Source organism: Spirosoma endophyticum (assembly GCF_900112365.1).
GTDB classification, from domain to species: domain Bacteria; phylum Bacteroidota; class Bacteroidia; order Cytophagales; family Spirosomataceae; genus Spirosoma; species Spirosoma endophyticum.
Genome location: NZ_FOLQ01000004.1, coordinates 57672 through 288357 on the forward strand (window position 1 = coordinate 57672; position 230686 = coordinate 288357).

The window sequence follows — 230686 nt, forward strand, 5'->3', positions numbered from 1 at the left end:
TGGGCAGAACCACCAGCACACCCATAATCTCACTGGCATGGTTTCGGAACAGGTCGGCACATTTCTGTGCTTCCTGAAACGTTTCGACACCACCAAGTTTCGTGACCGACTCATCCAGCATAATGGCTTTAACGCCTGCTTTCTGAAACGCTTCGAGCAAATCGGCCCGACATTCTGCAACTAATCTATCCGGGAAGAAATCCCGGTTACCAATGATAACGCCTAGGGTTACGGGTTCACTCGTTTTTACACTCATGGGGTTAGTATCTCGCTACAATCAAGTCAGGCTGACAGGACACCTTAACGTATCCTTCAACTACAGCCTTCTTAGCAAAGGTAAAAACAATAAATAGAAAATAAAACAAATAAAAAGAAGACAACCTCATTATGAAAGGCGCGTAAGTTTAAAACTTCTTGCAGGTTATATAGGCTAAAACTAAGTTTACAAAAGTTTTTATGAATTGTTAATTATGCATTTAGACCGTTTTTGTAGTATCTATTTTATGTTTAGTTTAAAAATAGCGCCAATATTTTCTTTTGCTTTCTAAATCATACCTATTTTTGCCTTTCTATTTATTCCGCTTTCTACTAAAAATGAAAAAAGCCCTTTCGTTCGTCTATTTACTGCTACTGTTCGTATCACCCGGTTTTGCTCAGAAACAGGCCACCTGGATCTGGTATCCGGGCGATTTTGAGATCTGGTTAGGCAACAATATGCAAAACCGACGTACCGAACGGGGAACATTTCTGCCGCCTTTCTGGAAACTCGACAGCCACTACAATCTGATTGATTTTCACAAGGATTTCGACCTGACACAAGCCGAAGAAGTAGACTTATTTGTGGAAGGAAAATACAACGTCAAGATCGATGGAAAGGCGTTTTCGGGCTTTCCGAAGCGGATTACAGTGCCCGCCGGAAAGCATAAAGTAAGCCTTAAAGTGTTCTGTCAGGATCGGGTTCCGGCTATCTTTGTACAGGGTAAAAATGTAGTTTCGGACGCTACGTGGCTGGTTACGTTCGAGGATAAAGAGTGGATTGACGAAACCGGCAAAGCCTCCGATCAGTCGGGGACGACCTGGCTCAAGGCGGGTTCCTGGAATTTTAACGATTCACAAACCCCACCATCCAAATTCAAGCTGAATACCAAAGAGTTATCGGCAGTGAAAGTGGACAAAAAAGCGGGCTCACTCCTGCTGGACTTTGGCAAAGAAACCTTTGGCTTTATCAAACTGAGAGGGTTATCGGGCGAAGGCAACGTCAATATTTATTACGGCGAATCGCGGGAAGAAGCCCTGGCCACGGCTACCTGCGAAACCACCGATTTTTTGCAGATCGACAAGACGCAGAAACGCGATTCCACCATGGAGCTGACCAAGGCGTTTCGCTACGTTAATGTGCAGTATGATGGCAGCGTTTCGATGGATTCCGTGTCGATGTTGTACGAATTTCTGCCCGTTGCCGACCGGGGTGGCTTTCGGTGTTCCGACGAACAAATCAATAAGATTTACGACGTAGCGGTTTATACGCTCCACCTGAACACCCGCGAGTTTTTCATCGACGGCATCAAACGCGACCGCTGGATCTGGTCGGGCGATGCGGCTCAGAGTTACCTGATGAATTATTACCTGCTGTTCGACTCCCCCTCGGTGACGCGCACGATGCTGGCGCTACGTGGAAAAGAACCCGTAACGAGCCATATCAACACCATTATGGACTATACGCTGTACTGGTTTATAAGCATTTACGATTATTATCAATACACAGGTGACAAAGCATTTATCCAGCAATTCTATCCACGCATGCAAAGCCTGATGGACTATTGCCTGGCGCGTCGGAACAAGAACGGCTTGCTGGAAGGTCTGGCGGGCGACTGGGTGTTTATTGACTGGGCTGATGGGTTGAGCAAGAAAGGCGAAGTCAGTTTTGAGCAGTTGCTGTTTGCCCGCAGTCTGGAAACAATGGCCCTCTGCGCCAACATCGTGAACGACGCACCCAACGCGACAAAATACAATCAGCTGGCCACCGACGTAAAGGGAAAACTGTTCAGTTCGTACTGGAATGAAAGCAAGCACGCGCTGGTGCATAGCCGGGTGGATGGCGTGCCGACGGAGAACGTAACGCGCTACGCGAATATGTTCGCGATCTTCTTCAATTACCTGGATGAGGAAAAAAAACAGGCGGTTAAGCAACACGTGCTGCTCAATCCGGACGTACCGAAAATCACAACGCCCTACATGCGTTTCTACGAGCTCGAAGCCCTTTGCGCCCTAGGCGAGCAGAGCTACGTAACGAAAGAAATCAAAGATTACTGGGGCGGCATGCTGAACCTCGGCGCTACGTCCTTCTGGGAAGAATACAATCCGGCGAAAAAAGGCGCTGAACACTACGCAATGTATGGCCGTGATTTTGGCAAGAGCCTGTGCCACGCCTGGGGAGCCAGCCCGATTTATCTGCTGGGCAAATATTACCTCGGCGTTAAACCGACTACGCCCGCTTACGCTACGTATCTGATTGAACCTCAACTCGGTGGCTTGGAATGGATTGACGGCAAAGTCCCCACGCCCGACGGCGACGTCAGCGTGTATTGCAGCACTAAAGAAATCAAAATAACGGGAGCTGCCGGAACCGGAACGCTACGTTTCAAAAGCAAAACCAAACCCGTTTGCAAACAAGCCGAAGTACGTTCGGTAAATGCCGGATTATATGAGGTGACGGTAGAGAAAGGGAAGAGCTACGTAGTGAATTATAGGCCGTAGGAAAATTGATAACTCACTACATAGCTTAACTTCGCCGAGTGAGAACAGAGACTAAGCGACTGTATTCAAACCAGAACCGCTAACGTAGTCTTTGCAATATGGTGGCTAACAAACAAGTGCTTAATAATAACCATTATTCAACTCTATTAATGAATTTAATATAATGAAACACGGAATGCCAGTCCATCGCAAAGCTTTTTTGGTTATACACTATTCCAATTCAAATACTCAAACTTATATATGCTAGTTTCGAGAGAATTTAAACCTAAAAGAGATGAGTTAATATATCATTATTGTAGTGCGGAAACTTTTCACGCTATTTGTACATATAAGGCAATTAGATTTAGTGATTTATTTTCCATGAATGATTTTCTAGAAATTCATTGGGGTTATTCAATTTGGGAGAAAGCGGCTAACGAAATTATAAAAGATGTTGGAGAAAGTTTTTTGGACCAAATTGACAAAATAATTAGTACTACAGGTATTAGAACAAGCACTCTTGCAAGTTGTTTTTCCCTTAAACCGGATGTACTGAGCCAATGGCGATCCTATACTAATGATGGACATGGGTACTGTATTGGTTTTAAAGCACAAGATATTATCCAACTACCAGTAAGACCTCTGAAAGTTTTATACAATGAGAATAAACAGATAAAAGAAACAGTAGCAATTTTACGAGCAATATTTGAAACCGAAGATAACGACAATAACCAAGAAAAGTATGGAAAAAATTTCTTTCATGCTTGCGCAATGTTAGCTGTAGATTTGGCAGCGTTTAAGAATCCAGCCTTTGTTGAAGAGATGGAAATTAGATTACTCCATTTGTTAAATTTTGAACAGAGTAATAAGTTTCTCAGGTTAAAGGATATTGGAGGGACTAGTTTCGGTGAAGAAGTTGAAGGCGAACAAGTCAAATTTAGGATGGCAAATTCTTTACCAGTTCCTTATATTGATATTAACTTCACAAATAAAGGGAAGGTTAATCCAATAAAAGAGGTTTATATTGGTCCTAAGAATGATTCAAGAACGACAGCGATTTCTGTTTTTCTAGAAACTATGGACGTAGGAAATGTAAACGTAATAAAGTCAAAAGCATCTTACAGATAACATGAATAGCAAGTAACATTAATTTGGCAATAGTAGGCTTGGATCTTGTAAATTCAGAAGAGATTTTTTTATTTGGCAGTAATTAAATTTCCCCATAAGTAAAGAAATGCTCAATGATTATATAGTACTTTAGAACGGCCAAACAGCATTTTTATTAAATGATATATTCAGGTATAAAGACTATAGCTACCTCGCAAGCATGAACTAATTCATCGACTTTATTTTGCAGTTTGGCAGCTTAAACCAGCAGCAAGTAAATTGATTGGTTCGTGAATTAGTTTATGCTATTCATACTTGCTGTTTTCTGGCAAGCTATGAACACTCAGATTACAAAGTCAATAGTAGCAGAATTTTTCAGTGTCGCTGCTTTTCAAAATAATTCTGTAATAAAGATCTGCAAACACAACTAGGAATCCACTCAGTATCGAAATAATAACGACTATTCCTAGAACGAGCTCATCTGAAGATGGAATAGTAAGCAGGAAGATTGCTTTAAACAGGAATAGAAAGTCAGTTTGGTCTATCATAAAACAAATTAGTATACCCACTTTGCTTTCATACTATTAAAGATTATGGGTGTTCAGGCATCGACCTTTTAAGTCACTAGCGTTGCTGTAAGTTGATAGACAAATTACAGCAACGCTAGTAAAAAACAACTCGGGCTTAGAACCTAACAATTACTGCTTCACCAGTTTCACCGTTTGAACCTGTGTGGGGGTTTGTACTTTAAGGATGTATAGCCCGGTTGAACGGCCGAGTTGCACCTGATGCCGCTCACCAGTACTTACCTGCTCAATACGTTGCTGGCTAACGATTTCACCCTGTTGGTTAACGACGTCCAGACTTACCGATTCATTGCTGACTCCATTTATTTCCACGTCGACGGTTTCATTGCGTGTGGGGTTTCCCAACACCACTACCTGTAACTTACCAACTTCCCCTTCCTCGGCTGCCTTGCGCAGGCCGTTACTGCAACGCGACAACCAGTTCCAGGCAAAACTAGCCGTGCGACCCTGCGAATCCCAGGCTACGATGGTTACGATTGGGTTATCAACATAGGGGTAAAAAATGGCGTCAGGATTCGTGGTTGGCTGAAGGAGTCCCGCTATAGAGTAGCTCATGGGCGGGGTAAAGGTGCCCGAAAATTCAGGTATAAAACGAACAGCACGCAGTTCGGGCCGCGAAGGGGTTCCCGCTCTCATTACGTCACAGTTTAGGAGTGTTGCTCCCGAAACAGAAAATGGCATTGGATCAGCGGCCGATGTGATGATCGTGCACTTTTCACCAACCGCGATAAACTGACCGTTCAGATACCGGATGGCGTTCAGATTGCCAATGTAGTTCGGTGCACTTTTGGGAACCGGATTCAGGCCATCAGTAGTCGTCAGGATGGACGTATTGCCCGCAATAACGAACTGGCCGTTTCCGAACGTAATGCTGCCCGTATTGGCCCCGGACGAGCTGCCGCTGCCCGTCCAGGTGATGCCATCGACAGACCGACGAACATTGCCCCCTCCACTACCAACGGCCACAAAGTAGCCATTGCCATACGCGATTCCGCTCAACGTATTGGTCGTGTTGGAGACGCGGCTCGTCCAGATGCTGCCATCCGGTGAGGTACAAATAGCCCCATTACTGCCGACGGCCACAAACAGACCATTCCCGTAAGCGATATCGATAAGACCCGACGGTGGCTGTGTCGAGGCTGGCGTCCAGGTCAATCCGTTGGTCGACACAATGGGGAGCCCCGTACCAACGGCCACAAACCGGTTCTTGCCGTAGACAATAGCTTTATAGCTGCTCCCCAGTTTCCGAAACGTCCAGGCGGTTCCATCCGGCGACGTTAAAATATGACCATAGTAGCCTACGGACGCAAATAACCCCTGCCCGAACGCCACATCGCTGGGGGCTGGATAGGCAGGAAATTCAGTACGGTTGAAGGTAACTCCATCAGTCGAGACCAGAAGCTGAGCTGTCGATCCAGTATTGTAGCTGTTTCCGAATGTTACATACCGGCCGTTCCCGTAGGCTGCGCTACTCAGATTGCTCTGCCCGTCGGGGGCGCTGGTGGCCTGCCAGGTGACTCCATCAGTGGATCGCCGGATGCTGGTGCCAACCATTACAAATTGATTGTTGGCGTAGATAACACCCTGCATGGTTTCCAGTAAACCGATATCGCGTTTGGTCCAGGTGATGGCATTGGATGAAGTCAGCACGGCTCCGTAATATCCCACCGCCACAAACTGACCGTTGCCGTAGGTAATATCGTATAGATTGTAGTCGGTACCACCGGCCGGTAGCTGCGTGGTCCAGGTGATCCCATCGGTTGAAATCAGCCGTTCATTCGTTGGATAACCGCCCACGGCTACGTACTTCCCATTGCCGTAGGCGACATCTTCCATAGCCAACCCCGAACTAGTCTGGCGCCTGGTCCAGGTGATTCCGTTTGGGGATGTGAATATCATGCCTCCGTAGCCTACCGCCACGAACTGACCCCCGCCATACGTAACACCCCGCAACGTAGCAGGAACGGGACTATACACGTAGCGCGAGGTCCAGGTGTTGCCATCCGAAGAGGTTAAAATGGTACTATTCTCACCAACAGCCACATACAACGAACCGCCATACGTAACGTCATTCAACGTTTGGGTGGTTGGCGACGATTTTGGTGACCAGGAGTAGCCGTTATCACTGCTGCCATAAACGATACCGTTGGCCCCCACCGCTACAACGCCAACAATGGGTGAGCCAGCCGTTACACCGTTGAGTTGATAACTGGTTCCAATTATTGCTTTCCCCCAGGTAGTTCCGTTCGTGGAAATCGCTACGGTGTTGTTGTCCACTACGCCAATGAACTGACCATATTTATAGGTAACTGAACTTAGATTAAACGGCCTGCGTGCAGTCCAGATCGATTGAGCCGTGACGGTCAGGGAGACTATTAAAAACAGACCGATGAGAAGTTGAGAGAGTAAACAAAATGCCCAATTTGAAGAGCGATACGTAACAGTAGACATATAATTCGTTTGCGTTAAATGTTCGTCCCTTTTGTCGGAAAGGAGATTGTGGAGGGTAACACGCTTGAGCAAACGGTAAAACTGAACATCGAAAATTGCTGAGCTTTATTGAAGTTATAGATATACATCAGATTACCTCACTACTGTATAAGCTAACATCCTACAATTTCCAGCGAAAATAGAAGAGCTAAAAAGAGTTTTTTGCTATTAATTTTGGCTTTTATACTATTTAACTAGCATGGGTTCTACAATTAGGCTAACCAAAACCGCTTTATTGGCTTTCGCTCTGTCACCCCTGGCGCAGGTTACGTTTGCTCAAACCAAAGCGCTGGTCAATACGTCGCAGAGCAAGTTTGCGCGGCTGGAAAGCACGGACCTGAACGCCGTGAAATGGACGACGGGCTTCTGGGCTGATCGGTTTGCCGTGTGCCGCGATTCGATGGTGCCGCATTTGTGGGATACTTACACCGATGCGAAGGTCAGTCACTCGTTTCGAAATTTTGAGATAGCGGCTGGTTTGGAAGAAGGGAATTTCAAAGGTCCTTCCTTCCACGATGGTGATTTCTATAAAACCCTGGAGTCGGTGGCGAGTATGTATGCGCTCACCAAAGACAAAAAGCTGGACGAACAGATGGACAAAGCCATTGCGGTGATCGGCAAAGCGCAGGCACCCGATGGCTACGTATACACAAAGGCGATTATCCAGCAAAAGAAGTCCGGCGAAAAGAAGATGTTCGACGATAAGCTCAGTTTCGAGGCTTATAACTTCGGGCATCTGATGACGGCGGCCTGTGTGCATTACCGCGCAACGGGCAAAACGTCGTTGCTGAACATTGCCAAAAAAGCCACCGATTTTCTGATTGGTTTTTACAACAACGCCAGCCCCGAGCAGGCACGTAACGCCATTTGTCCGTCGCACTACATGGGCATCACGGAGATGTACCGCACCACCCGCGATCCGAAATACCTGGCCTTAGCCCAAAAATTGATTGACATTCGGGGACTTTCGGAAGGAACAGACGACAACTCGGACCGCGTGCCGTTCCGGCAAATGAAAAAGGTGATCGGTCATGCTGTTCGGGCCAATTACCTGTTCGCCGGTGCCGCCGATGTGTTTGCTGAAACCGGCGACAGTACGTTGCTATCTACGCTCGATTTGATGTGGAATGACGTAGTGAATCGCAAAATGTACGTTACGGGCGGCTGTGGGGCGCTGTACGACGGTGTTTCGCCCGAAGGCACTGCCTACAAACCCGATACAGTGCAGAAGATCCATCAGGCGTATGGCAAAGCGTATCAGTTACCGAATCATTCGGCTCACAATGAAACCTGCGCCAACATCGGTAACCTGCTCTGGAATTACCGGATGCTGCAAATTACGGGCGAGGCCAAGTATGCCGACGTGATGGAACTGGAACTGTACAACGCGATTCTGTCGGGTGTGAACCTGGGCGGCACAAAATTTTTCTATACGAATCCACTGAGCGCGTCGGACGATTACCCGTATCAAATGCGCTGGATGGGCGGCCGTCAACCCTACATCCGGCTGTCGAACTGCTGCCCGCCCAACACGGTACGTACCATGGCCGAAGTGAGCAGTTACGCGTACAGTATTTCTGACAAAGGGCTGTGGGTGAACCTGTTTGGCGGCAGTCAGCTGAACACTACGTTGAAAGACGGTTCGGCACTACGTCTGACGCAAACCACAAATTACCCCTGGGATGGCACCGTCACTCTCCAACTGGAACAAGGGCCCGCGAAACCCTTTTCGGTATTTGTTCGTATTCCCGGCTGGTGCCAGGGCGCAACCATTAAAGTGAATGGTACTACGTTGTCAAAAGCGGTTCAGTCAGGCGAATACGCCGAAATCAACCGGACCTGGAAAGCTGGCGATAAGGTGGAAATCAGTTTGCCAATGCCAGTAAAACTCATTGAGTCGAATCCGCTGGTTGAGGAAAACCGCAATCAGGTGGCCGTCAAACGCGGGCCGATTGTGTATTGTCTGGAATCAGTAGATAACCAGAAAACGAAGCTGACCAACGTAGCATTGTCGTCAAAAAATGACTTTAAACCAACGCTCACCAGGATCGATAACAGCGACATGATGGCGCTGGAAGGCGACGCAAAACTCATCAACGAAGGCAACTGGACGAACCAACTCTATCGCGAAGTGTCAGACAGAGCACCTGCTTCCACCCGCATTCGTCTGATTCCGTACTACGCCTGGGCGAATCGCGGGCATTCGGAAATGGAAGTCTGGATTCCATTTATTCGGTAAGATTAGATGGGGGTTAAGAGTATATCAATTAGCCTTCCGCTTCGGTTATTTTTTCGTTTGCTTCTTTCAGATCATCGCTTTCAGGCTGAGGAATCTCTACATTCTTTGCTATTCGCTCACCTACGTAGGTCAACGAAATTAGCATGGGAAAATGATCGGAGCCGCAGTTGGGTAAACGTCGGATGGCTTGCAACTGGAAATGGGGAGACACGAAAACATGGTCAAGGGGCCAGCGTAAAAAAAAGTAGTTGGCATGAAACGTATTGTACAACCCCCGGCCGATCCGCGGGTCGAGCAAACCGCTAATTCGCTGGAACAAACGGGTGGTGTGCGACCACGCTACGTCATTCAAATCGCCAGCGACAATAATTGGTCCCGACTTGGTTCGGGCTTCTTTTCCAACCAGCAGCAATTCGGCATCCCGTTCGGTTGATCGGTAATGTTCCGTTGGACTTGGCGGCATCGGATGAACCCCGTAAAAGTGCACCAACTGGCCGGATGGCAACTCAAGTTGTGCGTACATTGAAGGAATATCATCCTGAATCAGAAAACGCAGTTCATGGAAACGGATCGGAAAACGGGAATAGAACAGCATACCATAGGTATTTTCCAGCGGATGCAGTAGTCTAAACGGATAATCATCTTCTAGATCAGCCAATTTATTCTGCCACTCCTGATTGGCTTCCAGTACTAAAAGTACGTCCGGCTTATGCTTTTTGGCCAGCGCCAGCACTTCGGGCATGTGCGTGTTCTCCATAAACACGTTCGCGGTCAACACCCGGATCGTGTTTTCTTCCGCGTGCGTCTTCCCCTTCGGTTGAGAAAACGACAGTACCTGTTTTTTGTGGAAGGGCGTAAAGGGATAAACCAGCCAGGCCTGATAAACCAGTGTGAGCAACAAACCGGTGGGCACAATGAGTAAAATACCATCCATATGATGCCCAAGCAAAAGCCAGCCCAACAGACCCAGTGCTGCCAGTAGAGTCAGTTGCAAATGCGGAAAATCCCAGATGCGAATCCACCAGTAATCTAGTCTGACCAGGTTAAGGAACGAAGCAACTGTGATTCCTATCGAGTAGGCGAGCAGGATTACATCAAGAGTGGGCATGAGTGAGCAAAAGCGATTAACAGATTAACTTCGAAAAATATCATGTGGTTTATACCCTGACCAGACAGCCTGGTAGATTGCGAAAATCCAATGGCTGCTTAGTTACCTGTCTGATTATAATGTCCTTCTTGGCATCCACCTAAAAGTTCAATATTTTCTAAAAGTTATACCATGATAAGATAGTACAATTTTTAGGAAAAATGGTGGAAAATGACGCCATTAAAATCAACTAAGTTTGTCGACTCTATCAACTTCCCGAAAACACTGGCTTGCGGGAAATTTCGTTGGGAGAGGTTACTAGTTGCGTACTACAGCTAAATAATCTTTCTGAATTTCAATACCTTATCAATTATATCCCTAAATCAAACTCTTCAACAATACAGGCATGAAGTATATTCACACTTGGTTTATTGGTCTTCTCGGGCTGGTTCAAGTGGTTTTTCCGGATGAAGTTTTTTCGCAAATAGTTGCCAGTAATCAGCCGCGCTACGAAACGATCCAATCCGCACAAATCACTCCACAGCCATCAGTCGACAAGGTAATTAAGGGGACGGTCAAGGACGAAAATGGGCAGGCCTTACCAGGCGTAAGTGTGGTTATCAAAAATACGAGTCAGGGCACTACGACCGATCCGAATGGAGCCTATCAACTCACCGTTCCCGATGCGGGCACCACCCTGGTTTTCAGCTTTGTGGGCTATCTGCCTCAGGAAGTACCGATCGGCAATCAATCCGAAGTCAATACTACCCTCCAGGTCGATACGAAGCAACTGAATGAAGTCGTCGTGGTGGGCTACGGCACCCAGCGTAAACGCGATTTGACCGGTTCGGTGGTGTCGATCAAAGGCGATGAAGTAACCAAAGTACCGGTTACGTCGCCCATTGAAGCGCTTCAGGGAAAGATTCCCGGTGCCGACATTTCGCGGACGAGCGGCTACGCGGGCCAGGGGCCTTCTATCCGGATTCGGGGCAACCGCTCCATTGCGAATCCGAGCAGTTCCAACAACGTACTGTACATTGTGGATGGTGTACAGGGCGTGAACGCAGCCGATATCAACCCCAATGATATTCAGACGATTGACGTATTGAAAGATGCTTCCTCTACGGCTATTTACGGTTCGCGCGGGGCGAACGGCGTTATTATCATTACCACCAAGCGCGGTTCGGGCGGCAAGCCCAAACTAAGCCTTAATTCCTACGCCGGAATTTCGGAAGTGGCGGGTTATGGCGCGTTTATGACGGGACCCGAATACATTGCCTTCCGGCGCGAAGCCTACCGGGCATCGGGCACCTGGACCAGCCCCGCCGACGATTCGAAGATATTTAATGCCAATCAGTTAGATGCTATCCAGAAGCAGCAGTTCCCGGTGTGGCCCGATCTGATACTACAGCCCGGATTTCAGCAGAACCATCAGTTGGGTATTACGGGCGGTACCGATAAAACCAAGATTTACTTCTCGGGTGAATATTTCCAGGAAAAAGGGCTGATGAAACTGGATGAATACAACCGGTATTCGGCCCGACTGAACATCGACCAGACGATCAACGACTGGGTGAAAGTGGGTATACAGACTCAACTGGCTTATATCGATAACGATATCCGCCGGGACCCCTTCAACCGGGCATCGAGCATTTTGCCACTGGGTACGCCCTACGACGCAAACGGGGCCTTTATCCCGTTTCCGTTAGGTGGCAGCATCATTAACCCGCTGGCCGACGAACAACCTAACGCCTATAAACGGAACACAAAAACGAACCGGGGTACATTATCGACCTACCTCGAACTGACACCCTTCAATGGGTTTTCGATTCGCTCAACGCTGGGCGCTATTTTTTCGACCTCCGAAGCGGGCAGTTATTACGGCGTAAACACGATTGATGGCGCCGGAAGTCGGGCGCAGGCCTCGATCACCAACAACCAGAGCCGCAACCTGAGCTGGGAGAACGTATTCACGTACAAGCGGACCATTCAGGATCACGCGTTCACGATTACGGGCGTAACCAGCTACCTGACCTTTACCAATACGTCGAGTTTTGCGGGGGGTAATAACCAGCTGATACCGGCCCAGTTTTTTTATAACCTGGCGGCCGCTAACCAGAACCCATTTTGGGGAAGTGGCTATAGCCAGAATAAGCTGATTTCGTTTACCGGACGTATCAATTATAGCTGGAAAGACAAATACCTGCTGACCGTTACGGGACGTAGCGACGGATCGTCTAAATTGGGCGCTGGCCATAACTGGGCCTTTTTCCCCTCGGCAGGCTTGGGCTGGCGTATCAGCGACGAGCCGTTTATGAAAAATCAGAAGGTGATAACAGACTTGAAATTACGGGCCAGCTATGGCGTATCGGGCAACGACGTGATCAACCCCTATGCAACTCAGAATTCCCTGTCAACGGTTTCCTTTGCCTATAGCGATGCCAATGCGGCCAATGCGTACCTGATCAGCCCAACCATTGGCAATCAGGATTTGAGATGGGAATTGACCACCACCGCTGACGTTGGACTGGACGTGGGGCTGCTCAACAATCGAATTACGGCCAATATCGATTATTACAATGCCCGCACGAACGACCTTATTTTCCCGTATACACTTCCGCTGCTGACGGGCGTAACCACGGTGAACCGGAATATTGGCGTTACCCGGAACAAGGGTCTTGAGATTGGCATTACGACGCAAAATATTAACAAGAAAGGCCTCAGCTGGTCAACGAATCTAACGTTTGCCCGCAACCAGGAACGTATCGTTTCGCTGCCCAACGGCAACGTCATCGCCGATGATTACCGAAATTCGCTCATCGAAGGCCAGCCATCGCAGATTTACTACGATTACAAAAAGATCGGTATCTGGCAGTCAGGCGAAGAATCGGAAGCGGCCAAATTCAACGCTATTCCCGGCGATATCAAAATTGCTGACCTGAACGGCGATGGCAAAATCGACGGAACCGACCGAACCATTATCGGCTCCCGCGTGCCGCAATGGACGGGCGGCTTAAGCAACGACATTCGGTATAAAGGCTTCGATCTGAACGTATTGCTGGTGGCTCGCGCAGGTCAGTGGATCAGCTCAGATTATTACGCAAAATACACCCGGAACGCCAGCAGCAACGGCGCCAGCATCGACTACTGGACCCCCGAAAACCCAACCAACGAATACCCACGCCCGAACGCCACCCGTAGCTCGACCTACGTAACGACGCTGACCGAACGGCAGGCTTCGTTTGTCAAAATCAGGAACATAACCCTGGGGTACATGATCCCGAAATCAATAACGAATAAGGCCAAAATTGACAACCTGCGGGTGTATGTGTCGGGTAAAAATCTGTACACGCTAAGCAACCTGAAAGACTTTGATCCCGAAGGCGAAGGGGTCATTGACCGGCCGCTCAACCGCCTGTACGTGTTTGGCATCAACCTTGGTTTTTAAATTTACCCCCAACCCCCTGAAGGGGGCTTTGGTTGAGTATGAGGAAAGCCCCCTTCAGGAGGTTGTGGGTATTCTCGCTCTGGAATAATGTAAATGTCCGTAGGTAATTAATAGGAGCTACATCAATGAAAACATACATAAAATACATACCCCTCGTCGCTCTGGCCGTTACGTTGCTAGCCTGCAAAGAACAACTGGTGGAATATAACCCGGCGGGGTCAACGGCGCAAAGCCTGTTTACTACGCCCGAAGGCATCGAAGCGGGAGTCAACGGGATTTACACGTACAACCGCTATTTCTACGGGAAAGAAGAGGGGCAGGCACTCATGGAAATGGGGACCGACATCTGGACCAATGCGGCCAACAATGGTAATTCGGGCTCCAACGGCGTATTTCCACAACCATCCCTGATGACGTATCAGGGTTTGACGACGGATAATGTGTGGGTGAAAAACCGGATGTGGCAGCAATGCTATGCCGCTATCAATCTGGCCAACAACGTGTTGAAGTATTTACCTAACGCGGGCGTACTGGCAACTCGCCAAACACAACTGGAAGGCGAAGCCCGGTTTCTGCGGGCCTGGTATTACTGGCATCTGGTCGAAAGTTTCGGGGCCATTCCCCTTCAATTAATACCCACGGAAACCATCGAAACAACGGCAACCCGTACGCCCGTCGAAACGGTGTACGAGCAGATTTTCCAGGATCTTCAAGTTGCCGTAACGGCCATTCCACAAACCACCACGGATTACGGACGTATTACCCGGCCAGCCGCCGAAGCGTTTTTGGCGAAAGTGTATCTGACGCGGGGTAAGAACCAGGAAGCGAGCAATTACGCCAAAAAGGTGATCACCGGCTATACGTACAAGCTGTTGCCCACTTATGCCAGTTTGTGGTCGATGACGGGCCAGCAAAACACGGAGGTGTTGTGGGCGGTAAATTACTCGACCAACCTGGCGTTCAATGCGGGTAGTAACATCAATCACACGCTGTTCCTGATGGAGTATAATACCCAGCCAGGCATGAAGCGCGACGTAGCCAATGGTTTTCCAAACGTTCGCTACATGCCGACCTTGTTCCTGCTCAGTCTGTTCAACGAACAAAACGACTCTCGGTATAACGCATCATTCAAGTCGGCCTGGCTGGCTAACGAAACCGATGCGACCAAGCGTCCGGCGGGGATGAACGTGGGTGATACGGCCATTTTGACCACAAAATATCCGGTGACGGCGGCTTTCCGGCAGTCCAAAAAATACAGGATTTACGACCTGAACGATATGTATAAAGCCGATGGCACACCCAACGACCGCTTTCACTACGTATCCCTTCGGAAGTTCGATGATCCCACACGGGCCACAGATGCCACCACAGAGAGTTCGCGGGATGCCTACATCCTTCGATTGGGTGAAGTCTATTTGCTAGCTGCCGAGGCTCAGTTGAACTTAGGGAAGAAAGATTCAGCCGCTTATTACCTGAACGAAATCCGGACGCGGGCGGCTGTAACAGGTCGCACTACCAACATGCGCGTCGCGGCCGCCGACGTAACGATCGACTTCATACTGGACGAACGCGCCCGCGAATTAGCGGGTGAACAGGTACGCTGGTTTGACCTGAAACGCACGAGCAAGCTGGTCGAGCGCGTGAAGAAGTACAACCCCGATGCAGCTCCCAACATTCAACCGTTTCATGCCCTACGTCCCATTCCGCAGAGCGAAATTGACGCCGTGACAAACAAGGGAGATTTCAAACAAAATCCGGGTTATTAACAGACGTTCAGAGTTAATACAGTTCAAAACTTCCCGAAAGACCAGACCTTTCGGGAGGTTTTATTGTCGGGATATATATACAGATTGTATGGAGAATCAGTTGGCCCCAGAAACGGCCGGGGCTTATAATCAGCTGAATCAGTTATAAGGAGACTTGGTCAGCGTGCTGGAAGTAATTTTTCTCTAATTGAACAAACAGCGCTGAGTTAAAAACGATGAAAGCCATAGAAAACCAGAAGCCATAATGGGGCGTAATCCAACTGATCGCAGCGCTGGTATGAGCAATCAGAATAATGAGGGCAAATGTTTTAACAAATTGTTTGGGCAACCAATAACCGATCACTCCAATTGCAATCAGCCAGGCAAATGAAATCAGAAATATACCTGATACGTGGTTTTTCATAAGGGCCGCTCCTATCGGATTGGCTTCACGGCCTGCCTGCAGATTGCCATTCCAGTAAGCCGCTGGCTGGTTAATAATAGTGACGGTTTCATCGACCAGGCAAGCGCAATAGGCTGGGATCAGAATAATTAATCTATTTTTCAGTTTCGACAGCAACATAATTAGTTGTTTCTCAGGTAAACGATGGTCAAACAAATATACATTCGGGGTAATTATTCTTAAGCAGGTTGTTTACTTTTCAGCAACTTCTGTACTATTCTTCGCCATATCTCAACGATCATTCGTTGCTATCAGCTTTCGCTAACATTGTATAATTTCCAGAGAAAATGGTGGAGATTGAGATTGATATAAATGAGTAAGTTTGTTTCAATGCACGAGTTCCAAAGGAGCGCATTTTTGTCATTCCAGATCCTACTATGAATCGATATACCCAAACCTTTCCGCTTTTAATCTTCTTGCTTTTCCTTTCTCTGACGCTCTCCACCGCGCAGCAGACAGCGAAAAAGAATCAGGCTATTACCATCGTCATTCCCGCGTCGGCTCATGTGCGAACGACGTTCGGGGCGGAAAAGCTGAAACAGGCCTTGACGAAGGCGGGGTATCAGTCCACGGTAGCGAAAGGTCCGCAGGCGAAAAGTACTGATACGCAGATTGTTATTGGGCTATGGTCTGATAACGTAGTGAAACCAGTGATCACGACCTATGCACTTACGGTTCCTGCTGACCTAAAAAAGGAAAGTTTTTCGATTCGAAGAGACCCTCAAAAACCGCTGCTCATTGCCGGGGCCGATCCATCTGGTACGTTATACGGCTGTATGGAACTGGCCGATCAGGTGACGGCAACGGGTAAACTTCCCGAAACAATAAACCTCAGCGATAAACCCGAAATGGTGTTGCGTGGTACGTGCATTGGCGTACAAAAACCTACCTATCTGCCCGGTCGGGATGTGTATGAGTATCCCTACACACCCGAAACGTTTCCGTGGTTGTACGACAAAGCGCTCTGGATTCGGTATCTGGATATGATGGTCGAAAACCGGTACAACTCGCTTTACTTGTGGAATGGGCATCCGTTCGCGTCGCTGGTTCGGCTAAAAGAGTATCCCTACGCCGTTGAAGTGGACGACGCTACGTTCAAAAAGAACGAAGAAATGTTCCGTTTCCTGACCGAAGAAGCCGACAAACGGGGCGTCTGGGTGATTCAGATGTTCTACAATATTATCGTATCCAAACCCTTCGCGGAACACCACAAAATCAAAACGCAGGACCGCAACCGACCAATTGTTCCGCTCATTGCCGATTATACCCGCAAGTCGATTGCCGCCTTTGTGGAGAAATACCCGAACGTAGGGCTGCTCATTGCGTTGGGCGAAGCGATGGAAGGCGTTGGTCAGGATGATGTGGACTGGTTCACAAAAACAATTATTCCCGGTGTGAAAGATGGCCTTAAAGCCCTCGGCCAAACCAACGAGCCCCCCCTTGTGCTACGTGCCCACGACACCGATGCGCCCCGCGTGATGAAAGCCGCGCTGCCTTTGTACAAAAATTTATACACCGAAGCCAAGTTCAACGGCGAAGCCCTGACCACCTACACCCCGCGCGGAAAATGGGCTGAGTTGCACCGCACACTCAGCAATATCGGTACGGTACAGATCGAAAATGTCCATATTCTGGCGAATCTGGAGCCCTTCCGCTACGGTTCAGCCGATTTTATTCAGAAGTCGGTGCAGGCCATGCATAACGTGTATGGTGCCAATGGCTTGCATCTCTATCCACAGGCGTCATACTGGGACTGGCCTTACACCGCCGACAAAACGACACCGCGTCAACTCCAGCTCGACCGCGACTGGATCTGGTACAAAACCTGGGCGCGCTATGCCTGGAAAGCCGGGCGGAATCGCCCTAACGAGGTAACGTATTGGGGCAATCAACTGGCGGAGAAATATGGCTTACCGCTGGACAAAGGAAAAGACGTACTGGAAGCCTATGAGCAAACAGGCGAGATTTCTCCGAAACTGCTACGTCGCTACGGCATCACCGACGGCAACCGCCAAACCCTGACACTGGGCATGTTGATGACGCAACTCATCAATCCATTTCGCTACGGTCTGCTTACGTTGCTGTACGAGTCAGAAGCCCCTGAAGGCGAGATGATTATCGACTACGCAGAGAAAGATTGGAAGCATGAAAAACACATTGGCGAGACACCCGTTCAGGTTGCCGATGAAGTTGTCGAACATGGTAAAAAGGCGGTAGAAGCCATCGACAAAGCTACTGGGGCCGTCACGAAAGACAAGGAAGAATTTACGCGATTGAAAAATGACGTGTATTGCCAGAATGCAATGGCGAATTTCTACGCGCAAAAAGCCCGGGCTGCGTTAGCCATTTTGCGGTACAAATATTCCAACGACGTGCGGGATCTGGACAAGGCCGTGCCTTTTCTGGAAAGCAGTGTAAAACACTACGCCGATCTGGTGAACCTGACCAAAGATACGTACCTGTATGCCAACAGTATGCAGACGAAACAGCGCAAAATTCCCATGCGGGGCGTCGATGCTACGTATATAACCTGGGCCGAAATGTTGCCGGTTTATCAGAAAGAACTGAACCATTTCAAGCACTCGATTGACTCGCTGAAAACTGCCACGAATACGGTGGCGAAACAGCCAATTGCCTTAAAGCCAGCCACAGTTACGATACAAAGTCCACAGCTTGAAACGTATGCTATCGAAAAAGGGCAACGCGTGTTTGCAGATACAGCCGCTACAATCAGTGAATTTGCGCCCGAGTTGAAGCGACTGAAAGGGCTGAAATTTTCGAAAGCGAAGCAGCAATTGGAACGTACCAGCCTCACATTCACGACGACCCAACCCGTGAAATTGCTGGTGGGCTTTTTTACCGAAAAGAACCCCAACTACCTACCCACTCCTGAACTGGAAACTGATGCCAGCGCGAATGACTACGGCCAGTCGGAAATCAAAATCTCGAATGCCATTCTGGTGAGCGGACAACCGCCGGTGAACATACACGCCTACTCGTTCAAGTCCGGTCAGCACACACTGAATCTGGGCAAAGGCGCTTGCTTATTGCTGGGCTTTATGGATGGAAATCAGGAAATTCCCATTTTCGATGCGGGCCTCGCGGGAAACAAGAAGAATATTGACTGGCTGTTTGAGTAAATCATAAACAGAATTATTGTCCACAGAGCGGTCCGCCGGTGCGGCACGGAGAGCACAAAGCAAAAAATAATTTAAAACTCTGTGTTCTCCGTGCCGCACTGGCGGACCGCTCTGTGGACAATACATTTACTTAATTCGCAATGATCAGTTCGATTTCGTTGTCGTGAAAAACCTGTTTATGTTTTTCTTCGATACCCGCGTCGGTAATGATGTAATTGATGAGCGACAACGCGCCTAAACTGGCAAAGGCGCTCTTGCCAATTTTGGTTGAATCGGCGACTAGATACGTAGTATCGGCAGCATCGATCATGGCTTTTTTTACTACTAAGTCGCTGATACTCGGATAGGTAAGCCCTGACTTTAGTGATAGGCCCGCGGTAGCCAGAAATAATTTCTGCACGTTAATTCCTTTGAAAAAATCGGCGGCTTTCTGTCCCGTCAGCGACAGGGTTGGTGGCTTAAACTCCCCACCGGTCATAATGACTTCAATACCCGGCTCGGCTCCCAGAATCAGGGCTATGTTTAAAGCATTGGTAATGACGGTAAGGTTCTTGTAGCCGCGAAGTTTCTTGGCAATTTCGGTCGTTGTCGAACCCGAATCCAGAATGATGCTGTCACCGCTTTCAATGAACTCCAGGCACTTAGTGGCAATCAGTTCTTTTTTGTCGATGTTTTCCTGATTACCTAACGAAAATGTACGTACCTGATCTTCAACGTTTTTCAGGTAAGCGCCACCGTGTTCTTTGGTCACCAGTCCGTCTTTCTCTAATTTTTCGAGGTCCTGACGAATCGTGACTTCCGTTACTTTAAAGATTTTGGCCAGGTCGATTACCTTAGCCGAACCATCTTCCTTCAATAATTCGAGTATCTTATCCCGACGTTGGTTCGCCAACATAGTTCTTTCTTTATGAAACAGCCAAAAGTAAGTAAAAGAACAATCTGCTACGTTATACTTTAAACGTAAGAAATCAATAGCAAACGCAAATATATTTATTACTCCGATGCCCATAGTAAGACTACCGAGACAGATGAGTCAACACGGGTGACTTAGGCGACACACATCTGTCAAGAAGATACAACGAAGTAAGTTACAAAACCCTTGATACGACAGTACTCCGTCGGAGTAAACGGCTACTTAGCCAGCTTAGACTCAACGCACCCAAAAAGACAATGACGAACTTGACAATAGCCGGTACGTTGACCGAAAGAAGAGCGAATTGTAACCAGGTGACAAATCCGTAATGCACGACGTAAATCCCGTAAGCATTGGCCGACAAACTGTTCCATCCTGTAAGCGGGCGGGTAATTGACTGTTTGAAAAAACTGATGCATGCCCCCATACTAGCCAGGCAACTGGCAACAAACACTACATCATACAGGAAGTAGCCTTCTGTAGAGGTCATATACCCTTGCTTAACCCAGGTAGCTCCAGCACGGGAAATTATCACGAACAGTAAAAAACAGCCCAGACATACAACGAGCCAGACCAGCCGGTCTTTACCGAAAAGCCTGTTCTGACTGAAAAGATAATTCTGCCAATCGGTCGCACCCAGGCAACTGCCCAGCAGGAAGAATACTAAATAAAACAAAAGCCGGTTTAGTTGAAAATCGAATGGCCCCCAGTTGCCTACCCATGTATATTGGCCTACCCATAAACTCAGAGGAATCAGACTAATGGCAACAACTCCATAGATAACTGCGGATAAATAAACCGGCCGTTTGCTCAGCCTGGCCAACCAATATCCAACGCCTATGTAAAAGGACTTTCTCCACTTGAAAATGAGGACCGCAACACCATCAAACGCTACTAACAGCCAGATAAACCAGGGCGGACCAACGGGCCATTGTTGTACTAAACTATAATCCTTTATGAACGTAGTAAAATCCGTTGACTGCGTAACCTGGTAAAAAGTAGGCGCATAAGCGATCGGAATAAGGATCACCTCAGCGATTAGAAAAGGAATTCCCAGCCGGATGAAACGATCTATCAGATAAGCCCTTATACCTTTTTTAGCTAGGCCCCGATAGACAAACAAGCCACTGATCAAAAACATCAATGGCATGAAAAACAGGTCATTGAAGCTAATGAACGTATCCAGGCCCGACCAACGATTGTCATCTACGATGGGGGCAGTTGAATAGATATAATGAGTCGGGTCAAAATAAGCAAATGTGGGATACGCCAATGCCGCATGATGCGCGACGACCAGAAGTGTAACAAACGAACGTAAATAGTCAAGCCAAATCGCTCGAGCGTCACCAGTTTTCATATAAAGCTTCAGGAATAAGAATCCATCAGCTAAAGGAGGACAGAAAATCAGAAAAGATGCATCCTCTTGTGTCAATACGTCTAAATTTTTATAGTCTTTAATCCCGTTTACAGCTTCACCTGCGCCAGTCGAATGGGGCAAACAGCAGCTCATCGTGAATCTATTTGTACCTGCATCAAGGGAATTTGGTATAAAAGAAAAATAAAAAAAAGATGAGATAATCGGCAGGAAAGCATATGAAAGCCTTCTGCTGGCTATCAATGGTCGATAACTGGAATTATTAGAGCTAATAATGATTTAAATGATGATTCAGCTTATAGCATCAGGTCTATTTCCCCCAACTTTATCCCGCTACAGAATAAGTAGGCACGCCTGAATTTTTCTTTTTTTTGTTTTTTTAACCCTGGTATTTACGGAAGCCACCTTACAATAGCCCGCCTATCAACTTGAGCCGTAGAACTAACCTTCCCTGCTCCATGATAATAGCTTTGGGCTGATCAATAGTCATATTATAATATTGTTAATGTAGATCACTATTCAGCAAAGAACGTTAAAGAGATAAAATCTTACTTCTTTAAATAATTATACTTTTACTCAAAATACAGTATACATCGCATTCTATAATCGAGTGGGCCTGAAAGTATCTATTCTATGTTTACTTACATAACGTTGTCAAAAATTCCTTTTCGGCAACGTTCCCGGTAACGATTGCGTAAAAAGAGCCAATCAAATACTTGTTTTCTACAATTTTTCTCCCAAGTTTTAATATACTCTTACGTTAGAAATCGGTTAGTCTCAACCAGAATAAATTCAATTTACCCTCTTGTATTGTCAAACTGGCGTCGATGAATTTTACCCCTCGCAAATGATCAAAAACGCATCGATTAAGTCGCAAATAGCCAGCAAATCAGCCAGGGACAATTTTAGAAATTAGTAATAAAACAGTCAGTTTTCGGTACCTCACTCCTACTAATTCAATTGATTTTTACAACTAAACCAATACATATGAAGCCTATTTTAACGTATAGACGATCATGGAAAATCAACCTGATCTTTGTTTTATTTTGTTTTTCTTTCGCTCAGCTCTATGCGCAGACGAATACTATTACGGGCAAGATCACAGACGAAACCGGGAAACCTCTGCCGGGCGCTTCCATTTTGGTGAAATCTGCCAAAACGGGAACGATCTCGAATCAGGACGGTGTATATTCCATCTCTGCTGAGAAAAACGCAGTTCTGGTCATTAGCTCGATTAGTTTTGACACCCAGGAAGTTCCGGTCAACAATCGGTCGGTTATTGACGTATCGATGCAGGCATCCAACAAAACGCTTAATGAGGTCGTAGTGGTTGGATATGGTACGCAGAGCAAACGCGCCATCACGGGAGCCGTTGCATCTGTCGGATTTAATGAATTCAAAGACCGGTCGTTCAGCAACGTTACGCAGTCGCTGGCGGGTAAAATTGCCGGGGTAAATATTTCGCAGTCACAGGGAGCACCGGGCGTTTCGCCCATCATCCGCATACGGGGTGTCAGTTCGATTACGGCCGGAACGAATCCGCTGTTTGTCGTCGATGGCGTTCCACTAGAAAACTTCAACTTAAACCTGATCAACCCGCAGGATATTGAGTCGGTCGACGTATTGAAGGATGCATCATCGGCGGCTATTTATGGTTCGCGGGGTGCCAGTGGGGTTATTCTGGTTACCACGAAACTGGGGAAGCCCGGAAAAACCACCATCAGCGCGGGTTATGAATATGGCACGCAGACGGTGGCTCGCAAAGTGCCACTGATGAATGCGCAACAGTGGATTGGCTATTACATTGATGCCCACAACAACGCCTGGGTCGACCTGAATCCGGCGGTCAACAAAGCGTCTGACCCTAACAGTGCCCGTCCGTCAACGTATCGCATTCCCGAAGATTTCATTACTAATCCGCAGCAATTTGGCAATGGTACCGACTGGCAGGATGTCATGTTCCGGGTAGCACCGTCGCATAATGCGCAACTATCGGTTTCGGGCGGTACCGAGAAAACCCAGTTCTTATTCTCGCTGGCGTATCTGGACCAGCAGGCGGTTTTGGACGAAAACTATTACAAACGCCTGGCGCTACGTTCCAACATCAAGCATAAGGTATCAGATAAGTTTAGCCTTGGCCTGAACCTGGGGGCGACGACTATATTTGACCGCACAGAAGGGACGCAGGGTAAAAGTGATGTCATCAGTCTGGCTCAGCAAAGTGATCCGATCTTTCCGGTTTACAATGAAAATGGAAATCTGGGCTATCGCGATCCTAATTCGGTCTGGAATAAATACGTTGCCTACAATGATTTGAACCTGTGGCACCCGTATTCGCTAACTCGCTTCTATCACAAGCAGAATAAATCATTCAATACACTTGCCACCGCCTTTGCCGATTACTACGTTACCGATGATCTGAAGTTTCGGACGAGCATCAGCGGCAACCTGTTCAATACGCGACTGAACTCGTACCGGGTTAAAAACCAGGGGTATGGCTATTCAGGGTTGCTGCCAGCCGAAGGAAATGTGCAGTCGTCGTATATGCTGAACTGGCTGTCGGAAAATACGCTGACGTATGACAAACAATTTGGCGATCACAGCCTGAATGTGCTGGCCGGTTACTCAGTTCAAAAACAACGCGATGAATTTGCTACCGTTACGTCGGGCAGTTTCCCGAACGACCTGGTCGAAACCCTGAACGCGGGTGTCGTGACAAGTGGCTCCAGCACGGCTACCGAATGGTCGATGATTTCGTATCTGGCTCGTGCTCAGTACAACTACCAGAATAAATATTTCCTGACAAGCACGATTCGCCGGGATGGCAGCTCCCGTTTCGGAACGGACACTCGCTGGGGTTACTTTCCGTCGGTATCGGCTGGCTGGCTGATTTCGGACGAGTCGTTTATGAAAAATGCTACGTTCATAAACAACCTGAAATTGCGGGCCAGCTACGGCATGGCGGGTAATAACCAGATTCCGAACTACGGAGCCATTAGTTTGTTAGGCTCGTCCAACTACGTTTCTGGTGCTACGTTGGCATCGGGTCTGGCAATCGGCAATATTGCCAATACCAACCTGAAATGGGAACGGACAACTCAGTTGAACATTGGGCTGGACTTACGCATGTTGAGCGACCGCATCGGGTTATCAGCAGAGTATTATCACTCCGTTACGAATGACATGCTGCTGAACGTACCCGTACCCGATATTTCCGGCTTCTCTACGCAGTTAACGAACATCGGAAAAATGCAGAATCGCGGTGTTGAATTGAATCTGAATACGAAGAACACAACGGGTAAATTTCTCTGGACAACTGATTTTAATATCAGTTTCAACCGAAACAAAGTACTTCAACTAGGCCCCGGCAATGCACCCATTACGTATACGGACTACGTCGTGGCGGTAAAAACCGAAGTGGGTCAGCCCGTTTCTAATTTCTTCGGCTACGTAGTGGATGGCGTCTTCAAAAACCAGGTGGCTGTTGATGCCGCTCCGCACTACAGCACCACCAAACCCGGCGATCCAATTATTCGTGATGTGAATGGAGACGGCAAAATCACCGTTGACGACCGGACGACGCTGGGTAATAATCAGCCCGATTTCATTGCCGGTATTACCAATAATTTCTCCTACAAGGGATTCGATTTCTCGTTCATGCTGCAAGGTTCGTATGGCGGTGAGATTGTCAATCAGAACTTCCGCTACTTAGGGTTCTGGAACAATGGCCGGAACATGTATGCGAGTGTGGATAACCGCTGGCGTTCAGAAGCCGATCCCGGCGATGGCAAGCACTTCCGCGCAACCCTCGGCCTGACAGGTTTGCAGGATCAGTTTCATAGCCTATGGGTTGAAGATGCCTCGTTCACGCGCCTGAAAAATATTCGGGTATCGTATACGCTGCCGACCTCGCTGATGAGCAAAACGCCGTTCCGGGTAGCCCGCGTGTATGTGAACGCCGAGAACGTGTATCTGTGGAGTTCCTACACCAACTACGATCCCGAAAACACGACCTACGGCGCCAGCAATTACTCCAGCGGCAGCAATGGATTGAATGCTTCGGGTAATGCACCGAACGGTGCGTTCATTGGCGTTGACTACGGTTCGTATCCGCTTCCCCGCTCGGTAACTGTAGGCTTAAAGCTTGATTTTTAAAGAATTATAGAAAGCTTTTTATCGATTTCCCGAAGACACTGAACTTCGGGAACGTAGTAAAAATCAAACTTGAAACGACAATGAAACATATAAAACACATTCTAGCCATCGTCTGTCTCTGCCTGGCGGCCACAGGATGCAAAGAGTCTTTTTTGAATCTTAATCCAGTTTCCAACCCCACCGCCGATAATTTCAAAACCAGAGATGATTTTGAACTGGCGGTCAATGCGGCCTACGCGTCGCTGTATCTTGTTTATCATCCCGAAGGATCGGTTTCGTATGCGAATGAGCAAATGAGCGACAACGCCATTGTGTTCAACATTTCGGGTATCCAGTCCGACAAATGGCAGTTCAAGGATTACAGCCTCGCGACGTCCAATACGATGATTTATCAGTTCTGGCAGGAATATTATAAAGCGATTTTCAATGCTAACATTGTACTGGACAAGATTGAAGGCGCTAGCGTGGATGCGGGGTATAAAGACGGCGTTAAAGCCCAGATGATGTTTTTAAGGGGTCTCTATTATTTCGATATGGTTCAGCTTTGGGGCGATGTGCCGCTGGTTACGACACCATTAACAGGCGAAGAAAGTTATGGCGTGCTACGTTCTCCGCAAAGTGCTGTTTATGACCAGATTAAGAAAGACCTCATCTACGCGGCCGATAAACTGCCTTTAGCGTCGGCGATTACCATGCCAGGACGGGCCTCAAAAGGAGCTGCACAAGCGTTGCTGGGCAAAGTGTATTTAACGCTAGGCGATAAAACATCAGCGGCTACGGTCCTGAAAGAAGTCTACAACAGCAACCAGTATTCATTGCTGGCAGGCTATGCCGATTTATGGGGACCAACTGTAAAAAACACGAAAGAATCCGTTTTTGAGATTCAGTACCTGGGGGGTAATGCCTCAGCCCCCTTTAGCCGTTACTACCAGACGTTCTACCCAAACAACAACTTTCTGGGCTTTTACGGGGGCGGCATGAATCAGGTAACCGACGATCTGTACAACGAATTTGAAGCCAACGACCCTCGTCGTGATGTGTCAATTGCGCTGGGCTACAACAACTCGGGCACGTTCATTTCGCAGAAATACCCGATCAAATGGACCGATACCAAAGCGACGCAGGTTGGCGGTAACCCACTGGCTAACAACAATTTTATGGTATTACGCTACGCGGATGTGTTGCTGATGTTATCGGAGGCCAATGGCGATGCTACGTACCTTAATCTGGTGCGGACACGGGCTAAATTGCCCAAGTTTGGCGACGCTGCGTATCCTACGGCCAAATATGCAACCCTCGACCTGGCCATCGAACATGAACGACGGACAGAATTAGCGATTGAATTCCACCGCTGGTTCGATCTGAAGCGGACGAACCGCGCCATTCCGGTGCTGACGGCCAAAGGAAAAGCTATCACCCAGACGAAACTGCTGTGGCCTATTCCGCAAATTGTGCGGACGCAAAACGCAGCGATTACCCAGAACGCTGGGTACTAACAATTAGCATACCGGCCTTTCAACTTCCCGAAAGTTTAGAGCTTTCGGGAAGTTGCATTTAAGTTCTGTTTTGATTCACTAGGTCAAAACCCAGCGAGCCAACGAAACATATGATTGGCAAAATCATACAATCCGGCGAAAAAATCATACACAGTACAACCTTGAAAAAACGCATTCTTTGTACATGCTAAACCTGATTTTTAAACGAAGCCTTCTTTTTACTTTTCTAGCGACAATCATTGTCGCGTGTAGTACGGCTGAAAACGACAAAAAAGCACCCGATTCAAAACAGCTTATCATCTCGGAGAACAACCGATTTCTGGCCGTTGGCGATAACAAACCCTTCTTCTGGCTGGGCGACACGGGTTGGTTGTTGTTCGGCCGGCTGACGCGCGAAGAAGCCGAAACGTATCTGGAAAACCGGAAGCAGAAAGGCTTCAACGTCATTCAGGTAATGGTGCTGCACACGCTTAAAGTCACCAACGTATACGGCGATTCGGCGCTGATCAATAAGAACGTAGCAACGCCACTTATAACAAAAGGATCTTCCTTCGGCGACTCAACCGAATACGACTTCTGGGATCACGTTGATTTTGTGGTAGACAAAGCCGCCGAAAAAGGAATTTATATGGCGCTGGTTCCGGTTTGGGGCAATAACGTCAAACAGGGAGGGGTCAATCAGCAGCAAGCCAAAGTCTATGCGGAGTTTCTCGCCAATCGCTACAAAAACCGACCAAATATTATCTGGTTAAACGGTGGTGATATTAAAGGCGCTGACTCGCTGGACGTCTGGAAAACCATTGGCAGAACGATCAACCAGGTCGATTCGACGCATTTGATTACGTTTCATCCACGCGGTCGGTCATCGTCAACGGAGTGGTTCCACAATGAACCCTGGCTGGATTTCAACATGGTACAGTCGGGCCACAAGACCTATGCGCAGGACACATCGGCCAAAGAAACGTTGCATTACGGCGAAGACAACTGGCGCTACATTCAGGCCGATCTAGCCCTCAAGCCCACGAAACCCGATATCGACGGCGAGCCATCCTACGAGGGCATTCCGCATGGATTACACGACACTACGTTGCCGCGCTGGTCAGCCGATGATGTGCGTCGATATGGATACTGGTCCGTGCTGGCGGGTGCGTTTGGGTATACATACGGGCATAATTCGGTGATGCAGATGTACAAGACGGGCGATAAACACACGTCGTTCGGCCCGATTGAGGCCTGGGACAAAGCCATCGACGCACCCGGTGCCGGACAGATGATTCATCTGAAAAATCTGATACTGGCCCACTCCTTTTTCGACCGCGTCCCCGACCAGTCGCTGATTGCTAACCAAGGGAGTAAGTACGATTATTTAGTCGCCAGCCGGGGACCGGATTACGCACTGGTTTACACCTACACCGGCCGGAATATCAAGCTCAACATGGGCAAACTTCCGGGTAATACCGTAGCCGCTTCGTGGTTCAGTCCACACGATGGCAAAACGACCGCCATCGGCGACGTAGCGAACAAAGGGATTCAGGAATTTAACCCACCCGCCGAACCAAAAAACGGCAATGACTGGGTCTTAGTCATTCAGAAGAAATGAATCGACTCCTCTGCTCAATCATCACCCTGCTATTCCTCACGTCCTGCTCGAAGGATGTGTATATGTTCAGCTCGTTTCATGAACCGGCGAATGAAGGACTTCGGCTGATGTACAGCTACGACGGCTACAAGTGGACCGACTTGAACCGCACGTTCCTGAAACCCGAAATTGGCAATCAGAAAGTGATGCGCGATCCGTCTGTTGCACAGGGGAAAGACGGTACGTTTCATCTGGTCTGGACGAGTAGCTGGAAAGACGACAAAGGCTTCGGCTACGCCAGTTCAAAAGACCTGATTCATTGGTCAGCAGAGCGGTTTCTGCCAGTTATGGAGCACGAACCAACGACGGTGAATGTGTGGGCGCCCGAACTGTTTTACGACGACGAAGCCGATCAGTTTGTGATCATCTGGGCCTCCACCATTCCAAACCGATTTGAGCGCGGTATTGAGGAGGAGAAAAACAACCACCGGATGTATTACACGACCACGAAAGATTTCAATACCTTCACGCCAACTCAACTTTTTTTTGATCCGCAATTCAGCGTCATCGACGCCGTCATCGTAAAGCGCAAACACGCTGATTACGTGCTGGTTATGAAAGATAACTCGCGTCCAGAACGGAACATCAAAGTGGCATTTGGCGATAAAGCGACGGGACCATTCACCAACGTATCAACTCCATTCACAAAGCAATTCACCGAAGGACCATCCGTTGCCAAAGTCGGCGACGACTGGCTGATTTACTTCGACTCCTATCAGGATAAAAAATACGGTGCCGTGAAAACCCATGATTTCAAAACGTTCACCGATGTTTCCGATCAAACGGCTGTTCCTGAAGGCCACAAACACGGGACAATTTTTAAAGTGAAGAAGAAAGTTTTGACGGGGTTGTTGCATTGATGTTCGGCGTAGTCAGAGACTACGCCGAACATAGGTTTTGAAATTGAAGCTGATGAAATACAGTTTTTTAATAGCCTTTCTAATATCGCTGGCTTACGTAACGCACGCCCAGCAAACGGAGAAACGCTACCTGTCTGGCACGGGGAACGATAACACCGTGAACTGGCAATTCTATTGCACGGCAGGGCAGAATTCAGGTAAATGGACAACCATTCCGGTACCGTCGAACTGGGAGTTGCAGGGCTTTGGGAAATACAATTATGGGTTTGCCAAAGACAGTTCGCGTGGCAAAGAGCAGGGACTGTACAAGTATGCGTTTCAGGCACCGGCAGCATGGAAAGGTAAGCGAATTAACCTGGTGTTTGAAGGCGCTATGACTGATACGGAGGTAAAGCTGAACGGAAAGTCAGCCGGGTCAATGCATCAAGGTTCGTATTATGCCTTCAAATACGACGTATCAGATCTACTCAATTATGGGTCAGGGAATTTACTGGAAGCGACCGTATCGAAACACTCGACGAATGCGTCTGTCAACGAAGCCGAACGCAAAGGTGATTTCTGGATTTTCGGTGGCATTTTTCGACCCGTATATCTGGAAATTCTTCCTGCCGAACACATAGCCAACGTAGCGATCGACGCCAAAGCGAACGGTACGTTTACGGCTCAGATTCAACTCAATACAGCGGGTAAAACGACGGATGTTTCAGCCCAGATTTACACCACAAATGGACAAAAAGTCGGCACGTCCTTTAGCGCAAAAATTGAGCAGGGAAACCAATCCGTTACGTTGACGAAGGCACTACAGAATCCATTGCTGTGGACGTCCGAAACGCCAAATCGCTACAAAGTTGAATTCAGTCTGTTACAGGCAGGTAAACCAGTTCACGTAGTAACGAAGTACTTCGGTTTTCGAACCGTGGAGGTGAGGCAGCGGGATGGCATTTATGTCAACGGCACGAAAATAAAGCTCAAGGGCGTGAATCGCCATTCGTTCTGGCCGGAATCGGGACGAGCGCTGAGCAGGAAAATCAGTATTCTGGATGTGAATCTGATGAAGGACATGAGCATGAATGCCGTTCGGATGTCGCACTACCCGCCCGACGATCATTTTCTGGACATTTGCGATTCGCTGGGCTTGTTTGTGTTTGATGAACTGGCGGGCTGGCATGGCCATTACGATACGCCAACAGGTACCAAATTACTCCACGAACTCATTACACACGATGTCAATCATCCGTCGGTCATTGGCTGGATCAACGGCAACGAAGGTGGTCACAACTACGAGCTTGACCCGCTTTTCGCCAAAGAAGACATTCAAAAACGACACGTTATTCATGCCTGGGAGGATTTCGGTGGGTTCGATACGCAGCATTATCGCGAGTTCAACTACGGCATTGGCAATTACAACTACGGTCATTCGATAACACTGCCCACTGAATTTCTGCACGGTTTATATGACGGCGGCCACGGTGCAGGCATTGAGGATTATTGGGAAGCCATGTGGCACGACCCGCTGGCGGCCGGTGGTTTTCTCTGGGATTTTGCCGATCAGGGGGTGGTACGTACCGACCGAAACGGTGGAAAAGGTCCGCTCGACACCGATGGCAACCGGGGTGCCGATGGTATTGTGGGGCCGTACCGTGAAAAAGAAGGCAGTTACTTTACGGTTAAGGAAGTCTGGTCGCCGATCAAGCTGGAGCATCGGGAAATTACACCGACGTTTGACGGTACGTTCCCGATTGAAAACCGCTACCACTTCACCAACACGAACCAGTGTTCGTTCACCGGAAAACTAATTAAAGTGGGCGGGCCAAATGACGTGGTGAAACCCGTTGAAAAGACATTTTCTGTTACGGTTCCCAGCTTGAAACCGCTCGAAAAAGGTGCGTTGAAAGCCAGTCTGCCCGCCGATTGGAAAACCTACGATTTTCTGTACATCACAGCCGTTGACCCCCACAAACGAGAACTCTTTACCTGGAGCTTTCCGATCTCGTTACCCAATAAAATCACCTCGTCGCTCGTCAAAACCGACGGTGCGGGTACTGTAGCAAGGACCGAAACAGATTCCCTTTACAACGTAACAGCGAACGGGATAAAGTTATCGTTCAGCAAACGAAACGGCCTTTTGAAACAGGTGGGCAACACCACTGGAACGATTCCGCTGACCAACGGCCCCGTTTTGCAGGAAGGCGTCAACAATTTCAAAAATATCACCCAACGTACTGACGGCTCGGCGGTTATCATCGAATCGACGTTCGATCGAAAAAGTAGCTACAATACGGTACAGTGGACTATTTATCCATCAGGTTGGGTAAAAATGAAGGTACGCTACTTCCCGGATGGCTATTTCACCTTTATGAACGGCGTCAATTTCTCCTTCCCCGAAAGCGAAATGAAGGGCGTTAAATGGATGGGAAAAGGTCCGTATCGTGTCTGGAAAAATCGCATGAAAGGCGGTGCGCTGGGTGTCTGGCACAAAGCCTACAACAACACCGAAACGGGCGAGCAACCGCTGATTTACCCCGAATTCAAAGGCTATCACGCCAACATGTACTGGTGCAAATTTGAAGCAGCCGGTAACCCGTTCACCGTAGCAACGGAAAATGAAGATGTCTTTTTTCGACTCTTCACACCAGCCTGGAAAACAGATCAGTGGCACAACTACGAACCCATTTTTCCGTCGGGCGATATTTCATTCATGCAGGGCATCAGCAGTATTGGCACCAAAACACAACGGAACGAAACCACCGGCCCAATGGGGCAGAAATACGCGTTTTACGACTACGAAAAAGAACCCGCCCGCGCCAAAGAACTGACGTTGTACTTTGACTTTTCGGGAAAATGAAATTGCATGAAACCCTCAACCCCCTGAAGGGGGCTTTCCTCATACTCAATCAAAGCCCCCTTCAGGGGGTTGGGGGTATTGCTAATAGTTGAACAAAATGAAACGAACCCTCGCCACCTTATTTCTTTCCTTCCTCACCTCGCTCACCTTTGCGCAGGAGGCCCAGATCTGGGTGGCGCCGGATGGATCGGATGCAAATGCGGGAACGAAAGAGAAGCCTGTGGCGAGCGTACAAATGGCATTGCGTAAGGTTCGTGAACTGCGTCGGTTAGCGGACCCAGGTGTTGCCAAAGGCGCACATATCTATCTGAAAAATGGGCTATACGCGTTGAGCGAGCCCGTTTTCATTCGTCCCGAAGACTCCGGTACGTCAGCCAGTCCAACCGTTATCGAAGCGGCACATGATGAAAAGCCAGTTTTAAGCGGTGGCATAGCTGTCACGAACTGGCAGAAAGTAAGAGGCAACGTAGCGGATTTACCCAAAGAAGCCGTTGGAAAAGTCTGGATAGCTGACGCGCCCAAAGTCGGTGGTCGGCCGATTGAGTTCCGGCAGTTGTGGGTGAACGGTGAAAAAGCGACGCGTGCCAAAGACACACCCTATCCGCTGATGAACCGGATTTTGTCGTGGAATAAACAGGAACAAACCTGCTGGATTCCGGCCCCTAAATTTGGTGATTTGTCGAAAGCGGCTGGCCTCGAAATGCTCATTCATCAATGGTGGGCGATTGCCAATCTCCGCGTTAAACGTCTTGAGGTAAAAGGCGATAGTGCAAAACTCTGGTTCCATCAGCCCGAAAGCCGCATTCAGTCCGAGCATCCGTGGCCAGCGCCCTGGATTTCGAAGGAAACCGGTAACTCCGCATTTTACCTGAGCAACGCTATTCAGTTTCTGAACCAGCCCGGCGAATGGTTTCTGGATACCAGAGCCGAAAAAATCTATTACATCCCTCGTCCGAACGAAAACCTCGCCACGGCACAGGTTATCGCGCCCTCGCTCGAAACGCTGGTACGTATCACGGGAACAGTTGACCATCCGGTGTCAAACGTCCTGTTCAAAGGCATCGCGTTTCAGCATACGGGCTGGCTGCGGCCTTCGCAACAGGGGCACGTGCCGCATCAGGCGGGGCTGTACATGCTGGATGCCTACAAGCTGAAGATTCCAGGGACACCCGATAAAAAGTCATTGGAAAACCAGGCATGGGTTGGGCGTCCGGCAGCAGGGGTTGAGGTGAATTTTGCCAATCATACGGCCATCGAGAATTGTCAGTTCGAGCACATGGCGGCCACCGGGCTCGATTACCACAAAGGTGTTCAGGACAATATCATTCGGGGCAATCTGTTCAGCGACATTGGCGGTACGGGCATTCAGGCGGGTGTTTTTGCTGATGAAGCCACCGAGATTCATTTACCTTACAACCCTACCGACGAACGGGACGTGTGCAGCAACTTACTCATTAGCAACAACCTGATTACCAACGTAACAAACGAAGACTGGGGCAGTGTTGGCATTGGTGCGGGCTACGTCCGAGGGATCACGATCGAGCACAACGAGATCAGCAACGTATCGTACAGCGGCATCAGCCTGGGGTGGGGCTGGACACGTACCATCAACGCCATGCGGAACAATACCGTGGTGGCAAACAAAATTCATCACTTCGCCAAGCACCTATACGATGCGGCCGCCATTTATACGCTCTCGGCGCAACCCGGTTCGATCATCGCGGAGAATTACATTGACAGCGTTTACAAAGCACCGTATGCTCATCTTCCGACGCACTGGTTTTACCTGTACACAGACGAAGGTTCGTCGTATTTCACGATAAAGGATAACTGGACGCCCTCGGAGAAATACCTCCAAAATGCCAACGGTCCCAACAATGCATGGACGCACAATGGGCCGCAGGTGGCCGATAGCATCAAAACGAAAGCAGGTCTTCAGGCACCGTACCTGAATCTACTACGTAGCAAAACGTCCGTCGATCCGAAATGGGGAATCAATAAAGAAAATCCGGTCATTGTTGAACTAGTCGCAAATGCGGGCCAAGTTATTGATTTACAGAAACTAAAAGCTGTTTTGATTCGCACGAAGATCAATCCCGAATCGCTGTATCAGTGGGGAAATCACTACGTTATTTTCGATAAAGTGCAGGACGTATCCGTGCTCAGTGGGCGATTACAGTCCGCTTTTCCGGGCACGACGATCAAGACGTACTATGATCTATTTTACGAATTCAACCGAGACCGTTGCGGCAACAACGCCAAAGCCAGCGAGTGGGAACATACTATTTTAACCGCGAATCTGGTTGCCGATCCAAAACTCCAGAACGAGTATCTGGACTATCACGCTACGCAGTTTGAGAAATGGCCGGAGGTCGCCAAAGGGTTTTGTAACGCCAATTTTCAGCAACTGCTTTTATACAGAAACGGTCGGCAACTGATGCTGGTCATCAGTGTTCCCAAAGGCGAAAGTTTAGACAAACTCAATCCCAAAACCACAGACAACAACCCGCGCGTCGATGAGTGGAATGCCCGCATGAAGAAGTATCAGGAAGGCATTTCCGGCACAAAACCGGGCGAGGTTTGGGTGGAATTGAAAGCTATAAAGAATTAAACAAAACGCATGTTACGATTAGGCATTTTAGGATTAGGCGAAGGACGTAGCACCATGTCGGCGGCATTGTCGAGCCCAAATTATGAGTTGGTCAAGGTCTGTGATCAGAAGATCGAGCTGTGTCAGCAACGGGCCAAGGAATTTGATTTTCAGAGCTATACGACCAATTATCAGGACTTACTCGACGACCCGACGCTTGATGTTATCGCGATTTATACGCCCGATAAATTCCACGCGGAACACACCAAACAGGCGCTACTGCATGGCAAGCACGTCGTTTGCACCAAGCCGTTTATTGATGATTTATCGAAAGCGAAAGAGCTCATCGACATCAGCGAGAAAACGGGCAAAAAGGTATTCGTGGGGCAGAGTTCCCGCTTTTTCGAGCCGATGAAGAAGCAACGTAGTGATTTTGAAAAGGGCCTGATCGGTGAGTTGATTACCATCGAAGGCTACTATCACGCCGATCATCGCTGGTTTCTGGACAAAGGGTGGTCGCTCGAAAATGCGTTCAAATGGCTCTACGGTGGTCTCAGTCATCCCGTTGATTTCATTCGCTGGTATCTACCGAATATTGAGGAGGTGATGGGCTACGGCATGCTCAGCGCCAACGGACGGAAAGGCGGTTTAAAAAATGCCGATACGATGCACTTCATTTTTAAAGCTACCGACGGACGTATTGCCCGCGTGAGTGGTGCCTACACCGGCCCCGTGCAACCGGTCGTCCGCGACTCCGAAATGAGCTGTATTCTTCGCGGCACGGAAGGGTGTTCTCAGGCCGATTATATGGATTTGCGCTACGCCATTACGACCAATACCGGCGAGGAAATTGTGCAGACCTGGGAGCATAAACTGAAGCATTATTTCCGGTTTGAGGGCAAAAGTCACCACGCGGGCGAATACCAGAATTACCTCGATTATTTCGCTACGTGCCTGGAATCGGGCCAGACGGCGTACCCGGATATTCGGGAAGGAATCGGTACGGTTGCCTTGCTTCAATCGATGGACAAGTCCCTGCAAACCGGCCAGCCGGTGAAGGTGCAGGACGTATTGAGAGAGCACGGGCTGTAGGTTGTTTTCGCTTGGCTTTGCCGAGTGAAGAGTATAGCTTAGAGCTTAGGGCGTCCCGCCGTATTCATTATGTCAGCAATGGGCCAGAGGCCCTTGAAAATATACTCTTCACTCGGCAAAGCCAAACAAAAACGGTGCCCGGTCGGAAAGCTAAGTGAAAAGGGAGAATACGTAATAAAACCTATGAACAACATTACCGACCGCTTAACTGCGTTAGATTATTTTATCGTCCTGGCGTACCTGATTATTCTGGCGGTGATTGGCTACAAAGCCAGTGTGCCGAAAAAAGGTCAGCCGGACGAGACGCTATTTCTGGCGAATAAGTCGCTGGGATGGGCGAGTATTGGGTTCAATATGTGGGGCACCAACGTTGGGCCGTCCATGCTGCTGGCGTTTGCGAGTATCGGGTATAGCACGGGGATCGTGGCGATCAATTTCGACTGGTACGCATTCGTCTTTCTGTTTTTGCTGGCCATCGTTTTCGCACCTAAATACCTGGCCGCCAACGTAACGACCATGCCCGAATTTATGGGCCAGCGGTACGGCGAATCGACCCAGACGATTCTGGCGTGGTATGCGCTCATCAAAATTCTGATTTCCTGGCTGTCGCTGGGGCTGTTTGCGGGCGGGTTTCTGGTACGTCAGATTCTGGGCATTCCAATGTGGCAGTCGGTAACTGTGCTCGTGCTGTTTGCCGGACTGTTCGCGTATACGGGCGGACTGAAAGCCATTGCCAGGGTGAATGTGTTCCAGATGATTTTGCTGATTGGCGTATCGTTAACACTTACGATTCTTGGCATCAACAAAGTGGGAGGTCTGGAAGCCGTTTTCCAGAAAGCCCCCATCGGATACTGGAGTCTGATTCATCCGGCCAGCGACACAAAGTACCCCTGGCCTGCTATTTTGCTAGGCTATCCGGTGGCAGCTGTGGCCTTTTTCTGCACCGATCAGTCGATGGTGCAATCGGTGCTGGGTGCTAAAAATCTGGAGCAGGGACAGTTGGGCGTCAACTTCATTGGCTGGCTCAAAATCCTGTCGCTGCCGTTGTTTATTCTGCCGGGGATTCTTTGTTTCATTCTGTTTCCAAACCTGAAAGACCCCGCCGAAGCTTACATGACGATGGTGACCAACCTGTTTCCACCGGGCATGAACGGGCTGGTCATTGTAGTCTTGATTGCGGTGCTGGTTGGCACGATTGGTTCGTCGTTAAATTCACTGAGTACGGTCTTCACGATGGATGTGTATGCCCGAAAAATCAACCCCAACGCCAGCAATGCTCAACTGATCAAAGTGGGACGGATGACGGTTATTGTGGGTTGTCTGTTTGCCGTCGGGATGGCGCTGGCCATTGACAGCATCAAAGGACTGAATCTATTCGACGTATTTCAGTCGGTGCTGGGGTTCATTGCCCCGCCTTTATCGGTCGTTTTCCTGCTGACAGTCTTCTGGAAACGCACCACCCGAAAAGCCGTAAACACCGTGTTATCAATCGGCTCGGCCTTTAGTCTGGGAGTCGGCATCGTGTATTTGTGGGTTCTTCCGCCCGACAAATACAGCTTTTGGCCGCATTATCTGTTGCTGTCGTTCGCCATTTTTGCGATACTGTTAATTACGGCTATTTTGATTTCACTGCTCGATAAAAATCCGGCCATTTATACGCCCGTTACGTTGCGATCAGACGCCATCAAACCAACTCGTCGCGTGTGGATTGCCTGGATTTCACTGATTATCACAATGGTGGGATTGTATTTAGTTTTTGATTGAAGTAGCCTGGACGGCCACGTTCGGGTAGCAAAAAGCATTAATTTACACCCGGACGTAGCCGTCCAGGCTACAGTGTATTATGAAAAAGCCCACATTCCTAACGCTCTCCCTTTTAACTGCCAGTCTGACACTCGTTGCTCAGGCCCAGTTCCCAGTGCCGCCAGAGCCGATTTTGTGGTATAAACAACCAGCTAATCAGTGGGTTGAAGCGCTGCCAATTGGCAATGGGCGGTTAGGTGGCATGGTGTTCGGCGGTATTCTGGAAGATCATATTCAGTTCAACGAAGCAACCCTCTGGACGGGCGAACCGCGCGAGTACCAGCGCGAAGGTGCGGCTCAGTATTTACCCCAGATTCGCCAACTACTCGCCGAAGGCAAACAGGCCGAAGCGGAGCAACTGGCGCAGGATAAATTCATGGGCAGGCAAAGTAATGAGGATGGCTATGCCCAAAAGAAAGATGCCTGGTTGGCTGATGTTCGCAAGCTGAGTAACGTAGCATCAAACCCCACGGCGGCTACGTTCAATGACCAGTCCTGGAAAACGATGAACGTTCCAACCGCTGACGGCTGGGAGAAAGCCAGGCCACGAGAGGCCGGGCGGGAAGGACTGGATGGGGCCGTCTGGTTTCGCACGACGTTCGACTTGCCCGAAGCCTGGGCGGGAAAGGACGTCGTGCTGGACATGGGACGTATTCGTGATCAGGATTTCACGTATCTGAACGGTGAATTGGTCGGCTCCGACGAAGGCATCGCCAAAAACCGACGCTACAAAATCCCGGCGTCGAAGTTGAAAGCTGGCAGAAATCAACTGGCCATTCAGGTAATCAATCTGTTCGATAAAGGCGGTTTCATTGGCGTCAAAACCAACCAGCCAACGTTTGTCGTGTATCCAGAAGGCGGGCAACCTGCCGACGGTGTTCCACTCAGCCAACCGTTCAAGTACTGGATTCAGGACGACAATCCACCAATTGCTCCCCGGTATCAGGCTGACTATCAACCGTTCGGCGACTTATGGATGCGGTATAAAAATCATGGGCAAGCCATGAACTATCGCTTCGAGCTGGATCTATCGAAGGCCATTTCCCGTGTTACGTACTCGGCCTATGGCGTGCGGTTTACGCGCGAATACCTCGCCAGCGCACCCGACCAAGCTATTGCGGTTCACCTCACGGCCAGTCAGCCGGGCCAGATTAGTTTTGACGCAACGCTGACTAGTCTGCACAAGGACGCATCCGTTCGGCGAATTGACAATCAAACGATTGCATTGTCGGTTCAGGTACGTAACGGGGCTTTGAACGGCGAAAGCCTGCTGCATATTCAGCTACAGAAAGGAACGATAACCGTGTCGGATAAGAAGCTCATCGTGTCGGGAGCTGACGAAGCGACGCTCTACCTGACGGCGGGGACTAATTTCAAAAAGTACAACGATGTTTCCGGTGATCCGGCCACGATGAGCCAGCGCCCTTTGCAGATGCTACGTGCCAAACGCTTCGACGTGGTAAAAGCGGCTCATATCAAGGACTATCAAACCTATTTCAATACGTTGACGCTCGACCTGGGGGCTTCGCCCAATGAAGGACTGCCCACCGATGAACGGCTGCAACAATTCGAGAAATCGTATGACCCCTCACTGGCGGCCTTATACCTGCAATATGGTCGGTATTTATTGATTTCGAGTTCACGACCGAACCGCAACGGTCGGTTCGCCGATGCGATACCGTCACAACCGGCTAATTTGCAGGGCATCTGGAATGACCTGCTCACCCCGCCCTGGGGCAGCAAGTACACCACGAACATCAACTTACAGATGAATTACTGGCCCGCCGAAATGCTGAATCTGTCGGCCTGTCACGAACCAATGTTTACCGCGATCGAAGAGCTGGTCGAATCGGGTCGGAAGACCGCTAAAGCGCACTATAATGCCCGCGGCTGGGTGCTGCATCATAACACTGATCTCTGGCGCGGTACGGCACCCATCAACGCATCGAATCACGGCATCTGGGTGAGTGGTGGCGCGTGGGTGTCGCATCACCTGTGGGAACATTATCGTTACTCGCAGGACCGGGCGTTTCTGCAAAAACGGGCCTACCCAGCCATGAAAGAAGCCGCTCAGTTTTTCGTCGATTTTCTGGTCAAAGACCCAAAAACGGGCTGGCTCATTAGTACGCCCTCCAACTCACCCGAACACGGTGGTTTGGTGGCTGGTCCGACGATGGATCATCAGATTATCCGCGATCTGTTCAAAAACTGCGTGGCGGCCAGTGAAATCCTGGGTACCGACGCTACGTTCCGCGATACGTTGAAAACGATGTATGGCCAGATTGCGCCGAATCAGATTGGCAAGCGCGGACAGTTGCAGGAGTGGCTGCAGGATGTTGACGACCCGAAAGACACGCACCGGCACGTATCGCACCTCTGGGGCGTTCACCCCGGCACCGACATTACGTGGGACGAAACACCCGACCTGATAAAAGCCGCCCGGCAATCGTTGCTGGAGCGGGGCGACGAAGGAACCGGCTGGAGTCTGGCCTGGAAAATCAATTTCTGGGCACGTTTCCGCGATGGAAATCATGCCTATAACATGCTCAAATTGCTTTTCCGTCCGGCTTTTTCGCCCGAAGGCGTAACGGGTGGCGGCTCCTATCCCAACCTGTTCGACGCGCATCCACCATTCCAGATCGACGGTAATTTTGGGGGAGCGAGTGGCATTGCCGAGATGTTGCTGCAGAGTCAGGAAAAGCGGGGTGCCGCCCAAACGATTGACTTACTTCCTGCCCTCCCAACCGCTTTTCCGACTGGCTATATCAACGGCATTTGCGCGCAGGGCGGTTTTGTCCTGAACATCCGCTGGCAGCAGGGGCATCTGATCGGGGTCGACGTTACGTCCAACGCCGGGCTACCCTGCGTGCTTCGGTACGGTGACAAGCAAATGCGTTTTACGACTCAAAAAGGGAAGACGTATCGATTGAATGGAGAGTTGAAACTGTTGTGATAGCCAACAGTCCAACTCTCCCCATTCACATGGGTGTAACCAGCTACTAAATTTGAGAAAAAGCCGCAGGAATCAGGAACATACGGTTGATGTTCGAAACGATTTTGGCATCGGCAAATTCAGGTACGGAACTGATCTTTTTCCACTCCGGATCGCCCCCAAAGGCTTTCCAGTTCTGATCATGTTCGTCCATATTGTCGAAGGTTAGCATGTACGTCAGATTGGGACGCATGGGGCCGATAAGCGTTTCGCCGAAAAATACCGGCGTCAGGCCAACCCGCTTGAAAATGGAAATTTCACCCCCCTGATTGAACATCTCAATTTTCTTTCTCCCAGCCGTTTCGTTGTGGCTTTCATAGCGACGTAACTCAAAAATACGCGCCTTTTTTTCGGGCACTTCCAGTTTGGGCATGCCGACAAAAGCCTTCAGTAACGAACTTTCAATACGTTCATAGGGTGGTGCAGTGGCCTCGGCGTTTAAATAGTCGGCCCCGGCTTGCTGATAGGCGTCATCTTTGGCCAGTTTATCGGACGTATTGAAATAATCGTCCAATGAGTTGAAGGGAATTACGGCCACTAATTTGGTAAACCCCTGCGGGAGGTATTCGCTAAATACGCCAATGGTTTTGCTCCCTAACCGATTGAGTGCCGGTATATAGGCATTTTGCAGATAGCTCTCGACGGCTTTCCGTTGCCTGGCATTTTTTAAACTATAGATCCGCAATTCATAAAACTCCGGATTTGCATTTTGCTGAGCAGTAACCGCGGCTGCAGCCTGGTTTACTGGGTGGATTAAGCTCGTCACAGCACTAGTGAGGAGGGATGCTTTTACGAATTTACGTCTTTTCATCAGGCGTTTTTTGATAGGCATTCAGTCAACGAAATATCTTGTCCTAGTACAACGTACCAAAGCAAAAAGGCTACCCGTTCTATCTTATCTTTCATCAGCAAAATTCGAGAATGGTCCCTCGAACAGGGTTACTTACGCCCAAAACCGGATAGCCGACCTATGTTTCATTTAAACCCAGAATAAGATCATCACTTTCGGCATCGCTACTGGTGATTTTTGACAAACGGCATACGAAACGGGCACGGGCAGATCACGAAAACAATGGCGGAAATGACCCTTTTATTGCCGTTTCTACCCCCTATCGAAGTGACGTAAGGGCCGTAAATTTGTCAGGTAAGTAAGTCAAACAACAACTACACATGACACAAATCAATGCTGAAAACGCAACCCCTAAAGCCATGAAAAAGACCAACATCACGTACTGGATTCTGACCGGATTGTTTGCATTCGTTATGACGGGTTCCGCCATTCCCAACATTATGGTCAACCCCATGTCGGTGCAGGGATTTCACGAAATGGGCTACCCGACTTACATCATTCCGTTTCTGGGCTGGGCCAAATTACTGGGGTCGGTGGCAATTCTGGTTCCGGGTTTTCCTCGCCTTAAAGAATGGGCGTATGCCGGACTCATTTTTGATTTGCTGGGTGCTACGTATTCCGTCGCGAATAGCGGTAAAGATTTCGTCCAGTGGGCGCCTATATTTATCTTTGTGGCGCTGGGTTTTGGCTCGTATTTCATGTACCACAAACGATTAAAAGCAATTTCATCAGGTGACGAAGCTGCTCAGCGCGACTTTCGCCTGAAAGCAACAGTGTAAGCTATTCGATCCAAGCTACTAAAAACAAGTCCCGTAATCTGCGTTCTCACAGATTACGGGACTTGTTTTTAGTAGATTTCCCACGACAAGAACACAGACCGGGGAAAGGTGAGAAAGTGTATCATTTCAATGCCTTCAATACGTCCTCCGACACCGGAAACGCGGTTCCGTGCCGAACGCCAGCCGGAAAATGTATCTTGTCGGAGACGTCTGTCCAGTGTTCCAGATCGGTTGATTGAATGGCCCCGTATCGGTGATCGCGGTAACGGTCAAAATACACAGTCCACTCATTTCCGATTTTCAGTACGGTGGGCCCTTCGGCCCAGAAATCGCCCGTGATGGAGGTCGACGGTTTGCTATAGGGCCCTTCGGCTTTATCGCTGAACGCTACGTGTAGATTCTTCTGCGGGGTAAACGGCTGATCGGTTTCATCCTTCAAGAACATAACGTAACGCTTGCCATCTTTCATGAGCGTAGCGTCAATAACGCTGAACCCATGATCGTAGAACAGCTTCGCTTTGGTGAATGTCTTCAAATCTTTGCTGGTCACGTAGTAAATCCGATGATTTCGGTTCGAGGCTTTTGAACCCGGCTGGCTTTCGTTGTCGGTTGCGGGGTAACGACCCGGAATGCTGGTTGCCCAGAAGATAAAATACTGGCGCGTGGCCTCATCATAGAAAATCTCCGGTGCCCAGCAGTTCTTCGCATTGGGTTCGTGCTCCATCAGTGGAACGTAGCGTTGCTCCGACCAGTGAATCAGGTCTTTCGAAGACGCATAGCCAATGCCTTTTTCCTTCCAGCTCACCGTCCAGACCATATGGAACGTACCATCGGGTCCCTGCGTAATGCATGGATCGCGCATGAGTTTGTCCTGCCCAACAGCGGGTTTTAGAAACGACTGATCATTTTTGAGCGATGTCCAGGTCAACCCGTCGGTACTTGATGCGAAATGCAGTCCATCCTCACCGTTCCCTTTGAAATAGGCAAACAGGTAGCTATTTTTTGTTGGGTTAGCCACGTTAGAGAGTGGTCGAAAACCCACAAGCAGGCAAATTACAGAAAGCGATAGCAGGGCTTTTTTCATGCCTATGGAATCTCCACCATCGCCTTTATGACACCATTCGCCGGGTCGAGATAACTGGCGAACGTATCGCGCACGTCCCCGAAAGCTACCCGGTGGGTAATGTATGTCGTTGGCGAAATCAGTCCTTGTTTCATGCTCGCGATAACATGTTCAAAGTCGGCGCGGGTTGCGTTGCGGCTGCTCATCAGCGTCGCTTCACGCTTGTGAAATTCGGGATGATTTACGGAGATGTCGCCCCGTTGGAGCCCAACTAATACGTATAGAGCGCCATGCGCCATATATTGAAAACTGTTATTTATGGCTTTCAAACTTCCTGTAGCATCGATCACGACCGTCGGCATATCGCCGTTGGTGATGGTCTGGAGCTGCTCCATTACATCCGGAGAAAGCGCGTTGATGGTATAGGGAACGTTCAGTTTCTCCTGGCAAAAGGCTAGCCGACCTGCATTGATGTCCAAAGCAATCACGTTGCCGCCCGCAATACGGGCAAACTCCATTACGCCCAACCCAATGGGCCCGGCTCCAATCACCAGGACAAATTCACCCGGCTTAACATCGGCCCTTCGCACGCCATGGGCACCAATCGCTAATGGTTCGACCAAAGCCAGTTCATCAACAGATAAACCGTCGCCGTGTACCAGCGAGTAGGACGGAACAGACAGGTACTCAACCATTCCGCCGTCTATGTGTACACCACTCACTTCCAGTTTGGCACAGCAATTAGGCTTTCCCGATCGGCAGGCAATGCAGGTTCCGCAGTTAAAATAAGGGATAAACGTCACGATTTCACCCAACGAAAAGCCGGGGGCTTCGTCGGCCCCCATCAGTTCACCAGATAGTTCGTGACCCAGAATTCGGGGATAATTAAAGAACGGTTGCGTACCCTCAAAGGCGTGCAAATCGGTTCCGCAGATGCCAATGCGTTTGATTCGGATAATAGCCCGACCGGGCGCTGGTACTGGTTTTTCGCCCTGCCTGTAATCCAACTGACCAGGGGTAGTACACACTAAGGTTTCCATATAGCTTATAAAAAAAACTTGCCGAAAGACTCCAGGACATGCAGTCCGAGGATTGCAAAACTACGTATCGCAGCTACATATCATGGTTTAAAACTTTCGGCAAGTTTAAAAAATACACTAAACCTATGTTCTCTTTTTCTTGACGTAACGCAGGTGGACCGCCGTTGCGGTGGATCACCTGCGTTACATGAAACCTATTTTAAAGGGTCAAAAGCGCCCCCCCAGGTCGTATTCTGGATCAGTTTGGGGTTGTTATCGATAGCTGACTGCGGTATGCCAAAGAAGTAATACTCAGGTTTCCAAGCGATGGCATACTTTGTATCCAGTTGCTTGAACACCAGCGTGAAGTAGTTTGTGTAAGCCAAGTCCAGGCTTACGTTGTCACGATTGGTGGCGAAATCAGCCGGAACACCCGTGGTTTTCAGGTTGATCGTGACGCCTGTTCTGCGGGTACCATTCAGCGTTTTTTCGATCAGTTTCCAGCGACGTAAATCCCAGAACCGCTTGCCTTCGAAGGCGAATTCTATTTGCCGTTCGTACAGAATCGCGTCGAACATTTCGGCACGGGTCATGTTGGCTTTCAGGCCATATAAACCATCTGTTCCGGCTTCAACACCCGCCCGCTTGCGAATGGCTTTTAGCTGCGTATAGGCTTCGTCCAGTTTGTTGATGCCGGTAGCACTTTCTGCCAGATTCATCAACACTTCCGCAAAGCGAATCTCCATCCAGTCGGTACCCGAATACTGCGCATCGCCGATGCTAACCGATGGGTTGATGGCTTTTCGCGTATAAAATCCCGTATTGCTGGCCTTTTGCTCGACTGTTTTTCCCCCTGCGTAGTACGTCCACACTTTATAGCCCGTATTGCCGTTAAGCGGCCAGTTCACACCGTTATAGGCGATGGTTTTTTCAAAACGGGGATCACGGTTTTTGTAGAACAACTGATCGGTGTACGTGTATTTAGTCGATTCGCCGGGCTTCTTACCGTCCAGCATCGGGAAGGCTTTCACCATTTCCCATGTTGGCTGGTTTGAGCCACCGGCTGTTCCTGTGTACGAAGGCCGCGTTCCGTTATCGTAACCGTTATTTTTCCTCGTCTGATCGCCAGTGGCGGTGTTATAACCCGTCAGTAACACGGCTTCCGGGTTATTGACTTCCTGGAACCACATCTGATCGAACGACGAATGCAGGCCATAGCCATTGGCCGTTAGCAAGTCATAGGCCTGTTTGTTCGCATCATACGACGCCTGCCACTTGGTCAGATCGTCGGTTGGGTTGAACTGCGGACTGGCGGCATACAACAGAACCCGTCCTTTGAACGCAGCAGCGCCCCCTTTGGTGATACGTCCCCAGTCGCTCGCAGCGGCCCAGCGGCCCGGTACCGACGCAATCGTCGAATCCAGATCGTTTACAATCTGCGCAAATGTTTGGGCCGTCGTATTTCTTGGCAGGAACGCCAGGTCTTTCGCTTCGACACCCACAGCTGCCAGCGGACTCAGCACGAGCGGCACACCGCCATACAAACGCACCAGATCGAAGTACCGCCAGGCCCGGAAAAACTGCGCCTGTGACCGGAGTTTATTTTTTGTAAACTGAGGTAACGTCCCTCCATTTACATCGTTCAGAAACATATTGATGACCCGGATTTTGCCGTAATTATTGGCCGCGTCCAGCTTCGTACCAAAATCACCAACTTCGTTAATAAGCAGCGAACCCTGCAGAATCTTGCTCTCGGCAAACGACTCGTCAGAAAGGCCGCTGATGCTGGTGGGTTCCGGCCCGAGACTCCCGATTGGCGCAGGCAGGTTCTGGTCGTAGATGTAATCGAGGTTCATCTGGGTGAGCATCGAATCTTTAAAGATCAGCGCCCCCGGCGTCGAACCCAGATCTGTTTTATCGAGCACTTTCATGCAGCCTGTCAGGACAAGTGATGAGCAAAAAACGGCCAGTAATTTATAGGAGAGTTTCATGGTATCTGTCGAAGTTTTACAAGCCAAGATTTAAACCCAGCGAGAAGGAACGTAGCACGGGATAGGCGTCGTAATTACCCGAATTTGCTTTATAATCGTACGGATTGTAGAGATTAAGCGGGTTCGTAGCGACCAGGTAAATCCGAGCCGTATTTAACCCGGCCTTACCCGCCCATTTCGTGGGCAGACCATACGAAACGTTGACGTTACGGACGGCGATCTGGGTTGCGCTTCGATACCAGAACTCAGAATCTACCGTGTAGGTGTCTTTGTAATACGGGCTTGGATACTTGGCGTTCGGATTTTCGGGCGTCCAGTGATCCGCCCAGAATTGCGGCCGGTTCGCGGTTAAGGTTCCCTGTGCCCGCGCCGTTCCTTCAACCATAGCCTGTCCGCCAAACGACCCACCAATCACTGCCGCAAACGACAGGTTTTTGTAGGACGTACTGAAATTGAAACCAAATCCGTAGTGATTGCTGGCTTTTGGTTTCAGGTAATCCAGGTCAGCATCCGTGATTTTTCCGTCGGGTGCCGTGTATTGACCCGACGCATCTTTCGGCCCTCTAACGTCCTGATAGTAAAGCATCCCCGGTTTTGGGGCCGCCCCAAACAGCGTATAACCCGGATTTTTCTCTATATACTGATCAACATCCTGCTGGGTTCTGAACATGCCCAGGTAATGATACGCCAGAACGCCCATGTCGTTCGACCGACCAGTTGGGTCCAGATACGTACCAATCAGGCCCCGATTGACATCCACCAATACCTGTTTGTTGTCGCTCCAGGTGAAGAACGTATTGATTTTATACGACCAGTCATTGTTGATCTTGCTATTCCAGCCTACCGAAATTTCCGTCCCAAAACCATTCACGGTTGCGTAGTTTTCGGACGGTAACGTAGCACCCACCAGCAGCGGTACCGAAGACGACAGCGCCGTGAGCATGTTGTAGCGATGATCGTAGAAGGCATCGAACGTGAACGACAGGCGGTTTTTCAGGAATTGGGCATCGAGCCCGATGTTATACTTTGTGTTGTCGTCCCAGCGAGCCTGGCGATTGGCCATCGAATTGTTGGGCGTTACGACCAGCGGCCGGTCGGCGTTACCACCAAACACGGCCCCTTTTCCCTGCTGGATCGAATAGCTGGTCAGCCAGTTGTAGGCTTTGGTGGCATCTCCACCCAGGAAACCCAGCGATCCGCGCAGTTTCAGGAAGTCGATAAAATGAACGTTATCCCGGAAAAACCGCTCCTCCGACATCACCCAGCCCAGCGAGAAGGAGGGGAAAAGTCCCCAGCGATATTCGGGCGCGAAGTTGGTCGACGCATCGTACCGAATGGCGGTTTCGAACAGGTATTTGTTGGCGTAATTATAGTTGATACGCCCGGCATAGGACAGAAAACCCGTTTCTGATTCCGTTTCCGACGTTGTCTGGGTGCCGGTCGCATAACGCATATTGTCCAGCCCATCAATGATAACGCCCTCGGCCATGGCCGCTACCTGATCGGAATGCGTTTCGGCCTGCTCAAAGAACGCAATGGCCGATAGCTGATGCTTACCAAACTGACGATCATAATTCAGGTATCCATTGAACTGGTACGTATCGATATAGCTTGGGTTGATCCGCACCCGGTCGCCATTGTTCAACGTAACGGTTTTTAACAGGTCGCCCCCGTAAATATGCTTGTGGTCGCCGAGCATCGAGAAACTATACACGTTGTACTTAGTGCCGTACTGTTTCCCGAAACTATTATCGAACGTACGGCTATAGAGCACTCTGGCTTTCAGGCCTTTTACCCCAGGAATCTGGTATTCCATGTTGGCCGTTACGTTCAACCCCGTCGACTTGGTCTGCGTGTAGTTGTTCGAATTCTGAACCTCGAAAAAGTGAAACGCATCGATGGTGTTCGTGTTACTGGACGTAGACAGCTGAACCGGCAACCCATTCACATACGGGGGGGCGGACTGGGGCGTGTAGAGCAGACTTTTCATGTCATTCTCCGCATTTTCGCCACCCTGCTTCAGGTAATACATGCGCTTGTCGCCAATGAAACTGCTCAACGACAGCGCGGCTTTCAGCCCCTTCGTCACCTGCATATCGGCACTGGCCCGGAAGGTCCACTTATTGGTGTTGATGTTGCTGAAGTTAGCGTCCTGCGCGTTATAGGAAATACCCGCGAAATACGTAGCCTTCTCATTACCACCGCTTACGTTGAGCGCATGACGCGACACGGTCGAGGGTTTCCAGGCGGTACGCAGCCAGTCGGTATTGTTGTTTTTGAAGTACGCTAATTCATCGGGCGTATAAATGAGCGGATCAGTGGCGGGTTTTCCAGCCGCGTAGTTGAGGTCATTCATGTACGTCGCCTGCTCGAATCCGTTCATCATTTTGGGCAACGTAGCGTTCGAAATACCCGTCGAGCCACTGTAGCTAAACTTTGGCGCGCCTGCTTTACCCCGCTTCGTTTGTACAACCACCACACCCTGGTTGGAACGGGCTCCGTAGATAGCCGCTGCCGCATCTTTCAACACCGAGATCGCTTCAACTTCCGATACGTCCAGTGCGTTGAAATCATCCGCCGACCGGACTACGTTGTCGATCACATACAGCGGCTGCAACGTGCCACCATCTTTCGACAGGATAATCGGGTTACGAACCGTGATAGTAGCGTTTTCGCCGGGGCGGCTCGTACCACCCGAAACGCCGACACCGGGCAATTGACCCGTCAGAACGGCCGACAAATTATTGACCGGAAGATCCTGAACGGCCTTCATGTCAACCGTCGCCACGGCCCCCGTCAGGCTTACTTTCTTCTGCACGCCATAGCCAACCACCACCACCTCGCTCAACGCAGCGGCATCTTCTTCCAGTTGAACGGCCAGCGTCGTTTGCCCATTTGCCTGAAATTCCTTTGTTTTAAAACCGATGTAGCTGAAGATCAGCGTCTCCTTTCCGGTCGGGAGGTTCAGCCGGAACGTACCTTTTATGTCGGTAACCGTTCCCGTTTTTGTGCCTTTGATCAGCACGTTAACACCGGGTAGCGGCTCCCCTTTGGCATCCTTGACCGTTCCGGTGATATTCTCCAGCGGAGCAATTTTCAACGAAGCGAGGACTCCCCGCTTACTGGTTGTCTCGTCTGCATAACACACATCGATTGTGCAAGCGCCCACGAGAAGCGCGCAGACCAGCTTTACGGTGCTGGAGATAAGGTCGAGGGTTCGTAAAGGCGTTATCATATGCGTGTGATTAAGGCAAACCGGGGTGTAAGAACTGGATCAAATAAGTATGAGATCTATGATTTAATTGAGGGTGCTATTGCTCCTGAAATTCTGATTCTGTAGTACGTCGATCAAGGTAATAGGCGAAACAAATGCAGAACTTGGCGTTATTTTTTAGCCTCTTTAGCGATGCGTTCTTCCCACTCTTTACCGGCCTTTTTCATGTCTATTCCGGCGGCCGACAGGTAGTTATTTATCTTGCCTTTATACTTCCCAAAAACGGCGTGTTTTCCTTCCGATGTGCCGACATCCATGGCGCGTTCGCGGGCTTCGGTTAACCAGGAAAGAATCTGCGTTTTCTGGGCATCGGTTAAGTCAGGTAGCATAGCCTGGTATCCCTTATACGTAATCGGCAAAACGCCGTAGGTCATCCCATCTCTTACCTGATCGACCTGCATTGCTGTCAACTCCCTGGCCAATGCCGCTACATACTCTTTATGCAGTTTTTCCAGCTTACTATTCGTCTCGGTTTCGACCCTGTTCCTTTCGGTTTCCAGCGTCTCTTTGGATGTCGTTTCACTGAGTCTTTTTACGGCTTCTTTGCGGCCCTCATGAATGGCATTCAGATCCCGATATTGCTGCACAATCGTCTGCTGTACGCGCGAAGAAGTTGGCACGTCGGTTATGCCCAGAGTAGCTACAATCTTGGCCGCGCGCTCATTTATGACTCGTGTATAAGCGGCCTCTTTACTTTCTTTTGCTTCGTCCTGACCCAGCACCGAAACCGTAGCGAAAAGCAGAAGAAAGACACTGAACAGGGCGTTTCTCAGGGTGTAAATCATCGGTCAGGATCGTGTCAAAAGGGTTGTTTCGTAGGGTTATTTAAGCGGTTCAGAATTTCCTGTTCAGAAGCAAAGAAGTGTCAGTGAAAGCAGACAAATCCATGAATAAACACTACTTTTCTATAACATGATACAAAAATATAGTACATTTTGAGGCCTTAACTGCATTTTTTTGCCAATTTGTTATAGGAAATTATCATAGAATAAATATGAATAAATAAGGTTCTTTCGTTAAGTGTATGACAGGAGATTCCTATCGCACCGACTGAGCAGGGGCGAATTTGCCGAAATACGGCCTGCAGACTCCAGCAGTGCAGTAGCTGGATGAAATGTATGATTAAAACAGGCGTATGTTCGACACCGATGCAGAGTCAGTAGACAAGCAAATGCTCGTACTTATACACTGGCGGGCTCAGTCCTTAAACGGAGTGCTGATAGGCTCAACAGCCAGGATACTGTTGATGCAAGTCAGCCGAACATTCAGTAAAAAAACGTATTACCTGTTTGACTACCTGCTAACTATTTTTGGTGATTATTGCCTACTACTATGAAGCCATTATTTCGCAAGGTGACTGCTAAACTGGAGAGTTCCTTTACAGTCCGTCACGATACGTTACCCCACTTCAAAAACATCTGGCATTACCATCCTGAACTGGAGCTACACTATATTGTAAAAGGGGAAGGTGTCCGGTTTATTGGGGATAGAATCAGTAATTTTTCGCACGGAGAAGTGGTGCTGGTTGGCGAGAATTTACCGCATACGTGGCGCAGTAATGAAGAATATTTTCACAACAATCCCGAGCTGACTATTGAAGTCATTGTCATTCAGTTTTTGCCCGATTGTTTAGGGGATTATCTGTTAAATCTACCCGAAGCGTATTTACTGCCCAAGCTCTACGAAAAAGCCAAAAGCGGCATGGTCATAACCGGCGAAGCCAATGAGAAATTAATTAAATTAATGCGCCGGGCGGTTCATGCGACGAATCTCGATAAAATAATCATCCTGCTGCAGATGTTGAAAATCCTCTCCGAGACTGATGAATATGAAGTGATTGTGAATGGACGAGCCGTATTTTATCAGTCCAATGAAATGGACACGCTGCGCCTGAATAACGTGTGCAGTTACACCTTAACGAATTACAAGAAAGACATTACGCTGGAAGAGATTTCGGCCATCAGCAACCTAAGCGTTACGTCGTTCTGCCGGTATTTCAAGTTAATGACCAATAAGACGTACTACGACTTCCTGATCGAAATCCGAATCAGTCACGCTTGCCGGGCCCTGATTGAAGATAAGACGCCCACTGAAGTGATTTGCTTCGATTGTGGCTTCAACAACGTATCGAACTTTTATCGCCATTTCAAAAAAGTGACAGGCTTAACCCCGCTCGAATACAAACGCCAGTATCTGAACAAAGGACGGGTGCTGGTCGCGTAAGCTGGTCAGCCGGATCGAGTGTTGACGGATACGTATCAGCCCTGAAGGAACCCAACCCGATGATATTGTGTAGGCTATTAACCGACCAATTGGCCTGTTCACAACACAAACGATACGGATAGAATGAGTAAACATGTACTGGATAACCCCGCCTGGAATGCACTAGTCTCCGGTAATAATCACTTGTCGAATGGGAATGACATCGCAAAATATTTTGCGCCCGACGTTTCCCCGTTTGTCGGTATACGAGAGACTACTCAGCAAAATTTGGACGTCCTTTATCAAACGATCCCCTTTGACAATCCCGTTATCTTAATTTCTAAGGAGGAACTGACGATTAGTAATCCCTGGCGTGTTTTAACCCGGATCGATGGTTTCCAAATGGTGTATACCGGCCTGGCTGAAGCTTTACCAACAGGTCAGGAAATCATTCCATTAACGGAGGAGCACGTACCTCAAATGCTGGCGTTAACCAACTTAACGAATCCAGGGCCATTTGCCGCCAAGACCATTGACTTTGGTCACTACAGGGGAATTTTTGACGGTGATCAGCTCATTGCGATGGCAGGTCAGCGGTTACACGCGGTTGATTTTGCCGAAATCAGCGCCGTTTGCACCCACCCGGACCATTTGGGTAAAGGCTATGCCAAAATGCTTCTCTTACACCAGCTTCATCGAATCCAGGCAGCCTCCGGCACGCCCTATCTGCATGTAAAATTCGACAACATCCGGGCAATAAATGTGTATAAAGCGCTGGGCTTTGAAACCAGAACGGACATTTACTTTTACGTCTTGCAGAAGGCTTAGCTGTAGTGCCGTCTGTCCCAATCAGTGGTATAGGAAGTTCGGCACTACACGGTTCAACAAAATCAAATCGCGACCTTCAACTCCAGTTCCCCCTGCAAGCGCGTATACGAGGCAAACAACGTATCAACCTGCCGGGCAATGTCGGGTGTGAACGTACCAACGCTACGTCGGGTATAGGTCGACATGTCGAAACCGCGCAGTTGCAAAAAGTACTTCGACACGGTTGGATACACATGGTGCATGACATCCATGTTGTCGATGATGAATTGCTGCACCTTAGCCACCTCTTCCTGCTGGGCAGCGTTGTCGTAATTATCGCAAAGCCAGACGATCAGTTCGGGAAAGTAATTACCCTGAATGCACGAAAGCCCGGCCGAACCCGCCTTCAACGAATCGACAGCGTGAACCATATAAGCATCATACAACCCGAAACCCGGCCGGGACGCAAGCCGCAATTTCTCTTTAATCTGCGCCAGATCGAGCGACGTATCTTTATGGTAGATCACGCGTCCGGTTTCGACAAAAAGCTGAAGTTGCCCGGGCGAAATCAGGCGTTTGTAGGGAACCGGGCACTCATAAAATCCAACCGGAATCGTGTCTGTACGATCCAGTAACTGAAAAACGCGCTCGTTGAAAACGGCGTCCGATTCGGTTTCATCGGCCAGCAGGCCCGTAATCAGGATGACGGCTTCCGTGCCCGTGTCGTGTACTTTTTTGACAAAATCGGCCTGTTGCTCAATCGGCCCGCCGAACGTACCAGTTGCCACTACGGGCACCGCGCCATTCACTACGTTCAGTACGTGTTTGATTACCTGAATCCGCTCCTGTTCGCTCAATTCAAACATTTCGCTCGACAGGCAATTCGCAAACAGACCAGCCGCGCCAGCCTGTAAATAATAATCGGTGAGCCGGGTGAGGGCGTCAAAGTCAATAGCACCAGTATGAGTAAATGGCGTGAGCATTACAGGGATAAAGCCTTTTGCAGATGTTTTCATCAGACAATAAAGAGCGAAAGAGTAAATGAGTGAAAGAGCGGAACCGATTTGTCATTATTCATTAGGGACGATAGCCTCTTTCTGAATCGGTTCCGCATTACGGTTTTTAAGCTTTGTCAAGACCATGCCCGTCAGGAAAATGGTGAGCGTTCCCACAACGATAATCATGTTGCTGTGCAATGTATTACGCAGGAATCCGTATTCGTCAGGGAGTTTGCCGGAGAACGTCATCCAGATGATCACCAGAACGCCAATGATGGTTGCCGTCAGCGCTTCGGGGCTTTTCGTTTGTCGACTGATCAATCCCAGCAGGAACAGGCCGAGCATGCCGGCCGCAAAAATTCCGGATAACGTCCACCAGGTATCCAGTATGCTTTTTACCCCAATCATGGCAATACCAGCGCCCAAACCCGCCAGCCCAACCACAACCGTCGATAGGTGCAACAGAGTAAGCAACTTTTTGCCTGACAGGTTCGGATTGACGTAGCGTTTGTAAATATCTTCCGTAAATACCGTCGCCGATGCATTCATGCCCGAACTGATCGTGCTCATCGCAGCCGACAGAATGGCGGAAATAATCAGGCCCATCAATCCTGGCGGCACTTTGGTCACCATAAAATGCGGCATCACTTTATCGCCATAATCGGCGGGCTGGAGCGTAGCCACCAGACGCGATACGTCGGCGGCCGATGCGCCAATGGGCAGTCGATCCATCGCCACCTTTTGCTTGATCGCGTCGATAAATTCGGGGTGAAGCTGGTAATAGGCAAACAGGCAGGCACCGATGATAAAGAACAGAAGCGACGCTGGTACGTAGAGCCAGACGCAGAGCCACAATGATTTTGACGCTTCTTTGGTGGACGCCGTTGTATGATACCGCTGAATGTAATTCTGGTCCATCCCGAAATTATTCAGGTTGATAAAAAAGCCGTATAGCAACACTACCCAAAACGACGATTCAGTAAACGTCAACGAGAACGTACCCAGGCTAAATTTATCATTGGCCTTACCGATGTCCACTATTTTATCCACCCCACCCGGCATCGACTGAACGATCAGATAGACGATCAGGAGGGCTCCGAAGGTTTTAATGACCGCCTGTACAACCTCCGTCCAGATCACGGCTTCTATCCCGCCAAGAACCGTGTAGATAATGATGCAAATGCCCATCACGACCATGATCATCTGCATTGAATAGCCTGTAAGTGCCTGTAAACTAAGGGCAATTCCCAGAAAAATGGACCCCATTCGGGCGAGCTGTGTAAGCAGGAAACAGACCACCGCGTAGGTTCTGGCCCACGGGCCGAAGCGATGCTCGAAGTGCGTGTAAGCCGATATTTCGCCGGTACGCCGGTAGAAGGGAATGAAAAACCGAGCCGCCACGTAAGCCGCCAGCGGCATGGATAAACTAAAGACAAACGAGTTCCAGTTGGTACCGAACGCTTTGCCCGGAACACCCAGAAATGTATTGCTGCTCAGGAACGTAGCGTAGATGGACAAACCCGTTGCCCAACCGGGAATCAGGCCGGATGCCTTTGTAAACTGATCAGCATTTTTGTTTTTTCGGGAGAAGTAAACACCAACCAGTACCATCGCCACGAGGTAGGCGGCAATAACAGCAAGGTCAACGAGAGGCAGGTTTTTCATGAAGGGTGTATGGACATCAACTGACTGAAAATTCAAAACGCTCAGTCAGTTAAAGGTTATAATCGGAAAGTCATCGGCGACAAGGTCTTTCCTTTAAATACTGGTTTCCCATCCGAAAAGACTATGAACCCCTGGCCTTTACCGTAATGTTTTCCGGTTTTGTCGTACAAAATGGTCAGCGTTTTTCCGTGATACAGCACGTTATCGAGGCAAAACCAATCCCATTTGTTTTCAGGAATCAACGGATGAATTTCTACTACGTTATCGGCATGGGGTTTCAGGCCAACTAAATCGCTGATGACTAGATCGGCAAAGCCCGAATGATTGTAAAATTTACTCCTTGGATTATCGCCCTTCAACCATTCTCCCGTCTTTTCATCCAGATATTCACCCAGGTAGAGTTGCCCGTTCATGGTGTGCGACCGGGCATATTTCAGCAACTCATCATAAAAAACAGACTTCGTCATGGCCCCCTGATTTTTGTAATTGGTGAGCAGATTGGCCAGTCCTTTCAGCGTTTGGGTCGTGGCAAATGGCCAGACGGGACCGTCCCATTCACAACCGTGCCCGGACCCGTGCGTGCGGAAACCCGGATGCCTTCGTTCGGCAGTAGTAATTCCCCAGGGCGCGTTGAAACCGGTGTTATCGATCAGTTGATTCCACTGCGCTGCATACTCGGCTTCATCGTCGGGAAGGTTGAAGTACCAGGGAATGAACCCGATGGCTTCGCGGGCGTTGGAGAAGCCACCTTTTTCGAGTTTCACCTCAAAAAAATTGGCTGATTTATTCCATAAACTATCCAGTGTCAGCTTTTTCAGCTCGGTCACCTGCCGCTGATAGCGCGTTTGTAGCGTATCATTTTTGACAAGAGCAGCCATTGCCGCTAAGGCTTTGGCATTGCCGTACATGTAGCTATTGATGGACGGGCGTCGGTTTTTCTCCTTGCGCGACCCACTGATGGATTCCTCCATCGCGTCTTTCACATCGAACTGCCAGAAAAGTCCGCTGGGTAACTGCTTCTCCTGCTGCCATTTACGGTAATCGGCATCTAAGGCCGGGAGTATTTTTTGAATGAACGGCTTATCCAGATTGACAAGATAGCGGTTGTAAACGGCATCATCGACCCAGCTACTGAACCCATGAAACCGTTGTGCTACGTGCTTCGGATCGATGTACAGCCAGAACGAAATGTAGTCGTTCACGTACTGCGGATCACGCAACCAGCGGCCTTCGTAAATGTGGTGACCGAGGGCGCTACTGATGGCATTGTACTTTCCGGCATGGTTCACTTTAGTGATGAACTCCGTGAAAACATAGCCTTCGGGCGTTTCCTTCAGATGCTTTCGAAACGCCCACCACCGGTAGTAATAAACCGTCTGCAATACCGAATCAGGACAATCGAACAGCGGAACATTTTTGGCGAGCCAGTCAAACGACTGATCGTTGGGTACATAGTTTTTAACGGCTTCCTCCTGGTCAAGGGCATTGAAGTAGGTAACGTAGTTTTTCAGCTTATCCGTCGACAGAACCGTAGCCTTCTGAGCCAGACAAACAGTCGTTTGCAGCAACACAAAGAGTAAGAAAAATTCGAAAAACTTATGATACTTATTCATTAGTAAAGCTTTACGTAAGCTCCTTTACCCCTAAATCCCCTGAAGGACGGTCGGCCGCTGCCGGACTTAACTGGTGTTTAGACAAAGTCCGGCAGCGGCCGACCGTCCTTCAGGGGATTTAGGGGTTTTCAGACAGCTACTAGAGAAAGTTAACAACCTGTAGCTTCACAAATTTAGTCTCTAAATTTGCTACCATGCTCTACAATTTTCTCTTATAATTATACCATATTAGCCTTGCTACGTTCCATACCTTGCTCCGCCTGTAGGGGCTCATTAGCCTTCCTCCTACTGGCCAATCTATTTATTTTCAGCGCCCTAACAAACAGCTTGGCGCAATCTGACCCTGTTAGTCAGTACAACGTAGCGTGGACGAGCCAGAGCAAAAATTCATCGGAATCGATGCCGTGTGGCGGGGGTGATATTGGGCTGAATGTCTGGGTTGAGAACGGCGATCTGCTTTTCTACGTAGCAAAAAGCGGCACGTTCGATCATAACAATACGGTCCTGAAACTCGGCCGAGTTCGGCTTAAACTCTCGCCCAATCCCTTCGAGGCAGGGTCAACGTTCAAACAGGAACTGGTACTAAAGGCTGGATACGTTCAGATTCATGGGGCAAAATCGGGACTTTCGGCGCAGATCAGGGTTTGGGTCGATGTATTCAGGCCGGTCATTCACGTCGATGTTTCCAGCAATAAAGCGATAAATGCCGAGGCTGCTTTTGAAAGTTGGCGCTATGTTGATCACGTCACGAAAGGCAGGGAAAACAACGCAAATTCGTACAAATTTGCGCCACAGGGCGAAATTAAAACCCTGAAAGATTCGGTTCGGTTTGCCAGTAATGAGGTCATTTTTTATCACCGAAACGATACACAACGTTCGATTTTCGACGTAACGGTGCAGCAGCAGGGCCTGGATAGCCTCAAAAATCAATTGTTCAATCCACTAGCGAATCTGACGTTTGGCGGGAATCTGTCAGGCACCGGCATGAAGCCAGCCGGAACGTATCAGGGCAACTATCTGGATACGGATTTTCGGGGCTGGAAACTGGTCAGTACGTCGGCATCCCGCAGTCACGCGCTTGTCATGCATCTGCATACCGATCAATCGGCGAGTGTAGCAGATTGGCAACGAGGTTTGGACAACGTAAAAAAAGAAGCCGAAACCTACGCGAAAACGGCTTCGGTCCAGACGCAGAAATGGTGGAACGAATTTTGGACGAAAAGCTACGTAGCGATTCTGGCGTCACCCGATTCGCCCCAATGGCAGATTGCCCGAAACTATCAGTTGTTCCGGTACATGCTGGGGTGTAACGCCTTCGGAAACTATCCGACTAAATTTAACGGCGGACTCTTCACCTACGACCCGTCGCTGACCGACTCGACGATGCGCTTTACACCCGATTTCCGCAACTGGGGCGGGGGCATTCACACGGCTCAGAATCAGCGGCTAGTGTACTGGCCGATGCTGAAAAGTGGCGATTGGCAACTGATGAAACCCCAGTTCGATTTCTACCTCAACACGTTACGAAACGCTGAGTTACGTACCGGATTCTATTGGCAGCACAAGGGCGCGAGTTTCACGGAACAGGTCGAGAATTTTGGTTTGCCCAACTCCGCCGAATACACCTGGAAACGCCCGAAGGCCTACGACAAAGGCATGGAATATAACGCCTGGCTGGAATATGAATGGGACACGGCGCTGGAATTCTGTCTGATGATACTGGACACCGAACGCTATGCTGCCCAAAACATTTCGGAGTATATACCGCTGGTAGAAAGTTGCCTGACGTTCTTCAACGAACATTATCAATATCTGGCCAGCAAGCGGGGCAGTAAAACGCTGGACGGCGACAAAAAGCTGATTTTGTATCCAGGCTCGGCCGCCGAAACCTACAAAATGGCGTACAATTCAACGTCCACCGTTTCCGCCCTCCGTACCGTGTTGACCCGCCTGCTCGAACTATCCGATACGTACCTGAACGCTGAAAAGCGGGAAACCTGGACGCTGATGCTCAGCCGGATTCCGTCGATCAGTTTCCGTTCGTTTGACGGGCATCCCACCATTGCGCCCGCCAGGCTTTGGGAACGTATCAACAATACCGAATCGCCCCAACTGTACCCGGTTTTCCCCTGGAGTATTTACGGCATCGGGAAAGCCGGCCTCGATACGGCCGTTAATACGTATCTGTACGACAAAGATGCGCTGAAGTTCCGCAGTCACGTTGGCTGGAAACAGGATAACATTTTTGCGGCCCGGCTGGGGTTGACCGACGAAGCCGCCCGCCTGACGCTCCTTAAATTGGGCAACTCCCCCCGGCGTTTCCCCACCTTCTGGGGGCCGGGTTTCGACTGGACGCCCGACCATAACTGGGGCGGATCGGGCATGATTGGTCTACAGGAAATGCTGTTGCAAGTCGATGGCAGGAAAATCTACCTGTTCCCGGCCTGGCCCAAAGCCTGGGATGTGCATATGAAACTCCACGCGCCGTATAGCACGACCGTTGAAGCGGTGTTGAAAAACGGCAAGCTGGAATCGTTAATCGTTACGCCCGAATCAAGGCGGGGAGACGTAGTGAACAGGTTAGAGTAGAGATATTGCAGGTCAGGAAACCCTCAGGATACTCCGGCGCAAAAGGTAACGCCGGTTTGCATTTATAGGATTGGGGAAAATCTGACAGGATTTACAGGATAAGACAGGATTTTTCCATTCTCCAATCCTGTCTTATCCTGTAAATCCTGTCAAAAAAAACGCTATATCTCAGGATCTTGCTCGTAGATTGTCCAAAGCTGGGCTTTCGAGTCTGCTTTCTTCGCCAGCGTTATTCGGGAGTTGACCGAGCCTTTGCTGTCGGATGGCGTGATGTACAAATCCGTTCCTTTCAGCTTAATTCGGTACGTGGCTTTCCCGGTGGGAATAAATTCATATTCCTGATTCGTCTGCGCCGTTACCAGCGGCTGTTGCTCCAGGTTGATACCATCGCCTGGGGCACTGTCTTCCGGCTGAAGCGTCTTGCTGGTGAACAAGTTACGGAGTTGATACGTATCACCTTCTATGTGCATAAAATCCCAGGTGACGCATTTCCAATTGACGGGCGAATAGGCAACAATGGGCGTGCCATTGGCTTTTTTCGCATCCTGAACACGTAACAGCAGGCCGGTCTGCGTGTTTTTTATCGCATAATGCCCTTTTATCGTTTGCGCAAAACTGGCAGGTACAATCAGGCAGAAGAGTATCAGAGAAAAGTATATGTGGCCGGTTTTCATACGTATTAATGCGTTTTTGTATAAAACTAAGCATTGTTGTTGCTCGTAGCAAAAGGCACTTCGATAGCAACAGAAATTTTAACGGTAATTACTGCATCAAACCATTTTGCGATCTCTCATTTATGTTTTTACACACGCTTTACGGGTTTTCTATTCCAGTCCGCCCTATCTTTGCGGCATGAAATCCGCTACGTCCCTCTTTCTAGGTATCCTGCTCTTTGCGGGTAGTCTGTTTCCGCAGACGGACGTAGAGGAAGTGTACAAAATTCCGGGCTTGATCGCTCATTATCAATTGCATAAGCGAACGGCTGGCAATGGTTTTGATGTCTGGCAGTTTCTGGAAATGCACTACAATTCAGCCTCGAAACACGCCAAAACGTCCCACAAAGGCGTCAAAATTCCGCTTTATAATCACCTTTCGTCGGGTTTTGTGTTTGTGCTGACCCAACCGCATCGGCTTCCCACCGAACTGTCGGTGTTGATTCCGTGGCCACAGGTCCACTTCGCTTACGAGAACCTGTACTCGTTCCTCACCGCTACGTTGCTGTTCCAACCGCCCCAACTCGGGTAACTCTTCTGTATGTATTGGCAGGCTATCTGATCCTGTGCTCCAGGCACAGCGACGGGTCGTTTGCTATTCAGTTCACAACGAGTTATCCAACCTATGCTACATAAAATCATTCAGTTCAGCATCCGCCAAAAGCTGATGGTGGGGCTGGGCGTGGTGGCGTTAATTGCCTGGGGGACGTATGCGCTCCGGCAATTACCCATCGACGCGATCCCCGATATTACCAATAATCAGGTTCAGGTGATCACACAGGCCCCGTCGCTGGCGGCCCAGGAAACCGAACAATTCATTACGTTCCCCCTAGAAACAACATTGCGTAACGTACCGGGCGTTACCGAGATCCGGTCCATTTCCCGCTTCGGACTATCGGTCATTACAGTCGTTTTTGAGGAATCGACACCGACCTTTCTGGCCCGGCAGCTGGTGACCGAACAACTCAAAGCGGCCGAACAAACGTTGACTGCCGGGTCACCCCAACTGGCCCCAGTAACGACGGGCCTAGGCGAAATTTACCAGTACGTCATCCGTCCCAAAGAAGGGTTCGAAAGCCGCTATTCGGCAACCGATTTGCGTACCGTGCAGGATTGGCTGGTGAAACGTCAACTGGCGGGTGTACCGGGTGTAGTCGATATCAGCAGTCTGGGGGGCTATCTGAAAGAGTACGAAGTTAGTATCAACCCCGAGCGACTTCACGGCATGAACACGACGCTGACGGAAGTGGTGGATGCACTGACCGCCAACAACGCCAATACGGGCGGCAGTTATATTGAAAAAGGGCCAGAGGCTTTCTTTATTCGGGGTGAAGGCATGGTAAAAACGCCCGACGAGATCGGTCAGATTGTCGTCAAAAACGTTGGTCCAACGCCCATTCTGGTTCGCGACGTAGCGCAGGTAGGTCTGGGGCACGCAGTACGGTACGGTGCCATGACCCGCAACGGACGGGGTGAAGTTGTCGGTGGCATCGTGCTGATGCTCAAGGGGGCCAGTTCTGAGAAAACCATCGAGGGCATAAAAGAACGGATTGCCGAAGTGCAGAAAAGCCTGCCGCCCGGTCTGGTCATCGAGCCGTTTCTGGACCGCAAAGTACTCATTGACAAAGCTATTCACACTGTCGCCAAGAACCTGTTGGAGGGTGGCCTCATCGTTATGAGCGTGCTGCTGTTGTTGCTGGGCAACTGGCGGGCGGGCCTGGTGGTCGCGTCGGTGATTCCACTCTGTATGCTTTTCGCGCTGGGGATGATGCACGTTTTCGGCGTGTCGGCCAACCTGATGAGTCTGGGCGCGATTGACTTCGGTTTGCTGGTCGATGGTGCCGTAATCATTGTCGAAAGCATGATTTTCAGCATCGTCCACACGAAGGCGACCCGCTCGCAGTCGATGGACGAGATTGCGCTGGATTCAGCCAGCCGACTCATGCGATCGGCGCTGTTCGGGCAGTTGATTATCCTGATTGTCTACGTACCGATTCTGTCGCTGACGGGCATTGAAGGCAAGATGTTCCGGCCGATGGCGCTGACCGTCGGCTTCGCCATTGTAGGGGCTATGTTGCTGTGCGTGACCTACGTACCGATGATGGCGGCTACGCTCCTCCGAAAAGACATCCGGGAAGAAGGCACCCTCGCCGACCGCATCATGAAAGCCCTGTATCGGGTGTATGCGCCCCTGTTGACTGGCGCGTTACGCTGGCGCAAAACGATACTGGTCACCTCCGTTGTCTTGCTGATCGGTGCCGTGGGAATCTTTAGCACCATGGGCGGTGAGTTTATTCCCAACCTCGACGAAGGCGACATGGCCATCAGCCTGACGCTGAAACCCGGCTCGTCGTTGCGGCAAACCATCGAAACCACGCAACGAATGGAAACGATTCTGAAAAATGGCTTCCCGGAGGTCAAAGACGTCATTTCCAAGATTGGCACCGCCGAAATCCCCACCGATCCCATGCCGATCGAAGCCGCCGACGTCATGGTGTTGTTGAAAGAACCGGGCGAATGGACGTCAGCAGAGACAAAAGAAGAACTGATTCAGAAAATGGAGCGGGCGTTGAGCGTATTGCCCGGTTTAACCTACGAGTTCACCCAACCGATTCAACTGCGATTCAACGAGTTGATGACGGGGGTCAAGTCCGATATTGCCGTCAAGATTTACGGCGAAGATTTGGGTGTCCTGTTCGCCAAAGCGAATCAGGCGGCAGCTAAACTAAAAACGATTCAGGGCGTAGCAGATTTGAAAGTCGAGCAGATCAGCGGTCTCCCGCAGATGCTGGTTTCCTACAACCGAGCCCGGCTGGCCCAATATGGCGTTTCGGTAGCAGGGCTGAACCGAATTCTAAAAGCCGCCTTTGCGGGCGAAACGGCGGGCGTGGTGTTCGAAGGCGAAAAGCGTTTCGATCTGGTTGTCCGGCTCGACAGTACGTATCGGCAGGACATCGACAACATCCGGCAACTCTACGTCGATTTACCAAATGGCCAACAGGTGCCGCTAGACCAGTTGGCAACCATCCGCTACGAAAACGCGCCCATGCAGATTTCGCGGGACAACGCCCGCCGACGTATCACCATCGGCATCAACGTGCGGGGACGAGATGTCGAAAGTCTGGTGGGCGAGATGAAAAGGGTGCTGGACAAAGATGTTCCGCTCCCGGCGGGCTACAGCTATACCTACGGCGGGCAGTTCGAGAACCTCGTAAAAGCCAAAGGTAGACTGGCGGTAGCGGTTCCGTTGGCGTTAGTGATGATCGCGCTCCTGCTCTTTTTCACCTTCGGTTCGTTCGGGCAGGCGCTCCTGATTTTCAGCGCGATTCCATTGTCGGCTATTGGGGGAATACTGGCGCTGTGGCTGCGGGGCATGCCGTTCAGTATTTCGGCAGGTGTCGGTTTTATTGCGCTCTTCGGGATTGCGGTTCTCAACGGCATCGTGCTCATCAGCTATTTCAACCAGCTCGAAGACGAGGGCGTAACGGACGTACTGGAGCGCGTGAAAGAAGGCACCGCCGTTCGGTTCAGGCCGGTTATTATGACGGCGGCCGTAGCGTCAATGGGCTTTTTGCCGATGGCCTTATCGAACTCGGCCGGTGCCGAAGTGCAGAAACCACTGGCCACGGTCGTTATTGGCGGATTAGTGTCCGCTACGTTGCTGACGCTGGTGGTGCTGCCGGTTTTGTATAGTCTTGTGGCATCACGTAGTAAACGCACTGAACAACTCGCTCATGAACAACCCCGCCCCACCGTTGCGCATAGCATCATCGGGCTTTTGATTCTGAGTTTAGGGAGTCTGACGGCTCACGCTCAACCCATTACCGTAGAGCGTGCCATTGAGCAGGGCCTCCGTCAAAACGGTGGATTACAGGCTACAGCGCTGGAGGTAAAGGTTGGGCAGAGCTTGCAGAAAACGGCCTGGGACATCCCCCGCACAACCGTCGATTATCAGCGGGGACAGATTCAGTCATTTCCTACTGATCATAGTCTGACGGTCATGCAATCGATGGCGATGCCGTCCGTTTATAGCGCCCAGAAACGACTCTATCAGGCGCAACTGGGCGTGGCCGAACGACAGGTTGTCGTTAGTCGGACGGAATTGGTTCGCCAGATTCGCCTGGCTTTTTATCAGCTTCGGGTCGATTACGAACGCGTCCATCTGCTTCAGGCACAGGATAGTCTGTACCGCCGGGCGGCTCACGCGGCTGCGGTACGTTACCGAACGGGGACGACGAATCAGTTGGAAAGCGTGACGGCCGAAACCCGGCAGCGCGATATTCTGAATCGGTTGGCGAGGCTACAAACTGATATTTCGGTCGGTCGTCAGACACTGGCCATTTTACTGCAACAGGGCGAACCCGTAATCATTGATACGACAGGATCGGTAAAAGCGGGTTTGCCCGTTTTGCCACCGACACTGGAAGCCAACCCCTATTTAGCGGTGCTTCGTCAGCAGGTAGAAACGACGCGCCGACAAGCCGATCTAGAAAAACAGCGGTTCTGGCCCGATATTCGGGCGGGTTATCTCTCGCAATCCATCGAAAAACGGGGTGGCTTTGGGGTTTATCAGGTCGGGCTGTCGTTGCCGCTGTTTACGGCCCCGATACGGGCGCGCCTGGACGTAGCACGCTTGCGGGGACAGATTGCCGACCGTCAGTTAAACTACCAGCAACACCGGCTTCAGGGTGAACTCTCCATTCGAGAGCAGCAATACGCCCAATCGCTCAGCACGCTGGCTTATTACGAAAATTCAGCCCTGCCGCAGGCCAATCTTATCCTGCGAACGGCCGAGCGCAGCTACGTAAGTGGCGACATAGAATACCTCGAATTTGTGCAGAGTACGACCCAGGCCTGGCTCATTCGGGAGCAGTATTTAGAGGCCATCGCCCAATACAATCAGTCTCTTATTGAACAGGAAGCGTTAGCGGGCTTTGCGCTCGGTACGTCCTACTAATCGACATATTCATGAAAAAACAGGGAATAAATTACTGGCTGGTCCTGGTCTTCTCACTGAACCTAACTGGCTTGGTTAGCTGCTCACAATCAGGCGACAAAACCACCGAAAAGCCGAAATCACCGGCTCATGCGACCGTTCGCACAGTAACCATCAGTGATGCGCAATTTCGCGAAACGGGTATTCAACTGGGAAGCCCCGATACGTTGATGCTGGGCGAAACGATTCAGGCAACCGGCAAACTGGAAGCCCCACCCGATCATTGGGCGAGTGTTCATGCGCCGATGGGTGGATTTGTGCGCGCAACTCGTCTGGTAGAAGGCGATTTTGTCCGTAAAGGCCAAGTGCTGGCCGTGCTGGAGCATCCTGATTACGTCCGACTGCAACAGGAATATTTGCAGGCCATCGCCAAAAGTAAATTTGAAAAACTGGAACTGAACCGGCAAACGGAACTGAATCGCGAAGAGGTTGGTGCCCGCCGGAAACTGGAACAATCCACCGCTGACTTCGAAACGACACGAGCCTTACTGGCATCTCTGGAAGCGCAACTGGCGCAATTACACATACCGCTGGAAGCGCTGCGAAAAGGCATGATCAGCCGGACCATCCCCTTGCTGGCACCGATCAATGGCTATGTCGATAAAGTGAATCTGCGGTTGGGGCAATACGTTGGCACCACCGATGAACTGGTCGAAATTGTCAATAAAGAGCACCTGTATCTCGAACTACGAGTGTTTGAAAATGACATCCGTTCCATTCAGGAAGGGCAGACAGTTCGGTTTACGGTATCGCAGCAACTGGGTGAGCTACAGGCGAAAGTGTACCGCGTCGGGCAGTCCTTCGATCCGCAAACCAAGACTGTACCGGTACACGCCAATCTGCTGGTAAAAGATGTCGGTCGGCTGTTTACGGGGTCTTATGTCCGGGCTACGATTCTAGCCAATCCCCGGTCGGTGATGGCCCTTCCCGAAGACGCGCTGGTGCGAGAAGGCAATCGGTCATTTGTTTACATTTACCAGCCAGATCGTCAGTCAAATACGTATCGGTTTGAGCTGGTCCCTATCCAGACGGGCGTCACTCAAAACCATCGGACGGAAGTGGTGTTACCCAAAGGGATGAAGCCATCGTCAATTGTTCGGCAGGGCGCTTATTTCATCAGCGCCGAGCGGGCCAAACTAGCCGGGTAATTTTACAAATTGAACCGGTTCAAGCTTTACCAACAACAACGAATTTCTGATTGTCATACATGGAACAACCCATAAAACCCCACCAGGCCGAACGCGGACAAAAAACAACGCTGGTCGGGATTGCCGTCAATATTGGCCTGGTTCTGATTAAAGGCACGGCCGGATGGCTGGGTCACTCCTACGCCCTCATTGCCGACGCCATGGAGTCAGGCACCGACATCGTTACCTCGATTTTTGTCTGGTTTGGTCTGCGCACGGCGTCGAAAGCGCCCGATAAAAACCATCCCTACGGCCACGGAAAAGCCGAACCCCTGGCGGCTATTGTGGTGGCTCTGGCGCTGGTTGGCGCGGCTATCCTAATTGCGGTGCAAAGTATCCGAAATATTCAGGTACCGCACGAAATTCCGGCTCCGTTTACGCTGGCCGTTTTAGCTGGTGTCGTCATTGTTAAAGAAGTGCTGTTCCGACAAATCGCCAAGGTCGGGGATGAAACAGACAGCAGTGCCGTAAAAGCCGATGCCTGGCATCATCGCAGCGATGCTATTACGTCCCTCACGGCCTTCGTGGGTATCAGTATTGCGCTCATTGGTGGACCCGGCTACGAGAGTGCCGACGACTGGGCGGCCCTGCTGGCGTCGGTTGTCATTGTGTATAATGCCTACCACATTTTCCGTCCTTCGTTTGGTGAGATCATGGACGAAACACCCGCTGGCGACTGGCGGCATGAGTTAAGTGCCATTGCGCTGACGGTGCCACAGGTGAAAGGCATTGACAAATATCGGGTTCGGAAAACTGGCTTTGAGTACTTTGTTGATTTACACGTACTGGTGCCGGGCGGCTTAACGGTTACGGAGGGCCACGCCATCGCCCATGCCGTAAAAGCGGCCATCCTGAAAGAGAAACCGGCTATTTACGACGTACTGGTTCATATTGAACCCGCTTAACCAGGGTAGAACGCAGATTCTTATGATAACTATGATTCATAATAAATCTTAATGATCATAAAAATCAGCGTTCTATTCACTGACTAATCAACTCAATAGTAGCCGCTTGCAATCCTTCCGACGTAGCATTTAGGGTTATCTTTCCTGATTTTTCGGTTGTCTGAATGATAGTCAGACATTTACCATTGTATGCCTTGCGGTAGCTGACTTTAAAGGGTTCAAGGCTGGCCTGATAGCCATTGTCAACCCCGGCAAGTGAGCCCTCACCCTTGACGTTGAACGTGATCAAATGGTTGGCATCGGGAACGAGATTACCCTGCTCATCCAGTACGTTGACGGTGACGAATGACAAGTCTTTACCATCAGCTCTCAACGTATTCCGATCGGCGATCAGTTGAATTTTAGCGGGTTTGCCAGCGGTCGACATCGTTCGGGTGAGCACGACTTTACCGGCTTTCCGGGAGACCGCTTTTAACGTACCAGCTTCATACGGAACACGCCACATGACGTGCAGATCATCACCCGTTTTTTTGCGAACACCCAGCGATTTGTCGTTGAGGAAAAGCTCGACCTCATCGGCCTGATTGTAGTACGCCCACACATCGACGTTTGCGCCTTTTTGCCAATTCCAGTGCGGAAACAGGTGCAGAACCGGCTGGTTTGTCCACTCCGATTGATACAAATAATAGACGTCCTTAGGGAAACCAGCCAGATCCAGGATACCGAAATACGAACTTCGGGCTGGCCACGGATAGGGATGCGGTTCGCCCAGATAATCGAAGCCCGTCCAGACATACAACCCCGCCATGTGCGGCAGTTTTTTGATGACTTTCCAGGTTTGTTCGTGCGTCGAACCCCAGTAGGCCGCTTCATTATCGTAGGCTGAAGCCGTCCAGTCGGGGTTGCCATCTTTAAAATTGGCCGGGCCGCCTTTCCCCCACATACGTACCGAATCCGACGGCATGTCGTAATGCCCGCGCGTTTGCAGCGATGACCCCGTTTCGGAAGCGAGAATGGCCTGATTCGGAAAGGTTTTGGGGAAATCGGCGTAGGCTTCGTGCTTGTAATTGAAGCCTAATACGTCTAAAGCCCCGGAACGATAGATGAAGTTTTTTTCGGGTATATTTTCGGTCAACGCCGACGTAACGGGACGGGTTGTATCCAGTTTTTTAACAATATCCGCCAGCTCTTTTGTGATCGTAAGCCCCGTTGAATCAAACTGTTCACGAATTTCGTTGCCGATGCTCCACATAAAAATCGACGGATGATTCCGGTCCCGACGAACCATATCTTCGAGGTCAGTTTTGTGCCAGACATCCCAATTAAGCCCGTAATCCTGCTTCGATTTCTTCTTCTTCCACATGTCGAAGGCTTCGTCCATCACGATAAAACCCATCTGATCGCACAAGTCCAGAAATTCGGGCGCGGGCGGGTTGTGCGCCGTGCGGATGCCGTTGCAGCCCATCGCCTTTAGCAACTCAAGCTGCCGTTGCATCGCGCGTCGGTTCACGGCGGTCCCCAACGCACCCAAATCGTGATGGAGACATACGCCCAGAATCTTCATCGGTTTGCCATTCAGCGAAAAACCTGTGGCCGGATCGAACTTGAACGAGCGAACACCCAGTGGCGTCTCAAACGTATCGACCAGTTGGTTCTGACTGTAAATTCGGGTTACGACTTTATACAGATACGGGTTTTCGATCGACCAGAGCGTTGGATTTTTAAGGTCGAATTGCTGAGATGTTATTGTTAACGTATCAATCAGACGTAGCGTCGGTACTGTTGCAGAAGCAACTTCCTTTCCCGTAGCATCCAGAATCGTGCTGGTGATGTTGACCGTTTGCGGCTTACCGCCCGTGTTACGTATTCTGGTTTGCAGTGAAACTCTGGCGTTCTGATTCGTAATCGTTGGCGTCGTCATGTAGGTTCCCCATTGATCAACAGCAAGTTGAGACGTAGTGACCAGCCGCACATTCCGGTAAATTCCCGAACCCGAATACCAGCGCGAGTTCGGTTGCGCCGAATTATCGACACGTACCGACATGACGTTTTTCTCCGTACCGAACCTGAGGTATTTACTGAGATCATACCGAAACGAGCTGTAGCCATATGGTCGCGTCCCCAGCGAATGCCCGTTAATCCAGACTTCGCTATTGCGATAGACGCCATCGAATTCCACAAAAACGGCTTTACTTTTTGCCGAAACAGGTACGGTAAACGATTTCCGATACCAGCCAATTCCCGTAGGCAAAGCGCCTTCCTGCGTGGTGCTCAGGTGACGCTCGCTAAACTGCCCTTCAATGCTCCAGTCGTGGGGCAAGGTCAGCGTTCGCCAGTCCGAATCGTTGAACAGTACGTCCTTTGCTTTCGCTTCATCCCCCAAATAAAACCGCCAGTTTTTGTTAAAATCCAGTACAGTACGGGGTTCATTCTGGGCAAAAACGGGAGAGATTAACAGACTTAGCAGGAGCCAGGTGTGCTTAAAATTCGTCTTCATGGCTTCTTATTGGCAGGTGCAGGTACGAATGTCTTCTTGCTTTTCCCTAAATCGACCGACGTAGCAACGGCGATGCCCCGTTGTTCGGCTTTGTTGACGGCGCAATAGAAGTGATAGACAACGCCTTTGTGCTTCATGACAAATGACTTGTGGGCATACAAATCATCATAGGGTTCCGACGGTTCGACCAGATTTGCGCCCGTCCAATCGGTCCAGTTGACCAAATCGGTGGAGACGGCAAACCGGTTGAAGGCTCCTTTTCGATCTTCCCAGAAGGCTCCGAAATAGAACATGACGTAGAGGTTATCGATTTTCTGAATCACGGCGTCGCCCGTAATACCAGCCGGATGCATCATAACGGGCTCTTTATGAAAGCGTTGCCAGCTCAGCATATCGTCAGAAACCGCCATACCGATCCGTTCGAACCAGCGGGTTTTATTCACCCCGGTCGTGTCGCCGTTGGCGTTGTAATACATCACAAACGGGTGCCCCGTCAGTTTTTTGGGATCATGAATGACAGTGCTCTTGTACAATTTTCGATTTTCCCACCAGCGGGTATCGGCGTCTTTGGCGGTCAGTACGGGCTTCGATTGTCGCTGCCACTCGTGCACCTTCGCGGGGTCCTGCATTGTAGAGGCTATGCCAATCGACAGATCACCAGCTTCGTAGCCCCTGGCAGCACCGCCGATGTAGGATAGCCAGTATCTGTTCTGGTATTTCTGCAGTTCGTAGTTGCCGCCCCATTGATAATTCTGCAAGGCGTTATAACCCGCTTTCTGATTGGCGTCCCATTGGGTACTGTCGGAGAACGACATAATACGTCCCATCGTCTCCCAGTTCAACAAATCGTTGCTTTTTGCCAGCCAGGTTTCATAACCACGCCCGTCATAGATCAGGTACGTCATATACCATCGTTTGCCTTTCTTAAACACCGTCGGGCAATCCATCTTCCGCAAATTATCGGCGGGGGTCATTACTAGTCCATACTTGAACGGCGTTTTAACTTCGGCATAAATTCGCTGCATCTGCGCGTCGGAAACAGGTGCAAACTGAGCAAAAAGAGCTATGGATAGAAGGCAAAGAAGTACAATTCGGACGATTTGTAAGGTCATTACGCTGGTCAATTAGTTCCTATGGCGAGTCAGAGTACAAATCTATCCGTGATAAAGCCTATGTCTATCTATTATTTTTCCTGAAGATTATACCATGTTAGCGTGGATGATTTTTAGAAAGCTTGAATCTTTCGGGAAGTTCGGTTTAAGGTTATTGCATCAGCTTCTCCAAATCCTCAAACTTCCGAATGGCGTTTACAGGCAGATTTTCGCCTTTTTCACCGAAGACGTACATCGCCGGGTATTTCTCGATGGTGCATTTCGATTCGTCGATGTTGCCGGATTTGTCCTGCACTTTTTTGAGGTCCAGCGCAAAGTTCTTCGCAAGAAAATCGTACAGTGCCAGCCGCTTGTTAACACCGTAATCATGGCCTTCCTGCGGCAGATGCACATTTTTTACAGCGTCCGTTTTTCCATAGAATTCATAGATACGTTGCAGAAAAGGGAATTCTGTATCGGGTACGTGCTGGGTCCAGTCTTTGCCGTCGGTGATGGCTAATTGCGGTCGGGGAGCCGCCATCGCAGCAATCTCTACGTTGTTGGTGCCGGTGCCGCAGAGGTGTACGCCCATGCCGCTTTCGCAGGGACAACCACCACTATGATAGGACGATAGCATCACGACCGGCACACTCAACGTAATGCGATCGTCCAGAGCGGTCAGCAGCATCGTCTGGCTTCCTCCGCCCGATCCGCCACTGATGGCAACCCGCTTTGGGTCGGCGTTTTTGAGCGTTAATAGCCAATCCAGACTACGCATTCCGTTCAGAACCTGAATCGTTTGGGCGAGACTTTTCCGGTGATCCTCCGGCTTGAATTGCAAGGCCGATTCGCCCCACGCGAACAGGTCATAGCTAAAGGCAATAGCCCCCATTCGAGCCTGCATCGCGCACCGATACTGCGCGTCGGCCCGATAGCGGCCATCGCCAAAATGCCCATCGGGATTGAGAATTACGGGCATCAAAACTTTGGTATTCAGCGGTTTGTAGAGCGATCCCGTTACGTATAAACCCGGCAACGTTTCAATCGCTACGTTCTCGACGGTGTAGCCGTCGTAAGTACGTTTGTTCGTAATAATTGGCTGACTGTTGGGTTTGGCTGGCAGATGCGACAGTTTGAGAGCGTGCCACATGCAGGTTTTCAACTCCGCTTTGCGCTTTTCCCAGCTCGCTACATCGGTGTACAATGTAGCGAGATAGTCAAGTTGCTGTTTGCCTTCGTCGGGCGTTTTGAGGTGGTATTGAAACGCCTGAAGTTTGTATTTTTTATCGCCTTCTTTTGCGAACGTAATGTCTTGCGACGCCAGGATATTCGTCATCGTTTTCTCGACATCAGCCGGTCGGAATCGCCAGTCGGCATACGTAACGAATTTGTCTTTTATCAACTCTTCGGGGTAGCGAATCTTTACGGCATAGCGATGTTCAATTTCACCGATTACTTCTTTGAGGGGCTTTTTGAACTGATCATCAGATGTTTGCGCGGATGCGACCAGACTGCATCCAAGCAACAAAACGAGGACGCCTAGTTTTGATGCCGCATCAAATTTTGCCCTGATCGACGCTTCAGCCGTTTCTTTTGCTGCTTCTCTCGATGCAGTTCGCCAGCCGCTGTACAACAGATTTCTGTCGAGTTTCGGCTTGGGGAAGAACAGACTCGCTACATAGCCGACGCCAATCACGATCAGGTGGCTATACACGCCCAGCATCAGTTTGTGATGCGTAAAATTGTAATTACCCAGATCCAGCAGCAGTCGTTTGTTATCGCCGTAACCGATTTTAGTTGAAGTCAGAAACGCATAGGCCGTAAACAGAATACAGATGATGATCGCAATATTGATACCCTGTTTATTGGCTCTCGCGCTGAAAATCCCAAGCAGAAAAATTCCGACGATCCCGCCCGAAAAAATGGCATATAACGTAAAAACAATCCCTAGAACCCCTTCATTTCCAGCCTGCAAATAAATTGCTCCAATGCCAATTGCGATTATGCCCGAGAGGACGACAATCCCCTTGCTGATGGTCAAATATTCTTTGTCGGTACGGGCCGGGCGGAATTTTTTATAGAAATCTTCCAGGCCAACGGCCGCCAGCGAATTCAGGTCAGCGCTGAGGCTGCAAATGGCCGCCGAAATCATAGCCGCCAGAATAAATCCAACCACGCCCGTCGGGAATTTCGTCATGATAAAATACGGAAAGACGGCGTCAGGACGTAGTGACGACGGCAATGGCTGTTGCTTGTAATAGACAAACAAAGCGGTGCCGATGAACATGAACAACGCCCAAACCGGCACCGTTAGCGAAATGCCTAAAATGGAGGCTTTGATAGCGGCTTTATCGGTTTTGGCAGTCAGATACCGTTGGACCACGGTCTGGTCGGTACCGTATTTCTGAACGGCATAGAACGCGCCGTTGATGACCATGACGATGAACGTTAGCTTCGTAAAATCGAGTTCGTAAGGTCCAAAACCCGTTCGATTACTGGCAGACGCTACGTTGATGATTTCGGGTAAGCCGCCTTTGACGGAGAAAATAATGACCGTCACGCAGAGAATGCCACTGGCGAACAGCATGAATCCCTGAAAAACATCCAGCCAGATAACAGCCTCGATTCCGCCCAACAGATTGACGGCGATGATGATCAGTCCAACCAGAACAATGATGTAGAAGGTGTTGCCGCCGGTCATGTTGGTCAGGGCAACGGCCAATAGAAAAAAGACAGTCCCCATTGACGAAAACTGTCTGAGAACGAACGCGATAGAGCTATAATACCGGGCAAAACTACCAAAGCGTTTTTCGAAATATTCGTACGTACTAAGCCCGATCACCTTGCGATACAGTGGCACAATAAACCAGATGGTACCGAGCAACACAATGGGCACCATTAAGCCCTGTACCAGCAAAATCCAGTTTGACGAATAGCCTTCGCTCGGATACCCCAGGAACGTAACGCTGCTGATCAACGTAGCCAGCAGCGACATCCCAATTGCCCAGGCGGGTACCCGGCCTTTGGCAGCAAAATACGTCTGGGTTGTATTCTGATTTTTAGCGTAGCGCAAACCAAAATACAGGTTGATTATCAACACCGTAACGATTATCAGGTAATCTAGTACGCTCAAGGTTAGGTTTGGCATTCGGTTTGGAAATTAATGTATCCACAGGCCGGGCCGCGTTCGGCTTCAGTCCGTGTTTGAATTAGCCTGATTCACGAGCTTTAGTCCGTGAATATGGTAGAAATGCGCTCCTTCAAAACGTCCATAAATCCGGAGACCAGCGGTAGCTACCCGGTTTTACGGTAATGTGCAAATTGTCCTGGCCGACAACGGCGCTTCGAATGACACCAGCCCCCAGCTCCTGCGTTACGACCAGTCGCGTAACGCCAAGTTCGCGCAGGATAGCCGACGCCGTTGAGCCCCCTTCAATAATCAGTTCGTCCACCGACAACTGGTTGAGCACCTGCTTCACCGCTTTCGCCATGACGGTTCTCAAGTGGACCGCCAGCCTGCTGGTGTCTACGGTCGATCCGGATTTCATGGCTATGATAACCTGCTCATTTCGTTGAAAACAGTCGGCAATCCGGGCTACCCATTTGGCTAATTCAGCCGTTTCCTGATCTCCGGGATACATCAACGTATCCGGCATATAACAAACAGAATTTCCGCTCATTGCCGCTTTTTTTACCAACTCAACGCTCTGGCCAAAGGCACTTCCGCATACATAAAGCCTGCACTGGCCCAGGGTACTTACTGGTGTTATTGACCGTTTGGACACGTAGTGAGATCCCAGAATAGCCGTAAAGAAACCCGAGCCACCACCCGGCAACGTCTGCTCATCGACACGGCTAGCCCATGCCTGTAGATCACCCTGCGTGCCAACCTCGCCGATAACAATACCCGGCTGGACCAAAGCTTCCGTTGGCGATTGCACCGTTATTGGTACGTCGTTTCTGGCCAGTCGCTTCAGTACGTTCGATTCGGTGATCGGAAATTCCGGATCTTTCGAAAAATGGGTCCGGTGAATCAGTTCTCCCTGAACGTAATAATGGCCATCGATCAGAATTCTACCCAACGCCGGATTGGCCGGAACAATCAGCGCTTTGGCCAGGCCCAGGACGGCTAGCTGAGCCATGGTTTCCGAAATAACGTGCCCACGCAGCACCGAATCGACTTTTTTGAAAATCAACCGGGGCTTCATCGCCTGTAAAGCCGCACTTACGTCGGTCATGATGGCTACCGCTTCCGGCTCCGAAACCGATCGGGCATCCGTCGCAATAATCAGTAACTCAGCCTTCGACTGTGGATTGACGGACATGGCTAACTCTACATCGAGCCCATACGTCAACCCAATGCCGCCCAACTCGGCGGCCCCCGTTAAATCGTCTGCAATGACTGCGATCATGGTCTAATGAGCGAAAGAGTGAATGAGCGAATGAGCGAAAGAGCGAAAATTAGCGCAGTTTTTTCGCTCTTTCACTCATTCACTCTTTCGCTCATTATAGAATTCTTCGACAATTGAACTGCTGACTCAATCGCCAGAATCATCGCATCGGGGCTGGCGACGCCTTTTCCAGCAATTTCAAAGGCCGTTCCGTGATCGACCGACGTGCGAATGATGGGCAATCCCATCGTGATGTTGACGCCTTTCACGCTGTCCATCTGCTTCTTCTCGGCATTCCATTTAAAGCCCGTTAGCTTGAAGGGAATATGACCCTGATCGTGATACATGGCCACGACCCCGCCGTAATAACCCGTTGCCGCTTTGGAAAACAACGTATCGGCCGGAACCGGCCCTTCTATGTCGTAGCCCCGGCGTTTCGCTTCTTCAACGGCTGGCAGGATTTCCTGATCGTCTTCCGTGCCGAACAGTCCCGAATCGCCCGCGTGCGGATTCAGACCCGCTACGCCAATTTTCAGATTCGTTTCGCCCAACGAAATCAACCCATTGTATAACAGGTCGATAACTTCGAGAATGCGATCTTTTTTTACCAGATCGCAAGCCTGCCGCAATGATACGTGGGTCGATACGTGAATTACCTTCAACTGGTCTTCCACCAACAGCATACCGTATTTTTTGGTGTTAGTAAACTGGGCGTAAATTTCGGTATGTCCTGCAAAATGGTGGCCCGCTTCGTTAATGGATTTTTTGTTGATCGGGCCGGTAACCGTCGCGTCAACCTCATCAGCCAGGGCGAGGTCGATAACAGTTTTTACTGCTGCAAAAGCCGCTTCACCCGCCATCGCCGAGATTTCCCCGAATTTCAGGTTGGCGAGATCGACGTTGGCAAGATCGTAAACATCAACTGTTCCCAGTTCAAATTTCGCATCGGAAACGGACGTAATGGGGTTTATCACTACGTTCAGATTCAACCGCGTGGCGATGTCAAGAAACACACCGGCATCACCCACCAGAATGGGCTTGCAGATGCCATAAATGACTGGATTCAACAGGGCTTTAACGGCTATTTCAGGGCCAATGCTCGCCGGATCACCCATCGTGATACCGACTATCGGTTTATTTTCTTTGATCATTTAATTGTCTGATTAACAGCTTTGACGAATTTTAGAACCGCTCCGGCAGCCCGGTTTGTCAAAGGATAGAAACTATCTAAAAAATGTTTTTTTAGCCAACCTGCTAACCCCTAAATCCCCTGAAGGGGACTTGGCTCATGCTTAGACAAAGTCCCCTTCAGGGGATTTAGGGGTTAGCATACAGTTTCTTGGATCTTTGTCAAAGATTACAGTTGTATCTCTTCCTTCTCGACTAATTCAATCAGGGCGGCTTTCAATTGGATCTCCTCCTGCTCCGACTGCGGTTGTAGTGGGGGCATCATCGTGGTGCCACACAAGTCGTATTCCTGCATCAAAACCTTCAGCGCCCACAAAGATTCGCCCAGCGTTCGGCCTACCTGATAGAGATGCCCGAATGCATCCGACTGATTCTGACAGCTATACGCTTTTCCCTCGTTGCCTTCCTGTACAGCTTTCAACATATCGCGGTAAAGACCCGGAAAGAGATTTCCAGTACTCGGCACAAGTCCGTCGCTACCGGCCAGCAACGCGTGGGCCGATCGGGCGGCCCATCCCATAAAGTGGCTGAAATCCGGTCGATTTGCCCACAGCGTCAACGACTCGCTCAGCCGGTCGGTGCTACGTTCCGAGTCTTTGATACCGACGATTCTGGGGTGGTAACTCAGCTCATCGATCACCGGAATCGGAATCGACATGCGGGTCGTCGCGAAGATGTTGTAGATGATCAGCGGGCCATTCAACTGATCGGCCAACTGCTCGAAATACCGCTTCATCTGGCTCTCCGACAGCGCATAATACGACGGCAACGTAGCGGCCACCGCATCGACACCTTCATTGAAGCAGTAGTTGGCAAAATCGACCGACTCTTCCAGACAATTCGACGAAATACCCGCATACAACACCGTATCTGCCGATTTCAGCCGTGCCGCTTCTTTCACATACCTCTGTTTTACCGACATGGGTAACGATGTCGATTCACCCGTTGTCCCCAGAATGAACGGCATGGCTTCGTTGATCTGAAGGTTAGCGAGCATCTTTTCGACGGCTGTTCCATCAATTTTATACGCGTCGGTCAGGGGGGTAACCAGCGGAACAACAACGCCCTGGTATTTCTTTTTCATACTCATAGCTAATAAGCGGCTGTATAAATGGCAATTGCATCGTCGCGAGTAATCTCCCGAGGATTATTTTTTAGTAATCGTGTGATTTTCAGGGCATCGTCGGCCATCTGAGGAATCGCTTCTTTCGGAATATTGACGTCTCGCAAACGGGCCGGAATGCCGCATTCATGAATCAGTTCGTTGATTTTCCGGACTCCTTTTGCGGCTGTTTCGGCATCGTCTTTCCCTCGTTCGCACCCCAGCGCAAGGGCAACCTGCGCGTACCGGCAAACGGCCGCCGGGATGTTGAATTCCATGACGTAGGGCAGCAGTAATGCATTGGAAAGTCCGTGTGCCAGATGAAACGTACTGCCCAGCGGATACGAGAGCGCGTGAACGCCCGCCGTATTCACCGGACCCAGGCAAAAACCACCCAGCAAACTCCCCATCGCTACGTTCGTACGAGCCTCTTGGTCAGCGCCGTTACGTACTGCCTGCACGATATTGGCCGCAATCAGGCGCATTCCCTCAACCGCATACATATCGATGAAGGGCTGGGCAAATTTGTTCGTGTACGCTTCCAGGCAATGGGTTAGCGCATCAATACCGGTAGCGGCTGTAATGGATGCCGGTACGCTGATGGTCAGCAATGGATCGACGTACACAATATCGGGCACCAGAAACGGGCTGATGATGCCTTTCTTTTGATTATCAGCGTCATCCACCAGAATCGCATTGGGCGAAGCCTCGCTGCCCGTCCCCGACGTAGCGGGCACACAAACGAGTTTTTTGCTACGTCCTTTCAGGTTGCCAATGCCCAGTATATCGCTGAGCGACTGGTCATTGTCCAGTTGGGCCGCTACCAGCTTGGCCACATCCAGCACGCTTCCTCCGCCAATGCCCAGCACCAGATCGGGATTGAATGGCGAAACGATTTTCATCAGCTTTTCAAAATCAGTGAACGAGGGTTCCTGAACGATGCTGGTGTCAACCCAAACACCTATCTCGCTGGCTTCCAACGTATCAATCAGGCGTTTCAACTGGTCCAGCAACGGGCTAATTGTCACGATCAGCACCTTTTTTGGCGACAGTTGTACGAGTTCATCGGTCAGGCTCCCAAGAGAACCCTTGCCAAAAACCAGCTTGCCTGGAAAGTGTATTTTCAATTCCTGCGTCATTGTTCAATATGCTCGTTTTCCCGTTGCTACGTCCTCACCGCGCCACGGAGGCAGCAACGGGGGGACATAAATATCAATCCTTTGTAATACCCTTCGCGATTGGTGCTGTATACCCTTTCAGCGCTGGCCAGACGCCGTTTTCAATAGGTTTTAACTTCAGCTTTGCCGGGTCGATAACCGCGTGTTTGATCTTCTGCCGACGCCACGTATAAATGACATGAATCATCCCGTCGCTCGTCTGAATAACAGACGGATAAGAGTACTGGCTGATGGGCGAATCTTCCAGAATCACCGCTGCCGACCAGGTTGAGCCATCGTTCGATACCGCCAGATTCAGCGGTGTACGCGGTCCTTTGGCCAGATCGCCCGGCGGCAATACGTGGTTATACACCAGCACCTGCCGACCATCTTTCAGCGTGACGGCATCGGTTCCCGAGTTGTTATTCGGCAAGTTCGTTTTGGTCAATGGCGACCAGGTTTCGCCGTTATCCGTTGACCAGGATTCTTCGATGGCGCGGTCTCGGCTACGGGCCAGAAGCTGGAGTTTGCCGTTGCCGTAGGTCAAGATGCTGGGCTGGATAGCGTTCAACGTTTTTCCATCGTTGAGTGGACCGATTTTTCGCCAGGTTTTTCCGAAATCGGGCGTCACCTCAAAATACAGTTTCCAGCCGTCGCCCTCGGTGCTGGTTGGGCAAAACAGATTGCCGTTGGCCAGCAAAACAGGCTTATTTTTGACGGGACCCAGGTAGCCATCAGGCAGTTTTCGGGCTATCGACCAGGTACGTCCGCCATCGGATGAAGTTTTCAGTAAGCCCCACCACTTCGACGGACTCGGGCCAACTTTATAGAACAGCATCAACTCGCCGTTGGGAATCTGGTACAAAACCGGATTCCAGCAAGCATATCGCAACGTATCGTTGATGATGCCATTCGCTACGTTCTCGGGCGCCAGCCATTGGGCGGCACCCCGCTTGCCCTTTTCCTGCCGACTCACCCAAATACATACATCCGGGTTCCGCTCTTTGGTGCCGCCGAACCAGGCCGAAACCAACCCGGTTGGCGTTTCGGCGATGGTGGCCGCGTGACTTTCCGGAAACGGCGGTTTATCAACCACGAATTCATCCACCACCAGCCCCGATTGCCATTTGGCCAACTGAGCAAACGTAGTGCCAAACAGCGTCAGGCTGATGAATAGGGTTAGGTATAGGGTCTTGTTTATCATGTTGTTATGACTATGGAACACCGGTTTTAACCCGGTGCAATGCAATTAATCTCTTGCGCCGGGTTTTAACCCGGCGTGATAAGTGTATGTCAATTCGTTGCCTGCTTCTTAGCTTCTGCTTTTTTGGCTTTAATTGCAGCCGTGTAGGTATTGTACATCTCCCGCCAATTCCGGCCGTTGGTGTTCAGGTACTGTTCGGATTTGGTTTTATAGATCTCGAAAATGGCCGAGATTTCCTTCATGCTTTTATAATCGACAGCCTGTTCGCGTGCCTGCTCCAGAAATCCGAGAATGGTTTCCTCTTCTTTGGGCGTGATGTTTGGGACAATGGCTTTGTACCCATTCATCGTAAACGCCACTTTTCCAATCGTGTATTTATCCAGAATCGCGTTGACCTGATTCTTGTCCAGATCGGCCCGCAAACCGGTCATCAGCGATTGATGAACCGTTGCCGGAATGGCTGAATCCGCAATGAGTTGCCGGTCCAGTTCAGACAGTAGTTTGCCGGTTACCGGATTGATTCCGGCGGGAACGGTGCTAGCCGGATGCTCATTGTGCCAGTCGCGTGTGGCTTTCAAATGAGTAGCCACTACGTTGGTCAGGCGCTTTTCTTTTTCCGCATCGTTCAGATTCAGCGAGCTAATCCACTCGGCCGCTTTCTTTTCCTGTTCGGCATCGGCATTCAATTTTGCCTCCGCTGACATCACCGTCTGAGTCGACTCTTGCTGACTAAAAGCGGGCAATGTGGTGGCTAGAGCCGCTACGAATAAATAAGCAGTTAAGGCGTTTTTCATCGTTATTTTGAACTAGACGTTTTCGTATCTGAACCTCTCGAAACGGGACTACTCGCTGGACTAAAGCTGTCAGAAAGTTGATTCTTCAACGGCTTATCCGTCCGAAATGGGCGAGCGGGTAAGCCTTCTTTGTTGAACAGATTTGGTTGGGCGGCTTCATCCCACGCAAAGCGAACAGCCACCGGATTCGGTACGTTATCGGCCGAAACGAGTACGTGTTTCCCGTTAATGTGCGCGTCGGCGGGCGAAAAAACACCCTCTTTCCCGGCAACCATAAAGCCCGTAAGCGGCTGACCGTCTTTGCTGATTAAGCCGCTTCCCAGTTGGCTGAAAGCGAGTTGAATAGCGTGGCCTTTCACTTTCATTTTTTCGAAAATGGGCCCTTCCGCGACTACGTCATTTTTGTCGTACGCATTAGCTAGGGCGAGCAGGGCTAATCGTCGGCCAATTTCCCATTTGAAAGGTGGGTGAATATCCGACAGGTCGTCGGCCAGATCGGTCGTTACGATCATGCCCGTTTGGGGCAGGCTGAGCACTTGTTCCTGCGCTTCCCGAAATTCGGGTAACGTTTCGCGGGTCAGTACAACTTTTCCTTTCGATTCAGAATACTTGAACGGTGCAAGCTGAACGTAGTAAAACGGTAGCTTCTGGTCGTTCCAGGCGTTTCGCCAGCTCGTAATGAGCGTTTTCAGCTTGTGCGAATACGTAGTGGTTTCTTTCAGAAAACAGTTGGATTCGCCCTGATACCACAAGAAGCCTTTCACGGCAAACGGCGCCAGCGGACGAATCATGGGTTCGTAAAACTTACCCGGTTCGCCGTCTATTTTTTGGTTGCCATAATACGTGTCTTCCCGAAAAGCCGCTTCCGAAATCCACGGCTCGATGCGACTGCCGGGGATGGCCGACGCAATGACGCCAATCGGTACGTTCAGATTCCTGTGGAGTTCTTTGGCGAAAAAATAAGCCGGTGCCGAAAACGACCGTAGGGCTGAGTCCTGCGCTACGTTCCATCCGCGATGCAGCGAATCGGGTTTGCCTAGTTCTTTCCGGTTGACTAAAAAGATGCGTATCTGTGGATTGTTGGCGTAGGTTAATTCATCGACTGGATTGCGTCCATCAACGAGTTGGGTCGCGAGCGATGGCTTCACTTTACTGTTCTTCCGCATCGTGTATTCCATGTTCGACTGTCCCGAACACAGCCAGACTTCGCCCACGAGAATATTTTGCAGCCGGATCGTATTCGTCCCCGAAATGACTAATTCGGAAGGAATAGCCGATGCTTTGAGCGGTTTCAACGTAACGCTCCACTTGCCCGATGCATCGGCGGAGGTTGTTTGATTTTGTGCGGCAAATTGAACCGTCACGGTTTCGCCCGCCGATGCTTTTCCCCAGAACGACAACGGCTTACCCTGTTGCAGCACCATGTTATGCCCTAGAATGCGGGGCAAAATGATCTCGGCTTTCAGGTGGGCAGAAAGGAGAAACAAGGTGATAGCGAACAGGGTGTACTTGAACATTTTTGATTTAATCTTATCTTCTAAAAACACCCCTAAATCTCCTAAAGGAGACTTTGCTCATGCGTAGAAAAAGCCCCCTTTAGGGGATTTAGGGGTGTTTTACTCCACTCTTGACTGTAAACCGCTCGTTTTAAATGACTTGATCACAAAGACAGCTTCGGCATCCTGATCGCCCGCTTTGAGTAGATCGTAGCTCTGATCGGTGGGCGTATCAGCATCCGGGAAACGACGTACCGCACCCGTTCGGAAAACGACGCGCCGGAACGAGGCCACCGGGGCAAAAAACAGTCGGTTGCCTTTGGATTGCCCGTTGACGAACGTAGTGAACATGCGTTTGTCTCGGTCCAGCTCGATCCGTACGTCGTATTGTTTACCAGCCTCGTATTTCTGAATGTTCGAATCTCGGTAGCCCACTTTGGCTTTGAACAGGCTGTCAGCGTCGAACATCAGCCGTACAGCCGCGTTCCCTTGCGCATCCTGAAATTCAATCTGCAAGGTGCCTTTGTTGACTTGTTGTGGCACGATCGAAAACTCGACGGTCACTTTCTTTGAATCGGGAATGACGCGCTCGGCTTTGGCGAAATCGAATTTGTCTTTGTCGCGCAGTACCAGTGCTTTGGTGCCGCCAACTGTTTCCATTTGAGCCGTTGCCTGAAGTGGGCTGTAGATATTCCAGTTTTTTAGTTCTTCGCCCGCGGGAAGCAGTGCAAACACGTCGTTGGCATGGGTTTTCACCTCGTCGGTGATAGGAACCGGAATGCTGGACACCCAGATATCCTCCTTGTTCATGCTATACGTAACCCACAGATTCCCATCGGGTGGCGTACCGTTCCCTTCCTCGATTCCCCGAACGTACTGCGGCCCGTAGGATTTGTAGGCCCCGCCATAACGCAGGGATGTAATTTCTCCATTTACCAGCAGTAAATTGGTGTAATTCAGTCCGTCTTTGCCGGTCGAGACAGCCAGCGGCCAGCGAAATTCCGATGGATTATAAACCGTAGCGTACTGGCCATCGGATGTTTTTTGCCCCCAGATTTTGGCATTGCTGTTCACGAAACCCGGCGCCCGAAGTGGATTGTACTGCCACGTTTTGCCATTATCCTTGCTGATCGTCGTGAGGGCGTGTTTCCACAAACCCACGACGCGATTGTCGGGCAGATGGTAGTAGCTGAACGCTTTTACGTCTTTCTTGAGCGAAATCAACGGGTCGTTGCGGTCGGCTTCTTCAATCCATTGCTGCATCATGAGCGTATTGCCCAGCAGTTCGTCGCAAGCATCCACAAAGCCTTTGTCTTTTGAACTGGTATAGAACGGATAAGCCGATTTCAATTTATCCCAGGACGTATTGTTTCGGATGAAGTATATCGGCCCAAACTTGCCATCGGGATAGATTTCGCGCACCACCCGACCAATGCCGTTGCCGTCGTTCGGGTCATCTTTCGGACCCATAACAAGGCCATAAAAAGCTAGTGTCAGGAGTCGTTTGTTGGTCGCGACGAAAAAGCCCATACGCTGGTGCATGACTGCATACAAGTCTTTGGCCACCTCCGGGCGGCCTGCTTTTTTCCACCCATCCGGCACTTTGTAAGGCGGGAAAATGATAGTCGGGGTCGACCATTTATAGCCGTCTTTTGACGTCAGGAGCAATGTTTGCCCCGGCGGGACGTGTTCGCCAACCGGATTGCTGAGGTATTGCAGGTAGAACGTATTGTTCCAGTAGGCCAGCATGGGCGCGTGGTTGTAGGTCCAGTTGGTGCCGCCCGCCAGTTCCGGATGTTCGCGATTCGCCCGAAACACCTGAATGTTATGCACACCCACCGCCGGACTCAATTGCCCGTGATGATAATCGACATTGGACAGCGTCTGCCCAACGTAGCGCACCGTGTCCTGAGCGTGGGTTTGGGTGAAAAATAGGGCAAAGATTATTACCCCCAACCCCCTAAAGGGGGCTTTCCAGCCGGAGGTTTTAGTCCCCTTCAGGGGGTTGGGGGTAAAATTAATCGTTCTCATAACCCTTTACTTTTTTTAACCCAAATCACTTCCGCACCCTCCGCCTGTTTTTTCAGACTAACTACACCCCCGCCTTTCACGATTTCTTTCGACTTCACTACATCCCCCGTTTTGGGGTTGATGTAATTGACTGAGAACGACCCCATTGCTTTTGTCAAATCAAGCTGAATAGGCATTGTGGATTCGCTATAGAGGATATAACCCGCTTTTTCATTACCCATTGCCCACTGATTAGCCGGTGTTTGGCTAAGTTCAAGAGGCTGCATTTGGGTGGCGTCCACTAAGAATTGCGGATCGGCAACCGCTGGGATGTTCGGCATGGAACCGCCCGCCATCAAAACCGCCCAGCCCATTGAATCGAAGCTGTCGCCCGCAAACGTAACGGCCTTATCAGGAAACTTCTGGCGGTATTCCCGCACCGCCCGATACACCTGTTCGAACGATGTTTTCTTGGGCGTCAAGAGTCGGGCGTGCTGACGTGGAGCCAGATTTTGACCACCTGCGGGTGCATAGGCTGTGCTGTTGGCCTGGTAATGCCAGAACCGAATGTCGATCAGATTAATGACTAAGGCCCGTTTGGCATCAGCCAGAATCGCGTCCTGAACCTCCTTAGTGGTGCTCAACCCAATGATTGCCTTTTTGCCAGTCGCCTTTTCCCATTCTTTAATAGTATCAATCCAGAATTGTACGAACGGCAGCGGCCCTGTAAACTCAGCTCCGATGAGTTGAATGACACCTGAATTAGTAGCGAAATTGTCGAGGCATTTGTGGATGTACGCCCGATGCAGCGCCCGTCGAACCGGGTGCGATACGTCGTAAAACTGTTCGGCCATGAAAATCCGCTTGTCGCCGGCATAAGGGACTGGTTCCGGGAAGCCCGTATTGTTGATATTGTTGGCGGGTCGCCAGGGGAAATCGGCGTAGTGCGCACCGGCTTCGATAATGTTATGCTGGAAATAATTCTCGTGGATGAGCGCCAGCCCTTTCTGATCGGCGAGGTCGGCAAACTGCTTCAGTCGGTTCCAGTACCAATTATTGTACTTGGTTAGGTCGTATTTACTCAGGCCATCCCAGGCGGTTTCTTTTCCACTACGGGCAAAGGGCAGTTCGTAAAAAGGTGGCCACACGTCCCCATTCATCCGGCGGATACGTTCGTGATCGTCTCGCCGACGGTCGTACCAAAGTCCGTAGTTATGGTCAATGGCAACGATGTTGTCGGCTTTCATCGAATCCGTCATTGCCTCCAGATTGTCGGTCAGGCCACGGCCCGTCATGCCCGGAACAAATCGGGTTATGTGCGGTTTGGCGCTGGCGAGTCCGTAGGGTCGGGCACTGCCGTTCCACCAGGGCACTTCCTGCCGCCGACCCGTCAGCAATGTATTTCCCCGCACCAGTTTCCCAAGCTGAATCTGCATAGGAGCAGCCTTCGCAAGCGCCGTTTCTTTGGGCAGGCCAAGGGCATCAATGGATTTGGCGGTGGACGTAGTCGGAAGGGGTTGGCGCGTTGAAGCTGCGGTGATAAAATCGTATAATGTCGGGGCGGGGTTGACGGCGAGTTTGGTAAGCGCCTGTGCTACGTCCACTTTGGGGCTACTCGACGCTTCGGATTCGACGGGCAACAGAATGGTTCTACCCGCTACGTTGTCGCCAAGCCGATCTTTCAATTGGGCGTAGTATAAACTTCGGGGTTGGATATGCTCGTTCGACATGTCCCAGTAGCCATCTCCGGCAAACTGCGCCCATGTACCGAACGCCCAGTTTTGCGCCGTTGGTGGTCGAAAATTCTCCACGCGAGCGGCTGTACATTGCCAGAAAACACTGTTGGCGGCACTCCAGCCTGCACCTTGTCCATCCTGTCCAAAATTGGCGAAACGGAGCGCATTGCCATCGCTATTCACGACGTCGAACAACACCCCCGACGCCCAGCTATCGATGCTGCCACTGAAGCTGAACGGCAAATGCGCTTCGCACTGCACAAACGCATTAGGCCCGGCACTGCAATAACCAACCGCAAAATCGTGATAGCCGAATTCGGAATACAACCGCTGGCAAAGCACCTGTTGTCCTCTGACCAGGAACGTGTTACGTCGTTCACCTCCGATTTCGGAAACCGGCTCCAGCGACTGACAATCTTCAATTGTAATCCGCTTTGCCGTTTCCTGAACGTTGACAGCCGATCCGGCGAAATGACGAAAAACAACCTGTCGCACCCAGGCATCCTGTACGTTTTCGATCCCGATGGCCGTCCAGCGGTGGTCTTCGTCTTTTGGATTGGCTTTGTCGTAGGATGATTTGAGGGTGAGATTTTCGACGCCCGATTGCGCGATGCGACCCGCCCAGGTGTAACGGGCAAGCGTGCCTCCGCCAAAAACCGAATCCAGGGCCGTAGTCAAGGGGGCATCAAGGGTTATTTCGGAGCCATTAACGGCTGTAATTTGCCGTTCCCAGAAGATGTCGCGCTGACCGGGTTTCCAGCCCAGAGAAGAAATCCCTCCGCCAAACGTATCGGTTCCCAGTTTCTGAATCCATTCTTTGGTGGATGGCCGATGAATCTGAACCAGATCGCCGACCTTAAAATCAGCCGATTTAGCAATGTGAATTTTTTGCGCATTGACTGGCACGTAGCTAACGGCAATAGCAATTGATGATTCAGTTTTTCGGTCGTTTTGCCCGGTAATTGTAATCAGATTGTCGCGACTGAAACCCGTTCCCAGAAGGGTTGTACTGCCAGTTCCACTCCCCCGAAGCACGACACCCGACGCACTAATTTTCAAACTTCCAGCAACTTCATAGATGCCCTTTTCGAGCAGGACGGTGCCCCGAAATCCATCGCTATTTACCGGCAAAGACGCTACGTAATCAATAGCGGCCTGTATTCGGCGGGTGGCGTCCCCCTTCTGAAACGGCACTACTATTCTGATCGCTACGTTTGGGATGGCCTGTTCGCCAGCCTTATAGCCACAATACGAAAAATCAGAAATGCGGTTACCTTGCTCGTCGGGTGTATAGATCAAACGTCCCTGCGGGCTAAGCGCCACCGGTTTTGGCGGAGCCGGTTTATTCTTCTGTGCATACGTATCGCGGGTGTACCAACCAATGGTTAGCCACGACACCAGGGCGATAAGCAGAGAAGATTTTAGCACGGGTTTAGATTTAATCGCCGGGTTAAAACCCAACGCAGCGCAAGCTGATTTGTATTGCGCCGGGTTTTAACCCGGCGATTAAAAAAACCTTTACGTTCTTGGAATCACCTGTTGAACAGGCACGACACTGTTAAGGTACTCTTCAATGTTAGTATAGGCATCTTTCTTTTTGGCCAGGCTGGCATCCGAAGGGTCTTTGGGATTCAGGCCATTTTTGGTTTCCCACGCATCGGGCATGCCGTCCTTGTCGGAATCAACGTATGGCGTGCCCTTGTAATCTGGATATCCACCCACCTGAACCGGATCGGTAATGATACCATTCTTGTACGAATCAATCGGTAACCGACGGTGTTTGAACTGGGTTTCGGGCAGTTTCACCCCTTCTCTGTACGTAATTTTTCCGGTACGTACCTGCTCAATGACGCGTGTATCGACAGGGTCGCGTTTGGGAAGCATGGCCCCGGCATTGGCCAATACGTAGCTGTACGCCTGTTGCGCGGGCAAAATTGTGAGCTTAGGCATCGGAAGCGGCTCTTTCCATTTAATGTTGGCCATGTACTCACCAGCATTCGCCATTTCTTCAACCTGAACCCCGCCATCCCAATTATCTTTCGTTACCTTTTCGTTCCCGTCGACAATATTGCCATTGACATACGCCCGGCCATAGACCCGGTAAGGCAATTTGCTGCGTCCCGATTCTGGTTTTAGGATGCGGTAGGCAAGGGGCGAATCTTTGGGCGTTTGCGGGCCCGGCTTGTAATAGTTGTTGATAATATTGTACATAGCCGTATAGTCGCCCCCATCCGTTGAGCGGTGTACCCAGTTGAAAATGACATTGTTGGTAAAGTTGAAGATGCCATTCCAGCCGATCGATGGGTTTCGGCCCGCGTTATCGGCCCAAAGGTTGCGCATGAACGTACAATTTTCGCCACCCAACGTACTGCCAAAAGCGTGGTTCCAGGTATCTAAGGCTTCCGAAAAAATCGAGTTCTGAATCGTGATATTGACCGTTGGGAGCTTTTCTTCCACTGTCTTTCCCGTACTGTCGTTATACATGTGGCGATACATCGACATATTTTCGTCTAGTCCCCAACTCGCCGACACATGATCGATCATGATGTTGCCAATGGGATTTCCGCCAATCGAATCGTCGCGACGGCCAACGCCGGTTTCGCCCCGACGGAAACGCATATAGCGAATAATCACGTCGTGCGTGTTGATCCAGACCGATTCGCCCGCCACACAAACACCGTCGCCCGGTGCTGTCTGACCGGCAACCGTGATATAAGGTGCCCGAATGATAATGGGCGTTTTGATTCTGATGATTCCTGCTACGTTAAAAACGATGGTACGCGCACCACCCTGTTCGCAGGCTTCCCGCAATGTACCAGGACCTCTGTCTTCCAGACTGGTAACGACATAAACCTTGCCACCACGACCACCAAATGTATAGGCTCCACCGCCTTCAGCACCCGGAAAAGCTGGAATTGACGCCTGCGGCAGATCGACGGGACGGGCCGCCCAGGGGACATAAGGTTTGCCTTCCTTCGCTTCTTTTGCAATAATCGGCTTCGCCTTTTCCCAGGCAATATCCGACTGTCGACGGGATTCCTTGAGCAATTCATCACTTTCCTTCTGAACATTCGCCGGGATGGTTGGATACTGGGCTAAAGCCGAGTACTGACCAAGAAACAGGATAGCAGAAAGAGCTACAGGAATGACAGATTTTTTCATTTGAGTACGATTTCTGTTCGGTGATTGAATGAGTCAAGAATTTCTCTTTCAAACGGGCGCTTAAATGGCTTACGCTCAGATTGTATAGTAAGCTCAAAATAAGGCTAAAAAATAGGCTAATATCTATATCATTTTTTCGGCAATGTATAGGATATTATCATCCAGGCAGGAATCGCGCTCAATTGCATTATAAATAGATAGAATTAAGCAATTGGCAGGGTGAAGACGAAGGATTTCAGCGTTAATTTAGGCGCATTGTCAAACGCGATTTGCGGACTGTTGAACCAACGGAGAAGGGTTGATATTGAGTGATTACACAAACAAAAATGATGATGTATAGGCTATTCTTATGTTTTTGGCCTCACCTTATTTACTTGCTTTCCGGCTTTACAATCCGATTGGCGAGGTCGAGTTGTAAGGATTTGATGTTCGCCAGCACTAGTTCGGCCATTTTCCGGGCACCGAGTTCATTAAAATGGGTATTGTCTTCTTTGCCTTCAGGGTAGTTTGGATGTTCACCGGGCGCCAGTTGTAGAAACAGCAGTTTAGAATTCTCCACCCCGACTGTTTGCAGGAGTTCCTGGCTTTGTTTGTTAAGATCAATGAAAGGCGTTTTGTATTCGGTCGCTACGTTCCGCACCAGATTAGCGTAGACCGCATGAGTGTCCTGAATCTTTCCGGCTGCATCGAACTGTCGGCGGGCAACGGGCGTAATAAGAACCGGTGTAGCTTTCTTATCGCGGCTTTCGGTAATGAACCGAATCAGGTTTGCCCGAAACTCGGCTTCGGTCGTGTAACTTTTTTTCGTAGGCACTTCATCGTTATGACCGAATTGAATCAGTACGTAGTCACCCTCGTGCAGATTATCGGCCACGGGTTGCCAGCGCTTTTCTTCAATGAACGTTCGGGTACTACGTCCATTCATTGCCCGATTATCGACGGTTACGCTTTCATCGAAAAAATAGACGAATGGCATGCCCCAGCCCGTTTCTGGATACGATTTCATTTGCTTGATCGACATGGTCGAATCGCCAATGAGGTAGACGGTGATCTTAGCGGGTGGGGGCGTAAAGGCCAGCATAGCTGTCAAGCCAAGTAGTGAGAATATTCTGAGCAATCGGGGGTGGTTCATTGTTGGGTAGTTAGAATTATTTCAGCAAAAATCTGAGATCATTTAACGTCATTAATAAAATTCATTTCCCGCAGCCAGCTTTCACACAACGTTACCCATTGCTGGGTCGAACCCGGATTGTTACGTAGCGCAATGGCGTGACCGCCCTGCGGAAACGTATGCAGACTGGATGGAATCTTCTTCTCAACCAGAGCCTGATAATACAGCAGACTGTTACGTTGGTCTACCCCCGTATCGTTGAAGGCGTGGACCAGAAAGCAGGGAGGTGTTGTGGCCGTTACGCTGTTTTCCAGCGAATACCTATCCAGCAGCTCTTTCGAGGGATTTGGTCCCAGCAGATTTTTTCGACTGCCAACGTGGACATACGGACCCATCGTGATCACGGGGGAGACAAGAATGGTAAAATCAGGCCGGAATGCCCGCTGACTGATTGAGTCGCCGATGGCTGATACGTCGGTCGTGGCTGTAGACAATAAAGCCGCCAGATGCCCGCCCGCCGATGTTCCCTGGACACCTATTTTATCCATTTTGATACCCCATCGTGCAGCATTCGCACGGATAAGTCGCATCGCTCGCTGGGCATCCTGAAGGGGTCCCAGTTCGCGTTGCTTCAGATCAGGGGAATTTGGCAGGCGGTAATTGAGCACAAACGCGCTGATACCCATTGTATTGAACCACTTGGCCAGTTGCCACCCGCTGATGATATAAGCCAGTCGTTCATAACCGCCACCGGGACAGATCACGACGGCCGCCCCTTTATTCTCCTGCGCAGACGGAAAAAAGGCATACATGCCCGGTGTTCCAACCCGATAAATCCGCTCGTTGGCAATGCTGTCTTTGAGCATCAACCCTTTTGAATTGGGCATTTTACCGGCAGGCCACAACGGAATAAAATCCTGCGCCTTTGCGCAAAAGCTTACTAGCCAGAGAAAGATCGTGAGTACGTAGGTTCGTCGCATGAAGCGTTGAGTTGGCGGAGATTAACTTAAGAAGCGCTTTTCGTCAATTTCTTATCGGGTTTCCAGTAATCACTGCCCCAGTGCATTTCTGGAATGTATTCCGCTTCGTAAAAAAACTGAACATAAAATAATACTACTCTAGTACAAGTCAATTTTTCCTGGGGATTTGTTCTGCATCAGCCCACCCTAATTGTAATAAGTCAGAACATTCTTAGAAAGAGACAAACTGCAAACGTTGCCGGGAACGATTGCGTAGAAATAATCAAATAATACCTTGAGAAAATGCCTAAAGGGATGTAGCCTTGTTAAAAATAGATTAAAAAAGGACTGCTTAACTAGTGCTTCTTTCTTGAAAAAAGTAAATCCCAAGGCTAATGAAACACATCTTATCTACTTTATTATTGCTCCTGTTTGTAGTCGCGGTTCAGGCGCAGGAAACGCGGCAGATTACGGGGCGTGTGACCGATGAACAGGGCGGGGCCTTGCCGGGGGTGAGTGTTGTCCGGAAGGGATCGCAGCAGGGAACCACCGCCGACGCCGACGGAAAATATACACTCCCCGTTTCTGGCCAGGGCGTTACCTTGATTTTCTCGTACATCGGTTACATCACCCAGGACGTATCGGTAGGCAACAACACGACGTTGGACATCGTCCTGAAAACCGACACCAAATCACTGAACGAAGTCGTGGTCGTTGGATATGGCACCCAGCGAAAAGCAGAAGTCGCCACAGCGGTAGGTAGCATTGAAGGCCGAACCATCGCCGAACGCGGTACGGTTAACCCCATGCAGGCCGTTCAGGGCCAGATTGCGGGGGTCGATATCTCGGCAGGCTCTGGCCGGGCTGGTAGCAATTATTCCGTTCAGATTCGCGGGCAGAACTCCCTGGCGGGTGGTCAGCCGCTTTACGTGGTCGATGGGGTTATTGTCCCGGATATCAACTTTCTGAATCCGCAGGATATTGCCAAAATGGACGTATTGAAAGATGCGGCCTCCACGGCGATTTACGGATCGCGGGGCTCCAATGGCGTAATTCTGGTAACGACAAAAGGGGGCGCATCGGTTAAAGGACGCTCCACTATTTCGTACGATGGCTACATGGGTATTCGTGAGGTGGCGCGTATGCCTCGCTTCATGACCGGACCGGAATGGTGGGAATATCGCCAGAATACGTTCATTTCGCCGGAGTTAATCGCCGGACGTACCAATTACGACAACACGATTGGCTCACTGGGTAACCCGCTCGTTCTGCAACGGGTCGCCAACAATGACTACACCAACTGGCGTGACCTGGTGCTACGTACCGGAACGCAGGCCAACCACTGGCTGACCTTTTCGGGCGCCAGCGACAAGAATGCCATTCAGTACCTGATTGGAGCCGGATATCAGAAAGAGAAAGGCAATCTGCTCAACGAAGACCTTGAACGGTATAATTTCAAGGCCAGCCTCGACGGCAAAATCAATGATACATGGTCGGCGGGGATGAGCGTAAACCTCTCCCTGACCGAAACCGAGCGCGGCAGCGATGACGCTGTTCGGAATGCGTTCAACATGGCTCCTATCTTCAAGCCCTACGACGACAATGGCAATCTGATTTTCCGGCCCGGCCAGATTCCGGTACCGGGCAGTTCGACCATATCGAGCATAACCAGTACGGTGAATCCATTGCTCGAAATTCCCAATACCGAAAACAACACCCGCCGGATGTTCGGCGTCGGAAACATTTACCTGAAATTCGCCCCGGTAAGCTGGTTCGAACTAAAATCGACGTTCTCACCCAGTATGAATTTTGAGCGAAATGGCCGCTACTGGGGTTCGCTCACGGGGGTAGGCGAAGGCTTGCTGCCGGATGCGCAGCGCATGAATCAGCAGTCGCTGTCCTACATTTTCGACAACATCGCTACAATTCGCAAAACCATCGGCGACCACAATTTTACGGTAACGGGTCTGTATAGCATGCAGAAAGACCGCTTCGAAAGTGATGGCCTTCGGGTGAATGACCTGCCGTTTAATTCGTCATTTTACAACCTCGGTTCGTCAACCAACCGCCAGTCGGGAGTTAGTGCGTTCAGTCAGTTTTCGATCATGTCGTACATGGCCCGCCTGAATTATTCCTACAAAGGGAAGTACTACGCTACGTTGGCTACCCGCTGGGACGGCTCGTCGAAACTGGCTGATGGTCACAAATGGTCTACATTCCCATCGGCGGCAGTTGCCTGGCAGATTTCCGACGAAAACTTCCTGAAATCAGCGAGTTACATTACTGAACTGAAGCTCCGTTTCAGCGCCGGGGTGGCGGGGAACAACAACAATATCAACCCTTACGAAAGCCAGATGACGCTGAGCGATCCCGCGTTTTATGACTACGGCGGAACGGTTGCACTTGGCTACGCACCCAGCCGCCTGCCGAACCCATCGCTCACCTGGGAACGGACCCGCGAGTTTGACCTGGGACTGGATTACGCTTTCCTGAACGGCCGTATTTCCGGTACGATCGACCTCTACGACAAGCTGTCGAGAGGTGTGCTGATGAACCGTGACATCCCGATCGAAACGGGCTGGAACTCCATTAAAGACAACGTGGGATCAGTGAGCAACAAAGGGATTGAGTTTTCGCTCCGAACGGTGAACGTATCGACCAAAAACTTCACCTGGAATACGTCGTTTACGCTGTCGCGCAACAAAAACGCCATCGTCGATCTGCTGGACAAAAAGGAAGATCTGGTGGGTAACTGGTGGTTCATCGGCCAGCCGATCAATGTCAACTACACGTATGTTTTTGATGGTATCTGGCAGGAAAGCGAACGCGAGCAAGCCCTGAAATTCGGCCAGTCGCCGGGGCAGGCAAAAGTGAAAGACCTGAATAACGATGGGAAGATCAGCAGTACGAACGACCGGGCCATCATCGGACAGAAAGATCCAAAATGGACGGGTGGTTTCTCCACTCAATTTACATTCAGGAACTTCGACCTGTCGACGTCGTTGTTTGCCCGTCAGGGAAATCAGGTATTCAGCGCCTTCCATAGCCAGTTCCTGAACTATTCGGATCGGGGTACCGACAAACTTTATACCGACTACTACATGTCGGCCAACAAGGTCACGCCTACCCGCCAGTCCAATACGTATCCGCAACCCAACAACATTGGCCCCTACTGGACCGGCGTTTCGGGCGTAGGTTTCTACAAGGATGTATCGTTCGTGAAAGTGCAGAACATCGTGCTGGGCTATACACTCCCCTCAACGCTCCTGCAACGGGTGGGTATCAGAAGCCTGCGTGTGTATGCCAACGTACTAAATCCGTTCGTCTGGACCAAATACGATGGGTTCGACCCTGAATATGCGAGCGGTATCGATCCGACAACCAGCTCGTCGGTCAACAATACAACGACCGGCTCCATCAATAATACAGGTCCTAGCACCATTACGTATCAGTTTGGCCTGAACCTCAAATTTTAATCGAGACCAACTCATGAAGACCATAAAAATTGTAAGTCTGCTCCTTTGTCTATTGCTATCGGCAGGCGGTTGTAAAGATTTCCTGGAAGAACAGAATAAGTCGAATATCGTTGCCGATCAGTACTATACTACCAACGAAGGCTACGAGAAACTGATCAATGCAGCTTACTCGTCGTTGCGTACCGTTTATGCCCAACCCTGGATTTTCTGTGCTGGCACGGATATGTACGTAACGGGGCGCTCAACGCAGCCCGAGGGTTTGAGCGAATACCGGAACCTGATCCCCGATGATAGCGAAGTGCTGGCGTTTTATACAAACGTCTACAAGTCGATTCAGCTCACGAACACGGCCCTTTATTTCAACGAGAAGACGACGAATGTACCCACGCTGGCAGCTCGGAAAGGCGAAATGAAATTTTTGCGGGCCTATGATTACTTTTTGCTGGTGCAAACCTTTGGTGGCGTTGGCCTGGTAACGGATCGTTTCACGGCCCCTGTTGAGTCATTCAAGCGAAATTCAGCCCAGGAAGTGTATGATTTTATCATCAAAGAGATGACGGAAGCTCTGGACCTGGTACCTGAGACGACGCCGAACTTTGGTCGTGTCACGAAACGGGCCGTCCGGCATATGCTGGCGAAAATCTACCTGACACGCGGCTACGAAACCTTTGCCGGTGCCAATGATTTCAAGACAGCCGCTACGTTCGCCGATGCTGCCATTGCGTCGCAAACGCTCACTACATCCTTTGAAACCCTGTTTTTCCCCGGCAACGAGAAGAACAGCGAGATTCTGTTCTCGATCCAATGGGATGCCACATCCATACCAACCGCCACCACGGGCGGAAACTCGCAGGCTGCTTTTTTTGGTCCTTACTTTGGCGGTCAGGGCGCTGTTGAAGGCTATCCGTACCGCACGTACACCCTTTGCCCGACGATGTATACCTTCGATCTGTTCACGCAGATTGATGCCCGCTTCGACGCTACGTTCATGATCATGTTCTATCAGCGGTATTACGATTATTATACCCGACCAAATGAACGTAACACATTGAATGTCAAATATTATTATCCACCGAAATGGGCTAATACGCCAGCCGCCATTGCTGCCTGGAAAGCCGCCGACCCAACGCATCGGAACGGCGCAACAGTTTACCCGTATTCAGGTACGCTCTGGGAAGCCAGTCAGACGGTAACATTGGACAACTTTACACCCTCGGTTAAGAAATTTGATGATCCTACGGCGCAGTTCGGGGGAAATACCAGTACGCGGGATCTCTTTATAGCTCGTTTGGGCGAGACGTATTTACTGGCGGCTGAAGCGTATTTCAAATCCGGCAACACCGCTACTGCCGCCGAACGTATCAACGAAGTACGGCGCAGAGCCGCCAAACCCGGGTCTGAAGCCGCCATGAAAATTGATGCGTCGGCCGTAACGATTGACTTCATTCTGGACGAACGGGGCCGGGAATTGGTGGGCGAATATCACCGCTGGTTCGATCTCAAACGTACTGGCACGTTGATTGCCCGCGCTCGCCAGTACAATAAGGATGTGAATAAATGGTATAATAACGGTGTCGATCCATTCCTGGGCGTCGGCAATCAGAACAAGATATTACGGCCGATTCCCACCCGTGCCCTCGATCTGAACCAGGGAGATTTTGCTCAGAATCCTGGCTATTAAGCATTAACTAAAAAACAACATTCCGAAGAGGTAAACTCTTTGGGATGTTGTTTTTTATAGCGAAAGGGCTTCCGGAAAGAATGTTAGTCAAAGCTTTACCAGAAGCCAATCGTCTATTAGTTGCTTGGTAAACTAGTCGATTCTGTCGGCATCTGAATTAGTATCAATCCAAATTTCATCCCCACCTCCTCCAACCATCGTCGCGCTACGTCACTCGTTCACTTGTTTGAGGAGGACGGTTTTAGCCGGATTGTAGTAGCTTTCCAGCGTGTCCTGATAAAGCCCGTTTCGCCAGAGCAGATAGCAGAGTAGCGCCAACAAGACACCGTACGCTACAATTCCCAGAATAGGGTCAATAAGGCGCGTCAACAGGTCTTTGGCGTATACGAGGAGATGTAGCCAGAGCAAACGTGGCCACCCATGTGAGCGGCCAGCGTTGCTGCTGGGCTGGTACAAAGAGGAAGGTTTATCCAATTTATGTGAATAGGAAAACAGGTAGTCAGAAGAGACAGTGGTAGTTCGTTTACCACTAAACCTGTCAACAAAACTACTAGTCACGACAGCCACCTGAGTGTCAATCTAGGCCCACAAACGTATCAGATAGCCCACCAGCGTGTCAATTTAAGCCCACAAACGTATCAGATGGCCAAAGTCAGCAAATCAATCGTGACCCATACACGTAACAGTTGGCGATTCTACCCTTTTTTTTCGTCGCCCATAAACAGCGACGGTCGCTTCCCGCAGGAAGCGACCGTCGCGGAGACGTTCGGGTTTGACCCTACAGATAATCGGAGGGGAGCTTACCAAAGCGGTTTTTGAACGTACTGGAAAAGTGTTTGACCTGGCGCAACCCTACCTGTTGTGCCAGTGCCTTCACCGAGGCTACCTGCCGGTTTTCCAGCAGATGACGGGCGTGTTGCAATCGCGCTTCGGTAATGTATTGGGCGGGCGTCAGGCCCGTCAGCCGCTTCACTTCCCGGAACAGTGTGCTCCGGCTTACCGATAACGCATCGGCCAGTTGATCGGCCGTCAGATCAAACTGACTCAGTTGCTCCTGCGCCTGTCGCTCCAGTCGTTCCAGCCAGTTCATATCCACCCTCGACATGAGCGGAACCGGTTCCGGCTCATCGGCAGCGTCGATACCGACGGGTGCCAGCAATTGACGCTGCTGCAAATTCAAAAGCAGATTCGCTACGCGGGCCGTTAACTCATCTTCATCGAAAGGCTTCAGCAGGTAATCATCCACGCCCAGCCGTAGTGCCTGGAGTTTATCCACTTTATCGGCGCGGGCCGTCAGCATCACCACCGGGAGGTGTCGGTACGTATCACTACGTTTCAATGCTTCCAGCAATTGAAAGCCATCCATCACCGGCATCATCAGGTCGGAGATGATCAGCGAAGGTAGCATTGGTAACATAGCAAGCCGGTCGAGGGCTTCCCGTCCGTTCTGAACTGCCAGCACCGTATAGCTGGGCTGGAGAATTGCCGTCAGGTAGTGACGCAGACCAGGATCATCTTCTACCAGCAACAGCGTCGTCTTCCGATGGTCTGTGTGCGTAAGCAACGGCATGGATGGGCTGATGCCGGGCATTATGTCGGTCTCATCGGCTTCTTCAATGGGAACCAACGTAGCGATTCCTGGTATTACAGGGCGTTTAGGGATTTCCAGATAGAACGTAGTACCCTGCTGCCACTGGCTATCCACCCGTAATGTACCACCCAGCAATTTGGCAAACTCCGCCGACAGGGCCAGCCCAATACCCGTGCCACCTTCGCTCGGCGAACCGGGTTGCTTACTCTGAAAATAACGGTCGAATATATGCGGAAGATCATTCGGATAAATCCCCCGCCCTGTGTCACTTACTTCGATATGAATCTGGGTCGGCTGTTCGGTCACGCTTACCGTAATATGCCCATCCGACGGCGTAAATTTAAAGGCGTTGATCAGCAGATTATCGAGTATCTTCTGAAACTTATTGGCGTCCAGCTCAACTACCAGATCGGCATCTGCAATGTAATTCAACCGGAGCTGAACAGCAGCCTGATGGGCCAGCGAGTTAAAATTAGCCACGATCCGACTCATCAGCACACACAAATTCACCGGTTCGTTGGTCAATTCCAGCTTCCCGGCTTCGAGTTTCGTAAGGTCCATAATTTCGTTGACCAGATCGAGCAATCGACGGGCGTTTTGTTGCGCTGTCCGGAGAAGTTCGCTACTACGTTCGTCGGTCGGTGCTTGCTTGAGCAAACTACCCAACGGCGCCAGAATTAAGGTCAACGGTGTACGTAGCTCATGCGATACGTTGGCAAAGAACTGGCTTTTCAAAGCATCGACCTGACGCAACTGGTCAGCCTGTGCCTCGGTCAGTACCATCTGCCGACGAACGGCCCGCTGGCTTTTATTCTGAAAATACAGCGCCACCCCAGTCGTTACCAGCAGAAGCGTTACCAGCGCAATAACGATGATCAGATAGGTATGCTCCTGTTCATGCTGCTTCAGCAATAAATCCTGCTCTTCGGTATGAAAAATAGCTTCCCATTGCGAAAGTGCAGCCGCATTCTGGGTCTGATAGCGACGGCTCACATTTTGGTATTCCTTTTCCAGGTAGGCTAAAGCACCGGCCTTATCGCCGTTTTTTTTAGCGAGCTGGTACCAGATCAGCGCTATCGACTCCGAGTAGGATCGATGCGGAGCCAAAACTCGGTCGAGCGAATCGATTTGACTGGCGATGTGCGTTGCTTCTTTAATGCGGTTATTGGCTATAAGCAACTCAAACAAATCATGGTATATGTACTCCAGGTACAGCGTTTCGCCCGTTAACGTAGAGTATTGCAGACTTTTCTGTAACAGTAATTCCTTCTGAGCGGCTAAATGGTTCGGCAAATAATGACTGGCGACGATCATCAACCGGGCTTTTATCCGGGGCTGGCCCTTAGCCAATGGAAGTAGCTGAAGCATATACGTGATACACTTGTCGATTCGACCGGCATCCTCATAATTAAACGCCAACGCCAGGGTTTCCTGCGCCATCAATACGGTATCCCGCCGGGCAATGCCAATTTTCAGCGCAGCCAGATGATAGGGTACGGCTTTGAGCGATGCCCCGAAATAAATTCGTCGATTGATTACCCCCAGCAACGAAAGGGCATTAGCTTCCAGATACGGATCGTGTTGCTTACGGGACAAATCCAGCGCTTGATTGAGCAGCGAGTAGGCCAGTGAAAAATTCGTTTCCTGGCCAAACAGCGCACGTGCCTGAACAAGTTTGGCCCAGCCTTGCAGGGTTTGCAGGGAATCGGCGAGCCGAACAGCCTGCTGACCGTACCGCCGGGCGGTGCTGTATTCACTACGAATGACGTAATAGGAAGCCCGCAAAATCAATCCTGACACATAACGGGCATCGTGTGTATTTCCTGCCTGTGCTTCCAGGGAACGTAGTTGCTGTTCATTACAGGTAGGCGTTGCTTTGAGTTGGGCTTGCAATGCAGGATACAGTCCGTGTTGAGTATTCGATTGGTTGCTCCGGTTTGGCCCGGATAGACAGGGCAGATCCGTTGGTGGTATCTCCTGCTGACACCAGTTGATTAACTGCTCAATTTTCCTGGGATCAGCCGGATATTGTTTCTTCGGTGTTACCGCCGACCAAAAGTTAGCCAGGCTGTCGGTAGTTGGCTGAGCCTGTATGGTAGATACTAATAAAGATAAACAAATCAGTAAAAAGAGGATACGCATCCTGGGATTGAGCAATATTCCAACAAATAGACTTTGCGAAGAAAGGTGTTAAAGTTACTGATTTGTTTGAAATATACAGGCGACTATTATTCAGGTATACTATCAGAATAAATCTATACCAGAAGTAGCTTTCTTTTTTAATTTACCCGACTTTTAACGTCTCAGGTTGATTCACTACGTTCAATTTAAACACATCTGGGCGAGCATAGTGGCCTACGCAATCAAAGTCCATTTTGCTTTTGATCAGCACCGAAAAATCCAGTTCGGCGGTGAGTAATCCTTCCTGATTCCAGAGCGGTCCGGCCAGCACCTCCCCCATCGGCGAAATAATAACGCTGCCACCCGCACTCATAATGTCGGGTTCGTTCAGAAGATCATCCTGGTATTTTTCGGGGTAATCGGCTTTGCGAACGTACTGATTACTGGCCAGCACAAAGCACCGCCCTTCCAGCGCGATGTGCTGCATGGTCGATTGCCAGGTTTCGCGGGCGTCGGCGGTTGGCGCCAGGTAAATCTCGATTCCCTTCTGATACAGGGCCGTTCGGGCGAGGGGCATGTAATTTTCCCAGCAGATCAGGCCGCCAACTTTGCCCAGTTCGGTGTCGAAACTAACGAGCGAACTACCATCGCTTTCGCCCCAGATGTAGCGTTCCAGACCCGTCGGTTTTAGTTTCCGGTGTTTACCCAACAACGTACCATCTTTGCCGAAATAGAGCAGCGAGCAATGCAGTGACCCACCAGTTGGGTCTCGTTCCGTAACGCCAAGGGCCACGACTATTCCCGCTTTTTTTACAGCTTCACGAATTCGATTGAAGGCATCGGCCCCCACTTCAATACTATTCGACCAATAGTCCAGCCACGTGCTACGTCCTTTATCGGTACGTCGGCCAATAACGGCGTCGAAGGTTAATCCTCGTGGGTAACAGGGGATGAATGATTCCGGAAAAAGTAAAAGCTCGCAACCTTCACTGACGCCTTTCTTAATCCAGTCAATAACCAGATCGACACTCCTTTCCAGATCAAACAGTGCAGGTGTGGCCTGCACCACACCCACCTTGACACATTTATGAATCATAGAGATATCTTGGGTAGTTTTTTGAACACAGAGCCACAGAGAACACAGAGTAAAAATTGCTGGTTTTCATTTTCACTCTGTGTTCTCTGTGACTCTGTGTTCAAAAATTCTGTTTCAGTGGCGCATGCGCTTTTTTCTGGAAGCTGTAGATCAGGTAGAACAGCGCGGGCAGAATGAAGACGCTTCCCAGCAATAAGGCCGTGCCAAGCGACTCAATCGTTTTGTCGTGGCCCCGGTGTTCCAGCAAGGAAAGGTAGCCCCCATTTTTGAGCAAAACGATATTCGGAAAATGATGGATTGTCGTGACCAGCAAAATCATCGTGATCTGAAATCCCGCCAGCACCCGCACGATGTAGCGCTTACCCTTCACCAATAAATACCACATGAGCACCAGCGACAACGTAGCGGCCGAGATCGCCGTAAGACCAATCCAGTTGCCAAACACCCAGTTGAACAAGGGGATACCTTCCGCGTAGGCCGCGACGAACACCAGTGCTCCGCAACCGACAGCCGCCAGATTCATGAAGCGCGCTTTCCGCATAAATCGCTGACGTTCGCCATGACTAGCGGTTTCGCCGATCAGGTAAATAGCGGCCAGATACCCACAGATCGTGACCGTGAATAAGCCAACGGACACCGAAAACCAATCCAGCCAGCTGTAGACGTACGCGTCCAGAAACGTAGTGGCCATTGGGTCGATATGGCTTGAAACCGAGCTTCCGGCGATGATGCCCAGAAATAGGGGCGTAATGAAGCTGGAGTAGACAAAAATACGGTTGTAGAGCCCCTGCATATCGTCGACAACGGCGTCGTAATGCCGGAAGGCAAAAGCCGTTCCTCTGGCGATAATTCCCAACAACATGATGGTCAGGGGAATATGCAGATAGACTGACATGGTAGCGTAGATAGCCGGGAAACCTACAAACAGAATGACGACCGTGATAATGAGCCACATATGATTGGCTTCCCAGATGGGACCAATGGCCCGATAAAGGGTTTTCTGGGTGCGGCTCTGATTCGCTTCGGACGTAAAAAATTCAATGATACCTGCGCCAAAATCAGCACCACCCAGTAGCAGATACAATAAAATGGCGGCCCATAAATACCCGATGACAACGTATAACATAGCTTTAGTGAACTAGTTGGTTGGACGTAGCGGGCAAGTCATACAGTTTTCCGACCATTCGAATTTGGCGGTATAACATGAAAATAACCACCAGCGCCAGCGATACGTAGACGCCCGTGTAGAGGTAAAACGAGTAAATAATTCCCGGCATCGGCGTGACGGCATCAGCGGTTCGCATGATCCCCTGAATAATCCAGGGCTGGCGGCCGACTTCGGTAACTGTCCAGCCGGCCTCAACGGCAATAAACCCGGCCGGTGTGGCAACGGCGAACAGGTTGAGCAGCCAACGACTACTAAGCCAGTTACGATATTTCCACAACGCCAGAAAATAGAGGCCTGATAGGGCCATCATCAGCATACCCAACCCAACCATTATCTGAAAAGCGTAGTGCGTAATGGCGATCGGGGGTTGATTTTGAATTGGAATCTGATCGAGTCCGGTTACTTCGGCATCGAAATTTCCATGCGCCATAAAGCTCAACAAACCGGGTAATTTCAACCCATAATCCACCCGTTTATTTTTGGTATCGGGAATACCTCCGATCAGCAGCGACGCCGATTTTTCGGTATGAAAGTGCGCTTCCATAGCCGCCAGCTTAGCGGGTTGGGTTCGTGCTACGTACTTCGCCGACAGGTCACCGCTTAGTGGTTGCAACAGAGCCGCTATACACCCGAACACGGCGGCTATCTTGAAGGATTTTGTGTGGAACTCGACATTTTTATGTTTCAAAATCATGATCGCATGAACACCCGCTACCGCAAAACCCGTAGCGGCAAACGCTGCAATGGACATGTGCAACGCCTGCGAGAACCAGGCATCGTTGAACATGGCTTTGATCGGATCGATGTTGATATACTGCCCGTTCACGTAGTCGAAACCCGACGGGCTATTCATCCAGGCGTTGGCGGCTACCACCAGAATACCTGATACTAGTCCGCTAATGCCGACAATGACGCCCGTAACCCAGTGAAACCAGGGGTTGAAGCGATCCCAGCCATAGAGGAAAAAACCCAGCGCAATGGCCTCAATAAAAAAAGCCGTTCCTTCCAGCGAGAAAGGCATACCAAAAATAGGCCCCGCATGATTCATAAATTTGGGCCAGAGCAGGCCCAGCTCAAAAGATAGAACCGTGCCGGATACCGCGCCGGTGGCAAAGAAAATAGCGACGCCCTGGCTCCATGCTTTTGTTACGTTTTTATAAACTATTTTATTGGTTTTGAGCCAGTACCAATGCGATACGGCCATAAAAAACGGCATGACCATGCCAATGCAGGAAAAAATGATGTGAAAGCCCAGCGATAGGGCCATCTGAGACCGTGCAGCTATAAAATCATCCATTGTAAAACCCGATTATCAGGTGATTACGCCCCTGTCTATCTGCTACGTTCGTGTGCAGAACAGGGTCCACAAATCTACTGGTTGGCAGGTTACCATAAAACCACAATTCTACACTTCTATAGGACAAACCAATGGTTTTGCGTTGATTTGGCGCGGGTTTTCAGCGCACTCTCAACAAGGCTTGCCCAACGTTCAGCTCATGTCAGCAAAGGTCCCGGTTTATCAACTTCAGGCGTTTCCCCGGCACCAGCCCAACGCGCCTTTTTACATGACCCGGCTGGAAAAACTGGTGCAGGAGTTCAAGGGCATCGACAAGCCGCATTCGCATACGTTCTACCTGATCATGTGGCTCAGCCAGGGAAGCGGCACGCACACCATTGACTTCAAAACGTACGATATACAGCCTCATCAACTGTATTTCCTGACGCCGGGGCAGGTGCATAGCTGGAATCTTTCCGCCGATGCGCAGGGATATAATTTATTTTTTGATGCCCCTTTTTTCCACAACCGACTCGGGCACCGACTCTATCAATATCCTTTTTTTCACTCGCATCAACATTTACCGCTATTGGAAGCGGGCAGCCAGGAAAAGTTGTTCAGCGATTTGTTTGCCTATGCTTACGCGGAGTATGAACAGGATCAACCGAATCGGGCAGACGTATTTCAGTCGTTTGTGCACATCATTCTGGAAACCGCCAACCGACTGTATAGTGAACCCCGGATTCTGACCGAACGACAATTGTATGATCGAATCCGGCAATATGAAGAACTGCTGGAAGGGCAGTTTTTAACAGTTCGGGAGGTAAGCACCTATGCCGAACAAATGAACCTGACACCGAATTACCTCAATCATATCTGCAAAAAAGTACTGGGTAAAACGGCCAGTCAATTGCTCCACGAACGTATCGTTATTGAAGCGCAGCGTTTATTGACGCACACGGCCCAGTCGGTGAAAGAAATTGGCTTTCAGTTAGGTTTCGAAGACTCGTCTTATTTCGTTCGCTTCTTTAAACGGCACACGGGCCAGACGCCCGCGGAATTCCGGCAGACACTTTAGCCGTATTTCTCCTGACCAAGTTCTTCAACGGCCACTGATCGCGCGTTTTCTTAGCACGAAAACATGTAGGCTCACGGTCAGGTGCATCCCTCCATTTCTATATAAATCCATCCATCAGATCACCTTACTCACAGGCTTATTTTCGATAACTTTCTGCTTTTTATATAGTTCTTACAAGCATAACTAACAACTCAATGTAATATGGAAACGCAGCAACGATTGACGGGAAAGAAGGTGGCGATTCTGCTAACCGATGGATTTGAACAGGTCGAAATGACGGAACCACGTCAGGCGCTGGATGATGCAGGTGCTACTACGCACCTGATTGGCTTGAAAGGTGGCGAAGTGAAAGGCTGGGATGAAACGGACTGGGGCGATACGTTCCCGGTTGATCTGCCCATTGCCGGAGCCGACCCAAATCAGTATGATGCTCTACTATTACCGGGTGGCGTCATGAACCCCGATAAGCTCCGAATGGACCCAAAAGCCGTGCAGTTTGTCCGGCACTTTTTTGAAGCCCATAAGCCGGTAGCCGCTATCTGCCACGCGCCGACATTGCTTATTGAAGCCGATGTGGTTAAAGGTCGGAAGTTGACCTCCTACCCATCAATTCAGACTGACCTTCGCAATGCAGGTGCTAACTGGGTAGACGAAGAAGTGGTGACGGACCAGGGCTTGGTAACCAGTCGCAAGCCCGACGATATACCGGCCTTCAATCGGAAAATGATTGAAGAAATCCGGGAAGGAAAACACGAGCGGCAACATGCCTAAACTCATATAACAAAAAAGGCCGATCCAGCAGGGTCGGTCTTTTTTGTTACGAAACTTCCGTCGAGCATCGCACCACAGTTCTCAACGAATTGCCTGTTTTTCAGCTACCAAATACATCTGTTGATCCCCCAGTTGATAATCCAGCTTTTCCGTCGAGTTATAGACGGCAATCGTTCGCAATCCATAGCGGGCCAGCAAACGTTTTATTTCGGAAAGCGTATATACGTGGTGCTTGAAGGAGTGCGTTTCTGACCGGCCTCCCTTTGTGTACGTAAGCTCAGTCGCCATGTAACTCTCACCCACCACGTAGGCATTTCGGATATCCATGATCAAGTCGCCGAGCACGTAGTGGCCTGTTTTTGGAAAATTGGGTAAAATACTCTCCGCCACCATACCCGAATTGATGACAAAGCGGGCACCCGGTGTCAAGGCGTCTGATACGTTCTTTACAAAAGCAGTTATTCCCGCATAATCGACATAGCCAAAGCTGTTTCCCAGGCAATAAGCGCCATCGAAAAAGCGCTCAAGTTTAGTGGTTAATATGTCCCCCAGAATCACCTGAACAGGGAGATGTTCTGCTTCAACCTGCTCGTTTAGCTTTTGAATATAGTCAGCCGAAATATCGATGCCCGTCATAGTGAAACCTCGTTTTGCCAACTCAAGTGTGTGCCGCCCAAAGCCACAGGGAACATCCAGAATGTGGTCGCCGGGTTTGATTGTCAACGTATCAATCAGGAAATCAACTTCCTGTTGGGTCCATTCGGTCGTAGTTGCTTTTTCCCACATCTCGCAGTTCAGGCCGGAGAAAAAATCAACGTACCACTCGTTATTAATATCAATAGTCATTGTCTGAAAGTTTTTGTGTAAATGTTCTGGTAGTCCAACCGCCGACGTGTCGGACCACCTGGTCGGTCGTGAGGGCAATTCATCTGGCGGCTAATGAGTAGCCATGATCGCTACGTCGTGTTCAGCTATGACTGAACCTGGCGGAGGAGTAAAAGTGGACAAATCACCGCCAGCCGGAAAGTTGAAACGTAGCGAATCAGCCGAGCCGTTTCCGGCCGATCAGTTGGGGAGAATAGAGCCGCAAAAGCGGTCGTTCCACGTGGGGTTCTTACAGGATGGCAGACACCGGCATCAGCATTTGAGTGCAGGATAAAAATACGCAAATGGCTGAGATAAAGTCAACGCTCATTGAGCCAACGGTAAATATCGTCTTTCAAAACCTTCTTCTAACAAACCCAATATAACACTATGGCTCTCAAACATTTGAACGTAGCCGTGCCGGACGTAGCACAAACCAGCGTTTTTTTCGAAACCTATTTTGGGTTTCGCTCTCTGGAAGTCAAAGGCGACAATGTCATTGCCATTCTGGAGGATAATGATGGCTTCACGTTGAGTATCAGCAATTTCACGAGAACCGAAACGCCCCACTATCCAACTGATTTTCACGTGGGTTTCGTGCAGGAATCACCCGAACAGGTTATGGCAATTTATGAAACTATGAAAGCCGATGGCATTGATGTTGGCAAAGAACCGCGTACCTACGGTGGCCGGGGAACGATGTCGTTCTACGTAACGGCACCCGGCAATTTTCTGGTCGAGGTGTTGTGTATTCTATAAGTGACCATTCGCTCAATAGCGTAATGACATAAGCTGATCGTCGAGTAGTTTTGGCAAGCCAGGTAGTTAACCAAAACTTAACCAAAACTCACCCATATCATGACCCACCTCGACCAACTTCTAGACGACGTAGCATCAGCCCGGAAGCGTTACACCAGCGCTGTAGAATCCCTCACCGACGAGCAGGGCTACTGGAAACCATCGCCCGATACATGGAGTGTCGTCGAGAATACCGAACACCTTTATTGGGCTGAGCATGGCGGCATTTGGGGGATGTGGCGGGCGCTACTTGCTAAGCAAAATGGCAAACCAGTTTGGGAGGGCGAGTTGATTCACAAAGGCTTACCGATCGAGACAATTATTGACCATACCTGGCAGTCCAAAGAAATCGTACCCGCCAGTGCCGCTCCCCGAATGGGTGGACCGCTTGCCTTCTGGCTATCGGCTTTCAACAGTCTGCAACAACCGCTGCACGATTTGGCAATTGCGCTGGCCAATGAAGATCACGAAACCATCATTCATCCGCATCCTATTTCGGGCCCATTAGATATCTGGCAACGCTACGAATTCCTGCGCTTCCACATTGACCGACACCGAAATCAGGTGCTGGACTTGATGTAATAAATACCTATGTCCAAACCTAACAACGGACTACTGTAAATCCCGGCGGGGAACCGCAAAAACCGTAAACCGACTCTATACCTCCTCCGTTTGCAACTGTTTTTCGTACAGTTCGCGGTAGGCACCATTTTTGGCGAGGAGTTCCTGCTGTGTGCCCTCTTCGATAATTTCGCCCTCGTCGAGCATGATGATGTAATTGGCGAGTTTGGCAGAGGAAACGCGGTGTGAAATCACGACCGACGTGCGGTCAGCCATGATGCGCTGGAGGTTATTGAGAATGATGTTTTCCGTATTGGTGTCCACCGCCGACAGGCAGTCGTCCAGGATCAGAATCTTAGGGTCGCGGGCGATGGCGCGGGCAATGCTTAAGCGCTGCTTCTGTCCACCCGACAACGTAACGCCCCGTTCGCCCACGCGGGTTTCGAACTGTTCCGGAAAACCCAGTACGTTCTGATACAAGTCGGCGTCACGGATGGCCTGATCCACGCGCTCCTGCGGCAGGTCGGGTTTGCCAAAGCGAACGTTGTTGCTGATGGTTTCCGAGAACAGGAATACATCCTGCGGTACGTAGCCCATTTGTTCGCGCAAGGCAGTCAGGTTGTAGTCTTTAATCGGGATACCATCGACCAGAATTTCACCGGACGATACGTCGTACATCCGCGTCAGCAGATTGGCCAGTGTACTCTTGCCGGAACCCGTTGTTCCCAGAATCGCGACCGTTTCACCCGCTCGAACGCGCATCGAAAAATCCTTGATGGCAATTATTCCTGAATCCGGATAAACGAATCGGACGTTTCTAAACTCCACAGCCCCCTGAATGGTATGCTGGATGTTTTTCTGCGACACAATATCCGTTTTGATATTCAGGAATTCGTTGATCCGTTGTTGTGACGCAGCCGCCCGCTGGGTTTGGCTCGTGGTCCAGCCGAGGGCCATAACCGGCCACGTCAGCATGTTTACGTATAGAATGAATTCCGTAATGTTACCGGGCGTCAGACGACCGGCCAGAATTTCCTGCCCACCCACGAAGATAACCAGTACGTTGCTCAAGCCCACCAGGATGGCAACAATCGGAAAAAACAACGAATCGACCCGTGTCAGACTCAACGACTTGCTCCGGTATTCATCGCTTTCAATCTCGAATTTAGCCGCCGAATTATTCTCCTGTACGAATGCCTTCAGAACGCGAATTCCCGAGAAAGCTTCCTGAACATACGTAGACAGTCGCGATAAACTCCGCTGAATCTCTTCGGACCGCTGAATGATAATGTTGTTGACAATGTAAATAGCTACCGATAGGATCGGCAAGGGCAGCAAGACATACAGCGACAGTCGGGCGTTGATGCTAACCATGTAGCTGATAACCAGGATAAACAGCACAATCAGGTTCAGACCATACATAATACTCGGCCCAACGTACATGCGCACTTTGCTGACATCTTCCGATATCCGGGCCATCAAATCGCCGGTGTTGTGCTGGCGGTAGAAACTAAGCGGTAAGGTTTGGTAGTGATTGTAAATCTCGTTTTTCAGGTCGTATTCAACGTGTCGCGACATAACGATTAGCGTTTGCCGGACCAGAAACAGAAAGAAGCCTTTTAGTAACGCCAGCACGAGCGTCAGTACGCCAAACAGCAGAATACTGAAGGCGAATACGTCGTACAGATCCGATTGCAGCGGTGATTTATCGTATAGATAATAAACGTCCAGTGTTTCCCGTACCAGATCAAGTGCGTACCGTACTAACTGGGCCGGGAAAATGCCGAAGAGGTTGGAGATAGCCGTAAAAAGCGTCCCCAAAATCAGGTACCATTTGTACTTAAGTAAATATTTATTGAGATAGGAAAGTGCTTTCACAGGACAACCAACAGCGTTTCATTCCTAACGGCCTGAGTTATTGAAAAGTTGCAGAAGTTCAGGGGGCATGGCGCATGGGGCCAGGAGCGCGGTGCATCGAATGCACTAGAAGTTAGGCCTGTTTCATACCATGTACCTTGCCTCGTGCCCCCTACTCCTTGCCTTTTCACGAAAAAAGCCGTACTTTTGCACCCGATTTAAGCAGTTCTTTTCTTACTGGTAGCTATTAGACTTAGGCGGGATGCTCAACAGGCGATTACTCCGAATAAAGGTCATGCAGGCGTTATATGCGCTTCGACAGGCCGAATTTTCCAATCAACAACTAGCCATCGACGGCATCAATGACCTTTTCCAACCCGACCTAAACTCGATGTTGCCTCAGGATAAACGGCAACTCGAAGGCTACCGAAAACTCGCAGGTTTACTCTTCGAGGAAGCTATAAAATCCAATCAGCCCGCAAAGGATGAAGATGCCCCAACTAAGGTACTCAAAGCCGCCAACGATGGGTTTATTTTCTACCAAAGTCGCTCAAAAAAAGATCGTCAGCACCTCGCTCAAATGCTCATTAAGCAGGTGAATAGCATTTATGACGATTACCTGCGCGTTCTTCTCCTGTTGATTGAACTCGGTCACGCGGCCAGTATTGACAGCGAACGCAAGCACCGAAACGTTGACGAAGCCCCCTTTCCATTCGAGTCGACCCTGAACGATAACAGCGTCATAAAGGCCCTGGCCGATCATCAGCCTTTGCAGAATGAAGCGCTCCGGCATAACATTTCCTGGGTCGACGAATTAGGGTTCGTCCGGAAGGCCCTACGTGAAGTGCTGAAAACGGATGAAACCTACCGTGCCTATTGTGAGCAGCAAACGCATACGGCCGATGAAGACCAGGCATTAATTCAATACGTATTGCGGACACTGGTATTCAAGCACGAGGGCATTCGCGACCAGTTAGCTGAAATTGACCTGAGCTGGGCCGAGAATAGTGAAGTAGTACGTGGCCTGGCGATTCGAACGCTCAAGTCGGTTCAAGGTCCAACGGGTTTGCAACTCGAACCACTAACGGACGATTGGGAGGAAGACGAATTGTTTTTGAATACGTTATTCGAGAAATCGTTTGAAAACGACGCTGAGTATGAGCAGTTACTGGCCGATCAGCTTCAGAACTGGGATGTAGAACGGGTAGCGATGCTCGACAAAATCATCCTGAAGTTAGCCGTTTGCGAGTTGCTCAGTTTTCCAAACATTCCGGTCAAAGTAACGATTAATGAATATATCGAACTGGCAAAAGCGTACAGTACGCCCAAAAGCGGTAAGTTTGTCAACGGAATCCTGGATAATCTTTCCGAAAAGCTGATGGCTTCCGGGCGTTTGCGCAAGAGCGGGCGCGGGTTACTGGACAATAAATAAAAGGGTTTACAGTTTACGGTTCACAGTGGCTTACGTACGATATTTACTGAGCGTCAGCCATCATAAACCGTACATTATAACCACAAACATTAAAGAGATGAGCAGAATTGGCCGTGATTTAACCTTTTTGCTAACTGGCATAGCTGCCGGTTCCCTTTTTGGACTGCTGTATGCCCCCGATAAGGGCAAAATTACCCGTGATCGGTTGTCATTCCGGTTATCGAAATACAGAGAGCAAATTAACCAGTTGCTAACCGATTTAAGCAACTCTACGGATTTACCCGAAAATTCATCAAAAAATGAAGGACAACGGGTTGTAAACGACGCTCGCGAAAAAGCAGAAAAACTGCTGGAAGATGTAGATCGGCTGATGGCCCAGATCAAGCAACAGAACGCGTAAAAGCGTATTGGTTTACAGTATTCGGTTTACGGTGGGCTGGCACATCACTAACCGTATCGACAGACTGCCGTAAACCGAATACTGTAAACCATAAATCATACCCCGTTAATGTACCTCAGACGTTACTTGCTTGTGGTGGCCGTTGCTGCCATAAGTGTTGGGCAAATTAGCTGCGACAACCGGCGGCAGGGCGAATCGGCTCAGGCAACCGCATCGGCGAAAAGCCCAAAAATTAAATTTGATCAAGCAGGCATTTATGACTTCGGAACACTTACCGAAGGCGACACGGTTGAGCATGTTTTTTCGTTCACAAACACGGGCGAATTTCCACTGATTATCAATAACGTAACCGCTTCGTGCGGTTGCACCACGCCCGATTGGCCGCATGAGCCTGTGGCTCCAGGTACAAAATCGTCGGTACGTGTGCGTTTCAACAGCCGGGGCAAAAGTGGCGAGCAGAATAAAACCGTTACGATCTTCGCCAACACAGAACCGGCTATGACCGATCTGCAATTTAAGGCAATGGTAAACCCCAGAGCCAGTTCAACCAAAACGTCATAATATAGACCACCTATGTACTCCATTCTGTTACAGGCCGCAGCTGGCTCCAATACGTCAATGATTTATAATGTGCTGCTGTGGGTAGCCATCATCGGCGTTTTTTACTTCTTCATGATTCGTCCGCAACAGAAAAAGCAGAGGGACCAGAAGGGTTTTATCGAGAGCCTAAAGAAGGGTGATAATGTCGTTACCATTGGCGGTTTACACGGTCGCATTGCTTCCGTAGAAGCAACCACGATTACGCTTGAAGTAGATCGGGGCGTGAAAATGACCTTCGAAAAATCATCTATCTCGCGTGAAGCGACCATTAAACCGGCCGTTGAAGAAGAGAAAAAATAAGCTTTCCTGTTTCAGCCAGGCTACCAGGCCGTGTCAAGTTCACTAGTTTCGGATTGATCCGCAGTACCCAACTCGACCCAGCCTGTCGCCTGGCTTAACCATTTTCTATTGACCTTAAATCCTCAGTACGCCTTTCTTTGTGAACACGCATGCCCAAAATGACCGTCCGTTTCAGCCAACCAAGCTTCTGCTTTGTTTAGGAGCCGCTACGCTGTTCTGGTTTTTGAGCGCGCTTAACAAACCGGGTTACACGCTCAATGTCGAGTATCCGGTACGGTTTGTTTATAATGACTCTTTGTTCATTCCCACCTCTCCTCTGCCACGTACGGTGCAGGTTAATGTATCGAGTGATGGGTGGGGCTTGCTTCGTCATGCCTGGTTGCCTTTCCGGGTCGATCCAGTGAGCTATGTTGTAAAAGATCCGCTTCATGCTACGGTCATTAATACGACTTCGCTGACAGCCGCCCTGGCTGAACACGTCAAAAAACTGCACATCAACTACGTGGTTGCCGATACGGTCGACATTCGTTTCGATCGCCGTCAAAAAAAAACGATTCGCCTGATGCCCGATAGTCTACACATCAATCTGGCTCCCCGTTTCGTCGTGTCGAGTGTTATCAATCTCACGCCTGACAGCATTCTGGTCGACGGTCCGGAAAAACTGGTACGTGGATTAGGGGATACCCTGCTGGTGACGATTCCAGGCAAGCGTATTGCCGATAACTACGACAATGAGATTATTTTAAATCATTTCCGCCATCCACTTCTACGCACCAGTGCCGATCGCGTTATTGTGAGCTTTGAAGTGGGCGAATTGTTATCACCACCAACTGATGGCGAAAGAGTGAAGGAGTGAAAGAGCGTGATCAAACTGCTGAATCGAACAGCTAGCACGCTCTTTCACTCTTTCACTCTTTCACTCTTTTATCCATGAAACATCCCCTCCAGATTGGTGTAACAGGTGGCATTGGCTCTGGAAAAAGCATTGTCTGCCAGGTGTTTCGGGCAATGGGTATTCCGATTTATGAAGCTGACGAACGGGCTAAATGGCTCACCGAACACGATCCAATTCTGAAAGCCGACATCATCCGCGTGCTAGGACGTAATGCCTATGAACTAGGACATTATAACCGGGCCTGGGTAGCCTCGCAGGTGTTTAGCAATCCAGAATTATTAAGCCAACTCAATGCCGTTATTCATCCCCGCGTGCTTAGCGATACCGAAATGTGGGTTAGCCAGCAGCTTGGCAAGCCCTATGTCATTAAAGAAGCCGCACTGATGAAAGCCGCTGGCGATGGAAATTCACTCGATAAAGTCATTGTTGTGCAAGCGCCCATCGCCCTGCGAATCGAACGAATTCGTAAACGAGATCCGCACCGTTCCGAAGTTGAAATCCTGAATATTATTAACCGTCAAATAAGCGACGACGAGCGGCTACGTATCGCCGACTACGTACTGGAAAACGACGAAAGCCAGTTACTGGTCCCGCAGGTGGTTCGGCTGCATGAGGAATTTTTACAGCAACAGGCTTATTAATTTCACCATTGCTGTAATTTGGGCTATTAGACCTGAATAGCCCAATCAATGAAACAACTTTCCATCTTATTGGCTGCCTGTATCGGCAGCTTTCTGCTCGGTGCATTCATCACCAGCGACGAACCACAAAAACCCATAACGTCCAATATTGTGGACATAGCCTCGCGGGTTTTTGGTCTGGAATTTAGCCCCGCCGAGCGCGACTCCATGCTCGACAAACTCAATAATGCCCGTAAAGACTATGAGGTTCTTCGCACCATTGAGTTACCCAATAACATTGCGCCCGCGCTTTACTTCAATCCATTGCCAGACGGTTTCACCATACCCACTGGTACGTCGGTCTGCAAAGCGTCACCGCTGGGAAAAGTGAGTTTACCCGCGAATCGGGATGAATTAGCCTTTTACACGGTTGCGCAGTTGGGCGAGTTGATCCGAACCAAACAAATTTCGTCGGTCGATCTGACCCAGTTTTTCCTGAACCGGCTCAAAACGTACAACCCGAAATTACACTGCGTGATAACGATGACCGACGAGTTAGCACTGAGTCAGGCGAAACGCGCCGATGCTGAGTTAAAAGCAGGAAAATATCGGGGGCCTTTGCACGGCATTCCCTATGGCGCGAAAGATTTACTCGCCAAAACAGGCTATAAAACAACCTGGGGATCAGTTCCCTATAAAGACCAGACGATAAACTCAGACGCTACTGTTATTCAGAAACTCGAAGCCGCCGGGGCCGTGCTCTGCGCCAAAATGACGCTCGGCGAACTGGCCATGGGCGATGTCTGGTTTGGCGACATGACCCGAAATCCCTGGAAACCGGAAACTGGCTCCAGCGGTTCGTCGGCAGGGTCGGCGTCGAGCGTGTCGGCGGGTTTATTGCCGTTCGCCATCGGCACCGAAACGATGGGCTCAATCGTCTCACCATCAACCATTTGTGGCACAACCGGCCTGCGGCCAACCTTCGGACGCGTCAGCCGCCACGGCGCGATGGCGTTAAGCTGGAGTATGGACAAGATTGGCCCCATTACTCGCTCGGTCGAAGATTGTGCACTTGTTTTCAATGCTATATACGGTCCCGATGGCCATGACCCTACGGTTATAGTGGCTCCATTTCGCTACGTTCCGACGGCCTCGTTGAAAGGCATGCGGATCGGCTACGTTCGCAAAGGATTTGAAAGCAACTATCCGAATCGGGACAATGACTCATTATCGCTGCAAGTCCTTCGTAAACTGGGTGCCGAATTAGTCCCGTTTGATCTGCCAACGGGTGTACCGGCCAATCGCATTTCGTTCCTGCTGGGAGTTGAAGCAGCGGCCGCCTTCGATGAGCTGACGCGTTCTGGCCGCGATGATCAGATGGTACGTCAACTGAAAAACGCCTGGCCTAATTCATTCCGAGCGTCCCGATTCGTGCCAGCGGTCGAGTACATACAGGCTAACCGCGCCCGCACCAAACTGATTAATGAAATGGCCGCTCAGCTTAAAGCCGCCAAACTGGATGTATACGTATCACCTGCCTACGCGGGTGGCAACCTGACAATAACGAATCTGACGGGCCATCCATGCGTTGTGTTGCCCAATGGATTCAACAAGCAGAACCTGCCGACCAGCATCACGTTTATGGGTCAGTTATTTGAGGAAGGAAAAGTACTGGCTGTAGCCAAAGCCTATCAGGATGCTACCGACTGGCATAAGAAACATCCCACGCTTCAGTAAGATCGCCAAAGCAGATGAAGAAATTCGCCGATTTCTTCGTAAAGCAACCGCCCAACATAAAAACGTCCCGAAAGCTCAGAGCTTTCGGGACGTTTTTATGTTAACGACAAACACTCATAGGTTTTACCACAATTTTTCGGGATAAGCGCCTTCGTTGTGCAGTTGTTTGAGCGCGGCCTGCACTGTGGGTTTATCGTCCGGATACGTTACGCCAAACCAGGCCGAACGGCTACGGAATACTTTGCAATGACCCGTATCGGTTTCAATGAGATTGGTCATCACCGTTGGAATGTAGAATTCGGCTTTAGGCGAGTTGATATTCGCAATGGCGTAGCTCTCAAACTGTTTTTGAACCAGGGGAAAAACGCTCGGTTTGAAGCCCCAGAAATTCATGGAAACGGGCGTATCGGGTGCCAATGTCGTTAAATCTTCGCCTTCCTCAAAGACGATCTTAGGGGTACCGTTCTCTTTTTCGTAGATCTTTGTTCGTTCAATGACTGACACAAGATTTCCATTTTCAGCTACTTCACAAACGCCCCGCGATACAGAACCGTTTTCCGACAATGTGTTTTTGACTTCATAGCCAACCATGGCGTGAAGTTGATCATCCGTATCGGTTTTCAGAAAATCGCCAATTAACTGGAAGGCTTCAAGGCCATAAAAATCATCTGCATTGATAACAGCGAAAGGCGTATGCGTATGATTTTTAGCGCAAAGCATAGCGTGGCCCGTTCCCCAGGGTTTCTGCCGTTTCACCGCGCCTAACTCAGCCGGAACGAATGAACTGAGCGCCTGAATGGCGTAGTCGACTTCGATCTTTCCCGCCAGTTTCTCACCGAAAACGTCTTCAAAGTCCTGACGTAGTTCTTCCCGAATTATAAACACAACCTTGCCAAAGCCAGCCCGGATCGCGTCGAATAAAGAATAATCAATGATGGTTTCACCATTTGGTCCAAACTGGTCGAGTTGTTTGATACCACCGTATCGGCTGCCCATACCAGCGGCCAGAATCAAGAGAGTAGGTTGCATTTTAGTCGTTAGTCAATAGTTGCTGGCTGTACGTTGCAGCAGATAGTACGCTACAAACATTGCCCGGCAAACGTTGCGCGGCCAAAATTAGAAAAAAGGGGTGGTCTCTGCTATATATCCCCGTTGTAAACCCATTTTATCTGAAATAGCCCCTTTTAAACAAATTTTTTCTAAACAATATACAATTATCAACAGTTGTCGTTATAATTGTAAGCTCAACAATAGTTGTCTTAACAAATAATAGACTTCATTAACAAATGACTTGTTTTGGCCGACTGAAACTACTGGGCCGACCGGAACAGCCAACTCAAGCGTATGCCATTTTACCACACACTCGGCCAGATTCCACCCAAGCGCCATACGCAGTTTGAAAAACCAACTGACGGCAGTATTCAACCGGGTGGACGTAGTGGCAGCCCATTTTATTACGAGCAGTTGTTCGGAACAATTGGCTTCGAAGGCATGTCATCGTTGCTGTATCACATGCATCGCCCAACGATGGTGCGCGACGTGCTGGAGAGTGTGGACGTAACGCCGAAGCTGGCCGTCGCTAAAAATATGCTGTCGCGGAAACTGATCGGCTTTAATATCGAACCAGCCGATGATTTTCTGGATAGCCGGGTGCCGCTATTAGTCAATAACGACCTGATTTTTGGCCTGGCAGCCCCGCGTCAATCGTTGACGACGTATTTCTATAAAAATGCGGATGCCGACGAGATGCTGTTCGTGCATCGGGGTTCGGGTAAACTCAGGACGTTATTCGGTACGATTCCGTTTCAGTATGGCGATTACCTTATTATTCCGCGCGGGGTGATTTACCAGATCGAGTTTGATTCTTCAGATAATCGCAACGACGAACCACGCCTACTCTATGTCGAATCGCATTCACCGATTTACACCCCTAAACGCTATCGAAACCAGTTTGGCCAATTACTCGAACATTCGCCTTTTTGCGAACGCGACATCGTTCGTCCGCGTGATCTCGAAACGCATAACGAAACCGGTGACTTTCTGATAAAAATCAAAAAACAGGGCTCACTGCACTCACTTGTGTACGCATCGCATCCGTTCGACGTAGTAGGCTGGGATGGCTACAATTACCCGTATAGCTTCTCGATTTTTAACTTCGAGCCAATTACGGGCCGGGTGCATCAGCCGCCCCCGGTGCACCAGACCTTTCAGACCGACGCCTTTGTTGTGTGTTCGTTCGTGCCACGCCTGTACGACTATCATCCGAAGGCCATTCCGGCGCCTTACAATCACTCGAATATTGACTCCGACGAAGTCATTTACTACGTAGATGGCGATTTCATGAGTCGTAATGACATTGCGCCGGGCCATATTACGCTCCATCCGGGTGGCATTCCGCACGGACCCGCTCCGGGTGCTATGGAACGTAGCATTGGCAAAAAAGAAACGCAGGAATACGCCGTCATGGTCGACACATTTCGACCGCTGATGCTGACGGAACAAGCCGTAGCGCTGGATGATGGAAAGTATTATAAATCGTGGTTAGACCTGTAGAGACGCGACCCTTCGCGTCTCTATACAACATCAACAAACAAAATGGAAGCAGTAGCAACCCTATCACCAACCATTACAGATTTCCTGCCCCTCAACGGAACAGATTATCTTGAATTATATGTAGGAAATGCCCGGCAGTCGGCGCATTATTTCCAGACGGCTTTTGGGTTTCAGCCCATTGCACACGCGGGTCTGGCAACGGGTCTTCGCGACCGGGAATCGTATGTGCTGCAACAGGGAAAAATCCGGCTCATGCTCACTTCGCCCTTGCATAACGACTCGGCCATTGGGCAACATCTCGATAAGCACGGCGATGGTGTTAAGGTCGTAGCGTTGTGGGTAGACGATGCCCGACGCGCCTTTGAGGAGACCATGAACCGGGGGGCGAGCGCTTATATGGAGCCAACCCGCGAACAGGACGAACATGGCTACGTAGTGCGGTCGGGCATTCATACCTACGGCGACACGGTACATGTGTTTGTGGAACGCAATGATTATCAGGGCATTTTTCTGCCCGGTTATGAACCCTGGCATCCAGAATACAGACCGACTGACGCGGGGCTAAATTATGTAGATCACATGGTGGGTAACGTTGGCTGGCATGAAATGAACCAGTGGATGACATTTTATCACGACGTAATGGGTTTCCAGCAACTGGTTTCGTTCGATGATAAAGACATCTCGACCGATTATACGGCCCTAATGAGCAAAGTCATGAGCAATGGTAATGGGCGCGTGAAGTTTCCTATCAACGAACCGGCCGAAGGAAAGAAAAAGTCGCAGATTGAGGAATATCTGGATTTTTACGGCGGACCGGGCATCCAGCACATCGCCGTGGCAACCGACAACATTGTGGAAACCGTACTGACGCTACATAGTCGGGGCGTTGAATTTCTTACCGTACCTGATACGTACTACGCAAACCTGAGCGAACGCATTGGCCAGATTGATGAAGAAATAGACATGCTACGTCAGTTGGGTATCCTGGCCGACCGTGACGATGAAGGGTATCTGCTCCAGATTTTCACGAAACCAATTTGCCCGCGTCCCACCTTGTTTTTTGAGATCATTCAGCGCAAGGGTGCCCGTTCCTTCGGGAAGGGAAATTTTAAAGCCTTGTTTGAAGCCATCGAGCGCGAGCAGGCCTTACGGGGGACACTGTAATAATTGCGAAAGAGCGAGTGAGTGAAAGAGCGAAGTGCTGACGCAAGAACACTCATGGCCGATTCGCTCTTTCACTCACTCGCTCTTTCACTCTTTAAAAATGAACCAAACCTATTCAAAATACACACCCGACGATCAGGCTGTTTGGCAGATGCTGTTCGAGCGGCAGATGGCCCAGCTCCCCGGTAAAGCCAGCCAGGCGTATCTGGACGGCATTTCAGCCGCTGGCTTTCGAGATGACCATATTCCCGATTTTGAGCGGGATCTGAACCCACGTTTGAAACAATTGACGGGTTGGCGTGTGTGTGCGGTGGAGGGATTAATTCCAAACCGTGCCTTTTTCGAACTCATGGCCAATCGAAATTTTCCGGCCACAACCTGGCTACGTCGGCGCGATCAGTTGGATTACCTGCCGGAACCGGATATGTTTCATGACACGTTCGGGCACGTACCAATGCTATCAAATCAGGCATTCTGTGATTTCCTGGAAGCCCTGAGCCGGATCGCGCTGCACTATATCGAGTGCGACGAAGCCATTGCCATGCTTTCGCGGCTATATTGGTACACCGTTGAGTTCGGCCTGATTCAGGAGGGTAATCAATTGCGGATTTATGGCGGGGGAATTCTGTCGTCAGTCGGCGAAACGACCTACAGTCTGTTCAGTCCAGAACCGAAACGAACGCCTTATGCGGTGGAAACATTACTACAAACACCTTATATCATTGACCATTTTCAGGAGCAATACTTCGTCATCAAATCCTACGAGCAGCTATACCATTCAGTATCTCAGATTGAAGCCCCGCTGGAAAGCTTGTTAGTTAGTTAGAATGGCTAAATTTGTCAATCATTTACGCCTAACCGATTACGGCACTACCCGTCCGGTGCCCCTGACCAATGACGCATCCATCCGATACGCGTGCTTATTTTTTCAAGATTGACACGACGATCAAAAAAATTCGAAACGCGCTCCAGAAACAATTCATCGACTCGGGTTTTGACTTAACCGTGGACCAATGGGTTGTTATTGATCATCTCTACCGAAATCCCGGCATTAGCCAAAATACCATTTCGGACATGACCACGAAAGATGCACCAACGGTCACGCGGATTATTGATTTGCTTTGCCAGAAAGGTCTCACCGAACGGCGTATGGCCGATACGGACCGGCGTAAGTTTCTGGTCTACCTGACTGCGGCCGGTGAAACCAAATACGGCGAGGTGCTGCCAATCGTGTCGGCCATGCGACGCAAAGGTTGGGGTGACCTGAGCGACGATGATTATCAGCATTTTGTCCGGATCATGGACTCCATTTATAGCAATATCAGCAAGTAATTCCGGCTTCTGCATCCGCTTGCCAACTACAATCCACTACGTTTAACGCCTGCCTATGCGTTCTGCTTACACGCAACCCAGTGAAACCCTAGCACCACAATCCGTCAATCCGCCATTCGGCTGGTATATACTCTTCTTACTACCGATCTTACTTCACCTCTGGATGGTTTTCCGGTTCACGGTCAATCTTCCTTTTGTTGATGATTACACGTTTCTGGTTGATTGCATGTATCGGCAGTCGCACGAGCTTGTTTTGAGTCACTTATTCGACGAACTGTTTCATCCGCATGGGGAACACATCATTCTTTTTGGCCGCATAGCCGCCCTTGCTGACTTATGGATTGAGGGCGAAGTGAACTTCAGGACGTTATTTTTTATTGGGAATGCTACGTTAATTGGTTCAGTTTGGCTGCTCTATCGGCTTGCCAGCCGGGGTGGTTTGTCGGCCTGGCAATTTTTGCCTGTCGTACTGTTGCTTTTTCAACCACAGTATTATGACAACACGCTCACCTGGGCGATTTGCGCGCTGCAACATTTGCCTGCCCTTTTCTTCGCTTTCTGGGCATTTGATCTGATCAGCCGTCCATCGAAGTGGGCGTTTGCCTTCAGCTTGCCACTTGCTTTTCTGGCCCTGTTTTCAAACGGCAATGGCCTGGCCGTACCCATATGCGGCTTTCTGTTGCTCTTACTTACTGGCCAGCGTAAACGCCTGGTGCTGTGGACACTTTTTTCGATAGTGAGTGTCGGGTTATTCCTGTATGTGCATCATATCTACCACTCCCGCGCTACGGATTCGGGGAGTAATCTGCTTCATCCGGTACGTGTGTTGGCGGGGCTTTTCATGCTCGTTGGCTCGATAGGCTCCCTGGTTGCCAACTCCAGGGTCATTCTGGGTCTGGCCGGAATTGGATTGTTAGCCTTCGCAGGCCTGATTATCCTGACCAGCATAGTCTATCATGCAGGCTGGACCCGCGTGTTCGGTTACCTGCCAAATCGCTTTCGACAATGGATTGCCAGTAAATCCTCCCAATCGAGTAATACGTCCGCGCTCGTCCTGATGGCGTGTTACCTATATGCGCTGATTACGTTGTTCGGCGTATCATTTGCCCGGAGCCTGGGCTGGTATCAGGGCCTGTTAGGCTCGCGCTTCATTTGGTTTGCCATTGTTGCGTTCGCGCTAACTTATTTGCTGCTGCTGTTCTGGCTAAAACCAGTCTATCGGGCCTCTATTAGCCGTATTAGCCTGGCAATGAGCCTCTTATTCTGTGGTCTATCTTATTGGTTTACGTTTGCCGAAGTGATGAACATACGGCAGGCTCAGTTAAGTGATTTACATAACTGGCGGGAAAACAGACTGCTCACGAACCTGCCATCTGGCGAAAAAACCTTTGATCAGTATTATAGCGAGCTTTTGCAGAAAGCCGTTGATCAGGGAGTTTATCACTTGCCTCCCTCCCTTATTGAATCTGAAATAAGTAAGCTCAATCAAGCACCTGTAGAGCGCAATCTAATTAAGAAGGATAGTGCCTTCGCCTATGGAGCACGGCAGATTCATTACCTGTCAATGGGGCACCGATTGCCCTTTGTTCATGCCTTTGACACCCGTGAAGCCTATTTATTGCTGCAATCGAGCCAGCATACGTTCATGTGGCCGATCAATTGCAGTCCAACGAAACTGATGCTATACATGATCACGGGCCGTTCAGATTGGGATGCGAATATGGTTTGGGTATATGCTGATCAACTTCCCCAGGCACAGTACAAACCCTATTTAGCCGTCCTGTCTGATGGTCACTGGACTACCGTTCGCAGCGATCAGGTACTCACGATGGGCACGAATACGGATAAAGCAAAGTAACTCGTAAATTCCTAGCTCATATATGCTATACGGTATTTTCAGTAACGACACTGCCGAAAACGGTTCGGCTCGTCTCCGCGTTGGGGTGCAGTATAACGAGCTTATTCTTGATCTCGATTGTGTCAGTACGTTAGGCTATTTTAATGATCTTGGCATCGACACGACCGTATTTGCCAAACCCGTGCTGAACGATTTCATCGCTCTGGGGAAACCCGTGCACCAGGCTGTTCGGCAGCGAATTACAGACTTACTACGTAGTGATGCCGCAGCTATCGTCGACGTTTATGATCAGGTTTTCACCCACGAGTCTCGGGCTCAACTGCACTTGCCCGTACGTATTGGCGATTATACGGATTTTTATGCTGGCATTCACCACGCCGAGAATGTAGGGCGCATGTTCCGGCCGGATGGCGATCCGCTCCTGCCCAACTACCGGCATATGCCGGTCGCTTACCACGGCCGGGCATCGTCTATTGTCGTGTCTGGTACGTCCATTCGTCGGCCAAACGGGCAGTTTATGCAAGCCGGTGCACTATCCTTTGGGCCATCACAATCTTTAGATTTTGAGCTTGAACTCGGCTTGATTATTGGCAAGAGCAACCCGCCTGGCGAACCTATTCCGGTTGATGAAGCCGAGTCCTACATCTTTGGCGTTACATTATTCAACGACTGGTCGGCACGCGACATTCAGCGGTGGGAATACCAGCCATTAGGCCCGTTTCTGGGCAAGAATTTTGCGTCGAGTATGTCGGCCTGGGTACTCCCGTTCGAAGATCTGGAGCCATTTCGTATGGCTGGGCCTGTTCAGGAACCAGTGCCCCTCCCCTATTTGCAGACCACTACGCCGGGGCATTTCGACGTTCAACTGGCGGTTTCGCTACGTACTGAATCCGGCGAAGAGGTTTGTATCAGCCGTAGTAACGTTCAGTATTTATACTGGAATTTCGCCCAGATGATAGCTCATCATACCGTTGGCGGCTGCAATCTCAACATCGGCGACGTGCTGGCAACCGGCACCATTTCGGGTATCGATCCTGACAGTTACGGATCACTGCTGGAATTAAGCTGGAACGGTACGCGACCAATTTCGCTGCCCGATGGCTCAACGCGAACCTATTTACTGGATGGCGATGCTGTTGCGTTACGCGCATTCGCCAGAACTGACAATAGCACAATTGAGTTGGGAACAGTAACCGGAACTATTCAGTCATGAAAACCATCAATCCGCACGACCTGCAGCCCAACGAGTTTTATCGCTACATGATTAGCACCATCGGCCCGCGCCCGATTGCGTTTGCCAGTACGATAGACGCCTTAGGGAATATAAATCTGAGCCCGTTCAGCTTCTTCAATGTGTTTGGCTATAACCCTCCAACACTGGTTTTTGCGCCGAGTATCAATCGGCACGGGCACAAAAAACACACGTTGCTGAACCTGGAGGAAGTTGGTGAGGTAGTGATCAACGTAGTGAATTATGCAATGGTTGAGCAGATGTCGCTGGCAAGCGCCGAGTTTGAACGGGGCGTAAATGAGTTCGAGAAAACAGGGTTCACGACCATTGCCTCCGATCGGGTTCGTCCGCCGAGAGTCGCCGAATCACCGGCGGCATTTGAGTGTGTTGTCAAACAGATCATACCAACCAACTCCAGTGTAGATGCGCCCCGCGTGGATTCGCCGGGTGCCGGTACGTTGATCATTTGCGAAGTGGTGACGGGTCATTTTCACGATACTATTTTCGATTCTGCTGGGGCTATCGACCCGCACCAGCTCGATCTTATTGGCCGTATGGGTGGCGACTGGTACTGTCGCGCTCAGGGCGACGCTTTGTTTGAAGTCGGCCGGCCCAAGGTTGGTATAGGTGTTGATCAGATTCCGAAATCGATTCGCAACAGCGCCATTTTATCAGGAAACGATCTGGGTAAACTCGGCAGTTTTGCCAGCCTGCCCACAGCCGAAGAAATCGATCAGTTTAGAGCGTCGGGCGTACTGGCGGATTTATTTAACGAAGCCCAGCATGGCTGTCAGTATTTACCGGATTTATTACACCAGAAAGCGAAACAATTACTGACAGACAATAAGGTTAAAGAAGCCTGGCTCACGCTTTTGCAGAAACAGTAGGTTTGTTTATGGTTCGGCGTAGTCTCTGACTACGCCGAACCATAAACAAACAAGCAGCACCTGACTTACAGGTGCTGCTTGTTTTAGACGGGGAAAAATGTGATTATTTTATGGCAACTAAGCGGCTTGAAGCACTGGGCTGTTGAGTCGAAAGGGTGACGTTATGAACCGTTGTTTCTACGCCATTTGTAATCTCTACCTGGTAGTTACCATCCTGTAAAGCGCTCATATCCAGACGAACGCGAGTTCCGGTTTCTTTCTTACCGAGGTGCTGGCTGAATAAAACGACGCCATCAGCGCTCTTCATCCGAATGTCGACAGCGCCACTGGTTTCTTTGTCGAGCGCAATGTTTAATTTTCCTTCTATTGTGGTGTAAATACCCGTTTTGTACGCTGCAACAGCAGCCGGACGAGCAGCAGGCGTTCCGTCGGCCAGAGCAGCCGATAGGGTAACAAAACTTAACGAGAAAGCAACGAGCAGAGGTTTGATGAGGGTTTTCATGGGTTTTATGTATTTATCTTTTGTTTAGAATCTAGTCGGATTATTTCCGATTGGTGAAACAAAGATATAGGCTGTAGCCAGTACTATGCATTACAAACTACCGGAACGGTTGACCGCATGGATAAGTGGATGGAAAACGGGTATGACCGAGGGAACGGTACAGTCAATAATACATGCAATTATCCGTGCTAGACTCTTGACGGGGCTACGCCGTAGGTTTTTTTGAAGGCAAACGAAAAATGTGACAGGTCTTCAAAACCAACTTCTAAATAAACATCCGACGGTGCCTGTCCTTTTTCTTTTATCAGGTAGTGGGCTTCCTGTAGCCGTCTTTGCTGTAACCAGCGGCTCGGCGTAACATGAAATATCTTTTCAAAATCCCGTTTGAACGTAGCAAGGCTTCGGCCTGTCAGATAAGCGAACCGTTTCAGTTCCACATTGAAATGAAAGTTTTTTTGCATAAATCCTTCCAGGTCGATTTTACCGGGTTCAGAAAAGTCGAACAAAACAGGCCTTAGCTCCGGATTCGTTTGCAGCAGCAGTAAAATCGCTTCTTTCAATTTCAAGGCCTGCAAATGGTCATTAGCGAATTGCCCTATTTGGTCATAAGGTATGAGCGAATTCATGTAATTCTCATACATTTTAGTAGGCTTCAATTGCAGAACAGGGTCGCCTTTTATATGCTTCTCCGCTTTATAGCCGTATTCCAGACTAACATTTCGCAGAGTTTCCTGGTCAAGATAAATGGATACAGATTTAAAATCACCCGTTCGAGGTGGCTGCTTACTAAACTTGATCAAATGGTTTCGCTTGCAGAATCGGAAATCGCCTTCCTTAAAAATGTACTCCTTCTGGCCGTCGTTCATGCTGAGCGTGCCCGCCAGTTGATAACCAAAAATATGCTCTGGTATGAACTGTTCACCCTGCCGACTTCGGGTGTGGTAACAGGAGTACAGTATTTGCCCAGATCGATTGTCACCCTCCAGTACAGCCATATACACAAATCTACAAAAAAGACGCTACCTCCTTAATAGTCTGAACCCTTAGGCCACATGGCTCATTTGTGAACCACCGGGCCTAAGGATTTAGACGGTTAGACCAACCTGCTACGTATCGCTCAAAGAATACGTAGCAGGGTCAACGTCACAATTATTTTTTACCAAAAAGCGCTTTTCCGGCTTCTGTTTCCAGAAAGTTAACGGCGGTATCATGATCTGTGGAGATGCTTACCGGTATCCATTTTTCAAACTCGGCCTGTCTTGCGGCATCAGCTTGTTTTAAAATACCAACGGCTTCACTACCCAGAATCAAGTGTACAGGTGGTTCGGGATGCTCAGCCAGGTCAATCATTACCTGCGCGGCTTTGTCTGGGTCGCCCATTGGCACAATTTCCCCGCTCTTGAAGAAATCAACTCGTTGACCTACAGTTGTTTCGTAGCCTTCTACGGGCGCAGCATACGTCATTGAGTCCCCCGCCCAGTCGGTTCGGAAGCCCCCAGGTTCTACACTGGTTACGTGAATACCAAGGGGAGCCACTTCTTTAGCCAGTACTTCACTAAAGCCACCCAAACCAAATTTAGCGGCCTGGTACATGGATAGACCTGCACTGCCGACCCGTCCGCCTATTGAGCTAATCTGTAGAATACGACCTGAACGCTGTTTCCGCATATGAGGCAACACAGCACGCGTCACTTCGATGGGGGCATAGAGATTCGTTTCCAGTTGACTACGTACCTGTTCATCGGTAAAGGCTTCGGTAGCGCCAATGATACCAAAACCAGCATTGTTGACCAGCACATCGATACGTCCGAAGTGGGCTATAGTCTGCTCAACCGCGGAAGCGATCTGGTCTTTATTCGTTACGTCCAACTGGACCGGATAGACCTGATCGGGGTATTTTTGGACGAGTACGGATAGACTTTCCGGATTACGCGCGGTTGCCGCTACGTTATCGCCTTTGGCCAGTACGGCTTCTGTCAGGCTTCTTCCCAATCCACGGGAACTGCCGGTGATAAACCAAACTTTTGTCATTGTTTTTGCTTTTAATTTTGACAAAGGTCGGTAGCTTTTGAGGAGGCAACTTTGTTGAAACGCTCAAAGTAAGTTTGTTGAAACGCTCACATTTCTGTCATGCTGACGAAGCCGGGCGGCCGGTGCCGAAACATGACAGAAAAAGTAGTGGGGCCGGTTGATACGTATCTGACAATTACGTATCAACCGGCCCCACTATCTAGAATTATCTTAATAACCTAGTGCTGTATTATCTGCTCGTGGGTCGGAGGCCCCTTCGTAGGAGCCGTCGGGACGTATCAGAACGCAATCCATACGCCCAAGGGTGTTCGTTAACTTTTCCAGGATGTAACCCCGATTTTTCAACCCCTCAATCGTAGCATCGGAAAAGGCACCGTTCTCGAACGTCGTTTTGTCGGGCAGCCATTGGTGGTGAAATTTCAATGCGTTAACCGCCTGCTGCATGGTCATACCATGTTCTATTACGTTCAGAATGGTTTGGTAAACCGATGTCATAATGGTTGAGCCGCCGGGTGTACCAACAACCATGAAGAGTTTTCCATCTTTCTCCAGAATTGTCGGTGTCATGGACGAGAGCATCCGCTTGTTAGGCGCAATGGCATTCGCCTGATTACCAATAAGTCCGTACATATTGGGTGAGCCGGGTTTCACGCTGAAATCGTCCATTTCGTTGTTCATGAAGAAACCAGCGCCACCAACGACCACCCGGCTTCCGTAGCCACCATTCAACGTAGTAGTGATACTTACGGCATTACCCTCTTTATCGACAATGGAAAAATGGGTCGTTTCGAGACTTTCATAACCCGGAATCATACCGCCTTTTATAGTCCGGCTATCAGTCGCTTTTGCCCATGAAAAATCGGTCCAGCGGGTTTTGAGGTATTCTGGGCTGACGAGCTGCGCCACCGGAACCTTTACAAAATCGGGGTCACCCATAAACTTGGCCCGGTCGGCATAGACGCGTCGTTCGGCTTCGATCATGACCTGCACGGTACTATCACGATTCCAGCCCCACTTCCGCAAGGGGAAGGGCTCCGTAAACCGCATCATCTGCAACAGCGCTACGCCCCCGCTGGAGGTCGGCGGCATGGTAATTACGTTGTAGCTTTTGTATTTCGCCTGAATAGGTTCACGCCAGACGGCATGATAGTTCTTCAAATCTTCTTCCGTAATCAACCCCTTGCCACGACCCATTTCTTCAGCCAGCAGCCGGGCCGTTTCACCTTCGTAAAAACCAGCACGGCCCTGATCTTTAATACGTTGCATAGTCCTGGCCAGATCAGTCTGCACCAGCAAGTCGCCTTTGTGCCAGGTAACAGTATCGGTTGGTTCTGCACTCTTCAGAAAATACGTTTTACCCGGATTGATGGTATTCAAATCATTTTTGATACGATTTAGCCCCAGTGCATCGCGCTCGGTAAGGGCAAATCCTTTGGCGGCCAGGTCAACCGCCGGTTGCACGACCTGCGCCCAGGTTAATTTCCCAAATCGCTTGTGGGCTTCGGCCATACCATCGACTGATCCCGGCACACCACTCGCCAGATGCCCACTGATGCTCAGGCCCGGCCGAACATTTCCGAGTGAGTCGAGGTACATATTCTGAGTGGCATTTCCGGGCGCTTTTTCACGGTAATCGAGGGTATAAGCTTTCCCGGTGTTGTCTCGATACACCATGAAGCCTCCACCGCCAATGTTGCCCGCACCCGGATACACGACGGCCAGCGCAAATTGCACCGCAACGGCCGCATCGACCGCATTACCGCCCGCTTTCAGGATAGCCAGCCCCACCTGCGAGGCTTCGGGATGCGCCGAAGCGACCATACCATTGCGCCCAATCACGCCGACCCGGTCGGAGAAGAACGGCTTAACCAACGGGTCTTCATCGCGGTATTGATAAACTCCCTGGCTCTGACTGAGTTTCGCATCAGCTTTGGTTGTCGTTGTCGATTGCGTTTTGCAGGAAGCAAAGGCCAGGGCAAAAAGAAGAAATGGAGCGTACTGAGTACTACGTAGTTTCATACTTTACGGTCTGATAGGCGGTTGTAAACCCCTAATCTACAAAAATAGCGTTATCCAAACGATCCTGCAATCCGCCACTTATCCGGTAGAACGTTGTACTTGTCCAAAATAACTTGGGTTGGCATATAGAACGTAGTACCTTCATTAAATTGAACGGCAGACCGTTCTTTCGCCTTTTCGTTCCTTATACCAGATGAAGTTTATTCGTCAGACGTTAGAAAGTTTCCGCTTTGCGTGGCAGTCGTTGCGCTCAAACATTCTGCGCACCACGCTTTCACTGCTGGGCGTAACCGTTGGTATTTTCGCCATTATTGCCGTCTTCACGCTGGTCGATTCGCTGGAACGTAACATCAAGGATAGCCTGTCATTCATTGGCGATAAAGTGCTGTATGTTCAGAAATGGCCGTGGACATTTGATAACGACTTTCAATGGTGGAAATACTTTCAGCGACCCGAACCCACATACACGGAGTATAAATTCCTGACTGAACGGCTCGAAAATGCCCAGGCCGTTGTGGCGATGGACTTCAAAGGTCGGGTTACTATCAAAAATGGAAATAACAGCATGGCCGCGCTAATTCAGGGCACAACACTGGACTACAACAGAATTTCGGACGTACCTATCGAAGCAGGCCGCTATTTCACCCAACAGGAAATTGATGTGGCCCGAAACGTAACGATCATTGGCTCCGATGTTGCCGAAAATATTTTTCCGGCGCAGGACCCAATTGGTAAACGGTTTAAAATCAACGGCCTGAATTTTATCGTGATCGGGGTTCAGAAAAAGAAGGGGGAAAGTATTCTCAACGTGGGTGGCAACCCCGATATCAAATGCCTGATTCCATACGGTGCATTTGCCAAAATGTTTCACTCGATTACCCCCAGTATCGACATCGTCGTTAAAGGATATGACAGTGACGAAGGGCTCCTCGAACTCGAAAGTGAGGTTCGGGGACTAATGCGTACCCGGCGGGGCCAACGTCCCTTACAGGAAGATAATTTCGCCATCAACCGACCCGAAGCAGCCGCCCAGGCCATTAGCGGCATTTTCTCTGTGTTGACCGTAGCGGGCTGGGTCATTGGAGGGTTTTCGATCCTGATTGGTGGTTTTGGCATTGCCAACATTATGTTTGTCAGCGTAAAAGAACGTACCAATATCATCGGGATTCAAAAATCACTAGGGGCGAAAAACTACGTTATTCTGTTCCAGTTTCTTTTTGAAGCCATTTTACTGAGTTTGGTGGGTGGCCTGGCTGGCATCCTCTTAGTTTATCTGCTGACATTCATACAATTAGGAACGCTTGAACTTCAACTTACAGCAGGAAATATTATCCTGGGCTTAGGTGTTTCGAGCGTTATCGGGGTGCTATCGGGCATTATTCCTGCCTTTTCAGCTTCCCGACTCGACCCCGTTATTGCCATCCGGGCGAAGTGACTGAGCATGGGGGTAAGGGCATGGGGCATGGGCATATAGGAAACCAATCTTTGCTTTTCCATGCCCCGCGCTCCTGGCACCATGCTAATCTACAATTCAATTCTCAGCAAGTGCATGGGAAGCTGGTACGGATCTAGTTCGACGTAGTTGTACTCGCCTTTCCAGGTGTAATAAGCCTCTGTAAGCAAATCATGAACCGTGTAGGATTGATCGGGCTCAATACCCAATAGCCAGATCGGTACCTGCACAACCCCCGCCCGACGTTGATATGCATCCGTATTGACTACCATCAGCAGCCGATTGGCGCCCGAAACTTTCAGGTAAGCCATGATCGCGTCGTCGTTAACGCTACAGATCGTTAGGTTATTGGTCGTTTGAAGCGCTACGTTCTCCCGCCGAATGCGATTCACCAGCGTAATTAAATACGTTAGTTTATTTGTTTTGTCCCAATCCCAGTGCCTGATTTCGTATTTCTCGGAGTTCAGGTATTCTTCTTTATTGGGGAATGGAATATGTTCCATTAACTCGAACGACGGGCCATAAATGCCGTAATTACTCGACAGGGTTGCCGCCAGGAAGTAGCGAATCAGGAATGCCGGTTCATGACCCGAGTGTAAATAACCGGGATTGATATCGTGAGTCGTGGGCCAGAAGTTCGGACGGAAATAATACTTCATTTCCTCGGTTGTCAATTCGGTCATGTATTCCTCCAGTTCCGCCTTGGTGCTGCGCCAGGTGAAGTACGTATACGAGTGAGCAAACCCCCGTTTCGCTAATTCCTTCATTACTTTCGGCTTGGTAAACGCTTCGGCCAGAAATAGCATATCAGGATATTCCTTCTTTACTTCGGTGATGAGCCATTCCCAGAAACCAAACGGTTTCGTATGCGGATTATCGACCCGAATGATGCGCACACCCCAGGACGCCCACACGAGCATCACCCGTTTTAGCTCCAGCCACAGATTTTGCCAGTCGTCGGTTTCAAAGTATACCGGATAAATATCCTGATATTTTTTTGGCGGATTTTCAGCGTATTGAATCGTACCGTCGGGTCGTTTTTTAAACCATTCGGGATGTTCTTTAGCCCACGGATGATCGGGCGAACATTGAATGGCAAGATCCATTGCCACCTCCATGCCGTAATTTTTGGCAATAGCGATCAGGTGTTTAAAATCATCTACCGTACCCAGTTCAGGATGAATGGCATCGTGACCACCTTCTTCAGACCCAATGCCGTAAGGAACCCCCGGCTCACCCGGCTGACAAATAACCGAATTGTTTTTACCCTTACGGTGAGCTGTGCCGATCGGGTGAATGGGCGGCAGGTACAACACGTCGAAACCCATACCCGAAATACGGGGCAGCAGCGTTTCGACATCCCGGAACGTACCGTGTTTAGGTTCACCCTGAAATTCCTCCCGCGAGGCCGACCGGGGAAACAGGCAATACCACGTACTAAACCCAGCCCGGACGCGATCGACGTCTATCGCCAGTTCGCGGTCGTAGCGTGTGGTGTGCTTCCGTTCGGGATACCGGTTCGCATAAAATGTAAACTGGTCACTTTCAGCCACTGATACGGCTTCGTTATAGCGATCTTCTCCAATTTCTGCGGCACCGGCACGGAACAAAGCCGCCATTTCCTGCAAGGCCCACACATCAGCGTTTGGGGCAGAATCAAGCGTTTTTTTGCCTTTACGTCCAGACTTCGATCCCGCTTTTACGCCACCCGCCCGCTCCAGCATGCCGTCCACATATTGCGCGCCAGCCAGCAGTTCACTTGTAATGCGTTGCCCATCAGCTACTTTTAGATCAACCTCATGTTGCCATGTGGCCGGATGGTCTATCCATGCTTCAATCGTGTATACGTACCGACCCTGTTTTTCAACAATAAACGAGGCTCCCCAGCGGTCATTAGTAAGCAATGACATGGCCGTTTCAGTCCAGGCAACATCGTTAATGTGTTTGTAGAGAAGCACCGCGGAAAGGTAATCGTGGCCGTCGGCAAAAACATCAGCCTCAATGGCCACTACGTCGCCAATAACCGCTTTTATAGGAAATTGACCGCCGTCGATTTCGGGCGATACGTGTTCGATAACCACTCGGTTCTGGCCCCGCGTGGATTCGCCCAGCGTGGATTCGCCTGGAATGGTCTGGACAGACGGGCTGTTGGATAAACTCATGCAGTCAGTATTTGATTGTTTAGGCACAAAAGATGGGGCAATGTTACAAAAAAAGACGCCAATGAGTTTAACTAAAAAGCCGCGTCCATTGATTCTGAACGCGGCTTTTTGTTACGAAATGGTATTGACGATACGAGCGTCGGCTGAAACCTCAAGCAAGCGCTGCTGTCTCGGAAAGTCGATTGACTCTATTTCGCCCCATCTACTTTGGCCGTGGTAACCGCTACGTTGCCGATTGCGGTTCCCAGTTTTGTTCCTTCATCGACATCGAATCGGTACTGAATGCCACCGTAGAGTCGCGACAGAGCGGCCTCAGTTGCCTGTGCGTTCAGGCTGCTGGCCTGATCCGGAAACAGATAAGCCAATATGGTGCCGGCAGCGGTCGATATGGGTGCGTGGTCGGAGGGGTAACCTGGATAATTAGGAATCGCAACGGATGTTTTGATCGTTGGATCAACCTGCGAGGGGCGTGGCACAAAATAGCGGTACATGGTAGCCCAGGAGGCCGTACTGCCGTCCTGCATAGCCCGATTCATGAGCGCGTAGGTACGAGCCGACCGAAGTTCATTCTGGCGGGCATCCCGAATCAGATCCTGCGCAATGACGTTCCAGTGGCCGGCCAGCATGTAGGTTGCAATGCCATCGTCCCAAAAACTGGAACTACTCCACTGGTCGCGGGTGCGCGCGCTGGCCATATCGCGAACTTCACCCAACGCTTTTTGAAATTCTGTCGAGGTGGTTGCCGGTGGTGCAGCGGGTGCCAGTTTAGCCAGGGCGGTTGAATCATACCATGTTTTGACTCGCCCACCCAACGGCAGCATCGGGGCACGAACGGGGCTATCCAGGCTTTTCCATTTGACATCGAAAGGCGCACTGGCAAGCGCCGTTTGCCAGCTATTCGTTGGGTCATGGGCCGTAGCGAATCGGTCACTTCTGGCCCGGTCAAGAACGGTCGTTGCGACAATCGAAGCCAGGTCTTCGCCCGCTTTGAGGTCGCTGGGAACGCTGGCTCCCGCCCAAAGACGACTCTGCTTGTGCTCAGTTGCTTTCGCCTTAAGCCAGCCCGCTTCGTTCGGAAATAAGTACGCCAGAATCTGGTACGATGTCTCTGCAATGGCCGCATCTTCTGACGGATAGGACGGTACATCGGCTATGGGTACGCGACCAATAACGCCCTGCCGTTCCAGCGCCGGTCGGTTATATTGGTACTTGGCCCGCCAGGCAACCACCAGTGCGTCATACTGGGCTACGCTCAGAAGGGCATACACACGAGCCGCGAACGAAGGGCTGGCCATTGGATTGGCTGGATCGGACGGCGAGCCGATGTTGGGGTTCGTCAAATAATCGGGCACTACGTTGTATTTAGCGACTAGTTGACGCGCAATCTGATTCCAGCGTCGAACGCCCCCATCAGCCCAGTAGTTGACCGCTGTGTTCTGCTCAGGACTTATACTCAGCAACCCATTCTTTATATCCGTTAACTCCTTCTGATACGTATCGGATGTAGCGGCCGTCGGCTGCGGCACCGTAATGTCGGCGGCTGATTTCAGCACGATGGTTCGCCACGTTCCGCCATCGGGATCGACCGTGGCGGGTTCAACAAAGGGCAGAATTCCCTCGTCGATGGTTGGCTCTTTACAACCGGCCATCCACAGCAATACAACACTTAAACCAATCGACAAAAAAGACTTTTTCATAAAATTCGTATGGTCAATACTCGCGCCAGAAGCCTCATTTACAGACCAACAACCAGCCCACCTGTGATTCGTGTGAATTTGCCAATGTTCCGCCCATCGAGTGTTACGCTGTAGCCGCCTGTCAGGCCAAGCTTGCCAATGAGTCGCAGGTAGGCAGATGCGCCTGCTCGGGTGAAACCAACGGCATTCGTTGGAAATGGGATGCCAGGGCCAATGTCGGTGCCTTCATTGTAGGGTGTTTGCCGCTGAATCCAGACATCGGCCGCAAATGGTTTCGTAATAATGCCCGTGCGGATACTCATGTCCGTTACGTCCGGGGAGTTGACGGTAGACCCGCTGGCGGGATTGACCTGTCCGGGATCGTACGTATTTACGACGTGGTCGAGCGTGACCTGCCCACGTCGTATGTAGCCATACTGTCCGGTGAGGAAAAATTTTCCGGTCTTAAAATGCAGTAACGTCCGCGCATCAAAATTTCGGGAGCCGCGACCAATCGCAACCAATGCGTCGTTCACGTAATTCTGAAGCGGCACGGAGTAGCCCAGTGCAAACTGCCACGACACGCGAAGTTTCCCGAATTTGTAGTCATAGGCTTCCCAACGTAGCGCGGCCGAAATATCCTGAAACCCCTCCTGCTTGGGTGAATAGCCCGCGCTGGCCTCAGTCCGGATGTAGGGAACGGCAACAATCAGGTCAAGGTCATAGCCCAGGCCATACGTACCAACGAGGGTTAATGCCTGCGTCGTGACGGTGCCAATATTCGGATTTCGGATTTCGGTCTTGCCGACGTAGTAGGAATCGTAGGTGTCCTGCGACCCAATCACGGCAAGGCTCGCCTTTCGCTGGCCGCGCATAAACCCATCGACAAGCCCCTGGGCGTGCGTTTGATAAGCAAGACTTTGAAGAAGAACAATAAGGACAGTATAGGCTGTTAATCGCATAATTCGACGGTAAGAGTCAGCAAAAGTAGTCGTTAGACGGCAGGCTACGTTATAAATGAGTGTTTTCCTTGCCAGCGGTCAAGCCAGTCACCCTATGCTGTTGTAACGGAAAGTTAGTACGATGGTGTATTTTTAGACGCAAAAGAAAAGCCGGCTTTTATGGACCAGCTGTTTCAGAGATACTATGATTCGTCGGATTATTTTAGCTTTTTAACAAATAGAATCTCATGCTATAGGACACTGGATTGAAATGTTTACGCAACCGTACTACGTCGTAAACCGGCGATGTAGGCAAATAAGCCTAAGCCCGACCCCAGCGTAATAACGCAGAGCAACAGTTGACCGGCAGAAGGTTTAATCACGATCATGGCCCCAATAAACTGCACGAACAGTATCACGTAGAGCAATCGGGCGATAATCTGACGAGGTAATTTAGTGATAACGAAAGCACCCAGTGGCGCAAAAAATACAACCACTGGAATACAGGCCAGCCACAGTTCAAATGATGCCTGGCTGAAGTCACCTAGTACCTGCGCGTGCAGGAAAAAGCCTAGCAGCGTTTCAATCGTCATGATCAGCACCGACGAGGGCGTAGCTACTTTTTCGTTAAGCCTATAGTAAATCGTCACCAGACAGAAGGTGAAAATGTTGATACCTGTCCCGAAAATAGACGAGATAATACCTCCTACAAGACCGAATACCGCCAGGCGAACCTGATCAGACGTCTGGAAGTTGGGGATTTCATCGAAAACAATTCGATTTGGATTCCGATTTTCGCGCCAGAGTGTGATACCGAAACTTAACCAGAGTGATACAAAAAACAACTTGGCCATAATGGGCGAAATGAGCGGAACAACGTAGTACGTACCGAAAACTAACCCAAAAATCCCACCCAGCGTTACGTAGCGAATGTATCGCCAGTCGATCTTCACGCGCAATCCCAAAATCAGGAGCGAGGCCGATGTCATACCAATGCTCTGGATAGCAAACGAGAAATTACGCGCCACCGGCGGTGGAATATCCAACAGGAGCGTGAAGATGGGATAGGAAATCGCGGCACTTCCCTCCGGGCTCGATCCGGCAATAAACGACCCAAACACCATTGTGAGCGTAGCCGCCCACCGGCGAGCCAGAAAGTTCAGATCGGGTAGCGACGATACGTACCAGAACCAGGTACTTAGTACACTCACCAGGAAAATGATGTATAAGATCGGGACGCGTTGGGAAGACGGTGTAGCATTGCTCATGAATAAATTAATTTTGATCTCGAATTATAACAATTCGCACTTCTCTTATTTTTGATACTTATCTTTATGCTTGTGGCTAGCCCGAGTAATTATTCACGAAATCTCTGATATTTGCAAGGCTAGGCTATTATCATTTTAAGTAAATCAAAACCCCTTCACTATGGAAAGTGCTGAAAGCAATGAACCCGTCCTGAAAAATCAAGAGGAAATTCTAGGCAATCAAGACATGATTTTGGGCAACCAGGACACAATTGTTAAGAACCAGGACACTATTATCAAAAATCAGGAATCTATCCTGGGTAATCAGGACACAATCGTCAAGAATCAGGCTAGCCTGGAAGAGATTCTTGCAAACCAGGCGACCATCCTTGAGTTGCTGAAAAAGATTGCTGGCTAATCGCAGATGTCTATGTATATGATACCGAAAAAGGCTGATACCCAAACGGGCATCAGCCTTTTTCGGTATCAACAGTTTGACGTTGCTGATAGGTAGTTTCGACAACACTCGGGTTATCGGTATTGCTTTCAAGCCACTTCTGGAAACGTCGACTCAAAAATGGAAGCGCCACAAAAACCATATATGGTACCAGAAACGCGGTTAGCAGAAATGTTCTAATAACCAGCGGGCAATGCGCCGTAAATGAAATCTGAGAAAAGCTATAGTTCAATAGCGTGCTGAAGGGGAACATAGCGCTCCAGACTAATAGAGCCATTTTCCATCTGTTTGTTTTCATTGCACAAAGCGTTTAAATCAACGTACTGGTTAGGTATGTGTTACACCGGATTTTAACCCGTTGCAGAGCAAAATGACAAATGCACCAGTCGGCCGCAGCCGTTTTAACCCGGTGGCGCAATACCATTCAGCGTTTAGTATATTGTTGAGTATCGGGGTGAAAGCTGCGCCACGAATGCCAGAACTCCTGATACGCCTTTGGCATAGGTTCAAGTCGCCGACCCTTCAGTGAACCCGCTATGCAATGCCCCCGCCATGTCCAGACAGAGTGCGTTTCGAGATCGGTGAGTTCCCGGTTGGTGTACTGAAAATTGAGTGTCTGCACACCCATGCGCCGACTCCAGGCACCAAACGATACGCTGTCCGGAGACATGGCCAACAGCAGTGGTTCCCCGTCTACTACGTCGTTCAGGATGCGGGTTGTCTGCAATTGATTCCAGTCGTATGCTTTGGTGTATCCAGATCGATCGACACCGATGACCCACGACTTGGGCTGCCACGAAGCTGAGTCGCGCCGGGTCAGTTTGCCCTTCGACAAGCCCCGGTCATAATTTTTCATGCCAGCAAATTCGTCGGCAAATGCTGGGTCCGCCTGTAGTACGCGCGTATTCGGGTGTTCTGTGGCCCATTCGTCCAGGGTCATCTGCCGGGCCGCCAGCTCACCCAATCCCAACCCGCGCAAGGGACCAACTACAGCCTCGCCTGTTGCCTGACGCCACCAGGTGCCGGTACGTTTATCTTCGAACATGGCGTTGAAATGATCCATACCCACCAATCGAAACTCATCGGCCTGCCCCTTCACGACTGGACTAAATACCCGCCCGGTACGGCAAACCGTGCAATACGTTACCATCACCGGCTGGCCACCCACGGTATCGCGCACCTGGTGGTGATAACCAATCAGTTGAATCGGGTAAGCCGTAGCCTGTCCAAATGCTTCATAACCAATCACGAGTTTGTTACCCGGAATTTTGTTCTGACTCATCGGCACCACACGCTTCGTGATAGGCTGCAGAAACATATGGTCAGCCATCATCTCCTGATTGACCTCATATAACACCACGCCATAGGCCAGCACCAGCACGCCCGCTACGTAGCGATGCCACGCCCGACGGGGTTTGATTAAAAATAAATAAGCTGGATAAGCCAGTAGCAACAATCCGACCAGCCGCAGCCAGACGATGTTCTGATGAAGCCAATATGCCCATTCCAGTCGGGCAGTAGAGGTTTCATACGGATTATTCGCATCGAGACCAAGCTGACTGCCGGGAAACGGCATAATAAAATAAACACTTAGAACCTCAACGGCAATCAGCAGGAGAATCGGCACCAGAAACCAGGCAAAGGAACGCTTCATGAACTTATAATCAAGTAGTTAACGCAGTTTTGGTGGCATGTAATGATCTTCGTGGGTATACCCGTATTCTGCTACTTTCACAGCTCGATATCGGTAAAGATCCGGATTTTCAGGTGCCCAGGTGGCCAGTCCATCCACGTAGCGATTGTACATACAGAATGCAGCCGCAATCAACACCGTGTCATGAATATCATGATCCGTGGCTCCTTCGGCCCGGGCAACCTCAATCTGCTCGGGCGTTACGTATTTACCCCCCTGCTGCACACTGCCAGCTATAACCAGCAAGGCTTTAAGTTTCGAGCTGATGTTAGCCTGTTCAGGGTCGCTTTTGACCGATTTCACCAGACTCCAGTCGTCGTCGCCCAGGTGATGGCTGGCAACAGCGCCGTGGATCGTCTGACAAAAAAAACAGTCGTTTCGAGAAGAAACATACGTAGCAATGAGTTCCCGTTCGCCTTCTGTCAAGCCTGACTCAGGCCGTTGTGCATTGGTTCTCAGCAATACGTTAACGAGATCGTTGAGCGGCCGGGCCGTTTCCGGACTAAAGGCCATTGGCCCCCGAATGCCGGGCAAACCGGCTGGTAGTTCGATATGTGGCATATTCTTTGTTAGTTTGTGAGGAAAAATAGTCCCCCGGCCACAGGGTAGCCGGGGTCTATGCAACCAACCTATGATAAATTCAGTAAATGTGGATAACACCTACTCGTGTTATCCATTTCGTTTTTTATACCTTCTCAAGCCGGTTGTGGCTCGTTATAATTCACATAGCCTCGCGTAGCCAGAGCCTCGCCCATTTCAGCATATACCGCCGGGTTTTCGGGTGCCCAGGTGGCCAGTCCATCCACGTAGCGATTGAACATACAAAAGGCCGCTGCAATTAAAACGGTATCGTGAATGTCGCGATCCGTAGCTCCCTCGGCCCGGGCGGCTTCAATCTGCTCGGGTGTTACATACTTGCCACCAATCTGGACACTGGCCGCGATAACCAGCAAGGCTTTCATCTTATCCGATACTGGCGCCGTAGTCGGGTCTTCCCACGTTTGAGCTACGATGTTATTATCACGCCCAAGCAGATAATCCGCGACGGCTCCGTGGCAGGTCGAGCAGAAAAAACAATCGTTTCGGCGGGACGTAAACGAGGCAATCAATTCGCGTTCGCCTTGAGTAAGCGAATCGTTGGCATTTGTACGTAATAAAACTTCGGCCAATTCATTTAGCGGCTTGGTCGTTACAGGACTGTACGCCATTGGCCCTACGATTCCGGGCAATCCGTCAGGTAATGGAATGTGTGCCATGTTTTCAGCAGTTAGTTGTTTTAGAGAAATTTACAGATGTTACGCTTTTACTTTAGGGAGTTGATAACCTACGGTTCCCATGCGTTCACCCATCGCTTCGTAGGCGGCCGGATCGGTGGGCGTGAACGTAGCGAGTCCGTCGACGTAGCGATTGTACATACAGAATGACGCGGCAATCAGCACCGTATCGTGGATGTCACCCTCACTAGCTCCTTCTGTCCGAGCCGCTGCCACTAATTCATCGGAAACGGTTCGCGCATCGGCCTGAACGTGACCGGCAATAGCCAGCAAGGCTTTTAGCTTTGCTGAAATCGGTGCCGTATCGACATCATCCAGTGTCTGGTCGACTACATCACGCTGATCGGCATAGAGATAACGCGATGCCGCGGCATGGCTATTCATGCAAAAGTCAGTCTGGTTTTGTTTCGAGACGAAAGCCGCAATCAGCTCACGGTCAGCATCGTTGAGTGTGCTATCAGGCGAACCGGCACGTAGTAACGCCTGCGCCAGGTCGTAAAGTGGCTGCCCTGTTTCGGGGCGATACATAACAAGGCTCCGAATACCGGGCACGCCATCTGAAAGTGTGATATGAGGCATAATTTAAAGAGCGAAAGAATGAAGGAGCAAAAGAGTGAAACCAGTAACGATCCGGTGATTAATCAGTCATTTCTGAACCAGATGGCACCGAATGCAATCATAAAAGCCAGTGAAAAAATCAGCAGTGCATTTCCAATACCACCCAAGGCCGTTGTTAAAGCCCCGACAAATAGTACAGCCGTTGCGGTAAAGAGTCGGCCAACGTTGAAACAGAAACCCGTAGCCGTCCCACGAATCGAAGCGGGGAATAAGGCGGGTACGTAGCTGGATAACGATCCCTGGCTGATGCCAAAAAACAAAGACAGCAACGCTAATTCGGCGTAAATGATGGGCGAAAACGAGTGATTAGTCAGGAACAACAAACCACACGCACAGATACAACCGGCAAATGTCAGAAGTAACGTTCGACGTGGCCCAAGTTTCGACACGAGAAAACCCGAAGCAATTCCGCCTAAAATCCCTCCTATCCCCAACAGCATCATCGTGATACCGCGTTCGGTCTGGCCCGACTGCCCGGCTGGCAATAACGATTGTACCCAGGTTGGTAACCAGGAAAAAATACCCCAAAGCCCGATCAGAACTGCCCCAAAAATGACGGTTCCACCAATCAGGTTCGTTTGATTTTCATCACTAAACAAATCCGGTTTGACAACCTGACGACCCGTGCGCCCCTGCTTCCAACTGGCCGATTCGGGGAGGAACACCCAGATGAGAATAGCGGTGATTAGGGGTGCAATCCCCACGCCAAAAGCAGCCTGCCAATCTTTAAACCCGCTCGCCAGGGCGCCAGTAGCGACAATGCCTACCGGGAAAGCCGTGGCCAGAATGCCCAGCGCAATTGGCTTCGACCGTTCCGGCCAGACTTCAGATAAATAAACGGTTGATACGAGCAAAATGCCGCCTACGCCCGCGCCAGTGAGTGCCCGAAGCACCATCAAAACATAAATATCGGGCGCGAAAGCAGTTGCCAAAAGGGCTCCACCACATAGACCCGTTGCCAGCCCCAGCGTCTGAACACGTCCCAGCCGATCCGCAATTGGACCAAACGACAGCCCACCCGCCATCCAGCCGAACAGGAAAGCCGCACTAATCCATGCCCCCACCTCGCCTATTGCCCCCGACGTAGCGGTTCCGCCAATTAACTGCGGAACGACCATCGGCAAGTAGGTAGCCATGAGCGTGCTGGCCGTGCCGCCAAACAGATAGGCTACCATACACAGGATAAAACTAACCCAGGGTAGTGCAATTCGTTTCTCCTGATTAACAGGCATTTGGATTGTTTCCATGGCTCTTTAGGTCTGTTTTAATACTAGTTACCGTAGCATGCCCTGATCAAACGTCAACGATACGTAGTAAAGTCCACCTACCGCTGGCGAACCATAGGCCTGCACTATATATTGATTCGTTAGGTTTGATGCACCAAGTTTCAGTAACGTCTTATAGGTAGGAATCTTCAAGGTCACCTGCGCGTCAATCAGGCTGTAGGCCTGAATCCGACCAGGGCGCAGATCGTTGAACGACCCGACCCAGTTAAACGCTTCCTGCCAATGCCAGGCCACGTTGAATCCTACATTAGGGGCAACATTGCGATGTCCAACCGTTACGTTCGTTTTAAAACGGGGGGTGTTGAACGCCGGAATATTGTTCGGATCAGCGTTTTGCAGATTAAACGCCGACCAGGTTCCGTTGCCCGTTACGTTGTAACCGCCAGACGTTGTGTAGTTCAGGCCAAGTGTGGCTCCCTGCGCCGTTACCCGGTCGGGTGCATTCGTGTATAATTGAAACAACTGATAGTTTGTAGCTAGAATATCCTGCGCGGCAGCCGGATTAACACGTCCATCGGCACTCAACACTGGGCTTTTCGGACTAACGACAACCGTGTTCAGAATGAAATTCCGGTACGCACCAAAGTAGTAATTCGCATCGAGCGACAGACGGCTCGTCAATAAGGTCCGGTAACCAACCTCGAAACTCTGCACTCGTTCGGGAGCGATGTACGGTACGTTCGATTTGACCAGTTTGTCTTTGTTATTCAGCACCGCCTGTTGCTGCCCCACTTTAGGCGCATCGGTCATAAAACCATTTATGAAACCACCGAGGCTTGTCGAGTTGAATGAGTTTTCGTAGACATTCATGCCCGCGCTATTGCTCGGTGCACCGCCAAGAATGGTGATTGGCCCTACGTTGAGTTTGATGAACTGATCGCTGGGTGTAGGATTGCGGTAGCCCGTCTGGAACGATGCCCGAAAATGGTGCCGGTCGGTTGGCGAAAATACGGCCGACGCACGGGGCGTAAAGTAACCTGCGAAGTTCTGGTTTTTGTCATAACGGCCCGATACGGTCAGTTTCAGTTTGTCGGCCAGCAGGGTTTTGCTCAATTGGGCGAAGGCTCCGAATTCGCTGTATAAAATCCGTCCGCCTTTGTCGTCGAAGAGGGTTCCATTTGTGTATAAGCTGAACTGACGGAAATTACCGCCAACCAGCAAATCCGTCCCCGAAAGCCCCGCAGATTTCAACGCCGACGTAAAATTGTACTGCGCATCAGCATGATACATTTTCGTCTGGCTCAAAATCCCGGCTCCTGCCAGTCCCTGGACGCTTTCAAGTCGTGCTTTCTGCTGCTCATATTCAGCTGAACCGGGCAGCAAACGACCCTGATCGGCAAAAGAGCGGGCACTGGAATTATCATTGGCCGATACACCCTGCACTTTTCCCTGATAGGCTGCGGTATACCGATCAAACCAGGTTTGGTCGGCCAGGTTAGGAGCCACTACGTTGCCGTTCAAATCACGTACCCATGTCCGGTTAATCTGTTGACCTAGCTGACGCGTATTGAATGAATCATGCGAGTCCTCCTGATTGGTGTAGCCTCGTACCATGAAGTTGCCTCCCCGTAATTCAATCCGGTGCTGAAGCAAGGAAAATCCATTGACCGAGAAGCGGTTACTACCCGTATAATTTGCCGTTCCTTTGGCATAATTGACCGAGTAAATTGCCTCTAGTTTTGGCGTAATGTGGTAGTGAACAGCGCCGTTCAGTTTCAGGCTATAGACGTTGTAATCGGTCAGGTCTTTTTCGAGATAGCCGGTGCGGGCCACTTTGCCGATACCCGTAATCGTCCGGTTCACTTCATCGCCGTAGACGTTCAGTCCGTTGTAGGCAGGGTTAGTGGGACCCAGCTTTTCGGGAGAAGTCGTTGCATCTACGTCCGTGTAGTCGGTGGCAAACCAGTCGAGTCCTTTCATGTACGATGCCACGAGTTTCACCGCCAGCCGATTGCTAAATGCTTTAGCGTATCGTATTCCATAGTCCTGATAAAGGGCCGCTCCCGTATTGGGATCGTTGATGTGGTTTACGCCCACTTTTGTCTGGACACTCAGCCCCTGATATTTGAATGGATCTTTGCTGGTCATGAGCAAGGCACCGTTGAAAGCCGCCGGACCGTATAGAGCCGAAGCCGCGCCCGGCACCAATTCGACACTTTCGGCATCTAAATCACTCAGGCCAAACATATTTCCTACCGAAAAGCCGAAGCCTGCCGGTTGATTATCAACGCCATCTATCAATTGCAGAAAGCGGCTATTGCCCGTGCTGGCGAAACCCCGCGTATTGATTTGCTTGTAGGTCAGCCCACTCGTGACCATATCGACCCCTTTGAGGTTGTTGATGCCTTCGTAGAACGTAGCAGACGGCGTTTCCCGAATGGTCCGTGTGTCCATTTTCTCGACCGTAACGGGTGCAAGCAACAGGCTCTCTTCAACCCGCGATGCCGCCACGACCACATCCTGCAAGGCGTTATTGGCAAGCTGAAGTCTGACTGCAACCGGTTGATCACTATCGGCCACGGCGATCGTTTGCGTCTCATGGCCCACCATCGAAACCTTCACGGTTAGGGGTCCACGTTGGGTTGTTGTCAGCGTAAACCGGCCGTCGGCATCGGCAACAGCCCCTGTTTTTTGGCCTCTCACGACCACACTGGCACCGGCAAGCGGCTGTCCCGTCTCAGCATCACGTACCGTTCCCGACACCCGACGCGACTGCGCCAGAACGGGTAAGGCGAGTATAAATACCATCGCCCATGCGGCAACGATTTGTCTTAATTTCATATCTATTCCGTTTTAAAAAGCAAATGATGGGTAGGCCGACCGAAAAAATTGAATTTTTCGGTCGGTAAAAAGAGTGCCAATAAGTAGGGTAATCGATCTGCTTTTTGCGGGTATTGTTCAGCTACGTATCCTCACAACCCCTGTCTAACAATTAGTTAATTAGACTTAACCGGATAGCCACCCGGCGGTCGAACATAGCCACGCGTGGTTATTCGTTCGCCAAGCATCTGATAATAGGCCGGATCGGCAGGGGTTACGCTGGCCAATCCGTCTACGTACTTATTATACAGGCAAAACAGCGCCGTAATCAATACCGTATCGTGAATCTCGCGGTCGGTGGCGCCAGCCTTGCGGGCACGATCAACGGCTTCGGGAGTTACATCTCTCCCGTTTTTCTGAGTGAGCGCGGCAATCTGAAGGAGTGCCTTCATTTTCTCGCTCACGGGAGCCGTTTCGATATCTTGCTTCACAGCGCGGGCTATTTCGTCGTCACCCAACAAGAGGTCAGCCGCTTTGGAATGGGCGGCTTCGCAGAAGTTCGTTTGGTTCCGTGATGATACCAAAGCCGCAATCAATTCGCGTTCTCCCTGCGACAAGGTCGACTCGCCACGTAGCAAAATCTGCGTGAGTTCCCGAATCGGCATGGCTGTATCTAACCGATATTCAAGCAGGCCCGTAATGCCCGGCAATTGTTCTGGTAAAGGAATATGTGGCATGTTTTTAAATGATGACCGGGTCGCCGGTGCGATTATAAATGATGAATGATGACCAGATCGCTAAAGCGTTTACAAATGATGAATAAAAGCCGAACCCAAGCCAGCTGCCCTATTCTCATTCATCATTCTTTTAAAGTCCCGAGCCATCAGCTTTTGCGCGCGTAACCGCGTAAGAACCAATGTTGTTGCCGTGTACTAACCCCGTGGCCGAATCGAACCGATAATGAATCAGGCCGTAGATACGCGATGTTGATGCTTCGTTTGCTTCGTCATCAAAATCCTTCGCTTTATCGGGAAAAATGCTGCTCAATACCGTAGCGGCTGCTCCTGAAAAGGTCGAATGGCCTGAGGCATACGATGGAAAATTAGGTAGACCCACCGACGTTTTTACGCCAAACTGCTGCGGGCGTGGGTAGTAGTAATAATACTTGGCATCCCAACAGGCAATAGCCGCATCCATCTCCGCCGTACCCAACAAGGCTAATGTCCGGGCCATACGCACCTCACTATATTGGGCATCGTGCGCTGCATTGGCTGCCGTGCGGTGCCAGTGACCAGGGGGCGTGTAGCTACCTGCGCCATCCGACCAGTAGTTAGCGATACGGGCCTGGTCGCGCGTCTGACTTTTATTGATTTGTTTTAACTCATCCAGCGCGGTCGTAAATTCGGGACTGTTGAGGGCTGGCGGTGGGCCGGGACGTAGTTTAATCAACGTCGTTTTGTCAAAATTCCAGGTCTGCACGGCCCCGTAGTTAGGCAACATCGGCGGCCGGGCGGGTGTCTCCTGACTTACCCACACATCGGCCAAGCCACGCTCTTTAGCCCCCTGAATCATGCCTGCGGTCACGGTCTGGTTATTGGCCGCACTCATACCATCGACTTTAGCCCGCGCCATCACCTTGGCGGCCACGGCATTACCAAGCGCCACACCAGCCGTAAGGTCACTCTCTACGTTCATGCCCGCCCATAGTCGGCTATCACGGTGTTCGGCCAGTTTAGCATCCAGATAGGCCACTTCACCGGGAAACATGGCTTTCAGAATAACCGCCGAAGCAGCCGCGACAACCGCATCTTCGGATGGATACGACGGCAACGACGAAACGGGCAGCAAGGGTTTAATCGTAGCATCTGTTTTACCCGGAGCAACCCGGTTGTAGAGATACTTATAATGCCAGGCCGACACCAGCGCATCATATTGCGCTACGCTCAGATAAGCCAGTGCACGAGCGGTGTAGGGCGGATTGGAAAACGGGAATTTTGGATCGGCCAGCGGATTGGCAGCATCCGGCACGGGGTATTTACCATCGGGCGTTGACGCCGGTGGAATGTTGTATCGGGCGGATAATTCACGGGCGATCTCGTTCCAGCGAAAAACTGCCCCGGCTCCCCAATACGTTACCGCATCCTGCTGGGCACTGCTCAAGCTCGCTGCTTTTTGTTTCAAACTGGCTACCTCCGCCAGATAATCCGCTGAACTAATGGCAGCCGGTGCCGCAACGGTTACGTCGGTGGGTGCTGTCAGAACGTAGGTTTTCCAGGTACCGGCTTTCTCGTCTACGCTGGTGGGCGCATAGGCCGACAATTGGGGTTCATCAATTGTTTTGCTGCACGAGTTAAGCCCGGCCGATAGCGCGATGATAATAGCGCAAAATGCTATAAAATGACTCTGTTTTTTCATGACAAGCACGGTCTATTTCTTGAAACTGATTTGGTATAACACGCCAACCGTATAGCTAGTACTCTGCCCAACGTTCAGTCCGTCAACGACATAACCGACGCGGGCGTTAACACCAATGGTATGCGGCTGGAACTTGCCGTACCAGCCGACAGATGTGGCCTGCATGTTGTTGGTCAGAAACGGCATGTCGTTCCGGCGAATATTGTCTCCATTCAGGCAGGCAACACGTTCTGCCCATACTTCCGTCTGCCATCCCCGGCGTAGTATGCCCAAGCGAACGGCTGCATCATACGTATTTGGTACACGTATCTGATTGGTATTATAGACCCGATCATCGGCCTGGTACGCATCCCGATCACTTTTGGCATTACTCCGCCAGCCGTAGCTTCCGTAGGCGGTGAGATAGAGGCCCGTTTTGGGATGTTTGTAGTTCGCCATCAGGCGGCCGGTTGCCGTGCGGCACTGCATGCCGATGGACATGGGCATAAAATCGGGTACGTAATCGCCAACGGGAATTGATCCGCCCACAATGGCGTGCAGCGAAAAGCCACCAACGATCAGGGCTTTTACTTTCAGCCAGGCCGATACATCCTGGATGCCCTTCTGCCCCATGAGGTTGCCCGCGCTGGTGCTCGTCCAGACGTAGGGCAGGCTCATAATAACGTTCACGCGCTTGCTGATCCCGAAGGCGGGCATAATCATAGCACTTTGGGTCGTCTGCGTACCGATGTTGAAATTTTCACGTTTCAACGTATTTTCCCAGTACTGATTCCAGGAACTATGGCTATACATGCCGGCCACACAGAGTTGGTTTTTGCCCATGTAGATGGCATCGTTGGGCATCTGGGCCTGAGCGGCAAAAGGAGCCAGCAGGAGGGCGATATGGAGTTGTTTTAGAATTGCTTTCATAGGTTTTACAAGTCAACTAAGTCAATGTAGTACGATAGAATTATACCGTTAAACCAACGGTCAGCACGGCGCTGCGGCCGTCGGACGACCAGACGCCGGGGCCGGGATAGAAGGTTGGGCGTTTGGTGAAGTATTGCGTGTTTAAAATATTATTGACACTGCCGCGCACCGTTAGTCCGCGTTTGATGCGCCATGTCCCGTTCAAATCCCACAGGCTGTAGGCAGGCACTGGCCCAATCGCACCGTTCGCCGATGGAACAGTCGTGTTGAGTGCATCCGAAAAGGTTCGGGCAACGTAGCTGTATTGCAACGTCAGGCTGGCGGTTCCGTAGCGGGCCGTCAGACCGTTGCGGGAGGTCCAGCGGGGCGCCGATTCTACCTGATTTCCCGTAACCGTCCGGTTGTCGGTACCTGTTGATACGCGCCCATTGATATAACGGGCGTTGTTAAAGGCGGTCGAGGTGAACCCGCTGATCAATAGGGTTGACGTACGGAGCAGTTGCCCTTCGATGAGCGTTTCAACGCCTGTACTCCGACTGTCGCCGATGTTCGTTCGGAAGACATAATTCGTTCCATCTGTGTTGGTCAGCAACAACGTTCCCAGCCGATTCCGGTAGAGCAAGTCAAACATCGTGACGTTCAGGTGAAGCCCCTGCCAGTGCGCATCCACCCCGATTTCGGCGTTATACCCATGCGCATCTTTCAGGTTCTTGTCGATGCGTTCATAAACCGAAGTGGGAATGATGTCTTTGAACACCACCGGCCGATACGCCTGCGACCAGCCACCGTAGACCTTGACAGCCTCATTGATTTTGTATTCGCCATTAATACCCAACAGCGCGAACTGGTGGCTGATGTCGGTGGGCAGGTTGAGCGGGTCGTAGTATGTGATCGTACCCCGCATTTCCGTCTTTCCGTTCTCGATCCGAATACCGGGCGAAATGGTCAGGCGATTGGTCAGGTAAAACTGACTTTCGGCAAAAGCCGCCATGTTTTTGGTTCGAAAGTGTAAATCACGCTTGAACGGGCTGACCAGTGTCAGGTCGAAATCGCTGGCAGTTGTGCCGACGCCGAGCTGTTGCCGATGCAAATCCGTACTCATTAATTGTACACCTCCAGCTACTGTAGCGCCAATGCCGCCCAGTTTGTAGTGGTGTAGCAATCGAAGTTCAGTCGTGTAGCTATTAAAATGATCGACATCTACCTGCCGGGCTTTATACTGACCCGTTGCCCGGCTAATCGTATCGGGAACCGTCGCAAAGGCGTCTAGTTGAACGCTGTTACGCGCGCCTAGCACGGTTGATGTTGTCCAGAGCAGATGCGTCCGGTCCGACAGTTGCCAGTCCAGTTTCAGCGACGGGATGTAAATGTCCGGGTTAAAATAGTTGCGGCTCCGGGTCGACTGGCGCGGATTCTGAGCAAACATAGCATCCGTCAGTGGGCCGGAAATCTGGTACGTATAGGTCGAGCGGCCAAGCTCGGCCGTTAATCCCATGCGTCGTGTTGCCTGATAATGCAGATTACCAAACTGGGCCTGTGCATCGGAGCGGCTGTTTTGCCGGTATCCATCGGAATGCCGCCGGTAGTAATAGGCATAATACGTCCACTTACCCACGCGGCCACCAATGGCGTTGTAAGAACTCATCAGTCCATACGTACCAATCGAATTGACCGTCTCAAAACCAAATTTGCGCGTGCTGTCGGCTCGTTTGGTTACGTAATTCAACATCCCGCCAAACTGGGCGCCGTATTGCAAAGAAGCCGTTCCCCGCACAAATTCGATCCGGTCCATACTTTCCATCGGGGGCGAGTAGTGGCTGGCCGGATAGCCATACATGTCCGAGTTTGTGATAACACCATTCTGCCGGATATTATTTTCCCAGGACCGGTGCGGGTCTAAACCGCGCGTGGCAATATTGATCTGATTGCCCGTGCCGTCCATGTCATACACGAATACACCGGGAATCCGGGCAAATACCTGTCGAGGATTCTTTTCAGCTACGTTAGCATCAATTTCCGACACGTGTATGGCTTCACTTCGTTTTCCGCCCATCAGATACGTACCATGAACCGTAGGCAATGACTCGACTACGGTCGACCGTACTCCTTTTACCGTAACCTGATTCAGGGTTCGTCCCGACAAGGAGTCAACGGTCTGTTTTTGTTTGGCAAGCTGTTGGGCCGACAAAAGAAAAGGCGCACACGCCAGCTGTCCAATCAAGAAATATAATAATTGAGAAATTTTCATAAAGGTTGTACCTATACTGAACGTGGTGCGATGGCGATTGCCATCGCACCTGAAACCACTTAGAACCAGCGTGATACGTTGATAGACACCAAATAGTCGGCAAAGGCCGCATCACCTTGTCTCAGCCCGGCAGGATCAAGTCGGTCGGAGTAACTCTTGATGCGGTTACGGTACAACGCGATGGGCACTGTAGCCGCGATCGACGTTTTGTGCCGCATGTAAGCCAGACCTGGCTCTACCGACACGATATAACCCGGCCGACGAAATCCCTGACTGCCGCCGAAAGCATCCATAGCAGGCACACCTTCAACCCGACCGCCCAGCATTACGGCTAATCCCGGAACCGCGCTGATCGACTGGCTCAGGCCCACGCGAGCGGCAAACTGATCGGCTACGGAGAACGTACCGGTTACGGGATCGACGGTCGTAGACAATGGATTCCGGACAACGCCATTCGTTTCGCGCGGATTGAACAGGTAAAAACCGTTGGCGTAGAGCGCTAGGCCCTTCGATAATTGCGCATAGCCCTGTAATTCAACACTCACACCCACACCGCCGTCGCCGAGCTGAATAGACTGGTCGACGGGTAGCTCGACGGTGTAGTCTTTACCTTCTTTATCCAGCTTATGGAATTGATCGGTAGCCCGATAATTGCCGGTTGGCAGTTTCACACCCAAACCAACGGCCAGATTGGCCTTAGGCAATTTTACCGGATTGACGAGCCAGTAACTTCCCGATATACGTAAATCACCCACACCCTGCGAGCCTGTGTGAAACCGTTTCTGCTCAGGATTTTGCGCCACAGCGTTGCCGTAGTGTTCATAAAGCGAAGAGCGACCGTTATTTTGAAGCGGTAGATTGACCGAGAACGATAATCGTTGATTGACCATGTACGTAATGCCCAGGTCGATCGCGTGCGACACGTTGATAACATTGGTACCCTGTTCAACGCGCTGTTTCTGCTCAGCATCGCCCACGAAGTGCTTGTAGGACCGGAAGAAGCGATAACCTGCTGAGACCTGCCAGTGGCCGGTACGTTGTTTAAAGTAATCGGCTGAACCCACTGGAGCTACCGAACTCATATGACGAACGGCTACACAACCCTGCGCCGAAACGGATGCATAGGAAATAAGAATACAGGCTATTGCCAGAACGATGGTAAAAATCGTTTTCATCAATAAAAATGTCTGTCTGAGGTGAAAATCAAGTAATTGTCCGCGTTTGAAACCGAATGTTCGTCACTCAACCCAGATCCTATTTTTTGTATAGGATACGGTGAGACTAAGCAGAAAATCATTCGGTTATGTGCTCTGTGAGCATACAGACCAAAAGCGATACGCATTGTGTGCTGGCAGAAATCACCTGATCATATAGCCAGTAAAATCACAGCTCTAAGGCGTGTTTTAGAAGCTACTGAAGCAGAATAAGTAGACCACCAGTCATACAAACGTGTCGGGTACATTACGGAGTAAAGCAATTGCTTACTGTGCATTGTCACAGGTCATTCACAAACAGAGATCGTCCGGTCAAGCGTTTGTTTAAACGCAGATCATGACCCTGGAGACGGGCTACAGTAATGAACACAGACCGTAATAACGTAGCACAGCCACAAGCATAGCATAGACTCACTAACGTACTGGAAAATGACCTCAGACTTGAGGAGGGGGCGAATGAACGGGCAGGGCGCGGGCGGCAATCACGAACAGATGTTCGGGAATGCGAACGTCTTCGCGCCAGGTGGGAGGAAGAAAACTGAATACGGCTCTTGGGTTGGCCGAATATTCTTTCAACAGGAATTTCAGGATTTTATTTGCTTTCTGATGCGTGTCCGTAGCGCCAGTGATGTGATCATTGAGAAATGAAAGGAGATCACTCTGCCAGAAGGAACGGCTTTCGGTTTGTAGACCGGCAATGTGCAGGGTGTCACCTTTTACATCCAGACTTATTACGGAATAATAATGACCCCGATACGTGAAACCATCAGAGGTCGTGCTGGCAATAGCGTTCGCATCGGGCTTATCTTTGAGCGGAATCTGAAACTCAACGATACTATCTACCGATCGATACACTAAAAGCCGCTCCGATAAATCGTGCTCTGCCTGCCACCACGTACCCACAAACACGAGCACATAGGCTAGTGTATGATACAGGAGCAAGGCCGAGAGACCGATGGAAACCGCTTTCTTCACAGGTAGGTTACGTAAACTTTCTCCAAAAATAGCATTTAATTCTCAAACAAATTATAAAAAATAAACTTACCAAAATTTTTCTATACGGTTATTAGACCTGTCGTATATCATTTGACGCTGCATTGCAATCAAAATTTGTAGTTTTGTGTTAGTACGATACCCATGATTTACGATAATCACAACCGACCCATTACGTATCTTCGGCTGGCCGTAACGGACCGCTGCAATCTGCGTTGCTTTTATTGCATGCCCGAAGAGGGAATCAAGTATCTGCCCAAACATCAGGTGCTGACTTTCGAGGAAATGGAACGGGTTGTGCGTGTGCTGGCTCGTTTAGGTGTGCAAAAGGTACGTATCACGGGCGGAGAGCCTTTTGTGCGGTCGGGTTTAATGGATTTCATGCATCGCTTAGCTGAAATTGATGGCCTCGATGACCTTTCGATGACGACGAATGGCGTATTGACAGCTCCTCATATCGAGAAAATGGCCGCGCTGGGCGTAAAGGCAGTGAATTTAAGTCTGGATACACTTGACCGCGAGCGCTTCCGGAAAATCACCCGACGCGACGAACTCCCCGCTGTTCTGAAGACGCTCGATGCGCTGTTGAAAGCGGGTATTCAGACGAAAATCAATGCGGTCGTGATGGAAGGTCAGAATACGCAGGATATCCTTCCACTGGCCGAGATGACGCGTGATCTACCCGTTGACGTGCGATTTATTGAAGAAATGCCCTTTAACGGAGAAGGAAGTCATTATCCTGTTCTTCACTGGACGCACCGACGTATCGTTGACGAAATCAGATCGCACTATCCGGACTTACAAAAGCAGCCAGACCCGCCGTTCTCAACATCTGCTACGTATCAAATTCCAGGTCATCAGGGTACCATCGGTGTAATTGCCGCTTTTAGTCGTACCTTCTGCGGCACCTGTAACCGCATCCGCCTGACCGCGCAGGGCACGCTCAAGACCTGCTTGTACGATAATGGTGTACTAGATGTCCGCGCTCTGCTCCGGGGTGGCGCATCCGATAGTGAGCTCACAACGGCTTTCCTGCAAGCTTTCTCACACCGACCGGCCAACGGGTTTGAAGCCGAACAACAGCGTGAGACGCTTTCTGGCATCCCGATTTCCGAATCAATGTCCACTATTGGCGGGTGATTCAACTGGCTTTAGTTATCAGGAAACCAGCTAGTTTATATATCCAAAATTCTTCAACTGTTGCTCCGGCTGCTGTAATTGAATGGTTCGTCCGCCGGTGTTTAACAGATATATGCTGTCGCTGATCGCTAGTACGTCATGGTAATAATGATCCGTAATAAGAATTCCTTTCCGGCTTTTAAGGGACATGAACAACGTTTTCAACGCATCAACATGTAAGGGCATTACGTTTGAAAAGGGTTCGTCTAAAATGATAAATGAGGCAGGACAAGTTGCAACCATAAGCGTCTCAACCAGTCGTTGTTGCCCGCCCGAAAGCTGATTGAAACGATAAGAAAAAAGACTGCTTAATTCAGGAAAGAGCGACTTAGCTTCCGCTAGGGCCGACTGATAAAGTGTAAAGGCCTCGTCTACACGCAGATGAGAGGGTACAAAGTTTTTTTGAGGTAAATATGCTGCTACGTTCTTACATTGAAAGAGCTTCTTGATGTGGTTTCCATCAATGCGCACAGAAGCGTTTTGAGCCGATTTAATGCCATAGATAATTTCCAGTAAAGAAGATTTACCACAACCGTTTCTCCCCAGTAAACCAATAATCTGGCCGACATCGACGCGCAGATAGATATTCTGTAACACCTTACGTTGTCCGTATTCCAACCAGATGCTATCTGCTTCCAGTTTCATTGGTGGAGCAACAGGCTTGCCAAACAAATCCATAGGCTAATGAATATAAGGTCAAGTGTATAGACACCGATAGCCAATTGTAACTCCGATAATCCAAAATGTTGATAGAATACAAAGCCTTTCCCATTGGAGGAGCGAAAAAGGTACCAAATCAGGAGCTGACTTAGCGTACGTAACCAAAAAAATTTAGTTAGAAATGACAGTAGATTGATGGATAAAAGGGTCGGGTAACCAGCCAAAGCCCACATCAGCAACGACGTAGCAATAGTGAAAGGCCAAACTTGCCTGTACAAAATCAGTAAGACCCGCAATTGAACCATCTGCTATCATTTTTGGAAAGATAGCCGGTTCCACTACACTCAACTTGAAATTAAGAAGCTTTAACAAGCGTATGCCTACACCTACCCAGAGAATTTAGTTGGGTTGACGTAACGCTTGATTATAAAGTAGTGAATAAAGTCTTTACTCTATTCCATCGCTTAATTAACAACTACTTATGAAAGCAATATCTATCGTTTTATTGATAAGTATAGGGCTGGCTCTGCAATCCTGTCAGGACTCAAGCCAAACAGTCGATGAAAGACCAGCAATTAAATCCGTTTCATTTGTAGGTATCCCAACAAAAGATGTGCGGTTTGATGCTGCAAACTCCAGGATTACGGTTCAACTTCCAGCTATTCTAAAAGGAGGCTTGCAACCCATTTTTGAATTAACAGATGGGGCGAGTGTGCTCGATGGGGTGATGGCTGATAACACCATAGATTTAACCCGCTTTTGTTACTGTGAGCAAAGCCGTAATTCGGCTCAGGAGAAAGAGATAACCTTACGGATCGGCAATAAAACGACTACGACCGTTTATAAAGTAGACGTAGTGGCAACGGGAGTTTTGAAAGCGCAGGATAGTAACGAGGAATTTACGTTCTCCAGAAAAACGAAATTACTGGAACTGAATTTACCCGTTGAAAATCTCTATACCAATCCCAACATCACCGATCTGATCTTTACGAATGTCGCCACGGGCAAAGGAACCCGAATTAATGCGGATGCCGCCTGTTTAAATACATGCAGTAGCACAGCTCCTAACCAGCTTGTTTTTAAATTATCCTCGCCAATTGAAAGTTATTTAACGACTGGCACTTACACAATAGCGATTGCCAATGGAATAAGTTTTCCTCAACGCCTGATCGTTACGGACTAACCAGAGATTGTCTCCAGATGTGAATCTGTTACCAACGTATCAGCGCGGGTACACCGGCCAGGAATTCGTTTGTAAACAGCGTGTCGACATCGAGTCGTTGAATCAGCTCCCCGCTGAGATCGGTAAGCATATGGTTGCGAATCATCCAGTTGACAAACGACACCCAGATATTCCGGTGCATGAATCCCCAATGCCCTTCGCCATCCAGATAATACCCGGAGACGATCTGCTGGCTTTGTTCCACAAAATTCCGGTTGGAGAGCGTTGGGTGATTGGCCGTTTTGATCAGAATCTTGGCAGCTTCGTCTGGATTTTTTACAGCAAATTGAAAGCCTAAGGCTGTTGCTTCCAGAAACTTACGTAGCGCATCCGCATTTTTGTTCGCCCAGTCGCGGTGAGTCGTTAGTACGGGGTTGTAGCCGTACGGAATTTCGTATTCGTCGAACAGAAACTGATTCAGATCTACGCCTTCAATATCCGCCCTAACGCCTTCCCAGGTCAGCCAGCACCAGGCCGCATCCACTTCACGCGTCAATAACGCCCGCCAGATACCCGACCAGGGAGATTTATGCGGAATAAACTGCCCCCGACCGTCGTCGTTCTGAATCATTTGGCGGATAATATCATCCTCATACCGGGCGCCGTAGGAGGCATATACTTTGCCATCCAGCTGCTTGGGGCGATCAATACCACTCTCCTTGAGGGTTACGATAGCACTAATGTCGCGGGCAAGAACGGTAGCAATGGCTAGTAAAGGAATGCCATTTGTCTGGTAGCTAACAATACTTTCTGAAGGCGTAATGGCTAGTTCAGCTTCACCGAGCGACAATCTTCGGGCGGGTGCTTTCTGGTAGTTATCTTCTTCAGGGCTTATAAAGACTACGTCGAGCCCGGCTCTTTCGTAAGATCCTTTGGCTAGGGCCACATAGAATCCGGTATGATTGGTGTTTGGCGTCCGATCGAGGGCTAAACGAATTTGCGTATTCATATTCTTCAGTACTGCTACGGCTTCTTTAACCATCCTGATGATGGAAGGTTTTTGTATTCTCCCACCTGGTTGGCAATACGCAAAATTACAACTTTGTCCTTATTACTACGTAGTACTGCACGGAATACCGGTTGCCGTCGAGCCTCCAGCACAGGACTTCACCATTGAACAAATTATTAACCACAGAGGCCCGGAGAACACAGCGGCAAAAAGTAGTATTTTGAACCTCTGTAGGACGTATCATTACCCCACAAACAGAATTTCGTCTCGCAGGGCTTTTTCGTAGTTTTCCTTATTGAACCGGTACAGGTAAGGGGCCTTATGGGCACCACCGGTTTTGCGTTCCTCCAGGCGCTCCAGAATACCGTAACCAAGCATCCGTTTCTGGAAATTCCGGCGGTCGAGCGATTGGCCCAAAATTGTTTCGTAGAGTTGCTGCAAGTCGGGCATGGTAAACTTGTCGGGCAATAGATTGTAGCCAATTGGCTGATAACTAAGCTGCCGACGTAACGTTTTTAAGGCCAGGGTGATCATATCATTATGGTCAAAAAGCAACAAAGGAATCTGATCAATATCCCACCAGCAGCACTCGTCCGTAAATAAGTCGGGGGTAGGCGTCGCTCCGGCAAATTCGACCAGCGCATAATAACCCACCGAAACATCCCGGCTGGCAAATTCTTTTAAATCCTCCTCGGGCAGCCCTAGTTTGCTTAACGTATCATGTCGGCTGAAATGGGTATAGCGATCTACATCCCCGAAAGTGTGAAACTGTTGCAGGAAAATCTCGCTCAGACCAGTACGTTCCCGCAAACTCCGATAAGCTGCAGCTTCCATGTTTTCTTCGTGACGGATTCGCCCTCCCGGCAGGCACCACTTATCTGTTGTCTTCCAGCGTAATAACAGGACTTTTAACTGACCATCATGAAAGCCAAAGATGACAAGGTCTATTGATACGGATGGTAAATAATTTGTCTTAAGGTCGAAAATCAGCCGTTTGAGCTCTTTTTGGTACTCCATGATGGAAAATTAAAACTTTTTATAGTGTGTACATTCAACACAATGAAAAATAATTCTTATCATTGTGTTGAAAATACGCATTAAAATGAACTCCAACTCCTTTACCTCACAGTCGTATCGAACGGTAGCTGCGTTGTGTGTCGGTGCAATAGGTCTCTGGGCTTATTCGGCAAAGCCCATGGTCGATCCCGGCGACCTGCCCGACGAAAACCGCTTCACAAAGGTAGTGCTGGCCGAAAAGCTTAACGAGCCGCTAGAAATGGCCATCTTGCCCGACGAACGCGTACTCCTTGTTGAACGGCACGGCGACGTTCGTTTGTATTCGCCAACGACCAAACAGCTCAAAACCATTGCGACGATTCCGGTCAGTACCAAGTATAAGGATAAAGAGGGACACGAAACCGAAGCCGAAGATGGACTTTTGGGCGTCAACATCGACCCTAATTTCGAGAAAAATCACTGGATTTACCTCTATTATTCCCCCGCCGGTGCCGAGCCTAAGAACATTCTGACCCGCTACGAACTGCGGGGTGATGAGCTGGTTCTTTCCTCTAAAAAAGTTTTGCTAGAAGTCGTGACCCAACGCGAGCAGTGCTGCCACACGGGCGGCTCAATCGACTGGGACCGCGACGGCAATCTATATCTCTCAACCGGCGATAACACCAGCCCCCGCGCTACGTTGTATGCGCCCATCGACGAGCGGCCCGAGCGTGGCCCCTGGGATGCTCAGAAATCATCCGGTAACACGAATGATTTGCGGGGTAAAATTATCCGCATTCACCCCGAAGCCGATGGTACGTATACTATTCCCGACGGCAATCTATTTCCGAAAGGAACGGCTAAAACCCGTCCGGAAATTTACACCATGGGCCACCGCAACCCATACCGTATTTCGGTGGATAAACACACGGGCTACGTGTACTGGGGCGATGTTGGTCCCGATGCCGGTGTAGATTCAGTGGGTGTTGGGCCAACGGCGGAAGACGAGTACAACCAGGCCAAAAAACCGGGCAATTTCGGCTGGCCGTATTTCGTGGGCGACAACAAAGCCTACAACGACGTGGATTTCGCATCGAACAAATCGGGTGCCAAGTTTGATCCGGCTCACCCGTTCAATGACTCACCCAACAACACGGGTATGCGTGACCTCCCTCCTGCCCAACCCGCCCTGATTTCGTACACGGCGGCCGAAACCAAAAAATTCCCCCTCATGGGCACCGGCGGACGTAGCGCCATGGCTGGACCAACGTTTTATAAAGACGATTTTAGAGGTGCCAAACGACCGTTCCCGGATTATTACAACGGGAAAACATTCCTGTATGAATGGATGCGCGACATGATCATTGCCGTTAGTTATGACGGCAAAGGCGACATGACCAAAATGGAACGATTTCTGCCGAATATGTCGTTCAGCCACCCGATTGACATGGCCTTTGGTCCGAACGGCGACCTGTATGTGCTCGAATATGGCACAGGCTGGTTCCTCAAAAATGACGATTCGCGCTTGGTACGTATCGAATTCAACGCCGGAAATCGTAAGCCGAACATCCAACTGGCAGCCAGTCAGAAAGCAGGTGCCGTTCCGCTAAAGGTGAATTTATCGTCGGAAGGCACCAAAGATTTCGACGGTGATGCCATGACATATCAGTGGAAGATCATCAACAAGGCAGGCAATCAGGCAACCCTGCTGAACGAGCCCAATCCGACGTTCACATTTCAGAAACCGGGGCAATACAAAGCAATTCTGACGGTGACCGATGCCAAAGGGCTAAAAGATTCTCGTGAGGTAGACATCATGGCAGGCAACCAGCCGCCCCAGGTGATATTGGACGTAGCGAAAGGAAACAAGAGCTTTTATTTCCCTGGCAAAGCCATTGATTATCAGGCCAAGGTAACCGATAAAGAAGATGGCAGTCTGGCCGATGGCCGTATTAAAGCCAGCCAGGTGATGGTAAAAGCAACCTACCAGGACGAAGCCAACGCCGAAGCCAAAAGCGAAGCCGAACGCGGCCCGGCAGGTCACAAGTTTTCGGAAGCCACGTACTTGTCTACCGGCCAGACGCTCATGGAGAAAAGCGACTGCAAAGCCTGTCATTTTACGGACAAAAAATCGGTTGGGCCATCCTTCACGGACGTAGCAAAACGGTATAAAAGTGATGCAAATGCTGTCGCGAGTCTGTCGAATAAGATCATTAAAGGGGGTGGTGGTTCCTGGGGCGATGCCATCATGACGGCTCACCCGCAGTTGGCGATGCCCGACGCAAACGAGATTGTCAAGTACATTCTGACGCTATCGGACAAGAAAGTGGCAAGTCCATCCCTACCGACGAAGGGCACCTATATTCCGAAAGCCGACGAAAAAGGAGATCTGGTTCTACAGGCTTCCTACAAAGACAAAGGCGCCAATGGGTTACCTCCACAAATGGCCGAACAGGCATTGGTATTACGTAATCCATTGGTAGCTATGGGCATGAGCACCAAACAATCGAAAGGCATCACGCTCTTCAAAATGGGCACCCAGCCATACCCACTTGTGATTGTGATGGCGTCGGATACGTACGTACAATTCGATCAACTCGACCTCACGGACATCAAAACGATGGAGTTCGCTGTGGCGGTTCCTAAAGCGCAACTTATTGCTGTGGGTGGACGCATCGAAATCCGAATTGACTCACCCACCGGTCAGCTGTTGGGCCAGACCGAGGAACTCGTACAGAACACCAGCAGCGATCCCGCTGATATGTTCAAGCCCAACATGGCGAAGGTCACGATTACACCGACAACCGGCCAGCACAATCTATTCTTCGTCTTTAAAAACGAAAAAGCCGGAAAATCACCCCTGTTCGTACCGGCGACTGTTCAATTTTCTAACTAAACTCATCTCACCTCAACCTCTCTCTTTGTTTTAAGGAGAGAGGCTTTTTTTCTGTAACTCATGCTACAATCTCGTCGAAATTTCCTGAATCAACTCGGCCTGACAGCCGCCGGAGTGGGCCTTGCTTCCACCTTTTCAACTGATCTGTTCGCCGAAATGGCACCTACAAAATTCTCTTTCGACATCTCGCTGGCTGAGTTTTCGTTCGCGGGTGAACTGATGTCCGGCAAAATGACCAACATGGAATTTCCGGCTCGTGCCAAAAACGACTTCGGCATCAACGTACTGGAATACGTGTCCATGTTTTTCAATAACAAGCACACGGATCAGACGTACCTGAAAGAACTCAAACAACGGTGCGATGATCTCGGCATGAAGAATAACCTCATCATGGTTGATGGGGCCAACATTGCCGATCTGGATGCTGCGAAACGTCAGAAAGCCGTAGAATCACACTATGCCTGGGTCGATGCCGCCAAATTTCTGGGTTGTCCATCCATTCGGGTCAATTTAGGCGATAGCTCCAAAGCTATGTCGGGCGTGGCTGACGACCCTGCCGCCGAAGCCGCAAAAACGGCTGCCGACGGCTACCATAAATTGCTGGACTATGCGGCTAAATCGAAATTGGATGTCATTGTCGAAAATCACTTTGGTAATACGACGGATATCGACTGGCTTGTTGGCGTGTTGAAACAGGTAAATATGCCCAATATGGGACTCCTGCCCGACTTCGGTAATTTCTGCGCGCAACGTAGCAAACCGGAAACCAACGACATCAAGGGGATTATGGGAACGAAGTGCATCAAGGAATTTGACCGCTACGAAGGTGTAAAAAAGATGATGCCGTATGCCAAAGGAATCAGTGCCAAAACCCACAAATTCGATGCGAATGGCAATGAGACCGAAACGGATTTTATGAAGATGTTCAAGATCATTAAAGACGCGGGTTTCAAAGGCTACGTAGGCATCGAATATGAGGGGGGCGTTATCGGCATGTACAATCCAACCGGTGGTTATTTACCAACAAATGACGGCATCCGCGCGACGAAGACTCTACTCGAACGTGTACGTACTGAGCTTGCCTAACATCAAGATTCATGCTTCGCAAAACCCTGAAAATTCTGCTGGGGATAGTTTTGTTTCTGGTGCTGTTGGTGGGCGGATTCGTCGTCTTCGGGATGTATGTCACCCGTACGTTGCCCTGGCAGAAACCGGTATTTGACTCCGTTCTTCCAACCGATCCGGGTCAGGTTGGAGCCAAGGGCGTACTGATTTTCTCGAAGACCAACGGCTTCCGTCACGAATCCATAGAACCTGGTATCGAAGCCCTCCAAAAAGTAGGCAAGGAAAAAGGCTGGGACGTACGGACCACAGAAAACGGTGCTTTCTTCAATGACAATTACCTGAGTCGTTTCAAAACGGTGGTTTTTCTGTCAACCACGGGCGACATTCTGACGCCGGAACAGGAAAAAGCGTTTGAGAAATTCATCGAAAATGGCGGTGGATACGTCGGTATTCATGCGGCTTCCGACACGGAATATAGCTGGGACTGGTACGACCACATGCTCGGCACGCACTTCCGCGACCACCCACTGTATCCGGAGCACACGCCCGAAGCTGAAGTGATTACTGATATTCGCGATCACCCGACAACCCAACATTTACCTGCCAAATGGCGGAAAGTCGATGAGTGGTATAACTTTAAACAAAGTGTCCGGGGAAAAGACAGCATCCAGGTATTGCTGACCTTGAACGAAGCCACCTACAAAGCTACCTGGCCGAAAGCAATGGGTGGCGATCACCCCATTTCATGGACCAACGCCGTGGGTAAAGGCCGCGTTTTCTACACCGGCATGGGCCACACCAACGAAACGTTCACCGACAAATATGCCATGCCGCATATTGTAGCCGGTATCGAATGGGCTGGCCGGTTTTAACGTAGTGGTTTGGCGTAGTCAGAGACTATGCCAAACCACTACGTTTTTACTTTTCCAAGTCATTGTACCCGATTAGTTGAATCCCTTTATCCTTGATCACTTCCTTGACGCGCGGGCTCGTCCAGACATCCGTTACGCCCTGACGATCAGCCGCTACGTTCTCATAGCCAATGTGATGAATGGCCTGTACTTCCGGCGTATTGAGCCCAGGGTGATCGACAAAAATGTAGGTCTTTCCAGCTTCAAGACTTTCGAGCATCTTCATGAAGCTTTGCAGCTTTTCCTCAGACGTAGCGTGTGCGCCTACATAACCCACATTTGCAACGCCAATCTCGCCAAGACGCATGTCATATTGCGGGATGTGATACTCCTGCGCGAGCTTTTTGACGAGCGCTTTCACATCGTCATCCAGACTCGTGCACCCCATATGTCCGGAAAAATGGCTTATCCGGGGGATTTTCTTCATCGCCAGTTCAATCTGGGCCCGGAATTCTTTCTCGACCTCGGCCAGTTTCCAGTCGTTTTCCGACACTGAGCGTTTGGGGTAGTTTTTGTTAGGTCGGATCATCGGATAAAAATAGCCATCGGCGTCCCGCAAACTGGGGCAGTCGGATAGCGGACGCCATTTGATGTTATCCCATTCACTGGTTAGTGTTAAATGGATACCCACATCGGCCGTTGGGATTTGCTCCAGCATTTTGACAGCTTCGGGGAACCAGGGCGAGGGAACAAGTACTTCTATCGACTTCTCAATACCCTCTTTGTAGCATGTCAGAATCGCTTCATTTCCGGCATGCGAATACCCCATATCATCTCCCCGAACAATCAGGCGGGGAGGACTTGATTGCGCTTCAGCAGTATATAGTCCTGAAAGAATAAGCAATAAGGTAAGCAGTGTTTTTCCGGTCATCAGGTGTACGCTTATTTTTAGTAACTAAAAGATAGATCTGCCCGATAAAATACTGTGTGCCAACGTAGCGAATGGTTTATCATAAAAAAAGCGGCCTAAGCCGCTTTTCATTCAGGCAGAATGCCAGAACTACTTATCATCAAAACTCTCAATCATATTTCGGTAAAACGTTTTGGCACTCCACTGACCACCCGCAATAATACGTCGAACGGTGTATAAGGGCATCTGATCATCCCGTTTATCAGCCAGGGTAAACGCAGCGGCATAGCCTCTTTTTTGTATTTCAGGCAAGGCTTCCTTGTTCCAAAGCCCAAACGGATACGCAAAGTATTTCACGGGTTTCCCGATAATACCTTCCAGCTTGGTTTTTGGCTCTTCAAGCTGAATTTTCCAATCCTCGCCCTGGTATTTCTTTACATTATGGTGATCCCAGGTATGTGCACCAATGGTATGTCCCCGATCGGATAGGTCTTTAATTTGCGTCTTGTCCATATACGGCTGTTTCCCCCGGCGGCCAATGGCAACCGTCATAATGAAGAACGTACCTTTAAACCCATGCTTTTCCAGAATGGGGGTTGCGGTTTCATATTGATCGAGATCGCCATCGTCGAACGTCAGCATGACCGGTTTTTTGGGCAGTGGAGCGCCCGTCGTCATGTAGGCATAGAGTTGATCGGGCAGAATCGTGTGATAGCCACTATCGGCCAGAATTTGCATCTGTTCCTGGAAAGCCGCTGTCGGAATAATGTAGTCCTTCGCACTTTTGGAATCCTTCGGACGCCAGTCACGAATCTGGTGATAGCACAGAATCGGCACCTGGGGCCGGGCTAGAATCGTTGCGGCATCCGCGATCTTACTGGCAGGAATACTGGAAGGATCAGGCCCCGACGTAGCGGTTTCGGCCCTTTCCTTGTTCGACTTATCAGTCGTCGTAGAATCGGTTGTGGCTGAGTTCTCCGAAGCAGAACCATTTGATTGACAACCGGTTAAGCCATTAGTTAATAGAACAGACAGGCCAATGGCCGTTGCAATAGATAGTATTTGACGCGTAAACATAGTAGAATAATATACCCCAAACTTACTGAATTCTGAGCGGCTTACATTAACCATCGGGTTAAAACTGGTGCAGAGGACTATAATAACAATGTAAGCCACCGGGTTACAAACAAAAAATCAGAACATGTTGCCCGATGCGCTTGTTTACCAGAAATATAAAGGAAATGACCAATGACAGAGGATGCCGACGTACTAATCATTGGTGGTGGATTGGCAGGATTAACAGCAGCTATTCATCTGGCTAAGCATCATGTACACGTAATCCTGATCGAAAAACAGGCCTATCCGCATCACAAAGTATGTGGTGAGTATATCTCGAACGAAGTACTCCCCTATCTGCAATTTCTCGGTATCACGGTCGACGACTTGAACCCTTCCCGCATACATCGTTTTTTATTGAGCACTGTTTCCGGGAAAACCATAGAAACCGATTTACCCTTGGGTGGATTTGGCGTGAGTCGATACGCGTTTGATCATTTTCTATACAAAAAAGCACTCGCTTTGGGTGTTACCGTTCATCAGCAGCAGGTTGTGGATATTCAGTTTGCCAACGACGTATTCACGGCTACAACCGACGATGGCGAGAAATATACAGCCCCTATGGCGATTGGCGCCTACGGAAAACGGTCTGCCCTGGATAAGCAATTGCAGCGTAAATTTATTCAGAAAGAATCCCCCTGGCTAGGCGTAAAAATGCATTATCAGGCTACATTCCCCAACGATCTGGTATCACTCCATAATTTCGATGGTGGTTATTGTGGCCTGTCTCAAGTAGAAGATGGCATAGTAAACGCTTGCTACCTGGTCAGTTATTCCAGCTTCAAGAAGTATAAAAACGTGAAGTTATTCCAGGCCAATGTTCTGTATAAAAATCCTCATTTAAGAAATTTCCTATCTGGTGCTACGGCCTTGTTTGACAAACCACTGGTGATTAGCCAGCTTTCGTTTTCTAAAAAAGAACCGGTAGAAAATCACATTCTTATGTGTGGCGATACCGCTGGACTTATACACCCACTTTGCGGAAATGGTATGGCCATGGCCATTCACAGTGCTAAACTCGCATCAGACTTACTTATTAGGTATTTTCAACGAGAAATAACCAGCAGGCTAACCGTGGAAAAACAATACATTCTTTCCTGGAACAATGAATTCAAAAGGCGCCTGGCTATTGGCAGGTTATTACAATCCGTTTTATACTATCCTGCCTTAACGAATACGTTACTCAAAAGTCTGCAGCTAACGCCCAGGGCATTACCCTTACTTATTGAACAAACGCATGGAAAACCGTTAATTATCGACCTGGATGGATAGTATGTTCGTACAACGTACCAATAAAGAAGAAATCATGGACAATTTTTCGCTGGAAGGCGAAGAGTTGCGCGATGCGTTGGATAAAATCGCTGTAATTAATCAGTGGCTGGGTGGCAACAAAATTACGCTTGATGGTATAAAAGAATTGATTAAAAGTCAGCCGCGCGATAAAGTGATCTCCATTGTGGATATCGGCTGTGGAAATGGGGATATGTGCCGGGCTGTTTCCGAATTTGGAAAACAAGAAGGCTTTAAATTTAGTATTCTGGGAATTGATGCCAACGGCTTTACCGTGAATCATGCGAAGGCCAGTTCTACCGCCTACCCCAATATCAATTATGCCGTTTTAAATGTCTTTGAAGAAGAGTTCGCCACGATGAACTATGACATTGCCTTGTGCACCCTGACATTGCATCATTTTGCGGATCAAGAAATTATACACATACTGAATGTATTTTCCAGCAAGGCTAGGCTCGGCGTTATTATCAACGATTTACAACGTAGTGGTCTCGCGTATAGGCTGTTTCAGCTCATTTGTTTTGTATTTCGGCTAAATCCAATGTCACGAGAAGATGGATTAACATCTATTCTCCGTGGCTTCAAAAAACATGAGTTAGCATCTTTTTCGAGACAGTTAAAACTCAAACAGTACAGCATTACCTGGCGGTGGGCTTTCCGCTATCAATGGATTATCAACAACCTATGAGTGTAAAAATAACAACGGTAGCAAAAGCTTTACCCCAATACTGGCGGCATACAAACGAAATTTTACCTTTTCTGGATGAATGGTTAGCGGGTCAGGACGATCGCTTTCAGCGGAAAGTGAAAAAGATATTTGAGAATGCTGCGGTCGATACGCGCTATTCCATTATGTCGCCAACGGAGGTTTTCAGTAAGACTTCATTTGAAGAAAAAAATGCCATCTACGCTCGTGAATCAATAAAATTAGGGGAAGACGTTTTTAAGAAAGCCTTACATAAGGCTAATTGGAACGTAACGGATATTGATTATTTAATTACCGTAAGCTGCACGGGTCTGATGATCCCTTCGCTGGATGCTTACTTGATCAACAGCCTGAAAATGCGTCAGGACGTAGTACGTCTTCCTGTCACGGAAATGGGCTGTGTAGCGGGCATATCCGGACTAATTTACGCGAAGAATTTTTTAAAATCGAATCCTGGAAAACGGGCTGCTTTGCTCGCTGTAGAATCGCCAACCGCTACGTTCCAGTTAGACGATTTTTCAATGGCCAACATCGTCAGTGCCGCAATTTTTGGTGATGGAGCAGCCTGCGTTTTACTTTCTTCTCACGATGAGGATGAAGGACCAGAAATTGTAGCCGAAGAAATGTATCATTTTTATGAGGCTACACATTTGATGGGCTTTAATTTAACAAATAGCGGTCTACAAATGGTATTGGACAAGGCCGTTACGGATACGATTGCTACCCATTTCCCGGCAATTGTCCAGCCATTTTTAGAAAAGAATCAACTGACTATTAATGATATTTCCCACTTAATTTTTCATCCGGGAGGACGTAAAATTGTTGAGGTTGTACAGGAGCTTTTCGGTAAGCTGGGTAAGAATATTGACGACACAAAAGAAGTACTTCGGCTCTACGGAAATATGTCGAGTGCGACGGTTCTTTATGTACTGGAACGCTTTATGGAAAAACAACCAGAAAAAGGTTCTTATGGGCTCATGCTAAGTTTTGGTCCCGGCTTTTCAGCGCAACGCGTTTTATTAAAGTGGTAAACGAATTTAGCCATACCAACTATTGGGCACTTATCCTTGGTGGAAGCAAAGGATTGGGGCTGGCCACGGCAAAGAAATTGGCCAGACATGGTATGAATATATGCATTGTGCATCGTACGCTAAAAACCGATCTCCCTAAGCTGGAAAAAGAATTAGATAGTATTAAAAGCGAAGGTGTTTCGTTAAAACATTTCAATATTGATGCGACGAATATCGAAAAACGCCACCATGTCATTGATACGTTAAAAAAAGAACTGGGTGCGCACGAAAAAGTAAGAACACTGATTCATAGTATTGCGAAAGGGAATTTGAAACCGATGCTCTCGGATAATCAGACATTTCGGCTAAAACACGACGATTTCCAATTAACTATCGACGCCATGGCCATCAGTTTATATGACTGGACAAATGACCTGCGAAACGCTACGTTATTTTCGGCCGATGCACGTATCATTAGTTTTACCAGCGAAGGAAGCACCAAAGCCTGGAAAAATTATGCAGCTGTTTCGGCAGCAAAGGCAGCACTGGAAGCTATTTCCAGAAGTATTGCCTTAGAAATGGCGCCCCTGGGCATTCGGGCAAATTGTATCATGGCGGGCGTGACCGATACCACTTCGTTAAGGATGATTCCTGATTCGGATATTTTGATGAATCACAGCAAACAAAAGAACCCGTTTTCGCGATTAACAAGGCCGGAGGACGTAGCAAATGTGGCTTATTTGCTTTGTAAAGACGAAGCGTCATGGATTAACGGTACGGTTATTCCGGTCAATGGCGGTGAACATCTTCAATAACAAACGCTTGAAAAATTTTACCCATATTCAGTCGAAGCTCCCTTACAGCAAACCTTTTCTGTTTGTTGATGAATTGCATGCCGTCACCGAGAATGGTATCGAAGGCAGTTACACATTTCCTGCCGATTCTTTTTTTTACAAAGGACATTTTAAAGATAAACCCGTAACACCCGGTGCTATTCTGACGGAGGTTATGGCGCAGATAGGCGTCGTTTGCCTGGGGATTTTCTTGTTAAATGACTCACTTACAGCTAATACAGAAATCGCTATGACATCCACCCAGATCGATTTTTATAAACCTGTTTTTCCAACCGAAACGGTTACGGTTCGGTCAGTGAAAGAATATTTCCGGTTCAATAAATTGAAATGTAGGGTGGAGATGGTCAATACCAGCGGGGAATTGGTCTGCCGGGGCACTATTTCAGGAATGATGAAAGCAAACAATCATGCGTAATCGGGTCGTTATTACCGGGCTTGGCGTAGCGGCTCCAAATGCAGTAGGCATACCTTCTTTTTCAGCCGCTATTAAAGAAGGCAAAAGCGGTATTTCCTTTCTACAGGACTTAGCGGATTTAACGTTTTCCTGCCAGGTTGGCGGCATCCCGCCGGTTACAGAAGCCATTAAACATCAATACTTTACGGAATTACAACTGCGTCAGCTTAATAGCAGTGGCGTTGTGTATGGTGTCATAGCGGGCGTTGAAGCCTGGCAAAATGCGGGGCTTCCTATAGCCACTGACGAGCCCGATTGGGAGAACGGCGTCATCTTCGGAACCGGCGTTTTGGGCGTCGACAAGTTTCGGGAATCGATTTATAAAGTAGATCAGGGACAGGTCAGACGGCTGGGAAGTACAGTTGTGTTACAAACGATGACCAGTGGAGTGAGCGCTTACTTGGGCGGAATATTGGGCTGCGGCAATCAAATCACCGCTAACTCGTCGGCCTGCGCCACCGGAACCGAAGCGCTTCTACTGGCTTACGACCGCATCGCAAATGGTAATGCAACACGCATATTATCAGGCAGTTGTAACGATCATGGCCCCTACGTTTGGGGTGGATTCGACGCCATGCGTGTGATGCCTTATCAATACAACGATTCTCCGCAACAGGCATCCAGACCCATGAGTGCGTCGGCCAGCGGCTTCGTGCCCGGTAGTGGCGCCGGTGCATTGGTATTGGAATCGCTGGACAGTGCGCTGGCACGTAACGCTCATATTTACGGCGAAGTGTTGGGCGGCCACATCAATTCCGGTGGGCAACGGGGTGGCGGTTCCATGACCGCTCCCAACGCGGTTGCCGTAAAACGCTGCATTCAAAAAGCCGTAGAACAGGCTGGAATTCAGGAGAAAGACATCGATCTTATCGACGGTCATTTAACGGCCACGAGTAAGGATGCCGCCGAAATAACTGCCTGGAGTGAAGCCCTGCAACGTAGCGGAGCCGATTTCCCTTACATTAATTCCCTAAAGTCGATGGTTGGTCATTGCCTGAGTGCAGCCGGCAGCATTGAATGCGTAGCCGCCGTTCTGGAACTATCCGAAGACTTTATTTACCCATCGCTCAACTGCGAAGATCTGCATCCCGACATTTCAGCCATCATTGCGCCCGATCGAATTCCGCATCAGCTCATTCAGAGACCTATCAATGTCATTGCAAAAGCCAACTTTGGGTTTGGCGATGTAAATGCTTGCGTTATCTTCAGGAAATTTCAACCGTAAACACACTATGCAGACGAACGAAGAATTGATTATAACGCTGAAAAAAATCGTAAAACCATATGTTCAGGATGAACAGGCATTCGAAAACGTAACCGAGAATACAGACTTTATAAAAGATCTAAAAGTAAATTCGGCAAACCTCGTTGACATTGTGCTGGACGTGGAAGAAGCCTTCGACATAGAGATTGACAATGCCTCTATGGAACGTATGCTTACAGTAGGCGCTGCTATCGACATTATTACCGAAAAACTAGCCGCAAAATGATCGGCAATGACATTGTTGATCTGGCTCAGGCGAAACAGGAAAGCAATTGGCGACGAGCCGGATTTCTGGATAAAGTTTTCACGGCCCATGAACAGCAACTAATTCACTCGGCCAACGATCCGGATTGCATGGTCTGGCTCCTTTGGAGCATGAAAGAAAGCGCTTATAAACTGGTGAACCGACAAACAGGAAAACGCGTATTTGCTCCTCAAAAGCTAGTCTGCCATCTTGAATCGACAGGTTCAGAAACGGCTGTGGGGACTGTTTTTCAAGAGAGAACGTATTATACCAAGTCAGTGATTACCAATCAATACGTAGCGACCGTAGCATTTACAGTAGCTGATTCACAACCTATTGATCAGTTTATTATCCCATTCAGCAACACTACGTATCAAACACAGCACACTGTTATTCGGGCTACCATAAAGCAACAATGCGCTGCCCGTCTATCTGTTTCAGAATCAACAATTTGTATCTACAAAAATGAATCATGTGTCCCTATAGTACTTGTTAAAGATAGGTTAGGATCCCAACTAAAGCTGCCACTTAGCATCAGCCATCACGGCCACTACGGTGCTTATGTCGTTGAGCTACCCACAACGACATCAACAATATAATAAATCAGTCAACGCGCATTTTAACATAAGATCGATTGCCTTTTGGCACCGAAACCAACTATAATTGGGTATTATTTGGCGAGTAACTATAATATAGCGTCGATAGGATTGCCGAGTCAGCGTTTTTGATCTATTTTTATCAATTCGTAACTCCAATCATCTGAAGACAACCCAATGAAAACACAGTTTCTCACCGCGGCTTTACTCCTTCCACTGCTGGCCGTTGCCCAGACTAAACCCAAGAAAGCGACCGTTCCGGTTGTTGACAAAGACAAGCAAACCATCATTGCTGATCTGGACAAACGAACTCCTGAATATGCCGGTATCTCCAAACAAATCTGGGACTTTGCTGAACTAGGCTATCAGGAAGAGAAAAGCTCAGCCTTGCTCGAAGAACAGTTGAAAAAGGAGGGCTTTAAGGTAGAAACGGGCGTCGCCGGAATTCCCACCGCGTTTGTAGCGACCTACGGCTCAGGCAAACCCGTCATTGGCATTCTGGGTGAATATGACGCCCTACCCGGTCTGGCCACCGAAGCCAAACCCGTGTTCACCCCCATCGCCGGTCAAAAAGGCGGGCACGGTTGTGGGCACAATCTATTTGGCACAGCTTCCATGGCCGCTGCTGTTGAGATAAAAGACTGGCTTAAATCATCGGGCCACTCGGGTACCATCAAAATCTATGGCTGCCCAGCCGAAGAAGGCGGTTCAGCTAAAGTGTACATGGTGCGGGAAGGATTATTTAACGATGTAGATGTTGCCCTTCATTGGCATCCAGGGGCACAAAATGCCGCCGATGCCGGAACGTCTTTAGCCAACAAGAATGCCAAATTTCGCTTTAAAGGGATTGCGGCTCACGCAGCAGCTGCGCCCGAGCGGGGTCGGTCGGCGCTGGATGGCGTGGAAGCGATGGACTACATGGTCAACATGATGCGCGAACACATCCCCTCCGATACCCGGATTCACTACGTTATCACTAAAGGTGGAGAAGCCCCAAACGTGGTTCCGGCCAATGCAGAGGTATATTATTATGCTCGGCACAAAGATCGGGCGGTCGTACAAAGTGTCTGGAAACGCATTGAGAATGCGGCCGAGGGAGCTGCCAAAGGAACGGGTACGCAGGTTACCTGGGAAGTATTGGGTGGCGTTTATGATCTGTTGCCAAACGTGACGCTGGCCGAAGTAATGCACCAGAACCTCACCACGGTGGGTGGCGTAAAATACACGCCCGAAGAAACTGCTTTTGCCGAGAAAATCAGTGAGACATTTGGCGACCAGAAAGTACCCGTCACGAATGCAGCGTTAATAAAAGACTTCCGCGATGCTTCTGAGGGTGCCATCAGTGGTGGCTCTACAGATGTGGGCGATGTCAGTTGGGCAGTTCCAACAGTAGGTTTATCCACCGCTACGTGGGTACCCGGCTCATCAGCGCACAGTTGGCAGTCAACGGCCGCCAGTGGCATGAGCATTGGCCAGAAAGGTATGATCGTAGCGGCTAAAACGCTAGCCTTAACCGCGCTCGATCTTTACAAAACGCCCACCCTTATTGAGAAAGCGCGCGCCGAATGGGTCAAAAAGCGGGGCGCGGATTTCAAATACGAAGCGTTACTCGGCGACCGGAAACCGGCTTTAGATTATCGGAAATAAGGGCGAAACCCACAAGGTTTTAGAAACCTTGTGGGTTTGTCCGTACCTTTGCGGCAGAATTTAAAGAGTGGATGAGCGAATGGATAAAATAGCAGAGAAAATACGGCTACAGACATTTATTCGCTCATCTACTCTTTCACTCTTTCGCTCATTAAAAAATGCTTCGAACGCATACGTGCGGGGAACTCCGCCTTACCGACGACAACAAAACCGCCACCCTATCTGGCTGGGTCCAAACTATCCGCGACAAAGGCGGTGTACTCTGGATTGATCTCCGCGACCGCTACGGAATCACCCAGCTTTTGCTCGAAGACGGGCAGACAGCCCCCGAACTCTTTACTATTGCCCGATCGCTTGGCCGCGAATTTGTTCTGAAAGCAACGGGAACGGTGATCGAGCGGAAATCGAAAAACCCAAACCTCCCAACAGGCGATATTGAACTGAAGGTGACGGCTTTAGAGGTATTGAACCCGGCCAAACTACCGCCTTTTCTGATTGAAGATGAAACTGACGGAGGTGATGATCTCCGCATGAAATACCGGTACCTGGATCTTCGCCGGAATCCGGTTCGTCGGAGCCTCGAACTACGTCATCGCATGGCCCAGCAAACCCGGGTGTACATGGATGGCCAGAATTTCATTGAGGTTGAAACACCGGTTCTGATCAAATCGACGCCCGAAGGAGCGCGGGATTTCGTGGTGCCAAGCCGCATGAACCCAGGTGAGTTTTATGCGCTTCCCCAGTCGCCCCAAACGTTCAAGCAATTGCTGATGGTATCGGGTTTTGACCGGTACTATCAGATTGTGAAGTGTTTCCGGGATGAAGATCTTCGTGCCGACCGCCAACCCGAATTCACCCAGATCGACTGTGAGATGTCGTTTGTGGAGCAGGAAGACATTCTGAATATGTTTGAAGGGCTGGTACGCCATCTGTTCAAAGCGGTCAAAGGCATTGATATGGCTACAGTTCCCCGCATGACCTACGCCGACGCCATGCATCGCTACGGTTCCGACAAACCCGATACGCGCTTTGGCATGGAATTCGTGGAAATCAAAGGACCATTCGATACCATCGACATGACGTCGGGCAAAGGCTTTGGCGTATTTGATGCAGCCGAATTGGTCGTGGGTATCAACGCGCCGGGTTGCGCGCATTACACCCGCAAGCAACTCGATGAACTAACTGATTGGATTAAACGCCCGCAGATTGGCGCGAAAGGCCTGATTTACGTTCGGTACAACGAGGATGGCACCTTGAAATCGTCTGTTGATAAGTTCTATTCAGAGGCTGATCTAAAGGGTTGGGCTGTTCACTTCGGTGCCAAGCCCGGCGATCTGATGTTGATTATTTCGGGCGATTGTGCTAAAGCCCGCAAACAACTGAGCGAGCTGCGTCTGGAGATGGGTAGTCGGCTAGGTCTGCGCGATCCAAACGTTTTTAGTACGTTGTGGGTGCTCGATTTTCCGTTGCTGGAATACGGCGAAGAAGACAATCGCTGGTTTGCCATGCACCACCCGTTTACGTCGCCCAAACCAGAAGATATTCCTTTGCTCGACACCGACTTAGGCGCTGCTCGAGCCAATGCCTATGACCTGGTCATTAACGGTACTGAAGTGGGTGGTGGTTCTATCCGAATTTTCAACCGCAACTTACAGGCCCGGATGTTCAGCATTCTGGGTTTCTCGGATGAAGAAGCAAAAGCACAGTTTGGCTTCCTGATGGATGCCTTCGAATTTGGTGCACCACCCCACGGTGGGATCGCCTTCGGTTTCGACCGACTGTGCTCGCTCTTTGGGGGCGCTGACTCGATCCGTGATTTCATTGCTTTCCCCAAAAATAACTCGGGCCGCGACGTAATGATCGACTCGCCATCAACGATTAGCCAAGCACAGTTAAATGAGTTAAAAATTGCTACCATTAAAGCTTAAATGAGAATAAATAGTTAATAATATCTCATAAATATAAAAATACATCTATAGTCTAGTGAAAGTATTGTCATATTGGCTTACTTTTGCTAGACTATATTTGTATTTTATCTACACCTTCCAAAAAAAATACAGCCGTGACATTATGTTTGGTGCATCGTCTGTACAAGTAAAGCCTGGTTGAATAAAGTGAAAAACTACGGCGGTTCCCTCTTAAGAAACCAATACCAGATGTCATAATATTTGAATAGTAAACTATGAGCTGGTGAAAAAAGTAATACATTTTACCAAACCAGCTTAACCAGTAATTACGTAGATTAATCTTTGGTTGCCCTAAGAACTGAAGTGTGCAAATCTGCGTAAGTACGTAGTGTATGTTACCTATTACCGCTTATCCAACGACTTTGCATGAATCTACGCAACCTCTACCTTTGGGGTGTTATGTTTTGTTTATCACATAACATTTCCTTTGCACAACTTACCATTACTAGTCCGGTTCCCCGGATGGTTTTCCAACGAAATCAGGCCAACCAGGCCACTATAGTTATATCGGGACTAGCTTCTTCGGCAGCGGCAACAGTCGAAGCCCGACTTGTGCCTATGGCTGCTGGCCAGGGGCAAAGTACAGCCTGGGCTACGCTTGCTTTTTTACCTTCGTCTAAAGCTTTTCAGGGATTAATAACAGCTAGAGCTGGATGGTACAGGCTCGACGTACGATCAAAAGCAGGATCTGTGGTGGTTGATCAGGCACAGGTCACCAGAGTGGGCGTTGGTGAAGTATTTGTTATCTCAGGACAATCTAATGCAGTTGGCGGTTTTCAACGCGAGCCAGGTGCTGCCGATGACCGGGTTTCCTGCCTGGATTTTCGTCAGAACAGCCTTGATGAGCAATTGTTACCATTGGCTTTTAGCCATGCTAGTTATGGCGCCAGCATTGGGCCCGGTCAGCCTCCCCATATCTGGGCTGGGCTGGGCGACAAACTTGTTAGTAGACTCAATGTGCCTGTTCTCTTTTTAGGAGCAGCTCAGGCTGGCTCCTCCAGTGACCAATGGAAACAATCGGCAGCAGGTGTCACAGACGCATCGGGCCAGCCGTTTCCATATCGGCGTCTGGGTGTTGTCTTGCAACATTACATTGCCCGAACCGGCATGCGGGCCGTTCTCTGGCACCAGGGTGAGGGCGATATTGGTTCGTCTAATGCAACGTATTTCAACAATATTCAATCCATTATCCAGAAGAGCCGACAGCAAACAGGCTTCTCTCAACTGCCCTGGGTCATATCGCGGGTGAGTTATACACAGGGACAAACGAATTCCAACGTCATTGCGGCCCAGAACCGGCTTGTTTCGGAAGTTAATGACGTATTTGCCGGTCCATCTACCGACGATCTAATCGGCTCCGACAATCGTCTTGGTGATAATGTTCACATTGCAAACAATGGGCTGGCACGCTTCACAGACCGCTGGAATCAGGCGCTGACCGACGATTTTTTCGCTCGCTCAGTTCCCTTTTCCTCCCCTAATACGTCTGCATTAATAACAGACGGTTATGCGCTTCCTCTAAAACGTCGGGCCGGTGAAACGATTCAGGTACCTTCCCTACGTAGTGATGCTCATGAAGCGGACAATGCTTATTTTGTAGAGCTACTGCGGGCCGCCGACAATAGCGTAGTCAGTTCATCGCCCCAGGGAACGGCGAATCCGCTTACATTAACCCTCCCTGGAAATTTAGCCGACGGCCAATATCGGGTACGAACCGTTTCGACTCACCCCGCCATAACCGGAACGCTCAGTGAACCCTTCACGGTAGACTATTTTGCTTCACCATCAACTAATTCTCCAGCCATCGTAGCCCCCATTGTCGGTGGTGTAGCTGATCCGGCATTACAACGATTCGGGTATCGATATGAGAGTGATAGTCATGGCTTCTATTTAATAGCGCAATCCAGCGTCCCCGTAGAAGGGCGGGTTGAGCGGATTGATGGAGGAGGTTTTAATAGCTCAAACTGGCAGTTGTCATTACCCAGTAATCAGGCGCCTGATTACACCGACTTTGCCGATTATAACAGGATTCTTAATTATCCCCCTCCTTACCCTTCATCTGGTGGCGTTGAGCCAGGGCGCTATCGGCTTTCTGTACGACGACAGGGCGATACAGGGGCAGGATTCTGGTACGAAACTACTTTACAGGATGGTCGGAATACGCTCTTTCAGCGTATGGAAATTATGTCTCCCGACTTGGTTCCCATTGTTTACACACAATCTTATTACCAGAATGGTACAGCAAATTTCGGTATGGTAGTAGATGTTTACGAAATAAATTCGGTAGCTACTAACGGGCTGATTACCCTCTATTTAGCCAAAGATCCGCTTGTCAAATTAAACTTTTCTTCGGCTAGTACTACCATAAGTAATCGGTCTGTACAAAACAATGCCTGGGTCTTTGATGCAACATCCAATCCTGACTTCTATGTGTTAACTACTAACCAGGCAATTGAAGCTGGAGGCAAACTTTCGGTGGGCATTACTGGTGTATACTCGCCTGGTCAGACCAAGAGTACCTTAACCCTGGGAGCCACTATTGTAGGTGGCAGTGGTGGTGAAGTGAATATCACGAATAACTCAGACACCGACAGAATTGACTTTTTTGGTTACTGATTCTTTCTGGACAACTAATCAGGCTTAGAAATTATAGCCTGATTAGTTGTGAAGCCAATGCTACGTGGCACTTAAGTCTGTAAAATACCCTGGAGAAATTCGTATTCAGTTTCCAGAATCTGCAGTCATTTACCAATCCAGGGGTCCTGTGTTTGCTGTTGAAAGCGTCTGAGTTTAGCTTGCATCTGCGTCAATTTAGCCCGATACGCAGGATTCGTAGCTAGATTATGTATTTCGTCCGGGTCGGCCTGAAGATCGTATAGTTCAAAACGAGGTCGGTGCAAATAAGCGACAATCGTTCGTTTGCCGAATTGTTTCTGCTTTGTCTGGATAACGTCTTGCCACGTAAACGACTGATAAAGATCAAGTGCCATAGGATAGGGCAACGAGTGAGCCAGGTTGAAAATCAATTTGTACCGACGTTCGCGCACCACACGCATTGGATAGTACATCGTTATTTCATGCAGTGAATGAGACCCATAAACTTCGTCCCAGCCTGCTACGTCTTCCTGCTCAATAATAGCCTTGAACGAACGCCCCTGTTGTTGTGCACCAGTAGTCTGGGCATCCGCAATGTCCAGCAGGGTAGGTGTGATATCAGCCCATGAAATCATAGCCGCCTGCACAAACCCGGGTCTCTCTGGTTTCGGCAATTTAATAATACATGGCAAGCGCATCCCAGGTTCATATAGATTCGTTTTCGATCCCGGAAACGGAGCACCATTATCTGATAAATAAACAATTACTGTGTTGTCGTACCGACCAGTGTCTTTCAGGTAATCAATCAGGCGGCCAACACCCTGGTCAAGACGGCTGATTGCCTCGTAATACTGAGCCAGTTCGGTTCGACAGGCTTTGGTATCAGGCAGATAGGCTGGCACTCGAACCTCCCGGGGTTGGTAGAAATGGTCACCAACCTGTGGATACCCACCGGGCCGGTTACCGAAAAGGTTAGGTTTCGACCCATCAAAAATTGGTGAACCATCAGGTGCTACGGTATTACTCCGGTGCGGGTCATCGGTGGCGAAATACAGAAAAAACGGTTTATCCGATTTTTCGTCAATAAACGGGTAGCACTCGCGGGCCATTTCCACCGGGCTGCGGCCAATCGATGCCGGATCGTTGACGCCACCAGCCTTGAGGACTCGCTGGAAATGGTATACCTGCTCTGGTGCTACGTGTAGTTTGCCAATCCGGGCTGTTCGGTAACCCGCCTGTTCCAGCAAAACAGGCAATGATCGTATTGTGTCGAACGAGCTGAAATGATGCTCCTGATGTTGCAGACCATACATTCCGTTAGCATGATTATGCAAACCTGTTAATAATACAGATCGACTGGGGCTGCAACTGGCCGTTGTACAAAAAGCGTGCGAAAAACGGGTTCCCTCGGTTGCCAGTTGGTCAATATGGGGTGTTCGGACGGTAGGGTTTCCATAACAACCAACGGCTTCGCGACCATGATCATCCGCTACGATCAGAACAATATTCGGCCTCGCGGCAACCGGATGGTTTTCTGTTTGTACAGGGGATACATCTCCAATTGTTGATCCCATCAGTTGAAGAAGGGTTGAGAATACCAGAAAGGAAGCCCCTAAAGACGTACTACTCATAGCAATTATTGACACATAACCCATGACTATTTATTAAGTAAGTGCTTTACGAACAATAAGTTACATATTTACTGGAAGATATTTTATTGGCAATTGAGTAAAAAATAAGTTACCTTCTAGTAAATTGCCTTATGATTTACCAGAAAATATATTATGACTTCAAAAAATAGCGAACAAATGATTTCTTATAGACGCTATTTCATTCGTGTAATCATCTCTCTGTAGGCCTTGCGGCTTGTCAATTACATGGTTCGCCAATCCACTAAATCACAGGTCTCGATTTCTTCTTACCAAGCCAGGTGAATCAACTCTTTTTTACACAAATATGCACTATTAGTCCACTATAAATCAATTAATTACGTAACGCTCACCTAAACCACTGACAACCCATATTGGCAGAGCTTATCCTTCTCATGTGCCCAAAATAGACGTCTATCAGGCATAATCTACTTTCTTGTTTTTAAATAGTCAATTTTATTCATATGAAATTAAGTTCACTTAGACTACTAATACTTGCAATCACTATTCTTTTCTCCTTCAGAACGATTGCCCAAATTAATATTACCAGTCCAGTTCCCCGAATGGTTTTTCAACGCGGTTTAAACAATCAGGCGGCTGTTATGGTAACCGGTACAGCGCCGTTAACGACTACCACCGTCGAAGCCCGGTTTGTACCGCTGACTACAGGACAAGGAAGTCAAACAGCCTGGACATCCCTGGGTTTACTCAGTGGATCATCGGCTTTTCGGGGGCAGGTAACCGTAGCAGCAGGCTGGTATCGTCTGGATGTGCGGGCTAAAGCGGGATCAACTGTGCTAACTCAAACGCAGGTAAATCGCGTGGGTGTTGGCGAAGTGTTTGTTGTTGCAGGCCAGTCAAATGTATTCGGTGGTTTTGAACGAGTGCCCGGTGCATCCGATGATCGGGTGTCTTGTGTGGATCTCCAGCAAGACAGCCTGAGTGAGCAGACATTGCCACTTAGGTTCAGCCATGTTAGTTATGGAACGAATATTGGGCCAAGTCAGCCGCCACACATATGGGGTATATTAGGTGACAGGCTTGTGCAGCGGCTCAATGTACCCGTTCTGTTTTTGGGGGCAGCCTTAGGCGGTAGCAGTAGTAGTCAATGGAACCTGTCGGCAGCGGGCACCATTGGCACCACGCCAAACTCATCCGTTTATCGTCGGCTGGGTGCAACCTTATTACATTACATTCTTCGTACTGGTGCCCGCGCCGTTCTCTGGCATCAGGGTGAGAGTGACCGAGGTACGCCTACAACAACGTATTTCAACAATATCAGGTACGTGATTGAGAAAAGCCGGCAGCAACTGGGGGGCAACTCGCTTCCCTGGATGATGTCGCGGGCAAGTTACATTGATGGCGTGTCCGATCCGAACGTTATTGCGGCTCAGAACCAACTCATTTCAGCCGTACCGAATGTCTTTCCGGGGCCAGAGTCCGACAACATTACCGGCACTGACAATCGCCCTGATTATACGCACTTTAAAGGCGCGGGCCTGTATCGTTTTACAGACCAGTGGGATCAAAATTTATCGAGTTCTTTTTTTCAGAATGCGGCCCCCTTTTTGCCCAATGATCCAGCAGCCCTCATCACCAGCGGGTATACCTTACCACTCACCCGTCGGCAAGGAGAAACCATTGCGGTAGCCTCGGTACGTAGCGATGCCCAAGAGTCAGATAATCAGTACGTTGCGCAGATTGTGCGCGTAAGCGATGGAGCCACCGTCTACGAATCTGCCCCCAGTACTGACAATCCAATCCTGATAACCATCCCTACCGATTTAGCCAATGGCCAGTATAGACTGCGTACCCGCTCTACCCATCCGGTCCTACTTGGGACATTAGGTGAGCCATTTAACGTTCAGCAGTCGGCTACACCCAGTCCTGCCTTTGCCATATTCCGCCTGCCTACGGCCAGTGGTGGTACGGGCGATCCAGTTATCCAAAAATGGGGGTATCGGTATGAAGCGGGTACCTATGGTTTTTATGCGGTGGTACAGGCAACAGCCCCTGTAGAAGTTCGAATTGAACGTATCGATGGAGGTAGTTTCTCTGATTCGGGCTGGAATTTTGTCCCACCCAGTAATCAATCGCCCGATTATAATTCGTTTGGCGATTTCAATTATATCCGAAATTATCCGCCGATAACGGCAGGGCTCGGCGGTGTATCGCCGGGATTATACCGATACTCGATACGTCGACAGGGGGACACGGGAGCAGGTTTATGGTATGAACTTCGTTTTCTGGACGGCCGCAATATTATCTATTATCCAATGGAGCCCATAGCACCCATAACCTCTCCTGATCTGATACCCATCAGTTACGCCCTACCGTCTACTCAATACGGCACTTCTAACTCTTCGCTCGTGGTCAATGTTGTAGAAGTAAATTCCAGAACAACCAGCGGACAGATTACGGTTTATGTCAGTAAAGATCCGTTAGTCACACTAAGTTTCAATCCGGCTGCCACAGATATAGGTGGCCGCAGCGTCCAGAATAATGTCTGGACTTTTAATAACAGTAATCCTTCCTACTACATATTGACGACGAATCAGGCCATTCAGGGAGGCAGTAAGCTCGCCTTTGGCTTAACAGGGGTACTAACACCTGGTCAAACCAAAGGCACCCTCACCTTCAGTCAGATCATTGTTGGAGGAAGTGGCGATGAGGAGCAGGCCAACAATAATTCAAGTGGTGTTCGAATTGATTATTTCAATAAATAACCCGGTCTCGATTATTACTAAAGAAGGCCCCGTAGTGCGGGGCCTTCTTTAGTTTTTCCGAATAATTTCTTCCAGAAAAGCTCGAAATTTATCGGCAAATTCCGGCCGCTTGAGGGCAAATTCAACGGTTGTCTTCAGAAAATCGAGCTTATTTCCAATATCGTGGCGCTTTCCTTCAATCCGATGAGCGTATAAATTTTCACGCTTTAGCAACAGTAATAAGGCATCCGTTAGTTGAATCTCGTTGTTTTTTCCAGCTGGCGTTTGTTCCAGCATAGAAAAAATTTCGGGCGTCAATATGTAGCGACCAGCAATAGCCAAATTTGACGGAGCCTCCTCTAGGGAAGGCTTCTCGATCAATGTTTCTAACTCCAGGATTCGGTCGCTCAAGGACCTGCCACCCACAATCCCATATCGGTTAACCTTGTCGTGAGGTACCTCCTCAACGCCAATGACCGAACAGCCGTATTGCGCATACGTATCGATCAATTGCTGCGTAACGGGAATAACGGAATCCATAATGGTGTCGCCCAGTAACACCGCAAACGGTTCATCACCCACGTGATGGCGAGCGTATCGAATGGCATCACCTAGCCCATTCAACTCGCGCTGGCGAACGTAGTGGAGGTTGGCCATGTCTGAAAGCCGACGCATTTCATCGAGAAGCAACTGATCTTCTTTTTCTTCGAGCCGGGTTTCGAGTTCAAAATTACGGTCGAAATGGTCTTCAATCGCCCGTTTACCCTTACCCGTAATAATCAGTATATCTTCGATACCCGAATCAACGGCCTCCTGCACCACATACTGAATGGTAGGGCGGTCAATAATGGGCAACATTTCTTTAGGCTGGGCCTTGGTGGCAGGCAGAAACCGGGTTCCAAGTCCGGCAGCGGGAATAACGGCTTTTTTAATCATGATTTGTGCGTGGGGGATGGAGCATGGAGCACGGAGAACGGGAAAATTGCTGCCCGTGCTCCATGCTCTAAGCCCCATGCTACATTACATAAGGCTTTATAACGCGGGCATTTACTTTTCTAAGTTCAATAAACAGGCGGTTCAGCATGGCATCATCACGGTAAAGACCGATAATGGAGCCGCCTGAACCCGTAAAAGAGGCCGATGCACCACAGGCGCGTGCCGTTTCGATGAGGCTTCGATTCCGATCACTGATGGTATAAATCTGGGAACGCAGGTCAAAATTACGGTTGACAAGTTCATTCAGCGCGTTGGTATCCTGCCGGAGCATAGCTTCCCGCCCCTCGCGCGCTACGTCGGCTATCGCATTCATAGTTTCAACCACGCCTGGCTCTCCCTTTAGCCACCGCGCCTTTACATCGTTGTGCACACGCCCCGATTGTTTGCCAAGGTCTGTATTGTAGGCAATGTATAGTTTAGGCAGTAGACGCGAATCTAGCGGTACGTAGTGGCCATATCCCTGGCTCTCCATAGTGGCACGATCGAAATCCATGTAAACACACCCCTCATAACACTGAATAACGCGATCCTGTAAACCAGCCGTAATACCCAGCTCTTCGGATTCTGTGGCCAGCACTAAATTTGGTAGTATGGGCAGCGGAATCTCGACACCATAGAACTGCATGAGTGCCCGGAACGTAGCCACAATGATCGCGCTGGAACCCGACAAGCCAACTTGCCGGGGAATGGATGTATTGTAGCGAATCGAAAAATTCTGATTGGGTAATCGAATCTGTTCCGCTTCGCAGTACTCGGCAAACTTTTTAATGGCAGCCTTCAGCAATGGAACACCGCCATGATAACCCAGCATACTGACAGAATCGCGCAGATGATGCAAACTCCGGAATATGTTCGTATCCTGTGGCTGAGGTTCAATCTGCAGTTCGGGAGAAGGATAGAGCGTAACAGACGCCCCAAAATTGCGGACGGTAATGGCAATGGTTTTACCAAAAAAGCCGTCGGACGGGTTGCCGAGCAAGCCCGCCCGGGCATAGGCACGGGTTTCGATGAGCAAAACAGTAGGGTGGAGACGTTCTCCCTTGGCTAAACAATTAAACGACAAGTTTACGAAAGAATCTTCATCATAAAGATGTCTGATGAGTTTATGCTACCAAATAAAAAAAGCGACCGGGTCATTCCCGGTCGCCTGATTTACTCAACTATATGCAGTACTTTATTTCGACGTCTCTTTGTCCTTCCCGTCATAGCCCACATTGTGAGGGTCGTAGCCAGCATTTGGGTCGTCGCCTTCTTCGAGATACGTAGCGTCGGCCCGGTGGAACAAAGCATCATCGGATGGATTTTCTGCCACTTCGCTTAATTTCTTTGCAGATTCGTCACTCATCATTTGGCCTTTCGGTACCTCAGAAATAGCGTCAGCGTTAACGTCCCATTCCTCGTCGGTGCCAAGACTACTGTTATGTGGCTCACCCGCGCGACCTACGCCAAGGTTAGCCTCACGTGTGTCTTGTGTTATGTCTAAATTCTCGGTGTCCATATCCATGCCCGACGAAGAATCTTTATAAGAATTCGTGCCAACCCCTTCTGATTCGCGACCGAAATCGGAATCGCCGTGTTGCTGCGGGTTTTTCGAATAGAATTCGGGATCAACTTTATCTGGATCGAATGGTGATGTCGTTGCCATAGCGTTACGTGTTTTTTTATATAACCCGAAACGCGGGAGGTTGTTTAGCGAGGGGCGTGGGGCAAGGGGCAGGGGGTGCAGGGCAGAGAGCATAGGTAAGAAGCAACTTCGCTCATTTCGATGACCCATGCTCCGCGCCCCATTCCCCTCGCCCCAATCCCTTCAACTCCGCCAGCAATTGATCATTGGTTTGTTGCAGCAAAGCGACGCGCTCGTTGAGCTGAAAGAGCAGAAATTCTACATTACGGAGCCGCTCCTCAGTCGTGATGGCCGCCGACGGCGAATTCATGACCTTAAACATCATCCCTTCACCCCGCATAAGCCAGTCTCCATTGACCTGCGGATAGGCCATTAAAATTTTTTCGAGGGTGTCGTAACGAGGCTTCAGCCGACCATGCAAAATATGATAAACTTTTTCGCCCCGATGCTCCCCCAACTGCCGGGCAAATTCCAGCACGCTAATGTCGAGTGTGTCAATTAGTTGCTGCAGGCGGAGGTGAATAGCCATAAATTACATTATTCTGTGTAAAAAACGATAAAAACGGAAAGTGTGGATGAAGATGGCTTGGAAGCCGCCAAAAATGAAGCCTAAGGCACCCGTAAGCACCGAATTACCCCCTCTATCCAGCCACGAAAATACTTACAAAGCGGGCTTGTTTTTTACACAGTTTTGTGTAATTTTATAACTGTAAACACAGGCCCTTAAAAAGGCAAAAGGGACCGCAAAACGGGTCCCCTGCTTGAACAGTAAACAACAAATACTAATGAACACACAAAACAAAAGCCAACTTTCGACAATTCAAAGCGATATCGCTCTGAAACCGTACCAAAAGATTAATGAGTTGACCGGCGAAGTGGTCAATAAGTACAAATATTTGGAAGGTCATCCGCGTCAATATCGGTTCGACGCCAAGGAAGGTGTGTTCAATATCAATGGTACGGAGAAGCTGGGCCGCACCCTCACCTTTCAACCCATTGCCTGGCGCATCTTCACGGACAATATCCTAAACATGGGTACCAAAAACTGGGCAGAAATTTTCTTTATCGACGATAAAAACTGCTTGTCAGCCCTGCTGTTTCATGGCTATTCTGTCGATAATATTTTTCGGCTCATCGAACCGCTGTATTACGACGACCTGACCTTGGCCGACGTAGTGATTACGGCCGTAGCCGAGAAAAAAGAATACACGAAAGTTCAACCCAAAGGTGTCTACTACATCGCTACGTTCTCCTACAAAATTGGTAACGCCGAGCAAACGGCTGAGCTGAAACAATTTGCGCAGGAAGCGAAAATTTTCCGTCAGGAAACACTTACCGACATCGCCAATATCAAAACCGCGATGTACTACTACAACCCGTTTGCCATCCCGGTCGAAGAGCTTGGTGAGGCCGACGATCGGCTATTGGCAGTGGGTTAATTGATAGAAAGTGAGGTTTTATCTAAGTAGGTGTCTCTTCCGCACAGGAGACACCTACTCATTCTGTGCATGCAAACATTGATTCTATGTTAGCTTCCCCAATTTCCAGACAGGCAGTTCCGCCAATTTTTATGCCTGGCGATGAGTATCGTTCGCTGCTACGTGTCTCCAACTCTGATTTAACGCGATTAAAAGAAGAACATCTGGGCTATTGGTCGTCGCCTTCTTCGCGATTCATTCCGGAGAAAACAAAAGTTTTCGGGCGCGCTTTTCATCAGCATTTGCTCGAACCCGAAACGGTAGGCACCGTATTGTCGCAGTTTCTGCCCGATATGGTCGATCCGTTGACACAGCCCGCGTCAGATGCATTAGCACCTGCCCAGACGGAGCAACTAAAAAAGTTGATGCAAACCATTCGGCAGGATGCATTCTGCAAACGTTACCTACGCATGTCGGAGCGGGAGCGCGTTGTGTTGTTTACAGAACCAACCACGGGGGTGGCCTGCAAATCGCGACTGGACATGGTGTATACCAGCCAGAAACGACGTAACGCCCTGATCATTGATCTTAAAACCACCTCTGCCCGAACACAGGCGCAGTTCCTGGAATCGTGTTACACCTATGACTACGATCGGCAGGCGGCTTTCTACGTAGACAGTCTGCGCCATGCTGATAGCCAGGAGTGGGATATGACGCGTCAGTTTCGGTTCGTATTCATCGGCATCATGAAACAACGGCCCTACCGACTCTTTGCTGTAGAGGCAACGTCAATTCCGGGCTTTATGGAGTACGGCCGAAAAAAATACCGGTTCTGGCTCCGCAAATGGCGCGAAGAACAAGAGACCGAAACTATAGCAGCTCCGGCCTTGAAGATGCTTGCCTAGCATTGGTTTATGGTATTCAACCAAAAACTGAATACCATAAACCGTAAACCAACAAAACGTTATGAACGCTTCGATTATCACCTTGACACCCGCTCAACTCCATTTTGATTGGGGAACCGACGGGTTGGTGTTATGGATTGAGGAATTAGATGGCGCCGACAGTCTGGCGGGCCAGATGCATGAAGTTATGGACCGGATTGCGTTTGCTATCGAATTGCAAACTGGTTGGGATCACCGCACGGATGGAGATACGTTACATCCGCTCTATGGCTATCGCCTTTTGCTACGGGATGCATCAGGCCGCTGGAACGCCATCCGAACGGACGAAACCGGGCATTTTGCCGGGATAGTTCCCCTCGAAGAAATGGACTATGAAGTTGCTTACGAAAAGGTGATGTGGCTGGAATAGACTAGTATCGAGACTGAAAAGCTGCAGCCAGAAAATTCACAAACCCGTCAACTCTACATGTAGAGTTGACGGGTTTGTTTTTAGTGCCCACGCAACGTTCTTTTGCCTGACTGCATCTTTAAGAAAACACAAGCCAATACGTCCCATGAAACTATTCGTTACGTCCCTCCTGCTTGCCCTTATCGCGCTGGCCCCTGCTTTGGCCCAAACAACCGTTGATGCCAAGGATATTATCGCAAAAATCAATCGAAAAGAAGCCGTTTCATATCAAAATGCCACCATTACCGGCGATCTTGATCTGACCAATTTATCCAACCGAAAAGAAGTAAGAGAGGGCAGTTGGAAAGGTGATTCACGAGAGTTTCTGAGTGTCGTGGAATCGCCGATTTCCTTCAAGCACTGCACGTTCAAAGGTAAATTCCTGGCCTATTACAATGAGGATCAGGACAGAAAGATTCTGAGAACAAACAGTATCGTTTATAACGCCGACTTCAATGAGGCTGTAACGATCGAGAACTGCATTTTTGACGACGATGCTACGTTCAAATACTCCCATTTCCAGCAACGGGCCATTTTCACTGATAACACCTTCCGCGAAGTAGCGCTGTTTAAATACGCCAAATTCAGCAATGCGGCCGATTTCAGCGGGTCTACGTTCCGGGACTACGCGGATTTCAAATACACGAAATTTGATGAGTCATCGTCATTCCAGAAAGCAGCGTTTGAGCAGTATGCAGACTTCAAATACACGAAGTTCGATGAAAGCGTTAGTTTTAAACAGGCTCGCTTTAACCGGAATGCCGATTTTAAATATACCCACCTGCCCCGTGGTACAAGCTTTGACGAGGCTCGTTTCGATGGCTCGACCGACTTTAAGTACACCACACTCGATGGCCGAAAGTTTTCACCAAACAACCGATAGGTAATTTCCAGACAGACAGCCTCCTAAGATTTTCAAAACCTTAGGGGGCTGTCTGCTTGTTTACTAAAACGTTACACCAATCACGCAACGTTTTGAAACGCACAACCAAAATTCTGATTGCGCTTGTCGTTCTACTAATTATTGCCCGGCTGCTCCTGCCGTATTTCGTACTTCGTTACGTTAATAAAACCCTGGCCGACATGGGCGGTTATACCGGCCACGTCGAAGATTTGGATATTCACCTCATTCGGGGCGCCTACCAGCTTGACGATCTGCGTATTCGCAAGATCAACGGCAAAATCAAAGAGCCCTTTGTGTTCATTCCCAAAACCGATTTATCTGTCGAGTGGAAATCGTTGTTCAAAGGGAAGTTGGTGAGTGAAGTCGAGTGCTACGAGCCTGAAATTAACTTTGCCTTTAGCGAGAGTGAATCCCAGAGCCAGACGGGGGCCGAAGTAGACTGGACAGCTTATTTGAAAAAGCTGTTGCCGATTAATATCAACCGGTTTGCGGTCATCAATGGCAAAGTCAACCTGACGAGTTTAATCACCCAGCCACGGGCAGATTTATCACTCCAGAAATTTCAGGGTGAAATTCGGAACATACGTAATGTTGAGGACAAGGATAACAAACTCCCCTCTCCGGTAACAGCCTCAGGAGATGTGCCGGGCTATGGTGGAACGATGAACTTCGATGCCAATATGAATTTGCTGAAAGTTGTCCCGGATCTAGACTATAAACTCCGGTTCAGCAATCTCCAGTTGGTTAAGCTTAATCCATTAGCTCGTGAGTATGCTAATCTTGACTTCGAGCGCGGCACGGTGAGCGTTTACAGTGAGATGGCCATGCTCAACAGTAAGCTGAATGGCTACCTGAAGCCCCTTACTAAAGGGATGAAGATCTTCAAAATCAATGAACACGAAGGCCGATCGGTAGGTAAATTCTTTACCGAACTTATTGCCCAGGGCGGAACGGCTATTCTAAAAAACCAGAAACGCGATCAGGTAGCGACACGTATTCCCCTCAACGGCACCATCGAAAATATTGAAACCGCTACCTGGCCAACGATTTTCGGTGTACTGCGTAATGCGTACATTGAAGCCTTTCGGGGTGAGTTCGACAATAATATCACGCTGAAAGATGCGTTCAAGACGTTTAAAGAGGACTTCAAGGAAAAGCGGGAAGAAAGAAAGGCAGAGCGAAAAGCCGAACGAGCCAAGCGGAAAGAGGCACGACAGCAGAAACGCGCCAAGCGAAAAGCTGAACGTAAAGCCAAACGGGAAAAGGAGAAATAGCCTTACACAAAACTTCCCGAAAGCTTAGAGATTTCGGGAAGTTAAACACGATCCAATTTACTAACTTTTCTTTGGTGCCCCGCCAGCTGTCTGTTTAGCTGGATATTTAGCCCTTCCTTTATGGACCCCTGCGTCTTTCTCCTTTTTATAACTGGGAATAGCCCGATCGCCACTTTCCAGTTTTTCCTTCATAGAAGGTTGTGGTAATGGGCGCGTTGACGCAGCAACTGCCGTTTTTGATTGAGATCGGGTTGTCGATTCTGTTGATCCGGAGGCCTTCTCGGCGACACCAGCTCGTTTGTTATCTGAGGGTGTCTGGGCTTGTTGCGCAAAGGCTGTGCTAGACACTAGCATGGCCGCAATTACTAACTTGATCATAACGTTTCGTTGGTTTACTGGTAAATAAAATCAAAAGCAGATTAACCTGCGTTACTCATCTACCGCCGGACAGTGTCAACTTTTGTAGCCCCACCCCGACGTAGTGAGTCAGGATTGAGCCGCCGTTGTTTACGATTTTGGGGTGAGGTTGAATCCATGCCAATGTTCATTTTTAGGGGCTCACCCTTAGACCTTTTCTTATTTTTTACCGGCCCTTGATCGGACTGATACGTATCAACCAATAAGATAGATTTTGAGAAGGCAACAGCCTGATTAGCCTGGGTAAACAATCCAGTCGTCAGTAGTAAGCTGAGCCATAGTGTATACTTCATACGGATGCGTAATTACTGTTTTCTCACAACTCCCAATACGTAGTGAAAGTTATACCGTCAGCTAGGTTTAGGTTCAATAAACTCGTTCTGCGCCTATATTTGTATCAAAAAAGCGACCAATCACCTTATGGTCAGTGTGTAACCAAATTTGTTTCCCACTTAATATAGTGATTCCTTTGTAGTCTTTTTTCTTTCCCGTAACGTTAGTAATGCTCTTCAATTCATTACATTTTCTGTTATTTTTTGCGTTCACCACACTGGCTTACTTTAGTTTACCGCTACGTGGACGGTGGGTGTTGCTCCTGATTGCCAGCTGTTATTTCTACATGGCATTCATTCCGGCTTACCTGCTTATTCTGGGGGGCGTTATCCTGATTGACTACGTTGCCGGCATCTATATTGAACAATCGCAGGGTGCTCGCCGAAAATTATTGCTGGTTGTCAGCCTCATAGCGAACATCGGACTACTGGTCTTTTTCAAATATTACGATTTCTTCAATGAGCAGCTTACGCTGATGCTGCACAGTTTCGGCAAGGAAAATCCTATTCCCATGATGGGCGAGTTGTTACCGGGAATTTTGCTACCCATCGGCTTGTCGTTTCACACCTTTCAGTCGATCAGCTACACCATCGAAGTTTATCGGGGTAATCAGGTAGCGGAACGAAATTTGGGCATTTACGCGCTGTACGTCCTCTTCTATCCGCAGCTAGTGGCGGGGCCCATTGAGCGACCGCAAAATGTGCTCCACCAGTTCCGCTATTTTCATGCATTTGACTGGGTTCGGGTCCGGCATGGGTTGCTGCAAATGGCGGGTGGATTCATCAAAAAAGTGGTTATTGCCGACCGCATGGCGCTGGTTGTCGACCCGGCGTTTAGCCATGCCACCACAACCGGCAGTTCGACACTATTGCTGGCGGCCGTCTTTTATTCGATTCAGATTTACTGCGACTTTTCGGGCTATACCGACATTGCCATTGGCGCCGGTAACGTATTGGGCATCAAAATGATGCAGAACTTCAACATGCCTTATCTGGCCGCATCGATCAGCGATTTCTGGCGTCGCTGGCATATTTCGCTGTCTACCTGGTTTCGCGATTATGTCTATATTCCGCTGGGAGGAAACCGCCGGTCAGCCCCTCGAACGTACCTGAATACGTTTATCATATTTGGCTTGAGTGGCCTCTGGCATGGTGCCGACTGGAAATTTATTATCTGGGGACTTCTGCACGGATTTTACCTGGTGGTGGGGCAGCTGTGGTCAAAACAAAGCCCGATTACCCCGGCATCCCCACAGGTAAAATACAAACAAAATAGCTTTAGTTCTGTCAATCTCGGTCATCTGACAAACCAGTTTCTGACCTTTACACTGGTTACACTGACGTGGGTATTTTTCCGGGCCAATACCACGGGGGACGCGTTTATGATTTTACGCAAAATACTGTCGTTCAACTACACAGAGCCGATTCAGGCCGCTATCCAGCCCGCCGAACTTGTTTTTTGCTTTTTGCTAATGGCCTGTTTGCTGGTGGAGAACCGCTGGATTTCGTTTATCAAACAGGCAGATAACCGGGCTTTCTGGATTGCAATACCCGTGTTAGTCTTCATTTGCTATTTCTTCGGCGTCTTTACGGCCAACCAATTCATTTACTTCCAGTTCTGACCGCAACGCTATGATCAGTAACGTATTAAAATGGTTTTTTCTGGTGGCATCAGGCGGCATCCTCTTCGTAGCACTTTCGCCCGAAACACAACGGTGGCTGGACCAAAAACACCTGATCCCCAACCAGTACAGTCATGGGGATTTGTATAACATAACCAACCTCAGAGCCTTTCGGGAAGCGAATTTCGGCGAAAATACCAATCTGGTTGACGCCGACATTCCCAAGAAGCATAAGGATGTCCATCTGTATACAATAGGCGACAGCTTCACGGCAATGGATACGGTTTACTACGCGGGTGGACGTAATAGGCACGTTTGGGTCGGCGAAAAGGATGCCCCGACGGTTGCCCCACTGGACACAACCAAAAAAAATATTCTGGTCATTGAGTTTATCGAACGTGTACTTCAGGAGCGGTTATACAAGCCTGATTACGAAAAGATATACATTCAGAATGGATTTGCCCAAACGGCCCAGCCGGTTGTTGCCCAGCCAAAACCTGTCGAAGAAAGTACAGTAAAGAGTTGGTTATTAGCTCGTTTCGCTAGTGATATAAACCAGAGGCTTGAATTCTTGCTGTTCAATACAAGACCGTTCATCTGGTTCAAAGAGATGAAAGCGCAGTTATTGCTCGATTTGTTTGGGCGAGTGCCGGGAGCTGTTATTTCGCAGGATAAGAAGCACCTTTTTTACCAGCCTGAAGCCAATAACGAATACATCCTCAGCGCTTTTCGTCCGCTGTCAGATCAACGGCTCGATACGCTGGTCACCAATTTAAATACCATCCGGCAACATTACCTGCACATGGGTTTCGATGAAGTTTATGTGTGTATGATCCCCAACAAGGTGACGATCCTGGACCCGACCTATGGTCAGTATAATCATCAGATTGAGCGCATTGAAGCCAATCCGCGCTTACAGGCACCAATCCTGACCATGATTGATACGTTGCGGCAACACCCGGAATGGTACCATCTTGGCGATGGCCACTGGAATAAGGAAGGGAAGCGATTCTGGCTGCGCCGGGTTAATCAACTGGCGGCTACCTGGTCCAGCGATCACGATTGATTCCACAACATTCGTTTCCCGGCTTTTCTGAGCTAACTTTATAGGGTGCCGAAACAATCGTGTGGAATTTAGTCCGTTCCTGCATCTATACAGTAAGTAGCCTGGCAGCGCATGTTCCTAAAGCGATTTCGTAAACCCAAACCCACTACCGATCTGGAGTATGTCGCGGCTTACCGCGCCACGGGCGATTTGGCCGTGTTGGGTGAACTTTACGAGCGGCATATGGAACTGATCTACGCTGTTTGTTACAATTACCTGCGCGACGAAGACGAAGCAAAAGATGCCGTTATGCATCTCTTCGAGCAATTAGTGACCGACCTGCTACGTCATGATGTGCAGCAGTTTGGTGCCTGGCTCCACAGCGTTGCCCGCAACTATTGCCTGATGCAACTCCGTAAAAACCAGGCTCATCCAAAAACAACACTGGTTACTAACGGCGTTGATGAAATCGATGATGAGTCACTGAATAAATTATTGATTGATGAAACAACTGACTCGGACCTGGAGGAAGACCTGAGCCGTATGGAAAGTTGCCTGCAAACATTGCCACCGGAGCAACAAACCTGCCTGACGCTGTTTTATCTGGACCGAAAAACGTACACCGAAGTGGCCGATATAACGGGTTACGACCTGAAACAAGTGAAAAGTTACTTGCAAAATGGCCGCCGAAATTTGAAAATTTGTATGCAAAAGTAACGCGGGTGGAAACCCGCAAGTAGCTTAAACACGGGTTTCCACCCGCGTTACTTATTGATATGAACGACCAACTGACATTCGACGATTTACGGGCTTATCAGGCCGGCCAGCTGAGCGGCCCGGCCCGGCACCGTGTAGAGCGAATTTTGCTGGAAAATCCCTTTTACGCCGACGCATTGTCAGGTTTGGAAGCCATGCAGCAAACGGCGTCTACGCTGGCGGCCGGGCCAATGACCGACCAAATGGCTGATTTACGTGATGCACTTCACCAGCGCATTCATGAGTCGGCAACGCCGAAACGACTCTGGCCACTCTGGATTGCGACCACTACAGCCGCTATTCTATTCATGCTGGCCATGGCGATCTACTTTATCTTCTTCGCGCCCAAGCAAGCCAGGAAGCCTCCGCTTAAACCTGCTCACACAGTTACAAACGTAATACCTGACAAACCAGCTAATCAGCAGGGCGCCGACGTAGCAACGTATCATTCAGGCATTTTAAGCTAGCTTGTCTCTCCTATAAAGGAAGAGCATTACGCCCAGGTTGTTGCGTTAAAACCCCTGTATACCCAGTCATTTTGGCCGCAATTTTACCTATGGTTTTTGGCAATTTCTGAGATATTCTTCTGAAACGGTAAAACATTTGTCGGACATCAGACGTTAACCGGGCATATCAACTTATTGTTTTCTCCATGTTTCGCCCAATTTCAGTACGCTCTACTTTACTAGTTTTTCTATTCGTTTCCTGCTGTCTATCAAGCACTTTTGCCCAACAACGCTTTACAGCCGGACCACGTATCGGCTTGAATATGTCTAATTACTGGGGCAATGCAGATCACATGTCATTCAAGCCTGGGTTGGCAGCTGGTGGTTTTTTAATGTACAGTTCCCTGAATCACTTCGGAATTTCAGCTGACGTCATGTATATGCAGCGGGGAGCCAAATATGACGACGGTCGCTACAAGTTTACCCAACACGTCAATTACCTGGAAATTCCGATAGTAGCCCGCTATTTTCTCACCTTATCCGGTAATTTCAGGCCCAATGTCTTCGTTGGACCTTCCCTGGCGATTAAACTCAACGCCAAACGCACGGACGGTCAGATCCTTTCGGGCCCTACTACGGTCATTAACAATGATAATACCCAGGATTTCAACAGCCTGGACTTAGGTGCTACGGGCGGTTTTCAACTTAACTGGGGAATGGGCAATCGGCAACACTTTTTGATTGATGCCCGTTATAACCTGGGACTGAGCAATGTACAGTCTAATTTGCCTAATTTGTGGGGCACACGGAATAACCTCAATAACTCAACCATTACACTGACTCTTGGCTACGGCTTCGGCGTAGGGCGCGAGCACCCCAGTCGTTACAAGCGATAGTAAAACAGGTAGTTTCACGAATAGACTACTATAGGAATCGCCTTTATCATGCTTGTTGATAGCTATGGTAAAGGCGATTCCTTGTTTCGTTCAAAATTCCATGGCTGTTTTTATTAAGGCAGTCGTAGGAAATAGTTTTCGTATTTTTGAGGCTTCAGATTCAATTCATCAGCTCATGCCCTTCTGTCGGTCCCTTCTGTTTGGTTTATTCAGCGTTCTTTTATCCCTCCCGGCTTTTGCCCAAACAACCACGCCTACTTTTTTTCAACTCAATGCCCGTCAGAATTGCTGGGTTGATTCGGTCTTTACGAACATGTCGCCCGACGACCGTATTGCCCAGTTGATCATGGTAGCCGGTTATTCAAACCGTAAACCAACCTATGAAGATTCGCTGATCAGGCTCGTGCAAACGAATAAACTGGGTGGCGTTGTGATGTTTCAGGGTGGCCCCGTCCGGCAGGCTCAACTGACGAACCGACTGCAGAAAGCCTCGCCAGTACCTTTACTGATCGCCATGGATGCCGAATGGGGGCTGGCCATGCGCCTGGACAGCACCGTTCGCTACCCGTACCAGATGACGCTCGGTGCCATGCAGGGCGCGGGTTCCGATTCGCTGATTTACCAGATGGGTGCCAACCTGGCTAAGCAGGCTCGTCGTTTAGGCGTTCACGTTAATTTTGCCCCGTCTGTCGATGTTAATAACAACCCGAACAATCCGGTCATTAATTTCCGGTCGTTTGGCGAAGATAAGTATGCCGTTTCGCGTAAAGCGCTTGCCTACATGCGCGGCATGCAGGATAACAACCTGCTAACCAGTCTTAAGCATTTTCCCGGCCACGGTGACACCGGTACCGACTCGCACTACGATTTACCCTTAATTACGAAGAGCCGAGCCCAGCTTGATTCACTCGAACTCTACCCCTTCCGGCAGCTAATCAAGGCGGGTGCAGCAGGCGTAATGATCGCCCATTTGAGCATTCCGGCCTTAGACACAACGCGTAATCGCCCCTCAACACTCTCCCCTGCCATCGTTACCAACCTGCTCAAAAACGAACTGGGTTTTCAGGGTCTGGTCTTTTCGGACGCGATGAACATGAAAGGCGTAACGAAGTACTTCCCTTCCGGGCAAGCCGACGAATTAGGCCTCGAAGCTGGAATGGACGTACTGGAATTTACCGAGGACGTACCAGCTGCCTTAGCTCAGATCAAGGCGGCTATCGCTACTGGCCGACTTACTCAGGCCGCTTTGGACAGCCGTTGCCTCAAAGTGCTACGTGCCAAAGCCTGGGTTGGACTGGATCAGTATAAGCCCATCGTGCTAGAAAATCTGGTGAGCGATATCAATCCTGTTCGTGATGAGCTGCTCAACCGTAAATTCACCGAAGCCAGCCTAACGGTTCTGAAAAACGACCGAAACCTGCTGCCCTTGCAGCGATTAGATACGTTGCGCATTGCATCCGTGGCAATTGAGAGTGACAAAATCACGGCGTTTCAGCAAATGGCGGGCAACTACACGCAGATCGACCATTTTAACATTACATCCAAAACCCCCGATTCAACGCTGGCGCACGTACTTGATTCACTCAGGAATTACAACCTGCTTCTGGTCGACGTTCACCTGAACAACATCCGGCCCGCAGTGCAATATGGTCTTCAGGCAAAAACGGCTGGACTGGTTAGCGAGTTGGTCGCTACGGGCAAAGCTGTCGTCACAGTCTTTGGCAATACCTATGTTCTGGACAAACTCACGTTTCCGATGGATACGGCCCAGCCTAGTCGGAGCATCGAACAGGCGCGGGCGATTGTCATGCCGTATCAACTCACAACGTATACCGAAGAATTGTCAGCCCAGTTGATTTTCGGGGCTATCGGTGCATTAGGAAAATTGCCTGTAACCGTCAATCAGCGCTTCCGAATCGGCGATGGTATACCTGTTCAATCCAACGGGCGACTCAAATACACAATTCCCGAAGAGGTTGGCATTAACAGTGTGTTCCTGACGCAGCAAGTTGACTCCTTAGTGAACGTAGGACTAACCCAAAAGGCATTTCCGGGTTGTGTGGTGCAAATGGCGAAGGATGGCAAAGTAATTTTCCGCAAAGCCTACGGTCAGCATACGTACGATGCCTCCCTCGGTGCGGAGCCCAAACCCGTGCAGTTGGACGACCTCTACGACATGGCATCGGTGACGAAAGTAAGTACGTCGACCCCTGCCCTGATGCGCTTAGTGGACGAAGGCAAGTTCAATCTGAATGGAAAAATGGGAGATTATCTGCCCAGCTTTAAGAAATCGAATAAAGCGAATCTCCTCTGGCGAGACGTATTAACGCACCAAGCCCGGTTGAAAGCATGGATTCCTTTCTGGATGGATACCAAAAATCCAGACGGTACGTGGAAACCAAAAACGTTTAAAACTGAAGAGTCTGGCCGGTATCCAATTGAGGTGACCGATAGTCTGTATGAATTCAGAAAGTACCCGCAGACGATTTATGAACAGATCCGGGACTCGCCCCTGAACGCGAAGAAGGAGTATGTTTATTCCGATTTATCGTTTATTCTTTACCCGCAAATCGTGAAGCGACTAACGGACGTAGATTTTGAGGATTACCTCAAAACGACCTTTTATCGGCCGCTTGGTGCCAGTACGTTAACATTCAAACCGCGCCGGTTTTATTCGCTCAATCGGATCGTACCAACAGAATATGACTCGCTGTTCCGAAAAACACTCATCTGGGGACGCGTACACGACGAAGGCGCGGCTATGCTCGATGGGCTGTCGGGCCATGCGGGTTTGTTTGGTGACGCGAATGATTTAATGAAGGTCTATGAAATGTATCGGCAGAAAGGCAGCTACGGTGGACAACAGTTTATTTCGGCCAAAACGATTGCCGAGTTTACGCGCTACCAGTTCCCGGAGTTAGGTAATCGACGTGGATTGGGCTTCGACAAGCCTTCATTCAAGTACACAGGCAACGCACCGCAGTCGGCAACCAAAGCCAGTTTTGGGCACTCTGGCTTTACGGGTACGTTCGTCTGGGTTGAGCCAGATCCTGCTTATAACCTGACCTATATCTTTTTATGCAACCGCGTTTATCCCACCCGAAATAATCCTAAACTTGCAAACCTGAATACCCGAACGAACATCGTTGAAGCACTTTATCAGGCCACTAAACGGGGAATGCGATGAAAGACTACCTGATTCACTTACTTGATTACGAACTCTGGGCGAATCGACGTGTGATTGATGCGCTCGAAACCGTTGCGAAACCGCCATCACGAGCGGTTGCCGTTATGGGCCACATTTTATCGGCTGAACAGGTGTGGTTTGGCCGCGTGGCGAATGAATCTGTATTTGTTTCCATCTGGGAAGACATTCCGGTTAGCTGGATGGTCGAAACGGCCGAACGCCAGCACCGCAAACTCGTTAGTTATCTGGAAGGCATACCCGAACGGGAGTTGTTGCAAATGGTGGAGTACCTTAATTCCCAGGGCAATCCATACCAAAGTACGCTGCTCGATATTCTGACGCACATGAGTCACCATGCAGCTTACCACCGGGGCCAGGTGGTTCAGCTCATTCGCCCAATGCTGGCCGAAGCACCCATAACCGATTTTATTGTCTGGCAACGCGAAGGCATACGAAACCAGAAAACTGTATAAGCCTACGCATATGGCGAACACCTTTCGTTTTCTTTCGACGCTGATACTCGTTTGCCAGGTAGCTGTGCTGTATGCGCAACAACCGATTTTTATTTCGTCGCCCGATAAATCTGTTTTACTGACGATCAGCAACACAAACAGCGGAAACGTTACGTATCGAATTTCGTACAAAGGTAAAAAGGTCATTGAGCCCTCCGGACTTGGGTTTGTCTTCAGCAAGCCCAAAGTAACGCTGAGTGCTTTCACTATCGCGAAAATAGATTCTTCTGCGACTGATGAAACCTGGAAACCCGTGTGGGGCGAGGTCAGTCAAATTCGTAATCACTATAACGAATTGGCACTCACCCTGACAGATAAAGCTAGTTCAGGCATTTCGCTACGTGTGCGGTTTCGCGTTTTTAACGATGGGGTGGGTTTCCGGTATGAATTTCCGGAGCAAACGGCGCTGACGCATTTTGTGGTAGATGATGAGAAAACGCAGTTTACGCTATCTGCCAATCACAAGACGTTCTGGATACCAAGCGATTACGACACGAACGAATACCTTTACAACACAACCAAACTGAGCGAAGTAGACCCACTTCCGGCCGCTGATAAAGAGAAGGATATTGCGTTGAAATCACTTGCGGGTGCTGATGTCATCCAATCGCCCCTGTTGTTCAAAACCGATGACGGATTATACATCAGCATTTACGAAGCAGCCCTGATTAATTATCCGGTTATGCATTTGCGGCTCGATAAGAAAGCACTACGTTTAACGACACAATTGGTCCCGGATGCGGTGGGCAACAAGGCGTACTTACAAACGCCCGCCCAAACGCCCTGGCGAACGATTATTGTCAGCGACAAAGCGACGGATATACTGAGTTCCAAATTAATCCTAAATCTCAACGAACCTTCTACCATTCCCGACTCATCGTGGATAAAACCACAGAAATTTGTGGGTATGTGGTGGGAAATGCACATCGGCAAAGCGACTTGGGAAAAAGCAGGGGGCAAACATGGCGCGAACACCCGGAATGTAAAAACGTACATTGACTTTGCGGCCAAATACGGTTTCGACGGCGTTCTGGTCGAAGGCTGGAACGTGGGCTGGGAAGACTGGTTCGGTAACTGGAAAGAAAACGTATTCGATTTCGTAACGCCCTATCCTGACTATAATCTCGACTCATTGACGAAGTACGCCCAACAGAAGGGCGTCCGAATTATTATGCACCATGAAACGTCTGGCTCGGTCACAAATTACGAGCGCCGGATGGATGCCGCTTTTCAATACATGGTGAAAGAAGGAATCAATACGGTAAAAACCGGCTACGTTGGCCGAATTATTCCACGGGGTGAGCATCATGACGGTCAGTGGATGGTTGGGCACTATCAACGGGTTGCCGAAAAAGCGGCTCAGTACAAGATTATGGTGGACTCGCACGAATCGGCTCATCCGACTGGGCTACATCGCACCTATCCGAACTGGATGGCCAGTGAAGCGGCCCGCGGGAGCGAGTTTAATAACGCACCAACGTTAGGCATTACACCCGAACATACAACCATTTTGCCCTTCACCCGGATGTTGGGCGGACCAATGGATTTCACACCGGGTTTATTCCGATTCAAACTGAACCAGTTTGACAGTACGCGCACGACACGAGTCCGCACGACGCTGGCCAAGCAGTTAGCGTTATACATTACGCTGTATAGCCCGTTGCAAATGGCGGCCGATTTGCCGGAGAATTACGAAAAACATTTGGATGCTTTTCAGTTTATCCGGGACGTAGCAGTCGATTGGGATGACACGAGAATAGTGGCTGCCGAACCGGGCGATTACATTACGATTGCTCGTAAAGCCAAAGGAAAAAACGATTGGTTTCTGGGGTCAATTACCGATGAAACCAGTCGTGACCAAACGCTTCTGCTAAACTTTCTGGAACCCGGCAAAACGTATGAAGCTACGCTGTATCTCGATGCCCCCAATGCCGACTGGCAGACGAATCCAGAAGCCTATACGATTGAAAAGAAACAGGTCAACAGCAAAACGAAATTGCCCATTCATTTAGCAAAAGGGGGTGGATGTGCCATTCGTTTTGTCAGGCAGTAGGCTATGATTTCTGTATGTACCCTTACCAATATGGACTTACTAAAGATCAATTTTAACGCAAAATCAAGTTACGTGAGATACCTATTTCTGCTCTTATTTTTCTGCTCAGTTACAGCCTTCGCCCAGGTCAAATTACCAACCAACGAAACAGGCCAGGTTCAATACCAGGAGCTGGTCAAATTGCCGGACAATACCCGAAAGGCAAAGCAAATAATTGAGCAGGCTAAAGTGTGGGCTGGTCATGAGTATGATTCCCTAAGTGCCGAACAGCAATATGATCAGACAAATAACATTCTGTTTATCAAATCCTTATATTTGATTGACAACCAGAACGTACGTTATACGCTCACCATTGAAGCGAAGTATGGCCGCTACAGAGCTACTATAACGGATTTGCTTACGGAGAGTAATGGATTGAGCCTCCTTGTAAGACCGACCAGCCCTACGGTGGAAGAAATGGAGCAGGCGGCAGGTAACAAAATCACGGTTAAAGAGAAAGAAGTGATTGAGCAGACAGCCCAGCAACAAACCGAGCTGTATCAACAGATTAATAAATCTTGCCGCGCTACGTTAGCCAGTCTAAAAACGGCCCTGATGGTAGCTAAGGAAGACGAATAATTTCTACAGGATATTGTTTGGCGTAGTCTGAGACTACGCCAAACAGCTTTAACGATGCCGCTCAACACCAACTTGTTCGCAATAGGGCAAAACCGGGCAAGTGGAGCAATGTGGCAAAGTACCGGTACAGATGTGCTTACCAAAGGGCATTAGTAACCGATTGATATTCACCCATTGGTCACGTGGTACCTGATTCTCTAATACTTTCAGCGTTTGTTCCGGTTGCTTCGTGTGTACGTATCCCCAGCGGTTCACAACCCGATGCACATGCACGTCTACACTGATAGCGGCCTGACCCGTTGCCACGCCAAGAGCCAGATTGGCGCACTTCGGGCCGACACCTTTTAGTGAAATTAACGTAGCAAAATCGGCTGGTAGCTGCCCGCCAAATTCATTAACAATTCGTTCGGCAATACCACGCATGGTGTAGGCTTTCTGATCTGGATATGTAGTGCCGTACAGCAATTCCGTCAGCGTTGGGATGTCTATCGTAAGAAGTTGTTCAGGCGTTCGAGCCTGGTCAAAAAGCCGTAGCGATACAGGAATCGTGGTTTCATCGAGCGTACGGATAGAAACGATGCACGAAATCAGTTGTTCGAAGAGACTATTGTAGCCACGTTCAAACAAATCAAACATAGCTGCTTTGGGATACGGTCGGATAGCCTCTTCAATGCGAGCAAGAACGGTGTTGAGGTCGAAGTTGAGTTTCATGGTATTTAAACACGGAGATAACGGAGTTGTCACGGAGAACACTAAGAAAATCTTTGTGAACTCGATAACCGCTCCGTGTTTGAAAGCCTTATACTTTCACGATTACCATCTCAACCCGTCGGTTTTCAGGCCGCTCTTTCAGGCTTTTATTCGTATTAATAGGTCTTGAGGGGCCATAACCAACGGTTTCGATCCGGCTGGCGCTGATGCCCTTATTAACCAGATAGCGTTTTACTTCGTTAACCCGGTTGCGTGAGAGTTCAACATTCGCATCAAACTCACCAACCGTGTCGGTGTGTCCTTCAAGCCGAATTTGCATGCTCGGATTTGACTGCATAACCGTCGCCAGCCGATCCAGCTCGGGGAATGATTCGGGTTTGAGGTCATACTTCGACATATTGAAATAGATATTCTTCAACGTAATTTTCGCTCCCGCTTCAATCGGAACCAGGTCGAAATTCCGGGCGATATCCACGCGGTTGGTTACCAACGTATCACTCTGGCTAAAGTAACCTTTAGCCGTGGCCGTCACCGCATAAACACCCCGTCGATCAATTGAAATCTGGTATTTACCCGTTGGATTTACACTCTTCACCGAATCGGCCGGATCATCGCCAGACGCTTCAGCACCCGATAGTAACCGATACGTGACCGTGGCAACGATAGGTTGTTTGGTTTTAGCATCCCGCGTTATACCATTAATGACAATAGTCGTCTCCTGAGGTGCCGGTACAGGTTCCGTCGGTTTTGGGGTCTCAACAGGTGCCCCCACGCCAGGTGTTGTTCGAGGGGTGGAACGCGGTTGCGGTGTTGGCGCTTTGGGCGTACGCTGCGAATACTGCTCTTTTTTACGGGGATTGATGATGTGTACACCCCAGAAATTAAAACAGACAAAATTCCGGCTGTCTTTACATTCAAAGAGGTCGAACGTAGTGTAACCGGGGTCTATTCGTTCAAAATAGGCCACGAAATCGACCCGTTCGCCCGGTTGAACACGTCGACGTGCTTCCGCCGGAATATTCTCGGCCCGAATAAATTTATAGGAACGTTCACCCTGGTTAACGTATAGGCGGGATGTTGGCTGAAAACTGATGGTATTGGTCGATTGTAATTGACCACCTTGTACGCCATCAGGCAACGGAATAGAAAAAGGCCATGAGCGCCCTTGCGAACCCGCTGGCTTAGCCTCGAACTTCATGTAAATAATGGTGTATTGAGCCGTCAGTTCGACGCGCTTGATCGTTACGTCGCGGTCGTTGATGTCATCTACACGCGGGCTCTCGGTTGTGAACTGCACCTGTGCACGTAGTCCCGATACGGTCAGGAAAAGCAAGAGAGTGAACAGTCTGAATTTCATTGTTTTTTGAGTTTACTGACGTACCACTAACGATTAGATAGCCACTCGTGTTTCGTGGTTTAATTTCTATTTTCAAATGCCTCGTTTTGGTTAGTTACGCGTCCCATAAAAAGAGCCCAGTCGCTAATTTCGCTGATGTGCTTACTGGCGCGATAAGCAGTCCTAAAACTATTTATCTTATTGAATATCAACTACTTACAAACAAAAAGAGTGAACCTGACAGGTTCACTCTTTTTGTCGATACAAGACTAAAACTCAGCGACTCATGACGCTAAGTTGTCTGTTATTGCTTCACCACCCGTTTTCTATAAACATTCTCGCCAATCCGGATTTCGACAAAATAGACACCACCCGGTGACGATTTCAGGTCAAGAGGTTGCTCAAAAGTGTCTGTAGTCTTCTGGTATTTTTGCTGCATCAGTTCCAGGCCGTTTATATTTCGGACGCCCAGCGTCAAGGCACCCCGTTGCGGGCCACTAAATGACACGACCATCTGTCCATCACTGGGATTCGGTGTCACCAGCATGAACTGGTCTACCAGTGATGGATTGGCGGTTACGGTACCCAATCGGACATAAACATTCACGACGGCATCGGCTGTACAGAGGTCCAGCCCTGAACCCGACACGGTGTAGGATGTAGTTTGCGTTGGCTGGGCTACTACCTGTGGGCCGAGAGTTGTATTTAGTCCGGTACCCGACCAGGTAAACACGCTGGCTCCGCGTGCGTTTAAGGTAACGGTTTCGCCCGGATTAATGAATAGCGCCGTTGACGCCACCTGTACGGACGATTTCTGGCCAACGCGAGCCGCTACGTTATGCGCTACGTTTACGCCAAGGCTATCGGCATACCGGAGCCAGTCGCCCTTCTGGTTTTGGCGCCAGGAAGTTGCAAAAAGCGATTCGCCGTTTTTGGTCGTTATCAGTGCCACGCTATCACCCGCTACGTAGGGCAGCGTAATGCCGATATGGAAAGGCAGACCACCTATTGGTACGTTCTTATCGAACGTAACCGATGTTGCGCGGTTGTTCGCTACATCATCCAGAATAACACGCAAGGGAACATCTTTCTGGCCCAGAATAGCACCGGGACCGTTCTGGAAACCACGTCCGTTCCAAACCGTTACGGTCACGATTGATTCAGTAGTGGCGCCTTTAGCCGCTTTGGCCACCCCAAATTTTAGCGAAGCGCCCGCCAGATTGGTATAGCCCAGTTTATTTTGAAAAAATTCGGAAACCGCCTGCGATTTATGGCTATTCTGACCAGCTAAATAGCCCGTTCCGTTCACCTCCCTCAGCACCGAAGGCGTACCGTTGAAATTGGTTATTTCCGTACAAAGGCCCTGATTCAGCACTTCAATGTAATCTGTACGTACTAACGGATCAGATGCACCCACCGCGTTTGACGTTACCAGTGTTACCTTAAATTTACCGGGCTGGTTGTAGGTAACCGTAGGGTTTTGGTCGGTCGAAGTAGCGGGTGTTCCACCTTCAAACGTCCACTCCCACTTTGTAGGGAAGTTACCGGACAAATCATTGAACTTAATCTGACCACCCAATAAAACCTGCTGATTATCGGCCCGGAAGTTCGATTGGGGTCGTGCTGCCACCTGTGTGCCACATACATTGGACGATAACAGACTAAGCCGACGGGGACTGATGGCCATAACGGCCCGGATACGATCTTTCTGGTTGATTGTGAAGATATTCATGCAGGCATCATTGGAATAATCCATGTAGTTCTGCACCATGTTGGTCGATCCGCAGCTGACCCGGCCCGTTGGGCAACCGCTACTCGCTGATGCCTGCGTAGGTGTATCGGCACAGAAATCGTCGCCACAGTTTGCATCACCCCAAATGTGTCGCAGCCCCAGCCAGTGACCTGTTTCATGCGTAAGCGTGCGGCCCAGATTGTAGGTTGCCCGCATGCTTGGAAAGTTTCCTTTATCGACATTCCCGAACGAACGATAATCAATGACCACACCATCCGTACTGCCCGGACCATCGGATGGGATACCCACCAGATTTGACTGACTTGGAAACTGGGCATAGCCCAGTAGTTGCCCGCCACCCGACAGCGTTTCGTTCAAGTCAACAACCCATATATTATAATATTTGTCGGGATTCCAGTACGTACTGGGCTTTAGTACACCGTCAATATCGCTGGTGTTCCAGTTGGCCCGGCTGCCATTGTAGCGATCAATGCCCGGCTCAGCCATCGTTAATCCTTGTGGGTTAACAACCGACAGACAGAATTCTATTTCAATATCGGCACCTACCGGATTATCGTTAAAACCTCTCGTACCCGCTTTACGGCGATAATCCTCATTCAGTGTAGCAAGTTGAGCCTGCACCTGCGCCTGGCTAATATTTCGTCCAACACCAACCGACTCACCATTATGTACTACGTGTACAACCACCGGAATGGTAATGACTGTAGCCGCCAGCCGGCCCGCCTGCATCTGCTTTTTGAGATCGAGCATTTTTACCTGCAACGCCCGCTCAAACTCCTGAAGCGATCCTAATTGTGGGTATTTAGCCCGCAAAGCACTATCCCTCTCCATTGTAGCACACTGCTGCGTACTGCGAACGGGAGTCAATGTCTGTGCATAGAGTGCCTGTGGCAGAAGGGCAATCAGAAATAAGCTGAGTACTAATCGAAACATACGCTTATTTGGTAGTAGTCGAGTTAAACGTAAATCGGTAACTAGCATTGATGTCGGGGAAATAATACTCAATCGTTAACACGGTAGCTGTCAGATTCTTGATAGTCCAGGGGAATTTACCATTCAGCACCGGCAGATAAAACTCCAGAGAAGCATTTGCATTGAAAAGTGTCCAGGTATCTGTTACGTAAATATCAGGCTCGTTTGGATAACATATAATTGCATTCTGGCTAACTTCCAGTTTATGTTCGGCATCGGCATAAAAGGTGAGTATATCATCGGCAATACATGCATCTAATCCACTTTGAGCTGGGATTACCGAGGAGGCATTGCCATTATCAAGTACCTGATACGATACAATTTTCCAGCTTTTCTTGTCGGTGCCGGTTAGTAATTGTGAATACGTAGCAGGTTTAGGATCAATTTTCTCGGAGCACCCCCCCAGAAGCCAGCCAACGATTCCCGGAATCAGCAATAAACGTATAAATAGTCGCATGATCGAAACGTGTCAAACTGAGTAGAAGTCGTTGCCTTACTGGGGCGTATAGGTCTGTGTGTAGGAAATAATTGTGTCCTTATTCGTACTGAGTTTCAGCTTGAACTGGAGATTCAACGTAATCACTCGGTTGCGGGGATTCCAGGCCCCACTTCCCCGAAGTGTATCGGTCGAGCCAAGGTTCTCATTACCCTGTGGTGGAACGGTGAGCGAATTATCACCATTGTCGACAAACGTTAGTCTTGGCTTGATCGCATCAAAATTGAAAAAAGGAATACCAAGATTCCAGTTACTCAACAGATAATTTTTGCAATCGGTACTGGTGATTTCAACGTCGGGAACCGTAGCTGTTTGCGTACCGTACTTTTGCGTTCCGGTGTAAAAACCGCCAAAGAGACAATCGTCCTGAATAACGAATGTCAATTGCTTTCCTACTAAGCCAGTCTTGCCAAAACCAACCTGCAACGTACTGGGCTGTACACCCGTTAATGTAAACGTGAGCGACTGCGACTCCAGAATATTATTGGCGTTATTAATGAGTTGTAAGTGAATCTCTCCAAAACTTTTGTTGGCCGGAATAATGACGGTGCCTTTCGTATCGCCGACGCTATAATCTTTTCCTTCACGCGCTGTTCCGCTGATGACATAATTGACCGTGATCGGTTGGGTCAATATCGGGCCAACATTGTGTACCCGTATGGCAATGGGTTTAGTGTAGCTTTCTTTATAAGTTAACGATGAATCGGTAAACCGAACAAAATAAGGGCCCTGAAATGTAAGGTCCATATCCTGCTTCTGGCAAGCGACCGCTCCCCAGACAACCGCTCCGAGCATTAGCAACAACGCCAGCCAGTGCTTCACCACAGTACCCTGTTTATATGTCGTTTGATCTTTCATTATGAGTATTTTTGAGCCCCTCCTACGTCGGGCCGGGTGGCCGGAGCCATGACAAGAAACTATCTGTTTTCTCTACTTATAAAATGTCGTGAGATTGTTTAATAACCGGGATTTTGCTTACCTGCCAAAGCCGGATTTTGCTGAATTTCCGTTTGCGGAATTGGCCAGAGTTCATATTTAGCATTCCAGTTAGGTGAGAAAGATGACATAACAGCCTGTGCCCGCCCCGTCCGAACCAGATCATACCAACGATGTCCTTCAAAGGCCAGCTCATATTGGCGCTCACGTTCAATGACCAGCAACACATCAGCCTGAGCACCAACCGCAGCGGCTGGTGCTTTTGCCCGTGTACGCAATACGTTAATGTCAGCCACCGCACCTGTTGTTCCAGCTAATTTTCCCTGCTGAGCTCTGGCTTCAGCCCGAATTAAGTACATTTCGGCCAGCCGCATCAGCACAATGTTGTTGTTATCTTCTGAAGCCGTACCGTATTTCCTCACCGACCAACCATTATCATTGCCTTTCAGGTTGTTGGAATCGAATCCAATTGTCGTGTTGCGGGTACCAGATTCTGTAGAGTTAAGCGCCAGAACGAGCTGGTTCGAGGGAATCACTTCCCGACGTCCTACCAGTAGATTATTTAAGGCAAAATTGCCAGTTCCCGGATCATCTGTAAGGTTATAACCAACCTCCAGAATCGACTCGTGCGTAAAATCTTTCAGGACAATGTCTATAAAATTAGCCTCCAGTGTATAAACACCTGAATTAATCACTGTAGTCGCTAGTTCTTCGGCCTTTGCCCAGTTTTTTAGGTATAAATAGTAGCGAGCCATTGCCGCCTGACAGGTAATTTTATTTGCATAGGTCGCATTTGTAGTTATATCAGTCGACCCAGAGGCTACGGTAGGTAAATCCGTTAGTGCTGCCGTATAATCCGCCAGTACAGATGTCAGAATAGTAGTTTTATCTGTTCTTGGGATATTGCTGTTTATTGATCGATCAATGGTAGTTACCTGTGGAATATCACCATACGTATAGACGCCGATAAAATTAGCCCAGCCTCGCAGAAAACGAGCCTCTGCCGTAACGCTCTTCCGGGTTGTTTCAGGAACACCGCTAACAAGCGGCAAACGCTCCAAAATGAAATTAGCGACATAAATTGTCGAGTACAAGTTTTGCCATAATGCATCTACAGCGCCATTGGCAGCCGTAATCTGTTTGGTACCCAATTCACGATAATCATTAAATGTACCGTTAAACTGGATATTATCTACCGTAAAATCACCTGCAATAATGTTGGGAGATGCTGACCCGCGCAAAGCGCTGTATAAACCAACCCGAACTGTTTGTACGTCATTAGGTTCGTTTAGTACCAGATCGTCCACAAGTAAAGCTACCGGCTTGGGCTCCAGCACAGGCTGGCAGGCGGCCAGACTAACCAGTACTACCAGTACACTATATCGTATAAGGCGAATCACTTTAACCATTATGCTACGTGTCAATATAGTATCTATTAAAAACTGAGGGATAGACCCACCAGCACGGTTTTTATCTGAGGTAATGTAAAAAAATCAATTCCCTGGGCCGTTGTTGACCCATCGAGTGTGCTCACTTCGGGGTCTGAGCCTGAATAGCGGGTCAACGTCCAGAGATTCATGGCCGATGCATACAAACGAGCATTACCAACTTTGTATTTATTGGTCCATTTCTTCGGGAAATTATACCCAAAGGATACGTTTTTCAGACGCAGATAGGAACCGTCTTCCAGAAATCGGCTACTCAGGTAATTATTGTATGAATTTAGGTACTCATACTTGGGTACACTGGTAATATCGCCTTCTTTCTGCCAGCGCTTAAGCGCCTGCCGTATTTGATTATTTTGCAGATCAGCCCCGGAATTGAGGAGCGTTACGTTCGAAAAATTCAGGATGCTGTTGCCATAAGAAGCCTGAAAAAACACGCTCAGATCGAATCCTTTCCAGGAGACCTTATTCGTCAAACCACCAACCAGTTTGGGTTGAGCATTTCCAATTACTTGCCCATCGTCGGGAGAAATCCGGCCATCGCCGTTTTTATCGTCATATATAGCATTGCCTGTAGCAGGATCGACCCCCAGGAATTTCAGCCCCCAGAACGTACCAAGCGGCTGACCGGGCAAGATAACGTTCGTGTTAGAAACCCCGTTTCCCGTATAGCCCCGAAATACGGGCTGACTACCGGTCAGCTCAACAACTTTGTTTTCGTTGTGCGATATATTCAGGTCCGTACTCCAGCGCACCGCTTTATTGATGTTTACGGTTGATATGGTTAGCTCGACGCCCCGGTTCGCCACTTTTCCAATATTGCCCTGAACGTTACTAAAACCCGTCGTTTGTGGAATAGGCTGCGCAAACAATAGCTTGTCGGTCAGGTTATCATACGCGTCGATCGTTACGTTGAATCGCCCGCTGAAGAAGGAAGCATCCAGACCAATATTTGCTTCGCGCGTGCGTTCCCACTGCAATAACGGATTCGCCAGCGCGGCTGGCCCTACGCCGGTTGCCCCACTGTAGGTAGCCGATGCCCAGGTACCCAGAAACTGATAGTCGCCAATGCGCTCATTGCCCGTAAACCCATAACTTGCTCTTAGTTTCAGATCGCTCAAGGCCCGAAAACCCTCCAGAAATTTCTCACTTGAGATACGCCAGGCTACGGAACCTGATGGGAATATGCCGAAACGCTTATTTTGACCGAAACGTGATGACCCATCGTAGCGGGTTGTCAGGGTAGCTAAGTACTTATCGTCATAGGCATAGTTGACTTCGCCAAAAGTTGAAATCAAGCCATTGTTCGTTACTATACCATCACCCTGGTCAACAATACCGGCAGACCGTATATACGTAAAGTCATCGCTGGGAAACAGTCGTCCCTGTACACTACCACTTCGATACGTAGTCTGCAACAATTCAAAGCCTGCCAATGCGGTAAACCGGTGTTTCTCCGCCAGCGTGAAACTGTAGTTCAGTGTGTTCGTATTAATAAACGTAGATACATTGGTACTGCTATACGTACCGTATCCATGTCCTCCGACAGAGGTTAGAAACCCACCAATAGCGGTTGTAGACGGTTCGTAATCGTCCTCCGTTATGTTGTTATAATCGATGCTGAACTTCGTCCTGAACCGGAGATTCGGCATAATCTCGTACTCGCCATAAACTCCACCCAGCATCTTTATCGTGTATACATTAAAGCGTGGCAAGAGCGCCTGTCCAACGGGGTTGAAGTTTGGAAACCCAGCGTAATTAGCTCCATCGCCAGGTCCATATAATCTACCCTGTTCGTTATAAGGAGCGTAGTAAGGTAAACTCTTTACCGCGCCGGAATAAACGCCATCCAGAAAATTATCGCCCTTTACCCGTCTGTTCAGTGCTCTCGACAAGGTCAGGTTCGTGCCAAATGAGAGCTTCTGCGTGGCTTTATGATCGAATTTAAACTGGCCTGTATAGCGCGTAAACTGGTTGTTTAGCTGAACGCCCTGCTCATCTCGGTAGCTTCCACTGAGGTAGAATTGCGTTTTGTCGTTGCCGCCCTGCGTTGAGAGTTGGTATTGCTGATAAACGCCTTTGCGCAACGTAGCATCAACCCAATCGGTATTCACCGCATCCGTTACACCTCTGATCAAGCCCAATTTATCAGGATCTTGCCCGGCATTGGTAACGGCCTCCCGCTGAAGGGTTAGTAATTCACTTGCATTGAGTAAATCAGGCCGACGAACCACGTCGGTCATTCCACGCTGTACATCCAGGGTAAAGCTTGTTTTTTGATTCGATTTCCCACGTTTAGTCGTTATCAATACGACACCGTTAGCCGCCCGCGAGCCGTAAATGGCTTTGGCCGAAGCATCTTTTAATATCTGCATCGACTCAATATCATTGGGATTGAAGAGAGCCAGCGCATTGTCGGTCTGTCCCCCGAATTCACGCTCAGATAGAGCTCCATCCTGTACTGGTACGCCATCAACAATGAATAAAGGCCGGTTGCTGGCCGAAATCGACGTAGATCCACGGATACGTACCGTCAGGCCTCCCCCTGGTGTGCCCGACGACTGTGTCACCTGAACGCCAGCCGCCTGTCCCTGTAGTGCCTGATCCAGACTTGTAACCGGAATGTCTTTAAATCGGTCGGGAGAAACGGACGCAATGGAGCCCGTAATGTCTTTCCGTTGTGTGGTGTTATAACCCGTCACAACGACCTGGCTTAGTTCATTGATGGACTCCTGCATTTGCACGTTGACAACCGTGCGATTGCCAACGGTTACTTCCTGCGTAACAAGTCCAATAGAGGTGAGCAAAAGAACAGCGTTTGGACTGGAAATCGCAATGGTATAATTCCCGGCTGCGTCCGTGCTGACGCCGTTGGTTGTTCCCTTAACGACAATATTCACCCCTGGTATAGGCTGGCCATCCTGCGCCGACGTAACCCTTCCCGATATACGCAGCCCCTGAGCAAACAACCAACCCGGTAGCACAGCCAGCAAAGCAGACCAGATAAGAAGACAGTAAAATTTTCTCATGTATAGGTTATATTCCAGATAATTTCTTTAGGATGTGTGTACTACGTTCGAGCGAAACAATCTATTGAAAAGCTTAGCAAGCTACTATTTTTTCAAACGTAAAACTCGCCTTCATCGTATAAATCCATTGACTAACCAGACCATAAAAATAGGTCTGTTTTTCAGTTAGTTTACTGAATAGAACCTGACGTTGTCATAGCCTTATGAAACATCTTTACCAAGTATACGCAGTTTTGATCTCAATTGATGCACTACGTGTCCCTTTAAGCCTGGCATGCGATTTCCCTTACCTTGTTAAAACCAAAAGAGGCTCTCCGTTACTAACGGAGAGCCTCCTGACACAAAGCAGTAATCAGTATTTACTACGTCTGTTCTTTATGACATGATGGAATACTAAAAATTGGGATTTTTGGTAGCAACGCTGTTTGTCGCTGGATTTAATACCGATTCATCAGCGGGAACATCCCAGTAATCCAGGAAGTTATAGTTAACGGTAACGTTTTTATTGACGACACCCGCCGTTGTTACTACGGTATTGCCATAGCTTCCACCACCGTTGGCGATGTCATACGTCCAACCCCAGCGTCTGCTATCATAAAATGAGAGTCCGCGGCCGAAAAGAGCAACCCGTCTTTCTTTGGTCAGCTCCGTAAGGGCTTTGGCCAATGTCAAACCTGTTCCTTTAACGGCAGCCACTCCGGCTCCCTGAAAGGTTCTTACAGCGTCAACGTATCCCAGGCCAGTCTCTATGTTGTTCAGACGCATATTCGCTTCGGCCAGCATCAGCGCATTTTCTTCATAGCTACCCGCAATGAATAGCTCGTAGGCACCAACGTTCTTGCTTCCATACGTATATACGGCTCCACCACTCGCATTATCAACTAAACTATAGCGTGTTGTATAGTTGTAATTGTTTGTATAGGTGGTCTTCGTGTCAAAATTCGTTGACAGCCGTTTATCCCCCGTGTTAAAGTTTTGAATAAACCGTTCACTGATCTTAAACGTCGTAGCGGTATTAACACCCGTCGTCAGCGAACCAACCGTGCCGCCCGAAGCAGAAAAGAATGAATTTTGTGGAGTACTTCTTCCTGTAAAGACAAAATCATCCGCTTTGATGCCGTTTGTGACTAAGGTCAGGATGCTGTTCCAATCGGCAGTCGTTATAGGCGTTGTAGACGACTTGGTAATTGTGGCGTTGGGATTTCCATTCACGAACGGAGCCAGTTTATTCACCAGGATATTACGAGCCAGCATGGTATTGATGTTACGCTTCCACATATCTACGGTCAAAACACCACCATGACCTACCTGATTAGCGACCGGAATCAGTTGCGTCAACACGGCCTGATAGTCGCTGGCGCTGGTAATGCTCGTCAACGTAGTGGCAGCCTGATTAAAAAATGTATTAGATTGACTAATGATGGCATCATGCAGCACGTATTCGCTGCTGGCAACACCCGCCTTATCGAGAATAAGACCCGAATAATACATCGATCCGATAGAGGCATAGGCATATCCCTTCCACCAGTAACACCACGCTTTTATCGTATTGGCCCGGCTGGCAGCATCGCCCGAAAACTTGATACCATCCACAAGACTCAATACGTTATTGCACGCATTGTTCAGCGCATACATATTCAACCACTGATAATAGAGTGGGTTGTTGCTGGCTCCCGTTGAGGCACGACTATTATACGACCGAATGATCCCTATGGCAGGCGACGGATTTGTCAATTTAGTACCATCGTCTAAGATAATATAGTCCGGTACGCCTATGGTGGTGACCTGATTGTTCGATGCATCAGCACCCACTAAATCGGCCATAAGCTCACTGTACCCCCAAGGCAACGAAAAGTAACTGTTGCCCAGCCAGTTATCTCCATTCAAAAAGCCGTTGATATATACGCCCCCCTGCGCCAGTGAGATAAGGCCAGATTCTGTATTAACATTGGCGGTTACTGTAGGAGCGTTTGGGTTACCAACGTCCAACTGTTCTTTGCAGGAAACTGCGCTCACGAAAATTGCCGTGAAACAGATCGTGTAAAGAAATTTATTTGTCTTTATGAGTTTCATGTTGAAAGAAAGTTTTAAAAGTTAGAACCCGATATTCAGTCCAACCTGATACGACTTGGTGTTAGGCAGCGTGTTGTGATCTATACCTCTGTCGAAAGAGGAGTTAGACGCACCTGAACTGATTTCAGGATCAAACCCGGTATACTTGGTAACGGTCAGCAGATTCCGACCGGTAAGCACTAACTGGCAGCGATTAATATAGGGTAGTTTAACAACCTTACCCAGATCAAAAGCCAGCGAAATATTCCGTAACCGCAGGAAAGACGCATCTTCAACAAAGAAGTCTTTAGTTGCATTGTTTCCAGCACCACGGGTACTACCCCATAGTGCATAATAGGCACTCGCCCAATACGCGGTGTACGCACCTGTCTGTCCGTCGATTGTTACGGGTTTGGAGAAATCGCCGTGGATACCATCGCGGTACATCCATTCTTTCGTCTGATTGTATAAGTGACTTCCATATACCCAGTCGAACTGGAAATTTAATGTCAGGAAATCCTTGAAACTAAACGAGTTAATGAACGACGCATTGAACTTTGGATTGGGGTTAGCCAACGGATATTTTTCATCCGTAAACTGAATCGCCATCGTTGCCTTATCCACCACCCGTCCATCGACCATCGTATACTTCGAGGCATCACCTTCTGTAATGTACCGCGAACCATCCTGACGGGTAAAGGCCGTGCTCGTCATGGCCTTATACCCAAATACCTGACCAATTTGCTGACCGGCTGTCAATACCAGGGCAGCATCTCCTGCGCCTGACGTCAAGATAATGTCGGCACCGCCTGAAATAGCATCAATTTTGGAGATCTGATGACCAAAGTTGGTTGTGAAATCCCACTTCAGCCCTTTGGAATTAAAGACTGGCAACGTCAGCGAGAACTGAATTCCGTTTGACGACATGTCGATCGCATTGGTCAATTGGCCGGTTGAGCCAAGCGATGGTTGTACACTGACCGTGTAGATTACGTTTTCGCTCTTCCGCTTCCAGTACGTAAACGAACCGTTGATTGAGTTAAGCCAGTTGCCCTGACCAAGACCAATCGTAAAATCAGTACCGAGTTCAAGTTCTTTTGATACTTCCACCTTCAAATTCGCATTGTTGCTGGTAGTCGGTATCGTATAAACCAGGCCCGATCCAAGATTTTGCTGACCTAAAACAGGGTATCGGTCAAAAGCACCCGGCTGAATACCCGCTTCGCCATACGCCCCTCTCAACTTAAAGTATGACAATGTATTCGAAATGCCACTGTTCTTCATGAACGAAAACGGCGCAATATGGGCATCAAAGTGCGGGAACGTAAAGGGTGTAGAACCGGCACCAAACGCTGATGACCAGTCCGTTCGGAAACCGGCAGTAAGACCACCGTAATCGCCGAAATCAACTTTCTGGTTCACCAGGTACCCGTACGTAACGAATGGTTCCACATAATCGCCATTGTGCTTAGTGGTATTATCGTACGAGGCTACACCCTGCGATGACGTAGACGAGATATTGAAAGGCGGTGCCAGCCCTAACCCTAACCCATACGTATCATACTCTTCGTACTTCTTCTTACGATAATCGAATGATATCTGCGTGCTAGTCTGAATCGGCAATTTTATATGGAAGTCATTCTCAAAATCGGTCCGTATATAGGCAGTGGCCAGGAAGTTCTGGAACGTAGTGTTATACTGCCAGTTCGTGATTTCGCCCTTATTATCGGGAGCAAAGTATGATGACCAGGTGTCATAATACGTAGAATTGATATTTGCCGACTGGTTGAAATATGTCCATCGTGAGTTTTCCGTACGATAGTTGAGGCCATATTTAGCGTTCAATTCTAAAAATTTGTTGATACTGTAATTAGCATCAAAGTTTTGGATGACATCTATTTTATTGTCCAGGCCGCTGGTGTACTGCTGCTGATAAAATGGGTTCGCGGCATTCACACTCAAAAAGTCGGCTGTCTGGTAGCGGGGGTACGTTCCATCGGCCAGCTTTGCGGTCAAATCAAAGAATGGGGAGGTATTGAAAAAGCCGTATACGGAGCCAATGCTACCCAACGAGTTGCCTTTCCCGTAATCATAACCGCCCGGAGCGCCTAAGCCTGGATGAAGCGTATTTTTGGTGTAAACCAGTTGGGTGGTCGAACGTAGCGTAAACCCCTTAAACAGTTCCGTACCCAAATTGGCGGTCAGGTTGCTCCGGTCTATATAGCCATTTTTCATTACGCCACTAACCGTGTGGTTGTTGGCGGCAGAGATCGCAAAATCGCTTTTTTCCGACGCGCCCGAAATACTGATGCTATTGTTGGTTGTAGAACCGGTCTGAAATACTTGCTTAAACTGGTCATAGTATTTCAGATTAGCATTGTAGGGCGTATTCGAAACATTTCGGGTGTCCAATATGGCATAGCGCGTTGCTCCGCCGTATTTATAGGATATACCTTCAATGGAACCGTATTCATTATAAGTCAATGGTTTGCCCGACGGATCGATGAGGTTGTTGCTGGCATCCGTCAGGTAAGGATGAAGATCCGCTTTTCTGACGTTGCCACTGTTGATAAACTCGTTGGCCGAATAGCTGGTCGAGAAATTGACCGCTACGCGACCTTTTTTACCTTTTTTAGTAAAGACCTGAATAACGCCATTGGCGCCCTGCGCGCCATAAATAGAAGCAGAAGCTGCACCTTGGACCACTTCAACGCGCTCTACGTTGCTCAGGTCCAGCGAGTTAATATCAGTCGCAGCAATCTGAACACCATCCACCATGATCAGTGGCTTGGTACCGCCCTGCACCGTGTTGATCCCCCGAAGTACAATGTTTACCGGATCGCCAGGGTTACCACTGACCGATGAAATCTGGGCACCCGGTATTTTACCGATCAGTGCCTGGTCAATAGAGGCAGTTGGTGTCTGGGGCAGGTTTTTACCGGATACACTTTCAACCGCAATCCCTAACTTGGCTTTGCTTGTGGCGACCCCGCTACCCGTTACAACCACTTCCGTGAGCAGGCGGGAATCAGACACTAAACTTACATTCAGTTCAGACTGGTTGCCGATAGGAATCTCCTGAGTAGCTACTCCTACGAAGCTAAAAATCAATACGCTCCCTTTGGCTTGTGGCACTGAGATGTCAAAAATACCGCCCACGTCGGTCGTCGTACCCTTGGTTGTACCTTTCAATACAACCGAGACGCCCGGTAAAGGCGATCCGTCTTCTGCCGACGTAACCTTGCCGACAATTCTTCGATCCTGCGCCCACGCCGTGGACCAGAGTGAGCATATCAATAGCATACTCACTAGTAAAATTCTCTTCATAGCATATTTAGTGTTAGGCCAAAAAAACGAGTCTCTTTTAACAAATCTATAAAATGAAGAAAATCATTACAAATCTTTTGAATCAATTTAATACATCGATTCTAAATTTTAAGATCATTGTATTTTTCAATATATTATTTTGTCAATATGAATTTTGATTCTTCAAACAGGATTCATTAAAATTTATATAATTATGGCGTCCATCGACTACTTTTTAAGTATTTGTACGTGTTATTATTACTCAATCATGGACTGACCAAGTTTTTTTCGGAAGCAGGCAGATATACTGTACCGGCAAGGAATTTTAATGCCGTTTTAATATTTAAGTGGTCGAATAAGAAGCCATTAGAGGCTGTCTGACTTTATTATATCGTATACGTATTGACTTGGTCTCTTCAAACAAAAAGAGAGACTCCTCCATTACAGAAGAACCTCTCTTTGTATAATCACAATTTGGCTGACCCTACATTTATTACTTAGGGTTTTTCGTTGGCGCACTGCCCGAAGCGGCTGCGTTGTACACCAACTCATTATCAGGCACGTCCCAATAGTCCAGGAAGTTATATTCGATAGTACCATTCGTGCTTACCTTACCTGTTTTGTCGACGATAACTGCTCCTTTACGGCCGCCACCGCTGGCAATTGGGTCAATTATACCCCAACGACGGGCATCATAGAAGGCCAGACTCCGGAAAGCCAATCCTACCCGACGCTCCCGGCGCAGTTCCTCTTTTGCCTGCGCCAGCGTTAAACCAGTACCTGTAACGGCCGCCAAACCTGCGCCCTGCGCTGTCCGAACGGCGTCAATCGACTTCAAGCCATCCTCGATTTTACCCGTATTGATGAGCGCTTCCGCCTTCATCAACTCGTTTTCTTCGTAACTACCAGCCAGATACAACTCGGTACCGCCTGCTGTCCGGTCGCTGAGCACGATGGCACCAGCTACTTTTTTGCCACCGTCAACCAACTGCCAGCGCGTGTTAAAAGCCTGACCACGGCTACTTTCACCAATCCAGGGGGTAGCGCGTTGCGTAAAGTTATTTTCCAGCCGTTTGTCGCCCGTTTTGAAATCCTGAATCAGGCGTTCGCTGATTTTATACGTAGCGCCACCCGATGGATCACCTGTCGCTTTAGCAGCTACCGTACCCGTTAGCGGGGCCAGCATATCACCGCTGGCATTCGAACGACCCGTAAATACGTTATCAGTGGCCATAGTTCCGTCATTAACTAAAGTCAGCAATTGTGTCCACTGAGCAGCCGTCATAGCCGATGTTTTGGTGTTTACCAGCAAGTTACGGCCTTTGAGCGTATTTATACTGCGTTTCCACATAGCTGTAGTTGGTACGCCCCCTTTGCCAACCTGATTAAAGTTAGGAATGAGCAGGGTCATTACAGCCGTATAGTCGCTCGATGTACCGATAGTCGTTAGCAGTGCAGCCGCTTTATCGAGATTCGAATTAGATTCTTCGATAAGCTTTTCTTTTGCTACGTAATTTCCGTTAGTACCATTTGATGCATTGTTGATGATACCGGCATAATACATGGAGCCAATGTGCGCGTAGGCGAACCCTTTCCACCAGTAAGCCCAAGCCTGGATCGTCGCCTTTTTTGCGGCTGCATCACCTGTAAAAGCAACCTGCTCCGCTAATTCCAGTACTTTATTCATCTGGCTGTTCAGTGAATACATGTACCACCATTCGTGGAACAGCGGGTTGGCGCCCTGGTTGGCGTTAACGTTAATCTGACGAATCAGCGCAATTTGTGTATTAGGCGCATTTGGGTTCAATACCTTTGAACCGTCATCCAGAATGACATAATCAGGATTACCAATTTGATTACCAAACTGGTTGGCCGCTTCTTCACCGACTTCATCAGCCATAAGCGAATGGACGCCCATGGCACCAGACCAGAAATAGCCCGGAATACCGTCGTATAAATCGGATTTGATTTCCCGGACTCCATTTACATAAACACCACCCTGAGCAAGGTTAATAATACCCGACTGAGTATTGGCACTGGCAACGGTTGGCTGGTTCGGATTTTTCACATCCAGCTGCTCCTTACAGGACGTAGCAAAACCCAGCAGTAAGGTCGCTACTATTATTTGTATTTTTTTCATTGACGAATCCTTGAAGTTTAAAGTAATCGGCTGCCGCTATGTACCTAATAATCAGCAGCCAAAAACAAATTTAGAAACCGATGTTCAGGCTGGCCTGGTATGAACGCAGGTTAGGCATCGTGTTGTGGTCCGTTCCCCGATCCCAGGCCGAGTTACCAGTACCCGAACTGATTTCAGGATCATAGCCCGTATACTTGGTAGACGTCCAGAGATTACGGCCTGATAAAACCACCTGTGCCCGGCGTAGTACGGGTGCGTTCACCAGTTTGCTCAAGTCGAAGCCAATCTGCACATTACGCAGGCGGAGGAACGAAGCGTCTTCGTAGAAGTAGTCTTTCGTACCGTTAGCCGCGCGTTGTGCGTAAACACCGCGGTAAAAGGCCGTCCAGGCACCCGTTTGACCTTCGATGGTAAATGGATTGGCGTAGTCGGCATGAATACCATCGCGGTACATCCATTCTTTCGTTTGGTTATAGACGTGGCTACCATGAACCCAATCGATCTGGAACCCGAACGTCAGGAAGTTTTTGTAGGTAAAGTCATTGATGAACGACATGTTAAACTTCGGGTTCGGATCGCCAAAGCTGTATTTGTTGGCCGAGAAGAACGGCTGTTTGGTCGCTTTGTTAACCACAAATCCATTGCTGGCTACGGTGTAGAGCGATTGCTGATCCTGTGGGATGTAAAGACTCCCATTTACGTCTCTCGCATCGAGCTGATGAATACTTACGTAGCCATATAATTGCCCAATTTTTTCGCCAGCTCTCAGTACATAGTTGGTGCTCCCTGCATTCGACAGAACAACCACTTCGGCATTGTTCTTGACGGCCGTGATCTTCGATGTTTGCTTGCTAAAATTAGTGGTCAGATTCCATGAGAAATCTTTCGTACGAATAATAGACGCGTTCAACGATGCCTGGAAACCGTTCGAGGCCAGTGAGAAGGCATTATCTTTAACAGAGTTGATACCTGCCGAAGGAGCCCCATTCACGTCGAAAATAGCGTTATCGGTCGAACGATCCCAGTAACTAGCCGACAGGCGAATGCTGCTCAACCAATCAGAGCCTTTCAACGGAGTCAGGCCCAGATCAGCACCAATTTCTAGTTCTGACGACACCTCTACGTCCAGATTTGGATTTGGCTGGCTAGCTGGTGTATAGAATGAGTTGGCATTACCCAATGTCCGGGTGTTCAATACCTGATACCGGTCAAATGGTTTTGGCTGAATACCAGCCTTACCAAAAGCTGCTCTCAATTTTAACTCGGGGAAGATGTTGGCAAGTGCACTATTCTCCCAGAATTTAAGCGCCGAAGGCCGAAAATATCCATTAGCCCGTGGAAACGTAAACGGTTTGGAACCACTACCAAATGCCGACGAAAAGTCGGTTCGGAAACCGCCCGAAATTCCGGCCAGATCACCAAAATCAATCTGCTGATTCACTAAATAACCATAGGTAATAAACGGCTCCGTATAATCCCTGAAGGTTTTGAACGTAGACGCCTGAGCCGCCGTAAATGGCTCGTAGGAAGGCAACGACAAACCATAGGTATTGTATTCGCGGGATAGCCGGTTCCGATAATCAAAGGAAACCTGGGTTGACGTCGTAATCGGAACATTCAGTTTGAAATCCTTCTGAAAGTCGGTGGTAATGAATGCCGATGCCAGGAAGTTCTGATACGTTGTATTCAGGCTATAATTGTCAATTTCACCTGATGCATCCGTTGCATAGTTTCCCTGGTAGTTGCTTCCCTGGTAGTATTGTACATTCCGATTACTTACCTGATTCGGGTAAGTCGTAATGATCTCCTGGCGCGAGTAATTGATACCGTATTTAGCATCTAACATTAAGAATTGGTTGATTTTATAGTTCAGATTCAGGTTCTGAATGATATCAACTTTGTTATCCTTATTGTCCGTATAACGCTGCCAGTAGCTCGGGTTATTGTGGTTAACCCCTACCGCATCACCATAATAAATACCCGGATTGCCATCTGGATCAAGTGCAGAGAAATCAGCAAAAGGCCGGGCGTTATTCAACGCGTAAAGAATGTTACGGTCATTCGATTTGATGGTACTCTTGGTATAAATCAGCTGAGTCGTTGAGCGGAATGTCAATCCTTTTGCCAGTTCAAAACCTAAGTTTGTACCGATGTTGGTACGTTGGTAACCGCCGTTGTTGATGATGTTACTTTCCTGCCGGTTGTTCGACGCCGATATAGAGAAGTCAAATTTATCGCGACCGCCCGACATGGCAACACTGTTGTTATAGGTGTTTGAAGGCCGGAAAAAGTACGCATAGTGGTCCTGATATTTCAGGTTCGCCGTATACGGCTTGTCGGCTTTGTTATTGACGTCGAGCGGGTTATACTGAACGTTCTCGCTGTATACTAACGTATTTGGATCGAACGTCAATGGCTTGCCCGACGTACCAATAACGTTGTTTTGCGCATCGGTGATAAACCCATTAAACTGCGATTTAGCTACACCGCCTACGTTCAGGTATTCATTACGAGTTATGCTCGATGAGATATCGACGTTTAGTTTACCTGATTTACCTTTTTTGGTAAATACCTGAATGACACCATTAGCACCCTGCGCTCCATAGAGTGTAGCAGCAGCAGCACCCTGAACAACCTCAACGCGCTCGATGGTGTTCGGATCAATACTGCTCAATAAACTCGTTGGGTTACTGTTGAAGTTTCCGTTCGTGTCATACGTAGATGCATCGACCTGCACACCGTCAATTAACAGAATCGGAGCCGTTCCCCGGTTGATGGTGTTGATACCACGTAGTACAATGTTCACGGGAGCACCCGGTGTACCGTTGCCACTGGAGATTTGCGCACCAGCAATTTTACCGACCAGAGCCTGATCGATAGAAGCCGTTGGCGTTTGTGGGAGATTTTTGGATGACACCGACTCAACGGCGATCCCTAGTTTACGCTTGTCGGTAGCTACCCCAACCCCCGTGACAACCACTTCGGAAAGTTGACGTGAATCAGAGACTAAGCTCACGTTCATTTCAGATTCGTTCCCGATTCTGATTTCCTGTGTGGTTACTCCCACGAAGCTGAATACTAAAACGGCACCTTTGCTGGCTGTGGGTAGCGAGATGTCATAAATACCGCCAGCATCGGTGGTCGTGCCTTTGCTTGTACCTTTTACTACAACTGATACACCTGGCAGGGGTGATCCATCTTCTGCCGACGTGACTTTGCCGACAACTCTTCGTTCCTGCGCCCACGCCGTAGACCAGAGTGAGCATACCAATAGCATACTCACTAATAAAATTCTCTTCATACGTATAGTTATTGTTAGGTTAAGAAAACGAGTTTCTTTACAACAAAGCTATACAATGAAAAAGTCATTACAAAGTTTTTATTCTAAACCATATTAGTAGCCAAATATTTCTAAAATGAACGCATCTACCTAATAATATTCTGATTTATCCGAATTGCATTTTCTCATATAAATAGAATTATTTCAATTTAGCCCGTTTATCAAAATAATCTGTGCTTAAGTAGTTTATACTACCAGCGAATAAGTAATTCTTGTGTCCAGCCAATTCGCAAAATAATTCAAGTTTAGCTTGTCACTATGAATATACTTCTGTCATGTTCGCATAGTAGAAATACTCAACTACTGGCCACTCATCGGTATTATTTGGAACAAAGTCGTAATAGACCTATAGGAAAATGAAAGTCATTTTTCTATAGGTCTACCCTTCACAACAGAACGCCGGACCATGTGGCCCGGCGTTCTGCTTATTTAGCTTTACTACGTCTTATGATAGTTCCGGCACAGGTCGATTGAGTGCCTTGTCAATATCAGCGCTTAGGGAACGGGTATACTGATAACCGACACGGAACAGATCCCGCGCCTTGCTGATGTCTGTCGTGCTATATTGGGCCAGTTGAGGTGGTTCGATCAATACGTTGCATTTTGAAAACCGCTCTCTTGTTTTACTCTGCACAGCCAGTACCAGACTGCGCTCGATAACTCCCCGCATCGATCGAATGGGCTTGCGCGGTCCCAACACATTGCAATGCGAACCAATCAGGAAATCGACTTTATGAGCAATGACATCAACCGGCAGATTATTTAATACGCCCCCATCCACAAACTGACGTTTATTGATGAGCATGGGTTCGAAAATTCCGGGCAAACAACAGGAGGCCAGGACGGGGCGGATTAGCTCGCCCTTCTCAAAAACAACCAACTCGCCTTCATTTAGATCAACCGCGACAACGTGCAGCGGAATTTTCAACCCCTCAAATGTGTCGTGCGGGATAAATTTTTTATACAATTCAACAATCATGTCGAGTCGTAACAGACCCATACGATTCCAGGCAGGGCGAAGGTGACGCACAAACGACGACGATTCGATGATTTTCAAGCTCTCGTCGGGGGTGTATCCCTGGGCCAACAGCGCACCCGTAATGGCGCCGGCGCTGGTTCCAGCAATCTGGTCGAAGCTGATCCCCATTTCCTGCAAGGCTTTGATAACACCCAGGTGAGCAATGCCTCTGGCCCCGCCACCCGATAAAACTAAACCGATTTTCATTACGTGATTGATACGTTCGTTTGCACCTCAATAACGGTAAGGATAAGGATTTGGTTGTGTAGTCGACCAGGCTATAGAAACTCTACCAGTTTTCCTTTTTCCCTGATGCGTGGCCCTTTCTCAGTTATTTCGACGGTGGCCGCTTCCGTTACGGGATCGTGCTCGAAAACCAGAATCCAGTTTTCGTCGGCGGCTTTTGTTAAAATTCGGGCTTTCTCGTCCATTGTCAGCAAGGGACGAACATCATAACTCATAACATACGGCAAGGGCACATGCGCTGACGATGGGATCAAATCGGCCATATAAGCCACGGTCCGACCGTTGATTGTAAAAACGGGCAGGGTCATTTTTTCGGTATGTCCGTCTACATATAGCAAGTCAATTTCAGTAAATGGAAACGGACTCTCGGTCAGGAATTTCAACTGGCCGCTCTCCTGTAACGGTAGTATATTTTCCCGCAGAAACGACGCTTTTTCGCGTGAATTCGGGTTAATGGCCCAATTCCAGTGTGCCGGGTGCGTCCAATACGTAGCATTTGGAAAAACGGGCGCGAATCGATCATCGGTTCGTTTGACTGCTCCACCAACATGATCAAAGTGCAGATGAGTCAGCAATACGTGTGTTACGTCGGTTTCCGAATAGCCCGCTTTATGGATTGAATCGAGCAACGTAGCCTCACCGTGGAGATCATAATGGCCGAAAAATTTGGCATCCTGTTTCGTGCCGATACCCGTATCGACAACCAGTACGTTACCATCCGATTCATACAGCAGACAACGCATAGCCCAGGTGCATCGATTCTGCTCGTCAGCAGGATTAAGCTTCTGCCAAAGCGGTTTGGGCACAACGCCAAACATAGCCCCACCGTCGAGTTTGAAAAGGCCAGTGTCAAGGGTCTGGAGAGTCATACAAACGTTTTTCGGCAAGTTAGGCTTTTATAATATGCACCCAGAAGCCAATTTCCCTTAGTTGACCAGCGGTAAGCCTGATTTGCTTGTTCGAAAAGCACCAATTTCGATTTAAAAATGAGTCTATTAGCTATACACTATCAGCCCGGCAATAGATATGAAAACGACTACAGAGCGATACGTAGTGAGAAACATTTTACAGTAAAATCAACTGTTGGTATTCCTGACGTTATCTTATCAGAGTGTAAGTCCACTAAGCATGCTCTGTAAAAGAAGAATTGAAGCGCCAACGGCTCCGGCGGTTATAACAACGCCCAGGATAACCGTCCGACCCGGAGCCGAACGTTTCTCAACAGCATACATGGCGTCAGGCTTGCCTTTTTGCAATGACCCATACACTTTTGTGAGCTGGCCGATTCGCACCACCTCAACTTTATCGACCCAAAAAGAATGCTCAATTTGGTGAGCATCGGTCATTGTCTTATCAAATGAATAGGTCAACGATTGCCCAACCCGTAGCGGAGAATTTTCCATCGTGTAGGCGAAAACCTTCTCTTTGGTTTTGGCATGCACGATGGCGTCTTTGATCGGGAAGTCAGCAATGGCAACGTAGGTCTTTGGAGGAATTTCAGTCAGGCGATTGGCACGGGCGGTTGTCCGGTACGGCTCCGCACGCATATTTTGATAGAAATAACGAACAGTATCGGTCGGAGCTTTTCCAGGAAGTGTGGCAAGCTGGCTGTAGGCAGTTTTGTTGCCGTTACGTTCGAAAAAGCTCTTCGTCCAGTCGATGTATAGAGGTTGGTCTGTTTTATTGAACAGCAGAAAACGCATCCGGCCGCCCGCTTCCCACAGGTTATACACCGCCCTAAGGTGATCGTTTTCAACAGTAAAGTCCTTTTCAATCAGCTTTACCTGTTCCGATTTTACGGACGCTACGTGATAAATCGAGTTCGTGCAGCTTAGCAACAGCCCAAGTGACAAAAGTGATAGAAGTTTTTTCATGATACTGCTTTGGTTAAGAAGAAAATATGTAGAGGATGGGGTTATTGAAGACGCTCATTACGGAGCAATCAAATAAATTCCATTATCTGTAAAGCGCAGCCTGTTTCGCCTGCTCGACAATGGTGAACTTCTGAAGTCGCTTTCGCGCGTCAACCGCTATGAGTTTCTCCCCAGCTTCGATACGTTTAGTCATAACGGCCCCTGTTGCCATACCCAAAAAGGGCATCGACGCACTAATACCGATTACGTAGAGTTCTTTTTTCGACGGAAAATCAATGAATCCTTTCGGCTTGTTATCTCTTTCGTTGAACACAACCGTGATGGCTGCCCCCGCAGCTGCCCCAATTAAAAACCCTTTGAGAAGGCTATTCTTTCGGTGTGCTGTTAGCCTCCTTATGTCGCGATACCGATACGTCCGTATTGGCAAACCCTGACCGAGCGAATCCATTGACGACAGTGTTCCGGCAGGCTGGTTCATTACTTTTTTTAAGCTGGCATGTACTTCTTTCGTCGGCAACAGGAGAATTGTAGAATCGGTCAGGTCGTACAGAATACCAACTTCCTCTCGTGCCTGCGTGCCTAGCCTAACCTTTACTACGTATTGTTTAGGAGAAAAATACGGTGGTTGGCCTTGTGCTATGTTGAAAAGGCTCATCCAACCAATTATGAATACGAAAGCGCGTAAGTTTTTCATACGTATAAGCCGTTAAGATATCAGGCTAAATTGGCAGCTAGCTTTGGGGAGACCCAGCGTCAGTTGCCCAGCGGAGGGTTTGAGTTGAGCAACGGCGGCTTTTTACGGATGACAGCAACAGCAAAAGCCCGGATTTGACCCAGGCTTTTGCGTTGCTCACCGACTTCTGATAGAATCTATTTCACTCCTCTCCCATCAGCCGCTTCATCAGGTCGGGTTTCGAGCGCCGGGAAACGTCAACGGTAGACCCATCATCGAGAACGACCTGACCTCCTTCGCCACGGAGGTACTTTACGACGTGGTTCAAATTGACGATGTGCGACTTATGCGTGCGAAAAAAGGATTCGCCTTCCGTGCATAAGTGCTCGAAGTCAGCCAGTCCCCGCGAGGCAAGTACGGTTTTCTGATTAGAAAGATAAATGGTTGTATAGCTGCCAGCGGCTTCCAGTTGGGTAATGTCGCCAATCGGGAAAAGCAACATACCGTCCAGCGTCGGAATGGCAATCTTGCGAATCCGATCCCGATCTTCCTTCATGCTACGTAGCAGACTCCGCATATCGTCGGGTATGGGCTCCTGGCGATGTTCATACTGAAGTTTCTCTTCCAGTAGTTTATTAGTACGGGCCAAGAGTTCTTCATTTTCACCGGCACGTTGCAGCGCTAGTTGTTGAGCGCTCTGGTATTCAGTCTGATATGTTTGCAACCGATCGGCCAACGCCAACGTGAGCAGTGTTGCTTCGCAGGCGGCCCCAATCTGATACCCATACACAACCCAAACGTGGGTAAATGCCAAGATATCGAGTAACCCCAGCACACTGGTCATGGCCCCTGCAATGTAAAAACTCCATGCAAGCAGGTAATATCGGGCCGGTCGATACCCTTGCCGGTATGTCCGAATACCCAATACCAATAAGGACACAAATCCCAGCAAGGTTAGGCCGTAGAAGGTCCGTTCTAAACCCGGCACATCGAGTAAACGTAGTATCGTTGTCAGGACAACCAAGCTTAACAAGCCAATGAAATAGCGGTAAAAGCGGGGTAAGAACTCACGGGTTCGCAGAAAATTCATTGAAAACCAAACGGCAGCTCCAAACGTCATAGCGGTAACCAGCAGATACAGTCGCCCATTGTTGAGCGCTGGCGCCGATCGCCAGAGCAGGTCATACAGCAAGCCTTCAAATGACAAAAACGTAAGGCATGACAACGTTATATAGGCGGCATATAGCAGATAAACCTGATCCCGAACGAGGCCATACACAAACAGATTAATGACGACCATCACCAGCATCAGTCCCATCACGGCCCCGTTGAACAGCGACTCTTTCTGGAGATGGCTAACAATAGGCTGCTCCGTTGACAGCAATACGGAAAAGTGAAGAATATTATCGTCCCGAAGGGCCAAGAAGGCAGTCCGTGGGCGCTGACCCAACGGCAGCACTATGGTGTTGGTCAGGAAATAGCGATTCTCGAAAGGGCGCAGTACACCCGATTGCTGCTGGGTGACCGCGCCCGTTTCGCTCACTACGTATAGGTCAACGTAATCAACGTCCTGGGTCATGAACAACAGAAAGAGCGGGTCGGGTAATGTATTTTCCAGGCGAAATTTCAGCCAGATACGTGAATTTGTATGGCCAAAATTCAGTTTTTCCTGCTGGCTGGGTCGAAATTTCGAATCAGGATAAGACGCGATGTCAGCAAACGTCAACTGGAGAGTTGGATCATCAAGAATAAATGCCTTCGGCCCAAGCTCAACGAGTTCACTCGCCTGGGGATGTGCCACTGGCTGAGCCATGAGTGGCAGCGCGCTGACGATTAGGAATAGTATTATCTTCAAGCGAACCATGTCTTCCCGGCATTAAACGGCGAGTCAAATCTAACATTTCTAGAACAAATCGATAGTTGGCAATCTAACGCCCGAAATTATTCGTTATATCGTAAGTACAACACCATCAAACACGTAACTACCTATTTCTGACTATGAAACGTATCGTCCACAAACATCCGCTGGCAATCAGGTGGTTTCACTGGATCAACTTCCCGGTTCTGTTCGTTATGATCTGGAGCGGCCTGCTGATCTACTGGGCTTACGATCCGTATAAAATCACGATCGGCAGCTATACGCTTGTGTCGTTTTTCCCTGATGGCTTCTATAAATTCCTGAACGTACCGCGTCGACTAGCCGAGGGCATGGCCTGGCACTGGGTGTTCATGTGGTTGTTTATGCTGAATGGCCTGCTGTACGTTGGTTATACGTTTATTTCGGGCGAGTGGCGTCATTTGGTGCCGAATAAAAACTCGTTTCGTGAGGCCGTTCAGGTTACGCTTTTCGACCTGGGCCTTCGCAAAACACAACCGCCGTTTGTCAAGTACAACGGCGCCCAAAAGATTGCCTATTTTTCCATTATGCTCATGGGCGTTGGATCGGTGCTGACGGGCTTTGCCATTTATAAACCAACCCAGTTTTCGTGGCTCACGAATTTGCTCGGAGGTTACACAGCCGCCCGGCTGGAGCACTTTATTTTGACGCTCGGCTATGTACTGTTTTTCTTTGTTCATGTCGGGCAGGTAATTCGCGCGGGCTGGCAGAACTTCCAGTCGATGATAACGGGTTTTGAAATTGTTAAACCCAACGACCCAAAAAGGCCGATTATGGATAAACCCGTAATTCCAGAAACTGATCCAGTTGTAACACCTGTAAAACCCGCTTTGTCATGAGTCAGTCAAAAGAGCCAAATCTGCAAGAAAGCGACATTCCTGAGTCGGTTGCCCGTCGGCGAATGATCAAGTCATTTGGCTGGTTCGCGCTGGCAGCGGCTGTGCCTTTTGGCGTGTATGAATGGGTTACGCATAGTCCCGGTGCTCAGGGCATTAGACGGCCGCTCCGGAAGATACTGGATGCCAACGAGCAAGTTGCGCGCACCTATTTTAGCGACACTCATCTGGTGCCAACGTTCTCGGTAGAAGCAGCCGCGAAACAAGCGCGCGTTAACGGTTACGATGGCATCAAAACACCCATCCCCGAAGATTGGACACTGCAAATCGACCGGCCCAACACCGAGTCGCTGGCGCTAACGATCGACGAGGTAAAGACGTTGCCCAAACACGAAATCGTGTATGAGTTCAAGTGCATTGAGGGCTGGAGCCAAGTGCAGCATTGGGGTGGTGTACGCCTGTCCGATTTTATGGAAAAATACAAACTCGGCACCCGTAGTGGCAACGCACCTAATCCCGGTAATACGGACGATCTGTTTAAATACGTCGGTATGGAAACGCCCGACAAAGGATACTACGTTGGCATTGATATGGAAAGCGCCATGCATCCGCAAACGTTGCTGGCCTATGAACTGAACGGCCAACCCATTACGGCTCCGCACGGTGCACCACTACGCCTGATCATTCCCGTGAAATACGGCGTCAAAAATCTCAAGCGTATTGGCCGGATTTTCTTCGCGGATGAGCGTCCGCGTGATTTCTGGGCTGAACGCGGTTACGATTACTACGTAGGCTTATAAACAACTCAGTAGCAACAAATCCATGAACTACGTCATCCTGCTCCTGACAGCCGTTGGCATGGCTCTCTCCTTGCCGCCCAAAAACTCCGTCAAGCCAGCCACACGGCCCGTTGTCGTGCTGGAATTATTCACCTCGCAAGGATGCTCCAGTTGCCCACCCGCCGACAAAGCGGTTCAGGAGTTGACCCAACAAGCCGCCCGCTCTGGCCAGGCCGTTTATAGTTTGTCGTTTCACGTCGATTACTGGAACCGACTGGGTTGGCAAGACCCATTCAGCAACAAACTTTTCACCGACCGCCAACGGCAGTATGATCGCGCGCTAAATACACAAACCTACACTCCTCAACTAGTTATCAATGGACGGCAGGACATAGTGGGTGGGCAACGGGGACGTATCGAGCAAGCCATCCAAACGATTCAGAAACAGCCCGTTTCGGCCTTTGTGGGGGTTGATGGCAGCGTTATCCGTGATGATAAGCAAATAATAGTCAAGTATGAGCTGTCAGCTGCGGGGCCATACCGTCTGAACGTAGCACTAGTGCAAAAAGAAGCCCGAACCGCTGTACGCAACGGTGAAAACGGTGGCCGAACGCTAATTAATTCGAACGTGGTGCGGCAATTCAAAACCATCGACAAATCAGGAACATCGGGCAATGCTGTTCTCCCGTTGCCCATCGGCCTGACTGCCGATCAGACAGCGGTATTGGTATACGTCCAGCGCACGGATAACGGGCAGGTCGTAGGCGCAAAACAGTTGTAAGAATAACACGGTTTAGCTTTTACGTTCAGCGATGTTTTTGCTACGTACTATCGTGTTGATTCTTTATGACATTTCGTTTTTCGCTACTATTGCTCGTCTTACTCAATACATTCTCTGCTTTTGCGCAGGATGTAGCCTACCCGCATCCGGTAAAGTACATTATGGTACATCAGGAGCGAAAGACGATGCGAA

The 230686-nt window shown here is 49.4% G+C and carries 169 protein-coding genes (2 of these 169 only partly in view); 81 read left to right on the plus strand and 88 right to left on the minus strand.

The window, feature by feature from the left end:
- On the minus strand, window positions 1-256 hold the start of the coding sequence (locus BM202_RS12290) for an L-fucose/L-arabinose isomerase family protein (RefSeq protein WP_093826408.1). Its footprint begins 1163 nt before the window's first position; 256 of the gene's 1419 nt are visible here — the first part of the coding sequence; its start codon is at window positions 254-256; its stop codon lies off the left edge, out of view.
- A gap of 338 nt (window positions 257-594) precedes the next feature.
- Between BM202_RS12290 and BM202_RS12295 the strand changes: the two genes are divergently transcribed.
- Complete coding sequence (locus tag BM202_RS12295) at window positions 595-2757, plus strand: alpha-L-rhamnosidase-related protein (protein ID WP_093826411.1); 2163 nt, start codon at window positions 595-597, stop codon at window positions 2755-2757.
- Between the two features lie 240 nt (window positions 2758-2997).
- Complete coding sequence (locus tag BM202_RS12300) at window positions 2998-3864, plus strand: DUF2971 domain-containing protein (RefSeq protein ID WP_093826413.1); 867 nt, start codon at window positions 2998-3000, stop codon at window positions 3862-3864.
- A gap of 677 nt (window positions 3865-4541) precedes the next feature.
- Here the strand turns inward: BM202_RS12300 and BM202_RS12310 are convergent.
- Window positions 4542-6881, minus strand: a complete 2340-nt coding sequence (locus BM202_RS12310; RefSeq protein WP_093826415.1) for a T9SS type A sorting domain-containing protein — start codon at window positions 6879-6881, stop codon at window positions 4542-4544.
- A 238-nt stretch (window positions 6882-7119) separates the two neighbouring features.
- Between BM202_RS12310 and BM202_RS12315 the strand changes: the two genes are divergently transcribed.
- Complete coding sequence (locus BM202_RS12315) at window positions 7120-9159, plus strand: aceric acid hydrolase (RefSeq protein WP_177236573.1); 2040 nt, start codon at window positions 7120-7122, stop codon at window positions 9157-9159.
- A 28-nt stretch (window positions 9160-9187) separates the two neighbouring features.
- Here the strand turns inward: BM202_RS12315 and BM202_RS12320 are convergent, their stop codons facing one another.
- Window positions 9188-10267, minus strand: coding sequence for an endonuclease/exonuclease/phosphatase family protein (locus tag BM202_RS12320; RefSeq protein WP_093826417.1), 1080 nt, complete (start codon window positions 10265-10267; stop codon window positions 9188-9190).
- Window positions 10268-10652: 385 nt separating this feature from the next.
- Here BM202_RS12320 and BM202_RS12325 point away from each other — a divergent pair, with 385 nt between their 5' ends.
- Both BM202_RS12325 and BM202_RS12330 read left to right on the plus strand, forming a co-directional pair.
- Window positions 10653-13694: a SusC/RagA family TonB-linked outer membrane protein gene (locus BM202_RS12325; RefSeq protein WP_093826418.1), complete on the plus strand. Its 3042-nt coding sequence runs from the start codon at window positions 10653-10655 to the stop codon at window positions 13692-13694.
- 125 nt (window positions 13695-13819) lie between these two features.
- Window positions 13820-15460, plus strand: coding sequence for a RagB/SusD family nutrient uptake outer membrane protein (locus BM202_RS12330; protein WP_093826420.1), 1641 nt, complete (start codon window positions 13820-13822; stop codon window positions 15458-15460).
- A 142-nt stretch (window positions 15461-15602) separates the two neighbouring features.
- Here the strand turns inward: BM202_RS12330 and BM202_RS12335 are convergent, their stop codons facing one another.
- Window positions 15603-16022: a hypothetical protein gene (locus BM202_RS12335; protein WP_093826422.1), complete on the minus strand. Its 420-nt coding sequence runs from the start codon at window positions 16020-16022 to the stop codon at window positions 15603-15605.
- Between the two features lie 257 nt (window positions 16023-16279).
- Between BM202_RS12335 and BM202_RS12340 the strand changes: the two genes are divergently transcribed.
- A complete protein-coding gene (locus BM202_RS12340) occupies window positions 16280-19042 on the plus strand; it encodes an alpha-d-galacturonidase (RefSeq protein ID WP_093826424.1) in 2763 nt (920 codons plus the stop codon).
- A gap of 130 nt (window positions 19043-19172) precedes the next feature.
- Here the strand turns inward: BM202_RS12340 and BM202_RS12345 are convergent, their stop codons facing one another.
- Window positions 19173-19937, minus strand: a complete 765-nt coding sequence (locus tag BM202_RS12345; RefSeq protein ID WP_093826426.1) for a DeoR/GlpR family DNA-binding transcription regulator — start codon at window positions 19935-19937, stop codon at window positions 19173-19175.
- Between the two features lie 193 nt (window positions 19938-20130).
- Window positions 20131-21312, minus strand: a complete 1182-nt coding sequence (locus tag BM202_RS12350; protein WP_177236574.1) for an acyltransferase family protein — start codon at window positions 21310-21312, stop codon at window positions 20131-20133.
- A 1005-nt stretch (window positions 21313-22317) separates the two neighbouring features.
- On the opposite strand from BM202_RS12350, the gene BM202_RS12355 reads away from it, so the two are divergent.
- From BM202_RS12355 to BM202_RS12395, 9 genes are all read left to right on the plus strand, one after another.
- Complete coding sequence (locus tag BM202_RS12355) at window positions 22318-25485, plus strand: SusC/RagA family TonB-linked outer membrane protein (RefSeq protein ID WP_093826430.1); 3168 nt, start codon at window positions 22318-22320, stop codon at window positions 25483-25485.
- Between the two features lie 80 nt (window positions 25486-25565).
- Window positions 25566-26981 carry a RagB/SusD family nutrient uptake outer membrane protein gene (locus BM202_RS12360; RefSeq protein WP_093826432.1) on the plus strand — a complete coding sequence of 472 codons (1416 nt, stop codon included), beginning with the start codon at window positions 25566-25568 and terminating at the stop codon, window positions 26979-26981.
- A gap of 184 nt (window positions 26982-27165) precedes the next feature.
- Window positions 27166-28581, plus strand: coding sequence for a glycoside hydrolase family 140 protein (locus tag BM202_RS12365; protein ID WP_093826434.1), 1416 nt, complete (start codon window positions 27166-27168; stop codon window positions 28579-28581).
- On the plus strand, window positions 28578-29480 hold the full coding sequence (locus BM202_RS12370; protein WP_093826436.1) for a glycoside hydrolase family 43 protein: 903 nt from the start codon (window positions 28578-28580) through the stop codon (window positions 29478-29480). The genes BM202_RS12365 and BM202_RS12370 overlap by 4 nt, the downstream gene beginning before the upstream one ends.
- A gap of 52 nt (window positions 29481-29532) precedes the next feature.
- The gene (locus BM202_RS12375) at window positions 29533-32325 is read left to right on the plus strand and encodes a glycoside hydrolase family 2 TIM barrel-domain containing protein (RefSeq protein ID WP_093826438.1); all 2793 of its coding nucleotides are present in this window, start codon (window positions 29533-29535) and stop codon (window positions 32323-32325) included.
- 97 nt (window positions 32326-32422) lie between these two features.
- The gene (locus BM202_RS12380; protein ID WP_093826441.1) at window positions 32423-34936 is read left to right on the plus strand and encodes an L-rhamnose mutarotase; all 2514 of its coding nucleotides are present in this window, start codon (window positions 32423-32425) and stop codon (window positions 34934-34936) included.
- 9 nt (window positions 34937-34945) lie between these two features.
- Window positions 34946-36007, plus strand: a complete 1062-nt coding sequence (locus tag BM202_RS12385; protein WP_093826443.1) for a Gfo/Idh/MocA family protein — start codon at window positions 34946-34948, stop codon at window positions 36005-36007.
- Window positions 36008-36190: 183 nt separating this feature from the next.
- The gene (locus tag BM202_RS12390; RefSeq protein ID WP_093826445.1) at window positions 36191-37771 is read left to right on the plus strand and encodes a sodium:solute symporter family transporter; all 1581 of its coding nucleotides are present in this window, start codon (window positions 36191-36193) and stop codon (window positions 37769-37771) included.
- Between the two features lie 79 nt (window positions 37772-37850).
- Window positions 37851-40763: a glycoside hydrolase family 95 protein gene (locus BM202_RS12395; protein WP_093826447.1), complete on the plus strand. Its 2913-nt coding sequence runs from the start codon at window positions 37851-37853 to the stop codon at window positions 40761-40763.
- Between the two features lie 46 nt (window positions 40764-40809).
- Here the strand turns inward: BM202_RS12395 and BM202_RS12400 are convergent, their stop codons facing one another.
- Entirely contained in the window at window positions 40810-41613 is an 804-nt protein-coding gene (locus tag BM202_RS12400) for an NIPSNAP family protein (RefSeq protein ID WP_093827231.1), read from the minus strand.
- A 359-nt stretch (window positions 41614-41972) separates the two neighbouring features.
- Between BM202_RS12400 and BM202_RS12405 the strand changes: the two genes are divergently transcribed.
- On the plus strand, window positions 41973-42431 hold the full coding sequence (locus tag BM202_RS12405) for a DoxX family protein (protein WP_093826449.1): 459 nt from the start codon (window positions 41973-41975) through the stop codon (window positions 42429-42431).
- Between the two features lie 121 nt (window positions 42432-42552).
- On the opposite strand, the gene BM202_RS12410 is transcribed toward BM202_RS12405, so the two are convergent.
- The 5 genes from BM202_RS12410 to BM202_RS12430 form a co-directional block, all read right to left on the minus strand.
- On the minus strand, window positions 42553-43515 hold the full coding sequence (locus BM202_RS12410; protein ID WP_093826451.1) for a glycoside hydrolase family 43 protein: 963 nt from the start codon (window positions 43513-43515) through the stop codon (window positions 42553-42555).
- Between the two features lie 2 nt (window positions 43516-43517).
- Complete coding sequence (locus BM202_RS12415; protein ID WP_093826453.1) at window positions 43518-44534, minus strand: zinc-binding alcohol dehydrogenase family protein; 1017 nt, start codon at window positions 44532-44534, stop codon at window positions 43518-43520.
- Window positions 44535-44728: 194 nt separating this feature from the next.
- Window positions 44729-46504 (minus strand): RagB/SusD family nutrient uptake outer membrane protein, encoded by a 1776-nt coding sequence (locus BM202_RS12420; protein WP_093826455.1) that lies wholly within the window; start codon window positions 46502-46504, stop codon window positions 44729-44731.
- 16 nt (window positions 46505-46520) lie between these two features.
- Window positions 46521-49739: a SusC/RagA family TonB-linked outer membrane protein gene (locus tag BM202_RS12425; protein WP_093826457.1), complete on the minus strand. Its 3219-nt coding sequence runs from the start codon at window positions 49737-49739 to the stop codon at window positions 46521-46523.
- Window positions 49740-49888: 149 nt separating this feature from the next.
- A complete protein-coding gene (locus tag BM202_RS12430; RefSeq protein ID WP_093826459.1) occupies window positions 49889-50563 on the minus strand; it encodes a DUF3826 domain-containing protein in 675 nt (224 codons plus the stop codon).
- Window positions 50564-51110: 547 nt separating this feature from the next.
- Between BM202_RS12430 and BM202_RS12440 the strand changes: the two genes are divergently transcribed.
- Together BM202_RS12440 and BM202_RS12445 are read left to right on the plus strand one after the other, a co-directional pair.
- Entirely contained in the window at window positions 51111-52001 is an 891-nt protein-coding gene (locus tag BM202_RS12440) for an AraC family transcriptional regulator (protein ID WP_093826462.1), read from the plus strand.
- Between the two features lie 123 nt (window positions 52002-52124).
- Entirely contained in the window at window positions 52125-52808 is a 684-nt protein-coding gene (locus tag BM202_RS12445) for a GNAT family N-acetyltransferase (RefSeq protein ID WP_093826464.1), read from the plus strand.
- A gap of 62 nt (window positions 52809-52870) precedes the next feature.
- Here the strand turns inward: BM202_RS12445 and BM202_RS12450 are convergent, their stop codons facing one another.
- From BM202_RS12450 to BM202_RS12460, 3 genes are read right to left on the minus strand one after another with little or no spacing between them, the layout of a single operon-like run.
- Window positions 52871-53803, minus strand: coding sequence for a dihydrodipicolinate synthase family protein (locus BM202_RS12450; RefSeq protein WP_093826466.1), 933 nt, complete (start codon window positions 53801-53803; stop codon window positions 52871-52873).
- Window positions 53804-53857: 54 nt separating this feature from the next.
- On the minus strand, window positions 53858-55450 hold the full coding sequence (locus tag BM202_RS12455) for a sodium:solute symporter family protein (RefSeq protein WP_093827233.1): 1593 nt from the start codon (window positions 55448-55450) through the stop codon (window positions 53858-53860).
- 56 nt (window positions 55451-55506) lie between these two features.
- Window positions 55507-57063, minus strand: coding sequence for an MGH1-like glycoside hydrolase domain-containing protein (locus BM202_RS12460; RefSeq protein WP_093826468.1), 1557 nt, complete (start codon window positions 57061-57063; stop codon window positions 55507-55509).
- 327 nt (window positions 57064-57390) lie between these two features.
- On the opposite strand from BM202_RS12460, the gene BM202_RS12465 reads away from it, so the two are divergent.
- Window positions 57391-59652: a DUF5703 domain-containing protein gene (locus tag BM202_RS12465; RefSeq protein WP_245776647.1), complete on the plus strand. Its 2262-nt coding sequence runs from the start codon at window positions 57391-57393 to the stop codon at window positions 59650-59652.
- Window positions 59653-59813: 161 nt separating this feature from the next.
- Here the strand turns inward: BM202_RS12465 and BM202_RS12470 are convergent, their stop codons facing one another.
- Complete coding sequence (locus BM202_RS12470; RefSeq protein WP_093826470.1) at window positions 59814-60326, minus strand: RICIN domain-containing protein; 513 nt, start codon at window positions 60324-60326, stop codon at window positions 59814-59816.
- 178 nt (window positions 60327-60504) lie between these two features.
- Here BM202_RS12470 and BM202_RS12475 point away from each other — a divergent pair, with 178 nt between their 5' ends.
- The 4 genes from BM202_RS12475 to BM202_RS12490 all read left to right on the plus strand — a co-directional run bounded on the left by BM202_RS12475 (window position 60505) and on the right by BM202_RS12490 (window position 67453).
- Window positions 60505-60897: a hypothetical protein gene (locus BM202_RS12475; RefSeq protein ID WP_093826472.1), complete on the plus strand. Its 393-nt coding sequence runs from the start codon at window positions 60505-60507 to the stop codon at window positions 60895-60897.
- A gap of 93 nt (window positions 60898-60990) precedes the next feature.
- Window positions 60991-65322, plus strand: coding sequence for a CusA/CzcA family heavy metal efflux RND transporter (locus BM202_RS12480; RefSeq protein WP_093826474.1), 4332 nt, complete (start codon window positions 60991-60993; stop codon window positions 65320-65322).
- A gap of 11 nt (window positions 65323-65333) precedes the next feature.
- Complete coding sequence (locus BM202_RS12485; protein ID WP_093826476.1) at window positions 65334-66509, plus strand: efflux RND transporter periplasmic adaptor subunit; 1176 nt, start codon at window positions 65334-65336, stop codon at window positions 66507-66509.
- Between the two features lie 59 nt (window positions 66510-66568).
- Complete coding sequence (locus BM202_RS12490; RefSeq protein ID WP_093826478.1) at window positions 66569-67453, plus strand: cation diffusion facilitator family transporter; 885 nt, start codon at window positions 66569-66571, stop codon at window positions 67451-67453.
- Window positions 67454-67529: 76 nt separating this feature from the next.
- Here BM202_RS12490 and galB read toward each other — a convergent pair whose 3' ends face one another.
- The 15 genes from galB to BM202_RS12570 form a co-directional block, all read right to left on the minus strand.
- The gene (galB, locus tag BM202_RS12495) at window positions 67530-69950 is read right to left on the minus strand and encodes a beta-galactosidase GalB (RefSeq protein ID WP_093826481.1); all 2421 of its coding nucleotides are present in this window, start codon (window positions 69948-69950) and stop codon (window positions 67530-67532) included.
- Window positions 69947-71062, minus strand: a complete 1116-nt coding sequence (locus BM202_RS12500; RefSeq protein WP_093826483.1) for a glycoside hydrolase family protein — start codon at window positions 71060-71062, stop codon at window positions 69947-69949. Before BM202_RS12500 ends, galB begins: the two co-directional genes overlap by 4 nt.
- A 151-nt stretch (window positions 71063-71213) precedes the next feature.
- Complete coding sequence (locus tag BM202_RS37790; protein WP_218160540.1) at window positions 71214-74189, minus strand: sodium:solute symporter family protein; 2976 nt, start codon at window positions 74187-74189, stop codon at window positions 71214-71216.
- 112 nt (window positions 74190-74301) lie between these two features.
- Complete coding sequence (locus BM202_RS12515; RefSeq protein ID WP_093826485.1) at window positions 74302-75453, minus strand: four-carbon acid sugar kinase family protein; 1152 nt, start codon at window positions 75451-75453, stop codon at window positions 74302-74304.
- A gap of 71 nt (window positions 75454-75524) precedes the next feature.
- Window positions 75525-76583 (minus strand): 4-hydroxythreonine-4-phosphate dehydrogenase PdxA, encoded by a 1059-nt coding sequence (pdxA, locus tag BM202_RS12520; RefSeq protein ID WP_093826487.1) that lies wholly within the window; start codon window positions 76581-76583, stop codon window positions 75525-75527.
- A gap of 206 nt (window positions 76584-76789) precedes the next feature.
- On the minus strand, window positions 76790-77704 hold the full coding sequence (locus tag BM202_RS12525; RefSeq protein ID WP_218160542.1) for a dihydrodipicolinate synthase family protein: 915 nt from the start codon (window positions 77702-77704) through the stop codon (window positions 76790-76792).
- Between the two features lie 8 nt (window positions 77705-77712).
- Complete coding sequence (locus BM202_RS12530; protein ID WP_093826491.1) at window positions 77713-78861, minus strand: iron-containing alcohol dehydrogenase; 1149 nt, start codon at window positions 78859-78861, stop codon at window positions 77713-77715.
- Window positions 78862-78934: 73 nt separating this feature from the next.
- The gene (locus BM202_RS12535; RefSeq protein ID WP_093826493.1) at window positions 78935-80083 is read right to left on the minus strand and encodes a sialidase family protein; all 1149 of its coding nucleotides are present in this window, start codon (window positions 80081-80083) and stop codon (window positions 78935-78937) included.
- A gap of 89 nt (window positions 80084-80172) precedes the next feature.
- Window positions 80173-80877, minus strand: coding sequence for a DUF3826 domain-containing protein (locus tag BM202_RS12540; RefSeq protein WP_093826495.1), 705 nt, complete (start codon window positions 80875-80877; stop codon window positions 80173-80175).
- Window positions 80878-80879: 2 nt separating this feature from the next.
- A complete protein-coding gene (locus tag BM202_RS12545; RefSeq protein WP_093826496.1) occupies window positions 80880-82394 on the minus strand; it encodes a sialate O-acetylesterase in 1515 nt (504 codons plus the stop codon).
- 99 nt (window positions 82395-82493) lie between these two features.
- Window positions 82494-84404, minus strand: coding sequence for an exo-alpha-sialidase (locus BM202_RS12550; RefSeq protein WP_245776648.1), 1911 nt, complete (start codon window positions 84402-84404; stop codon window positions 82494-82496).
- The gene (locus tag BM202_RS12555; protein WP_245776649.1) at window positions 84401-87547 is read right to left on the minus strand and encodes a DUF6298 domain-containing protein; all 3147 of its coding nucleotides are present in this window, start codon (window positions 87545-87547) and stop codon (window positions 84401-84403) included. The genes BM202_RS12550 and BM202_RS12555 overlap by 4 nt, the downstream gene beginning before the upstream one ends.
- A gap of 90 nt (window positions 87548-87637) precedes the next feature.
- Window positions 87638-89281, minus strand: coding sequence for a pectate lyase family protein (locus BM202_RS12560; protein WP_093826500.1), 1644 nt, complete (start codon window positions 89279-89281; stop codon window positions 87638-87640).
- A 370-nt stretch (window positions 89282-89651) separates the two neighbouring features.
- The gene (locus tag BM202_RS12565; RefSeq protein WP_093826503.1) at window positions 89652-90413 is read right to left on the minus strand and encodes a rhamnogalacturonan acetylesterase; all 762 of its coding nucleotides are present in this window, start codon (window positions 90411-90413) and stop codon (window positions 89652-89654) included.
- A gap of 38 nt (window positions 90414-90451) precedes the next feature.
- Entirely contained in the window at window positions 90452-91372 is a 921-nt protein-coding gene (locus tag BM202_RS12570; protein ID WP_093826505.1) for an alpha/beta hydrolase, read from the minus strand.
- A 374-nt stretch (window positions 91373-91746) separates the two neighbouring features.
- Between BM202_RS12570 and BM202_RS12575 the strand changes: the two genes are divergently transcribed.
- Together BM202_RS12575 and BM202_RS12580 are read left to right on the plus strand one after the other, a co-directional pair.
- Window positions 91747-94827 carry a SusC/RagA family TonB-linked outer membrane protein gene (locus BM202_RS12575; RefSeq protein WP_093826507.1) on the plus strand — a complete coding sequence of 1027 codons (3081 nt, stop codon included), beginning with the start codon at window positions 91747-91749 and terminating at the stop codon, window positions 94825-94827.
- A 13-nt stretch (window positions 94828-94840) separates the two neighbouring features.
- Window positions 94841-96508, plus strand: coding sequence for a RagB/SusD family nutrient uptake outer membrane protein (locus BM202_RS12580; protein WP_093826509.1), 1668 nt, complete (start codon window positions 94841-94843; stop codon window positions 96506-96508).
- A gap of 210 nt (window positions 96509-96718) precedes the next feature.
- Here the strand turns inward: BM202_RS12580 and BM202_RS12585 are convergent, their stop codons facing one another.
- The 5 genes from BM202_RS12585 to BM202_RS12605 form a co-directional block, all read right to left on the minus strand.
- Window positions 96719-96916 carry a hypothetical protein gene (locus BM202_RS12585; RefSeq protein WP_177236575.1) on the minus strand — a complete coding sequence of 66 codons (198 nt, stop codon included), beginning with the start codon at window positions 96914-96916 and terminating at the stop codon, window positions 96719-96721.
- A gap of 370 nt (window positions 96917-97286) precedes the next feature.
- The gene (locus BM202_RS12590) at window positions 97287-100241 is read right to left on the minus strand and encodes an ATP-binding protein (RefSeq protein WP_093826513.1); all 2955 of its coding nucleotides are present in this window, start codon (window positions 100239-100241) and stop codon (window positions 97287-97289) included.
- A gap of 142 nt (window positions 100242-100383) precedes the next feature.
- On the minus strand, window positions 100384-101316 hold the full coding sequence (locus tag BM202_RS12595; RefSeq protein ID WP_093826515.1) for a carbon-nitrogen hydrolase family protein: 933 nt from the start codon (window positions 101314-101316) through the stop codon (window positions 100384-100386).
- A 100-nt stretch (window positions 101317-101416) separates the two neighbouring features.
- Window positions 101417-102442 (minus strand): cytochrome d ubiquinol oxidase subunit II, encoded by a 1026-nt coding sequence (locus BM202_RS12600; protein WP_093826517.1) that lies wholly within the window; start codon window positions 102440-102442, stop codon window positions 101417-101419.
- 4 nt (window positions 102443-102446) lie between these two features.
- Entirely contained in the window at window positions 102447-103781 is a 1335-nt protein-coding gene (locus BM202_RS12605; RefSeq protein ID WP_093826519.1) for a cytochrome ubiquinol oxidase subunit I, read from the minus strand.
- Window positions 103782-103980: 199 nt separating this feature from the next.
- Between BM202_RS12605 and BM202_RS12610 the strand changes: the two genes are divergently transcribed.
- Together BM202_RS12610 and BM202_RS12615 are read left to right on the plus strand one after the other, a co-directional pair.
- Window positions 103981-104838, plus strand: coding sequence for a helix-turn-helix domain-containing protein (locus tag BM202_RS12610; RefSeq protein WP_093826521.1), 858 nt, complete (start codon window positions 103981-103983; stop codon window positions 104836-104838).
- A gap of 201 nt (window positions 104839-105039) precedes the next feature.
- Window positions 105040-105609 (plus strand): type 1 glutamine amidotransferase domain-containing protein, encoded by a 570-nt coding sequence (locus BM202_RS12615; protein ID WP_093826523.1) that lies wholly within the window; start codon window positions 105040-105042, stop codon window positions 105607-105609.
- A gap of 81 nt (window positions 105610-105690) precedes the next feature.
- Here the strand turns inward: BM202_RS12615 and BM202_RS12620 are convergent, their stop codons facing one another.
- A complete protein-coding gene (locus BM202_RS12620) occupies window positions 105691-106455 on the minus strand; it encodes an SAM-dependent methyltransferase (RefSeq protein ID WP_093826525.1) in 765 nt (254 codons plus the stop codon).
- A gap of 127 nt (window positions 106456-106582) precedes the next feature.
- Here BM202_RS12620 and BM202_RS36655 point away from each other — a divergent pair, with 127 nt between their 5' ends.
- The 3 genes from BM202_RS36655 to BM202_RS12630 all read left to right on the plus strand — a co-directional run bounded on the left by BM202_RS36655 (window position 106583) and on the right by BM202_RS12630 (window position 107853).
- A complete protein-coding gene (locus BM202_RS36655) occupies window positions 106583-106768 on the plus strand; it encodes a hypothetical protein (protein ID WP_143100685.1) in 186 nt (61 codons plus the stop codon).
- 95 nt (window positions 106769-106863) lie between these two features.
- The gene (locus BM202_RS12625; protein WP_093826527.1) at window positions 106864-107232 is read left to right on the plus strand and encodes a VOC family protein; all 369 of its coding nucleotides are present in this window, start codon (window positions 106864-106866) and stop codon (window positions 107230-107232) included.
- A gap of 99 nt (window positions 107233-107331) precedes the next feature.
- Window positions 107332-107853, plus strand: a complete 522-nt coding sequence (locus BM202_RS12630) for a DinB family protein (RefSeq protein WP_093826529.1) — start codon at window positions 107332-107334, stop codon at window positions 107851-107853.
- A gap of 75 nt (window positions 107854-107928) precedes the next feature.
- Here the strand turns inward: BM202_RS12630 and BM202_RS12635 are convergent, their stop codons facing one another.
- Complete coding sequence (locus BM202_RS12635) at window positions 107929-109710, minus strand: ABC transporter ATP-binding protein (RefSeq protein WP_093826530.1); 1782 nt, start codon at window positions 109708-109710, stop codon at window positions 107929-107931.
- Window positions 109711-109984: 274 nt separating this feature from the next.
- On the opposite strand from BM202_RS12635, the gene nusB reads away from it, so the two are divergent.
- The 7 genes from nusB (at window position 109985) to BM202_RS12670 (ending at window position 115673) form a co-directional block, all read left to right on the plus strand.
- Window positions 109985-111121, plus strand: coding sequence for a transcription antitermination factor NusB (nusB, locus tag BM202_RS12640; RefSeq protein ID WP_093826532.1), 1137 nt, complete (start codon window positions 109985-109987; stop codon window positions 111119-111121).
- Window positions 111122-111218: 97 nt separating this feature from the next.
- A complete protein-coding gene (locus BM202_RS12645) occupies window positions 111219-111521 on the plus strand; it encodes a YtxH domain-containing protein (protein ID WP_093826534.1) in 303 nt (100 codons plus the stop codon).
- Between the two features lie 108 nt (window positions 111522-111629).
- On the plus strand, window positions 111630-112082 hold the full coding sequence (locus BM202_RS12650; protein ID WP_093826536.1) for a DUF1573 domain-containing protein: 453 nt from the start codon (window positions 111630-111632) through the stop codon (window positions 112080-112082).
- Between the two features lie 12 nt (window positions 112083-112094).
- Window positions 112095-112421, plus strand: a complete 327-nt coding sequence (yajC, locus tag BM202_RS12655) for a preprotein translocase subunit YajC (RefSeq protein WP_093826538.1) — start codon at window positions 112095-112097, stop codon at window positions 112419-112421.
- A 139-nt stretch (window positions 112422-112560) separates the two neighbouring features.
- Window positions 112561-113277, plus strand: coding sequence for a YbbR-like domain-containing protein (locus BM202_RS12660; RefSeq protein WP_093826540.1), 717 nt, complete (start codon window positions 112561-112563; stop codon window positions 113275-113277).
- 74 nt (window positions 113278-113351) lie between these two features.
- On the plus strand, window positions 113352-113957 hold the full coding sequence (coaE, locus tag BM202_RS12665) for a dephospho-CoA kinase (RefSeq protein ID WP_093826542.1): 606 nt from the start codon (window positions 113352-113354) through the stop codon (window positions 113955-113957).
- Window positions 113958-114005: 48 nt separating this feature from the next.
- Window positions 114006-115673 (plus strand): amidase, encoded by a 1668-nt coding sequence (locus BM202_RS12670; RefSeq protein WP_093826544.1) that lies wholly within the window; start codon window positions 114006-114008, stop codon window positions 115671-115673.
- Between the two features lie 123 nt (window positions 115674-115796).
- On the opposite strand, the gene BM202_RS12675 is transcribed toward BM202_RS12670, so the two are convergent.
- A complete protein-coding gene (locus tag BM202_RS12675; RefSeq protein WP_093826546.1) occupies window positions 115797-116702 on the minus strand; it encodes a nucleotidyltransferase family protein in 906 nt (301 codons plus the stop codon).
- A 315-nt stretch (window positions 116703-117017) separates the two neighbouring features.
- Here BM202_RS12675 and BM202_RS12680 point away from each other — a divergent pair, with 315 nt between their 5' ends.
- The 7 genes from BM202_RS12680 to BM202_RS12710 all read left to right on the plus strand — a co-directional run bounded on the left by BM202_RS12680 (window position 117018) and on the right by BM202_RS12710 (window position 124698).
- Window positions 117018-118226 carry a homogentisate 1,2-dioxygenase gene (locus tag BM202_RS12680; protein WP_093826548.1) on the plus strand — a complete coding sequence of 403 codons (1209 nt, stop codon included), beginning with the start codon at window positions 117018-117020 and terminating at the stop codon, window positions 118224-118226.
- A gap of 42 nt (window positions 118227-118268) precedes the next feature.
- Window positions 118269-119390: a 4-hydroxyphenylpyruvate dioxygenase gene (gene hppD / locus BM202_RS12685; protein ID WP_093826550.1), complete on the plus strand. Its 1122-nt coding sequence runs from the start codon at window positions 118269-118271 to the stop codon at window positions 119388-119390.
- Window positions 119391-119451: 61 nt separating this feature from the next.
- Window positions 119452-120216: a phenylalanine 4-monooxygenase gene (phhA, locus tag BM202_RS12690; RefSeq protein ID WP_262507678.1), complete on the plus strand. Its 765-nt coding sequence runs from the start codon at window positions 119452-119454 to the stop codon at window positions 120214-120216.
- Between the two features lie 68 nt (window positions 120217-120284).
- Complete coding sequence (locus BM202_RS12695; RefSeq protein WP_093826553.1) at window positions 120285-120722, plus strand: MarR family winged helix-turn-helix transcriptional regulator; 438 nt, start codon at window positions 120285-120287, stop codon at window positions 120720-120722.
- Window positions 120723-120777: 55 nt separating this feature from the next.
- Window positions 120778-122580: a hypothetical protein gene (locus BM202_RS12700; protein WP_143100686.1), complete on the plus strand. Its 1803-nt coding sequence runs from the start codon at window positions 120778-120780 to the stop codon at window positions 122578-122580.
- Between the two features lie 22 nt (window positions 122581-122602).
- Window positions 122603-123793, plus strand: a complete 1191-nt coding sequence (gene fahA / locus BM202_RS12705; RefSeq protein ID WP_093826558.1) for a fumarylacetoacetase — start codon at window positions 122603-122605, stop codon at window positions 123791-123793.
- Window positions 123790-124698, plus strand: coding sequence for a flavin reductase family protein (locus tag BM202_RS12710; protein WP_093826560.1), 909 nt, complete (start codon window positions 123790-123792; stop codon window positions 124696-124698). The genes fahA and BM202_RS12710 overlap by 4 nt, the downstream gene beginning before the upstream one ends.
- A gap of 103 nt (window positions 124699-124801) precedes the next feature.
- On the opposite strand, the gene BM202_RS12715 is transcribed toward BM202_RS12710, so the two are convergent.
- From BM202_RS12715 to ggt, 4 genes are all read right to left on the minus strand, one after another.
- A complete protein-coding gene (locus tag BM202_RS12715) occupies window positions 124802-125200 on the minus strand; it encodes a hypothetical protein (RefSeq protein WP_093826562.1) in 399 nt (132 codons plus the stop codon).
- A 188-nt stretch (window positions 125201-125388) separates the two neighbouring features.
- A complete protein-coding gene (locus tag BM202_RS12720) occupies window positions 125389-126195 on the minus strand; it encodes a helix-turn-helix domain-containing protein (protein ID WP_093826564.1) in 807 nt (268 codons plus the stop codon).
- Window positions 126196-126349: 154 nt separating this feature from the next.
- Window positions 126350-127231 carry an oxidoreductase gene (locus BM202_RS12725; RefSeq protein ID WP_093826565.1) on the minus strand — a complete coding sequence of 294 codons (882 nt, stop codon included), beginning with the start codon at window positions 127229-127231 and terminating at the stop codon, window positions 126350-126352.
- A gap of 210 nt (window positions 127232-127441) precedes the next feature.
- On the minus strand, window positions 127442-129250 hold the full coding sequence (gene ggt, locus BM202_RS12730) for a gamma-glutamyltransferase (protein WP_093826566.1): 1809 nt from the start codon (window positions 129248-129250) through the stop codon (window positions 127442-127444).
- 193 nt (window positions 129251-129443) lie between these two features.
- Between ggt and BM202_RS12735 the strand changes: the two genes are divergently transcribed.
- Window positions 129444-130685: an ABC transporter permease gene (locus BM202_RS12735; protein ID WP_093826568.1), complete on the plus strand. Its 1242-nt coding sequence runs from the start codon at window positions 129444-129446 to the stop codon at window positions 130683-130685.
- 89 nt (window positions 130686-130774) lie between these two features.
- Here BM202_RS12735 and BM202_RS12740 read toward each other — a convergent pair whose 3' ends face one another.
- The 4 genes from BM202_RS12740 to BM202_RS12755 all read right to left on the minus strand — a co-directional run bounded on the left by BM202_RS12740 (window position 130775) and on the right by BM202_RS12755 (window position 136750).
- On the minus strand, window positions 130775-132865 hold the full coding sequence (locus tag BM202_RS12740; RefSeq protein WP_093826569.1) for an alpha-1,4-glucan--maltose-1-phosphate maltosyltransferase: 2091 nt from the start codon (window positions 132863-132865) through the stop codon (window positions 130775-130777).
- A 188-nt stretch (window positions 132866-133053) separates the two neighbouring features.
- The gene (locus BM202_RS12745; RefSeq protein WP_093826572.1) at window positions 133054-134562 is read right to left on the minus strand and encodes a phosphatase PAP2 family protein; all 1509 of its coding nucleotides are present in this window, start codon (window positions 134560-134562) and stop codon (window positions 133054-133056) included.
- A gap of 38 nt (window positions 134563-134600) precedes the next feature.
- Window positions 134601-135503, minus strand: coding sequence for a hypothetical protein (locus BM202_RS12750; RefSeq protein ID WP_093826574.1), 903 nt, complete (start codon window positions 135501-135503; stop codon window positions 134601-134603).
- Between the two features lie 254 nt (window positions 135504-135757).
- Window positions 135758-136750, minus strand: a complete 993-nt coding sequence (locus BM202_RS12755) for a sulfite exporter TauE/SafE family protein (protein ID WP_093826576.1) — start codon at window positions 136748-136750, stop codon at window positions 135758-135760.
- A 160-nt stretch (window positions 136751-136910) separates the two neighbouring features.
- On the opposite strand from BM202_RS12755, the gene BM202_RS12760 reads away from it, so the two are divergent.
- A complete protein-coding gene (locus BM202_RS12760; RefSeq protein ID WP_093826578.1) occupies window positions 136911-137147 on the plus strand; it encodes a hypothetical protein in 237 nt (78 codons plus the stop codon).
- Between the two features lie 52 nt (window positions 137148-137199).
- On the opposite strand, the gene BM202_RS12765 is transcribed toward BM202_RS12760, so the two are convergent.
- The 13 genes from BM202_RS12765 to BM202_RS12825 form a co-directional block, all read right to left on the minus strand.
- A complete protein-coding gene (locus BM202_RS12765) occupies window positions 137200-137484 on the minus strand; it encodes a putative antibiotic biosynthesis monooxygenase (RefSeq protein ID WP_143100687.1) in 285 nt (94 codons plus the stop codon).
- Between the two features lie 126 nt (window positions 137485-137610).
- Window positions 137611-138840 (minus strand): DUF3179 domain-containing (seleno)protein, encoded by a 1230-nt coding sequence (locus BM202_RS12770; protein ID WP_093826583.1) that lies wholly within the window; start codon window positions 138838-138840, stop codon window positions 137611-137613.
- A gap of 18 nt (window positions 138841-138858) precedes the next feature.
- Window positions 138859-139440, minus strand: coding sequence for a carboxymuconolactone decarboxylase family protein (locus BM202_RS12775; protein WP_093826587.1), 582 nt, complete (start codon window positions 139438-139440; stop codon window positions 138859-138861).
- A gap of 134 nt (window positions 139441-139574) precedes the next feature.
- Window positions 139575-140135: a carboxymuconolactone decarboxylase family protein gene (locus BM202_RS12780; protein ID WP_093826589.1), complete on the minus strand. Its 561-nt coding sequence runs from the start codon at window positions 140133-140135 to the stop codon at window positions 139575-139577.
- A 39-nt stretch (window positions 140136-140174) separates the two neighbouring features.
- On the minus strand, window positions 140175-140732 hold the full coding sequence (locus BM202_RS12785) for a carboxymuconolactone decarboxylase family protein (RefSeq protein WP_093826590.1): 558 nt from the start codon (window positions 140730-140732) through the stop codon (window positions 140175-140177).
- 62 nt (window positions 140733-140794) lie between these two features.
- The gene (locus BM202_RS12790; RefSeq protein ID WP_093826591.1) at window positions 140795-142018 is read right to left on the minus strand and encodes an MFS transporter; all 1224 of its coding nucleotides are present in this window, start codon (window positions 142016-142018) and stop codon (window positions 140795-140797) included.
- A gap of 27 nt (window positions 142019-142045) precedes the next feature.
- On the minus strand, window positions 142046-144838 hold the full coding sequence (locus BM202_RS12795) for a TonB-dependent receptor (RefSeq protein ID WP_093826592.1): 2793 nt from the start codon (window positions 144836-144838) through the stop codon (window positions 142046-142048).
- Between the two features lie 155 nt (window positions 144839-144993).
- The gene (locus BM202_RS12800) at window positions 144994-145554 is read right to left on the minus strand and encodes a carboxymuconolactone decarboxylase family protein (RefSeq protein WP_093826594.1); all 561 of its coding nucleotides are present in this window, start codon (window positions 145552-145554) and stop codon (window positions 144994-144996) included.
- Between the two features lie 130 nt (window positions 145555-145684).
- Complete coding sequence (locus BM202_RS12805; protein ID WP_093826595.1) at window positions 145685-147232, minus strand: vanadium-dependent haloperoxidase; 1548 nt, start codon at window positions 147230-147232, stop codon at window positions 145685-145687.
- 12 nt (window positions 147233-147244) lie between these two features.
- The gene (locus BM202_RS12810) at window positions 147245-148141 is read right to left on the minus strand and encodes a hypothetical protein (protein WP_093826597.1); all 897 of its coding nucleotides are present in this window, start codon (window positions 148139-148141) and stop codon (window positions 147245-147247) included.
- Between the two features lie 40 nt (window positions 148142-148181).
- On the minus strand, window positions 148182-150389 hold the full coding sequence (locus BM202_RS12815; protein WP_093826599.1) for a TonB-dependent receptor family protein: 2208 nt from the start codon (window positions 150387-150389) through the stop codon (window positions 148182-148184).
- Between the two features lie 59 nt (window positions 150390-150448).
- Entirely contained in the window at window positions 150449-151564 is a 1116-nt protein-coding gene (locus tag BM202_RS12820; protein WP_093826602.1) for a hypothetical protein, read from the minus strand.
- A 474-nt stretch (window positions 151565-152038) separates the two neighbouring features.
- Window positions 152039-152578: a hypothetical protein gene (locus BM202_RS12825; protein ID WP_093826604.1), complete on the minus strand. Its 540-nt coding sequence runs from the start codon at window positions 152576-152578 to the stop codon at window positions 152039-152041.
- A gap of 162 nt (window positions 152579-152740) precedes the next feature.
- On the opposite strand from BM202_RS12825, the gene moaA reads away from it, so the two are divergent.
- Window positions 152741-153736: a GTP 3',8-cyclase MoaA gene (gene moaA / locus BM202_RS12830; protein ID WP_093826606.1), complete on the plus strand. Its 996-nt coding sequence runs from the start codon at window positions 152741-152743 to the stop codon at window positions 153734-153736.
- 30 nt (window positions 153737-153766) lie between these two features.
- Here the strand turns inward: moaA and BM202_RS12835 are convergent, their stop codons facing one another.
- Window positions 153767-154453 carry an ATP-binding cassette domain-containing protein gene (locus BM202_RS12835; protein WP_093826608.1) on the minus strand — a complete coding sequence of 229 codons (687 nt, stop codon included), beginning with the start codon at window positions 154451-154453 and terminating at the stop codon, window positions 153767-153769.
- Between the two features lie 463 nt (window positions 154454-154916).
- Between BM202_RS12835 and BM202_RS12840 the strand changes: the two genes are divergently transcribed.
- The gene (locus BM202_RS12840; RefSeq protein ID WP_093826611.1) at window positions 154917-155618 is read left to right on the plus strand and encodes a hypothetical protein; all 702 of its coding nucleotides are present in this window, start codon (window positions 154917-154919) and stop codon (window positions 155616-155618) included.
- Between the two features lie 28 nt (window positions 155619-155646).
- Here BM202_RS12840 and BM202_RS12845 read toward each other — a convergent pair whose 3' ends face one another.
- Window positions 155647-156606 carry an ABC transporter substrate-binding protein gene (locus tag BM202_RS12845; RefSeq protein WP_093827244.1) on the minus strand — a complete coding sequence of 320 codons (960 nt, stop codon included), beginning with the start codon at window positions 156604-156606 and terminating at the stop codon, window positions 155647-155649.
- 243 nt (window positions 156607-156849) lie between these two features.
- Window positions 156850-157623, minus strand: a complete 774-nt coding sequence (locus BM202_RS12850; protein WP_093826614.1) for an NUDIX hydrolase — start codon at window positions 157621-157623, stop codon at window positions 156850-156852.
- Between the two features lie 85 nt (window positions 157624-157708).
- On the opposite strand from BM202_RS12850, the gene BM202_RS12855 reads away from it, so the two are divergent.
- The 3 genes from BM202_RS12855 to BM202_RS12865 are packed head-to-tail and all read left to right on the plus strand — an operon-like array spanning window position 157709 to window position 162435.
- Entirely contained in the window at window positions 157709-160498 is a 2790-nt protein-coding gene (locus tag BM202_RS12855) for a PQQ-dependent sugar dehydrogenase (protein WP_093826616.1), read from the plus strand.
- A gap of 60 nt (window positions 160499-160558) precedes the next feature.
- A complete protein-coding gene (locus BM202_RS12860) occupies window positions 160559-161584 on the plus strand; it encodes a sugar phosphate isomerase/epimerase family protein (protein WP_093826617.1) in 1026 nt (341 codons plus the stop codon).
- 11 nt (window positions 161585-161595) lie between these two features.
- Window positions 161596-162435 (plus strand): ThuA domain-containing protein, encoded by an 840-nt coding sequence (locus BM202_RS12865; protein ID WP_093826618.1) that lies wholly within the window; start codon window positions 161596-161598, stop codon window positions 162433-162435.
- Between the two features lie 46 nt (window positions 162436-162481).
- Here BM202_RS12865 and BM202_RS12870 read toward each other — a convergent pair whose 3' ends face one another.
- Together BM202_RS12870 and BM202_RS12875 are read right to left on the minus strand one after the other, a co-directional pair.
- Window positions 162482-163345, minus strand: a complete 864-nt coding sequence (locus BM202_RS12870; RefSeq protein WP_093826620.1) for a polysaccharide deacetylase family protein — start codon at window positions 163343-163345, stop codon at window positions 162482-162484.
- Between the two features lie 129 nt (window positions 163346-163474).
- Window positions 163475-164401 (minus strand): polysaccharide deacetylase family protein, encoded by a 927-nt coding sequence (locus BM202_RS12875; protein ID WP_093827246.1) that lies wholly within the window; start codon window positions 164399-164401, stop codon window positions 163475-163477.
- Window positions 164402-164572: 171 nt separating this feature from the next.
- Here BM202_RS12875 and BM202_RS12880 point away from each other — a divergent pair, with 171 nt between their 5' ends.
- The 11 genes from BM202_RS12880 to BM202_RS12930 all read left to right on the plus strand — a co-directional run bounded on the left by BM202_RS12880 (window position 164573) and on the right by BM202_RS12930 (window position 177088).
- Window positions 164573-165712 carry an NAD(P)/FAD-dependent oxidoreductase gene (locus BM202_RS12880; protein WP_093826621.1) on the plus strand — a complete coding sequence of 380 codons (1140 nt, stop codon included), beginning with the start codon at window positions 164573-164575 and terminating at the stop codon, window positions 165710-165712.
- Between the two features lies 1 nt (window position 165713).
- Entirely contained in the window at window positions 165714-166418 is a 705-nt protein-coding gene (locus BM202_RS12885; protein ID WP_245776650.1) for a methyltransferase domain-containing protein, read from the plus strand.
- Complete coding sequence (locus BM202_RS12890; protein WP_093826623.1) at window positions 166415-167467, plus strand: type III polyketide synthase; 1053 nt, start codon at window positions 166415-166417, stop codon at window positions 167465-167467. Before BM202_RS12885 ends, BM202_RS12890 begins: the two co-directional genes overlap by 4 nt.
- Window positions 167461-168261, plus strand: coding sequence for an SDR family oxidoreductase (locus BM202_RS12895; protein ID WP_093826625.1), 801 nt, complete (start codon window positions 167461-167463; stop codon window positions 168259-168261). The genes BM202_RS12890 and BM202_RS12895 overlap by 7 nt, the downstream gene beginning before the upstream one ends.
- 7 nt (window positions 168262-168268) lie before the next feature.
- Window positions 168269-168715 (plus strand): 3-hydroxyacyl-ACP dehydratase FabZ family protein, encoded by a 447-nt coding sequence (locus BM202_RS12900; RefSeq protein ID WP_218160544.1) that lies wholly within the window; start codon window positions 168269-168271, stop codon window positions 168713-168715.
- Entirely contained in the window at window positions 168708-169979 is a 1272-nt protein-coding gene (locus tag BM202_RS12905) for a beta-ketoacyl-[acyl-carrier-protein] synthase family protein (RefSeq protein WP_093826629.1), read from the plus strand. The genes BM202_RS12900 and BM202_RS12905 overlap by 8 nt, the downstream gene beginning before the upstream one ends.
- A 7-nt stretch (window positions 169980-169986) precedes the next feature.
- Complete coding sequence (locus BM202_RS12910; protein WP_093826630.1) at window positions 169987-170244, plus strand: acyl carrier protein; 258 nt, start codon at window positions 169987-169989, stop codon at window positions 170242-170244.
- Window positions 170241-170861: a 4'-phosphopantetheinyl transferase family protein gene (locus BM202_RS12915; protein ID WP_093826632.1), complete on the plus strand. Its 621-nt coding sequence runs from the start codon at window positions 170241-170243 to the stop codon at window positions 170859-170861. The genes BM202_RS12910 and BM202_RS12915 overlap by 4 nt, the downstream gene beginning before the upstream one ends.
- A 174-nt stretch (window positions 170862-171035) precedes the next feature.
- On the plus strand, window positions 171036-172505 hold the full coding sequence (locus tag BM202_RS12920; RefSeq protein ID WP_093826634.1) for an amidohydrolase: 1470 nt from the start codon (window positions 171036-171038) through the stop codon (window positions 172503-172505).
- Between the two features lie 158 nt (window positions 172506-172663).
- Complete coding sequence (gene aspS, locus BM202_RS12925) at window positions 172664-174433, plus strand: aspartate--tRNA ligase (protein ID WP_093826636.1); 1770 nt, start codon at window positions 172664-172666, stop codon at window positions 174431-174433.
- A gap of 405 nt (window positions 174434-174838) precedes the next feature.
- Window positions 174839-177088: a sialate O-acetylesterase gene (locus tag BM202_RS12930; protein WP_093826639.1), complete on the plus strand. Its 2250-nt coding sequence runs from the start codon at window positions 174839-174841 to the stop codon at window positions 177086-177088.
- Window positions 177089-177213: 125 nt separating this feature from the next.
- Here the strand turns inward: BM202_RS12930 and BM202_RS12935 are convergent, their stop codons facing one another.
- Window positions 177214-178641: a sulfatase family protein gene (locus BM202_RS12935; protein ID WP_245776651.1), complete on the minus strand. Its 1428-nt coding sequence runs from the start codon at window positions 178639-178641 to the stop codon at window positions 177214-177216.
- Window positions 178642-179279: 638 nt separating this feature from the next.
- On the opposite strand from BM202_RS12935, the gene BM202_RS12940 reads away from it, so the two are divergent.
- The gene (locus BM202_RS12940) at window positions 179280-181442 is read left to right on the plus strand and encodes a sialate O-acetylesterase (protein ID WP_245776652.1); all 2163 of its coding nucleotides are present in this window, start codon (window positions 179280-179282) and stop codon (window positions 181440-181442) included.
- A gap of 48 nt (window positions 181443-181490) precedes the next feature.
- Here the strand turns inward: BM202_RS12940 and galU are convergent, their stop codons facing one another.
- The 4 genes from galU to BM202_RS12960 form a co-directional block, all read right to left on the minus strand.
- Complete coding sequence (galU, locus tag BM202_RS12945) at window positions 181491-182357, minus strand: UTP--glucose-1-phosphate uridylyltransferase GalU (protein ID WP_093826645.1); 867 nt, start codon at window positions 182355-182357, stop codon at window positions 181491-181493.
- A 79-nt stretch (window positions 182358-182436) separates the two neighbouring features.
- Entirely contained in the window at window positions 182437-183432 is a 996-nt protein-coding gene (locus BM202_RS12950; protein WP_093826647.1) for a mevalonate kinase family protein, read from the minus strand.
- A 159-nt stretch (window positions 183433-183591) separates the two neighbouring features.
- A complete protein-coding gene (locus BM202_RS12955; RefSeq protein ID WP_093826649.1) occupies window positions 183592-184062 on the minus strand; it encodes a hypothetical protein in 471 nt (156 codons plus the stop codon).
- Window positions 184063-184174: 112 nt separating this feature from the next.
- Window positions 184175-184570 (minus strand): helix-turn-helix transcriptional regulator, encoded by a 396-nt coding sequence (locus BM202_RS12960; protein WP_093826651.1) that lies wholly within the window; start codon window positions 184568-184570, stop codon window positions 184175-184177.
- A gap of 256 nt (window positions 184571-184826) precedes the next feature.
- Here BM202_RS12960 and BM202_RS12965 point away from each other — a divergent pair, with 256 nt between their 5' ends.
- The 5 genes from BM202_RS12965 to BM202_RS12985 all read left to right on the plus strand — a co-directional run bounded on the left by BM202_RS12965 (window position 184827) and on the right by BM202_RS12985 (window position 188990).
- Window positions 184827-185480, plus strand: a complete 654-nt coding sequence (locus BM202_RS12965; protein ID WP_093826653.1) for a hypothetical protein — start codon at window positions 184827-184829, stop codon at window positions 185478-185480.
- Window positions 185481-185566: 86 nt separating this feature from the next.
- A complete protein-coding gene (locus tag BM202_RS12970; RefSeq protein ID WP_093826655.1) occupies window positions 185567-186364 on the plus strand; it encodes a PD-(D/E)XK nuclease-like domain-containing protein in 798 nt (265 codons plus the stop codon).
- Between the two features lie 61 nt (window positions 186365-186425).
- The gene (locus BM202_RS12975) at window positions 186426-186773 is read left to right on the plus strand and encodes a hypothetical protein (protein WP_093826657.1); all 348 of its coding nucleotides are present in this window, start codon (window positions 186426-186428) and stop codon (window positions 186771-186773) included.
- A gap of 145 nt (window positions 186774-186918) precedes the next feature.
- A complete protein-coding gene (locus BM202_RS12980) occupies window positions 186919-187695 on the plus strand; it encodes a pentapeptide repeat-containing protein (protein WP_093826658.1) in 777 nt (258 codons plus the stop codon).
- A 92-nt stretch (window positions 187696-187787) separates the two neighbouring features.
- Complete coding sequence (locus BM202_RS12985) at window positions 187788-188990, plus strand: DUF748 domain-containing protein (RefSeq protein ID WP_093827250.1); 1203 nt, start codon at window positions 187788-187790, stop codon at window positions 188988-188990.
- 60 nt (window positions 188991-189050) lie between these two features.
- Here BM202_RS12985 and BM202_RS12990 read toward each other — a convergent pair whose 3' ends face one another.
- On the minus strand, window positions 189051-189368 hold the full coding sequence (locus BM202_RS12990; RefSeq protein ID WP_093826660.1) for a hypothetical protein: 318 nt from the start codon (window positions 189366-189368) through the stop codon (window positions 189051-189053).
- Between the two features lie 59 nt (window positions 189369-189427).
- Window positions 189428-189700 (minus strand): hypothetical protein, encoded by a 273-nt coding sequence (locus tag BM202_RS12995; protein WP_093826662.1) that lies wholly within the window; start codon window positions 189698-189700, stop codon window positions 189428-189430.
- A 209-nt stretch (window positions 189701-189909) separates the two neighbouring features.
- On the opposite strand from BM202_RS12995, the gene BM202_RS13000 reads away from it, so the two are divergent.
- The 9 genes from BM202_RS13000 (at window position 189910) to BM202_RS13040 (ending at window position 200874) form a co-directional block, all read left to right on the plus strand.
- Entirely contained in the window at window positions 189910-191361 is a 1452-nt protein-coding gene (locus BM202_RS13000) for an MBOAT family O-acyltransferase (protein ID WP_093826665.1), read from the plus strand.
- 10 nt (window positions 191362-191371) lie between these two features.
- Window positions 191372-192427: an alginate O-acetyltransferase AlgX-related protein gene (locus BM202_RS13005; RefSeq protein ID WP_093826667.1), complete on the plus strand. Its 1056-nt coding sequence runs from the start codon at window positions 191372-191374 to the stop codon at window positions 192425-192427.
- A 111-nt stretch (window positions 192428-192538) separates the two neighbouring features.
- Window positions 192539-193123: an RNA polymerase sigma factor gene (locus BM202_RS13010; protein WP_093826669.1), complete on the plus strand. Its 585-nt coding sequence runs from the start codon at window positions 192539-192541 to the stop codon at window positions 193121-193123.
- Between the two features lie 59 nt (window positions 193124-193182).
- Window positions 193183-193629: a hypothetical protein gene (locus BM202_RS13015; protein ID WP_245776653.1), complete on the plus strand. Its 447-nt coding sequence runs from the start codon at window positions 193183-193185 to the stop codon at window positions 193627-193629.
- 185 nt (window positions 193630-193814) lie between these two features.
- The gene (locus BM202_RS13020) at window positions 193815-194504 is read left to right on the plus strand and encodes a porin family protein (protein ID WP_093826673.1); all 690 of its coding nucleotides are present in this window, start codon (window positions 193815-193817) and stop codon (window positions 194502-194504) included.
- A gap of 175 nt (window positions 194505-194679) precedes the next feature.
- Window positions 194680-197691 carry a serine hydrolase domain-containing protein gene (locus BM202_RS13025; RefSeq protein WP_093827252.1) on the plus strand — a complete coding sequence of 1004 codons (3012 nt, stop codon included), beginning with the start codon at window positions 194680-194682 and terminating at the stop codon, window positions 197689-197691.
- Window positions 197688-198164 carry a DinB family protein gene (locus BM202_RS13030; protein ID WP_093826675.1) on the plus strand — a complete coding sequence of 159 codons (477 nt, stop codon included), beginning with the start codon at window positions 197688-197690 and terminating at the stop codon, window positions 198162-198164. Before BM202_RS13025 ends, BM202_RS13030 begins: the two co-directional genes overlap by 4 nt.
- 10 nt (window positions 198165-198174) lie before the next feature.
- On the plus strand, window positions 198175-200256 hold the full coding sequence (locus BM202_RS13035) for a glycoside hydrolase family 97 protein (protein WP_093826677.1): 2082 nt from the start codon (window positions 198175-198177) through the stop codon (window positions 200254-200256).
- A 72-nt stretch (window positions 200257-200328) separates the two neighbouring features.
- The gene (locus BM202_RS13040) at window positions 200329-200874 is read left to right on the plus strand and encodes a DUF4468 domain-containing protein (protein ID WP_093827254.1); all 546 of its coding nucleotides are present in this window, start codon (window positions 200329-200331) and stop codon (window positions 200872-200874) included.
- 48 nt (window positions 200875-200922) lie between these two features.
- Here the strand turns inward: BM202_RS13040 and BM202_RS13045 are convergent, their stop codons facing one another.
- The 16 genes from BM202_RS13045 to BM202_RS13120 form a co-directional block, all read right to left on the minus strand.
- Window positions 200923-201585 carry an endonuclease III domain-containing protein gene (locus tag BM202_RS13045; protein WP_093826679.1) on the minus strand — a complete coding sequence of 221 codons (663 nt, stop codon included), beginning with the start codon at window positions 201583-201585 and terminating at the stop codon, window positions 200923-200925.
- Window positions 201586-201673: 88 nt separating this feature from the next.
- Window positions 201674-202942, minus strand: a complete 1269-nt coding sequence (locus BM202_RS13050; RefSeq protein ID WP_093826683.1) for an OmpA family protein — start codon at window positions 202940-202942, stop codon at window positions 201674-201676.
- A gap of 283 nt (window positions 202943-203225) precedes the next feature.
- Entirely contained in the window at window positions 203226-205607 is a 2382-nt protein-coding gene (locus BM202_RS13055) for a M43 family zinc metalloprotease (protein ID WP_093826685.1), read from the minus strand.
- A gap of 4 nt (window positions 205608-205611) precedes the next feature.
- Window positions 205612-206103, minus strand: a complete 492-nt coding sequence (locus BM202_RS13060; RefSeq protein ID WP_093826687.1) for a hypothetical protein — start codon at window positions 206101-206103, stop codon at window positions 205612-205614.
- A 36-nt stretch (window positions 206104-206139) separates the two neighbouring features.
- Window positions 206140-207000, minus strand: a complete 861-nt coding sequence (locus BM202_RS13065; RefSeq protein ID WP_245776654.1) for a hypothetical protein — start codon at window positions 206998-207000, stop codon at window positions 206140-206142.
- A gap of 98 nt (window positions 207001-207098) precedes the next feature.
- Window positions 207099-208478 carry a RagB/SusD family nutrient uptake outer membrane protein gene (locus BM202_RS13070; protein ID WP_093827258.1) on the minus strand — a complete coding sequence of 460 codons (1380 nt, stop codon included), beginning with the start codon at window positions 208476-208478 and terminating at the stop codon, window positions 207099-207101.
- A 35-nt stretch (window positions 208479-208513) separates the two neighbouring features.
- Window positions 208514-211552 carry a SusC/RagA family TonB-linked outer membrane protein gene (locus BM202_RS13075; protein WP_093826689.1) on the minus strand — a complete coding sequence of 1013 codons (3039 nt, stop codon included), beginning with the start codon at window positions 211550-211552 and terminating at the stop codon, window positions 208514-208516.
- 393 nt (window positions 211553-211945) lie between these two features.
- Window positions 211946-213625, minus strand: a complete 1680-nt coding sequence (locus tag BM202_RS13080) for a RagB/SusD family nutrient uptake outer membrane protein (RefSeq protein WP_093826691.1) — start codon at window positions 213623-213625, stop codon at window positions 211946-211948.
- Window positions 213626-213646: 21 nt separating this feature from the next.
- A complete protein-coding gene (locus BM202_RS13085) occupies window positions 213647-216931 on the minus strand; it encodes a SusC/RagA family TonB-linked outer membrane protein (protein ID WP_093826693.1) in 3285 nt (1094 codons plus the stop codon).
- A 472-nt stretch (window positions 216932-217403) separates the two neighbouring features.
- Window positions 217404-219050: a RagB/SusD family nutrient uptake outer membrane protein gene (locus BM202_RS13090; RefSeq protein WP_093826695.1), complete on the minus strand. Its 1647-nt coding sequence runs from the start codon at window positions 219048-219050 to the stop codon at window positions 217404-217406.
- Window positions 219051-219120: 70 nt separating this feature from the next.
- A complete protein-coding gene (locus tag BM202_RS13095) occupies window positions 219121-222351 on the minus strand; it encodes a SusC/RagA family TonB-linked outer membrane protein (RefSeq protein WP_093826697.1) in 3231 nt (1076 codons plus the stop codon).
- A gap of 484 nt (window positions 222352-222835) precedes the next feature.
- Window positions 222836-223615 (minus strand): patatin-like phospholipase family protein, encoded by a 780-nt coding sequence (locus tag BM202_RS13100; protein WP_093826699.1) that lies wholly within the window; start codon window positions 223613-223615, stop codon window positions 222836-222838.
- A 71-nt stretch (window positions 223616-223686) separates the two neighbouring features.
- A complete protein-coding gene (locus BM202_RS13105) occupies window positions 223687-224523 on the minus strand; it encodes an MBL fold metallo-hydrolase (RefSeq protein WP_093826701.1) in 837 nt (278 codons plus the stop codon).
- A gap of 237 nt (window positions 224524-224760) precedes the next feature.
- Window positions 224761-225528, minus strand: a complete 768-nt coding sequence (locus BM202_RS13110) for a hypothetical protein (RefSeq protein ID WP_093826703.1) — start codon at window positions 225526-225528, stop codon at window positions 224761-224763.
- An 82-nt stretch (window positions 225529-225610) separates the two neighbouring features.
- Window positions 225611-226222, minus strand: a complete 612-nt coding sequence (locus BM202_RS13115; RefSeq protein ID WP_093826705.1) for a hypothetical protein — start codon at window positions 226220-226222, stop codon at window positions 225611-225613.
- 181 nt (window positions 226223-226403) lie between these two features.
- Window positions 226404-228014, minus strand: coding sequence for a 7TM diverse intracellular signaling domain-containing protein (locus BM202_RS13120; protein WP_177236576.1), 1611 nt, complete (start codon window positions 228012-228014; stop codon window positions 226404-226406).
- Between the two features lie 185 nt (window positions 228015-228199).
- On the opposite strand from BM202_RS13120, the gene BM202_RS13125 reads away from it, so the two are divergent.
- The 4 genes from BM202_RS13125 to BM202_RS13140 all read left to right on the plus strand — a co-directional run.
- Complete coding sequence (locus BM202_RS13125) at window positions 228200-228937, plus strand: cytochrome b/b6 domain-containing protein (protein WP_093826708.1); 738 nt, start codon at window positions 228200-228202, stop codon at window positions 228935-228937.
- On the plus strand, window positions 228934-229734 hold the full coding sequence (locus BM202_RS13130; protein ID WP_093826710.1) for a molybdopterin-dependent oxidoreductase: 801 nt from the start codon (window positions 228934-228936) through the stop codon (window positions 229732-229734). Before BM202_RS13125 ends, BM202_RS13130 begins: the two co-directional genes overlap by 4 nt.
- Before the next feature lie 22 nt (window positions 229735-229756).
- The gene (locus BM202_RS13135; RefSeq protein WP_093826712.1) at window positions 229757-230494 is read left to right on the plus strand and encodes a DUF1223 domain-containing protein; all 738 of its coding nucleotides are present in this window, start codon (window positions 229757-229759) and stop codon (window positions 230492-230494) included.
- A 65-nt stretch (window positions 230495-230559) separates the two neighbouring features.
- Window positions 230560-230686: the beginning of an alpha/beta fold hydrolase gene (locus BM202_RS13140; protein WP_093826714.1), read on the plus strand. 830 nt of this gene lie beyond the right edge of the window; only the first 127 of its 957 coding nucleotides appear in the window; its start codon is at window positions 230560-230562; the stop codon falls past the right edge of the window.

What these genes read in the sequence shown, in the direction of transcription:
- BM202_RS12765 (WP_143100687.1), bottom strand. Translation starts at nt 137,484, where the DNA reads ATGAAAACAAACAGATGGAAAATGGCTCTATTAGTCTGGAGCGCTATG.
- BM202_RS12970 (WP_093826655.1), top strand. Translation starts at nt 185,567, where the DNA reads ATGTTAGCTTCCCCAATTTCCAGACAGGCAGTTCCGCCAATTTTTATG.
- BM202_RS13020 (WP_093826673.1), top strand. Translation starts at nt 193,815, where the DNA reads ATGTTTCGCCCAATTTCAGTACGCTCTACTTTACTAGTTTTTCTATTC.
- BM202_RS13105 (WP_093826701.1), bottom strand. Translation starts at nt 224,523, where the DNA reads ATGACTCTCCAGACCCTTGACACTGGCCTTTTCAAACTCGACGGTGGG.
- BM202_RS12500 (WP_093826483.1), bottom strand. Translation starts at nt 71,062, where the DNA reads ATGACCTTACAAATCGTCCGAATTGTACTTCTTTGCCTTCTATCCATA.
- BM202_RS12360 (WP_093826432.1), top strand. Translation starts at nt 25,566, where the DNA reads ATGAAACATATAAAACACATTCTAGCCATCGTCTGTCTCTGCCTGGCG.
- BM202_RS12785 (WP_093826590.1), bottom strand. Translation starts at nt 140,732, where the DNA reads ATGCCTCATATCACACTTTCAGATGGCGTGCCCGGTATTCGGAGCCTT.
- BM202_RS12330 (WP_093826420.1), top strand. Translation starts at nt 13,820, where the DNA reads ATGAAAACATACATAAAATACATACCCCTCGTCGCTCTGGCCGTTACG.
- BM202_RS12380 (WP_093826441.1), top strand. Translation starts at nt 32,423, where the DNA reads ATGAAACGAACCCTCGCCACCTTATTTCTTTCCTTCCTCACCTCGCTC.
- pdxA (WP_093826487.1), bottom strand. Translation starts at nt 76,583, where the DNA reads ATGATCAAAGAAAATAAACCGATAGTCGGTATCACGATGGGTGATCCG.
- hppD (WP_093826550.1), top strand. Translation starts at nt 118,269, where the DNA reads ATGGAAGCAGTAGCAACCCTATCACCAACCATTACAGATTTCCTGCCC.
- BM202_RS13030 (WP_093826675.1), top strand. Translation starts at nt 197,688, where the DNA reads ATGAAAGACTACCTGATTCACTTACTTGATTACGAACTCTGGGCGAAT.
- BM202_RS12745 (WP_093826572.1), bottom strand. Translation starts at nt 134,562, where the DNA reads ATGAAAAAGTCTTTTTTGTCGATTGGTTTAAGTGTTGTATTGCTGTGG.
- BM202_RS12525 (WP_218160542.1), bottom strand. Translation starts at nt 77,704, where the DNA reads ATGAAAAAGAAATACCAGGGCGTTGTTGTTCCGCTGGTTACCCCCCTG.
- BM202_RS12800 (WP_093826594.1), bottom strand. Translation starts at nt 145,554, where the DNA reads ATGCCACATATTCCTTTACCAGAACAATTGCCGGGCATTACGGGCCTG.
- BM202_RS12645 (WP_093826534.1), top strand. Translation starts at nt 111,219, where the DNA reads ATGAGCAGAATTGGCCGTGATTTAACCTTTTTGCTAACTGGCATAGCT.
- BM202_RS13110 (WP_093826703.1), bottom strand. Translation starts at nt 225,528, where the DNA reads ATGAAAAAACTTCTATCACTTTTGTCACTTGGGCTGTTGCTAAGCTGC.
- BM202_RS12650 (WP_093826536.1), top strand. Translation starts at nt 111,630, where the DNA reads ATGTACCTCAGACGTTACTTGCTTGTGGTGGCCGTTGCTGCCATAAGT.
- BM202_RS12880 (WP_093826621.1), top strand. Translation starts at nt 164,573, where the DNA reads ATGACAGAGGATGCCGACGTACTAATCATTGGTGGTGGATTGGCAGGA.
- BM202_RS13090 (WP_093826695.1), bottom strand. Translation starts at nt 219,050, where the DNA reads ATGAAAAAAATACAAATAATAGTAGCGACCTTACTGCTGGGTTTTGCT.
- BM202_RS13100 (WP_093826699.1), bottom strand. Translation starts at nt 223,615, where the DNA reads ATGAAAATCGGTTTAGTTTTATCGGGTGGCGGGGCCAGAGGCATTGCT.
- BM202_RS12700 (WP_143100686.1), top strand. Translation starts at nt 120,778, where the DNA reads ATGCGTTCTGCTTACACGCAACCCAGTGAAACCCTAGCACCACAATCC.
- BM202_RS12910 (WP_093826630.1), top strand. Translation starts at nt 169,987, where the DNA reads ATGCAGACGAACGAAGAATTGATTATAACGCTGAAAAAAATCGTAAAA.
- BM202_RS12370 (WP_093826436.1), top strand. Translation starts at nt 28,578, where the DNA reads ATGAATCGACTCCTCTGCTCAATCATCACCCTGCTATTCCTCACGTCC.
- BM202_RS12815 (WP_093826599.1), bottom strand. Translation starts at nt 150,389, where the DNA reads ATGAAAATTTCTCAATTATTATATTTCTTGATTGGACAGCTGGCGTGT.
- nusB (WP_093826532.1), top strand. Translation starts at nt 109,985, where the DNA reads ATGCAGGCGTTATATGCGCTTCGACAGGCCGAATTTTCCAATCAACAA.
- BM202_RS12920 (WP_093826634.1), top strand. Translation starts at nt 171,036, where the DNA reads ATGAAAACACAGTTTCTCACCGCGGCTTTACTCCTTCCACTGCTGGCC.
- BM202_RS12740 (WP_093826569.1), bottom strand. Translation starts at nt 132,865, where the DNA reads ATGAGTTTATCCAACAGCCCGTCTGTCCAGACCATTCCAGGCGAATCC.
- BM202_RS12720 (WP_093826564.1), bottom strand. Translation starts at nt 126,195, where the DNA reads ATGGCTGTACTGGAGGGTGACAATCGATCTGGGCAAATACTGTACTCC.
- BM202_RS12780 (WP_093826589.1), bottom strand. Translation starts at nt 140,135, where the DNA reads ATGGCACACATTCCATTACCTGACGGATTGCCCGGAATCGTAGGGCCA.
- BM202_RS12385 (WP_093826443.1), top strand. Translation starts at nt 34,946, where the DNA reads ATGTTACGATTAGGCATTTTAGGATTAGGCGAAGGACGTAGCACCATG.
- aspS (WP_093826636.1), top strand. Translation starts at nt 172,664, where the DNA reads ATGCTTCGAACGCATACGTGCGGGGAACTCCGCCTTACCGACGACAAC.
- BM202_RS12475 (WP_093826472.1), top strand. Translation starts at nt 60,505, where the DNA reads ATGAAATCCGCTACGTCCCTCTTTCTAGGTATCCTGCTCTTTGCGGGT.
- BM202_RS13120 (WP_177236576.1), bottom strand. Translation starts at nt 228,014, where the DNA reads ATGGCTCAGCCAGTGGCACATCCCCAGGCGAGTGAACTCGTTGAGCTT.
- ggt (WP_093826566.1), bottom strand. Translation starts at nt 129,250, where the DNA reads ATGAAACTACGTAGTACTCAGTACGCTCCATTTCTTCTTTTTGCCCTG.
- BM202_RS13050 (WP_093826683.1), bottom strand. Translation starts at nt 202,942, where the DNA reads ATGAAATTCAGACTGTTCACTCTCTTGCTTTTCCTGACCGTATCGGGA.
- BM202_RS12890 (WP_093826623.1), top strand. Translation starts at nt 166,415, where the DNA reads ATGAGTGTAAAAATAACAACGGTAGCAAAAGCTTTACCCCAATACTGG.
- coaE (WP_093826542.1), top strand. Translation starts at nt 113,352, where the DNA reads ATGAAACATCCCCTCCAGATTGGTGTAACAGGTGGCATTGGCTCTGGA.
- BM202_RS12320 (WP_093826417.1), bottom strand. Translation starts at nt 10,267, where the DNA reads ATGCCCACTCTTGATGTAATCCTGCTCGCCTACTCGATAGGAATCACA.
- BM202_RS12445 (WP_093826464.1), top strand. Translation starts at nt 52,125, where the DNA reads ATGAGTAAACATGTACTGGATAACCCCGCCTGGAATGCACTAGTCTCC.
- BM202_RS12340 (WP_093826424.1), top strand. Translation starts at nt 16,280, where the DNA reads ATGAATCGATATACCCAAACCTTTCCGCTTTTAATCTTCTTGCTTTTC.
- BM202_RS13045 (WP_093826679.1), bottom strand. Translation starts at nt 201,585, where the DNA reads ATGAAACTCAACTTCGACCTCAACACCGTTCTTGCTCGCATTGAAGAG.
- BM202_RS12630 (WP_093826529.1), top strand. Translation starts at nt 107,332, where the DNA reads ATGACCCACCTCGACCAACTTCTAGACGACGTAGCATCAGCCCGGAAG.
- BM202_RS13060 (WP_093826687.1), bottom strand. Translation starts at nt 206,103, where the DNA reads ATGCGACTATTTATACGTTTATTGCTGATTCCGGGAATCGTTGGCTGG.
- BM202_RS12605 (WP_093826519.1), bottom strand. Translation starts at nt 103,781, where the DNA reads ATGGATGATTTTATAGCTGCACGGTCTCAGATGGCCCTATCGCTGGGC.
- BM202_RS12420 (WP_093826455.1), bottom strand. Translation starts at nt 46,504, where the DNA reads ATGAAACTCTCCTATAAATTACTGGCCGTTTTTTGCTCATCACTTGTC.
- BM202_RS13015 (WP_245776653.1), top strand. Translation starts at nt 193,183, where the DNA reads ATGAACGACCAACTGACATTCGACGATTTACGGGCTTATCAGGCCGGC.
- BM202_RS13130 (WP_093826710.1), top strand. Translation starts at nt 228,934, where the DNA reads ATGAGTCAGTCAAAAGAGCCAAATCTGCAAGAAAGCGACATTCCTGAG.
- BM202_RS13135 (WP_093826712.1), top strand. Translation starts at nt 229,757, where the DNA reads ATGAACTACGTCATCCTGCTCCTGACAGCCGTTGGCATGGCTCTCTCC.
- BM202_RS12515 (WP_093826485.1), bottom strand. Translation starts at nt 75,453, where the DNA reads ATGATCGCAGTCATTGCAGACGATTTAACGGGGGCCGCCGAGTTGGGC.
- BM202_RS12715 (WP_093826562.1), bottom strand. Translation starts at nt 125,200, where the DNA reads ATGAAAACCCTCATCAAACCTCTGCTCGTTGCTTTCTCGTTAAGTTTT.
- BM202_RS13005 (WP_093826667.1), top strand. Translation starts at nt 191,372, where the DNA reads ATGATCAGTAACGTATTAAAATGGTTTTTTCTGGTGGCATCAGGCGGC.
- BM202_RS12325 (WP_093826418.1), top strand. Translation starts at nt 10,653, where the DNA reads ATGAAGTATATTCACACTTGGTTTATTGGTCTTCTCGGGCTGGTTCAA.
- BM202_RS13080 (WP_093826691.1), bottom strand. Translation starts at nt 213,625, where the DNA reads ATGAAACTCATAAAGACAAATAAATTTCTTTACACGATCTGTTTCACG.
- BM202_RS12855 (WP_093826616.1), top strand. Translation starts at nt 157,709, where the DNA reads ATGAACTCCAACTCCTTTACCTCACAGTCGTATCGAACGGTAGCTGCG.
- BM202_RS12355 (WP_093826430.1), top strand. Translation starts at nt 22,318, where the DNA reads ATGAAGCCTATTTTAACGTATAGACGATCATGGAAAATCAACCTGATC.
- BM202_RS12295 (WP_093826411.1), top strand. Translation starts at nt 595, where the DNA reads ATGAAAAAAGCCCTTTCGTTCGTCTATTTACTGCTACTGTTCGTATCA.
- BM202_RS12870 (WP_093826620.1), bottom strand. Translation starts at nt 163,345, where the DNA reads ATGACCGGAAAAACACTGCTTACCTTATTGCTTATTCTTTCAGGACTA.
- BM202_RS12315 (WP_177236573.1), top strand. Translation starts at nt 7,120, where the DNA reads ATGGGTTCTACAATTAGGCTAACCAAAACCGCTTTATTGGCTTTCGCT.
- BM202_RS12905 (WP_093826629.1), top strand. Translation starts at nt 168,708, where the DNA reads ATGCGTAATCGGGTCGTTATTACCGGGCTTGGCGTAGCGGCTCCAAAT.
- yajC (WP_093826538.1), top strand. Translation starts at nt 112,095, where the DNA reads ATGTACTCCATTCTGTTACAGGCCGCAGCTGGCTCCAATACGTCAATG.
- BM202_RS12965 (WP_093826653.1), top strand. Translation starts at nt 184,827, where the DNA reads ATGAACACACAAAACAAAAGCCAACTTTCGACAATTCAAAGCGATATC.
- BM202_RS12840 (WP_093826611.1), top strand. Translation starts at nt 154,917, where the DNA reads ATGAAAGCAATATCTATCGTTTTATTGATAAGTATAGGGCTGGCTCTG.
- BM202_RS12850 (WP_093826614.1), bottom strand. Translation starts at nt 157,623, where the DNA reads ATGGAGTACCAAAAAGAGCTCAAACGGCTGATTTTCGACCTTAAGACA.
- BM202_RS12820 (WP_093826602.1), bottom strand. Translation starts at nt 151,564, where the DNA reads ATGAAAACGATTTTTACCATCGTTCTGGCAATAGCCTGTATTCTTATT.
- BM202_RS13055 (WP_093826685.1), bottom strand. Translation starts at nt 205,607, where the DNA reads ATGTTTCGATTAGTACTCAGCTTATTTCTGATTGCCCTTCTGCCACAG.
- BM202_RS12750 (WP_093826574.1), bottom strand. Translation starts at nt 135,503, where the DNA reads ATGCGATTAACAGCCTATACTGTCCTTATTGTTCTTCTTCAAAGTCTT.
- BM202_RS12580 (WP_093826509.1), top strand. Translation starts at nt 94,841, where the DNA reads ATGAAGACCATAAAAATTGTAAGTCTGCTCCTTTGTCTATTGCTATCG.
- BM202_RS12865 (WP_093826618.1), top strand. Translation starts at nt 161,596, where the DNA reads ATGCTTCGCAAAACCCTGAAAATTCTGCTGGGGATAGTTTTGTTTCTG.
- BM202_RS12805 (WP_093826595.1), bottom strand. Translation starts at nt 147,232, where the DNA reads ATGAAAAAACAGAGTCATTTTATAGCATTTTGCGCTATTATCATCGCG.
- BM202_RS13125 (WP_093826708.1), top strand. Translation starts at nt 228,200, where the DNA reads ATGAAACGTATCGTCCACAAACATCCGCTGGCAATCAGGTGGTTTCAC.
- BM202_RS12620 (WP_093826525.1), bottom strand. Translation starts at nt 106,455, where the DNA reads ATGACTATTGATATTAATAACGAGTGGTACGTTGATTTTTTCTCCGGC.
- BM202_RS12415 (WP_093826453.1), bottom strand. Translation starts at nt 44,534, where the DNA reads ATGGAAACCTTAGTGTGTACTACCCCTGGTCAGTTGGATTACAGGCAG.
- BM202_RS12615 (WP_093826523.1), top strand. Translation starts at nt 105,040, where the DNA reads ATGGAAACGCAGCAACGATTGACGGGAAAGAAGGTGGCGATTCTGCTA.
- BM202_RS12335 (WP_093826422.1), bottom strand. Translation starts at nt 16,022, where the DNA reads ATGTTGCTGTCGAAACTGAAAAATAGATTAATTATTCTGATCCCAGCC.
- BM202_RS12885 (WP_245776650.1), top strand. Translation starts at nt 165,714, where the DNA reads ATGTTCGTACAACGTACCAATAAAGAAGAAATCATGGACAATTTTTCG.
- BM202_RS13035 (WP_093826677.1), top strand. Translation starts at nt 198,175, where the DNA reads ATGGCGAACACCTTTCGTTTTCTTTCGACGCTGATACTCGTTTGCCAG.
- galU (WP_093826645.1), bottom strand. Translation starts at nt 182,357, where the DNA reads ATGATTAAAAAAGCCGTTATTCCCGCTGCCGGACTTGGAACCCGGTTT.
- BM202_RS12350 (WP_177236574.1), bottom strand. Translation starts at nt 21,312, where the DNA reads ATGAAAACTGGTGACGCTCGAGCGATTTGGCTTGACTATTTACGTTCG.
- BM202_RS12535 (WP_093826493.1), bottom strand. Translation starts at nt 80,083, where the DNA reads ATGATAAACAAGACCCTATACCTAACCCTATTCATCAGCCTGACGCTG.
- BM202_RS12310 (WP_093826415.1), bottom strand. Translation starts at nt 6,881, where the DNA reads ATGTCTACTGTTACGTATCGCTCTTCAAATTGGGCATTTTGTTTACTC.
- BM202_RS12560 (WP_093826500.1), bottom strand. Translation starts at nt 89,281, where the DNA reads ATGAAAAAATCTGTCATTCCTGTAGCTCTTTCTGCTATCCTGTTTCTT.
- BM202_RS12595 (WP_093826515.1), bottom strand. Translation starts at nt 101,316, where the DNA reads ATGATTCATAAATGTGTCAAGGTGGGTGTGGTGCAGGCCACACCTGCA.
- BM202_RS12485 (WP_093826476.1), top strand. Translation starts at nt 65,334, where the DNA reads ATGAAAAAACAGGGAATAAATTACTGGCTGGTCCTGGTCTTCTCACTG.
- BM202_RS13065 (WP_245776654.1), bottom strand. Translation starts at nt 207,000, where the DNA reads ATGAAAGATCAAACGACATATAAACAGGGTACTGTGGTGAAGCACTGG.
- BM202_RS12675 (WP_093826546.1), bottom strand. Translation starts at nt 116,702, where the DNA reads ATGCAACCTACTCTCTTGATTCTGGCCGCTGGTATGGGCAGCCGATAC.
- BM202_RS12725 (WP_093826565.1), bottom strand. Translation starts at nt 127,231, where the DNA reads ATGACAAAAGTTTGGTTTATCACCGGCAGTTCCCGTGGATTGGGAAGA.
- BM202_RS12460 (WP_093826468.1), bottom strand. Translation starts at nt 57,063, where the DNA reads ATGAATAAGTATCATAAGTTTTTCGAATTTTTCTTACTCTTTGTGTTG.
- BM202_RS12795 (WP_093826592.1), bottom strand. Translation starts at nt 144,838, where the DNA reads ATGAAATTAAGACAAATCGTTGCCGCATGGGCGATGGTATTTATACTC.
- BM202_RS12770 (WP_093826583.1), bottom strand. Translation starts at nt 138,840, where the DNA reads ATGAAGCGTTCCTTTGCCTGGTTTCTGGTGCCGATTCTCCTGCTGATT.
- BM202_RS12990 (WP_093826660.1), bottom strand. Translation starts at nt 189,368, where the DNA reads ATGATCAAGTTAGTAATTGCGGCCATGCTAGTGTCTAGCACAGCCTTT.
- BM202_RS12425 (WP_093826457.1), bottom strand. Translation starts at nt 49,739, where the DNA reads ATGATAACGCCTTTACGAACCCTCGACCTTATCTCCAGCACCGTAAAG.
- BM202_RS12955 (WP_093826649.1), bottom strand. Translation starts at nt 184,062, where the DNA reads ATGGCAACGACATCACCATTCGATCCAGATAAAGTTGATCCCGAATTC.
- BM202_RS12400 (WP_093827231.1), bottom strand. Translation starts at nt 41,613, where the DNA reads ATGAAAAGACGTAAATTCGTAAAAGCATCCCTCCTCACTAGTGCTGTG.
- BM202_RS12930 (WP_093826639.1), top strand. Translation starts at nt 174,839, where the DNA reads ATGAATCTACGCAACCTCTACCTTTGGGGTGTTATGTTTTGTTTATCA.
- BM202_RS12995 (WP_093826662.1), bottom strand. Translation starts at nt 189,700, where the DNA reads ATGAAGTATACACTATGGCTCAGCTTACTACTGACGACTGGATTGTTT.
- BM202_RS12405 (WP_093826449.1), top strand. Translation starts at nt 41,973, where the DNA reads ATGACACAAATCAATGCTGAAAACGCAACCCCTAAAGCCATGAAAAAG.
- BM202_RS12975 (WP_093826657.1), top strand. Translation starts at nt 186,426, where the DNA reads ATGAACGCTTCGATTATCACCTTGACACCCGCTCAACTCCATTTTGAT.
- BM202_RS13010 (WP_093826669.1), top strand. Translation starts at nt 192,539, where the DNA reads ATGTTCCTAAAGCGATTTCGTAAACCCAAACCCACTACCGATCTGGAG.
- BM202_RS37790 (WP_218160540.1), bottom strand. Translation starts at nt 74,189, where the DNA reads ATGCCAAACCTAACCTTGAGCGTACTAGATTACCTGATAATCGTTACG.
- BM202_RS12530 (WP_093826491.1), bottom strand. Translation starts at nt 78,861, where the DNA reads ATGACGCAGGAATTGAAAATACACTTTCCAGGCAAGCTGGTTTTTGGC.
- BM202_RS12960 (WP_093826651.1), bottom strand. Translation starts at nt 184,570, where the DNA reads ATGGCTATTCACCTCCGCCTGCAGCAACTAATTGACACACTCGACATT.
- BM202_RS12755 (WP_093826576.1), bottom strand. Translation starts at nt 136,750, where the DNA reads ATGAGCAATGCTACACCGTCTTCCCAACGCGTCCCGATCTTATACATC.
- BM202_RS12790 (WP_093826591.1), bottom strand. Translation starts at nt 142,018, where the DNA reads ATGGAAACAATCCAAATGCCTGTTAATCAGGAGAAACGAATTGCACTA.
- BM202_RS12590 (WP_093826513.1), bottom strand. Translation starts at nt 100,241, where the DNA reads ATGCGTATCCTCTTTTTACTGATTTGTTTATCTTTATTAGTATCTACC.
- BM202_RS12470 (WP_093826470.1), bottom strand. Translation starts at nt 60,326, where the DNA reads ATGAAAACCGGCCACATATACTTTTCTCTGATACTCTTCTGCCTGATT.
- BM202_RS12345 (WP_093826426.1), bottom strand. Translation starts at nt 19,937, where the DNA reads ATGTTGGCGAACCAACGTCGGGATAAGATACTCGAATTATTGAAGGAA.
- BM202_RS12760 (WP_093826578.1), top strand. Translation starts at nt 136,911, where the DNA reads ATGGAAAGTGCTGAAAGCAATGAACCCGTCCTGAAAAATCAAGAGGAA.
- BM202_RS12395 (WP_093826447.1), top strand. Translation starts at nt 37,851, where the DNA reads ATGAAAAAGCCCACATTCCTAACGCTCTCCCTTTTAACTGCCAGTCTG.
- BM202_RS12600 (WP_093826517.1), bottom strand. Translation starts at nt 102,442, where the DNA reads ATGTTATACGTTGTCATCGGGTATTTATGGGCCGCCATTTTATTGTAT.
- BM202_RS12365 (WP_093826434.1), top strand. Translation starts at nt 27,166, where the DNA reads ATGCTAAACCTGATTTTTAAACGAAGCCTTCTTTTTACTTTTCTAGCG.
- BM202_RS12695 (WP_093826553.1), top strand. Translation starts at nt 120,285, where the DNA reads ATGACGCATCCATCCGATACGCGTGCTTATTTTTTCAAGATTGACACG.
- BM202_RS13095 (WP_093826697.1), bottom strand. Translation starts at nt 222,351, where the DNA reads ATGAAGAGAATTTTATTAGTGAGTATGCTATTGGTATGCTCACTCTGG.
- BM202_RS12440 (WP_093826462.1), top strand. Translation starts at nt 51,111, where the DNA reads ATGAAGCCATTATTTCGCAAGGTGACTGCTAAACTGGAGAGTTCCTTT.
- BM202_RS13025 (WP_093827252.1), top strand. Translation starts at nt 194,680, where the DNA reads ATGCCCTTCTGTCGGTCCCTTCTGTTTGGTTTATTCAGCGTTCTTTTA.
- BM202_RS12490 (WP_093826478.1), top strand. Translation starts at nt 66,569, where the DNA reads ATGGAACAACCCATAAAACCCCACCAGGCCGAACGCGGACAAAAAACA.
- BM202_RS12775 (WP_093826587.1), bottom strand. Translation starts at nt 139,440, where the DNA reads ATGCCACATATCGAACTACCAGCCGGTTTGCCCGGCATTCGGGGGCCA.
- BM202_RS12540 (WP_093826495.1), bottom strand. Translation starts at nt 80,877, where the DNA reads ATGAAAAACGCCTTAACTGCTTATTTATTCGTAGCGGCTCTAGCCACC.
- fahA (WP_093826558.1), top strand. Translation starts at nt 122,603, where the DNA reads ATGCTATACGGTATTTTCAGTAACGACACTGCCGAAAACGGTTCGGCT.
- BM202_RS12625 (WP_093826527.1), top strand. Translation starts at nt 106,864, where the DNA reads ATGGCTCTCAAACATTTGAACGTAGCCGTGCCGGACGTAGCACAAACC.
- BM202_RS12980 (WP_093826658.1), top strand. Translation starts at nt 186,919, where the DNA reads ATGAAACTATTCGTTACGTCCCTCCTGCTTGCCCTTATCGCGCTGGCC.
- BM202_RS36655 (WP_143100685.1), top strand. Translation starts at nt 106,583, where the DNA reads ATGACTGAACCTGGCGGAGGAGTAAAAGTGGACAAATCACCGCCAGCC.
- BM202_RS12450 (WP_093826466.1), bottom strand. Translation starts at nt 53,803, where the DNA reads ATGAAAACATCTGCAAAAGGCTTTATCCCTGTAATGCTCACGCCATTT.
- BM202_RS12810 (WP_093826597.1), bottom strand. Translation starts at nt 148,141, where the DNA reads ATGAAAGCAATTCTAAAACAACTCCATATCGCCCTCCTGCTGGCTCCT.
- BM202_RS12480 (WP_093826474.1), top strand. Translation starts at nt 60,991, where the DNA reads ATGCTACATAAAATCATTCAGTTCAGCATCCGCCAAAAGCTGATGGTG.
- BM202_RS12550 (WP_245776648.1), bottom strand. Translation starts at nt 84,404, where the DNA reads ATGAGAACGATTAATTTTACCCCCAACCCCCTGAAGGGGACTAAAACC.
- BM202_RS12875 (WP_093827246.1), bottom strand. Translation starts at nt 164,401, where the DNA reads ATGTTTACGCGTCAAATACTATCTATTGCAACGGCCATTGGCCTGTCT.
- BM202_RS13000 (WP_093826665.1), top strand. Translation starts at nt 189,910, where the DNA reads ATGCTCTTCAATTCATTACATTTTCTGTTATTTTTTGCGTTCACCACA.
- BM202_RS12300 (WP_093826413.1), top strand. Translation starts at nt 2,998, where the DNA reads ATGCTAGTTTCGAGAGAATTTAAACCTAAAAGAGATGAGTTAATATAT.
- BM202_RS13115 (WP_093826705.1), bottom strand. Translation starts at nt 226,222, where the DNA reads ATGAAAAACTTACGCGCTTTCGTATTCATAATTGGTTGGATGAGCCTT.
- BM202_RS12710 (WP_093826560.1), top strand. Translation starts at nt 123,790, where the DNA reads ATGAAAACCATCAATCCGCACGACCTGCAGCCCAACGAGTTTTATCGC.
- BM202_RS12940 (WP_245776652.1), top strand. Translation starts at nt 179,280, where the DNA reads ATGGTTTTTCAACGCGGTTTAAACAATCAGGCGGCTGTTATGGTAACC.
- BM202_RS13075 (WP_093826689.1), bottom strand. Translation starts at nt 211,552, where the DNA reads ATGAGAAAATTTTACTGTCTTCTTATCTGGTCTGCTTTGCTGGCTGTG.
- BM202_RS12455 (WP_093827233.1), bottom strand. Translation starts at nt 55,450, where the DNA reads ATGAAAAACCTGCCTCTCGTTGACCTTGCTGTTATTGCCGCCTACCTC.
- BM202_RS12375 (WP_093826438.1), top strand. Translation starts at nt 29,533, where the DNA reads ATGAAATACAGTTTTTTAATAGCCTTTCTAATATCGCTGGCTTACGTA.
- BM202_RS12565 (WP_093826503.1), bottom strand. Translation starts at nt 90,413, where the DNA reads ATGAACCACCCCCGATTGCTCAGAATATTCTCACTACTTGGCTTGACA.
- BM202_RS12845 (WP_093827244.1), bottom strand. Translation starts at nt 156,606, where the DNA reads ATGAATACGCAAATTCGTTTAGCCCTCGATCGGACGCCAAACACCAAT.
- BM202_RS12545 (WP_093826496.1), bottom strand. Translation starts at nt 82,394, where the DNA reads ATGTTCAAGTACACCCTGTTCGCTATCACCTTGTTTCTCCTTTCTGCC.
- BM202_RS12410 (WP_093826451.1), bottom strand. Translation starts at nt 43,515, where the DNA reads ATGAAAAAAGCCCTGCTATCGCTTTCTGTAATTTGCCTGCTTGTGGGT.
- BM202_RS12680 (WP_093826548.1), top strand. Translation starts at nt 117,018, where the DNA reads ATGCCATTTTACCACACACTCGGCCAGATTCCACCCAAGCGCCATACG.
- BM202_RS12835 (WP_093826608.1), bottom strand. Translation starts at nt 154,453, where the DNA reads ATGGATTTGTTTGGCAAGCCTGTTGCTCCACCAATGAAACTGGAAGCA.
- BM202_RS12860 (WP_093826617.1), top strand. Translation starts at nt 160,559, where the DNA reads ATGCTACAATCTCGTCGAAATTTCCTGAATCAACTCGGCCTGACAGCC.
- BM202_RS12390 (WP_093826445.1), top strand. Translation starts at nt 36,191, where the DNA reads ATGAACAACATTACCGACCGCTTAACTGCGTTAGATTATTTTATCGTC.
- BM202_RS13085 (WP_093826693.1), bottom strand. Translation starts at nt 216,931, where the DNA reads ATGAAGAGAATTTTACTAGTGAGTATGCTATTGATATGCTCACTCTGG.
- BM202_RS12915 (WP_093826632.1), top strand. Translation starts at nt 170,241, where the DNA reads ATGATCGGCAATGACATTGTTGATCTGGCTCAGGCGAAACAGGAAAGC.
- BM202_RS12570 (WP_093826505.1), bottom strand. Translation starts at nt 91,372, where the DNA reads ATGCGACGAACCTACGTACTCACGATCTTTCTCTGGCTAGTAAGCTTT.
- BM202_RS12735 (WP_093826568.1), top strand. Translation starts at nt 129,444, where the DNA reads ATGAAGTTTATTCGTCAGACGTTAGAAAGTTTCCGCTTTGCGTGGCAG.
- BM202_RS12935 (WP_245776651.1), bottom strand. Translation starts at nt 178,641, where the DNA reads ATGGGATCAACAATTGGAGATGTATCCCCTGTACAAACAGAAAACCAT.
- BM202_RS12670 (WP_093826544.1), top strand. Translation starts at nt 114,006, where the DNA reads ATGAAACAACTTTCCATCTTATTGGCTGCCTGTATCGGCAGCTTTCTG.
- BM202_RS12610 (WP_093826521.1), top strand. Translation starts at nt 103,981, where the DNA reads ATGTCAGCAAAGGTCCCGGTTTATCAACTTCAGGCGTTTCCCCGGCAC.
- moaA (WP_093826606.1), top strand. Translation starts at nt 152,741, where the DNA reads ATGATTTACGATAATCACAACCGACCCATTACGTATCTTCGGCTGGCC.
- galB (WP_093826481.1), bottom strand. Translation starts at nt 69,950, where the DNA reads ATGAAGACGAATTTTAAGCACACCTGGCTCCTGCTAAGTCTGTTAATC.
- BM202_RS12575 (WP_093826507.1), top strand. Translation starts at nt 91,747, where the DNA reads ATGAAACACATCTTATCTACTTTATTATTGCTCCTGTTTGTAGTCGCG.
- BM202_RS12430 (WP_093826459.1), bottom strand. Translation starts at nt 50,563, where the DNA reads ATGATTTACACCCTGAGAAACGCCCTGTTCAGTGTCTTTCTTCTGCTT.